The 230,686-nt window shown below is 53.4% G+C and carries 195 protein-coding genes, 1 other RNA gene, 2 pseudogenes and 1 riboswitch (1 of these 199 only partly in view); of the genes and pseudogenes, 122 read left to right on the top strand and 76 right to left on the bottom strand.

The features are described from left to right. Both SOJ49_RS12210 and SOJ49_RS12205 read left to right on the top strand, forming a co-directional pair. Positions 1-523: the 3' portion of an ATP-binding cassette domain-containing protein gene (locus SOJ49_RS12210; RefSeq protein WP_369854786.1), read on the top strand. 1,400 nt of this gene lie to the left of the window's left edge; 523 of the gene's 1,923 nt are visible here — the last part of the coding sequence; its start codon lies beyond the left edge, outside the window; the stop codon is at positions 521-523. After that, on the top strand, positions 520-1,053 hold the full coding sequence (locus SOJ49_RS12205) for a hypothetical protein (protein WP_369854785.1): 534 nt from the start codon (positions 520-522) through the stop codon (positions 1,051-1,053). The genes SOJ49_RS12210 and SOJ49_RS12205 overlap by 4 nt, the downstream gene beginning before the upstream one ends. 81 nt (positions 1,054-1,134) lie before the next feature. Here SOJ49_RS12205 and SOJ49_RS12200 read toward each other — a convergent pair whose 3' ends face one another. Then, complete coding sequence (locus SOJ49_RS12200; RefSeq protein ID WP_369854784.1) at positions 1,135-1,923, bottom strand: hypothetical protein; 789 nt, start codon at positions 1,921-1,923, stop codon at positions 1,135-1,137. 577 nt (positions 1,924-2,500) lie between these two features. Between SOJ49_RS12200 and fadB the strand changes: the two genes are divergently transcribed. Together fadB and fadA are read left to right on the top strand one after the other, a co-directional pair. Beyond that, positions 2,501-4,687, top strand: a complete 2,187-nt coding sequence (fadB, locus tag SOJ49_RS12195) for a fatty acid oxidation complex subunit alpha FadB (RefSeq protein WP_369854783.1) — start codon at positions 2,501-2,503, stop codon at positions 4,685-4,687. A 20-nt stretch (positions 4,688-4,707) separates the two neighbouring features. Beyond that, on the top strand, positions 4,708-5,886 hold the full coding sequence (gene fadA / locus SOJ49_RS12190; protein ID WP_369854782.1) for an acetyl-CoA C-acyltransferase FadA: 1,179 nt from the start codon (positions 4,708-4,710) through the stop codon (positions 5,884-5,886). A 131-nt stretch (positions 5,887-6,017) separates the two neighbouring features. On the opposite strand, the gene SOJ49_RS12185 is transcribed toward fadA, so the two are convergent. Continuing rightward, positions 6,018-6,755 (bottom strand): carbonic anhydrase, encoded by a 738-nt coding sequence (locus tag SOJ49_RS12185; RefSeq protein WP_369854781.1) that lies wholly within the window; start codon positions 6,753-6,755, stop codon positions 6,018-6,020. A 285-nt stretch (positions 6,756-7,040) separates the two neighbouring features. After that, positions 7,041-7,943 (bottom strand): GAF domain-containing protein, encoded by a 903-nt coding sequence (locus SOJ49_RS12180; RefSeq protein WP_369854780.1) that lies wholly within the window; start codon positions 7,941-7,943, stop codon positions 7,041-7,043. Positions 7,944-8,211: 268 nt separating this feature from the next. Between SOJ49_RS12180 and SOJ49_RS12175 the strand changes: the two genes are divergently transcribed. Both SOJ49_RS12175 and SOJ49_RS12170 read left to right on the top strand, forming a co-directional pair. Further along, a complete protein-coding gene (locus SOJ49_RS12175; RefSeq protein ID WP_369854779.1) occupies positions 8,212-9,309 on the top strand; it encodes an IS5 family transposase in 1,098 nt (365 codons plus the stop codon). 417 nt (positions 9,310-9,726) lie between these two features. Next, positions 9,727-10,587, top strand: a complete 861-nt coding sequence (locus SOJ49_RS12170) for a DMT family transporter (RefSeq protein WP_369854778.1) — start codon at positions 9,727-9,729, stop codon at positions 10,585-10,587. 8 nt (positions 10,588-10,595) lie between these two features. Here the strand turns inward: SOJ49_RS12170 and SOJ49_RS12165 are convergent, their stop codons facing one another. Then, on the bottom strand, positions 10,596-11,285 hold the full coding sequence (locus tag SOJ49_RS12165) for a helix-turn-helix transcriptional regulator (RefSeq protein WP_369854777.1): 690 nt from the start codon (positions 11,283-11,285) through the stop codon (positions 10,596-10,598). A gap of 376 nt (positions 11,286-11,661) precedes the next feature. On the opposite strand from SOJ49_RS12165, the gene SOJ49_RS12160 reads away from it, so the two are divergent. The 6 genes from SOJ49_RS12160 to SOJ49_RS12135 all read left to right on the top strand — a co-directional run bounded on the left by SOJ49_RS12160 (position 11,662) and on the right by SOJ49_RS12135 (position 21,012). Then, complete coding sequence (locus tag SOJ49_RS12160; RefSeq protein ID WP_369854776.1) at positions 11,662-11,916, top strand: hypothetical protein; 255 nt, start codon at positions 11,662-11,664, stop codon at positions 11,914-11,916. Positions 11,917-12,193: 277 nt separating this feature from the next. Next, positions 12,194-12,868 (top strand): GntR family transcriptional regulator, encoded by a 675-nt coding sequence (locus SOJ49_RS12155; protein ID WP_369854775.1) that lies wholly within the window; start codon positions 12,194-12,196, stop codon positions 12,866-12,868. 92 nt (positions 12,869-12,960) lie between these two features. Continuing rightward, complete coding sequence (gene smc, locus SOJ49_RS12150) at positions 12,961-16,473, top strand: chromosome segregation protein SMC (RefSeq protein WP_369854774.1); 3,513 nt, start codon at positions 12,961-12,963, stop codon at positions 16,471-16,473. Between the two features lie 103 nt (positions 16,474-16,576). After that, positions 16,577-17,929: a cell division protein ZipA C-terminal FtsZ-binding domain-containing protein gene (locus SOJ49_RS12145; protein ID WP_369854773.1), complete on the top strand. Its 1,353-nt coding sequence runs from the start codon at positions 16,577-16,579 to the stop codon at positions 17,927-17,929. Positions 17,930-18,010: 81 nt separating this feature from the next. Further along, positions 18,011-20,086: an NAD-dependent DNA ligase LigA gene (ligA, locus tag SOJ49_RS12140; protein WP_369854772.1), complete on the top strand. Its 2,076-nt coding sequence runs from the start codon at positions 18,011-18,013 to the stop codon at positions 20,084-20,086. Positions 20,087-20,217: 131 nt separating this feature from the next. Further along, complete coding sequence (locus tag SOJ49_RS12135) at positions 20,218-21,012, top strand: hypothetical protein (protein WP_369854771.1); 795 nt, start codon at positions 20,218-20,220, stop codon at positions 21,010-21,012. Here SOJ49_RS12135 and SOJ49_RS12130 read toward each other — a convergent pair. Genes SOJ49_RS12130 through SOJ49_RS12105 form a run of 6 tightly spaced genes read right to left on the bottom strand, consistent with a single transcriptional unit; the run spans position 21,000 to position 28,621 of the window. Beyond that, positions 21,000-22,850: a BatD family protein gene (locus tag SOJ49_RS12130; RefSeq protein ID WP_369854770.1), complete on the bottom strand. Its 1,851-nt coding sequence runs from the start codon at positions 22,848-22,850 to the stop codon at positions 21,000-21,002. The genes SOJ49_RS12135 and SOJ49_RS12130 overlap by 13 nt on opposite strands. Next, positions 22,844-24,934: a VWA domain-containing protein gene (locus SOJ49_RS12125; protein ID WP_369854769.1), complete on the bottom strand. Its 2,091-nt coding sequence runs from the start codon at positions 24,932-24,934 to the stop codon at positions 22,844-22,846. The genes SOJ49_RS12130 and SOJ49_RS12125 overlap by 7 nt, the downstream gene beginning before the upstream one ends. Beyond that, positions 24,934-25,998: a VWA domain-containing protein gene (locus SOJ49_RS12120; RefSeq protein ID WP_369854768.1), complete on the bottom strand. Its 1,065-nt coding sequence runs from the start codon at positions 25,996-25,998 to the stop codon at positions 24,934-24,936. Before SOJ49_RS12120 ends, SOJ49_RS12125 begins: the two co-directional genes overlap by 1 nt. Further along, on the bottom strand, positions 25,995-26,627 hold the full coding sequence (locus SOJ49_RS12115; protein ID WP_369854767.1) for a DUF4381 domain-containing protein: 633 nt from the start codon (positions 26,625-26,627) through the stop codon (positions 25,995-25,997). The genes SOJ49_RS12120 and SOJ49_RS12115 overlap by 4 nt, the downstream gene beginning before the upstream one ends. 1 nt (position 26,628) lies before the next feature. Further along, complete coding sequence (locus tag SOJ49_RS12110; protein WP_369854766.1) at positions 26,629-27,648, bottom strand: DUF58 domain-containing protein; 1,020 nt, start codon at positions 27,646-27,648, stop codon at positions 26,629-26,631. A gap of 13 nt (positions 27,649-27,661) precedes the next feature. Further along, positions 27,662-28,621 (bottom strand): AAA family ATPase, encoded by a 960-nt coding sequence (locus tag SOJ49_RS12105; protein ID WP_369854765.1) that lies wholly within the window; start codon positions 28,619-28,621, stop codon positions 27,662-27,664. A 222-nt stretch (positions 28,622-28,843) separates the two neighbouring features. Between SOJ49_RS12105 and SOJ49_RS12100 the strand changes: the two genes are divergently transcribed. The 5 genes from SOJ49_RS12100 (at position 28,844) to SOJ49_RS12080 (ending at position 36,927) form a co-directional block, all read left to right on the top strand. After that, positions 28,844-33,679 (top strand): NAD-glutamate dehydrogenase, encoded by a 4,836-nt coding sequence (locus SOJ49_RS12100; protein WP_369854764.1) that lies wholly within the window; start codon positions 28,844-28,846, stop codon positions 33,677-33,679. A 227-nt stretch (positions 33,680-33,906) separates the two neighbouring features. After that, complete coding sequence (locus SOJ49_RS12095; RefSeq protein WP_369854763.1) at positions 33,907-34,539, top strand: hypothetical protein; 633 nt, start codon at positions 33,907-33,909, stop codon at positions 34,537-34,539. A 12-nt stretch (positions 34,540-34,551) separates the two neighbouring features. Beyond that, positions 34,552-35,136 carry a D-Ala-D-Ala carboxypeptidase family metallohydrolase gene (locus SOJ49_RS12090; RefSeq protein ID WP_369854762.1) on the top strand — a complete coding sequence of 195 codons (585 nt, stop codon included), beginning with the start codon at positions 34,552-34,554 and terminating at the stop codon, positions 35,134-35,136. Between the two features lie 173 nt (positions 35,137-35,309). Beyond that, positions 35,310-36,047 carry an oxygen-insensitive NADPH nitroreductase gene (nfsA, locus tag SOJ49_RS12085; RefSeq protein WP_369854761.1) on the top strand — a complete coding sequence of 246 codons (738 nt, stop codon included), beginning with the start codon at positions 35,310-35,312 and terminating at the stop codon, positions 36,045-36,047. Between the two features lie 115 nt (positions 36,048-36,162). Continuing rightward, a complete protein-coding gene (locus tag SOJ49_RS12080; RefSeq protein WP_369854760.1) occupies positions 36,163-36,927 on the top strand; it encodes a DeoR/GlpR family DNA-binding transcription regulator in 765 nt (254 codons plus the stop codon). Positions 36,928-36,953: 26 nt separating this feature from the next. Here the strand turns inward: SOJ49_RS12080 and SOJ49_RS12075 are convergent, their stop codons facing one another. After that, a complete protein-coding gene (locus SOJ49_RS12075) occupies positions 36,954-38,282 on the bottom strand; it encodes an aspartate aminotransferase family protein (protein ID WP_369854759.1) in 1,329 nt (442 codons plus the stop codon). Further along, positions 38,279-39,286, bottom strand: coding sequence for a phosphotransferase enzyme family protein (locus tag SOJ49_RS12070; RefSeq protein WP_369854758.1), 1,008 nt, complete (start codon positions 39,284-39,286; stop codon positions 38,279-38,281). The genes SOJ49_RS12075 and SOJ49_RS12070 overlap by 4 nt, the downstream gene beginning before the upstream one ends. Before the next feature lie 144 nt (positions 39,287-39,430). Here SOJ49_RS12070 and fabG point away from each other — a divergent pair, with 144 nt between their 5' ends. Beyond that, positions 39,431-40,210 carry a 3-oxoacyl-ACP reductase FabG gene (gene fabG / locus SOJ49_RS12065; protein WP_369854757.1) on the top strand — a complete coding sequence of 260 codons (780 nt, stop codon included), beginning with the start codon at positions 39,431-39,433 and terminating at the stop codon, positions 40,208-40,210. A gap of 167 nt (positions 40,211-40,377) precedes the next feature. Here fabG and SOJ49_RS12060 read toward each other — a convergent pair whose 3' ends face one another. The 5 genes from SOJ49_RS12060 to SOJ49_RS12040 all read right to left on the bottom strand — a co-directional run bounded on the left by SOJ49_RS12060 (position 40,378) and on the right by SOJ49_RS12040 (position 45,505). Beyond that, positions 40,378-40,818 carry a hypothetical protein gene (locus SOJ49_RS12060; protein WP_369854756.1) on the bottom strand — a complete coding sequence of 147 codons (441 nt, stop codon included), beginning with the start codon at positions 40,816-40,818 and terminating at the stop codon, positions 40,378-40,380. Positions 40,819-41,359: 541 nt separating this feature from the next. Then, entirely contained in the window at positions 41,360-42,406 is a 1,047-nt protein-coding gene (locus SOJ49_RS12055; RefSeq protein WP_369854755.1) for a TRAP transporter substrate-binding protein, read from the bottom strand. Between the two features lie 265 nt (positions 42,407-42,671). Further along, complete coding sequence (locus SOJ49_RS12050; protein WP_369854754.1) at positions 42,672-43,766, bottom strand: Rieske 2Fe-2S domain-containing protein; 1,095 nt, start codon at positions 43,764-43,766, stop codon at positions 42,672-42,674. Between the two features lie 42 nt (positions 43,767-43,808). Continuing rightward, positions 43,809-44,771, bottom strand: coding sequence for a 2Fe-2S iron-sulfur cluster-binding protein (locus SOJ49_RS12045; RefSeq protein ID WP_369854753.1), 963 nt, complete (start codon positions 44,769-44,771; stop codon positions 43,809-43,811). 203 nt (positions 44,772-44,974) lie between these two features. Beyond that, positions 44,975-45,505 carry a MarR family winged helix-turn-helix transcriptional regulator gene (locus SOJ49_RS12040; RefSeq protein ID WP_369854752.1) on the bottom strand — a complete coding sequence of 177 codons (531 nt, stop codon included), beginning with the start codon at positions 45,503-45,505 and terminating at the stop codon, positions 44,975-44,977. 312 nt (positions 45,506-45,817) lie between these two features. Here SOJ49_RS12040 and SOJ49_RS12035 point away from each other — a divergent pair, with 312 nt between their 5' ends. After that, positions 45,818-46,171, top strand: coding sequence for a hypothetical protein (locus tag SOJ49_RS12035; protein WP_369854751.1), 354 nt, complete (start codon positions 45,818-45,820; stop codon positions 46,169-46,171). Between the two features lie 174 nt (positions 46,172-46,345). Here the strand turns inward: SOJ49_RS12035 and SOJ49_RS12030 are convergent, their stop codons facing one another. From SOJ49_RS12030 to SOJ49_RS12015, 4 genes are read right to left on the bottom strand one after another with little or no spacing between them, the layout of a single operon-like run. Next, complete coding sequence (locus SOJ49_RS12030; RefSeq protein ID WP_369854750.1) at positions 46,346-47,149, bottom strand: ABC transporter permease; 804 nt, start codon at positions 47,147-47,149, stop codon at positions 46,346-46,348. Beyond that, positions 47,146-47,910: an ATP-binding cassette domain-containing protein gene (locus SOJ49_RS12025; protein ID WP_369854749.1), complete on the bottom strand. Its 765-nt coding sequence runs from the start codon at positions 47,908-47,910 to the stop codon at positions 47,146-47,148. The genes SOJ49_RS12030 and SOJ49_RS12025 overlap by 4 nt, the downstream gene beginning before the upstream one ends. A 3-nt stretch (positions 47,911-47,913) precedes the next feature. Beyond that, positions 47,914-48,894: a YVTN family beta-propeller repeat protein gene (locus SOJ49_RS12020; RefSeq protein ID WP_369854748.1), complete on the bottom strand. Its 981-nt coding sequence runs from the start codon at positions 48,892-48,894 to the stop codon at positions 47,914-47,916. Positions 48,895-48,935: 41 nt separating this feature from the next. Further along, positions 48,936-50,210: an ABC transporter substrate-binding protein gene (locus SOJ49_RS12015; RefSeq protein WP_369854747.1), complete on the bottom strand. Its 1,275-nt coding sequence runs from the start codon at positions 50,208-50,210 to the stop codon at positions 48,936-48,938. A gap of 423 nt (positions 50,211-50,633) precedes the next feature. On the opposite strand from SOJ49_RS12015, the gene pedF reads away from it, so the two are divergent. Together pedF and SOJ49_RS12005 are read left to right on the top strand one after the other, a co-directional pair. Then, positions 50,634-51,062, top strand: coding sequence for a cytochrome c-550 PedF (gene pedF / locus SOJ49_RS12010; RefSeq protein WP_369854746.1), 429 nt, complete (start codon positions 50,634-50,636; stop codon positions 51,060-51,062). A 10-nt stretch (positions 51,063-51,072) separates the two neighbouring features. After that, positions 51,073-52,041, top strand: coding sequence for a transporter substrate-binding domain-containing protein (locus SOJ49_RS12005; RefSeq protein ID WP_369858062.1), 969 nt, complete (start codon positions 51,073-51,075; stop codon positions 52,039-52,041). Positions 52,042-52,107: 66 nt separating this feature from the next. On the opposite strand, the gene SOJ49_RS12000 is transcribed toward SOJ49_RS12005, so the two are convergent. Further along, positions 52,108-52,233 carry a hypothetical protein gene (locus tag SOJ49_RS12000; protein ID WP_369854745.1) on the bottom strand — a complete coding sequence of 42 codons (126 nt, stop codon included), beginning with the start codon at positions 52,231-52,233 and terminating at the stop codon, positions 52,108-52,110. A gap of 427 nt (positions 52,234-52,660) precedes the next feature. Here SOJ49_RS12000 and SOJ49_RS11995 point away from each other — a divergent pair, with 427 nt between their 5' ends. Both SOJ49_RS11995 and SOJ49_RS11990 read left to right on the top strand, forming a co-directional pair. Further along, complete coding sequence (locus SOJ49_RS11995) at positions 52,661-54,439, top strand: PQQ-dependent methanol/ethanol family dehydrogenase (RefSeq protein ID WP_369854744.1); 1,779 nt, start codon at positions 52,661-52,663, stop codon at positions 54,437-54,439. A 599-nt stretch (positions 54,440-55,038) separates the two neighbouring features. Then, entirely contained in the window at positions 55,039-57,030 is a 1,992-nt protein-coding gene (locus SOJ49_RS11990; RefSeq protein WP_369854743.1) for an ATP-dependent DNA helicase RecQ, read from the top strand. A 112-nt stretch (positions 57,031-57,142) separates the two neighbouring features. Here the strand turns inward: SOJ49_RS11990 and dbpA are convergent, their stop codons facing one another. Continuing rightward, positions 57,143-58,699 (bottom strand): ATP-dependent RNA helicase DbpA, encoded by a 1,557-nt coding sequence (gene dbpA / locus SOJ49_RS11985; protein ID WP_369854742.1) that lies wholly within the window; start codon positions 58,697-58,699, stop codon positions 57,143-57,145. Continuing rightward, complete coding sequence (gene trmA / locus SOJ49_RS11980) at positions 58,699-59,802, bottom strand: tRNA (uridine(54)-C5)-methyltransferase TrmA (RefSeq protein WP_369854741.1); 1,104 nt, start codon at positions 59,800-59,802, stop codon at positions 58,699-58,701. The genes dbpA and trmA overlap by 1 nt, the downstream gene beginning before the upstream one ends. A gap of 217 nt (positions 59,803-60,019) precedes the next feature. Between trmA and SOJ49_RS11975 the strand changes: the two genes are divergently transcribed. Further along, complete coding sequence (locus SOJ49_RS11975; RefSeq protein ID WP_369854740.1) at positions 60,020-60,901, top strand: acyl-CoA thioesterase; 882 nt, start codon at positions 60,020-60,022, stop codon at positions 60,899-60,901. 3 nt (positions 60,902-60,904) lie between these two features. Here the strand turns inward: SOJ49_RS11975 and SOJ49_RS11970 are convergent, their stop codons facing one another. Together SOJ49_RS11970 and xseA are read right to left on the bottom strand one after the other, a co-directional pair. After that, positions 60,905-61,774, bottom strand: a complete 870-nt coding sequence (locus tag SOJ49_RS11970) for a peptidoglycan DD-metalloendopeptidase family protein (RefSeq protein ID WP_369854739.1) — start codon at positions 61,772-61,774, stop codon at positions 60,905-60,907. Positions 61,775-61,910: 136 nt separating this feature from the next. Beyond that, a complete protein-coding gene (gene xseA, locus SOJ49_RS11965) occupies positions 61,911-63,260 on the bottom strand; it encodes an exodeoxyribonuclease VII large subunit (protein WP_369854738.1) in 1,350 nt (449 codons plus the stop codon). A gap of 261 nt (positions 63,261-63,521) precedes the next feature. Here xseA and SOJ49_RS11960 point away from each other — a divergent pair, with 261 nt between their 5' ends. From SOJ49_RS11960 to SOJ49_RS11900, 13 genes are all read left to right on the top strand, one after another. Next, the gene (locus tag SOJ49_RS11960; RefSeq protein ID WP_369854737.1) at positions 63,522-64,001 is read left to right on the top strand and encodes a DUF3015 family protein; all 480 of its coding nucleotides are present in this window, start codon (positions 63,522-63,524) and stop codon (positions 63,999-64,001) included. A gap of 216 nt (positions 64,002-64,217) precedes the next feature. Then, on the top strand, positions 64,218-66,278 hold the full coding sequence (locus SOJ49_RS11955) for a DUF4105 domain-containing protein (RefSeq protein ID WP_369854736.1): 2,061 nt from the start codon (positions 64,218-64,220) through the stop codon (positions 66,276-66,278). Between the two features lie 41 nt (positions 66,279-66,319). After that, positions 66,320-67,231 (top strand): alpha/beta hydrolase, encoded by a 912-nt coding sequence (locus SOJ49_RS11950; protein WP_369854735.1) that lies wholly within the window; start codon positions 66,320-66,322, stop codon positions 67,229-67,231. A gap of 150 nt (positions 67,232-67,381) precedes the next feature. Beyond that, a complete protein-coding gene (guaB, locus tag SOJ49_RS11945) occupies positions 67,382-68,869 on the top strand; it encodes an IMP dehydrogenase (RefSeq protein ID WP_369854734.1) in 1,488 nt (495 codons plus the stop codon). Positions 68,870-69,102: 233 nt separating this feature from the next. Further along, positions 69,103-70,680 carry a glutamine-hydrolyzing GMP synthase gene (gene guaA / locus SOJ49_RS11940; protein ID WP_369854733.1) on the top strand — a complete coding sequence of 526 codons (1,578 nt, stop codon included), beginning with the start codon at positions 69,103-69,105 and terminating at the stop codon, positions 70,678-70,680. Positions 70,681-70,777: 97 nt separating this feature from the next. After that, a complete protein-coding gene (locus SOJ49_RS11935) occupies positions 70,778-71,104 on the top strand; it encodes a glutathione S-transferase domain-containing protein (RefSeq protein WP_339664941.1) in 327 nt (108 codons plus the stop codon). A gap of 68 nt (positions 71,105-71,172) precedes the next feature. Continuing rightward, complete coding sequence (locus SOJ49_RS11930; RefSeq protein WP_369854732.1) at positions 71,173-72,762, top strand: AAA family ATPase; 1,590 nt, start codon at positions 71,173-71,175, stop codon at positions 72,760-72,762. 15 nt (positions 72,763-72,777) lie between these two features. Continuing rightward, positions 72,778-76,230, top strand: coding sequence for an AAA domain-containing protein (locus tag SOJ49_RS11925; protein ID WP_369854731.1), 3,453 nt, complete (start codon positions 72,778-72,780; stop codon positions 76,228-76,230). Continuing rightward, positions 76,227-77,942 (top strand): hypothetical protein, encoded by a 1,716-nt coding sequence (locus SOJ49_RS11920; protein ID WP_369854730.1) that lies wholly within the window; start codon positions 76,227-76,229, stop codon positions 77,940-77,942. The genes SOJ49_RS11925 and SOJ49_RS11920 overlap by 4 nt, the downstream gene beginning before the upstream one ends. Continuing rightward, positions 77,942-80,290, top strand: coding sequence for a hypothetical protein (locus SOJ49_RS11915; protein ID WP_369854729.1), 2,349 nt, complete (start codon positions 77,942-77,944; stop codon positions 80,288-80,290). Before SOJ49_RS11920 ends, SOJ49_RS11915 begins: the two co-directional genes overlap by 1 nt. Beyond that, complete coding sequence (locus SOJ49_RS11910) at positions 80,283-80,492, top strand: DUF2997 domain-containing protein (RefSeq protein ID WP_339664933.1); 210 nt, start codon at positions 80,283-80,285, stop codon at positions 80,490-80,492. The genes SOJ49_RS11915 and SOJ49_RS11910 overlap by 8 nt, the downstream gene beginning before the upstream one ends. Beyond that, a complete protein-coding gene (locus SOJ49_RS11905) occupies positions 80,492-81,001 on the top strand; it encodes a hypothetical protein (RefSeq protein ID WP_339664931.1) in 510 nt (169 codons plus the stop codon). The genes SOJ49_RS11910 and SOJ49_RS11905 overlap by 1 nt, the downstream gene beginning before the upstream one ends. 2 nt (positions 81,002-81,003) lie before the next feature. Next, positions 81,004-81,606 carry a 4Fe-4S single cluster domain-containing protein gene (locus SOJ49_RS11900; RefSeq protein WP_369854728.1) on the top strand — a complete coding sequence of 201 codons (603 nt, stop codon included), beginning with the start codon at positions 81,004-81,006 and terminating at the stop codon, positions 81,604-81,606. Here the strand turns inward: SOJ49_RS11900 and SOJ49_RS11895 are convergent. Both SOJ49_RS11895 and SOJ49_RS11890 read right to left on the bottom strand, forming a co-directional pair. Next, positions 81,598-81,873, bottom strand: a complete 276-nt coding sequence (locus SOJ49_RS11895) for a hypothetical protein (protein WP_369854727.1) — start codon at positions 81,871-81,873, stop codon at positions 81,598-81,600. The genes SOJ49_RS11900 and SOJ49_RS11895 overlap by 9 nt on opposite strands. Positions 81,874-81,978: 105 nt before the next feature. Continuing rightward, a pseudogene (locus SOJ49_RS11890) lies at positions 81,979-83,056 on the bottom strand (IS3 family transposase). Positions 83,057-83,766: 710 nt separating this feature from the next. On the opposite strand from SOJ49_RS11890, the gene SOJ49_RS11885 reads away from it, so the two are divergent. Then, positions 83,767-84,012, top strand: a complete 246-nt coding sequence (locus SOJ49_RS11885) for a hypothetical protein (protein WP_369854726.1) — start codon at positions 83,767-83,769, stop codon at positions 84,010-84,012. An 858-nt stretch (positions 84,013-84,870) separates the two neighbouring features. Continuing rightward, a complete protein-coding gene (locus SOJ49_RS11880; RefSeq protein ID WP_369854725.1) occupies positions 84,871-86,907 on the top strand; it encodes a transglycosylase SLT domain-containing protein in 2,037 nt (678 codons plus the stop codon). Between the two features lie 187 nt (positions 86,908-87,094). Here the strand turns inward: SOJ49_RS11880 and SOJ49_RS11875 are convergent, their stop codons facing one another. The 4 genes from SOJ49_RS11875 to SOJ49_RS11860 form a co-directional block, all read right to left on the bottom strand. Beyond that, a complete protein-coding gene (locus tag SOJ49_RS11875; RefSeq protein ID WP_369854724.1) occupies positions 87,095-87,472 on the bottom strand; it encodes a Rieske (2Fe-2S) protein in 378 nt (125 codons plus the stop codon). A gap of 170 nt (positions 87,473-87,642) precedes the next feature. Then, positions 87,643-88,536, bottom strand: coding sequence for an alpha/beta fold hydrolase (locus SOJ49_RS11870; RefSeq protein ID WP_369854723.1), 894 nt, complete (start codon positions 88,534-88,536; stop codon positions 87,643-87,645). Then, a complete protein-coding gene (locus tag SOJ49_RS11865; RefSeq protein WP_369854722.1) occupies positions 88,481-89,194 on the bottom strand; it encodes a TorF family putative porin in 714 nt (237 codons plus the stop codon). The genes SOJ49_RS11870 and SOJ49_RS11865 overlap by 56 nt, the downstream gene beginning before the upstream one ends. A gap of 118 nt (positions 89,195-89,312) precedes the next feature. Then, positions 89,313-90,386 carry a M14 family metallopeptidase gene (locus SOJ49_RS11860; protein WP_369854721.1) on the bottom strand — a complete coding sequence of 358 codons (1,074 nt, stop codon included), beginning with the start codon at positions 90,384-90,386 and terminating at the stop codon, positions 89,313-89,315. Positions 90,387-90,451: 65 nt separating this feature from the next. Between SOJ49_RS11860 and SOJ49_RS11855 the strand changes: the two genes are divergently transcribed. The 4 genes from SOJ49_RS11855 to SOJ49_RS11840 all read left to right on the top strand — a co-directional run bounded on the left by SOJ49_RS11855 (position 90,452) and on the right by SOJ49_RS11840 (position 94,426). Further along, on the top strand, positions 90,452-92,278 hold the full coding sequence (locus SOJ49_RS11855; RefSeq protein ID WP_369854720.1) for an ABC transporter ATP-binding protein/permease: 1,827 nt from the start codon (positions 90,452-90,454) through the stop codon (positions 92,276-92,278). Between the two features lie 154 nt (positions 92,279-92,432). After that, entirely contained in the window at positions 92,433-93,230 is a 798-nt protein-coding gene (gene xni, locus SOJ49_RS11850) for a flap endonuclease Xni (RefSeq protein ID WP_369854719.1), read from the top strand. A 165-nt stretch (positions 93,231-93,395) separates the two neighbouring features. Beyond that, positions 93,396-93,812: an acyl-CoA thioesterase gene (locus SOJ49_RS11845; RefSeq protein WP_369854718.1), complete on the top strand. Its 417-nt coding sequence runs from the start codon at positions 93,396-93,398 to the stop codon at positions 93,810-93,812. After that, positions 93,809-94,426, top strand: coding sequence for a tRNA-(ms[2]io[6]A)-hydroxylase (locus SOJ49_RS11840; protein WP_369854717.1), 618 nt, complete (start codon positions 93,809-93,811; stop codon positions 94,424-94,426). Before SOJ49_RS11845 ends, SOJ49_RS11840 begins: the two co-directional genes overlap by 4 nt. 20 nt (positions 94,427-94,446) lie before the next feature. Here SOJ49_RS11840 and SOJ49_RS11835 read toward each other — a convergent pair whose 3' ends face one another. Continuing rightward, positions 94,447-94,626 (bottom strand): hypothetical protein, encoded by a 180-nt coding sequence (locus tag SOJ49_RS11835; protein ID WP_369854716.1) that lies wholly within the window; start codon positions 94,624-94,626, stop codon positions 94,447-94,449. 252 nt (positions 94,627-94,878) lie between these two features. On the opposite strand from SOJ49_RS11835, the gene SOJ49_RS11830 reads away from it, so the two are divergent. Continuing rightward, a complete protein-coding gene (locus SOJ49_RS11830; protein WP_369854715.1) occupies positions 94,879-95,817 on the top strand; it encodes an alpha/beta fold hydrolase in 939 nt (312 codons plus the stop codon). A 240-nt stretch (positions 95,818-96,057) separates the two neighbouring features. Next, complete coding sequence (locus SOJ49_RS11825; protein ID WP_369854714.1) at positions 96,058-96,522, top strand: DMP19 family protein; 465 nt, start codon at positions 96,058-96,060, stop codon at positions 96,520-96,522. A 332-nt stretch (positions 96,523-96,854) separates the two neighbouring features. Here SOJ49_RS11825 and SOJ49_RS11820 read toward each other — a convergent pair whose 3' ends face one another. After that, a complete protein-coding gene (locus SOJ49_RS11820) occupies positions 96,855-99,248 on the bottom strand; it encodes a Lon protease family protein (RefSeq protein WP_369854713.1) in 2,394 nt (797 codons plus the stop codon). A 165-nt stretch (positions 99,249-99,413) separates the two neighbouring features. Here SOJ49_RS11820 and ybfE point away from each other — a divergent pair, with 165 nt between their 5' ends. The 10 genes from ybfE to SOJ49_RS11770 all read left to right on the top strand — a co-directional run bounded on the left by ybfE (position 99,414) and on the right by SOJ49_RS11770 (position 107,961). Beyond that, positions 99,414-99,683, top strand: a complete 270-nt coding sequence (gene ybfE, locus SOJ49_RS11815; protein ID WP_369854712.1) for a LexA regulated protein — start codon at positions 99,414-99,416, stop codon at positions 99,681-99,683. A 107-nt stretch (positions 99,684-99,790) separates the two neighbouring features. Then, positions 99,791-99,887: signal recognition particle sRNA small type (ffs, locus tag SOJ49_RS11810), an RNA gene on the top strand. Between the two features lie 78 nt (positions 99,888-99,965). Beyond that, positions 99,966-102,140 carry a DNA polymerase III subunit gamma/tau gene (dnaX, locus tag SOJ49_RS11805; RefSeq protein WP_369854711.1) on the top strand — a complete coding sequence of 725 codons (2,175 nt, stop codon included), beginning with the start codon at positions 99,966-99,968 and terminating at the stop codon, positions 102,138-102,140. A 45-nt stretch (positions 102,141-102,185) separates the two neighbouring features. Continuing rightward, on the top strand, positions 102,186-102,512 hold the full coding sequence (locus tag SOJ49_RS11800) for a YbaB/EbfC family nucleoid-associated protein (protein WP_369854710.1): 327 nt from the start codon (positions 102,186-102,188) through the stop codon (positions 102,510-102,512). Further along, complete coding sequence (locus tag SOJ49_RS11795; protein WP_369854709.1) at positions 102,512-103,060, top strand: toprim domain-containing protein; 549 nt, start codon at positions 102,512-102,514, stop codon at positions 103,058-103,060. The genes SOJ49_RS11800 and SOJ49_RS11795 overlap by 1 nt, the downstream gene beginning before the upstream one ends. A gap of 51 nt (positions 103,061-103,111) precedes the next feature. Then, positions 103,112-104,257: a ribonuclease D gene (gene rnd / locus SOJ49_RS11790; protein ID WP_369854708.1), complete on the top strand. Its 1,146-nt coding sequence runs from the start codon at positions 103,112-103,114 to the stop codon at positions 104,255-104,257. A 33-nt stretch (positions 104,258-104,290) separates the two neighbouring features. Next, positions 104,291-104,575, top strand: coding sequence for a YcgL domain-containing protein (locus SOJ49_RS11785; protein ID WP_369854707.1), 285 nt, complete (start codon positions 104,291-104,293; stop codon positions 104,573-104,575). Further along, a complete protein-coding gene (locus SOJ49_RS11780; RefSeq protein WP_369854706.1) occupies positions 104,572-105,012 on the top strand; it encodes a YcgN family cysteine cluster protein in 441 nt (146 codons plus the stop codon). Before SOJ49_RS11785 ends, SOJ49_RS11780 begins: the two co-directional genes overlap by 4 nt. A 3-nt stretch (positions 105,013-105,015) precedes the next feature. Then, a complete protein-coding gene (locus SOJ49_RS11775) occupies positions 105,016-105,390 on the top strand; it encodes a hypothetical protein (RefSeq protein WP_369854705.1) in 375 nt (124 codons plus the stop codon). A 366-nt stretch (positions 105,391-105,756) separates the two neighbouring features. Further along, positions 105,757-107,961 carry a VWA domain-containing protein gene (locus tag SOJ49_RS11770; RefSeq protein ID WP_369854704.1) on the top strand — a complete coding sequence of 735 codons (2,205 nt, stop codon included), beginning with the start codon at positions 105,757-105,759 and terminating at the stop codon, positions 107,959-107,961. 134 nt (positions 107,962-108,095) lie between these two features. Here the strand turns inward: SOJ49_RS11770 and yeiP are convergent, their stop codons facing one another. The 3 genes from yeiP to SOJ49_RS11755 form a co-directional block, all read right to left on the bottom strand. After that, positions 108,096-108,668 carry an elongation factor P-like protein YeiP gene (gene yeiP / locus SOJ49_RS11765; protein ID WP_369854703.1) on the bottom strand — a complete coding sequence of 191 codons (573 nt, stop codon included), beginning with the start codon at positions 108,666-108,668 and terminating at the stop codon, positions 108,096-108,098. 145 nt (positions 108,669-108,813) lie between these two features. After that, the gene (locus SOJ49_RS11760) at positions 108,814-109,995 is read right to left on the bottom strand and encodes a MalY/PatB family protein (protein WP_369854702.1); all 1,182 of its coding nucleotides are present in this window, start codon (positions 109,993-109,995) and stop codon (positions 108,814-108,816) included. Between the two features lie 1,233 nt (positions 109,996-111,228). Further along, a complete protein-coding gene (locus SOJ49_RS11755) occupies positions 111,229-112,824 on the bottom strand; it encodes an ABC-F family ATPase (RefSeq protein ID WP_369854701.1) in 1,596 nt (531 codons plus the stop codon). Positions 112,825-113,112: 288 nt separating this feature from the next. On the opposite strand from SOJ49_RS11755, the gene SOJ49_RS11750 reads away from it, so the two are divergent. Then, a complete protein-coding gene (locus tag SOJ49_RS11750; protein ID WP_369854700.1) occupies positions 113,113-114,504 on the top strand; it encodes a DEAD/DEAH box helicase in 1,392 nt (463 codons plus the stop codon). A gap of 251 nt (positions 114,505-114,755) precedes the next feature. Further along, positions 114,756-115,586: a transglutaminase family protein gene (locus tag SOJ49_RS11745; protein ID WP_369854699.1), complete on the top strand. Its 831-nt coding sequence runs from the start codon at positions 114,756-114,758 to the stop codon at positions 115,584-115,586. A gap of 18 nt (positions 115,587-115,604) precedes the next feature. Here the strand turns inward: SOJ49_RS11745 and SOJ49_RS11740 are convergent, their stop codons facing one another. Next, positions 115,605-116,804, bottom strand: coding sequence for an NnrS family protein (locus tag SOJ49_RS11740; protein WP_369854698.1), 1,200 nt, complete (start codon positions 116,802-116,804; stop codon positions 115,605-115,607). Between the two features lie 32 nt (positions 116,805-116,836). Then, positions 116,837-118,027: an NO-inducible flavohemoprotein gene (hmpA, locus tag SOJ49_RS11735; RefSeq protein WP_369854697.1), complete on the bottom strand. Its 1,191-nt coding sequence runs from the start codon at positions 118,025-118,027 to the stop codon at positions 116,837-116,839. Positions 118,028-118,210: 183 nt separating this feature from the next. On the opposite strand from hmpA, the gene norR reads away from it, so the two are divergent. Continuing rightward, the gene (gene norR / locus SOJ49_RS11730; RefSeq protein ID WP_369854696.1) at positions 118,211-119,764 is read left to right on the top strand and encodes a nitric oxide reductase transcriptional regulator NorR; all 1,554 of its coding nucleotides are present in this window, start codon (positions 118,211-118,213) and stop codon (positions 119,762-119,764) included. A 40-nt stretch (positions 119,765-119,804) separates the two neighbouring features. Here norR and SOJ49_RS11725 read toward each other — a convergent pair whose 3' ends face one another. Further along, positions 119,805-120,932, bottom strand: a complete 1,128-nt coding sequence (locus SOJ49_RS11725; protein ID WP_369854695.1) for a S1 RNA-binding domain-containing protein — start codon at positions 120,930-120,932, stop codon at positions 119,805-119,807. A gap of 110 nt (positions 120,933-121,042) precedes the next feature. Next, on the bottom strand, positions 121,043-121,321 hold the full coding sequence (locus tag SOJ49_RS11720) for a peptidylprolyl isomerase (RefSeq protein WP_369854694.1): 279 nt from the start codon (positions 121,319-121,321) through the stop codon (positions 121,043-121,045). A 199-nt stretch (positions 121,322-121,520) separates the two neighbouring features. Here SOJ49_RS11720 and SOJ49_RS11715 point away from each other — a divergent pair, with 199 nt between their 5' ends. Beyond that, positions 121,521-121,835, top strand: coding sequence for a DUF3301 domain-containing protein (locus SOJ49_RS11715; protein WP_369854693.1), 315 nt, complete (start codon positions 121,521-121,523; stop codon positions 121,833-121,835). 20 nt (positions 121,836-121,855) lie between these two features. Here SOJ49_RS11715 and SOJ49_RS11710 read toward each other — a convergent pair whose 3' ends face one another. Both SOJ49_RS11710 and SOJ49_RS11705 read right to left on the bottom strand, forming a co-directional pair. Beyond that, positions 121,856-122,575 carry a gamma-glutamyl-gamma-aminobutyrate hydrolase family protein gene (locus SOJ49_RS11710; protein WP_369854692.1) on the bottom strand — a complete coding sequence of 240 codons (720 nt, stop codon included), beginning with the start codon at positions 122,573-122,575 and terminating at the stop codon, positions 121,856-121,858. Then, on the bottom strand, positions 122,572-122,826 hold the full coding sequence (locus tag SOJ49_RS11705) for a DUF3820 family protein (RefSeq protein WP_369854691.1): 255 nt from the start codon (positions 122,824-122,826) through the stop codon (positions 122,572-122,574). Before SOJ49_RS11705 ends, SOJ49_RS11710 begins: the two co-directional genes overlap by 4 nt. 89 nt (positions 122,827-122,915) lie before the next feature. Here SOJ49_RS11705 and SOJ49_RS11700 point away from each other — a divergent pair, with 89 nt between their 5' ends. Then, entirely contained in the window at positions 122,916-123,062 is a 147-nt protein-coding gene (locus SOJ49_RS11700) for a hypothetical protein (RefSeq protein WP_369854690.1), read from the top strand. 423 nt (positions 123,063-123,485) lie between these two features. Next, positions 123,486-126,128, top strand: a complete 2,643-nt coding sequence (locus tag SOJ49_RS11695; protein ID WP_369854689.1) for a putative bifunctional diguanylate cyclase/phosphodiesterase — start codon at positions 123,486-123,488, stop codon at positions 126,126-126,128. 51 nt (positions 126,129-126,179) lie between these two features. On the opposite strand, the gene SOJ49_RS11690 is transcribed toward SOJ49_RS11695, so the two are convergent. Continuing rightward, positions 126,180-126,461 carry a pyrimidine/purine nucleoside phosphorylase gene (locus tag SOJ49_RS11690; protein WP_369854688.1) on the bottom strand — a complete coding sequence of 94 codons (282 nt, stop codon included), beginning with the start codon at positions 126,459-126,461 and terminating at the stop codon, positions 126,180-126,182. Between the two features lie 289 nt (positions 126,462-126,750). Here SOJ49_RS11690 and SOJ49_RS11685 point away from each other — a divergent pair, with 289 nt between their 5' ends. After that, a complete protein-coding gene (locus SOJ49_RS11685; RefSeq protein ID WP_369854687.1) occupies positions 126,751-128,625 on the top strand; it encodes a DEAD/DEAH box helicase in 1,875 nt (624 codons plus the stop codon). Between the two features lie 88 nt (positions 128,626-128,713). Here SOJ49_RS11685 and SOJ49_RS11680 read toward each other — a convergent pair whose 3' ends face one another. Further along, the gene (locus SOJ49_RS11680; RefSeq protein ID WP_369854686.1) at positions 128,714-130,114 is read right to left on the bottom strand and encodes an SLC13 family permease; all 1,401 of its coding nucleotides are present in this window, start codon (positions 130,112-130,114) and stop codon (positions 128,714-128,716) included. Positions 130,115-130,199: 85 nt separating this feature from the next. On the opposite strand from SOJ49_RS11680, the gene SOJ49_RS11675 reads away from it, so the two are divergent. From SOJ49_RS11675 to SOJ49_RS11620, 12 genes are all read left to right on the top strand, one after another. Next, entirely contained in the window at positions 130,200-131,051 is an 852-nt protein-coding gene (locus tag SOJ49_RS11675; protein WP_369854685.1) for a helix-turn-helix domain-containing protein, read from the top strand. 170 nt (positions 131,052-131,221) lie between these two features. Continuing rightward, the gene (locus tag SOJ49_RS11670; protein WP_369854684.1) at positions 131,222-131,815 is read left to right on the top strand and encodes an NADPH-dependent FMN reductase; all 594 of its coding nucleotides are present in this window, start codon (positions 131,222-131,224) and stop codon (positions 131,813-131,815) included. A 257-nt stretch (positions 131,816-132,072) separates the two neighbouring features. Beyond that, the gene (locus tag SOJ49_RS11665; protein ID WP_369854683.1) at positions 132,073-132,828 is read left to right on the top strand and encodes an SDR family NAD(P)-dependent oxidoreductase; all 756 of its coding nucleotides are present in this window, start codon (positions 132,073-132,075) and stop codon (positions 132,826-132,828) included. 181 nt (positions 132,829-133,009) lie between these two features. Beyond that, the gene (locus SOJ49_RS11660) at positions 133,010-134,131 is read left to right on the top strand and encodes a WD40/YVTN/BNR-like repeat-containing protein (protein ID WP_369854682.1); all 1,122 of its coding nucleotides are present in this window, start codon (positions 133,010-133,012) and stop codon (positions 134,129-134,131) included. A 1-nt stretch (position 134,132) separates the two neighbouring features. After that, on the top strand, positions 134,133-136,571 hold the full coding sequence (locus SOJ49_RS11655; protein ID WP_369854681.1) for an RND family transporter: 2,439 nt from the start codon (positions 134,133-134,135) through the stop codon (positions 136,569-136,571). A gap of 3 nt (positions 136,572-136,574) precedes the next feature. Then, positions 136,575-137,117 carry a carboxymuconolactone decarboxylase family protein gene (locus tag SOJ49_RS11650; RefSeq protein ID WP_369854680.1) on the top strand — a complete coding sequence of 181 codons (543 nt, stop codon included), beginning with the start codon at positions 136,575-136,577 and terminating at the stop codon, positions 137,115-137,117. Positions 137,118-137,255: 138 nt separating this feature from the next. Then, a complete protein-coding gene (hisD, locus tag SOJ49_RS11645; protein ID WP_369854679.1) occupies positions 137,256-138,536 on the top strand; it encodes a histidinol dehydrogenase in 1,281 nt (426 codons plus the stop codon). After that, positions 138,536-139,339: an SDR family NAD(P)-dependent oxidoreductase gene (locus SOJ49_RS11640; protein WP_369854678.1), complete on the top strand. Its 804-nt coding sequence runs from the start codon at positions 138,536-138,538 to the stop codon at positions 139,337-139,339. The genes hisD and SOJ49_RS11640 overlap by 1 nt, the downstream gene beginning before the upstream one ends. Positions 139,340-139,501: 162 nt before the next feature. After that, complete coding sequence (locus SOJ49_RS11635) at positions 139,502-139,957, top strand: VOC family protein (RefSeq protein WP_369854677.1); 456 nt, start codon at positions 139,502-139,504, stop codon at positions 139,955-139,957. Between the two features lie 44 nt (positions 139,958-140,001). Then, positions 140,002-141,027: a fumarylacetoacetate hydrolase family protein gene (locus SOJ49_RS11630; RefSeq protein ID WP_369854676.1), complete on the top strand. Its 1,026-nt coding sequence runs from the start codon at positions 140,002-140,004 to the stop codon at positions 141,025-141,027. Further along, a complete protein-coding gene (locus tag SOJ49_RS11625) occupies positions 141,024-141,974 on the top strand; it encodes an NAD-dependent epimerase/dehydratase family protein (RefSeq protein ID WP_369854675.1) in 951 nt (316 codons plus the stop codon). The genes SOJ49_RS11630 and SOJ49_RS11625 overlap by 4 nt, the downstream gene beginning before the upstream one ends. 439 nt (positions 141,975-142,413) lie before the next feature. Beyond that, the gene (locus SOJ49_RS11620) at positions 142,414-143,469 is read left to right on the top strand and encodes a fumarylacetoacetate hydrolase family protein (RefSeq protein WP_369854674.1); all 1,056 of its coding nucleotides are present in this window, start codon (positions 142,414-142,416) and stop codon (positions 143,467-143,469) included. 93 nt (positions 143,470-143,562) lie between these two features. Here SOJ49_RS11620 and SOJ49_RS11615 read toward each other — a convergent pair whose 3' ends face one another. The 8 genes from SOJ49_RS11615 to SOJ49_RS11580 all read right to left on the bottom strand — a co-directional run bounded on the left by SOJ49_RS11615 (position 143,563) and on the right by SOJ49_RS11580 (position 151,204). Then, a complete protein-coding gene (locus SOJ49_RS11615) occupies positions 143,563-144,099 on the bottom strand; it encodes a DnaJ domain-containing protein (protein ID WP_369854673.1) in 537 nt (178 codons plus the stop codon). A gap of 187 nt (positions 144,100-144,286) precedes the next feature. Next, a complete protein-coding gene (locus SOJ49_RS11610; protein WP_369854672.1) occupies positions 144,287-145,591 on the bottom strand; it encodes a TIGR03862 family flavoprotein in 1,305 nt (434 codons plus the stop codon). 65 nt (positions 145,592-145,656) lie between these two features. Then, positions 145,657-147,183 carry a PhnE/PtxC family ABC transporter permease gene (locus SOJ49_RS11605; RefSeq protein ID WP_369854671.1) on the bottom strand — a complete coding sequence of 509 codons (1,527 nt, stop codon included), beginning with the start codon at positions 147,181-147,183 and terminating at the stop codon, positions 145,657-145,659. Between the two features lie 3 nt (positions 147,184-147,186). After that, a complete protein-coding gene (locus SOJ49_RS11600; protein WP_369854670.1) occupies positions 147,187-147,951 on the bottom strand; it encodes an ATP-binding cassette domain-containing protein in 765 nt (254 codons plus the stop codon). A gap of 8 nt (positions 147,952-147,959) precedes the next feature. Beyond that, positions 147,960-148,820, bottom strand: a complete 861-nt coding sequence (locus tag SOJ49_RS11595) for a putative selenate ABC transporter substrate-binding protein (RefSeq protein ID WP_369854669.1) — start codon at positions 148,818-148,820, stop codon at positions 147,960-147,962. A gap of 146 nt (positions 148,821-148,966) precedes the next feature. Beyond that, entirely contained in the window at positions 148,967-149,785 is an 819-nt protein-coding gene (gene xthA / locus SOJ49_RS11590) for an exodeoxyribonuclease III (protein ID WP_369854668.1), read from the bottom strand. A 112-nt stretch (positions 149,786-149,897) separates the two neighbouring features. Continuing rightward, entirely contained in the window at positions 149,898-150,749 is an 852-nt protein-coding gene (locus SOJ49_RS11585) for a DNA replication terminus site-binding protein (RefSeq protein WP_369854667.1), read from the bottom strand. Then, positions 150,746-151,204, bottom strand: coding sequence for a TerB family tellurite resistance protein (locus SOJ49_RS11580; RefSeq protein ID WP_369854666.1), 459 nt, complete (start codon positions 151,202-151,204; stop codon positions 150,746-150,748). The genes SOJ49_RS11585 and SOJ49_RS11580 overlap by 4 nt, the downstream gene beginning before the upstream one ends. 186 nt (positions 151,205-151,390) lie before the next feature. Here SOJ49_RS11580 and SOJ49_RS11575 point away from each other — a divergent pair, with 186 nt between their 5' ends. Together SOJ49_RS11575 and SOJ49_RS11570 are read left to right on the top strand one after the other, a co-directional pair. Beyond that, complete coding sequence (locus tag SOJ49_RS11575; protein ID WP_369854665.1) at positions 151,391-152,014, top strand: LysE family translocator; 624 nt, start codon at positions 151,391-151,393, stop codon at positions 152,012-152,014. A 114-nt stretch (positions 152,015-152,128) separates the two neighbouring features. Further along, positions 152,129-153,055, top strand: coding sequence for a DUF4124 domain-containing protein (locus tag SOJ49_RS11570; RefSeq protein WP_369854664.1), 927 nt, complete (start codon positions 152,129-152,131; stop codon positions 153,053-153,055). A 177-nt stretch (positions 153,056-153,232) separates the two neighbouring features. Here SOJ49_RS11570 and SOJ49_RS11565 read toward each other — a convergent pair whose 3' ends face one another. The 3 genes from SOJ49_RS11565 to SOJ49_RS11555 are packed head-to-tail and all read right to left on the bottom strand — an operon-like array spanning position 153,233 to position 155,692. Continuing rightward, positions 153,233-154,363 carry an FAD-dependent oxidoreductase gene (locus SOJ49_RS11565; RefSeq protein WP_369854663.1) on the bottom strand — a complete coding sequence of 377 codons (1,131 nt, stop codon included), beginning with the start codon at positions 154,361-154,363 and terminating at the stop codon, positions 153,233-153,235. 10 nt (positions 154,364-154,373) lie between these two features. Then, on the bottom strand, positions 154,374-154,748 hold the full coding sequence (locus tag SOJ49_RS11560) for a Rieske (2Fe-2S) protein (RefSeq protein ID WP_369854662.1): 375 nt from the start codon (positions 154,746-154,748) through the stop codon (positions 154,374-154,376). Positions 154,749-154,759: 11 nt separating this feature from the next. Continuing rightward, positions 154,760-155,692 (bottom strand): VOC family protein, encoded by a 933-nt coding sequence (locus SOJ49_RS11555; protein ID WP_369854661.1) that lies wholly within the window; start codon positions 155,690-155,692, stop codon positions 154,760-154,762. 349 nt (positions 155,693-156,041) lie between these two features. On the opposite strand from SOJ49_RS11555, the gene SOJ49_RS11550 reads away from it, so the two are divergent. From SOJ49_RS11550 to SOJ49_RS11540, 3 genes are all read left to right on the top strand, one after another. Next, entirely contained in the window at positions 156,042-156,188 is a 147-nt protein-coding gene (locus SOJ49_RS11550) for a hypothetical protein (protein WP_369854660.1), read from the top strand. A 304-nt stretch (positions 156,189-156,492) separates the two neighbouring features. Then, positions 156,493-158,277, top strand: a complete 1,785-nt coding sequence (locus tag SOJ49_RS11545; RefSeq protein WP_369854659.1) for a hypothetical protein — start codon at positions 156,493-156,495, stop codon at positions 158,275-158,277. Positions 158,278-158,353: 76 nt separating this feature from the next. Then, entirely contained in the window at positions 158,354-159,313 is a 960-nt protein-coding gene (locus tag SOJ49_RS11540; protein ID WP_369854658.1) for a hypothetical protein, read from the top strand. Positions 159,314-159,320: 7 nt separating this feature from the next. Here SOJ49_RS11540 and SOJ49_RS11535 read toward each other — a convergent pair whose 3' ends face one another. After that, a complete protein-coding gene (locus SOJ49_RS11535) occupies positions 159,321-160,244 on the bottom strand; it encodes a LysR family transcriptional regulator (protein WP_369854657.1) in 924 nt (307 codons plus the stop codon). Between the two features lie 640 nt (positions 160,245-160,884). On the opposite strand from SOJ49_RS11535, the gene SOJ49_RS11530 reads away from it, so the two are divergent. The 8 genes from SOJ49_RS11530 (at position 160,885) to SOJ49_RS11495 (ending at position 170,968) form a co-directional block, all read left to right on the top strand. Then, positions 160,885-162,030, top strand: coding sequence for an amidohydrolase family protein (locus SOJ49_RS11530; RefSeq protein ID WP_369854656.1), 1,146 nt, complete (start codon positions 160,885-160,887; stop codon positions 162,028-162,030). Next, positions 162,027-163,037 carry an SMP-30/gluconolactonase/LRE family protein gene (locus tag SOJ49_RS11525; protein WP_369854655.1) on the top strand — a complete coding sequence of 337 codons (1,011 nt, stop codon included), beginning with the start codon at positions 162,027-162,029 and terminating at the stop codon, positions 163,035-163,037. The genes SOJ49_RS11530 and SOJ49_RS11525 overlap by 4 nt, the downstream gene beginning before the upstream one ends. A 49-nt stretch (positions 163,038-163,086) precedes the next feature. After that, complete coding sequence (locus SOJ49_RS11520) at positions 163,087-164,781, top strand: DUF1302 domain-containing protein (protein ID WP_369854654.1); 1,695 nt, start codon at positions 163,087-163,089, stop codon at positions 164,779-164,781. A gap of 15 nt (positions 164,782-164,796) precedes the next feature. Beyond that, positions 164,797-166,167, top strand: a complete 1,371-nt coding sequence (locus tag SOJ49_RS11515) for a DUF1329 domain-containing protein (RefSeq protein WP_369854653.1) — start codon at positions 164,797-164,799, stop codon at positions 166,165-166,167. Positions 166,168-166,288: 121 nt separating this feature from the next. After that, positions 166,289-167,506: an MFS transporter gene (locus tag SOJ49_RS11510; RefSeq protein WP_369854652.1), complete on the top strand. Its 1,218-nt coding sequence runs from the start codon at positions 166,289-166,291 to the stop codon at positions 167,504-167,506. A 127-nt stretch (positions 167,507-167,633) separates the two neighbouring features. Beyond that, a complete protein-coding gene (locus tag SOJ49_RS11505; protein ID WP_369854651.1) occupies positions 167,634-169,493 on the top strand; it encodes a phytoene desaturase family protein in 1,860 nt (619 codons plus the stop codon). A gap of 104 nt (positions 169,494-169,597) precedes the next feature. Beyond that, positions 169,598-170,380 (top strand): SDR family NAD(P)-dependent oxidoreductase, encoded by a 783-nt coding sequence (locus tag SOJ49_RS11500; protein WP_369854650.1) that lies wholly within the window; start codon positions 169,598-169,600, stop codon positions 170,378-170,380. Between the two features lie 45 nt (positions 170,381-170,425). Then, a complete protein-coding gene (locus SOJ49_RS11495; protein ID WP_369854649.1) occupies positions 170,426-170,968 on the top strand; it encodes a nuclear transport factor 2 family protein in 543 nt (180 codons plus the stop codon). A gap of 116 nt (positions 170,969-171,084) precedes the next feature. On the opposite strand, the gene SOJ49_RS11490 is transcribed toward SOJ49_RS11495, so the two are convergent. Continuing rightward, entirely contained in the window at positions 171,085-171,864 is a 780-nt protein-coding gene (locus SOJ49_RS11490) for a TOBE domain-containing protein (RefSeq protein ID WP_369854648.1), read from the bottom strand. A gap of 397 nt (positions 171,865-172,261) precedes the next feature. Here SOJ49_RS11490 and SOJ49_RS11485 point away from each other — a divergent pair, with 397 nt between their 5' ends. The 4 genes from SOJ49_RS11485 (at position 172,262) to SOJ49_RS11470 (ending at position 176,951) form a co-directional block, all read left to right on the top strand. Then, positions 172,262-172,525, top strand: coding sequence for a hypothetical protein (locus SOJ49_RS11485; protein ID WP_369854647.1), 264 nt, complete (start codon positions 172,262-172,264; stop codon positions 172,523-172,525). A 224-nt stretch (positions 172,526-172,749) separates the two neighbouring features. Continuing rightward, positions 172,750-175,047 (top strand): ATP-dependent helicase, encoded by a 2,298-nt coding sequence (locus SOJ49_RS11480; RefSeq protein WP_369854646.1) that lies wholly within the window; start codon positions 172,750-172,752, stop codon positions 175,045-175,047. A gap of 29 nt (positions 175,048-175,076) precedes the next feature. Beyond that, on the top strand, positions 175,077-176,279 hold the full coding sequence (locus SOJ49_RS11475) for a DUF4124 domain-containing protein (RefSeq protein WP_369854645.1): 1,203 nt from the start codon (positions 175,077-175,079) through the stop codon (positions 176,277-176,279). 186 nt (positions 176,280-176,465) lie between these two features. Further along, positions 176,466-176,951, top strand: a complete 486-nt coding sequence (locus SOJ49_RS11470; RefSeq protein WP_369854644.1) for a peptidylprolyl isomerase — start codon at positions 176,466-176,468, stop codon at positions 176,949-176,951. Positions 176,952-177,044: 93 nt separating this feature from the next. Here the strand turns inward: SOJ49_RS11470 and SOJ49_RS11465 are convergent, their stop codons facing one another. Together SOJ49_RS11465 and SOJ49_RS11460 are read right to left on the bottom strand one after the other, a co-directional pair. Next, complete coding sequence (locus tag SOJ49_RS11465; RefSeq protein ID WP_369854643.1) at positions 177,045-177,842, bottom strand: type IV pili methyl-accepting chemotaxis transducer N-terminal domain-containing protein; 798 nt, start codon at positions 177,840-177,842, stop codon at positions 177,045-177,047. A gap of 391 nt (positions 177,843-178,233) precedes the next feature. Continuing rightward, positions 178,234-179,082, bottom strand: a complete 849-nt coding sequence (locus SOJ49_RS11460; protein WP_369854642.1) for an LEA type 2 family protein — start codon at positions 179,080-179,082, stop codon at positions 178,234-178,236. 225 nt (positions 179,083-179,307) lie between these two features. Between SOJ49_RS11460 and SOJ49_RS11455 the strand changes: the two genes are divergently transcribed. Further along, on the top strand, positions 179,308-180,243 hold the full coding sequence (locus SOJ49_RS11455) for a LysR substrate-binding domain-containing protein (RefSeq protein WP_369854641.1): 936 nt from the start codon (positions 179,308-179,310) through the stop codon (positions 180,241-180,243). Positions 180,244-180,248: 5 nt separating this feature from the next. Here SOJ49_RS11455 and SOJ49_RS11450 read toward each other — a convergent pair whose 3' ends face one another. After that, on the bottom strand, positions 180,249-181,178 hold the full coding sequence (locus SOJ49_RS11450; protein ID WP_369854640.1) for a D-hexose-6-phosphate mutarotase: 930 nt from the start codon (positions 181,176-181,178) through the stop codon (positions 180,249-180,251). A gap of 81 nt (positions 181,179-181,259) precedes the next feature. On the opposite strand from SOJ49_RS11450, the gene SOJ49_RS11445 reads away from it, so the two are divergent. Both SOJ49_RS11445 and SOJ49_RS11440 read left to right on the top strand, forming a co-directional pair. Beyond that, positions 181,260-181,739: a hypothetical protein gene (locus tag SOJ49_RS11445; protein WP_369854639.1), complete on the top strand. Its 480-nt coding sequence runs from the start codon at positions 181,260-181,262 to the stop codon at positions 181,737-181,739. A 142-nt stretch (positions 181,740-181,881) separates the two neighbouring features. Continuing rightward, a complete protein-coding gene (locus SOJ49_RS11440; RefSeq protein WP_369854638.1) occupies positions 181,882-182,718 on the top strand; it encodes a siderophore-interacting protein in 837 nt (278 codons plus the stop codon). Positions 182,719-182,736: 18 nt separating this feature from the next. Here the strand turns inward: SOJ49_RS11440 and SOJ49_RS11435 are convergent, their stop codons facing one another. Continuing rightward, positions 182,737-183,324, bottom strand: a complete 588-nt coding sequence (locus SOJ49_RS11435; RefSeq protein WP_369854637.1) for a YbhB/YbcL family Raf kinase inhibitor-like protein — start codon at positions 183,322-183,324, stop codon at positions 182,737-182,739. Between the two features lie 312 nt (positions 183,325-183,636). Between SOJ49_RS11435 and SOJ49_RS11430 the strand changes: the two genes are divergently transcribed. From SOJ49_RS11430 to SOJ49_RS11415, 4 genes are all read left to right on the top strand, one after another. Next, positions 183,637-184,734: an OmpA family protein gene (locus SOJ49_RS11430; protein WP_369854636.1), complete on the top strand. Its 1,098-nt coding sequence runs from the start codon at positions 183,637-183,639 to the stop codon at positions 184,732-184,734. A gap of 271 nt (positions 184,735-185,005) precedes the next feature. Then, entirely contained in the window at positions 185,006-185,542 is a 537-nt protein-coding gene (locus SOJ49_RS11425) for a hypothetical protein (protein WP_369854635.1), read from the top strand. A gap of 326 nt (positions 185,543-185,868) precedes the next feature. Further along, the gene (locus tag SOJ49_RS11420) at positions 185,869-186,303 is read left to right on the top strand and encodes an energy transducer TonB (RefSeq protein ID WP_369854634.1); all 435 of its coding nucleotides are present in this window, start codon (positions 185,869-185,871) and stop codon (positions 186,301-186,303) included. A 4-nt stretch (positions 186,304-186,307) separates the two neighbouring features. Next, positions 186,308-187,729, top strand: coding sequence for a hypothetical protein (locus tag SOJ49_RS11415; RefSeq protein WP_369854633.1), 1,422 nt, complete (start codon positions 186,308-186,310; stop codon positions 187,727-187,729). On the opposite strand, the gene SOJ49_RS11410 is transcribed toward SOJ49_RS11415, so the two are convergent. Then, on the bottom strand, positions 187,726-188,199 hold the full coding sequence (locus SOJ49_RS11410) for a MaoC/PaaZ C-terminal domain-containing protein (RefSeq protein WP_369854632.1): 474 nt from the start codon (positions 188,197-188,199) through the stop codon (positions 187,726-187,728). The two genes, SOJ49_RS11415 and SOJ49_RS11410, sit on opposite strands and share 4 nt — an antisense overlap. A 100-nt stretch (positions 188,200-188,299) precedes the next feature. Beyond that, positions 188,300-189,307, bottom strand: a complete 1,008-nt coding sequence (locus tag SOJ49_RS11405; protein ID WP_369854631.1) for an alpha/beta fold hydrolase — start codon at positions 189,305-189,307, stop codon at positions 188,300-188,302. A gap of 302 nt (positions 189,308-189,609) precedes the next feature. Here SOJ49_RS11405 and SOJ49_RS11400 point away from each other — a divergent pair, with 302 nt between their 5' ends. Next, positions 189,610-191,310 carry an AMP-binding protein gene (locus tag SOJ49_RS11400; RefSeq protein WP_369854630.1) on the top strand — a complete coding sequence of 567 codons (1,701 nt, stop codon included), beginning with the start codon at positions 189,610-189,612 and terminating at the stop codon, positions 191,308-191,310. A 109-nt stretch (positions 191,311-191,419) separates the two neighbouring features. On the opposite strand, the gene SOJ49_RS11395 is transcribed toward SOJ49_RS11400, so the two are convergent. Continuing rightward, on the bottom strand, positions 191,420-192,232 hold the full coding sequence (locus tag SOJ49_RS11395; protein WP_369854629.1) for a type IV pili methyl-accepting chemotaxis transducer N-terminal domain-containing protein: 813 nt from the start codon (positions 192,230-192,232) through the stop codon (positions 191,420-191,422). Positions 192,233-192,974: 742 nt separating this feature from the next. Beyond that, a riboswitch (cobalamin riboswitch) is annotated at positions 192,975-193,118 on the top strand. A gap of 170 nt (positions 193,119-193,288) precedes the next feature. On the opposite strand from SOJ49_RS11395, the gene SOJ49_RS11390 reads away from it, so the two are divergent. From SOJ49_RS11390 to SOJ49_RS11345, 10 genes are all read left to right on the top strand, one after another. Continuing rightward, positions 193,289-194,113: an ABC transporter ATP-binding protein gene (locus SOJ49_RS11390; RefSeq protein WP_369854628.1), complete on the top strand. Its 825-nt coding sequence runs from the start codon at positions 193,289-193,291 to the stop codon at positions 194,111-194,113. Then, positions 194,110-195,132 (top strand): FecCD family ABC transporter permease, encoded by a 1,023-nt coding sequence (locus SOJ49_RS11385; protein WP_369854627.1) that lies wholly within the window; start codon positions 194,110-194,112, stop codon positions 195,130-195,132. Before SOJ49_RS11390 ends, SOJ49_RS11385 begins: the two co-directional genes overlap by 4 nt. A 14-nt stretch (positions 195,133-195,146) precedes the next feature. Continuing rightward, entirely contained in the window at positions 195,147-196,217 is a 1,071-nt protein-coding gene (gene cobT, locus SOJ49_RS11380) for a nicotinate-nucleotide--dimethylbenzimidazole phosphoribosyltransferase (RefSeq protein WP_369854626.1), read from the top strand. Further along, positions 196,217-197,011, top strand: coding sequence for an adenosylcobinamide-GDP ribazoletransferase (gene cobS, locus SOJ49_RS11375; protein ID WP_369854625.1), 795 nt, complete (start codon positions 196,217-196,219; stop codon positions 197,009-197,011). The genes cobT and cobS overlap by 1 nt, the downstream gene beginning before the upstream one ends. After that, the gene (gene cobU / locus SOJ49_RS11370) at positions 197,008-197,532 is read left to right on the top strand and encodes a bifunctional adenosylcobinamide kinase/adenosylcobinamide-phosphate guanylyltransferase (RefSeq protein ID WP_369854624.1); all 525 of its coding nucleotides are present in this window, start codon (positions 197,008-197,010) and stop codon (positions 197,530-197,532) included. Before cobS ends, cobU begins: the two co-directional genes overlap by 4 nt. A 3-nt stretch (positions 197,533-197,535) precedes the next feature. Next, entirely contained in the window at positions 197,536-198,207 is a 672-nt protein-coding gene (locus tag SOJ49_RS11365; protein ID WP_369854623.1) for a histidine phosphatase family protein, read from the top strand. Then, a complete protein-coding gene (locus SOJ49_RS11360; RefSeq protein ID WP_369854622.1) occupies positions 198,173-199,765 on the top strand; it encodes a cobyric acid synthase in 1,593 nt (530 codons plus the stop codon). Before SOJ49_RS11365 ends, SOJ49_RS11360 begins: the two co-directional genes overlap by 35 nt. Next, positions 199,749-200,354: a cob(I)yrinic acid a,c-diamide adenosyltransferase gene (gene cobO / locus SOJ49_RS11355; protein ID WP_369854621.1), complete on the top strand. Its 606-nt coding sequence runs from the start codon at positions 199,749-199,751 to the stop codon at positions 200,352-200,354. Before SOJ49_RS11360 ends, cobO begins: the two co-directional genes overlap by 17 nt. Beyond that, a complete protein-coding gene (locus SOJ49_RS11350) occupies positions 200,351-201,277 on the top strand; it encodes a cobalamin-binding protein (RefSeq protein WP_369854620.1) in 927 nt (308 codons plus the stop codon). Before cobO ends, SOJ49_RS11350 begins: the two co-directional genes overlap by 4 nt. 105 nt (positions 201,278-201,382) lie before the next feature. Beyond that, the gene (locus SOJ49_RS11345; protein WP_369854619.1) at positions 201,383-201,817 is read left to right on the top strand and encodes a ketosteroid isomerase-related protein; all 435 of its coding nucleotides are present in this window, start codon (positions 201,383-201,385) and stop codon (positions 201,815-201,817) included. On the opposite strand, the gene SOJ49_RS11340 is transcribed toward SOJ49_RS11345, so the two are convergent. The 4 genes from SOJ49_RS11340 to SOJ49_RS11325 all read right to left on the bottom strand — a co-directional run bounded on the left by SOJ49_RS11340 (position 201,814) and on the right by SOJ49_RS11325 (position 207,003). Then, positions 201,814-203,040, bottom strand: coding sequence for a PepSY-associated TM helix domain-containing protein (locus tag SOJ49_RS11340; RefSeq protein WP_369854618.1), 1,227 nt, complete (start codon positions 203,038-203,040; stop codon positions 201,814-201,816). The genes SOJ49_RS11345 and SOJ49_RS11340 overlap by 4 nt on opposite strands. A 6-nt stretch (positions 203,041-203,046) precedes the next feature. Beyond that, positions 203,047-205,419, bottom strand: coding sequence for a TonB-dependent siderophore receptor (locus tag SOJ49_RS11335; RefSeq protein WP_369854617.1), 2,373 nt, complete (start codon positions 205,417-205,419; stop codon positions 203,047-203,049). Positions 205,420-205,496: 77 nt separating this feature from the next. Continuing rightward, positions 205,497-206,498 (bottom strand): FecR domain-containing protein, encoded by a 1,002-nt coding sequence (locus SOJ49_RS11330; RefSeq protein WP_369854616.1) that lies wholly within the window; start codon positions 206,496-206,498, stop codon positions 205,497-205,499. Between the two features lies 1 nt (position 206,499). After that, on the bottom strand, positions 206,500-207,003 hold the full coding sequence (locus SOJ49_RS11325; RefSeq protein ID WP_369854615.1) for a sigma-70 family RNA polymerase sigma factor: 504 nt from the start codon (positions 207,001-207,003) through the stop codon (positions 206,500-206,502). Between the two features lie 273 nt (positions 207,004-207,276). On the opposite strand from SOJ49_RS11325, the gene hrpA reads away from it, so the two are divergent. From hrpA to SOJ49_RS11310, 3 genes are all read left to right on the top strand, one after another. Then, positions 207,277-211,227 (top strand): ATP-dependent RNA helicase HrpA, encoded by a 3,951-nt coding sequence (gene hrpA / locus SOJ49_RS11320; protein ID WP_369854614.1) that lies wholly within the window; start codon positions 207,277-207,279, stop codon positions 211,225-211,227. Positions 211,228-211,859: 632 nt separating this feature from the next. Continuing rightward, positions 211,860-216,581 (top strand): AVAST type 4 anti-phage nuclease Avs4, encoded by a 4,722-nt coding sequence (gene avs4 / locus SOJ49_RS11315; RefSeq protein ID WP_369854613.1) that lies wholly within the window; start codon positions 211,860-211,862, stop codon positions 216,579-216,581. A gap of 534 nt (positions 216,582-217,115) precedes the next feature. Further along, positions 217,116-217,481: a transposase gene (locus SOJ49_RS11310; RefSeq protein WP_369854612.1), complete on the top strand. Its 366-nt coding sequence runs from the start codon at positions 217,116-217,118 to the stop codon at positions 217,479-217,481. A gap of 123 nt (positions 217,482-217,604) precedes the next feature. On the opposite strand, the gene SOJ49_RS11305 is transcribed toward SOJ49_RS11310, so the two are convergent. Continuing rightward, positions 217,605-218,747 (bottom strand): IS3 family transposase, encoded by a 1,143-nt coding sequence (locus SOJ49_RS11305; RefSeq protein WP_369858052.1) that lies wholly within the window; start codon positions 218,745-218,747, stop codon positions 217,605-217,607. After that, the gene (locus tag SOJ49_RS11300) at positions 218,684-219,082 is read right to left on the bottom strand and encodes a transposase (RefSeq protein ID WP_369854611.1); all 399 of its coding nucleotides are present in this window, start codon (positions 219,080-219,082) and stop codon (positions 218,684-218,686) included. The genes SOJ49_RS11305 and SOJ49_RS11300 overlap by 64 nt, the downstream gene beginning before the upstream one ends. 137 nt (positions 219,083-219,219) lie before the next feature. Between SOJ49_RS11300 and tnpB the strand changes: the two genes are divergently transcribed. From tnpB to SOJ49_RS11280, 4 genes are all read left to right on the top strand, one after another. Next, complete coding sequence (gene tnpB / locus SOJ49_RS11295) at positions 219,220-219,408, top strand: IS66 family insertion sequence element accessory protein TnpB (protein WP_369854610.1); 189 nt, start codon at positions 219,220-219,222, stop codon at positions 219,406-219,408. 74 nt (positions 219,409-219,482) lie between these two features. Further along, positions 219,483-219,635 carry a hypothetical protein gene (locus tag SOJ49_RS11290; RefSeq protein WP_369854609.1) on the top strand — a complete coding sequence of 51 codons (153 nt, stop codon included), beginning with the start codon at positions 219,483-219,485 and terminating at the stop codon, positions 219,633-219,635. A gap of 380 nt (positions 219,636-220,015) precedes the next feature. Further along, positions 220,016-220,372, top strand: a complete 357-nt coding sequence (locus SOJ49_RS11285) for a type II toxin-antitoxin system RelE/ParE family toxin (protein WP_369854608.1) — start codon at positions 220,016-220,018, stop codon at positions 220,370-220,372. Beyond that, positions 220,365-220,652 carry a Fis family transcriptional regulator gene (locus SOJ49_RS11280; protein WP_369854607.1) on the top strand — a complete coding sequence of 96 codons (288 nt, stop codon included), beginning with the start codon at positions 220,365-220,367 and terminating at the stop codon, positions 220,650-220,652. The genes SOJ49_RS11285 and SOJ49_RS11280 overlap by 8 nt, the downstream gene beginning before the upstream one ends. A gap of 111 nt (positions 220,653-220,763) precedes the next feature. On the opposite strand, the pseudogene SOJ49_RS11275 reads toward SOJ49_RS11280, so the two are convergent. After that, positions 220,764-221,000 (bottom strand): annotated as a pseudogene (locus SOJ49_RS11275) (JAB domain-containing protein); the annotation flags it as partial. 157 nt (positions 221,001-221,157) lie between these two features. Continuing rightward, complete coding sequence (locus SOJ49_RS11270; RefSeq protein WP_369854606.1) at positions 221,158-222,204, bottom strand: IS5 family transposase; 1,047 nt, start codon at positions 222,202-222,204, stop codon at positions 221,158-221,160. 353 nt (positions 222,205-222,557) lie between these two features. Here SOJ49_RS11270 and SOJ49_RS11265 point away from each other — a divergent pair, with 353 nt between their 5' ends. The 4 genes from SOJ49_RS11265 to SOJ49_RS11250 all read left to right on the top strand — a co-directional run bounded on the left by SOJ49_RS11265 (position 222,558) and on the right by SOJ49_RS11250 (position 225,624). Beyond that, positions 222,558-223,007, top strand: coding sequence for a hypothetical protein (locus SOJ49_RS11265; RefSeq protein WP_369854605.1), 450 nt, complete (start codon positions 222,558-222,560; stop codon positions 223,005-223,007). Positions 223,008-223,047: 40 nt separating this feature from the next. Continuing rightward, positions 223,048-223,914, top strand: a complete 867-nt coding sequence (locus SOJ49_RS11260; protein WP_369854604.1) for a DUF692 domain-containing protein — start codon at positions 223,048-223,050, stop codon at positions 223,912-223,914. Positions 223,915-223,916: 2 nt separating this feature from the next. After that, entirely contained in the window at positions 223,917-224,723 is an 807-nt protein-coding gene (locus tag SOJ49_RS11255; protein ID WP_369854603.1) for a DUF2063 domain-containing protein, read from the top strand. 103 nt (positions 224,724-224,826) lie between these two features. After that, entirely contained in the window at positions 224,827-225,624 is a 798-nt protein-coding gene (locus SOJ49_RS11250; RefSeq protein ID WP_369854602.1) for a VacJ family lipoprotein, read from the top strand. A 128-nt stretch (positions 225,625-225,752) separates the two neighbouring features. Here the strand turns inward: SOJ49_RS11250 and SOJ49_RS11245 are convergent, their stop codons facing one another. Next, entirely contained in the window at positions 225,753-226,832 is a 1,080-nt protein-coding gene (locus SOJ49_RS11245) for a 3-deoxy-7-phosphoheptulonate synthase (protein WP_369854601.1), read from the bottom strand. A 188-nt stretch (positions 226,833-227,020) separates the two neighbouring features. Here SOJ49_RS11245 and SOJ49_RS11240 point away from each other — a divergent pair, with 188 nt between their 5' ends. Continuing rightward, complete coding sequence (locus tag SOJ49_RS11240; protein WP_369854600.1) at positions 227,021-227,884, top strand: DUF72 domain-containing protein; 864 nt, start codon at positions 227,021-227,023, stop codon at positions 227,882-227,884. A gap of 31 nt (positions 227,885-227,915) precedes the next feature. Here SOJ49_RS11240 and SOJ49_RS11235 read toward each other — a convergent pair whose 3' ends face one another. After that, complete coding sequence (locus SOJ49_RS11235; RefSeq protein WP_369854599.1) at positions 227,916-228,686, bottom strand: sulfite exporter TauE/SafE family protein; 771 nt, start codon at positions 228,684-228,686, stop codon at positions 227,916-227,918. A gap of 122 nt (positions 228,687-228,808) precedes the next feature. Between SOJ49_RS11235 and cysB the strand changes: the two genes are divergently transcribed. After that, the gene (gene cysB / locus SOJ49_RS11230; RefSeq protein WP_369854598.1) at positions 228,809-229,783 is read left to right on the top strand and encodes an HTH-type transcriptional regulator CysB; all 975 of its coding nucleotides are present in this window, start codon (positions 228,809-228,811) and stop codon (positions 229,781-229,783) included. 59 nt (positions 229,784-229,842) lie between these two features. Here cysB and SOJ49_RS11225 read toward each other — a convergent pair whose 3' ends face one another. Continuing rightward, positions 229,843-230,562 carry a phosphoadenylyl-sulfate reductase gene (locus SOJ49_RS11225; RefSeq protein WP_369854597.1) on the bottom strand — a complete coding sequence of 240 codons (720 nt, stop codon included), beginning with the start codon at positions 230,560-230,562 and terminating at the stop codon, positions 229,843-229,845. Positions 230,563-230,686 lie beyond the last annotated feature (124 nt).

The following is a 230,686-nucleotide window of genomic DNA, read 5'->3' as shown; positions in this document are numbered from 1 at the left end:
GGATGTAGAAACCCTGGAACTGTTGGAAGAACGGCTGATGGAATATCAGGGCACCCTGTTACTGGTCAGTCACGACCGGGCTTTCCTCGATAACGTGGTTACCCAGTTGCTGGTGTTTGAAGGTGATGGCCATATTGACGAACAGACCGGTGGGTACTCCGACTGGGAAGCCCGCCATCTGGCCAAACAGGCCGCCACCAAGGCAAGCCAAAAAGCCGGTAAACAGCAAAAACAATCACAAAAGTCGACACCAAAGGCGGCAGCAGTGGCGCCTGCGCCAGCTAAGCCACCGGCAGCCAAAAAACTCTCCTACAAACTGCAGCGCGAACTGGATCAGCTACCGGAGCAGATTGCTGCTGCCGAAGCTCGGCGAGATGCACTGGCGGCGACGACTCATGCTGCGGATTTTTATGCTGGCGATGCCGACTCTGTGCAGGCTGTGCTGGCGGAGCTGGCAGCCGCTGAAACAGCAATCGAGCAACTGGAAGAGCGTTGGCTGGAACTTGAGGAAATGGCATCGTGAGCTGGCTTATCCCGCTTGCGGTGGTGCTGGTGGTGTTCGGGTCTGTCTACTGGATGAAACCCAGCCCGCGAGATTCCCGCCTGGCGGCGTTGCGGCTTGATGCCATCAAGGCAGGGCTGCAGGTTCGTCATCATACGTTTCAGGCAGACGCCGCCAAAACCGGGGTGCGGGAAAATATTACCGGTACTTGTTACACGCTGGTGTTCCGGCAGCCAGCGCATGACGAGGGCAAGCCCCGTCAGCAGCTGTTGTTTCGTATCGTCGGCCAACCGGCGTGGGAAACTGCCGGATTGCCGCAAGGACTGTCGTGGCATGATTTACCGGGTGACCCGGCGCAGGGTCAAGAGCAGCGGTTGGCGTTGGCCGAGTCGCTTGGGGCTGGCATTCGAGCAGCGCTGACGGGTCTGAATGATGACGTCCTGTTACTGGAACTGTATGAAAACCGGGTCAGTCTGATTCCGGCAGAGCGAAAAGCCGCCAGTGCCGAAGGATATCTACAGGTGTTGACCGCACTGGCTGTTTTGGCCTGATGAGCGACCAATAAATGCTGGCCATAAAAAAGTAGCCTGATGAGGGCTACTTTTTATGGGTGTCGGATCGGTTGGATCAGATCAACTGCCAATCTTGCCTTCCAGTTCTTCCAAGTGGCGAATAATACGATCGTTGTAACTGATCACCAGGAAAGGAACATCCATTTCGTGTTGACGGGTAATGGAATTGCGCAGAAAACGCCACTTGCTGTTGATGTTGTCCATCAGAATATGAGTGGAGCGCTGGTACGCCACGGCTTTGAGATCTGCCAGTCGGAATTCAAAATCCGAAGTCATCTTCTGCATGGTGCGCTTGTATTCACCCAGATAAACCTCGGAGTCATCCATGGCGGCCGATGCCGCATACTGGGTGGTCATTTCCTGCAACAGCATGGCCATATCACGGACTTTTTCTATCGCCGGGTTGGTATCACTGACTCCGGCAACCTGGTGGTAGGCCGCTGAAATACGAGTAACCAGCGCGTTGTTGAGGCGACCCAGCTCGTCAACCATCTGAACGCTTGGAAAACCCTGGTTTTCAACCAGGTTGCGGTTGCTGTTCAGTGACTGGGTAAAGCTCAGCCATTCTTGCTCAATATCGTTCAGGTGACTGATCAGTTCTTGGCTGGCAACGTTTTCCCGTGCTTGGGCTAGTGACGCATTAAACGATTCCATATCGGCATTCATACGGCGACCGTACTTGCTGTCACCATCCAGGCCGGTATACATAAAAAAGTCAGTCATCACACCAATCGAGGCGAGGCGCATATGCTGTAGCTGGATCATCAGCTCATTGGCGGCCGCATGGGAGGAGACGGATGTCAGCAGGAGTGCCAGGGCAAGGCCCAGCGATTGGAGATATCTAGTCATCATGACCTCAGTCTTTTTATGATTATTTTTATGGTCTTCAGCAGCACCGTCTGTCTGATGATGAGAAAAATGCTCTCAAAAGGCAGGATGGACGCATCGCTGCAAGTAAAGCTGGTTCGAACAATACTACGGTATCTGCTAGCAAATGTCGCGATCTCGTACGTTGGTAGTAGAACGCTTTGATACGAAAAGTAACTATATTAAAGCAGATATTCAACTTGGCTCGTCTGGATGTATTGCCAGTCGCATCATTGCCGATTTTGGCCGTGCTTTTGTTAATCCCTGCTTTGTGGCGTAGCCATTGATGCTTAGCCGCAGCCGTCATTGGCGCGAACAGTCACTGACCTGTTTAGTAGCGAGTCATTATTGTGGTGCTGTCATGAGGGTCTAATCTTGCTATTGACTTTATTCCTCGATTCAACGAAGGTTGCTACAGAATTCAAACGGTCGTATTAATCGAATGTTTGAAACGGCTGTGCTGCATTATGACCAATCAGAACATGATGCAAACGCACTAATAATGGATCGGATTGTCAACAGGCAGTCCTTACGCTAACCACCACTTGGAGATCAGTTGATGATTTACGAAGGTAAAGCCATCACGGTCAGCATGATCGAAGGTGACATCGCCGAACTCAGGTTCGACCTGCAAGGCGAGTCCGTCAACAAATTCAACCGTGCCACGCTGGAAGAATTACAGGCTGCCACTGTTGCGATTGCCGCCAATGATGCAGTCAAGGGCGTGCTGCTAACGTCTGGCAAAGACTCGTTTATCGTGGGTGCCGATATCACCGAATTCGGCAGTTATTTTGCCGGCCCTGAAGAGACGATCGTTGAGTGGTTGGGCTATGCCAACAGTGTATTTTCGGCACTTGAAGACTTGCCAGTACCGACCTTGTCAGTGATCAACGGTGTTGCGTTGGGGGGGGGTATGGAGCTGGTGCTGTCCACCGATATTCGGGTGATGGCAGACAGTGCAAAAATTGGTCTGCCGGAAGTCAAACTGGGCATTATGCCTGGCTTCGGCGGCACCGTGCGCTTGCCGCGTGTGATTGGTGCCGACAATGCGATCGAATGGATTTGCATGGGCAACGAGCAGAAAGCCGACAAGGCGCTGGCCGACGGTGCCGTGGATGCAGTATTCAGTGCTGACACACTGCGCCCACAGGCGCTTGAAATGCTCAAATCTGCAATTGCTGGTGCCATCAACTGGCAGCAACGCCGGGCTGAAAAAACCGCCAAGCTGACGCTGAACACCATGGAATCGATGATGGTGTTCGAAACGGCCAAGGGCTTTGTGATGGGGCAGACCAAGGGTCATTACCCGGCGCCGATCACCGCCATCAAAACGATGCAAAAGCATTGCTCCATGAGCCGCGACAAAGCGCTGGTAGTGGAATCCAAAGGCTTTGCAACGCTGGCTAAAACCACTGAAAGCCAGGCATTGATCGGTTTGTTCCTGAACGATCAGCTGTTGAAAAAGAAAGCCAAGGAATACGACAAGATCGCCAAGCCAACCAACATGGCTGCGGTGTTGGGTGCCGGTATCATGGGCGGTGGAATTGCCTACCAGAGCGCCTATAAAGGCACGCCGATCCTGATGAAAGACATCAACGAAGCCGGTATTGAACTGGGCCTGAACGAGGCTAACAAGCTGCTTTCCCGGCGCGTCGAAAAAGGCAAAATGACGGCTCTGAAAATGGGCGAATCACTGAACCGTATTCGCCCAACCCTGAGCTACGGCGACTTCGGCGCTGTGAATACCGTGGTAGAAGCGGTGGTTGAAAACCCGAACGTCAAAAAAGCCGTTCTGGCGGAACTGGAAGACAAGGTCAGCGACGATACCATCGTCACTTCCAACACCTCGACCATTTCTATTGACCTGCTTGCGGCAGACCTCAAGCGGCCGCAAAACTTCCTTGGCATGCACTTCTTTAACCCGGTACATATGATGCCGCTGGTGGAAGTGATTCGTGGATCAAAAACCTCTGCTGAAGCGGTTGCGACCGTCGTTGCCTACGCCAAAAAAATGGGCAAGACCCCGATTGTCGTCAACGACTGCCCCGGCTTTCTGGTGAACCGGGTACTGTTCCCGTATTTCGCCGGTTTTGCGGCTCTGGTACGGGATGGTGCTGATTTCCAGAAAATCGACAAGGTGATGGAAAAGTTCGGTTTCCCAATGGGCCCTGCTTACCTGCTGGACGTCGTTGGTATTGATACCGGTGTTCACGCCAACGAAGTGATGGCAGCAGGCTTCCCGGATCGCATGAAAGCCGATTACAAAACTTCCATGGAAGTGATGTTTGAAAACAATCGTTATGGCCAGAAGAACGGTGTTGGTTTCTACAAATACGAAACCGACAAGAAGGGCAAGCCCAAAAAAGTCGTTGATGAGCAAACCTATGAGCTGATCAAACCGGTTGTGGCTGCTGCGACTGAGTTTGACGCCGACGAGATAATTGCCCGCTGTATGATTCCGATGTGTATCGAGGTTGCCCGCTGTTTGGAAGAAGGCATTGTGGATACGGCAGCAGAAGCGGATATGGGCCTGATCTTCGGTATTGGTTTTCCGCCATTCCGTGGTGGTGCCTGTCGTTACATGGATACTGTTGGCCTGGCCAGCTTCGTCGCCCTGTGCGACACATTTGCTCATCTGGGCAAACTGTATGAGCCGACTGACCGGATGCGTGTTATGGCCGCCAATGGTGAATCCTACTTCCCGGCAGCAGCCAACGCCCCCGTCACGACAGACAGTGCGGAATAAGAGCGAACCTGGAGAAATTTATGACAACCCTGAATCCCAAAGACGTTGTAGTGATCGACGCGGTTCGTACGCCCATGGGCCGTTCCCGTGGTGGTGCCTTTCGCCATGTGCGGGCCGAAACCCTGTCAGCCACGATTATCGACGCGCTGTTTGAACGTAACCCGGATGTCCCGCCCAAGCTGGTGGAAGACATCATCTGGGGCTGTGTGAATCAGACCAAAGAGCAAGGCTTTAACGTTGCTCGTCAAATTGGTCTGCTGACCAAAGTTCCCAAAGAAGCCGGTGCGCAAACTGTTAACCGCCTGTGTGGTTCTGCCATGAGCGCCATTCACACCGCTGCCCAGGCGATCATGACCGGCAACGGTGATGTGTTTGTGGTGGGTGGTGTAGAGCATATGGGCCACGTAGAAATGACCCATGGCTTTGATCATAATCCGGCATCGTCCAAGCACTTTGCCAAGGCCTCCAACATGATGGGCCTGACCGCAGAAATGCTCGGCAAGATGCATGGCATCAGTCGTGATCAGCAGGATGCCTTTGCGGTGCGGTCGCATCAACGTGCCCACCAGGCAACGCTGGATGGCAAGTTCAAGAATGAAATCGTACCGATTTATGGCCACGATGCGGATGGCAAACAGGTGCTGATCAGTGAAGATGAAACCATTCGCCCGGAAACCACGTTACAGACCCTGGGTGCCTTGCGTCCGGCATTTGATCCCAAGAGTGGTACGGTGACGGCGGGTACGTCTTCCCAGATCACTGACGGCGCTGCTGCGATGTTGTTGATGAGTGCTGAAAAAGCCGAAGAGCTGGGCCTCAAGCCGCGCGCTCGTATCGTTTCCATGGCGGTTGCCGGTGTGGATGCGGCGATTATGGGTTACGGCCCGGTGCCAGCGACCAAAAAAGCCTTGAAGCGTGCTGGTCTGGAGACCACGGATATTGATTACTGGGAATTGAACGAAGCCTTTGCGGCCCAGTCACTCCCTTGTATCAAGGATCTGAAGCTAACCGAAATTGCTGAAAATCGTATCAATATCCATGGCGGTGCGATTGCTCTGGGTCACCCGCTGGGGTGTTCCGGTGCCCGTATTTCCACCACTCTGATCAACGTGCTTGAGCAGGAAGGTGGACGCTATGGCGTCTCGACCATGTGTATTGGTTTGGGTCAGGGTATCGCCACCGTGTGGGAACGCCTCTGATTATCGTCAAGTATTCAATGCATCAACAGCCTGTCTGGGCTCGACAGTCTGTTGTTGCAAAGAATGGAAAAAGCCCGCAGCGATAACCGCTGCGGGCTTTTTTTGTTTAGCGGCCAGGGTGATATGGCGGGCTACTGGATAACTACTCGGGCATTCAGGGGCTGAATCGGACGGCTGTTTTCACCGATCAAACGTGTGAAGGCGGCAATTTGATCAGCAGAGGCTTCAATCGGGGTTTTCAGTACAAACCAGCTGACGCCTTCAGTACAGGGTGGGGTCGTCAGGGAGCCGTTGTATTGTATGTAATCCAGGGATTCGGGCAGCAGTTTTGATATGTCCAGCCCGTTGTCCAATTCCTTTTTCTCACCAGGCAGGGGAAGGTCGCCCCAGACTTTGGCCAATTCCTTATTTTCTTCACCAGCCTGGAACATGATGGCCAGCACCGCCAGCCGACCTTCCGGAGTGGCATGGACAAGATGCATGGCCATGGGATACGACTTGCCTTCGATACGGTTTTCAGCCGGCGTGTGGAAATGGAACTGAATCAGGTTAAAGCTGCGAAAACCCACATTCAAGGTATTGCCCGCGGCGTAATTCACCTGCACCGTGTGACCGTTGTTGAGGATTTCCTTGCCGCCGGGATGGTAATTCAAGACCAGAGGTATCTGATCGGCTGCGATCATCTCGGTCAGATTCAATGGCGATTGGTTCAGGCCACTGCCGCAGCTTGTATAGTCTGCAGATAGGGTGGCCCAATGCTCGGGGCCATCGTCACCCTCGTAACTCCAGTGTGGTGATGGATTGGCGCTGGCAATCAGGCTATTCAGGGTGAGTGCACTGATCAGGATCAGGGCAGACTTTTTAATCATGGGTTATCTCTGCTGGCTAGGTGATGAATCAAACCTGGGGTTCCTTACGGACTGCACTCGTCGCTGTTGTTCGTATAGGGGACATAGCTGGCTTGCTCTGTCTGTGGTTACAGAACCACAGATCAAACCGGCTGAAAAAATGCAGTGACTGGGTGTCGATCTACGCATGAGATACCAGGTTGACAGGAAGGTTGCATAACGTCGGCCTGATTGGAACGGCCCCTTCGGGTTAGGTGACTCCTGCACACCAGGCGCAGGAGCAGGTGGGCGTGTGCTTCCGCGTTGTTATAGAACCAGGCGAACAATGCCGCTCAAGCGACCGGCATTGATTACGGGTAAACACAGTATGGGAGCGGTCAGATTCCGACTGGCCAGATGGGGGACACCACTGAGCCAGACTTTGCCAAGCTGACCTTCTCCACGCTCAATCTGATCCCCATCATAGCGCTGGTGGAGATCTGAGCCATCAATGGCAAAGCCATCGTGGAATTTCAGCTGGTTGCCATCTGGCAGCCAGACTTCATATTGGCTGGCGATAGGCGTACCCAGTGTGGATAACAGGCACACCACATGGCCATTCCTGTGATTATCGATATACGGCAAAGCGAGGCCGGTTGCGAGCCCGCATTCTTCGGCGGGATGAGCACGGATAAAGCAGTGACGATTCGCCAGATTCTGTAGTAACAGTGGCTGATCCAGCTGCCATGCCTTGCCTGGCAGACTTTCTCCCTGTTGGATGGTCATATTGCGAGATATGGCGGCAAATTGCTCCAGTACACCGTAATAACCATCCATCAGGTTTAACTGCTGTGGGCTTTGGGTATCATTTTGCCAGATTTCGACAGCGCCACTGGCGGTTCCGGGGTTACCACAAAAGAGCACCACAACCGCTTGAAGAAAATCACCGGCAAAGATCGGAATTGCAAGACCTGAGTCTATTCCAGTATCAGAAATAAAATTGCTGCGTTTGAAGCGGTCACTTCTGAGATCAGACCAGAGAACCGGGTGGCCACATTGCCAGGCACTACCAGGTAAACCCTCGCCATAACCAAAGGTCATGGTCGCACTGATTTCGGCAAAATGGCCCAGTTCTCCGTAGTAACTGGCTGCAGCGTGTAAATGACTGGAGCGGTCAGACTCCGTATGGTTTGGTACCCAAATTTCTGCTGCTTTTATAAACGCATTCATCGATATCTCCCTGATAAGCGACAGAATCATCTCTGTGGTCGTGTTCAGGGGCCACCTGAACTTGTTGCGCTTTTAACCGGCTATTGACAATCTATCGGCGTGACGATGACTGCGTTAAAAATGATCTGAAAATATTCATAAGTGACTTATCAACTCCGACGTTCGGTCATGATTACCCTGTACTTGCGGCCTAGCAGGCCGTTGATTTTATCCCTGATGCCTACTGGCTTCGATACAATACTCTTTTTCAATGGATTCCCGGACTCCCATGCGTGGCGCTGACATTACCCAAGAAGCCTTGTTCACCACCATCAAACTGGATGAACTGGTTCCACAGGATCACCCTTTGAGATCCATCAAAATCCTGTTTGATCAGGCGCTCACCAATATCGATTGGAAACTCAGCCTGATCTATTCCGAGCGTGGCCGGGAATCTATTCCTCCGGAGCGTCTATTGAGAGCCTTGCTGCTGCAAATCCTCTTCAGTATTCGCAGCGAACGGCAACTGGTCGAGCAGATTCAGTACAACATGCTTTATCGCTGGTTTATTGGTTTGAGTATTGATGATCCGGTCTGGGATCATTCGACTTTCAGCGTCAATCGGGATCGTTTGATCCGCCATGACGTCAGCACCGAATTATTCGCCGAGGTGATTGCCACAGCCCGAAAACAACAACTCCTGTCGAACGATCATTTTAGTGTCGATGGCACATTGATGCAGGCCTGGGCTTCCCAAAAGAGTTTTCGGCCAAAGCAATCTGATGACGATCAGGATAAGGGCGAAGGGCCATCCGGACGCAATCAGGAAGAGAACTTTCGTGGCACCAAACGCCGTAATGACACGCATGAATCAACCACGGATCCGGATGCGAGGCTGTTCAAAAAATCCAAAGGACAAGAGGCCCGATTATCCTTCATGGGACACACTGTCATGGAAAATCGGAATGGTTTGATCGTTGCGACACAAGCCAGTCTGGCGACCGGAACAGCGGAAAGAGACGTCGCCCAAGGGCTTTTAAAAGCACTGCCGGGAGCTCATCGTAAAACCGTGGGTGCGGATAAAAACTACGACACCAAAGGGTTTGTGAAGGAATGCAGGAAGCACCGCATCACGCCCCATGTTGCTCGCAATGACAAACGGTCAGGTGGCTCAGCCATCGATGGTCGAACCAGTAACAAAGCGGGTTATGCCGCCAGTCAGATTGTGCGTAAACGTGTCGAGGAACCTTTCGGCTGGGGTAAGACCGTCGGCCACTTACGGCAGTTAAAAGTGAGAGGACTTGCGAAGGTCAACAGTGTTCTTGAGATGACCATGATGGCTTATAACCTGGTGCGAATGTCCAAGTTACAGGGTCAATCCGTCTGATGACCGGAAACGGGATGGATCATCCTGTTTCCGGTGGAAAAACCACTCAAAAAACAACCAAATAAGCGTGATTTAGCGAGTTGAAAAGCTTCTGTCAGCAAAGCGAATAAGAATTTCAACAGCCTGCTAGAAACGTTTTCACCAGCTGTTGAGTCGTGGTATTGCTGTTGAGATATTCAATTGCGACGTTAATACTCGTCTCGGGTATTCCGTTATTGTCTATCAACGGGATCTGTTGTCGAGGGCTCCTCTGTTTTCGTTTGTAGCTTGTTCAGTGCAGGATGTACACCGCAAGCGTAGGGTACTTGTACCTGCTGATTCAGCATGAATCTAGCGAAGCAAGATGATTTTCAGAGATAGTCCAGCAATGAAGTCAATATTGCCGTTTTGCTAATAAAGTTAATAATAAGTGAGCATATGATGGTGGTTCAGACCGCGCTGGTATTACTGGCTTTTGCAGCCAATTCTCTTTTATGCCGCTGGGCTTTGAGGGAATACAGTTTTGATTCCGAAAGCTTTACGATCATCCGTCTGGTGGCGGGTGCGGTGATATTGAGTGTGTTGCTGTGGTATCAGAATATCCGCTTGGGGAGCCGCAATTGTGTCTGCCCGAACAGCCGGCGCTTCTGGTTACTGGGGCTGGGGTTATTTGTTTATGCGTCGGCATTTTCCATGGCGTATGTCAGTCTGGATACCGGTGTCGGGGCTTTCGTATTGTTCGCCACAGTACAGCTTGGGCTGCAATGGGTAAATATCTGGCGCGGCGCACGGCCTGGAGCCTGGCAGCTGGTGGGGATGTTGGTCTCGATTACCGGGCTGGCCTTGCTGCTGCTGCCTGGCAGTGCACTGTCTTCCTGGTGGGCAGTGCTGTTAATGGTCACGGCTGCACTCGGTTGGACTGGTTTTGTGGTGCTGGGCCAGGGTTCGTCAACACCTTTGGCAGATGTGCAAGCTGCCTTTGTCGCTGCTAGTCTGCTGTCGATACTATTAATACCTTTTACGGTTGAGCCCGAGTTGTCGAATTGGCGGCCTTTGCTGCTTGCAGTGATATCGGGTGCCATCGCCTCAGGGCTGGGTTACTTTGGCTGGTATCGGGTTTTGCCCTGGCTGGGGATCCATCGTGCTGCTCAGGTACAGCTATTGGTGCCGGGGCTGGCAGTATTGATGGGGGCGCTGGTGTTATCCGAGCGTTTAACAACCTTGATGTTGCTGGCCATGGGGCTGATTGTGGCCGGTGTTTTGATTGCGATTCGGGCGCGCCGATCCGTTGATACCTGAACCAGGCCTCACACATCGGTGCCGATCCAGACAACCCGACCGATAATTTCCAGCTGGTTCATGTCGTTTTGTTCCAGTAATACGTCGTTGTAGTGCTTGTTGTCCGACAGTAGCCAGACCCCTTGTCCCGGTACTCTCTGGATGCGTTTGATCATTTCGAAATTTTCTTCCCGCAAGGCATAGAGGCGACCATCCAGAAGCGACCTGTTCTGGGTGTCGATCAGCACCAGGCTGCCGTCGGGAATGGTCGGATTCATACTGTCGCCCCTGGCCGTCAGTATCACCAGAGACTGGTCGTTCAGACCTCGCTGTTTGACCCAGTGGCTCGGCAGTGCAAATTCCGGACTCGCTGTCCGGGTTTGGCAATGCTGGTGAGAGGCGGTATAGCAAGGGATCGATTTCAGCTTGCTGTCGTTGGCAGACAAGGTGTCATATTGATCCGCATGCATCAGCCCTTCACCGGATACCGCCCATTCAATAGAAACATTCGCTGCCTTGGCCATGGCGACCAGAGGCTCAACGGTTGTCGCACTGGCACCCTTGATGCAACGATAGAGTTGTGACTCCGAGATACCTGCGGCATCGGCGAGTTTTTTCTTGCTGCCGACCAGATCGGCCATCGCAGCAATTCGTTGTCCCAGACTGGTCAAAAAATCCATCGATTTTTTACTTTCACTGTCGGTCGGTGCGCTATTCATGTCGTCGCTGCTGGTTAGGTATGCAAAACCGCTTGTGTGTCTCACTCGGAGTGTTGGTGTCACACATATATGCTTGTATCTGTTGACTTGGTTGCATATGTGTCAATATGCTCCGCACATCTCTGAGAGACCAACGAGAGGTTGCTGGGTATTTGCGGGCAAACAGTTACGTGTCCATGCAAAAGGCGACCGTTTTTATACTGTCAGTGTATTTCCAGCAGGCAGTATAAAAACACAAAGTTGATTTTGCATTAGTAAAAATTGGTACTTTTGCCTGAGAAAATGGGTTTGGACTATAGATTTTGCCCATTAAAGGGTCATATCGGCTGTGAGTGTCTCTTGACGCGCAGCAAGATGTTCCCAAATCAGTACCGCAGTGGAACTGGTTGGAGAAAATGAAAAATGGCGTTCAGATAGTATGCTTGATGCTTTCCGCGTTGCCATATGGTCTGGCAAGCTTGCTGGCGATGAACTCAGCGCAAGCGAGCTGAGCGGCGGTTCTATTCAAATGACTGCCAGAGTTTTACTCTTGTTGCAGCTACGGGCACGGTTTGTTTTCGCTGCCTCCGCGTTTTCCGGTTTTGTTAATGTTCATCTGTTCCACCCTGTTGTATTGAAGATATTGCGTTAATCGCGGATGTCTGGCCTCTATTGAGAGGATCGTTGTAAGAAGGTGAGGTCGATCCAACAGGCTTTCAGACGCCAGGATTGCTATCTCACGGATGTAAGGACGTCATGGCAGACAACTGCGAGGCATCTTCCGTTTTTAGAGCTAGCGGTTTGTGATATTTGTCAGTGGAACCATGATTACCGATAATTTGTTGACTGAAACGTGATTGAAATCAACGCTGTTGAGCTTTGGCAGATTGATCGTTTCAAGTCATATGTACGCTTTAGAGGAACTGATTATGGCGTTTGTCGTCGCCGAAAGTCTTGCAGAACAAATAGCCAACCACCTTGCAGATCGCATTATTCAGGGTGATCTGGTGAATAATGAACGTATTCAGGAAGCCCGTATCGTCAGTGAATTGCAAGTCAGTCGTGGCTCTGTACGTGAAGCACTGTTGATTCTGGAGCGTCGCCACCTGGTGACTATTCAGCCGCGCCGTGGTGCCTATGTGACTGAATTGAATGCTGACCGGGTACGTAGCCTTTATCGCCTGTACGGTAATCTGCTCGAAATGCTGGCCGAAAAGCTGGCCTGGAGCTGGAAAGAAGAAGACAAGAAAAAGCTGGAGTTGCTGGTCAACAAGCTCCGTAATACGGCTGCTGTACATGATCACCATCTTTTTATCGAAGCCAATTTTGAACTGATTTCCAGTGCTGCCGTCGCCGCTGGTAATGAGTATTTGAAAACCGCACTCGACAATCTGCAACCTCCCTTGCATCGTGCGCTGGCATTGGCATTACGCAAAAACCTTGGCGAAATGGACGAAACCAGCCTGTTTGTTACTCGCCTGATCGAATGCACACTCAGCGACCAAAATGATGAGATACCAGCGTTGGTCAATGAGTATTGCAAACGTCATTGCTCGCTGGTGGTTCAGGCAATCGAAGCCAACACACTGAAAGAGTCTGTGTAACATACCCGGAGTGGCCGTAGCCCGCCGGGTTAGCCACTTCAAATCAACACCGCTATCATAGCGGGCTGTCGTCTCCAGCCCACCGGATTCCTATGCGCCTGAAGGCCATCAAACTCTCTGGCTTCAAATCTTTTGTCGATACGACCACCGTCAGCTTTGATACCAACATGACCGGTATCGTTGGCCCCAATGGTTGTGGCAAGTCCAACACCATTGATGCCGTCCGCTGGGTGATGGGGGAAAGCTCGGCCAAATACCTGCGCGGCGACTCCATGACGGACGTCATTTTTAATGGATCTTCCGAGCGCAAACCGGTTGGCAAGGCCAGCGTCGATCTGGTGTTTGACAACAGTGATCAGACCTTAAGGGGCGAGTACGCCGCCTACACCGAAATCAGCGTACGCCGTCAGGTTACCCGAGATGGCCAGTCCACCTACTTTCTGAATGGCAGCCGCTGCCGTCGCAAGGATATTACCGACCTGTTTCTTGGCACCGGCCTGGGGCCGCGTTCCTATGCCATTATCGAACAGGGCATGATTTCTCGCCTGATTGAGGCCAAACCAGAAGAGCTGCGGGTGTACGTCGAAGAGGCCGCAGGTATCTCTCGCTACAAGGATCGTCGCCGCGAGACCGAGAACCGCATGCGACGTACGCTGGAAAATCTTGAGCGTCTGCAAGACATCCGCGATGAACTCACGCGCCAGCTCGGTCATTTACAACGTCAGGCCGAAGCGGCTGAAAAGTACAAGGCGCTGAAAGCCGAAGAGCGGCAAAAGAAGGCTCAACTGCAAGCCCTGAAGTGGCAGCAGTTGGATCAGGACTATCGGAAACGGGAGTTGTTCATTACAGAACTGGACACCCGTTTTGAAAAACACCGCTCTGAACAAGTCAGGATTGACGCGGATTCCGAAGCGCTGCGGCTGTTACAGAGTGAAGACAATGAGCGGTTCCAGGCTGTTCAGGGTCGCTTTTACGAAGTTGGTGCTCGAATTGCCCGACAAGAACAAAAGATAGAACACCAGTCGCAAATGTCGCTGGAGCTGGATCGTAATCTGGCGGAAGCCGAACGGCAGCTGGAAGCCTGTCAGATTGCCCTGGAAGCCGACCAGCAGCAGCTGGATAACCTCGAAGCCGAGCGACTGCAACAGGAGCCAGAACAGGAACTGCTGGCAGAATTATTACTCCAGGCCAAAGACCAGCTTGATGATGCCGAACGCGAACAATCCCGCTGGCAGGATGACTGGCAGCAGTTTACCCAGCGTGCCGGTGAGCCCGCCCGGCAAGCGGACGTCGCACACACACGCATTCAATCCCTCGACCAGCAGTTGCTGCGATTGCAACAACAGATACACAAGTTGCAAGGTGAGCAACAGCAGTTGCAAAACAACCCCGAACTCGACGAAATCCAGTTACTGCAAGAGGAAGCCGCCGAATATGAACTGCAAGCGGAAGAACAGCAGCAACGTGTCGACAGCAGTCGGGAGCAGGCCGAACGAGTCCGTGCCGATATCGAGCAACAGCGGCAACAGGTGGAAACCGGTCGGCAGCAGCTGAATCTGCTCAGTAACCGCAAGGCCACACTGGAAGCCCTGCAAAAAGCGGCGCTGGGGCAAAGCAGTGATGCCATGGCACGTTGGCTCGAAAGCCGACAATTGTCACGCAAACCCCGTTTGGCAGAACGACTGCAGGTTGAAAGTGGCTGGGAAACCGCCGTGGAAGCGGTATTAGGCGACTACCTGCAGGCGCTGGTGATCGATAATCTGGACATGGCGAGCCAATGGCTGGACAGCTTGCAGGAAGGCAACCTGGTGCTCTGGTCGGGTCTCGAACTACCGCCGTCAGATTCTCCGCTGGCGTCTGACTCATTGTTACAACGGCTGCAATCTCCCTACCAACTGGGCGATTTACTGGCTCCGGTTCGAACCATTGGTTCACTCGATCAGGCGCTGGCCCGGCGGCAGGAGTTGGCTCCGGGTGAAAGCTGGATGACGCCCGATGCGGTACGGGTGGGTCGTGACTGGTTACGAGTGCAACGCCAGGCGGAAAGTCAAGGCAGTGTACTGGGCCGCCAGCAAGAACTGGAATTACTGCTGGAGCAATGGGACCAGCTCGATATGGATGTTGAAGAATGGGAAGCAGAATACGAAGCGGCACGTATGCGTCTGCACGGACTGGAGCAGCAACGCGACGCCGCCCAGCGTGAATGGCAACAAGTGAACAGCCAACTGATGACCTTACAGGCCCAGCTTTCAGCCCATCAGGCACGAGCAGAACAGTTTGCGCAACGCAGCCAGCGTATCGACGATGATCTGGCTGAAGCTCGTGAACAGCAGGCGTTATTACAGCAAGAACTGGAAGAAACCCGTATGCAATGGCAGCAAGCCAGTGATGCCATAGAACTGTACGGCGATGAACGAGATCAGCTGCTGTTGCAGCGGGACAGTAAGCAACAGCAACTGGACGATGCCCGTTCAGTGTTACAGCAGCGGCAGCAGGGAGCCCATCAGGCAGAACTGGGCCAGCGTGAGCTGGATAGCCGCATTCAGGGGCTGAACACCGCCATCCAGCGATTAAGCGTCCAGCTGGAACAGTGGCGCAGTCGAAAACAGACTATACTGTCAAGCCAGAAACAGGATCACAGTATTGATCTGACGCACTTGAAAGAAGAATTGCAGCAACTATTGGAACAGCGTCAGCAAGCTGAACAGCAGGTACAGGAAGCTCGTTCCCGCTTGGAACGTTCAGAGACCGGCTTGCGTCAGCTGGAACAACAACGTAGCCAGGCGGAACAGCAAGCACTGGATGTACGTAACCAGCTCGAAGCGGTACGAATGGAATGCCAGGCACTGGATATACGTCGTCAGGCACTGATTGAACAACTGCAAGAAGAGAAACTCACCCTGAAAGAAGTACTGGATAACATGCCAGATGAAGCGGATCCCGAGCAGTGGCAGCAGGATCTGGCGGATCTTGGTGAACGTATTCGCCGGCTCGGCAATATCAACCTGGCAGCGATTGATGAATACCGCCTGCAATCCGAGCGCAAGACATATCTGGATGCCCAGAACAACGACCTGGAAACCGCGCTGGCGACACTTGAAAGCGCAATCCATAAAATTGACCGGGAGACCCGTACCCGCTTTAAAGAGACCTTTGATAAAATCAATAACGGACTGGCAGAGCTGTTTCCCAAAGTCTTTGGTGGTGGCCATGCCTGGCTGGATCTGACCGATGACGATTTGCTGAATACCGGTGTCGCTATTATGGCGCGCCCTCCGGGCAAGAAAAACAGCACCATTCACCTGTTGTCTGGTGGGGAGAAAGCATTAACGGCCATTGCCCTGGTGTTTTCCATCTTCCAGTTGAATCCGGCACCGTTTTGTATGCTCGATGAAGTGGATGCACCACTGGATGATGCCAATGTCGGACGTTATGCCAAACTGGTAAAAGCGATGTCAGACAAGGTGCAGTTTATTTTTATTACCCACAACAAAATTGCGATGGAAATGGCATCCCGGCTGCTGGGAGTCACCATGCAGGAACCGGGCGTATCAAGACTGGTCTCCGTTGATGTAGAGGCAGCCACAGAAATGATCGAACAGTAGCGATAATCTGGAAATAGAACCGGAAGAATAACGGGCAGCCTACAACGGGTTGTATGAGACATCAGATCCAGTTGCCCGACAAAACACAAACGATGAGGACGTTATGGAATTGACCTGGAAAACGGTCATGATATTGCTGGGTTTACTGGCAGTCGTGATTATTGTAGTGGATGGCATACGACGTATGAAACGTGCTCGCGCCATGGCACTGAAGCTGGATATCAGCAAAGATTTTAAATTTCCGGAAGGTAACCACAACCCGGAATTACCCGGTGGCCGTTTTCGGGTTGTCGGTAATCCGGCAGCAGCGGAGGCAGACGCAGACGCCCGCGTCAGTGCGCCAGATACGGATACCCGGCTTGATGGATTTGCAAATACAGCAGATGGCGTGCCTGACTTGATATCAGAGGACGATCGTAGCGCCTTGAATGAACAACGTCATGCTGCAGAGAACCCACTGATGGAGAGCGGAGCTGGCGACGAGTCGATCAGCGAGTCGATCAGCGATGGCGATGAACTGGCAGCTCCCCGCAGGGAAGCATTTCATGCGCTCGAACCCGATGGCCTCGAATCCGATGAGCAGGCCCTGCAGCAAAATCTCCATAGTTGGCTGAACTCTCGCAGCCGTGAGCTGGAGGAAACACCCGCAGATCAGGCTCCCGCCGCCATTATTCCAAAAGCCCGGCCAGTCAATCTGGATGAAGCCGTGCCGCTGTTGATGACGGTAGAAGCGTTGGGCGAACGCAATGTCATTATCGAACCGGAGTTGCACGTTGAAGTGCAGGATACCGCTGACGAGCAACCGCTGACGGCAGAGGACGACGAAGCAGACCCACTGCTGGCCGATGCTGACTATCAAGAGAGCGGTCAAGCGGGTGAGCAAGAGACGGTTCATCTGGAAGATGAAATTGCCCAGCAGGAAGAGCAGGGCGCTGACCAGGGCAGTGAGTTGATTATCTATGCCGGGGACGATGCCGAGCAACTGTCCACCCGTGCGGCGGCAGAGGTGGTACTGGTGATTCATGCCCGCGCCCGCGAAGACGCCGGATTTTCAGGCCGTTCTCTCTTACACCTGTTTGATGGTTGCGATTTACGTTACGGCCAGGAACAAATCTTTCATCGATTTGAAGATGCAGATGGCAAGGGGCCAATCCAGTTTTCGGTCGCTCAAACCTATGAACCCGGTGTTTTTAGCCCGGCTAGCATGGAAGATGAGCACTTTTCCGGGTTGACGTTCTTTTTAAGCTTGCCGGGAGCAAAGCGTCCGTTAGAGGCTTATCAGGCGATGTCTGAAATGGCGCGCCTGTTGGCAGACCATCTCAACGCCGAACTCAAGGATGCGACTCACAGTACCTTCACCAAACAAACGGTCGAGCATGATCGTCAGCAAATTCTCGAATATGAACGTCGGCAAGCCTTGCTGGCGAAAAAACAGGCTGCGGGCAAGCGACGTTAACTTCGTTGCCAGCTTATTGCCGAACAACCGAACCCTTCAGGCGCGGCACTGACCGCGCTTGCCAGTGCGAGCCAGATAGTCATGTCTTCCCCAGATACATCGTCAACCCAGTCCAATGTGTTACCGACGCAAGCCCGCACACGTATTGAACAGCTGCGTCAGCAAATCAACGACCACAATCATCGTTATTACGTATTGGATGAAGCGGCGATTCCGGATGCGGAATACGACCGCCTGATGCGTGAACTACAGACGCTGGAAGCGCAATATCCTCTATGGATAACTGCCGACTCTCCAACCCAGCGAGTAGGGGCAGAGCCACTGGCGGCGTTTGATCAGGTTCAACATGAACTACCCATGTTGTCGTTGGATAACGCCATGAACGCGGAAGAGTTTGCTGCGTTTTATCAGCGTATCCGCGATCGCCTGAAAACGACGGACGAGATTGAACTGGTTTGCGAACCGAAACTGGATGGCCTGGCCGTCAGTTTGCTTTATGAGCAGGGCAAGCTGGTACGGGCAGCAACCCGAGGTGATGGCCAGACCGGCGAAGACATCACCCGTAACGTACGTACCATCAACAACGTACCCTTACGCCTCCAGGGTGACGCCTGGCCACGACGTATTGAAGTGCGTGGTGAAGTGTACATGCCCAAAGCCGGGTTCGAGGCCTACAACGCCAAAGCCAGGGCTGCGGACGAAAAAGTGTTTGCCAACCCGCGTAATGCGGCGGCTGGCTCACTACGTCAGCTTGACGCTCGTATTACCGCCAAACGGCCGCTGGAATTCTGTGCTTACAGCATCGGCATCGTGTCGGATGAATTTGGGCTGGCAACGACACATCGCGGGATTCTGGATCAGATTCAGGGTTGGGGTATCCGCATTAACCCGGAAACCCGCACTGCGAATGGTCTGGAGCAGGCGCTCGATTGCTATCGGCTGTTAGGAGAAAAGCGCCACCAGCTGGGCTACGAAATTGATGGTTCAGTGTTCAAGGTGAATGCGCTGGCATTGCAGCAACAGCTGGGATTTGTCGCCCGCGCGCCACGTTGGGCGATTGCCTATAAATTTCCGGCGGTGGAGCAGATGACACGCTTGCTCGGGGTCGACTTCCAGGTTGGTCGTACCGGCGCAGTAACCCCGGTGGCACGACTGGAACCCGTGCATGTGGCCGGAGTGACCGTCAGCAATGCCACGCTGCATAATATGGATGAAGTGGCGCGCCTGGGTGTGCGTATTGGCGATACTGTGATTGTGCGCCGGGCGGGTGACGTGATTCCCCAGGTGGTCTCCGTGGTACTGGAGCAACGGCCGGAACACACCGATGCCATTCTGATACCGGACAGCTGCCCGGTGTGTGACTCGCTGATTGAAAAGGTGGAAGGTGAAGCCGTGGCCCGTTGTACCGGTGGCCTGGTGTGTGCCGCGCAACGCAAGGAAGCGATCAAGCACTTTGCCTCGCGCAAGGCGCTGGATGTTGAAGGCCTGGGCGATAAACTGATTGAACAGCTGGTGGCGGCCGATCTGATTGATTCCGTCGATGACCTGTTTCACCTGACGCTGGAGCAGTTGTCCGGTTTGGAGCGTATGGGGGAAAAATCGGCAACCAACGTACTGGCGGCACTCGACAAGGCCAAACAGACCACACTGGGCCGTTTTTTGTATGCGCTGGGTATTCGCGAAGTCGGCGTAGTGACTGCCCAGAGTCTGGCGGATCATTTCGGTTTTTTGCAGCGGATTATGGATGCCAGTATTGAGCAATTACTGGACGTTGCCGATGTGGGCAGCGTTGTTGCCAGTCATGTCGTCAACTTTTTTGCTGAAGCCCACAACCGTACCGTGATCGAGCAACTCAAAAACGCCGGAGTGGTCTGGCCCGAAGGGGAGCCGGTCAGAGCGGCTGCCGAAGACTTGCCACTGGCCGGGCAAACGGCCGTGATTACCGGTACGTTGACGGCGTTGTCCCGTGATGAAGCCAAAGCCCATTTACAAACCCTGGGTGCCAAGGTGACCGGCAGTGTTTCGGCCAAAACCGACTTTCTGGTAGCGGGTGAAAAAGCAGGCTCAAAACTGGCCAAGGCGACTCAGCTTGGGGTCAGCGTCTGGGATGAGACCCGGTTACTGGCCGTACTGGAAGAACATGGTATTCATGTCTGATATACATGCTGATATACATGCTGATATACATGGTAGGAGGCCCCTTGGGGCCGAATGATGTGAATGATGTCTGCTTGAGTCAATGATGGGTAAGATGGGTACGCTGATATTGGTTAACAGGGGGCAGGGATGTGAAGCGACCAGGATACGCACTCATACAGGCACGAATACAAGCACCACAGACATCGCAAGCAGTACTCGTACACAAGTTGGCCATGGCGGGTCGTGTTGGTAAACGCATCAACGCGTTTTTACTGCCGGTGTTACTCGCGGCGTTGCTTTCCGCCTGCTCCACACCACAGCCAAAAAATATCAACGACGTCTGCGCCATCTTTGATGAACAGTACGACTGGTATTCCGCATCAAAAGCAGTGGAAGATCATTATGGCATTCCCATTCCGGTCACCATGGCGTTTATTCATCAGGAATCCCGCTTCATCGGCGATAACCGGCCACCGCGCAAATGGTACTTCTGGATTATTCCCGGTGGTCGGCCATCCACGGCCTATGGTTATGCCCAGGCTCTGGATACCACCTGGCGTGAATACCAGCAAAAAACCGGCCGCTGGAGTGCCGATCGGGATGATTTTGAAGACGCCGTCGATTTTGTTGGCTGGTACAACCTCAACAGTGTCAAGCGTGCGCATATTCGCCCCAACGATGCCTATCGCCTGTATCTGGCTTATCACGAAGGCGCTGGTGGTTACTTGAAAGGCAGCTATCAGCATAAAAAATGGTTATTGGATATCGCCCGCAAGGTTGACCAGCGGGCCCGTCGTTACACCAGTCAGTTGCAACAATGCCGCGACTCGCTGGACGACGGCTGGTTCTGGCGTGGCCTGTTTGGGCAAGCCCCTTTTTCAGTACCCTTGTCTCCCGCTCAGCAAGCCATCGCAGCGCGGGTGTTATGGTCTCAGGCTGGATAAAGGCTGTCGTTCAGGCCGTGATCAGGCGCTTTTCCCTGCATACCCTGTTGCTTGCGCCAATTATCCAGTCGGGTATGCAACTGTTTGCCATCGAACCTCGCGTTATCCGCTACGGGGGCGTAAAGGCTGGCATCCAGCTGTTGCAGTAGTGTCGCCAGCTGCGGATCATGGGCGTGTTCCGCCAGCTGATCGAGCCGCTGTATCCGGGTATCTGCCATCTCGTGGTGGAGCCAGGCCAACAGGGCGGTACGGATTGCACGGGTGTTACCCTGGTTGCATGCGGTTGTCAGACTGGACCAGCTGCCCAGACCGCCAGCTGTATGACCGTTGGTCGGTGCTGACGGTCGACGATTACGGCGCCTCCACCAGTACAGTGTCAGCAGGTTGGTACACAGCAGAATCAGCGCGAGAATCCAGCCAATCAGCCCTGTTGTATTGATACCATGAATACTTTCCCGATGGCTGGCCGCCATGCCATCTGTGCTGTTCGCTACTGGTTGGCCTGACTGGGCTTGAGCGGATGCCGTCTGCGGGTAGTTGGCCCCGGCGGCTGCAAGCGTGTTGCCACCGGTTGGCGGGTTAGTGCTGGTATGAGCCGGATTCGGTAATACTGTCAGCGTGCGTGCTGGCAGGGTAGCGTATTGCAGTTGATTACTTTGGGTGTTCCACCATGGAATGCGCACTTCGGGCAGGATTACCTTGCCAGCCACGGTTGGCACCATGGCTACGGCTTGTTGAAACTGGCCGCTGATGCCGTTATCACTGACGTCATCATGGTACTCCGACTGATCTGGATACTGCTTCAGGCCGGTGGGTTGCGGCAAATCCGGCAAGACGATCTGACTGGCCGACATCCTTTCTGTATTGATAGTTAGCGTTCGCGTAATCGGTTCTCCAGCCTGCCATTGCTCCGGGTCGGCACTGAACTGTTCTGTCAGGCTGAGCTGATGCGCGGGTAGCCAGGGAGCAGTAGGGTAGGTGGCAGGAATCGGCAGAATCTCCAGTTCGAGCGGCCGCGTGACGGCGGAAATCATGGTGCGTTTACCACCCCAGGGATCGCCGCTGTTTTGCACAATGCCGACGGCCTGGAAGCGTTGACCGGGTATCACCAGCTTGCCGGCTTTTTCCGGGTAAATAACGTAACGCCGCTCATAAACGCCGACCCGTTCGCCGTTGAGCATACTGGTGTATTGTTTGGGTTCGCCGAGCATTTCGACGCGGGCGTCTTCAACATCAAGGTCGCTGAGATTGGCATCGCGATGGTTCACCCGGTAGTAGAGTTTCTCGGTGTAGAGAATTTGTCCCTGTACATAGCGCTCTGATTGTTGATCCAGCTGGATATCAAAAAAGGCGTATTTGTCGTCTTGTTCCTTGATGCTGCTGGATAACGGATCAACCCGGATAGTGAGTGGCTGGCTGCGTTCGCCCTTGAATTCAATTGCCGGAATGGTCAGTGTCCCCGTGCGTTTGGGCACCAGTGTCATGGTCCATTCGGTGCGTGAGCTACTGTCGCCATTAACCGAGCGCATGCTGTTCATGCGGTTTGGCCCTTGCACAATGTCGAAATCCTGTTTGATGGTCGTCAGATCCGGTGAACCAAAAATGATTTGCGGGTCATGGCTCAAGGTCAATTGCAGGGTTTCCTGTTCCGCTAAACGACTGCGGTCGACGCTGGCGGTAAAGCTGTCAGCCAGCAAGCGCGGGCTGATCAGCATCAGTGCCAGTAATAGCAGTACTGCGCGTAGCGGCTGTGCAGTGGTTTTGAATAACGGCGGGGTCTGGTATTGGAACGCTGAACCGAACCGGATCCGCAGCCGGAATCCTCGCTGAATTACCATAAAACGTCCTCTGGCGGCTGATCTTTCGATTGCTGGGAATACTGGTATAAAAACTTGCGCTGCAGCAGCTTGCCCGGCTGGTCGGGAACCCGGTTGAGCCATTGGCGCAGGCTGGCTTGTTCTTCCGGACTCAGGTGCTGGAGGCTATCAGTGGGAATATCACCAAGTGCGCGTTGCGGGGCTTGAGTGCCGTCGGCGGCATCGTCGGACACGGATGCCGAGTCTTTGGCCTCATTAACGGTATCCTTTGCTGAATTTTTGCCACTTTGTGGGTCGGATTGATCGCCATCTTTGGCCTGCGGGTTGTTGCTGGCATCTTGCTGTGGTTGATCCGGTTGATCTGACGCGGATTGCTCTGACTCTTGTCCCTGTTGTGGGTTTTGTTGTTGGCCCTGTTGTTGGCCCTGTTGTTGCTGACCCTGTTGTTGATTATCAGGTGGCTGATCCTGACTCGGGTTCTGACCTTGCTTGCCATCAGCGGAGGATGGCTGCTGTTGCTTGTCGCCAGACTGATTTTGCCCACCGGACGGTGCTGACGCATCGTCTTTTGATGGATCCGATTGATCCGATTGATCCGATGGATTCTGTTGCTGATTCTGCTGTTGGTTTTGCTGTTGCTGCTTCAGTGCTTGCTCGACCAGATCGCGGTTTTTACGTGCATCCTCCATCTCCGGTTGTTGCTGCAGTGCTTTATCGTAGGCGGCCAATGCATCTTCATAGCGGCCTTGCTGTGCCAAGGCATTACCCTGGTTGTAGTGGCCAGTGGCACTGCTGTCACTGGCGAAGGCGTCGGCTGCTGCCTGATAGTCTCCGGCACGATAAGCCGCCGTGCCACGCCAGCTCGGGTCTTCAAATTTGCTGGCGGCAGCGGCAGGGTCGGTTTGCAGTAATTCGGCACCCTGTTGATCCGGCGTTGACCATAAATCTTGCCATTGCAGGCCCATACTGGTGGCTGCGGCGGTAGCGCTGGTGGTCGGGATATCAGCGGTACTATCGGCATAGCCGGGAGGTGCCGATAACAAACCGAACGGCAGTAACAACAGTAACCACCAACTGGCCAGCACACCACGGCGAAATCCTGCCAACGCCAGTGGTAGCAACAACAACAGTAGCCAGAAACCTTCGTCTTGCCAGAGATCAAACTGCGGCTGCTGGTCGCTGCGGCTGGCGTCAGCGCTGTCGGCTGACTCAGGGGATGTGGCTGAGTTGGGTGTCATCGGTACAACCGCTTGCCAGTCGTCATCCAGCAAGGTCATGGCATGCCAGGGTACCCCGAGTTGTTGTTGCAGTTGGGCCAGTGGGCGGGTATCGAGGCCGGGCAATACAATCGTGCCATCACCGTCCTGAAGGAAACCGCCGGTGGGTAACGGGATCGGTGCGCCTTGCTGGCTGCCAACTGCAATCACTCCGAGGTGGAAGCGGTTCTGATCCAGTACCTGGTTGATGCGGTTGACATCTTTCGACTGGATACCATCGGTAATCAGTAACAGGTCGGCGTGGTTATAACCGCTGTCCTGCACCAGCTGCTGGGCCAGTTCGATGGCGCGGTCGGGGCGGCTGCCGGGGCTGGGCATAATAAACGGCGACAAGGCGGGCAGCAGATTGGCGATGGTGCCAGTGTCGTTGGTCACCGGGGTAACGGTATGGGCATCACCGGCATAAGTGATCAGTGCGGTCTGGCCATCCCGGCGGGTGTTGAGAATATCGGTGATCTTTTGTAGCGCCCGTTCCGCGCGGGAGGGTTTGATATCCTGGGCGGCCATGGAATACGACATATCCAGCAGTATCACCAGCACCTGCTGATTCTTGTACACCGGCTGAGGCAGTTTCTCCCACGTTGGCCCGGCCACAGCCAGCGTCGCCAGCAGCCAGCCCAACGCCAGCCAGATCAGTCCCGGACGTCGTCCCTGGGCCGGTTGCTGCTCGACCATATAGTCCAACAATTGTGGATCCATCAGGGTTTGCCACTGCTGCGATGACAGTCGGCGGCGGCTGGCTTGCCACAATAACAGCGCGGCTGGCAATAGCAGCCAGAGCCACTCGGGGCGAATAAAATGAAAGGCGGTCACTACGTCAGAATCCATCACAACTGCTGTTTACCTCGTGAGCCTGAACGACGAATGGCATTGTGTAGCCAGGTGAAATCCACTATCCGGGCAAGTGCCAGTAACAGTGATAACGCCAGCGCCAGCCCCAGTGGCTGATCATACAGACTGTGCTGTGGCCGAAAAATTTCCGGATCTTTCTCGGTGGGTTCGAGCTGGTCGATCAGGCCATAAATCTGGTTCAGCTCATCGATATTACGAGCACGAAAGAAGGAACCGCCAGTTTTTTGCGCAATAGTGGTGAGTGTCGGCTCGTCAAGGTCTTGTGAGGGGTTGACCCGACGATTGCCAAACAGGCCCGGTACTATCATGGAGTCGGCCCCCAATGCGATGGTGTAAATACGTACCTGGTTCTCGGCGGCCAGTTCTGCCGCCTTGAGTGGCTCGATTTCTCCAGCGGTATTGGCACCATCGGTTAACAGCACCATCACTCGGCTATTCGCGGGATGGCTGAGCAAGCGTTTGATGCCCAGACCAATGGCATCACCGATCGCCGTTTGGTCACCTGCCAGCCCAATCTGGGCTTCAAGCAGGTATTTGCGCACGGTTTCCCGATCAAAGGTTAAGGGGGTCTGGATATAGGCATTGGAGCCAAACAGAATCAGCCCCAGACGGTCGCCCTGACGCTGGTCGATAAAACGATTGACGACATTTTTAACGGCCGTTAGACGATCGACCTGGTGGCCATCAATTACCATATCCGGCCGTTGCATGCTGCCGGAAATATCCACTGCCAGCAGCAGATCCCGGCCACTGGTCGGTAAGGAGACTGCTTCTCCCAGCTGGTAGGGTCGTGCCAGTGCAATGATCAGTAAACACCAGATCAGACTGATGGTCAGCATCTTCCACCAGCCCGTACGGGTACGGGAATCAGTGGCCGTTTGGCCAGTCCAGTCATCCAGCTGGCTGACTCGTAGCGCTGATTGTTCCGGTTTGATGGCGGGTAATAACCGCCGCACCAGTAATGGTAATGGCAGCAATAGCAAGGCCCAGGGCCAGTACCACTGCAGTGACGTCAGGGCGGTCAGTGAGAACCAGCTCATGATTGTGGTTCCTGTTGCTGAATGACGTGTGCCGTTGTGACGGAGTTGGATGATGGCATTACTGGTGTAGTGGGTGTAGTGGGTGTAGTGGGTGTAGTGGGTATGACAGTGGCTTCGACCAGCCAATTGAGCATGCTTTGATGCAAGGTTTCCAGCTGTTGATCGTCGATATTCGCCAGCAGTGCGTAGTGCCCGTGTTGCAGCAACCGACGGCTATTGTCATCAAAATCGTGGTTGGGATAGCAGCGCTGCAAAAATGCCAGCCAGTCGTCGCCGTGCAGGGTTGTTGCTTGCGGGGCGTAGCGTTGACACCAGAGTTTCAACGTCGCTTGCAGAGTCAGTAGATAACGGTCGGTCTGGCGCTGCTGCAGCCATTCTGTTCTGGCTTGTTGCAAACGGGTTTGTAAGGACTGGCAATAGGCGCGGGTTTGTCGCCGTTGTTGCCAGGGCAGCCAGAGGCGCAAATAACCAACATAACATGCCGCAGCCAGCGCCATCAGCACGGCAACACCCAGCAGCCACCAACCGAGAGCGGGCCAGCCAGACACCGGGTCGGGTAAATGTATATCCGCCAGTGGCAGTTGTGCCGGTGCGGCAGTGGCAGGGTGTGGGACGGGATGGGTGGCCATTTTATCCTCCTGTTGCCGTGGTCAGGCCAAGCCCGGAGAGCAAGGCCCGTAACGGATCATCGGCGGTTGAAATGGTCAGCAGTGGCATACGCAACCGCATCATGTGCTGTTGCAAGCGTTGTTGTTGCTGCTCAAACCGGTGCTGATGGTCGTGTTGCTGCTGCTGCGATGAACTGTTGATCAGATCGCGCCGCTGGCCATCGCTGAGCGTCAGCCAGCCGTTGGCAGGCAAGCGGGCTTCGAGCGGATCGTATATCTGCATCGCGGTCAGATCGCAGTGGCGACTGAGGTCAAACAGCTGGGCTTCGGCGTCAGCATTCATGCCGTGCCAGTCGCTGATAAAGTAGATGCTGGTTCCCGGTTTGGCGATGCGGCGCAGATGCAGACAAATGTCGGTCATGCGCTGTTGTGACGAGGGCCTGTTGGCCGGACGGTCTTGCCTGGCCGTTAGCGAAGATGCGGCTGACAACGCTGGTTCCCGGCTCCCCGGAGGTCGCTTGTCGTAAAGGGTGGCCAGGCCATTAATGACCTGCAGCTGTTGCTTGTTGCCAGGCTTCGGACGTAGATCCAGCTCCTGGTCGTCATTAAATATCAATGCCCCAAGGCGATTGCCTTCGGCAATGGTGGCCCAGCCCAACAGGGCGGTGAGATCGGCGGCCAATAGCTGCTTGAGTGTCCGGCGGCTGCCAAAATTCATGCTGGCGCGTAAATCGGTCACCAACAGTACGGGGCGTTCTTTTTCTTCCTGGTAGACCTTGATATGAGGGCTGCCGGTACGGGCAGTCACGCGCCAATCCATCGACCGAATATCATCACCGGGCAAATACTGGCGATTTTCAGCATAGTCCAGACCGCGCCCTCTGACGCTGGACAAGTGGTTGCCTGCCCGGGTGCTGAGTACCCGTTTCTGTTTGCGTAATGGCACGCGCCGGGCTAGCTGACTGAGACGGGTCAGCCGTGCAGGATCAAACTGACTGCCATGATGGAACAGGTTCAGGGTCTGGTCGGTTGGGTAGCTCATGAGTGGTCGCCTGTCAGAGCACGGGAACCAGCGACAGCAGAGTGTCTATCACCTGATCGGTTGTTTTACCGCTGGCTTCTGCTTCAAAACTCAGCAGCAGGCGATGACGCAGTACATCGTGTACGACTGCTTGTACATCGTCCGGGCTGACGTAATCACGACCGGATAGCCAGGCGTGGCTACGGGCACAGCGCTCCAGTGCAATGGTGCCACGGGGGCTGGCGCCGTATTCGATCCAGTTGGCCAGTTCGGTGTTATAACGGCCCGGATCCCGGCTTGCCATAATCAGCTGCACAATGTACTGCTCTACTGCTTCGCTCATATGCAACGCCAGGGCCTGCTGGCGGGCAGCAAAAATATCTTCTTGGGTCAGCATTTTCAGCGGTTCTGCTGTGCTGTCGATGGCTTCGCCACGGGCCAGTCGCAGAATTTTTAATTCGGCATCGGCATCAGGGTAATCAATACGGACATGCATGGTAAAGCGGTCGAGCTGGGCTTCGGGCAGTGGATAGGTGCCTTCTTGCTCAATCGGGTTTTGGGTCGCCATTACCAGAAACAGGGGCGGTAAGGGTCGGGTGACACCGGCAACCGTCACCTGACGTTCGGCCATGGCTTCCAGCAAGGCGCTCTGCACCTTGGCCGGTGCCCGGTTAATCTCATCCGCCAGAATCAGGTTGTGGAAAACCGGCCCGGGCTGGAATTCAAAATTGTGGTGTTCGGGGCGATAGATTTCAGTGCCGGTGATGTCCCCTGGCAGCAAGTCGGGGGTAAACTGGATACGTTTGAAATCGCCTTCCATGTTCTGGGACAACGCATTGATGGCCTTGGTTTTGGCCAGCCCGGGAGCGCCTTCAACTAACAGGTGTCCGTCGCTGAGCAGTGCGATCAGTAAACGATCAACCAGATGAGGCTGGCCAATAATCCGGCTTTGCAAGGCGGTACGAAGACGTTGAAATCCTTCTTGCTGGGTCATGGAATGTTCCTGTCATGTTACATTTTTAAGCCATCGGAGCAGCCATCTGCCACCGGCGATAGTGGGCTGGACTGACGCTCAGATGGGGGCGGATGAACTAAGTTCAAGCTTTCGTTGGAGAATTGATTCCGGCATGGTGTGGTAACTTGTCAGCGTGTCACGAAAATAACCGCCAGCACTGCTACTCTTGAATAAACATGTCGATTTGATCGGACGCCTATCATGCTTACTGCTCTGCACAACATCATTACTGACCGCAATACCCCCGCTCAAGCCAACATCTTGCGCCGTTTTGCGGACACCTATTACGCTAATGCTCCCGTTGATGAATTGCTCGCCCGCCCGGTAGCGGATGTGTATGGAGCCACCCTGTCGAGCTGGCATTTTATCCAGCAGCGCCACCCCCACGAGGTGAAGGTACGGGTATTTAATCCGGATCATGAAAACCATGGCTGGCAGTCGTTACACACCGTCGTTGAAGTGGTGTGCGAGGACGTTCCATTTCTGGTGGATTCGGTGCGAATGCAGCTGAACGCCCGTCAGATGTCTTTACATGCCATCCAGTACTGTGTTCTGCACGCGACCCGCGACCGTGATGGTCATCTGCAAGCCGAAACAGACTGGCGTAAACCGGGCAAGGGCAAGTTGCCGGAAGCGATTATTTATATTGAGTTCGATCATCACTCCGACAAGGACGTGTTGCAGCAATTGACCGAGTCGCTGCATTCGGTGCTGGAAGAGGTGCGTTGTTGTGTGGAAGATTTTACTGCCATTACCCGTCGTGCCGACGAGGTCAGCCAGCATCTGGCGACTGTTCAGGTGGAAGGAATAGCAGAAGCTCTGGCCTTTATGCGCTGGCTGGGGGGGAATCATTTTACCTTCCTGGCTTCGGATGAGTTTCACTTTGAGCGGGAAGGTGATAACGAATTTGTCGTGCGTGACGGCGAACAGGATCTGGGTACATTCCGGTTCCATAAAAAGGCCGACCGTACACGCTTGAAATTACAGGATCTGCCTGCCGATATTCACGATTTTATCACCGGCACCAGCCCGGTGAGTTTTATGAAATCCGGTGTCCGCAGCCGGGTGCACCGTCCGGCCTATCCGGACTATGTTGTGGTCAAGCGCTACAACGATGCTGGCGAGGTAATCGGTGGTGTGCGTTTTATGGGTCTGTATACCTCAATGGTGTATATCGAAACCCCCAATAACATCCCGATTGTACGTAACAAACTGGCACAGGTACGGGATCAGGCCAATTTTAATCCGGTCAGTCATAACGGTAAGGAACTGAACCGGATTCTGGAAGTGTACCCGCGTGATGAGCTGTTTCAGTCGTCGGTCGAGCAGCTCTATAAAACCGCCATCAGTATTTTGAATATCCAGGAGCGGCGTCAGACTCGGGTTTATCTGCGTCGCGATACCTACAGCAAGTTTGTCTCCTGTCTGGTGTATGTACCGCGTGATATTTACAACACCGAGTTACGCCAGCGTATTGAAGGGGTATTGCGGCTTGAGTTCGAACCGCTGGATATCGAATCCACCACCTATTTTTCCGAATCGGTGCTGGCGCGGGCGCAGTATACCTTGCGCCTTGACCCGGATCGCGACAACAGCTTCGACGAAGTCATGGTGGCGCAGAAAATCCGCCAGGTGGTGCGTTCCTGGCCGGATGATTTGCACGATGCCCTGATTGAACAGGTCGGTGAAGAACTGGGCAACCGCCAATTCCACGATTATCGCAGCGCCTTTCCGGCCGGGTATCGGGAAAGCTTTGGCGCTCGAACTGCCGTCGCCGACATTCAACATATGGAATCCTTGCTGAAGCAGGAGCAAGGCCAGCTGGCGATGAGTTTTTATCGCGAGCTGGAAGAAGACAATGATCACCTGCGCTTCAAACTGTTCCATCGCGGTTCTATTCTGCCGCTGTCTGACGTGATTCCAGTGCTGGAAAACCTCGGTTTGCGGGTGCTGGGAGAACACCCGTATGAGATTGTCTGCCAGAGTGGTGAAGTGGTATGGATTCATAACTTCTTGCTGCAATACACGCTGTCTGACAGCATCAGTATTACCGATGTCAAAGCCCTGTTTCAGGACTCTTTTCGGGCCACCTGGGAAGGCCGTTCCGAGAACGATGCCTTTAATCGTCTGGTTCTGGGTGGCCAGCTGGGCTGGAAAGATATTGCCCTGCTGCGCGCTTATGCCCGCTATATGAAACAGATTCGTTTTGGTATCTCCGAGTCCTATATTGCCGAGACCCTGTGCAGTTATATTCCTGTCAGTACGTTACTGGTGAAACTCTTTCATACCCGCTTTGGCCTGGACAACAGCAGTGAGGAGCAACGTCAAGCGGATACTGCCAGCCTTGAACAGCAGATACTCGATAGCCTGGACGATGTGCGTCAGCTCAACGAAGACCGCACCATCCGGCGTTATTGCGAACTGATCAAGGCGACCCTGCGCACCAACTTTTTTCAACAGGGTGATGACGGGCTGGTAAAACCCTATATTGCACTGAAGATGAATCCCGCGCTGATCAGCGAAATGCCGTTGCCAAGGCCGATGTTCGAAATCTTTGTCTACTCACCCAGGATTGAAGGTGTCCACCTGCGTGGTGGCAAGGTTGCCCGAGGCGGCTTGCGTTGGTCTGACCGTATTGATGACTTCCGTACCGAAGTGCTGGGGCTGGTCAAGGCGCAGCAGGTCAAAAACGCCGTTATCGTTCCAGTGGGGGCCAAAGGTGGTTTTGTGGCCAAGCAGTTACCCAAGGACGGTGGTCGGGATGCTTTTATTGCTGAAGGCATCAACTGCTACAAAACCTTTATCAGCGCGTTGCTGGATGTCACCGACAACCTGGTCGAAGGCAAGGCTTACCCGCCAGAACACGTCGTGCGCCACGACGGCGATGATCCGTATCTGGTGGTGGCAGCTGACAAGGGCACCGCCACTTTCTCCGACATTGCCAACGAAATTGCAGTCAGCCGAGGCTTCTGGATGGGGGATGCGTTTGCATCCGGCGGTTCCATTGGTTACGACCACAAGAAGATGGGCATCACCGCCCGTGGTGCCTGGGTTTCGGTACAACGGCACTTTCGCGAACGTGGCCACAACGTGCAAGAGAAGGACTTTACCGTCGTGGGTATTGGCGATATGGCCGGTGATGTGTTTGGCAACGGCATGTTGCAGTCGGAACATATCGGTCTGATTGCCGCGTTTAACCACCTGCATATTTTTATCGATCCGACACCGGATACTGTCAGCAGCTTTGCGGAACGCAAACGTCTGTTTGAGCTGCCACGTTCATCCTGGTCGGATTACAACAGCAAGCTGATTTCAAAGGGTGGTGGTGTCTTTTTGCGCTCAGCCAAAAACATTGCCATTTCATTGCCAATGAAACAGTGCTTCGGCATTACCCAGGATCGTATGGCTCCTAATGATCTGATCAGTGTCATCCTCAAGGCACCGGTTGACCTGATCTGGAACGGCGGCATCGGCACCTATATCAAGGCCAGTAGCGAACGACACTCCGAAGTCGGCGACAAGGCCAACGACAGCCTGAGAATCAATGGTAATGAAGTCCGGGCCAAGGTGATCGGCGAAGGTGGCAACCTTGGTGTGACCCAGTTGGGCCGGATCGAGTTTGCCGAACATGGCGGTGCCGGTTACACCGACTTTATCGACAATGCCGGTGGCGTGGATTGCTCCGACCACGAAGTGAATATCAAGATCATGCTCAACGAGGTACTCGACAACGGCGACCTCACCCGCAAGCAGCGTAACGCCATCTTTATGGGGTTGACCGACGAGGTCGCTCAGCTGGTGCTGGGTAACAATTATCGTCAGACCCAGGCCATTTCATTGGCTTACAAGGACTGCATGACGCGCCTTGACGAGTACAGCCGCCTGATGAAAGCCTATGAAAGCCAGGGCAAACTCAACCGCTCGCTGGAGTTTCTCCCCGACGACGAGTTACTCAACGAACGCAAAAACTCAGGCTCCGGGCTGACCCTGCCGGAACTGTCAGTGCTGATCTCCTACACCAAGGCTGATCTGAAAGAACAGCTCAATTGCCCGGAAATTCATGCGGATCCGTATGTCGCCGACATCCTTAAAACGGCGTTTCCGCAGGCACTGGATGAACGTTTTGGTGAGCAACTGGGGCAGCATCGTTTGCGTCAGGAGATTATCGCCACCCAGCTGGCCAATGACATGGTCAACTACATGGGCATCACCTTTATGCATCGGCTGCATAAATCCACCGGTGCCAGTATTGCTGATATTGCCCGCGCCTACGTCGCCGCCAGAGGCATTTTTGCGCTGGAAAAACATTGGTTACAAATTAACGAACTCGATTATCAGATTGGCACCGATATCCAGGAAGACATGATGTCGGAACTGATGCGGCTGGTACGGCGAGCCACCCGCTGGTTCCTGCGTAACCGCCGCTCGGCAATCGAGATCAGCAATGAAGTAGCGCGTTTTGGCCCGGCGGTTGAAGACATCGCCGCCAATCTCGGCGATATCCTGCGTGGCTCGTCACTGGAGCGCTGGCAGCGTAGCTACCAGGCCCGGATTGATCAGGGGGTGCCGCAAGACCTTGCCAGCTATACCGTCGGTGCCGTCAACCTGTACTCCGCACTCGGCATCATTGAAGCTGCTACCGAAACTGGCCGACCCTTTGCTGAAGTGGCAGCGGCCTACTTCGATGTTGGCGAACAACTGTCGCTCAACTGGGTAGGGCAGCAAATCAACACCTTGCCCACCAACAGCCACTGGGAAGCCCTCGCCAGAGAAAGCCTGCGTGACGACCTCGACTGGCAGCAGCGATCACTCACCGTTGGCATACTGGCCAGCAAAACCGCAGACGAGACCATGGAGACGGCACTGCAACGCTGGCAAGAAGAGCAGACCATCATGGTGGGTCGCTGGCAAAGTATGCTGACGGAGCTAAAAAGCGCCGATGCACTGGAATTCTCCATGATTGCCGTCGCCCTGCGCGAACTGCTCGACCTGGCCCAGGTCAGCCGCTACCAGCCCAACTGTTCGTCTGCTGAATAACCCGCAGCAGGACGGATCCCTTTACAACGGCGCCAGACACTTGGGCGTCGTTTTTTATGGCGGCTATGCTGTCGCATGCTCGGGTAGCCAGCGCAGACTTGTTCCGCAGCGCGCAAGCTTTTAATCTTGTTGTCGCGACGAGTTTCGAATGCCCGGCAGCGTCATACCCTTAACGGGTCATGGATTATCGCTGGCGGGATTGACGTTAATAAAACAAGGAGAGTGTTATGTCGTTCCCTATCCCGATATTGTCCGACCTGGTCAGCAAAGGCATCGACAGCATTGTTCGATGGAAAGAATCAGCGGATAAAAAAGAAATCACCAAAGCCGAGTTTGAAGCCCAGAAAGAGCAGTGGAAACTGGAGATGAACAAGTATCTGCTGGATCAGGCAGGTCGACCGGATCGCGAGTTTCGTGAATTTGTGCTGGCGTATGAAGGCAGCGGCGATAACGTTCACCCGCTGGTGCAGTTTATGCGCGGGGCGATTCGGCCCTTTATCACCGTATGGGCAGTGGTCATTATTACCTTGCTGATGTTTTCAGCGGGAGCTGCGGATCGTGTTGGGGTGAATCTGGACAAAATACCAGATCAGCTGTGGACGATTTTTGAATACGTGTTTGGCTTCTGGTTTGGTGGTCGGGCGGTGCAGCATGCAATTACCGAATACTCCAACGGCAAGGTCTCTGAACGCAAACAACAGGCCAGCGCAGAAATGGAAGTGGCACGGCAGCAGACTCATCAGATGGCTATTCAGGCCGGTGTTGAGCTTGAACTGGCAGAAAACACCGAACAGGATTTCACTGCCGCCGAACTTGACCGGGCATTGCCATCTCGTGTCCGCAAGTACATCAAGCGCTAGGAGGGCGGCAGCATGCAATTAAGCAAGCATTTTTCTTTGCACGAGTTTCTGGTGTCCCAAACCGCTGAGCGGGAAGGCGGCGAGATGCTGGCAAGACAAAACGCTCCCAGCGATCAAGTAGTGAGTAATCTCGGTTACCTGGTCACCTCCAGTCTGGAACCATTACGTACCTTGCTGGATACCCCGATGAGCATCAACAGCGGTTATCGCTGTGAGCTGTTGAACAGCCATATTGGCAGCAAATCAACCAGCCAGCATGTCGTCGGTCAGGCAGCCGACGTTGCATTGTCCTCACAGATTCTGGAGTCCAGCCGTCATACCCGTTATCGGCGAATCATCGAACACAAGGTGCGGGATCGCATTGGCCGCTCGATCCGGGCTGATGCTTCCGCCAACTTCTACCTGTTTGCGACAGCGGTGATGTATTTGCACGAACTGGATATAGACCAACTGATTCATGAATACGGCAACGATGGGCAACCGGCCTGGGTGCACATCAGTGCCAGCCAGTCGCACAATCGGCGGCAAATTCTCAGAATTAACCGCGACAGTACTGAACTGATCACCCTGGAACAGGCATTGGCGTTAGGGTGCTAGGTAGCGCTCCAACGCTCCGGGAGGGCAATTACCAATGTGTATGAGTTGGAAAGGCATGGTAGGCCCGGTTCAGTAGTCATGAGGGTGGTATCTATGGGGTCAGCTAATGGCATTGGCAAATGGTGATTTTATTTGTTCAACTACGTTCAAATTCATGAACTGCACGAGGTTGTATGAACACGGTTATCGATTTGCTCAAGTCTCACCGTTCCATTCGCAAGTTTACCCATCAACCGATTACCGACGAGTTACTGCATACGCTGGTGGCGGCTGGACAGTGTGCAGCAACCTCCAACCATGTGCAGGCTTACTCGATTATTCGGGTGGTAGATCAGGGCAACCGTGAGCAGTTGGTGGCCTTGTCTGGCGGTCAGCCTTATGTTGCCGGTTGTGCCGAGTTTCTGGTGTTTTGTGCCGATATGAAACGCTCGTTCGAAGCGGCAGAACGCGCTGGAGCAGAGATTGTGACGGGGATGACGGAGCAGTTGCTGGTGGCAACCATAGATGCCGCTCTGATTGCCCAGAATCTGGTGGTGGCTGCAGAGTCGGTCGGCTTGGGGATCTGTTATATCGGTGGTTTGCGTAATAACCCGGCAGACGTCAGCGCGTTATTGAGGTTGCCTGATCATGTCTACCCGGTATTTGGTTTGTGTTTGGGGTATCCCGATCAGCAGCCGGAGGTGAAACCGCGTTTGCCACTGGAGACCATCCTGAAGCAGGATTATTACAATGGCAGTGAGGATGAGGCCCAGGTTGCGGCTTTTGATCAGACTATGCAGTCCTACTATCAGCAACGCACTGGCAATAACAAGGAAACCAACTGGTCGCAGCAATTGCGGCCGATGTTCAGTCACAAATTGCGCCCTCATATGAAAGATTTCCTGTTTTCCAAAGGCTTTGAAATGAAGTAAACGCGGGTTGTGACGGACTGGGTTACGGGTTGCAAGCGGTGTGGGGTATGGCATGCTGGCGGCCTGATTGTCTGGAATCACCCTTCCTGCCCCGTCTGAATTACGGAACGCCGCCATGTCTCGCAAGAAAACCACACGCCATAAAGCCATTATTGATCAGCTGTCGGTGAATCCATCGATGCGGGTCAGTGAGTTGTCGGATGCCTTGGGGGTCACTACCGAGACCATCCGCCGTGATCTGGAGGAGCTGGCGGCACAACAGCTGATCAACCGGACTTACGGCGGTGCGCTGTTACGTCAGCCTGCCGAGCCAGTGTTGTCGGAGCGCCACAAGGCTAATGTCGAAGAGCGGGCGATGATCGGCAAGGCGGCAGCGCCATTGCTGAAAGGCGCGCGCATACTGATGATGGGATCGGGGGCAACGACGGTTCAGGTGGCCAAGCGTATAGCCTTTGAAATGAACAATATCACCGTGGTTACCCATTCTTTTGGGGTGGCCACGGCGTTGTCGCTGAATCCGACGATCGAGGTGGTCTTGGCACCTGGTGTGTATCATGCCGGGGAAGGGGCGGTTCACGGTGCCCAGACCCTGAGGTTTTTATCGGACTACAGTGTGGATTGGGCGATTCTGGGGGCCAGCGGTATTTCTCCGGCGGGGCCAACGGATGCGTTAATGGATGCAGCCGAAGTGTATGCCTGCATGCTGCGACAGAGCAGCCGTCATATGATTGTGGCGGATCACTCCAAGTTTGATCGGATGGCGACAGCGCGTTTTTCGCAGTGGCAGGATATCGATGTGCTGGTGACCGACATCGCTCCCCAGGGCCCGTTAGGTCAGGCGCTGGCAAGCGGTGGTGTTGATATTCAGCTGGCAGGGTAAATACAAGCCACCAGCCGATGATAATGTCAGTCGGTGGTCAAGGCGGCTGACAGGGCATCGACGAACTGTTGTGCTTCGTTGCGTGTCAGGCATAGCGGAGGACGAACTTTCAGCGTTGCCGCGTGTTTGCCTGCGGCACCGATCAGTACCCCGGCATCCCTCATGCGGTTAATGATCTGCACCGTATATACCGGGTCGGGTCGGGTCGGGTCATCTTCAGCACCCAGATCCACACCAATAAACAGTCCACTACCTCTAACATCCGTTATGCGGTGATGCTCAGCAGCAAGTTGGTTCAGCTGTTGCTGTAGCCAGTATCCGGTATCGCGCGCGTTGTGTTGCAAGCCTTGCTGTTCCAGTACTTTCAGCACTGCAAGACCGGCGGCGGCGGCCACCGGGTTGCCACCAAAGGTGTTGAAGTAGCCAGTGTCTTCACAAAACGCCGCCAGGTACTCCGGTCGGGAAGCCATGGCAGCCATGGGAAAGCCGTTGCCCATCGGCTTGCCCATGGTGACCAGATCCGGCTGGACGCCATGATAATCAAAGCCCCAGAAAGCGTCACCCAGACGGCCGAATCCCGGTTGGACTTCATCCGCAATATAAAGACCACCCGCTTGATGGATGGCATCGACAGCGGCTTGCAGAAATCCGGCAGGTTGGGCAAAGACGCCATCGGAGGAGAAAATGGAATCGACCAGCAAAGCGGCGGGTCGATGCCCGCGTTGGGCCAGCGTTTTTACCGCTGCACGTACGGCGTTGGCAAAGCCTGTGGCAATGTCGTTGCCGTAAACCAGAGCCGACGGTGCTGGAATGGCGACCACATGATCCGGCAGGGAAGCATGTCTGAAGGCGGAGGGAGATACCTCGGTGACCAGTGCGGTATTACCGTGGTAAGCGGCCTCGGTAACGATAAAGCCAGTGCCGCCGCTGACCTTGCGGGCAATGCGCATGGCGAGGTCGTTGGCTTCGCTGCCGGAGCAGGTCATTACGACGTTGGCTAGAGCGTCAGGCAGCTTGGCCTTGAGGGCGTCGAGGTAATCGTCGACGACGGCCACCAGGTAACGAGTGTTAGTGTTCAGCCGGGACATTTGCTCTGTCACCGCTTCGATCACCTTTGGATGACAGTGGCCGACACTGGGCACGTTGTTGTAAAAGTCGAGATAACGGCTGCCATCGGCGGCAGTCATCCAGCAGCCTTGTGCTGTGACCATCTCGATTGGCTGGCGGTAAAACAGCACGGAGGCTGCGCCGAGATTGTTCAGTCGACGGCTTACCTGGTGATTGGAGGAGGCCTGTGTGGCATCAAAGGCGTTCATGTCCAGAATGGGGCGCACTGCGGTATCGGTCTGGTTCATTGTGTATCTTCCTGTTGCTGCCGTAACCATTGTCTGGCCAGCTCGACCGTCCCGGCGGTGTAGGTCTCGTGTCCGGCGGCGGCTGCCGTTGCGGTCTCCGGGTGACTGGCGACCCAGGCAGTCAGTAGCAGACGACGGAACAGAATAAAATCCGGGATCATCTGGATATGCTCGTCCGCTAATGGCCGTACGGAGCGGTAACCGCGCAGCCAGGCTTGTTGCAAGTCGGGCACCAGTGGCGACGTTTCATAAAAGGAGATAGCGGCGGCAAAGTCGTACATAAACCAGCTGAAGCCGCAGTCATCAAAATCAATCACCGCCAGTTGGTCGTTGTTGACCAGCAGGTTGGCCAGACGCAAGTCGGCATGTACCAGGCCGAAGCGGTCGGCGCTGGCACCATAGTGTGCCAGTCGTTGTTGCAGTTGATCACACAGTCGTTGCAGAAGGCTCTGGTCTGGTGCGCTCAGGCCCGGTGCTGCACGCCAGTCGCCCCAGAGCGGCTGAGAACCGAAGGCACTGTCGAAATTCCAGGTTTTGCGGCTAAACCCGGTTGGTAATGGCCATGTGCTGGCTTGCTGGTGCAGGCGGGCTGACGTGGCTCCGAGCAGTTCAAAACCGGGAATCAGGTTGGCGTCGGCATCCGGCTCCTTGCCCGGCATAAAGGCAAAGGCAACAACGTAACGGGTTTGGCCCTGATCGTCGAAACTGGCGATCAGTGAGCCGTCGTCCAGTGGTATCAATGCCGGTGTGGTTACAACATGACTGGCACGCAGCGCCTGAATCCAGCTGAGCTCGGATTCAATCTCGGCTCGCGAATGGTAGTCCGGACGATGTACCCGAATAACCAGCGGGTCTTTACCGGGTTGTTCCAGCAGGAAAGTCGCATTTTCAGACAAGGTGAGCAGACGCACGCTGACATCCGTTCCTGCACCCCAGCGAGGAGCCAGTTGTGACACGCCCTGTTGTAGCCGGTAGACAAAATCGTCGTCGTAAATACCTGTCATGGTGTGATCTCTGCTGCGGATGATTGTCAACGAATGCGGTTATTAGAACGATAAAATCTTTGTCTTGCAAATTAAAATGTTGCAAGAGCAAAAATATATCGTAATGATGTGATCAACCAACTAACTGCAGACAGAGGGAAAATCATGTTCAGTTCCATCAAAGACAAGGTCGTGATTGTGACCGGTGGCTCGAAAGGTATTGGCAAAGGCATTGCCCAGGTGTTTGCCCGTCAGGGTGCCAAAATCATGATTGCCGCACGGGGCAAAGAGGACGCGCAGCGCACGGTTGCTGATATTGAAGCCGAAGGAGGCACTGCCGCCTGGTGTACCTGCGATGTGGCAGATTGGACATCGGTCAAGGAAATGGTGGCAGTCACCGAAGAGCTGTTCGGCCCGGTTGATATTCTGTGCGCCAACGCTGGAATCTTTCCGCAAAAAAAGCTGATCGATCTGGAGCCAGATGAATGGGATCAGGTGATGGATACCAATCTTAAAAGCACATTCTTGTGCGTCAAGGCTTGTATCCCCTCGTTTGAAGCGGCAGGTAAGGGACGGATTATTGTGACCTCATCGATTACCGGGCCGGTGACGGGCTACCCTGGCTGGGCTCATTATGGCGCTTCCAAGGCGGGTCAACTGGGGTTTCTCAAAACGGCCGCGATGGAACTGGCTCGTTACAACACCACGATTAATGCGGTTATGCCCGGTAATATTATGACGGAAGGACTGGCAGGTTTGGGCGAGGAATATCTTGGCAGTATGGCGGCGTCTATCCCGCTTAAACGCTTGGGAGCGGTGGAAGACATTGGTAATGCGGCGTTGTTTTTTGCTTCGGACGAAGCGTCTTATATTACTGGTCAGCAAATTATTGTTGATGGTGGGCAGATCTTACCGGAAAGCCTGGATGCTATTGCCGAAATCTAGGCAACGTGCAGGTTCAAATTAGATTAATGGCAATTTTCAGGGTAGTGGCGGATACGTTATATGTAATTATTTGTAAGTAATAGGAAAAAACGACACCAGGAGACGATAAGTCGTCTCCTGGTGCAAGTATAAGAAGCACTTGAAGCGGGTTGTTATACCCGGTGTGCTTATTCTTTCCAGGTTCTTACTACGGCAAAACCATATTCGGCAATCCACTGATCCAGCAGCTTTGGCGAACGTTTGATTTTTTCGACAACCACCTGAGTTGCCGGATTGCGGTATTTGCCCACTTTCAGCTTGGGCTGAGGCAGGCTGGATGTTTTCTGTACTTTAAGCGCTGCTTTGTTGAAGTGTTTCAGCAGTGATTCGTACATAGGACTATCTTGGTTGTCTTTAATCCAGTTTTCCAGATCTGCTGCAATGTATTGGTAATACTCTTTCTCGGTAACACCGTACTGCGTTAATGCCGACTGAAAGGCTTCTGCGATGTCATTCAAGGCAGCGTATTTTTTCTGCTGATCTGCTTTAGCCTGAATTAACTCAGCAAGTTTCTTTTGTTCAGCTTCAATCAGCTCGTCGATGTTAGTGTCGAGAATGGATACGGTCATTCAAACCTCTAATGATTTAATGTGGATATCTGCAGGGTCTAAAAAGTGTCGGACGCAGAAAAGACAAGGAAAAATCGACGATAACGCGCAGTGTATGCAGGATAAACGCACATCCAGAGTTGATTTTTTATGCTGTAATTTCAGGTGCAATGTCTTTCAGATGTTCCTGACATTTACTATATAGCACAGAGTTCGCCCGTCTACCAAGATAGCAACATTAAAAAATGCGCCATCATGGGTGTTTTTTAACCTGTTTTTTTGTTCAGAGTGTACGAAATGACAGCGCTGTTTGATGATTGTAGCTGGGTATTTCTTTTTCAGATGGTTTTTTAATCAGATAAACGAAACAGTAATATGCGCTCAAGTGTACAAATGCCGGGAATCCGGATGCATTAAGCGGATGCATTAAGCGGATGTTTGAGTGAGGTGGAGTTTGGTAAAAGGGACATAGTGTTGGCAGACTGTTGCCGATCTTGCTTTCTTTTACGCTCGTTTGCGGAGTTTTCTCTCCGCAAACGAGCGAAGCAAGTGGTTGTCTGAATTACGGCTTGCGGCCGTATTGGTCGATCAACTGATTGGCTCGCTGGTAGAGTTTTTTGCCATCTTCGCCATCGCTGTTCATATCGTCCATCCAGGCATCGATCACAGGCTGTGCGGTTTCACGCCAGTGGCGGGTTTCGTCTGCTGACAGGACGATGATTTCATTGCCGGAATCTTTTACCAGCGTTCTGCCTTTGGCCCCCATCTCATCCAGAATACGACCCATCCAGGCGGCCAGTTTGATGCCCGAGTTATTATCGATCACCTGCTGTAACTCTTTGGGCAGTTTGAGATAGGATTTTTTATTCATACTGAACAAAAACACTTGGCCGTACAAACCGCGATCGCCACTGATTTCTGTGGTTGATTGGGTGAGTTCGTGTATTTTTAATGGCCCAACAATATCGTATGAAAGTGACGCAACGTCCAGTACACCTTTGGACAACGCAGAGGACATTTGTGGTGCAGGCATAAATATCGGTGATGCGCCCATCAGGGCGTAAACTTCTGCCATGGCCTTATTGGGTGCACGAATTTTCAGACCGGCCAGGTCTTCCATTTTATGGATGCCTTTACCTCGGGAATGAAGAACACCGGTGGCATTAGTGTGAATGGCCAACAGCTTTACTTCGCGGAAATCGTCGGTCATTTCTTCGGTAGCAAATTGTTGCAATGCCTGGCTGGTGACTTCGGCACTGGATGCCATAAACGGCAGTTCAAATACTTCTGATTTACGGAAACGGCCCGGTGTGTAGCCCGCGACTGTCCAGGTGATATCGGCGCTTCCCTTGCGCGCCTGGTCAAATAGCTGTGCCGGCTTACCACCCAGTTGCATGGCCGGGTATACATCAATATGAATACGACCGTTGGATTCCTGCTCTATTTTTTCTGCCCATGGCAGCATGATTTTGGTATGTACTTCAGACATGGGCGGCAGCAGGTGGTGTAATTTGAAATTGAACTCAGCTGCTTGCAGCTGGCCTGTAGTGATCAATCCGCTGACACTGAGGCACAGTGCACTGCGCAGTATGTTGCTGATAATTTTCATGGTGTACCCTTGTTATTTTTATAAAACGTTTATTGTTATTAATGCGTCTGGCTGGGGGTTGTTTTTTAAATTGTGGGGCGACTGAGCGCTTCAGTGCGCAGCCAAAAACGGCTACGCCCGAAATAACAGCGATAACAATTGGCCTCTCAATGCTCATTTATTACTCAATAAACGGCACTTTCTGGCCGATTTTTACGGCGCTTTTTATCGTTCTCATCATCGTTTGTAGCGTTTTCAGTCGCGTTTGGTCGAGCATGGCAAGCTGTTATCCGGCACTGGCTTCAGTTTTCAACTGTTCAATAATGCGGCGCGCCCGATTGGGGCCAACGTCTACATGGATATCGATCATGGCTTCGCCGACAAAGCGTTTCATGTTTTCGTATTGCGCTTCAATGACGACCTTGTCTTCATCAAAAGTCAGAGCCGTTTGTTCAATGACCTTGGCCTTGGTGGCTTCGATGTTCTGGCTCGGATTGGTTGCCATTGACCAGAAGTAATGACAACTGGTGGAGGTTTCCGGGGTAATGCCGTGGAAACCGCGCATATGGAAGCCGCCACGCTCCGGGTTGTTGACGTCTTCGCTATTCTGATCCACGGCACCGGTCCAGATTTCCAGGTGCGACGGGTGGAAGACAATTTCTTGCCAGCGGTCGATCAGCCCCTTGAACGGATAGGCTGCAGTGTAGGTTGGAGGTGGCTCTGAGGCGGGCATATGACGCACGACGCGTACGCTGGTGCCTTCGCTTTCGACGTCCATCCTGGCGTTCATATGCAGTTTGGCGTTGCCGCCGATGGTACGCAGATGCACATAGCCGAGATGGCTGAGATCCAGCAGGTTGTCGTGAATCAGCTGATAAGGCGCATTGTAATGATAGACGTCACCATCGGAGACGTAGCGCGGATCATCGTGAATGGGGTAAGCCGGTGGCTCGCAGGTTGGCTCGCTGTCTTGCTGCTGGCCAAACCATATCCAGACCAACTTGTTTTGTTCCCGTATGTGGTAAGCATGAATTTTGGCCCGGCGTGGGATCTTGTCCTGGCCAGGAATGTCGATGCAGCGGCCGCTGTCGTCGTACAGCATGCCGTGGTAGCCGCAACGGATGCCGTTCTCTTCGACTGTGCCTGCCGACAACGGCAGGTGACGGTGACAACAGCGATCTTCAACGGCGGCAACCTGACCATTGCCCTTGCGGAACAGTACAATGGCTTCGTTGAGCAGGGTGCGGCCCACGGGGGTGTCGGTCAGTTCCTTGCTGTGTGCTGCAACGTACCACTGGTTCAATGGGTAAGCGCCCTGCTGGCGGCCTGGCCCGTTGTTGACCTCGGCACTGACGCCAGGGATGTAAATGGATACGGTCATCTGGATCTCCTCATTCTTGTTGTTGGGCAATCAACTGCGTACTTAAAGCCCCAGCACCAGGCGCTTGCCTTTGGCTCGGGAACAGCAGGGGGTGAATTGATTGTTGGCAGATTTTTCGTCATCGGTAAGAAAGTTGTCGCGGTGATCCGGGATGCCATGAACAACCGCCGTCAGGCAAGAGCCGCAAATACCTTGTTCACAGGACACGGGGATATCAATACCGGCGTCATCGAGTGCTTCAAAGGCGCTTTGATTGGCGGCAACGGTGATGATCTGGCCACTGCTTTTGATCACCAGTTCAAACGGACTGTCAGCCGCGCTGTCGAGGTGATGGACTGGAGCGGCAAAAAACTCCCGGTGCAGGCGGGATTCGTCCCAGCCTTGCTGCCTGGCACCATCAAGAACGTAGTCGATAAAGCCCCCAGGGCCACAAACGTACAGGTGCGCACTGGCTGGGGCGGAGGTGATGATTCGGGCGATATCGAGACGCTGATTGTCATCATCGAAATAACAGTGGCTGTGAGCTGCCAACGGCGCTTGCTGAAATTGGTCACCGAAGGCTGCTGTCGCCCTGGAGCGTGCGGCGTAGTGGACTTCAAAGTCACTGCCTGACGCATTTAGTTCACGCGCCATGGACAAAATCGGGGTAACGCCAATACCGCCCGCAATCAGCACAGAATGCCGGACGCCGGATTGCAGTGGAAACAGATTACGCGGTGCGCTGATCTGTACACGCTGACCGGCTTGCAACATCTCGTGAACTTCGACGGAACCGCCACGAGAATGCGGGTCACGCAAAACTGCGATCTGGTACTGGTGACAATCGCTGCCCGCGTTCAGTAACGAATATTGCCGTACCAGGCCGGAAGGCAGATGAAGATCAATGTGAGCTCCGGCTGAGAACGCGGGTAGGGCAGCACCGTTTTCCAGTGCCAGGTCGAGCCCGCAGATAGCGTTTGCCGCCGGGTATTTGTTGAGGATCACGACCTCGATCGTCTCGATCATGTGGTTTCCTGGCTTGATTATTATTGTTGATGTATCAACTATATGGTTTTTATAGTTGTTATGTCAACTATATGGTCATTGGATTTTGTTGATTGTTATTCAAAATAGAGAGGGCGGGACAGCAGGTGACGGCGATGTGAGCCGTCACCTGCACGAAGGCGGGTTGATTAAAAGCGTAGGGGAGATGGGGCCAAGCGCTGGAGTTAACAATCTGTCGATGGACTGTTTGCCTGGGAGTTCTCTTGAGTGTTCGCTGGGCTATTCGGATCGTAAGCATTTACCAACCCGACTCGGGCGTTCATACGGGACAGCAGGTCGATCAGCGTATCGCGTTCTGCTGCAGAAAAATCGCCCAGCAGCAGTGCTTCCCGTTTGATGGCAACCTGAAATATCTCGTCGTGTAACACGTTGCCGGATTCGGTCAGCGAGACAATGGTTTTTCGGGCGTCTTCGGGATCCGAGCGGAAATGCACATAAGCGGATGCTTGCAGATATTTGAGCGAGCGGCTGACGGCAGCCTTGTCGAGACCGATCACCTGACACATACGGTTGGGGGTGATGGCATCTTCCACTTTCAACAGCGCCAGCAAACGCCATTCGACGATGCCAACACCAAAATTATCCCGATAGAGCCTGGACGCTCCGGCAGACATCTTGTTAGCCAGAAAGGTGATCAGTGCCGGAACGTAGCGATCCAGATCAAGCGATGCTGCAGGTGACGTTTTTGAAGGCATGTTTTTCGGAATACATTGGTGAACAGGGTAAGGAGTGGATTACAGCATAGCTGGGCGGAGGATTAACTATTTTCTCGTTAATAAGGACGATTACCCGGTCTTTATCCACCTGCCAGCCTGTTCACCTCGTGCCAATGGCTCCGTTCAGGCGCTCGGTTTGTTGATCAAGTCACACTTCAAGCAGCTTGGAGCCACACTTTGGGGATAATTGTAACGCTGGTCGCCGGGATGAACCGTCTTACCTTATACTGGCGCTTTAACGACACTTTACTGACATAAAACGACAAATAGTGGCATTTCCAGGGAGGCGAGATGAAGATTCAGCGGCTGTTGGGGTACGTATCCGGGGTTTGGTTGGTGGCGTTGGCAGGATGTGGCAGTGGCGATCCGGTGGTACCGGAAGGCACGCAGTCTGCTTCAACGGCGACGTCGGGTAGCAGCAGTTCGACAACGTCAAACATCATGACGCTGAATTTCTCTGGAGAGCAACGTTATCTCTATTACATCCAGGGCTACACCGTGTATGTGAACGGCAATTTTAACGAACTCTGGTTTTTCCATACCCCGGATAAAGTGATTATTAACGGCAACAATAACTTTTTGTACATTGATAAAGACGTTGACATTGACGATGAAGGTACGGGCAATAGCTGGGTTGATTATTAACAGGCACAGCTATAGATAACTGCTGTAGATGACTGCGTGTCGAAATGACGGTGTTAAAATCGATCGCTGCCTTTTTAGCTGCACTTTAAAACTGCCTGCTTTAACCCCTGCTTTAACCGCCAGACCCAGACCCTGGCACGTTTCAATCAGCCCCAAGCTCGTTTTACCAGGGAGTCAGGAACGCCCTGGCTTGCCAATTTGTCCCCGTTCCGGATTAAAGGTCAGTACCGCCAGCAGAGTAAATACCAGCAGGCAACCACTCACTACGGCCAGTGCTTCGCCGTTCAGCTTGCCATACAAAGCATGACGAATCAGTTCCACACAAAATGTAAACGGGTTGACGCTGCACAACCAATAAAGCCATTCGCTGGATTCCTGCATTTTCCACAGCGGATACAGGGCGGACGACATAAAAAACATCGGGAAGATAACGAAGTTCATCACTCCGGCGAAGTTCTCCAGCTGTTTGATAAAGCTGGATATAAACAGCCCGATAGCACCGAGTAAAACCCCCGTTAGTATCACTGCAGGAGCGACCCAGAGCAGGCCGATCAATGGCGATTCGACGTCAAACAGCCAGGCAATAGCGAGAAAGGCATACACCTGTGGAATGGCAACCAGGGTACTGGCGGCAAGCTTGCTGAGTAATAGATACCAACGTGGCAGCGGACTCATTAACAGTACGCGCATGCTGCCCATCTCCCGGTCATACACCATCGACAGCGAACTTTGCATGGCATTAAACAGCAGAATCATGGCCACCAGGCCGGGAACGATATACACCTCGTAGGTAATATAGGTGTCGTATGGCGCGATGATGGAGATCCCCAAGGCGGCCCGAAAACCGGCAGCGAACACCGCCAGCCATAATAATGGCCGAATCAGCGAGCTGAAAAACCGGCTGCGTTGATGCACAAAACGCAGGCTTTCACGTTTGAGAATGCCGCTAAAGGCATACCAGTAGCTGGCCGGGTTCATACGCTGGCTCCATCACCACGACGCCGGTCGGCGGTCAGCAGTTCAAAAGCTTCCACCAGTGACGCCTTGCCGGTTTGTAAACACAAATTGTGGGCCGACTCGTTGGCCAGCACCTTGCCCTGATGCAGCAGAGTGACAGGGTCAGCGGGCAGAATTTCTTCAATCAAATGAGTAGCCCAAAGTACAGTGACCTGTTGCTGCTCGCACAACGAACGAACATGGCGGTTAAGGCTGGCCCGTGTGTGAGGGTCGAGACCGACGGTGGCTTCATCCAGCAGCAGCAGACTGGGGTGATGCAATAAAGCTCTGGCGATTTCTACCCGGCGGCGATGGCCACCATTCAGCGCCCGGACTTTTTTGCCACGGGCATCCAGCAGCTCCACTCGGGCTAATTCTTCCTGTATGCGTTGTTTGCGTATCCCGGCAGACAGCCCGTGGAGGCAGCCGTGGTAGTCGAGGTTCTGCTCGACACTGAGGTCGAGATCCAGGGTGCTTTGCTGGAACACCATACCGATACTGCCCAGCAGGGCGGCGGGGGCGTGGCGGAGACTGTGGCCATTCACCCGAATATCGCCCTGTTGCACCTGAAATAGCCGACTGATCAGCGCGAACAAGGTACTTTTGCCCGCGCCATTGGGGCCGAGCAGGGCATGGAATTGACCAGACTGAATGGTGAAAGATACCTGATCCAGCGCTTGTTTACCGGGGTAGCAATGGCCAAGCTGATCCACTTCAACTAACGGTTGTACTGGCTGATTCATGATTCAGTCCGGCTTGATCGCCAGCCCCCAGGGGTAGCGTCCGACCTTGATGGATTTGGTCACTTTCAGATGTTCGATATCGATCACCGAGACATCACCGCTGATACCATTGGTGGTGAGCAGAAACTTTTCATCGGGCGTCAGCGCCATATGCCAGACCCGCCGACCCACCAGTAAATAATCGAGTACTTCCCAGGTTTTGGCGTCAATCACCGCAACATGGTTGGCAGGGCCAAGCGCAACAAAGGCATAACGACCGTCAGACGTCAGCTTGATGCCGACCGGCTGTACCTTGTCACGATGAATACCCCGGATATTAAAGCGGATTTTGTGGATCTCTTCCTTGCTGGCGACGTCGATCACCGACACCGTACCGCCGATTTCAGCACTGGCCCAGAGCTGGCTGCCATCCTGACTGAACTGTACGTAGCGCGGTCGCTGATCCACCTTGGTATTGTGCACCAGCTGCTGGGTGCTGGTATCTATCCAATGCAACATGCTGGTGGTTTCCGAGGTGTTGACCACCAGTTTGCCATCCGGGCTGACGGCCATGCCTTCCGGTTCGACGCCAACATCAATCTGACCGGTGACCTGATGGGTGAGGGGATTAACCACCGTCACCAGAGCGCTGTCTTCGTTGGAAATATAGAGGCGATCGCCATCAGGATGGAGGGCAAACTGTTCCGGATCCTCACCAGAAGGCAGGTTGGCGACAATGCGTTTGCTGGCGACATCCAGCACTTGTACGGTGTCGTCATCGCTGGCACAGATATACAGCAGTGAATAGTCCTGGTTAAAGGTAATGCCACGCGGGCGTTGGCCTACTTCAATGGTGTCGACCACTTCAAAACGGCTCAGATCAATGACCGAGAGCGAGTTGTCCTTTTCGTTAGAAACGTAGGCCAGTGCCGCCTGAGCCGGGGTTGCCAACAGCAGGGGGGCGATCAGTGCAACGGACACTAACAGGTGTTTAAAGGGATTCATCCAGTGGCTCCTCGGGTTTCGGCAGATGGTTGCACGGTGGCTTAATCGATTTGATCGGCCAGTCGGCACTGACTTTCGGGTTGGTCAAAGCCCAGGGTGTCGAGTTCGGTATGGGGGTGCAGATAGCCCTCCTGCGGCGACTGGGAAACCAGCGCCCGAGGATGCACCAAGGCAATGGGCTGTCGCAGTTGGCCATTCCAGTTGCGATAAGTCAGCTTGCGGCCCTTGAAACCGGCCAGCTCAAACTGGCTTCCTAGCAGGTGTGACCGGATGCTAGTGGCAGAGTAGGGCACCTGGTGCGATAAAGTCTCACCAATTGAGCGCATGGCTGCCCAAGCGGCGTAATCCTTGTCGGTCATCCAGCGTTTGGCTTGGCGGTCAAAGCGACTTTGTAATTGTGCAGCCCCCCATTGCTCAATCACCCGGTGCCAGCCGACCGGCTTGAGTCCTTGAGTGCCGACCACCGGGCGTGGATACCAGGTGTTGTAGAGCAGGAACTCGCCGAAGTCGCCGAGTTCATCGGCCACGACCACGGCGTCGTATTCTTTGGTCTGGGTAAACAACGGGACTTCGGTCTGGGCCGATCGGCGCAAGTCAGAATCAAAGGTCCAGTCTTTGTCGGCAACAATTTTGCCACCAAAGCGCTTGGCCGAACGTCGAACTGCGTTGGCGTAGTCTTTGTCCTGTGAGCGGGTGCCGGTAATCAGCAGCCATTTTTTCAATTTCTTTTTGATCAGCCATTGGGCCAGAGCATCGGTGAGCATGGCGCGGCTGGGCAGAGTATGCAGGACGTTGGGCAGACAGTGGCGGATACGTAATTCATCGTCATAACTGCCGACATTAAAAAACAGCAGCTCGGGATGCTGGCTGGCAAAAGCGTTCAGAGTGGCTGCCGGAGCATTCACCAGCACTAGCTGGATACCTTGCTGCTGCCAGCGATTGAGCGCGGCCCCCAGTTCGGCTTCGTCCGCGCTGCGGGCTTGCTCCAGCGTGTAGGCCAGCCCGAGAAAACGCCCACCGGCGTTATTATCGCTGATTCCCAGTATTGCTCCTTGCAGGCCGTTGTCTTCCGGCTCGGGCAGCACGTTGGACAGGAGCGGCGGGGATGGCAACTGCAGTTCGAGATAGCCAACGACAATCGATTGCTGGGGCTGGGAGAGAGGGCTGGCGACTGCGGTTCCGGTCGGCATTAGCAAGATCATTAATAGCCAGGCCATTGACAGTACGGTTATCAACAGCGCTGGTAGCATTGCCGGAATGCGGCGCAAGGTGGCAAGGCAAACAGGGTAAATGCTGCAAGTTTGGGTGCTTGTCATAGTGTTCAGTCGCTGGGTCATTTTTATTGTTGTTCTGTTTTTTCAAGCCTGATCACAGTCTGCCGGCTTCATGATTGATTGAGATTACGCAACCCGTCAACAGACAGGTATAGGCATTAAGTACCCAACATTTACGCCTCTCGTACTATCTCTTGATGCTGCAATCTGGAGATCCTCTGGATAGCCTTAACTGGCGTGAGCGCTGATCGGAACTATATTGATGTATCAGAATGGAGGTTGCTGCCAGCGGTTAGGCGGGTTAGTGCCGTGGGATTACTCTGTCGGACAAACAGGCAACTGATGAAAAAAACGCCGCTTAACCTAGTACCAAGGTACTGAAAATCGGCTACCAAAGTGTTCTGTGGCCCGTTTTTACTCGTACCTAGAATAAGCGCAATGAAAATAACAATCGGGTACTCAATAATGAAAAAATTCAGTTCGGCCTTTCATGGCATCGCATTGGCTGGTTTGATGGCTGCGTCATGTGCCGTTTGGGCGCATGGTGATGTGACTCCCCAGACGATTGATACCTCCGACCTTGAGCCTCTGGGCGACGAGTGGCGCGAAGAAAATCCATACCGTGGTAACGCCCGTGCGATCGAAATAGGTGAATCAGCCTATGCACAGAACTGTGCCCGTTGTCATGGTCTTGATGCCATTTCTGGTGGTATCGCGCCGGATTTGCGCCTGCTTGAGCACGGTGTCGATGGTGATGAATGGTTTGTCTACCGCGTGCGTAACGGCGCAGTACGTAATGGCGTGCCCTATATGCCAAAAATGGCCGACTTCCTCAGTCAGGAAGGTCTCTGGGCTATCCGTTCATGGCTTGAAACCCGACCTGCAGACGAATAATCACTTGTCTGTGCTGATCATGCCTGTGATGTCGAATACATCCTGGATGCTGCTACTGAAACCCGCACTGGTGCGGGTTTTACTGGCGGCTTTTATGGTTTTGGCCAGTGGCCATGCCAGCTCACGCTCACTGGAAGATGTTCAGGAGAGTGGTGAGCTCAGTGTGGCGGTGTATCGTGATTTTCCGCCCTATTCTTGGGAAGCGGATGGCAAGGCCATGGGATTTGACGTGGATATTGCTCGTACGCTGGCCAAGGGGCTGGGAGTCCGTTTGCATCTGCACTGGATGATCCCGGATGAAAATCTGGATGACGACCTGCGTAACCATGTCTGGAAAGGCCACTATCTGGCGCGGATTGAAGACGAACCCATGTTACGGCGGGATGTTGCCGACGTGATGCTGCGGGTGCCGTATGACCGTGAATTTGCCTTCAAGGTCGATCAGGATGGCAGGGTGATCAACGATCTGGTGCATTTTTTTGCGCCCTATCAACGCGAGCGCTGGGAATTGCTGATCGATCGGCAACAGATCGAATCGATCGAGAACCTGGCTATCTTCATGTACGACAAGGTCGGTGTGGAGATTGACTCGCTGCCCGATTTTTATCTCACCAGTGCCTTTCGGGGCAAAGTTCGCAATAACGTCGTGCATTTCACCACCACTGCCGATGCTGTCACGACACTGGGTACGGGTGAGGTAGCCGGAGTGATGGGCATGAAATCCCAACTTGAGTGGGGCATGCAGCAGTTGGGTAATCCTGAGCGTTATCAGCTGGCTGATATCCCCATGCCTAACCTGGTCAGCCGTTACTGGGAAGTGGGAATGGCCGTCAAGGACGATCACCGCAGCCTGGCGTATGCACTGGAAGACGTTGTTACTGCAATGATAAACAGCGGCGACATGAAGAAGCTGGTGGCGCAATATGGGGTGGAATTCCTCAAAACCGAGCAGTTTTTAGTACAAGAACAGGCTGAATAATCCCTCTCATTCCTCTCTGGGTGTGGATGGTGGATGGCCGAGCTATTTGGCGTTTGATGGCTGACATCAGGCGTCAAACCGCTGCCATCCAAGCTCGACATCTCCAAGCTCAACATCTCCAAGCTCAACATCTCCAAGCTCAACATCTCCAAGCTCAACATCTCCAGCCTTAACTAACATCTCCAGTTTCAACCTCTGCGATACCTGACCTCCAGTACCTGGAAGTGTCTCTGACAGCTGTTCAAAGCGTAAACCAGGAGCTTGTCAGACTTAGGCGTTCGTCGCATGGGAAAGATGGGTTTGAGCGATTTTTACGTAAAATTGAGGCGAATAGTGGTTCTGTTTACCAAGAATGTGCGCAAAAAAAGTCAGCTTCAGCTTTTCCGCAATAAAGCAGTCCTAAGCCCGACAGACTCCAAGTACCTACTACTCCCGTATCAGGAGTGCTACCAAGGCACTAGCAAATCACGCCTCTGGTCGGATTGGATGATGACCTGTCAAAACCAACAATGGTGATGTATCTGGACTCTAGGGCCAGTGCATCCTGTGACTGCTGCTCCATCCTGAGCGGACACAGAGGCTCCTACACGAATAAGAAAATCCTTTTAAGGAGAACACAATGAAAACAACTTCTATCGGCTTGAAGGGACTCGCGCTGTCCACTTTGGTAGCGGCCGTCTCTCTGGCCAGTTCTGTTCAGGCTGGTGTTACCGACAAAGATATTATCAACGACCAGGCAACCACCAACGACGTAGTGAGCTACGGCATGGGTCTTCGTGGTCAGCGTTACAGCCCATTGGCCAAGGTCAATGCCCAATCTGTTCAGGATCTGACGCCTGTTTGGGGTTTCTCTTTTGGTGGTGAAAAGCAGCGCGGTCAAGAATCCCAGCCAATGATCAAAGACGGCGTTATGTACGTAACCGCCTCCTATTCACGGGTGTTCGCGATTGATATCGCTACAGGAGATGAGTTGTGGCAGTACGATGCCCGGCTGCCAGAAAACATCATGCCTTGCTGCGACGTGATCAACCGGGGTGTGGCGCTGTACGACAACCTGGTGATCTTCGGCACGCTGGACGCCAAACTGGTGGCACTGGACAAAGACACCGGCAAAACCGTCTGGAAGAAAAAAGTAGCTGACTACAAGGGTGGTTATTCCATCTCAGCGGCACCGATCGTAGTGAAAGGCAAAGTCATTACCGGTGTTTCCGGTGGTGAATTCGGTATCGTCGGTAAAGTCGAAGCCTACGACGCCAAAACCGGTGAAGTGGTCTGGACGCGTCCTACCGTTGAAGGCCATATGGGCTACCTGAACGGCAAGGAAAATGGCATTACTGGTGGCAAGGCAGGTAAAACCTGGCCTGGCGATCTGTGGAAGTCAGGCGGCGCAGCCACTTGGCTGGGCGGCACCTATGATCCGGACGTCGACCTGCTGTTCTTCGGTACCGGTAACCCGGCACCATGGAACTCTCACCTGCGCCCTGGCGACAACCTGTACTCCTCTTCCCGTCTGGGTATCGACCCGGATACTGGCGAGATCAAATGGCACTTCCAGACCACGCCACACGATGGCTGGGATTATGACGGTGTTAACGAACTGGTGTCTTTCGACTACAAAGACGGCAAGAAAACCATCAAAGCCGCCGCAACAGCTGACCGTAACGGCTTCTTCTATGTCTTGAACCGCGAAAACGGCGACTTCATCCGTGGCTTCCCGTTTGTCGACAAGATTACCTGGGCCAAGGGACTGGATAAAAAAGGTCGTCCGATCTTTAACGACGACTTCCGCCCTGGTAACCCGGCCGACAGTGCAGACGGCCACAAAGGCAAATCCGTTGTCGCTGCCCCTGCTTTCCTGGGTGGCAAAAACTGGATGCCAATGGCCTATTCTCAAGATACCGGGCTGTTCTATGTACCCTCCAACGAGTGGGAAATGGACATCTGGAACGAACCAACAGCCTATAAAAAAGGCGCTGCCTACCTGGGTGCTGGCTTCACTATCAAGCCAATCAACGAAGCATACATCGGTGTTCTGCGTGCGATCGATCCCAAAAGCGGCAAGGAAGTCTGGCGCTATGAAAACAACGCACCTCTGTGGGGCGGTGTGATGACAACCGCTGGTGGCTTGGTATTTACCGGTAACCCGGAAGGCTACCTGATGGCATTTGATGCCAAGACCGGTGAAATGGTTTACAAGTTCAACACCGGCTCCGGCATCGTTGGTACACCCGTAACCTGGGAACAGGACGGCGAACAGTACATCGCAGTGGTATCCGGCTGGGGTGGTGCAGTACCGCTGTGGGGTGGCGAAGTGGCCAAGCGGGTGAAAAACCTGAACCAGGGCGGGACAGTCTGGACCTTCAAGTTGCCTAAGCGTCACGAAGTCGCTGTACGATAAGATAGACCGACAGGCTGCTAGCTGTTTATCAGCTGGCTGAGGCCCTCTGATCTGAGGCTAACAACCTGAAGCTATGAAGCTACAAACAAGCCGCTGCCGCAAGGTAGCGGCTTTTTTGTAGCTACTGTACTGGTACGAGAGAGCGGAATAACTGGCCAGCGGTGCCCAGGGTTAGGGTTATTGTCAATTATGGTGATCATGCAGCGTCTGGATTCCATTGGCTCACCGCTTCTCCGGCTTTTGAAGCAACTCGCGTGCTGGATCGGTGGCTTCGTATCGGCGAGTGCACTCGACAACGGTACTCTTGTCCATGGTGGCGTATCTCGTTTTTGATTGTTTTGTTTGGCGACAACCAGAGTCGTGGTTTGTAGTGGTTCAATGATTCTGGACGCTTATTTAAGGCGTTTACACTAACGCCAGCAACGAAGTGTCTATGAGCAAAAAAGTCCATCTTTTACAACAGAATTCAGACTGGAGTGTTCGAAAGAGGAGCAATGCCGGTCGAAGTCGATGATAGCTGTGGCGTATTTCTTTCCGGTACACTGGCCAATCATTCTGGTTTTTATCCGGTATTTGCAACGTACACAGGGAAAGCGACTATGCCATTGTCTTGGCAGCAGCCATTGCAGCAATATTTCGGGTTTGACTCTCTGCGTCCTGGCCAGCAGACGGTGATTGAGACGATTCTGGCAGGGCGTTCCGGTGCGGCGATTTTTCCGACAGGCTCGGGCAAATCGCTCTGTTATCAATTACCTGCGCTGATGTTGCCGCATCTGACGTTGGTGATTTCACCGTTGCTGGCGCTGATGCAAGACCAGGTGCAATATCTGCAATCCCGTGGCATTGCGGCTGCAACGATCGATTCTACCCAGAGCCGGGACGAAGCCCAGGCTGTTATGAGCGGTGTGCGCAGCGGTACGATCAAAATCCTGATGGTGTCGGTCGAGCGGCTGAAAAACGAGCGCTTCCGGCAATTTATTGGTCAGGTGCCTATCTCTTTGCTGGTGGTCGATGAGGCCCACTGTATCTCGGAGTGGGGTCATAATTTCCGCCCGGATTATTTGAAACTGCCGGATTATTGCCGCGAGTTTGCGGTGCCACAGGTGTTGTTATTAACCGCCACTGCGACTCAGGCGGTGATTGATGATATGCAAACGCATTTCGCTATCGCCGTAAACGATGTGGTGACGACGGGCTTTCACCGGCCCAATTTGCGCTTGCTAGTACAGCCGACGGCGGCATCTGAACGGGTTGATCAATGTGCGACCTGGTTGCAACATCTGGCCCGCAAATCGGCACAAAAACAGCAGGATTTTGCCGCCATTATCTATGTAACCCTGCAACATACTGCTGAAGAAGTAGCCCGGCAGCTGGCCCCGCAATTGCCGTTTCCGGTGGTGGCTTATCATGCCGGTTTGGGCCACGAACAGCGGGAAGCCATTCAGCAGCAGTTTATGTCTGGTGCGATGCCGGTGATTGTCGCCACCATTGCGTTTGGCATGGGGGTGGATAAAAGCAATATCCGTCAGGTGATGCATTATGACTTGCCGAAATCGATTGAAAATTACAGTCAGGAAATTGGCCGTGCCGGGCGCGATGGCCATGCTTCGGACTGCATTATGCTGGCGGATGAGTCCGGTCTGACGGTGCTGGAAAATTTCGTTTACGGCGATGGGCCAGAGTTACACAGCATTCAGCAGGTGATTCAGAGCATTTCGGAACAGCAACAGGGCAGTCAGTGGGAAGTGCTGATGACGCCACTGTCCAATACCACAAATATTCGTTTGCTGCCGCTGAAGACCCTGTTGGTTAATCTCGAAATGCGCGGTGTACTGACGTCGCAGTACAGCTATTTTGCTGAATACAGGTACAAGCTTGAGCAGTCCGAAACGGAGTTGTTGAATCACTTTAACGGTGAGCGTCAGCAGTTTTTGCAAACGCTACTCAACACCAGCAGCAAAGGCCGCAGCTGGTACACCTTCAATAGTGACGCGCTGGAGCAGGCGTTAGGTAAGCAAGCAAGCGCTGGAGACAGGCCAACCCGAGTGCGGGCATTAAACGCGCTGGAGTTCTGTCAGGAGAGAGGCTGGATACAACTCGAAAGCAAGCAGATGACGGATGTTTATCGGGTCGATGGGCAGAAGCTGGCCGAACCGGGTCTGGCGGAGTCCTTGTATGCGCATTTTTTGCAGAAACAGACCAATGAGATTCATCGTATTCACACGATGCTGGATCTGTTTCGTCAGCCTGACTGTGTATCGCGGCGGCTGGCCGCCTACTTTGGTGAGCAAATGCCGCAGGATTGCGGTATCTGCTCGGTGTGTCGTGGCCAGTTTAAAGCTTGGGCTTACACTCAACATAGCCATTCATTGGCAACGCTGAATGCGGCCAGGCTGGTGGCTCCGTTACAACAAAACATTCAGCAGCAGTTTGGTCAGCCAGCGTCGCTGGAGTTGCTCACCCGTTTTTTATGCGGAATCCAGGTGCCCTGGTTATCCAAAGTACGTGCCCGGCAGTTGCCCGGTTTTGGTCAGCTGGAAAACATCCCCTATGCTGACGTCCGACACTGGCTGGCATCCGGTTTGACTTGAGTCGGTGGGATCAACAGGGATGGATCAACAGAGATGGGATCACTGCGGGATGATCCGCCACGATCGATCGTGGCGGAGCGGGTAGCGACGAGTACGAGGTGGTTAACAATGGTTAAAGTTTTCTGGCTTTGATCGTCTTGCCTTTGACCCGGCCTTTATTTAACACATCAACCGCCTGACGGGCTGCTGTCCGTGCCACCGCGACGTAAGACACCATATCCAGCACGTGTATCTTGCCAACCTGACTGCCCTGAATACCGCCGGGCGCTGTGAGAGCGCCAAGTACGTCACCTGGGCGCATTTTGTGTTTGCGGCCTGCGGCAATACAGAGGGTGGCGAATTCCGGCAGCACTGGTACCGGTTCGCTGCGGCTGAGTTCGTCGATGGCGATACAGGGAATCTCAATATCTTGCTGGTGGTTGAGTGCCTTGCGCTTATGGTCTTCGCTGTCGGCCAGCAAGGTGATGGCGATACCTTCCTTGCCTGCGCGGCCAGTACGGCCAATGCGGTGGGTGTAGACCTCAATTTCCCGAGGTACTTCGACGTTAATCACTGCGGGCAGATCGTCAACATCCAGACCGCGAGCGGCAACGTCAGTGGCGACGAGGAAGTTGGCCGAGCCTTGTTTGAACTGGGTGAGAATGGCATCGCGGTCGCGTTGTTCCAGGTCGCCATTAATGGCGCGGGCAATAAAGCCGAGAGAGGTTAACTGCTGGGCGATTTCTTCGGTACTTTGTTTGGTATTGCAGAATACCACGGCCTGTTGGATGTTGAAGTGAGCTAACACTCGTTCAAGAGCAGCAGGGCGCTGATGACGGTCGCACAAGATAAAGCGTTGATCGATGCTGTTGCTGGTATGAGTCGATTCGACCTTGATGATTTCTGGCGTCTGTTGGTACTGGGCGCTCAGTTTCTGGATGTTGTTCGGGTAGGTGGCCGAGAACAGCAAGGTCTGGCGGTCTTCCGGGGTGTGGCCAATGATGTGCTGAATGTCGTCACTGAATCCCATGTCTAACATGCGATCGGCTTCGTCGAGCACCAGAGTGTGTACCTGGCTGATGTCGAGGGTGTTTTTGCGCAGGTGATCCTTGAGGCGGCCAGGTGTGCCGACGACGATATGAGCACCGTGTTCGAGGGAGCCAATCTGGGGGCCAATGGAGACGCCACCACTGAGTACCACGACTTTGATATTGGCCAGGTAACGGGCCAGTTTGCGGATCTCGGTGGCGACCTGGGTTGCCAGTTCGCGAGTAGGGCACAGTACCAGGCCTTGGACACCAAAAAAGCGCGGGTTGATTTTGGTCAGCAGTGGAATGGCGAAGCTGGCGGTTTTGCCGGATCCGGTTTTGGCCTGGGCAATCAGATCCCTGCCGTCCAGCGCCAGCGGCAAGGCCAGTTTTTGAATGGCGGTCATGGTGGTGTAACCCATGGCGCGCAGGTTGTCGATTTGTTCCGCTGGCAGCGGCAGGGTTTCAAATTCGCTGGTGGGGGTTGATTCGGTCATGGTGGCTGCCTGTGGTGTATCCGGGATGGACTGATGCGACCGGGCGGCGTTGCCGACGGGGCTGATATCAGCTGTGGTGTCAGGAGATGTCCCGTTACGCTGGGCGTTGACGGGTGGGATGGAGCCGAGTTTGCCGTTCCGGGCATTTTTCCAGGGATCGACCATCAGACAGGTTTCCGGGTCAGTAAAACACCAGTCTCAATATGATGGGTATAGGGAAACTGGTCAAACAGGGCGAAGCGTTGAATGGTGTGCGTTTGTGACAGAAGACGCAAATTCGCTTGCAGGGTTTCGGGGTTGCAAGAAATGTAGATGATGTTGTCGTACCCCTGCACCTGTTTGACGGACTCGTCGTCGAGTCCTGCCCGTGGCGGGTCGACCAGTACGGTGCGGAAGTCATAGCTGCCGAGGTCGATGTCTTTCAGTCGTTCGAACTGTTTTTCGCCACGCAGGGCCTGAACAAAATCCTCGCTGGCGAGACGGGCGATAATCAGGTTGTCGATCTGGTTGTCGGCGATATTGATCTGTGCCGCCGCGACGGAGGTTTTGGAAATTTCAGTCGCCATAACACGGTCGAAGCAGTTGGCCAGCGCGATCGAAAAATTGCCGTTGCCACAGTAGAGTTCGAGCAGGTCACCACCAATACCCGCCGAACAGCTGCGCGCCCAGCTGAGCATGTGCTGATTCATTGCGCCATTTGGCTGGGTGAAGCCACCTTCGATCTGGCGGTAGCCATAGCGCTGGCCATCGACCTCTAGTTGCTCGGTAACGTAGTCTCGTTCCAATACCACTTTTTGTTTGCGGGAACGGCCAATAAGGGCGACGTTCAAGCGAGCCATCAGGGCGCGTGCTTCTATTTCCCAGTCGTCATCCAGTTTTTTGTGATAAATCAGTGTGATCAAGGCATCGCCACTGAGCGTGGTGAGAAACTCGACCTGAAACAGTTTGCGCCGCAGTGGTTGATTGTGTTGCAGCTCTGCTAACAGTCGTTGCATCAGGTCGTTGACCAGCGCTGAGGCAATCGGAAAGTCGAGCACTTCCAGCGGTTTTTTGCGATCTTCGGGATCAAACATGGCGTAGAAACAGCGATCACCACTGTGCCACAGGCGAAATTCTGCCCGTAAGCGGAAATGGCTGGTACGGCTGGCAAATACTTCCAGTTCCGGTGGGCTAAATTCGGACAGGCGTTGTGTCAGGATTTGGCACTTTTGTTCCAGTAATTCCGGGTACTGTTCTGGCGTTACGCCGGGTTGGTACAGATCTGACATAAAAGCGGGTAAGCTCCGCATTGGGATAGATATGGGTGAAAAAAGCCGGGCATTATACGGCGCTGGTGCTGTACAACAAGCGTACTGCACGGAAGCCTGAGAATAAAAACAACTTTCGGTGTTTGACTGGCTGTTAGCGGCTCCTTTGGATAGGGCTTCTTTGCCGCAAATACCACCTGATTATATTGATTGCCTGACTATAGAGAGAGGCCTTGGCATGAGTGATGTTCTGGATGAACTGATGGGTTTGCTCGATCTGGAGCCGATTGGCATGAACCGCTTTCGTGGTCGCTGCCAGGATTTGGGTTTTAAAAATCTGTTTGGTGGCCAAGTGTTGGGTCAGGCGCTGTCAGCGGCGATGCAGACCTTGCCTGGTGATTTTCATCGCGACTGGTTGCCGCATTCATTACACGCCTATTTCTTGCGTCCCGGCAATGTCCGCGACAGCCTGGAGTTTGAAGTATCCGCCCCTCGTGATGGTCGCAGTTTTGCCAATCGGCAGGTGATTGTCAGTCAGTTGGGTAAAGCGGTGATGTCGATGATTTGTTCGTTTCAGCGTCCCGAGCAAGGCTTTGAGCATCAGCTGAATATGCCTCCGGCAGAAGGGCCGGAGGGGGTTGCCTCTCAGGTCGAGCTGGCCCGGCAGTGGCGCGATTGTTTTCCGGAGCGCTTGCGGCCGATATACACCGCCGACAAGCCGGTTGAGATGCGGGTGGTTGATCCGATCAATATTTTTTCACCCGAAGTTCGCCCGCCGCACAAGGCGGTGTGGATGCGCAGCGACGATACCCTGGGTGACAATATTCGCCATCACACGACCTTGCTGGCCTACGCCAGTGACTTCAATCTGATCACGACCGCCTTGCTACCGCATGGGGTTTCGGTGTTCCAGAAAGAAATGCAGGTTGCCAGCCTGGATCACAGTATCTGGTTTCATCGCCCGTTCCGTATGGATGACTGGCTGCTGTACAGCATCGACAGCCCCAGTGCCTCGGGTGGGCGCGGTTTTTGTCGGGGTCAGGTTTTTTCTTCCAGTGGCGAGCTGGTGGCCTCGATTGCCCAGGAAGGTCTGATCCGTCATTGCAAACCGGAAGACTGAGTTTCAGGGCTGGCTGGTTTCTTCGTGGTTGGCCTCAGGCAGCAGTTGCGGGTCAAGGAACAACATCGGGTTTACCCGCGCGTTGTTGAGGCTGATGGTCCAGTGCAGATGTGGGCCGGTTGCCCGGCCAGTTGCGCCCACCAGGCCGATATGGTCACCGGCGTGCAGTTGGTCACCAGGCTGCACATCGATCTGGCTTAAATGGCAAAACATCGAAATCAACCCCTGACCATGATCCAGCAGCACGGTATTGCCGTTGAAGTAGTAGTCGCCGGTTTGCACCACGGTGCCGTTGGCGGGGGCGACGATGGCGGTGCCTGTGGCGGCGGCGATATCCAGCCCGCTGTGAGGATTACGGCGTTGGCCATTAAAAAAGCGTTGTAGCCCAAATGGGCTGGAAATTGGCCCGGTGATCGGCCAGATCATGGGTTGCCATTGCGTCGATGCGGTACTGCTGAATGAGGTGAATACGGCTTTCATGGCGCGGCTTTCGGCACCAATGCGATCCAGTGCTGGCTGACTCGGATTAACGTGTTTGTTTTGCACCGTCAGGTGTTGTTCGGCGTAATTGTGCTTGGTTACGCTGAAGGTTCGGGCTTGGCCATCAATGGTCAGGGTACGTTTGCCAGGTGCTGACTTCAGGTCAATACCTACGATCGCGGTCCAGTGCTGACCAGTACCGTTGCCTGTGGCGACGGTCATGACTGGTTGACCCTTGATGTCGACCTTGGGACGAGTGGCTGCGGTGCCGAGGTCGAACAGGGCGAGACCGCCGGGAATCAACTGTTGTTGTGGCAAGACCTCGGCGCTCACGGTGAATGACAGTGACAGAAACAGGCTCGTCAGCGCTGCGATTACCAATCGATTAGCCATCAATTGATTAGCCACCAACCGCTTCGCTCTGAATCGCTGGGTGAATGTTCCAGCCCCTGTGTTTTGTGGTGTTTTCACTGTTGTCTTGTGCATTGTTGTCTATCTCCTTTGCTTATCTGTCTGGTCTCGACTGACATCAGCGGGATGTGTTGTCTGAGTGGGAAGCAAGCACTTCGCATTCAAGCCAGCCTTCCGCCAGGCGCGTATGCACCCGTGTCCCTGGTTGCTGCATCCGGGCAGTACGAATCACTTCGCCGGTTGGCGTCTGACAGAGCGCATAACCCCGGCCCAGTACATTGAGCGGGCTAAGGTTATTAAGCAGCTGTGCCTGATAGCCAAGTTGTTGCTGGCGCTGCTGGAGCAGCCGTTCCATCGCCTGTTGCAGACGGCTGCCGAGCTGGCTGTTCTGGCTGTTCAGAGCTGTCAGGGTGGTTTGCGGATGCTGGTGTTGCAGCCGCTGATGCCACTGCTGGATGTGCCAGTGACGTTGCTGTTGTTGCTGTTGCCAGACGGAAATCAGGCGCTGTTCCAGTCGGTCCAGTTGTTGGGCTTTTTGCTCCAGTTGCTGCGCCGGGTGGCGCACACGCTGTTGCAAATGCTGCAGGCGCTGGCTGGCGGTCAGTAAGGACTGGCGCTGGCTGCGTAACAGTCGTTGCGACAGTTGGGCGAGTTGTTGCAGGCGGCTGGACTGGTCGTCACTGACCAGTTCTGCGGCTGCGGACGGGGTTGGCGCACGCAGGTCGGCAACAAAGTCGCACAGGGTGAAATCCACTTCATGGCCGACGGCGCTGACGACCGGTAAACGTGAGGCGAAGACGGCGCGCACCAGAGCCTCATCGTTAAAGCACCAGAGGTCTTCCAGCGAGCCACCGCCGCGTCCGAGAATAATCACGTCGACGCTGTTATCGCGATTGGCCCGTGCCAGGGCGGCAATCAGCTGGGCTGCGGCATCCTGGCCTTGTACCCGTGCCGGATAGACATCGACCTCGACGGCTGGATTGCGCCGTTGCAATACCGTCAGAATATCGTGTAGCGCCGCTCCGGTCGCAGAGGTAATAACGGCAATACGCCGGGCTTTCGGGATCGGCTGCTTGTACTCCGCATTAAACAGACCTTCGGCTGCCAACCGTTGTTTTTGCTGCTGGAAGGCCAGTAATAATGCCCCTTCACCCGCCGGTTTCATGCTTTCGACAATCAGCTGATAGTCGCCGCGAGCTTCGTACAGGCTGACCTTGGCGCGAATTTCGACCTTGTCGCCTTCCTTCGGAGCGAATTTTAACTGTGCGGTACGTGAACGGAACATGGCGCAACGTACCTGAGCACCACTGTCTTTCAGGCTGAAATACCAGTGGCCGGATGACGGCCGGGACAGGTTCGACAGTTCACCTTCTACTCGCACACTGGCAAAGGATATTTCCAGCAGTTGCTTGGCGCGCTCGTTTAACTGGCTGACCGTAAAAACGGCGGACGGGGTCGGTGCAGGCATGATGGTCTCGAACAGGGTTTGTCCAGAGGCTGCCACAGCGCTGTGGCGTTGGCCAGCGGGTGATTCTAAAAAGTCTGTCTTTGATGAGATGCTTCCGGTGTGCAGTGAGCGTTTTGGGAGATGGCGCAGTATGTCGAATATCGGTAGTTGGTAATATAGACGTCATCGATCAGGCATATTAGTGTATTTATTGAACGCCGCAGGGCAATAATGTCTGCAGCGCTTCATTGACCCCATTTTCAAGTTAAAGGATTAAGGACTATGAAAAAAATTGCAGCAATTGCCATTTTGGCAGCGTCTTCTTCGTTTGCACTGGCGTCTAACGGCCCGGCTGGATGTGGCTTGGGCACTGCCGTTATCTTCCCTGATGCCGACGAGTGGCATGAACATGTGCTGGCAGCAACCACCAACGCCACCTCTGGTAACCAGACTTTCGGTATGACCTCTGGCACGCTTGGTTGTGAGTCTGCTCATGGCCCGTTGTCGAAAGGATTGACGCAGGCATTTATCGACGAAAATATGGATCAGCTGGCTGCCGATGTGGCGGTTGGTGAAGGTGAAACCCTGAATGCCCTGGCTGAAGTGGTGGGGGTTGAACTGTCCGATCGCGCAACCTTCGCGGCAGTGCTGCAGTCCGGTTTCGATACCATGTTTAACGAAAATGCGACCTCTGCAACGACGCTGGCTGCAATGACGGCTGCGATGGCTGCCGATGCCAGCCTGCAGAAATACCTGGGTTGATCGTTCCTGTTGTTGGCAAGCAGGGTGCCGGGTAACGATTATTTCTAGCGGTATTGCTACTTGATTAAAGTGCGCTGAGGCGCACTTTTTTATGTGCTTTATTTTATGTGTCTGGTTCTGTGGGCTGCTGTGTTGTCGTGGGTTACAGAGGAGCGGTTGGTTATGGCTGGTACAGGTGCGAATTGCTGGCGCTGATCATATGGACGGATCTGACGAGTGAATGGATTGTTAATGAGTTTTTATCCCGGCTACAAAACCGGTATCTGCCTGTCCGGATGGATGCGGCGTCTGACAGGAACGATGACGTTGATTACGGTGGCGTTGATTACGGTGGCGGCTTCTTCTGTCACGGTATCTGCTGCCGCAACAGCAACAGCAACAGCAACAGCAGCGACTCCAATCGCTAACGATAATCCGGCCTTCTGGTCTGAAAGCAGAGTGACGCAGCTGGAAGCGCTGGCAAGCAAGCCGCAGTGGCATCATCTGCTGCATTATCGTTATCACCCGTTCAGCTTTCGCTGGATGGCGCAGAACGATTCGCCCGAATTTTATCTGGCTCATCCAGAGGGTCATCTGCAAGGTGACGCAGGTTTGCGGGCTGAATTACAAGCGGCTGTGGCGGCATTTTTACAGCGGGATATGGCTCCGGATACGTCGGCGCAATGCCGTTTTCCGGCCCGTTATCACTGGCTCCGACTGCAGTTGCCGGAATACGACTGGCAAGATCAGGCATGCCCGGAATTTGAGCGCTGGCGCGAGACGCTGGGGGCTTATTCGCTGACGTTGGTATTCCCGGCCTCACACATTAATTCGCCCTCATCCATGTATGGCCACACCCTGGTGCGTATGGATCGCCAGGATCCGGACTCCAGCAAACTGCTGGCTTACAGTGTGAATTTTGCCGCCAATGCGAACCCGGACGATAACGAGCTGGTATTCAGTTACAAGGGGCTGACGGGAGGCTACCCGGGCGTGGTGTCGGTGATGCCGTATCACGTTAAAACCCGTGAGTATCAGCACATGGAATATCGCAATGTATGGGAGTATCCACTGGCGTTGACACCGGCCGAAGTCGACCAGTTTGTGCGCCATATCTGGGAGTTGAAGGATACCGAGTTTGATTATTTCTTTTTTGATGAAAATTGCTCCTACCGGGTGTTAGCTATGATTGATGCCGCGACCGAGCGTTCTGATCTGGCCGATGGGTTTTTATTCACCGCCATTCCGGTAGAAACCATCCGGGCGCTGGATTCGGCGCAGCTGATCGCAGGTCACGTGTTCCGGCCTTCGGCAGCGGCAGAACTGGACAACATGGAATATCAAAGTTCGCCGGATATGATTGCTCTGGCCCGTCAGCTGGTGGAAGGCCAGCGGTCGCCGGAGCAATTGCCAGAGCAACTGGACGATCAGCACAAAGCGCAGGTGCTGGAGCTCGCTTTCCAATACGCCCGTTACCTGTCGGTCAGAAAGAAACAGGCGACGCCGACCTTGCGCCGTCAGACACTGGCGCTGCTGCAGGCGCGCAGTCAGCTGACGCTGGCGAGTGGCAGTGCGTTTCCGCAACCGGTGCAAGCGCCTGTGCGTGATGATCTGGGGCACGGCTCTGGCCGCATCGGTGTATCGATCGGGGCGGTTGGCGGAGAGCGGTTTGCCGATCTGTCGCTGCGTCCGGCATACCATGATGTGATGGATCGTCCGACGGGTTTTGTTGCCGGTTCTGAAATCCAGATGATGCATCTGACCTTGCGTGATCAGGCGCAAGACGGCCTGCGGGTACAGCAGCTGTCGGCGGTCAAGGTGCTGTCGCTGGCCAGCCGTGGTGAATTGTTGCGGCCATTATCTTGGGGCGTGGATGCCGGATACGACCGCTTGCCCGGTCTGGCTGGCAGACCCGGTGCAGGCCATGGTTATCTGGAGACGGTGTTTGGTTACACTTGGGGGCTTGGGCAAAGCCCCCTGTCACCCAATGGCATGGGGCGTGTTTACACCTTGCTGGAAACCCGTTTGCTGGCAGGGCAGCAGTTGGGTGACGCTGGCTGGAGCCTGTCGGCAGGCCCGCAGGCCGGTTGGCTGTATCAGGGGGAGCACTGGCAGTGGCAACTATCCGGGCGCTGGCATCCGGCCATTGCCGGTGAGTCGCTGGATCTGCTGGAATGGCAAGGACAACTGGGATGGTCGGTCATGGAATCCGGCCAGATCCGACTGCTTGCCCAAACAACGCGTTTTGAACAAACATGGGTTGAGCAATGGTCGCTTGGGTTGAACTGGTATTTCTGATGATGCGTTGGCGCGGATGGCGAGGGCGGCGATGTTGTCGTGTGGGCAGCAGAGGATCTGGCTGGGGGCGCAGCGCTATGGTGATCGGCCTGCTATTGATGCTGTCTGGCTGTACGTCGCTGACCCGGCTTTATTTTCATCCTCAGCAAGTCTGGATTCGTACCCCTGCGGAACTGGGCCTGGCCTATGAAGACGTCGCCCTGACTGCTGCCGACGGCACCTCGCTGCATGCCTGGTGGATTCCCGCACAAGAAGACAACAACGAAGACAACACAGCCGCCAAAGCGGAATCTGTGTCATCGTCGGTAACGCCATTGCCGGTGGTGCTTTACCTGCATGGCAATGCAGAAAACATCAGTTCTCACTTACTCAGCGTGTCCTGGTTGCCACCGCAGGGAATTGGCTTGCTGGCGCTGGATTATCGCGGTTTTGGTGCCTCACAAGGACAACCACTACTGCCGGACGTGTTGATGGATATTCAGGCCGCCGCCGAATGGTTACAGCAACGTTTTCCCGACCGTCCGCTGGTGGTGCTGGGGCAGAGTATTGGTGCCGGGCTGGCGGTGCCGTTTGTCGCCCTCCAGGCCGAGCGCTATGGCATTGATGCCCTGGTGCTGGAAGCACCACCGGCACATTATGCCGAGGTCGCCCGAGACATGTTCTCCCGCAGCTGGATCGGCTGGGTATTGATACCGGCAACCTGGTTGTTGCCGTCTGACTGGGATCCCGACAACTATGCAGCGGCGGTTTCTGTGCCGGTACTGGTGATCCATAGCCCGGATGATCAGGTTATCCGGGTCGAACAGGGTAAAACACTGTATTCCGATGTGTCTGGCCCGGCTTGCTGGATCAATGCAACAGGCCCTCATATTGCCGGTTTTTCAAGCGCGGCAGTGCGTCAGCAGACGCTGGCGTTCATCTCCGGACTTTCGTGCGCGGCGTTGTCGAGGTAGTTATTTCCGGGTACAATGCCGCGCCTAAGTTTCTCCGGGGTCGCTTGAAAACGTGATATTCCCGGCGGATCAGGCCAGCGAACAGGGCTTTCCGCCACCGCGTTTGACTTCGGGTAACCTCCCAAATTTCCCCATTCTGGAAGGCTCTCTATGTTGCGAATCGCTCAGGAAGCACTCACTTTTGATGATGTGCTGTTGGTTCCCGGTTTTTCTGAAGTTCTGCCCAATCAGGTTTCCCTGAAAACCCGTCTGACTCGTGGTATTGAGCTGAAGATTCCGCTGATTTCTTCTGCAATGGATACCGTCACCGAAGGCCGCCTCGCGATCGCGATCGCACAGGAAGGAGGTCTGGGTATTATCCACAAGAACTTGACGCCGGAAGAACAGGCTGCCGAGGTTCGCAAGGTCAAAAAATACGAAAGTGGGGTGGTGAAAGATCCCATTACGGTCACCAGTTCAACCACGATCAGCGGTGTGCTGGAATTGTCTGCCCAATTCAATATTTCCGGAATGCCGGTTGTCGATCATGGCGAGCTGGTGGGTATTGTTACCCGCCGTGATGTGCGTTTTGAAAAAAATCTGGAGGCAACCGTCGCCTCGGTAATGACTCCCAAAGAAAAACTGATCACCGTGCTGGAAGGCACCAGCCCAGCTATTGTTCAGGATCTGCTGCACAAGCACCGTATTGAAAAAGTGCTGGTGCTGAATGAGGCTGGCAAACTGGTGGGACTGATGACCGTCAAGGACATCGACAAGGCCAAAGCTTCTCCCAACGCGGCCAAAGATGATCAGGGACGCTTGCTGGTGGGTGCTGCTGTTGGTACTGGCGCAGGCACGGATGAACGTGTGGATGCACTGGCCGCTGCCGGTGTAGACGTGATCGTGGTGGATACTGCCCATGGCCACACATCCAATGCCAATGGCACTGGTGTGATCGATCGTGTACGCATGATCAAACAGAAATACCCTAATCTTCAGGTGATCGGCGGCAATATCGCCACCGCAGAAGCCGCCGTTGCTCTGGTAGAAGCCGGAGCTGATGGCGTGAAAGTAGGTATCGGTCCGGGTTCTATTTGTACCACCCGAATTGTGGCCGGTGTCGGCGTTCCGCAAATCAGCGCAGTCGCCAATGTCGCAACAGCCATGGAAAAGTACGACGTCCCGGTTATTGCAGACGGCGGCGTACGTTTCTCTGGTGACATCGCCAAGGCACTGGTCGCCGGAGCCTCAGTGATTATGGTTGGTTCTATGCTGGCCGGAACCGACGAAGCACCCGGTGAAGTGGAGTTGTTCCAGGGCCGTGCCTACAAGTCTTACCGTGGCATGGGCTCTTTGGGCGCAATGGGCCAGACCCAGGGTTCTTCCGACCGCTACTTCCAGGACAAGAAGGAAGGCGTTGACAAGCTGGTACCAGAAGGCATCGAAGGTCGTATCGCCGTTAAAGGGCCGCTGTCGAATGTGGTTCATCAGTTGATGGGCGGTGTTCGTGCGGCCATGGGTTATACCGGTTGTGCGACCATTGACGAGATGCGCACCAAGCCGCAATTCGTACAGATCACCGGTGCTGGCATGAAAGAATCCCACGTCCACGATGTGCAGATTACCAAAGAAGCGCCCAACTACCGCCTTGGTGACTGATGCTGACTGCTCTATGGCACTGCTGTCTACTGCATCGCTGTGCTAGTGACGGTGTTTACTGTTAATGACGGTGTTAGTGGTGTGTTAGTGGCTATAAGCAGCCAGCAGCAGGGTAGAGCAGCAAGGACTGGAATTCGACAACGCGGATTTTAAAGAGGGGGATTAGCGTCCCCTTTTTGCATTTTTACTGATTATTCAACCGTGGGCTGTGGCCCCGTTACCATGGATACCCTATGTCTCAAGATATCCACGCCCAGAAAATTCTGATTCTGGATTTTGGCTCCCAATACACCCAACTGATTGCCCGTCGTGTGCGCGAAATCGGTGTGTTTTCGGAAATACGTGCCTTTGATATGGACGCCGCCGAAATTCTTGAATACAACCCGAGCGGTATTATTCTGGCCGGTGGCCCGGAATCAGTGACCGAAGCCGGATCACCACGGGCTCCGGAATGTGTATTTACCCTGGGCGTGCCCGTGCTGGGTATCTGCTATGGTATGCAAACCATGGCAGAGCAGCTGGGTGGCAAGGTTCAGGGTTCCAGCATTCGTGAATTCGGCTACGCCCAGATTCAGGTGGAAGGCAATAGCCAGCTGTTCCATGACATTCGGGATCACATCACCGACGACGGCCAGTCACTGCTGGACGTCTGGATGAGTCACGGCGACAAAGTATCTGCCATGCCCGAAGGCTTTGAGCTGATGGCCTCAACGCCTTCATGCCCGATTGCCGGTATGTACCTGGCCGACAAACATTTCTACGGCGTTCAGTTCCACCCGGAAGTGACCCATAGCCTGCAAGGCCAACGCATTCTGGAACGCTTTATTCTGGACATCTGTGGCTGCGAAGTGCTCTGGACACCGGCAAAAATCATCGAAGACCAGATCGAAAAAGTCCGCGTCCAAGTCGGCGATCAAAAAGTATTGCTCGGCCTGTCGGGTGGTGTGGACTCCTCCGTGGTGGCGGCCTTATTGCACAAGGCCATCGGCGACCAGCTGACCTGTGTTTTTGTCGATAACGGCCTGTTGCGCAAGAACGAAGGCGACATGGTGATGGACATGTTTGCCAAAAATATGGGCGTTAAAGTCATCCGTGCCGACGCCGAAGCGCTGTTCCTGGGTGCCCTGGCTGGCGTGACCGATCCGGAAGCCAAGCGTAAGGCCATTGGCGGCAACTTTATCGACGTATTCGACGCCGAAGCCACCAAACTCAAAGACGTACACTTCCTGGCACAAGGCACCATCTACCCGGATGTGATTGAATCCGCTGCCTCCAAAACCGGTAAGGCCCACGTCATCAAATCTCACCATAACGTCGGCGGCCTGCCAGACGATATGAAAATGGCATTGGTAGAACCATTACGCGAACTGTTCAAGGACGAAGTGCGTAAAATCGGCCTGGAACTGGGCCTGCCCTACGACATGGTCTACCGCCATCCATTCCCAGGGCCGGGCTTGGGCGTCCGTATACTTGGCGAAGTGAAAAAAGAATACGCCGATATCCTGCGCGAAGCCGATGCCATCTTTATTGAAGAACTGCATAACTTCGACTGGTACCACAAAACCAGCCAGGCCTTCGCGGTATTTATTCCGCAAAAATCCGTTGGCGTCGTCGGCGACCAGCGCCGCTACGAATGGGTAATTGCTCTGCGCGCAGTCGAAACCATCGACTTTATGACCGCCCGCTGGGCGCACTTGCCGTACGAGCTGCTGGAGAAAGTATCCAACCGCATTATCAACGAAATAGAACACGTCTCCCGCGTGACCTATGACGTATCCAGCAAACCACCGGCGACGATTGAGTGGGAGTGACCGGTACTGGCTGGCAACGTTAGGCTCTATGCCGTCTGGTAGATGGAATTACAAACGTGCTAACCTGAGCCTGTAATAACTTCGCAAGGATGCAAGCATGTTGCCGTTGCCGGTTGGTAGGGAAGCCAGCCCGAGTGTCGGCGCACCGCTGCATTTACGCCATCGGCCGGAGCGCACCCTTCTTTATCAACTTTCGGCTCGTGGCTTTATTGCGATTGTTGAACAGCTGCTGAGTCAGAGCCAGTGGCTGGCCGGTGAGCACTACAGCATGGCTGACAGTATGCTGACGCCATTTCTCGATCATCTCCCTCGAATGCCGGTACTGGATGAGCATAGGCAGCTTATTCCGGTGGAATCAGCTTGTGCGGATTATTTACAGCGGGTCAGGACAAGAAGCTCCGCCTGGGTGCTTGCGGAGACTTGATATCTTTAATACTTATATGCATTTGGCATGAGTTTTAGTTACTAGCAATTCAACATTGAGGTTAGTCAATGACGTTTAGGGATTTGTTCACGCTAAATACGGAAGCAGCGGCACCGGTTATTCAAATCATCAGTCACGAAACCTTGCGTATTCGCGCTTGCTGCATTCAGGCAGCCACAGACCTAAACAGAGACCTCTACGCATGGAACATGCCGCAGGGCTTGAGAAAATACGATTTCGAAGACGATTCCTGGGAATCGGAGGATGAGGGTGAACAGCCTCAGGAAGCTCTGGAATGGCTGGTTGAATCTTCGCAAGACCAATCTGAATTCATCCTGCTTCTGGAAGACTTCCATCATTTTCTGAATGAGCACACCCTGACCAGCCGCTTGCGAGCGTTTGCAATTGCCGTTGCCAGCCGTGAAATCAATAACGTCACTGTTGTGCTCTCCCAGCCTGCTCCGCTGCTGCCTGCAGAGTTGGAGAAAGAGGTGCAGGTGATGGAAATGCCATTGCCGGATGTCGATGATCTGAAAACTCTTATGCTTCAGGCCAAGCAGCGGTATGAACTGGATGACAGGGATTATCAGGAGTCACCTGCTCTGATCGAGTCGGCGCTCGGTCTGTCCACCAGTGAGGCACAACTGGCTTTCTCAAAGGCTGCTTGTCAGTTCAAGCGTCTGACCGAATCTGAAATCCCCTTTATCGTCAAAGAAAAGGAACAGGTGATTCGCAAAAGCGGACATCTTGAATACTTTCATCCGAAAGCCACGCTCGACGATATTGGTGGTTTGGATAACCTCAAATCCTGGCTGAATCGCCGTCGTCAGTCGTTTACCAAAGACGCGCGTGATTTTGGTCTGGAAACTCCCCGAGGCGTGCTGCTGCTCGGTTTGCCGGGCACAGGTAAAAGCCTGGCCGCCAAAGCAGTGGCCAATGCCTGGCAGCTGCCTTTGTTGCGTCTGGATATGGGTAAAATCTATGGCGGTATTGTGGGGCAGTCGGAAGCTAATATCCGTTCAGCACTGCAAACAGCCGAGGCGCTGGCACCCAGTATTCTCTGGGTCGATGAGATCGAAAAAGGCCTGTCGGGTATGCAAAGCTCTGGCGCTACCGACGGTGGTACGACATCCCGGGTGTTGGGCACCTTTCTGACCTGGATGCAGGAAAAAGAGAAACCGGTGTTTGTGGTGGCGACTGCCAACCATATCGCCCAATTACCACCAGAGTTGCTACGGAAAGGTCGTGTCGATGAAATATTCTTTGTCGATCTGCCGGTGCAGCAGGATCGCAAAGAGATTATCTCTATTCATCTGAAAGGCCGAAATCGGCTGGATGATTTCTCTTCTAAGGAACTGGATGAGCTCGCGATTGCCAGCAAGGGCTTTACTGGTGCTGAACTGGAAGAAGCCGTTAAGGAAGCCATGTTTCTGGCTTTTGACGAAGGCCACCAGTTAAACAAGGACGATATCCTCAAGGCGATTCAGGCCACCTCGCCACTGTCTTTAACCATGGCGGAAATGATTCAGGATACCCGTGCCTGGGCCAAGGGGCGCGCTGTGGCTGCCAGCTCTGCCGAGCCAGAAGCTCTGGATCTTTCCAGCAGTAAAAAGCCCCGTCTCAAACAGGAAGGCGAAAACCCGTTCGTCAAAAAATAACCAGGACCGTTTGTTATGGAAAACCCGTTTTTTACTGCCCTTGAACAGCAAGGCTTCAAGGCAGGCACACTGGACAGCCAGACCAATAGTGTCCTGATGCCGTTTATGCATTACCTGAGTAACAGCATCAAGGCACTGGAGAACAAGGAAGTCAGCTGCGAATGGAAGCCTGTCGCCAACAAGCGCTATCAGCTCAAGCCTGACAAACGGATCTGGCAACTGTTGCCGGTGAGCGAAATAGAAGTTGTGGCTGGTAAGGAAGGCTGGTTTGAGATTCTCACGGTCGATGACGAGTTACCTGATGCCGGTTTTGACCCGGATGAGGACGACCCCATTCGACAAGGCAAAGGCAAAGGACGACGAGAGACGGGTATACCCGACGGTGGTTATAGCGCCTCGGATTATCAGCTGTACTTACCTGAGCTTGAATTAGATGACGACCCAATCTCATGGAGCGGTTATCAGCTGGAACTGCGTCCATTGGCCCGTCAGCTTGACCAGTTAAAGTTGGTTTATATCGACGGCCAGCCATGTACGGTGACGAAGCAGATTGACGCTCGTCTGGTGCTGCAAGGCCATGTGAGACCCAACAGCACTCTGTCCGTTGACGGGCAAGACACGCCTTTCACCCTGATTAAAGGGTTGGACGAATCCCGTCTTAAACAATGGCAAGCCAAATCAGAAGGTAATGGTTGGCTGCTGTTTTCAGAGTCGCGGCCTCAACTGGATGGACACAGGCTGGAAGATGTCACCAATAAAGAACTGGCGAAACTGGGTTGCGGTCATTTTCAATGCCGAGGCCAGCCCCTGCAAAGTGATCACTGGGAGTTGCGTGTAGAAGGCAAAAAACAAGCGCAAAGCCTGATGCTAGAAAGTCGTACTAGGCAGGAATTAAATGATTCCTATTCTCTCACTTGCTCCGCATTTCCAGCTATCGCTTGGCAACTGGAAGTAGCGGATGTCGAAGAACAATGGATTCAACTGATCGAAAAAGAAAGTCGCGACGAGACTGGTAAATCCGATCTGGATTACTTCTTTGGTGATAACCAGAACATCAAGATTCTGGATTCGACGCAACGCAAGTTTGATGACGGCTTCCGTGTGCTGAAAGCACGTCAAGAAGAGCGCCAAATTTTGCTGGCCAGAAATATCAAAGGCAAGAAAAACTGGCACAGTGAGTATCCATCTCAACAGGGAAAGAGAAGTGAGATTCGTGTGAGCGTGGATACCAGCCAGCTCAAACGTCAAAAGGACGCGATCAATCAACTGATGAATCGCCCTTCAGCAGGTCATTGGCCCCTGATTCAGATGTTGCAAAAACGTGGGCAAACCCGTTGGCCGGATGTGCAACCAGCAAAAATCCTGGAGTCTGACTGGACAGTACTGACAGACCCCAACTTTGATGGTTGTGATTGTCAGCGCGCGTTTGTCGCCAAGGCCCTGGCGAATGAGGACTTCACCATTCTGGATGGTCCACCTGGCACAGGTAAAACCACCACCATTCTTGAACTGATTATGCAGCTGGTGTTGCAAGGAAAACGTGTTCTGTTGTCGGCATCCACTCATGCCGCGATCAACAATGTGTTGGAACGCATTAAGGAAAATTCAGAGCTGTCAGCGCAAATATTTCCTTTGCGCATCGGTGATGAAAACAATGCCATCGGTGTTGAAGAATTCCAGTTCGATAATGTGCTCAGCGGTCTTAAGAAAATCCACGGGTGCGAGCAGCTCAGCAAGCAGCTGATGGTGGATTCTTCCAATCTGGTTTGCGGTACCACCATCGGCATCCTGAGGCTGTTCAATGATCGCGAGCTGGTGCTGGATACCGGCGAGCCGCCGTTTGATGTAATGATCATCGACGAGTGCAGTAAAACCACCTTTCAGGAATTCCTGGTGCCTGCGCGTTTTGCCAAACGCTGGGTGCTGGTGGGCGACGTGCGTCAGCTATCGCCGTTCACTGATCGTGAGCAGATCGTCGCCAACCTCGATAATCTGATGCTGGTTCCGCCAAAAGGAAAAACACCGGCCCAGAATCTTTCTGCAGCCGTCCAGCAAGCCTGCTTCCTGCTGGAAGAGCTGCGAGGTAATCACCAAAGTCCCTTTTCCCAGCCGCTGTTGGTGCCTGTTACCCGTGACGTAGCAATAGCATTAGCGGCGGAAATTCGTGTCCGGACCTCGATGCCCAAACTTGCCAAGGGCTTCGACAAGCTGTTGGTCGTGATGGCAAACGAGGGACGTAATGCAGAGAACCATTTGGCTGGGTTGCGACAGATCATACAGAGTCCTGAACAGCTGTATCGTCACAACGTACTTTTTGTCGAAGAAGGCTGCCTGGGCGAACGGACTGACTGGATTCCTGACGATATGCTGATCCTGCATCCCGATTGGTGCCGCACTTCCCAAGCGGCGCAACATAGAGCCACAGGTATAAGTTGCAAGCCGTTCAAGGTTAAAACCTCTGATTGCACGGATACTGTGCAGGTTCATGAGGAACTGCTCGACCGTATCGATAGCACCAAATGGTCGGAAGAGGTGTGTTGGCGTCTGGAGCGCGAGTACTGGCTGCGATTATCGGCCAACCAGAAGCGAAAAACTGGCTATCTGGAAGATACTTTGGAGCGGCTGTTTCCCAAGTCAGTACCAGCTGATGGCCGAATTCATGTACTCAAAAATATTGCCTTTCCGTCGATTCTTGAGGCGCTATCGGGCGATGGCCTGGTCAAACGCAAGAGTGACGATCCAACGACCTTGAATCAGGGTTTCGATGCTTCTGAAAAATCCCAACGCTATACAACCTTGACCTATCAACACCGGATGCATCCGGATATATCGGCATTCCCTCGGCAGCAGTTTTACCTCAAAGGTTTACTGGCGGATGGCGACAAAACGACTGACGACAGGGCCTGGAACTATCACAGATATGACACGCGCAATATCTGGCTGGATGTTCGAGGAACGACGTTGAGAGGGAATAGCAACCGGCAGGAAACCGATGCTCTGATTATCGAGCTGAAAGCGTTTTGTGATTGGGCAGAGAAAAACAAAAACCAAAAAGGCGAACCCTTCGACGTTGCGATTTTGACCTTCTACAAGGGACAGGAGAAAGCCCTGCGAGACGCTCTTCAAAAGCTACCGGGTAATACCAATCGTTACGCTCGGTTTAACTACAAAGGTATATCGATTAAGTTGGCCACTGTGGATTACTTCCAGGGCCAGGAGGCTGATGTGGTTTTCCTGTCAATGGTGAATACCCATCGCGATGGTTTTATGGACTCGCCCAACCGCCTAAACGTCTCCATTACCCGTGCCCGCTACCAGTTGGTGATTGTTGGGCATCATGAATATTTCTCCCAGCGGTCCCGTACGCTGGAGTTAAAAGAACTCGCAAAATCCTGCTGTGTTTTGACTGCAAGTAGCCAAAAACAACCGCATCACAATGCAGGTAAGAAAGGGAAGTCCCGATCATGAGTAATCGTCAAAAACGCCAGATGAAGTCCTTTTCAGACTTGAAAGGAATCACTGACCCCAAAGAACTGGCAGGTGAGGCTAAAAACCACTCCTCGCCTGTCAAAGAGAATGTAAACAAAGCAGGCTCTCTAGCCTTAACGCTCAGTCGAAATGTTCAGCTAAAGCGTTTTCCCATTATCGCCAAGGTTACGTTTTTGCGTGATCGGCCTGATTTAGTGTCCTTGTTAAAGGGTGTGCAAAATAATTCTGCTGATATGCCACCTCGACTGAGGGCGTATCTCAAGCGGGAAGCGCTGTGGGATGATTCGGGCATTACGGATAAAGGCCAGCAGGTTATTGATAGTGGCTTATTCGAAGCTAAAGAGCGCGGTCTTTACCATATCTGGTACACAGATCATGATCCTTTGCTGGGGACTCGCCCGGTCATGATGCAGCGGGATACAGCGTTCTTTGAGCCCGATATGAAAAGCTGGAAAAAAAGGGATGATGCAGCCCGGTCAGAATTTCGGGTAGAGCGGCCTTTAAAGCTGAATGTCCTTGAGGAGTCCTTCGTCGATCGCAACAAGACCGAATTGAAGAATATCAGCTTGCAGCTGGCATCACTTGATCCTGAAGTGATTTGCTCGCCTGAGAAGTCAGAAAAGATTCAGCTCGAATGGACACTGGACTTTTCAGCATCGCAGCTCAGCCTGAAAGGTCAGCTGGATATGTTGCAATTCAATCAGAATAAAACCAGCTCACGCCTAGAAGCTCTGGAAATCTCCATTGATGATTTTGGTGATTGTCTGAACGATGTCATGGTGGCTATCGCCGGAGAACTTGACGGCCACTGGCTGCCTGAAGAGCGTCGTATGAAGACTTCGCTGGAGTCGATGAAATCGCTTGAGGATTATCACTTAGCTGTTCAGAAATTTCAGATCGGCAGTTTTAATTGTTCAGATCTGGAAACCGGTATGGGTGAGTTCCAGTCGGTTCAGGTCAAACACATTCCTATTCAGCCAGCTGACCAATCCGATGCTAAATATTGGCATCATTTCTGGTTGGAAGATTTCTACAGCAGGCAGTACCACTCATCGGCGGAAGCCCGTAAACAACAGTCACAATGGCTGGATCACATCGCCTTGAATGACTTTGCGCTACCGCTAAAAGAACAGCAGTCCTTGTTGTCAAAGATTCGACGCGAAAGTCAGCCGCAGGCCTATTGGCATATTGCGACGATGGCGGATCTGACACCCTCCAGAAGCCGCAAACTGCGCATGCCGATCAGTCTGGTAAAAGATGATGCATTGGATCTCGGTGAACTGCTTAAACAGTTGTCAGCCGGAGAATACATCGAACACTTCATCTATTCAGATCGTTACGTTCATACCCCACGTCAGAGCCGCAACCTGAATTCAGTGGCTGCTTATTTTACTGATGCCAAAGGCTTGCTCTTGACGTTGGATAAGCAGAAAGGAAATGAGGCGAAACTTCCAGACAACTGGTCGCGCGAAATCCTGCAAAAGCAAAATGATAACCACGGTCGCTACTGGATTTTGGTCAGTACGGAGCATACCTGGTGCTGGGAGTGCAGCGGCGGGCTAGATTTTATTCGCGATAATATCGGGGGGGGCAGTGTCGATGGTTCACCAACCTTTACGCCTAAAGAGGTGGTAGAACTACCTCGATATTTGCAAGACCAGATCAATAATATCGAAGCGGAGGCTCTCTGATGACACTGATCGTACCTCGACAGGAACAATTTCGAATCGATTACCAGAATGAGCATTTGCCAACTTTGTTTAGCAAGCAAGCGTCCGATGCGGATTTCAGCAGGGACTTGTCCCAGCCTGATACTGACTTTCTAATGAATGTTGTGTCCATATCGCGTCTGACCTTGCTGATTGCCTGCGAGCAACTGAAAGAAGACTCACTGATTCAGACCATCAAAGAACAGGCCGAAAAAGGCGTTCGTATTTATCTGCTGCTGGGCGACAAAAATGCCAACCAGGTGGCGATTGATACCCTGTCTGGTCGTTGCTTGATTCGCACAGGCGTGAGTCAGCAAGGCGCCCTGATACTGGTGGATCACACCACCACTCAGGCACAGGGACTGTTGTTGATGTCGGGTCAACCTCTGGTATCTGCCGATCAATCCTCGTGGGGAATCCAGCTGGAGCCGCGGCAGATCGATGACAGTTTCCGCAACTTCTGCAAACTGTTTTGGGAGCAGAGCCACGAGGAATACCTGCAACAGAACCAGCAACAATCCATCGTACCGCATCCGGATGGAGAGGTTGTTACCAACCATTCTCATCAGCTATGTGGCAACTTACGCGATTGCCTAGGCGATACGCTGGAACACCTGCAAGCAGCCTCTCATTCTGGTTTCGGTGCTTCCGGCAATGGCTGGCGTTTATTGTTAGGAACTCAGTCCAGTGACATAAAAGAGCAGGCTCGCACAGGCGTTGCACTCAGTGATAACCCGATTCCGTCTTTATTGTTATCAAAGGACGGAAACTGGTTGTTGCCAGACCAAACGGATTTTACTGCGGCCAATTGGTGCCTGAAATTATCAGCACAGCAAAGCCAGAAACTTGAGCAGGCCTACGGCCGGGCCTTTGAAGATGCTGCATGGCAGTATAAAGATGCAACTTTGATTCGCGAATGTGCTGATCAACAGCTACTTCGTTTCGCCGACCAACCGGGTCTGGAGTGTGTAGTTGAAGAGGTTCGTGAAATCGAACTTGAGGATATCAACACTCAGGACATTGACAGCTTCCTGAATGATAAAGCCGAACAGCTTGCATCCGGAGTGGCTGGTTTGCAACGCAGCCAACTGGCCCACTTTATTGATTATAGCGTGGTGGTGCACCCGCCCTACTGCCCTGAGTCTGCGAAGCCGGATGCCTTATATCAGGTCTGGAAAAATTCAGAACAGGATTGGCAGCAACGCCATGAAGTACTGACCATTGCTCAATCCAGGATTGATCAGCAGCAAGCCGGTATCGCTGACAAATTAAAAGGCTCTATCAAGGGGTTCTTGCTCGGGCAGGGACAATCGGTGAAATCCCTGAATCAAGAAATCGATATTCTCAAAAATTGGTCTGTCACTTCAGCAACACCGGCGGAACGAGAGCAACATCGTCAGCGTTTGGAGTCCTTGCAGGATAAAATTCGCAAGCGCGGTGCCGACACCGAGCAGGAGATGGACAAGGCCGAGAAAAATCTGCGTTGGGAGCGCCGACGAGACGAATTTAAAGATGATCTGTTGAAGGCGAGCGAGTTATTGAAGCAGAAGTCATCGGCCCTTGATGAGCTGCAAAACAACAAGACCGAGGCCACTTCTCAGGTTGAGCAAAAATTCAGAGCTAGCTGGATCTCTGCTGCCGAAAGGCTGGAAGATCATCAACTGCATGACGCCGAAATCAATGACCTCAAGCCTGAACAGTTTCTTGCAGAAGCTTTGCCTGAGATTCCTCAGGCGGCACCAAAAGATGCTGATGAGCCAGAAAAGCAGGCTCGACAGGAGGCTATTCAACAAGCCAAATCCAGACGTGAAGAATTAACACAAAAGGCCCGTCATGCCTGTCTAAAAGCCAAACGAGAAGCTCTGGAATCTATGGATGTGAGCCAGGCAAATAACTGGAAAACATCCATCAAGGAAAAGGTCTGGAAAAAGCATTACAGCGTTTTTGAACGCTGCTTCGAAGACCGTGAACAAGGCCTGAAGAAAATCGAGCGTGATATTCAGGAGGCTCAAAAAGCACTGGATAACAGCAGATCTGAAAAGGAACGAGCAGAAAAGGCACTAAATGAACACGGTTCATCGTTTGTGTATCAGCCGAAACAAGCATCCGATGCCTTTGCCAAACAGCTCGGTCTGAAAGGTAATACAGCCGTTGAAAAGCAATTCCAGTGGCCACCAGAAGAACTGCCTGTCAATGGTACAGAGCTACGTAAGTATCAGCAGAATCGTTATCTGGTGGTATTTAATACCGATCAGGTCGAGCAAGCCAGTCGAGATGCAGAACGCCTGAAAGCTCAACTTGTGTGTGACAAGGAGTCCGCCAATGCCTGAACAGAAAATCACCCTGACGATTGATGAAGATGGAGCCATTACCGCCAAGACCAGTGGCTTCAAGGGCGAAAGCTGTCTGGAAGCGTTGGATGAGTTGCTGAATCTGGAAGGCGTCGTCAGCAGCGTCAAAAAGACCGATGAATATCATCAGCAACAGACTCAACAAACGCATCGGGCTCAGTCTCTCAAGGGGAAGTCCTGATGAGTGCCGTGATTAAAACGGCTACGCCGTTTGTAGTTGAAGAAGTGCTGATGGAAGCATTGCAGGCTGTTGGAGCTGAGCCGGTGAAAATCACCTCATCGAAACTGCAAACTGTCAGTCATCGTGGAGGCCTGATTGTTGGCGATATTCTCACCAATCGGTCGGACTACTACGGGCCACAACATTTTCGACTGGAGGGGGGGCGCTGGATTTTGCGTCACGATTCCAGCGAAATGAATGGCCGCATAAGTAATAGGCTTGCAGAAAAGCATTACTCAAATGTTGGCCGCTTTCTTGGCGAGGTCGGGTCTGCTTACGAAGTGGCCTATCAAGGTTATCTTGCACGGATTGCCGAGCAGGAACGAATTCGCCTTGAGGAAGAACGTAAAGCCCGTGTTGAAGCAACGCGCCAGCAGGCGATTGACAAGGCTAAAGCCCAAGGGTACGCCATTAAGGAAACTACCAACAGTAAAGGCCAGATCCAACTGGTTCTGACCCGGATGGTGTAGCCGTGGCCAAAGATTACGGCGAATACTTCAACGTTGCCCATATTGAACCAGAAAGCCATATATATGGCCCTGGTAAACGTTACGTTATTTGGCTCCAGGGTTGTTCGTTAGCTTGTGAAGGATGCTGGAATCAGCAGATGTGGTCATTTGAGTCAAACCAATTGATACATCGGGAGCAATTGTTGGATGAAATTCTTCAATACAGGGATATTGATGGCATAACCCTACTTGGAGGTGAGCCTCTACAACAGGCACCAAGCACACTTTGGTTATTAAGTTCTATCAGGCGTTCCTCGGGCTGCTCAACGGTTTTATATACCGGTTTTACGTATAGTGAGCTAGTAAAACGCAAGGATTGGGCGTTACTCAGAGAACATTGTGACTTGATGATAACCGGTCGCTACTCTTTTTCTTTAAGAAATACGAATCTTCGTTGGAGGGGCTCGTCAAATCAGGAATTAATTTACCTGGCGGGGGGCAGAATTCCTCTGGAGCCGCCAGAAGACGCTAACGAAGTCGAAGTCATTATTGATGAAAATGCTGCTATCAGAGTTCTTGGTTACCCGGACAGCAGCTTTTTCAGGGCTTTAATAGATTCAGAGTGACTTGGATTTGTCCAGCCAGACTTCCACCCCCTGGATGTTGAGGTCGGCATCTGTTGCCGCGCGGGCCTGTTGCAGGTCTGCCGCCGGGTTGATGGTCGCCAGTTGTGCTGTCAGCCAGTCGAGCATGGCTTCGGCAATGCGCTGGTGACGACCTTCAAGCGGGCTGGCGTATTGTTCGGCGATGGCGACAAAGGCATCCAGTGATGCCAGTAACTGCCGGACATTCGCGGCCGTCGGCTGCACCGGCCTGTAGTGGGTCAGGTACATAAACCTGGGTTCAAGTTCGATGCTGGCACAAATGGCGAGCGGGGTCGAAGTACACCGTGACCTTTCCCCTGAATTAGCACCACTGGTTCGATGAGATTCCTTACGTTACGCCGCCCTTCGAGCGTACTCAACTGGCGACAAGTAGTTCAGTGAGCTGTGCGGTCTAACATGGTTGTAATGTTCCCTCCAGGAGTCGATTTCCACTCGGGCCTCGTCCATCGTTCTGAACCAGGACCGATTCAGACATTCATTCCGGAGTTTACCATTCAAGCTCTTCACGAACGCGTTCTGGGTAGGTTTGCCGGGCTGAATGAAGCCCAAACTTACACTCGTTTCCTTGCTCCAGAAAAACATCGCCTTGCTGGTGAATTCAGTGCCGTTATCACAGATGATTTTCCGCGGCTGGCCTCTGTGTTCGCAAAGCTGCGACAGGAAACGCGTCACTTGGCGCCCACTGATTGATACTGCTACCAGCTGCCCGACCATTTCGCGGGAGAAATCATCCACCACGTTTAGCACTCGGAAGCGGCGGCCATTAGCCAGCTGATCAGCGACAAAATCTATAGACCAACGTCGTTGAAGGCTCTAGGGACTTCAAGTGGTTGCCGGGGACGCTGCAGCTTCTTACGTCGCTTGGTGCGTACCTGCAGTTTTTCCTCGGTATATATCCGGTACGTTCGCTTGCGGTTGATCACCAAGCCCTCGGTCTTAAGCATGCTGTGCAGAAACAGATAGCCATAGGCTGACTGCTGCGCAGCAAGCTCTCGGAGCCTCGCTCTCAATGCATGATCGTTCCTGGCTCTGGCTTGGTACCGAAACGCGCTACGGGAAATGCCTACAAGCTGGCAGGCGCTCCACTCACTGATTCGGTGCTGCTCAATCAGGTGCCGGACGGCTACCTTGCGGCCTGCAGGCGTTACCACTTTTTTGATAGCACGTCCTTCATCGTCTCAACTTCAAGCAGCTTGTCTGCCAAAAGCTTTTTGAGCTTGTTGTTCTCTGATTCCAGCTCACGCAGCCGTTTCGCTTCGTTCACTTCTAAATCGGCGTATTTACTACGCCAGTTGTAGAACGTTCCACTGGATATGCTCAGCTTGCGGCAGAGGTCGTCTACCTTGGCACCGGCCTCGTGCTCCTTGATAGCGCCAATGATTTGCTCTTCGGTGTATCGCGTCTTCTTCATATTGAGATCTCCATCTTGCTAGGTTAGCTGGAAATCTCATCGAGTGCATGGTGCGGAATTTGGGGAAAAGGTCAACCGGTGTGGTGGTGACAGGCTTTCGCCCGCAGGCGAGTCAAACACCTTGTAGGAAATGCTAAAAGTATCACCGGTGAAAATGCTGTGACTGCTGCTGTCGTGAACACAGAAATGGTGTTTGGCGTGCCTGGGGTGTCGCCTCAACATGCAGCTCTTGGCGGAAGATGCTTTGTAAAAGCCGCCCGAGGTTTCCTGCTAGAGCTGGATGTTTGTGATGGTCATGCGGGTGAGTTGGCCATCTGAAGAGGCTAATCCGACATCTTGAGCGTTTTTACCATGCATGGAATTTTTCATGGTTTTTTGATTGGGTTGTTCTTCAAGGTATTGTTTTATAATTTATTTATTGTTCTATTGATAATAGAGTGGGAGTAGGGCTCGCTATAAATAGCTAATCAGGCCTTTTAAAGACAAAATGCCAGTCAGTTTTCTGACTGGCATTTTTATTGGGATTCTTATTGTGATGCTTGCCTTCTTCTGTGGCGGCAATTTTACCACCTACGTTGGTGTCCGGGTTAGTAGACCACTACAGAATTACCATACACTGGACGAGGCAAGATCGTATATTTTTGACTATATCGAACGGTTCCATAACCCAAGAATGAGACGTAGCCCGCTCTGTCACCCTAGTTGTCCAGTTGGGTAGTAGTGACATCGAAGATATTCTCAATCTGGTTGATGGTCGTGAAGAATTGCTGGGTGAAATAAAAGCTGCCTCAGTGGAGGTTCAGCGCTATATCGCAAAAGAAATCTCCCGATTGCTGTGCGTCAGTGATTTTGAATATGCCGTGCAGAGTCAGGCGAGAGGCGATGCCCAGCGAACAGATGTGATCTATAAACGGCTTGACGCCCTCGCGGCGTTGACTCCAGGTCAGTCGCTATAAGCAGGATGCTGATGAAGATTACATGGAGCAGCCGAAAAGGAATGGCACGCAAGCTGAATAGTGACGCCGCTGCACTGGCGTATGTCGGAGATTATCTAATAGCTGTCGTGGTCGATGTTGCCGAAAAGCCGTGCGGTAACCGTTGGCTGTTCGGCATGAGCCCAGAAGGGAAGTGCATGGTGGGCCGATCATTGCACCCAGGCTCTGCGCACCCGCTTTTCCAGTGCGGGACTGGGTTCAACTTTGGGATTAGCAGTGGTAGCAGGTTTTGGCATGGTCATTCTCCTGAGCGCCCTGATTTAGATGTTATCTCAAAATCCACTGGCTCAGGCTTAGGTTGACATACAGGGGAGGCAACCGACCGGTTCATAGGGGGCAACAGCTTCTTCAATACAGCGGCCTTACGTTCGTCTGAGTAGCGTGGCATAGCAATCCTTTTGACCCACTCTGAGAAGAATTTAGGCGAAAACGCCTACTGGACAACTAGGGTGACAGAGCGGGGTAGATTCCATCCTCAAGATGCATTGGGAATACGGATCATGAGTGGGGTTTGCTGATTCATACCCAAATGGGAGGGCGGAAGCAGGAAGTCGGTGTTCCGATTATCTCACTTCGTTTCTGTTTGGTTAAGTCCGACAGGCTGCTAGGCCACGCTCAGTAGGTCGATCCAGATCCAGATCTCCACTTTTCCAGACTTCACACTGACCAAGTGCCGTAGCTGAGGTTATTTGAATACTTTTGTCACACTCGTCGACAAAGTGTTGACCATCGTTGATCAATGCTTGAGGATTTCGCAACCTTACGTAAACGTCAGTCACTAAAATGAAAGCAGCACAACTAGTTTTAAGCTTGCTGATCATGTTGTACAGCGTTAGCTCAGTTGCCGATGAAGGCACTGAACATTTTCTGGAACCTGAAGCGGATGCCGCTTATGTGCAATTCGTCGAGATCGAGCAGCAGCTAAAAACAGCGTCTTACGAGGCCGTTGCTGGCCTTCTGACGCCGCTGCAACAGTATCCGCTTTACCCGTATCTGCAATATCAGGCTTATCTGCGGTTTCCGGCTCGCCTCACTCAAGCAGAGGTGAACCAGTTTCTGGATGCGTATCCACTGTTCCCCAGTCGTACCTATTTGCAGCAAGCCTGGTTAAGCCAGTTGGCCAAAGACGGTCGCTGGCAAGAATGGATAACCGCCTATCAGCGTCTGCCGAACAAGAGTGCGGCGTACCAATGTGATTTGGCCCAGGCGTATCTGCACACCGATCAGCAAGAACAAGGCCTGGCGCTGACGGCTTCGTTATGGTTGGTGGGCAAATCCCAGCCCAAAGCATGCGATGCTTTATTTGAACAATGGGCACAACTCGGTAATCCAACGGCGAGCATGGCGCAAAAACGCTATTGGCTGGCGGCTCAGGCCGGTGAAATGCGATTAGCCCGCTACTTGCACCGTTACCTGGATGAAGACGGCAACCGATTGGTATCCGCCTATGAAGTCTTGTTGAAGCAACCTGAGCGGGTTGCCACCGCCGATGTCTCCGTCTTCCCGGCAATGGCCCAACATCAGGTGATTAAAAAAGCCTTCCAGAGCCTTGCCCGTCAATCAGTCGAACCTGCAGCGCAACAGTGGCTTGCATACCGATCGCACTTGCCTGCAGCATCTTCTCTTATGCGCACACTGGATGTGTATATCGGCAAGCGGCTGGCTTACGCTCAAACCAATACGGCAGCAGAGTTACTGAGTCGCCTTGACCCTGACCATCAATATTCTGAATTAACCGAAGCCAGATTGCGGCAGGCATTGGGTGCCGATGTGATCGACTGGACCGACGTACTTACTTTGATAACCACCTTACCGGCCGATCTGCAAGCCTCCGACCGTTGGCAATACTGGTATGCCAATGCGGTGCAGAATCAAACATCCGTTAGTCCGGTGGTTGGCGATGAGATCGGTGATGAATCGGTGGTCGAAATCAAAACGATTGAAGGCCAAATCGGTGAGAGTCAGCCGCTTGATGACATCTGGAATCAACTGGCGCAATCCCGCTCTTTTTACGGCTTTCTGGCGGCCGCCCATCAACAGCTGCCGTATCATCTGAATAACCAGCCCTTCAACGTGAATGCCGACGTGCTCACCGAGCTGCAAAAAAATCCAGCCATTCAACGGGCCAAAGAATGGCTGAAACTGGATCGACCGACTGAGGCCCAGCGGGAATGGCTTTCTGCACGGGCAAGTCTGGCGCCCGACGAACGGCAGCACATGGCAGCACTTTCTTTCGAGTGGGGCTGGTATCATCGCTCCATTATGGATGCCATTCGTCAGCAGCAATGGAATTATCTGGATGCCCGTTTTCCGCCATTATTCACCGACCTGTTTGATCGCCAGGCCAGTAAAAATGAAATTGACGTAACCTGGGCAACGGCGATTGCTCGTCAGGAAAGCGCCTTCAAACCGGAAGCCATGTCGCCAGTGGGGGCAAGGGGACTGATGCAATTGATGCCATCAACCGCGAAATTGACCGCTAAAAAATACGGCATCTCCCTGGCGGGAACTGAGCCGTTGTTTAACCCGGAAACCAATATTGCCCTGGGCAGCGCTTATCTGGCCGAAATGTACCAACGCTTTGATGGCAACCGCACTTATGCCAGTGCTGCCTACAACGCCGGGCCAAATCGGGTAGAACGCTGGCTGAAAGAACGCGGGCACTTACCTCTGGATGCCTGGATAGAAACCATTCCCTACGCCGAAACCCGCCAGTACGTACAGAACGTGCTGGCCTTTCGGGTGATTTATGCCCAACGGGCAGGACAGGAAGTGGCGATGTTGTCGCCAAGTGAACGATTGCTGTTGGCGTATCAGCAACAGTCAGAGCCGAGTGAGCCAGATACGGTAAATTAACCGAGGGTTCTCCGTGAAAACCTGAAAACGTTGTTCGGCTCTGTGTTTTTGTAGGATGCCAATAGCCGAAGGCATATTGTATCAGGCGTATTCCTGTATTGGTTGTGCTGTATTGGTTGTGCTGTATTGGTTGTGCTGTAGTGGTTGTGCTGTAGTGGTTGTGCTGTAGTGGTTGTGCTGTTTTGATTCAGCTGTCGGTTTCCGCTATAGGCTTGACTCGTTTGTCAGTAATCCATACGCCGTCGTCATTTTCCAGCACTTTAACGGGTGTTAGTTTTTCGCCGTTACAAATGGCGCTTATCGATTCGCCGCTGACTGGATCATAGATGATGCCATGCATCGAGCAGCGTAGATTTTTTCCGCTACGGTCAAAAATCATGTCTTTTTCGCAGTCAAGTCTGCGCGGCATATGGACACATAAATTCCGATAGGCCAAACACGTACCCTGATGACGAAAGATCACCACAGAGGAAGGTTCGTTTGCATAGATAACGTCAACGAGCTGGTAGCCACCTTCGGTGAGTTGATTGTTATGACATACCCAGAGGTGGGGTTTGGTATTCATCGGTATTTACCTGCCCTGTTTAAAACAGACTTCAAAGCCTTCGCCACTTCGATTTAGCGTATTCATTTATAACAAATCGTATTTTTTTTGCATCATCGAATTAATACAACCTGTCGAGTTCGGAGAGTCAGACATCTCCGGTGCAGTGCTATCCATGCTGGCAACATTTTTCAGGGCTGTTGGTTGGCTTTGCAAATGAGCTTCCGCTGCTGCTTATTACGTTCTGCCCAGGCTGCGGGCCTGGCGGTGTGGTCGAAACATTCTGCTAACCATGTACCGTCATCCAGCGGCAGGTCGTGTCCGGCGCTTGGGTGTTCCCATAGGGGTTTGTTCCAGTGTTTGGCAATCGCCTGGCTGCATTGTGCTGACACCAGTTGGTCGTTCAGGCTGGTGTAGATAAATGCACGCTGGCAGGGTGACTGGGCAGTGCCTTGATAGCGGCTGGCGGCACGAATCTGGATGGCGATGTTGGTCAGGGTCATGGGGTGAGCGCGGGAGAAATCTTGCCAGTCTTGCAGTTGTTGATGCTGTATGGCTGGATGGTTGAGGGTGAGCTCCATGATGGGTGCTTCGAGAGCGGCAGGGTCGCGAATCAGTCCCGGAGTGGCTCGAAGGAGTCGGGTCAGGGCGCGAGGACGCATGCGTTGCCAGGGGGCTGAGAAGCGGCCAAAGCTGGTGTTGATAAGGTGCAGTTCGGCAATTTCTTGCGGGTAGCAACTGGCCCATTCGGTCGCGATCATGCCGCCCATGGAGATGGCGATCAAGGTGAGTTTTGGTGGTGGTTCAGGCAGCAGTTGCCGGGTCTGCTGACGCAGGTCTTCCATCATGTCATGGAGAGTAGCGGGGGTGGCTTCGAGTGATCGTTCACCATTGCCAGCCAGTTCCGGCAGGATGACCTGATGAACTGAAGGCCGCTGGTTGAGGAGCTGGGGGAAGTGGCTCCAGTGGTGGCGGCTGCGAATCAGCCCGCGCAGCAGGACGCAGGTGCGCCCTGGCTGCAGGTGTTGTTTACCAGAGGTCGAAGTAGCGGTGAATGCCGAACTGGAACGTGGTGCCTGCATCATAGTCGCTCGTCAGGTTGGTGCGCTCCAGCGTCAGGCGGTAGTCGTACTGGTGGTAGGTACGTTCTACGCCAGCGCGGAAGTGCCAGTAACTGTCGCGGTTGTCGTTACCGAAATTGTAGTCGTCATCAATCTCCAGGTAGCGATGCTGGGCGGTATAAAATTCAAAATCGAAACTGGCGGTGTGCAGGGTGTAGGAGGCTTCCAATACCCGGCGTGGAAACTCGCTGCCCATAAAGTTACTGGTCTGGCGGATGCCCAGAACCAGTGACTGGTTGTAAGTTGCACGCAGAAAGCCTTCGCCATAACTTTGCTGGTTGCTTTCCCAGTCGCCGTGGAAGGTGTTGCGGGTCACTCCCAGGTCAATGCCCCAGTTGTGGCTGATGGGGTGTGAAAAACCGCCAAACAGATCCCATTCCGAGTGGGTGTGATCGTCGTTGCGTTTCAGCTCGCTGGCCCAAAGACCGCCGTACAGGCCGGAAGTGTGTATATAGGTTGTTCCTAGCTGGGCTGCGTATTCACCACGGGTTTCACTGATGCCGTCGCGCATGTATTCCGATACCAGACCAAGGTTGGCACTGAGTTCGGCATGGCTGGTTGAGGTGACGGCAACGGCAGCGGTGCAAGCAAGCAGGGTGGCGATACGGCGTACAAACAGCATGGTGGCGTACTTTCTCTGGGTTGGGTCGAATCAAAGGCGGCTATCATACGCGAATCGGTCGCAGTCTGTCGCCTCGGTGTTGTGCTCTGACTGTGGATTGGCTGTGGCGTTCGTTTGATCAGGGAATCAGTACATTGGTTTCTTTGGCACGTTCAGGATACCAGCGTTCCAGTGCCTGCTGCAGGGAATGTTGGTGTTCGCTGGTGGTGGCGGGAACCCAGGCCGGGCCATTGGCGATGGCGGCCATCAAAAATTCGAACAGGGTGATGTGGCGACGCAGGATACGTTGCTGCCGATGCGGCAGTATCGGGTTAAACAGGCCGCGATAGTTAAACAGGTGGCGCGGGTTTTTCTTTACCCATAACCAGGAGCCCATTTCCAGGGTCAATGGCAGGTAGACGCCGTTGGGGTTGGCAGCCCGGTAGCCGTCGTAGAGGTAATCCCAGATGTCGCCACTGGTGGTATAGCTGTTGGCTTGTGGTTCAAACAGGTACAGGTTGTGGTTGGGATAGGAATGCTCAAACAGGCGCGTCATGGCGTAGGCGTCGGGCAATCCGGGCCAGGGTGCCAGACTGCGGGCATAGGGAAACCAGATCCGGTCGCGATAACCAAAACCGCTGTGACAATCCAGTGAAATACAGAGCGACTGGCTGAACAGGGTTTGTGCAATCACCTCGGTCAAGGCGAGGTTTTCGGTTTCCATGGTGTGACCTTTTTTACCCCGATACCAGGGTAAGCGAGCCGATAGCCGTTGGCCACCAACCAGAAACGGCGTGCGGTGTTCGGCCTCGACCGGGGCGTTGCGCATCAGGTCAACACCATTGGTATTGGAGCGGCTGTTTTGCCACATGCCAGCAGGATTGACGATGGGAATAAACAGCAGGCGTATGCTTGCCAGCTGTTGTTGCAGTTGTTCATCCCACTGACTGCGGTGTAACAAGCTGCGCATAAACGCCAAAATGATCTGGCTGCCTATACGTTCAATGCCGTGGACGCCCCCAATAAAGGCCAGTGTCGGGGCGGTTGCAGCGCGAGAGCCCATCTCGATTGCATAGATCGGCAGCTGCTCATTCTGATGGGAAATATGGGCCGGTACGGATATCCGCATGCTGTCACGACCCTCGTCAATCAGGGCTTCCAGTTCAACCAATTCCGGCAAGGCGTTGCGAATGTGGTAAATTCGCCCATTCATAGATGTTTTTCCCCTGTTGGTGCGGCGCTGATCCGTTCTGACTCTAATCATAGAGCACCCTCTGGATGAAATCCTTTTCATCGGCGCATGGTTATGACCCGGTTCCGCCTGCCCGCAAGGGTTGGGACTGGCTGCCCACTCTGTTGCCGTACCTGTTTGAGTTCCGCTGGCGCGTTATTGTTGCCTTGTTGTGTCTGGTTGGCGCCAAGCTGGCCAGTGTCGGTATGCCGTTTTTGCTCAAGCATCAGGTTGATACTCTGAATCAATTACCGGCTGGCGGTGTGCCAGCAGGCGAGTGGTGGTTGTGGTTTCCGCTGGGTTTGTTGCTGGCCTACGGTCTGGCCCGTCTGATGAGTGTGTTGTTCGGCGAATTGCGAGACCTGGTTTTTGGCCGGGTCAGTGAGCGGGCCATGCGCCGTATGGCGTTGCGGGTTTTTCGTCATTTACACAGTTTGAGCCTGGCGTTTCATCTCGATCGCCAGACTGGTGCCTTGCAGCGCGATATTGAACGGGGTGTTCAGGGCATCAGCTTTTTGTTGCGCTTTATTATCTTCAGTATTTTACCCACTGTGCTGGAATTGCTGTTGGTGATCGGTTTACTACTGTTTAATTACCCGCCGGTATTTGCCTTGATTACGGCGCTTGCGGTGGTGGTTTATGTGGCCTATTCGTTTCGTATGACCGAGTGGCGGACGCAGTATGTGCGTGAGGCGAACCGGATGGATTCCACTACCCATGCGCGGGCACTCGACAGTTTGTTGAATTATGAAACGGTTAAATATTTTAATGCCGAGCCACGGGAAGCGCAGCTCTATGATGACTCGCTGGCGGAATGGGAGCAGGCGCGCCAAAAAAACCGTTATACGCTGTTTGGTCTGAACGCCGGGCAGGCGCTGATCATCAGCGTTGCGATGCTGTCGATGTTGATGTTTGCTGCCTGGTATGTGGTGCAGGGGACAATGACCATCGGCGATTTCACCCTGGTCAACGCATTTATGTTCCAGTTATTTTTACCGCTGAATTTTCTTGGTTTTGTCTATCGCGAACTGAAGGCATCCATGGCCAATATCGAACGCATGTTCGAACTGCTGGATGAACAATCCGCCGTGAAAGATGAAGGTACGGCTGCCTTTAACCTCAAAGGCGGAGAAGTCACTTTTCGGCAGGTAAGTTTCAGTTATCGTGATGATTATCAGGTGCTGGATCAGCTCGACCTGACCATCCCGGCAGGCAAAACCCTCGCCGTTGTGGGTGGTAGTGGTGCTGGCAAGTCGACCCTGACCCGTTTGCTGTTTCGTTTTTATGATCCGGCGGCGGGTGAAATTTTGATTGATGGTCAGCCGATCGATCAACTGCCTCAAGCGGTGTTGCGTGCCAGCCTCGGAATGGTGCCGCAAGATACCGTGCTGTTTAACGATACCTTGAAAAACAATTTGCTCTACGCCCGCCCGGATGCCTCGGATGAGGAGTTGCAGCAGGTCATTACCATGGCGCACCTCGACAGTCTGATTCAGCGTCATACCGATGGCTGGCATATCGTGGTGGGAGAGCGTGGCCTGAAACTGTCCGGTGGTGAAAAGCAGCGTATTGCCATTGCCCGAATGCTACTCAAACGCCCGGCCATTATGTTGTTTGACGAAGCGACGTCATCACTCGACTCACACACCGAACGCGGCATCATGGATGCCATCCGGCAGGTTTCGAAAGGACATACCACCCTGATTATTGCCCACAGACTGTCGACCGTGGTGGATGCGGATGAGATTGCGGTGATGGACGGTGGCCGGATCGTTGAGCGTGGCAGCCATGTGCGGTTGCTGTCGCAGCAGGGGCGTTATGCTGCGCTCTGGCAGGCCCAGCAGCATCAACACCAGCAACAACACCAGCAATAACCGGACTCCGGTGATGTTATGGCAGACGACATGCTGGCAGGCGATGGAAACGTGGAATGACAGCGGCCAGCAGGCGTCCGTCGTGGTGCCCTGAGTGTTGGCTGGAAACGGTGTACCGAGTAGAAAGGTATGCGGAGGACAAGGAGAACAGCTCATGCAATTACTGATCGTTGATGCGATGAATCTGATTCGCCGTGTCTACGCGGCGGTTGAAAATAGCCCGACGGCACTGGAAGCGACTGCCAGTCGCGCCATTGCCATTATTAACAGCAATGTCGGGCGGCTGGAATGCAGCCATGTCGCGATGATCTTTGAAGATCACGTTGAAACCTGGCGTCACCGGTTCTGGCCTGATTACAAAAAAGGCCGCCCACCGATGCCTGAGAAGCTCCAGAACGGGCTGGATGAATTACGTCATCAGCTGGAACTGGCAGGGGTGTATTGCTTCCGCCAGGAGGGATGGGAAGCGGATGATGTCTGCGCTGCATTGGCCAACAAGGCGGCGCTCGCCGGAGTGCCCAGCGTGATTCTGTCGACCGACAAAGGCTTTTGTCAGCTGGTTAACAGCCGTATTCGGGTCGCCAATCATTTTGACCGGCAATTGCTGGATGAGGCGGCGGTTTATGCCCGCTTTGGTCTGCAACCAGGCCAGTTGGTGGACTTCTGGGCGTTAACCGGTGACACCACCAATCACCTGCCCGGTGTGCCCGGTATTGGCCCCAAAACAGCGGCGCAGTTGCTGGATCATTGTCATCGCCTTGATCGGGTGCTGATTGCCCTGGAGCAGCTACCGGAATTGGCAGGGGTTACTAGCCGGATTGTGGACAGCTTGAAAAACCACTGGCAGCAGGCATTGCTGACCCGAGAACTGGCTCGCTTGAGCGATGATTTACCGCTGGGAATCAATCTTCATGATTTGCGGTTTTGTGTCCGGGATACCGAGACATTTTAGCCATATCGGCTTGCAGTCAAACGATCGTTTGAATAAACGCGCCTGTTTCAATAGAATCGGTTGCTCTATGGCGCTGAAAACAGGCACATGGCTAATGACTATTCTGTCAATCCCTGTTTTGATGCCGCCTTAACCAGATGTCCCCAGATGATCAGGAGTAGATGTATGTCAGTTGATATCAAGGTTCGTGGTTACCATCTGGATATCTATCACCACGTAAACAATGGCCGTTACCTGGAATTTCTGGAAGAAGGGCGCTGGGATTATTTTGATCGCCACCACTTTCTCGATTTGTTTGAAGATGATCAGCTGGCTTTTGTGGTCGCCAACATCAATATTTCTTACCGTCGGCCTGCTTACGATGGCGAGGTGTTACGTATTGTCTCGAAGATGGCCAGCATCGGTAACAAGAGCGCACAGATGCAGCAGCAGGTTATGTTGCTGGAAGCGGGCGAGCCAACAGCCGTCGTTGCTGATGCCACTATTACCTTTTGTTTGATGGACGGGAAAACCCAGCGCGCGGTACCCATTTCCGGTAAGGTGCGCGCCGTTCTGGAAAAGATGATTGAGGATGGTCTATGACGCTCGACGAAATATTGTCCGAGATTGGCGGATTTCTGGCCTGTGCGACGCCAGATGCCTGGGTTGAAGAAGCTTTAAAGCAGCAGGAAATCCTGTTGATTGATCATGCCAATTGCGAAAAAAAAGCCGCGACGACGGCAATGAACCTGCTTTACAAGCACGTTGATCGCGAAGATTTGCTGAAAAAAATGAGCCAGCTGGCACGTGAAGAATTACTGCACTTCGAACAGGTGATAGCCATCATGCGCGAGCGCGGTATTGCCTATCGTCATGTATCGTCGTCACGTTACGCCGCAGGCTTGCGCGAAGCGGTACGCAAGGGTGGTGAAAACGAGTTGATTGATGTGCTGATTATCGGGGCCTTTATTGAAGCGCGTTCCTGCGAGCGGTTCGCCAAACTTGCACCCTTGCTGGACAGTCAGCTGGAAAAATTCTACCGCTCACTGTTGCGCTCTGAAGGGCGACATTATCAGGACTATCTGGGCCTCGCACAGCAATATGCGAAGGAGTCTATTCAGCCGCGTGTAGCATTTTTCCGCGTCCTGGAAGGCGAACTGATTGAGCAGCCGGATACCGAATTCCGGTTTCACAGCGGTGTGCCGACTGCTGCCTGAAGCGTCATGTCCGGGTTGGGTCAGTCGGCACAGGCGCGGATAATTTTCAGGCACACATCAGTGACGGTGTGATATTCATCTTCGTCGATAACCCTGGCTTCGAGATCCCGGCGGGCCTGAGATAAGCGGGCTTGGGCGTCTTTCAAATCGGTGAATCGGCGGTTGGCTTCGAGTGCGCGTGTTACAGCTGGTGCGGTCATTGTGGTTCCCTTTTATGTGGTCGTATCAAAAATGCTTCCGTGAAGTCTGGCGTGCTCCGGCCGCGCTGCGTTGTCATGATTGTTATATGCAGTCTGTTGCCTCACCAGTGCTTCTATCACCCATTAGTCTTTTCGCCGTACAGTCTACTGTGTTTTTTTCAGTGCTGTTTTGATCAATGCCCAGTTTGTAGCAGTGAATCCTGACGGTTGTGTCAGCGCGAAATTTTTGGCCAAAACAGGATGGCGGTGAGTATGCCGAAAATTATGAACATTTGTGGTGTCGAGGGTTGGAAAAAGGTTTCGGTCGGCTCAATTTGTGGCTATTGGCGGCAGGGATTAGCGGACAAACCTGTCTTACACCTGTTACATGGCAATGGATTCAGCGGATTGTCGTTATTGGCATTGGTCAATGAGTTGCCAAAGGACTGGTCTTTGCTTGTAACCGATATGCCAGGACATGGTGAATCGGCGGCGGTAACCAACCCCGGTTTTCCTGTTTGGGAAAAGCTTGCCGCTGAGTTGGCTCAATATGTTCAATCGGTTTTAGCCGCTGAACGGGTTGCTGGAGTGCCTGGGTCGTTTTTGCCTGTGATTGGCGTAGGTCATTCCATGGGTGGGATATTAACGCTAATGATGGCTCACCAGTGTCCCGGCCTTTTTCAGCAGCTTATCTTGCTTGATCCGGTACTTTTTTCTCCGGTTCTGATTCGTGCCCAGAAGGTCTTGCAGATGACTCGGCTTTGGCGTCGAAACCCATTGGTACGCCGGGCCAGTGCTCGCCGTTGTTGTTGGCCTTCGGCAGCAGCGGCGGGGCAGTATCTTGGAGGCAAGGCGCTTTATAAGGACTGGCATGCACTCGCGTTTGACGGTTTTTTGACCACTGGTTTGCGGCCGCAGGAGAATGGTTCGGTAGCGTTGGCGTGCTCACCTTTATGGGAGGCACGGATTTTTGCTTCTGCACCCCAGGGGCTGTGGCAGACCGTGCGACAAACAACGATACCGGTGCATATATTGGTGGCAGCGTCAGGTTTTGGCTTTATTGCTCCGGGGGCGCGTCGTGCCAGCAGGCTTAATCCGTTACTGCATCATGAGCGGGTGGCCGGAAATCATTGTTTTCCAATGGAGCATCCTGAGCCAACCGCCCGGCGTATTATTGAGCTGACCAGGGCTGCTTCGGTTTGCCCGGACTGAGAATGATCCTCCCTGTAGATGAAAAAGCACCGCTCCCATGGGTGTTGAAGGGGGGTTGGAGAGTATGGAAACAGACGTTTTTATTGATGGCTGGCATGTGAGCTGCTGTTGCAGGATGTCTATATCTGTCTTGCAAATGGACACAGCGGAGAAATAGGCAGTAAAACCTTTGTCAAACAATTTTGCTTGGGCTATCTTGACCGGACTGTTCTTTAACTGTGAGAGTGCTGAGTTAGACGTATGAACATGGAGATTCAGGCGGCGCTGGACGTTGCTGATGAGACTGATTCATTTCTTCAGATCACTGATGTGATCTATGACAAGGAAGCAGATTTGGGGTACGACTCCCTGACCGATGCCGAAAAAACAGTTTTCTGCATCGATAGTCTGCTGAGAGAAATGGAAAACGGTGGGTTTGTGCAGTTTTTTCACCATGAGGTTGGCGCTCTGGCGGAAGACACTCTGGAGGCCCTGGAGCGAATCAAGTCCCGCGACACCCACGCGTTACTTGACGAGTTGATTGATCTGTTTCCGGGGCGTGTTGTGCCCAGGGATGAAGACGAACGCATTGCGTTGTTTGATCAGCTTGAAGGTGACCATACGGATGAAATCGCCCAGCTGGATGAGCGCTTTTATGAAGTCAGTGACAGCCTGGTGGGCTTGACTCTGCATTTCGTGGCGCGAAATCTGAAAGGGTTCCACTAGCTGGCTGTTGATTTTTGTTTTCGAGGCAGTCAACGCCAGGCAAAAACAGGAGAAAAGAGGGCGTTTATGATTGATAAATGACCGATTTGAGCCTGTTTTTAACACCGCAGTGGCAACGCAGATAGAAAATCAACAGGCTGCTCGGTTTTATCCGTTGTGGAACTGTTGGTACTGTTGACACGATGGCAGTATGGGCCGCTGGCTCACACTGCCATCGTGCTGTGCAGACACTGAAAATTCTGATGCACACCCCGCTCGCGGTATTCCATAGCATATTCTTTTGCCAAATACCGACCCTCCTGGGAGGGCCGTACCGTTATTCGTTATTCCCGTTATTTTTTGTTGTCTTGGTCAGTCATGCTCGAAATGGCTTTTAGCCGTTCGATGATGTCGCCATTGACGCTGCCTGCTGGAAACTCACCCTCTTCGTTGACTTGGCCCGCTTCCCTGCGCAGCAGGATTGCAAGCGCCTGATCGACATGGGTAACACAGTGAATGTGGAACTGGCCATCGGTAGCAGCCTGTACAACATCATCATGCAAAATCAGGTTGCGGCGATTGGATGCCGGAATAATGACGCCTTGCTCTCCGGTCAGTCCGCGTGCTGCACACAGCCGGAAAAAGCCTTCAATTTTTTCATTCACACCACCAATGGCCTGCACTTCGCCATGCTGGTTAATAGAACCGGTCATGGCAAAGCTGTGTTCAATCGGGCTATTGATCAGAGCGGAAATCAGACACACCAGCTCTGCCAGTGAGGCGCTATCGCCGTCGATATAGCCATAGGATTGTTCCATCGCCAGGTGGGCGGAAATGGCCAGCGGAAATTTCTGCGCGTAGCGATTGCCTAAAAAGCCACTGAGAATCATCACACCCTTGGAGTGAATCGCCTGGCCAAGGCTGACTTCCCGTTCGATATCGACCACGCCCTTGGAGCCGGGATAAACCGTGGCGGTAATGCGGGCAGGGGAGCCAAAGCTGGTATCGCCAAGTGACATAACGGTCAGACCGTTGATTTTACCGACCGCTCGGCCACTGGTTTCCAGCAGCACGGTGCCATCCAGCATCTGTTCAAACAGTTTGTCGTAGACTCGTCCGGTGCGTTGCTGTTTGGCGTGCAGGGCGCGGTCGATATGAATCGGGGTGATTTCCGGGTCCTGGGCCAGCTTGCGAATAAAGTCGGCTTCGGCCAGCAGGTCAAACTGTTCACCAATGTGGGCGCTGAGAGAGTCTTGTTGTTCGGCAAGACGAGCACTGAAGCGTACCATGCGAGCAACGGCATCCCGGCTCAGATGAGCGTATCCCTGCTCTTCAACCCGGCTTTTTAATAGCCGGGAGTAAGCGTACAGGGTGTCGTCGTTGAGGGGCAGGTCGTTGTCAAAATCCACCACTGCTCGGAACAGACGGTTAAAATCTTCATCGTATTGTTGCAGCAGGTAGTACACCTGACGTGAGCCGATCAGCACCAGTTTGATCGACAGAGGAATGGTATCCGGCAACAAGCTGGTGGTGTTAAACAGCCCCATGTCGGAGTAGGGCGATTCCATCTTCAACTGTTTTGACTGTATCGCCCGTTTCAGGGCATCCCATACCAGCGGTTCGGTCAGTACCTTGTCGGCATCCAGAATCAGGTAGCCGCCATTAGCCTTGTGCAAGGCACCCTGACAAATACGCTGATAGTTGGTTACCAGGGCACCCTGGTCGCTGGTGTATTCAATACGACCAAACAGATTGCCATAGCTGGGGTGGGGTTCGTAAACCACCGGAGCGCCGCTATCGGCGGAATGGTGTGTCACCACATTGGGCAGCAACGACTCTTCCAGGCGGTTGCGTTTGACGTATTCTTCCCGCAGTTCCAGCAGACGTTCGTCCACCAGTTCTTCCAGTACCAGCCGTGGCAGGTGTTCTTCCAGTTCGTTCAGATGAGCGGAGACCCGTTCATGGTGACCAAAGCGTTCACGAATCGGGGTCAGCAAGGGTTTGATGGCGTCGCTGATGGTCTGCTGGTTCAGTTCACGCAGCAGATCGCTGGTTTCACGTTTCCATTGCGGTAATTCGGCTAACTGGTCGCCCAGCATTTGTTCGAGGGTGGCAATGGTTTCATGGAACAGCTCGCGTTCCTCTTCATTCAGCTGGGCAAATTCGGATTCATCCAGGGCTTTACCATCGCGTATCGGGGTGAAGCTGATGGCATTGGCATCGCGGTATACCGCAACCCCTTGTTTGTGAGCGTCTTTTTCGACCAGTTCAATCGCCTTGTCGTATTTGCGGTTGAACTGATAATCGATAGCGGCTTTTTTCTGCTGGTAAGACGGGTGTTCCAGTACGGCCGGAAACGTGGCCAGCAACTGGTCAATCAGCTGACGAACATCATCGCGTAGCTGATTGGCTTCCGCCGGTTGTAACTCAACCACCCCCGGTTCTCTGGGGTTGCTGAAATTGTTGACGTAGCACCATACCGAAGGCGTAGCCTGGCGTTTGGCTTCGCTTTTGAGGTAGTCCCGGACATAGGATGAGCGGCCGGTACCGGTATCACCCATTACAAAAATGTTGTAGCCGGGACGCTGCATGGCCACACCAAACTGAATGGCGTTGACGGCGCGTTCCTGGCCGAGGACGCCATGGAAGGGTTCCAGCTCTTCAGTGGAGATAAAATCCAGCAGTTCGGTATTCACTGCTTGTGTCAGCTGGTCGGAGGATAAACGGGTAGCTAAGGTATCGGACATCGGTAACGTGTTCAGCAAAGAAAGCAGTCAACAGTATTGAGATGCGAGGCCCTTGGCAAGTTCTGTTGCTGTCATGGCGAGCAGAGAAAGGGGGAATCGTTCGCTATGGCGTTGCAATTCATCGTCAAGGCGGCATAATGCCGCCGTTTTTCAGCTGGATCTGCTATGTCCATTCAACCCGAAGATCGCACCACCATCGATATGTTCTCGTCTCCCCGTCGTGGGCGGCCGAAGAGCAACCCTTATGATCGTCGAGTGCAGAGCCGGTTTAACAAGCGCTTTCAGCGTCAGCGTGACAAGGAGCGCGGTTTGCAGCGGCTGGAAGTGAAGGTCGAAGCGGATGTCATTGATTATCTGGATCTGGCTTGTGATGATCTGGGGTTGAGCCGGGCAGACATCATTAACCTGGCCCTGAAACATTGGCTGCACCTCTGATTGATTGCCGGTTCGAAGCATTTTCTTTAAGTTAAGTCCTTGATATCCCAAAAAGTTATCTGTAGGATTTGCCCTCCTGTCGAAAGTCAGGCTGTTATGGTGGCTCCTGCTGGTCCCCTCGCAACGATAAGCTACGAACCCCGCCAGGCCCGGAAGGGAGCAACGGTAGTAGTCGACTCGTGTGCCGGGGTGTGGCTGGCAGGAGTCATCTCCAATAACACTGACATCCTGCCCGCCAGTCGTTATCATGCGCCTTCCTTGTTTTAGCCGAGTCAGCGTTTCATGAGTTATCAGGTACTTGCACGTAAGTGGCGGCCCAGGTTCTTTGACGAAATGGTCGGCCAGGAGCACGTACTCAAAGCGCTGATCAATGCGCTGAATGAGCAGCGGCTGCATCACGCATACCTGTTTACCGGCACCCGGGGTGTGGGTAAAACCACCATTGCCCGTATTCTTGCCAAATGCCTGAATTGCGAACAGGGCATCAGTGCCCGGCCATGTGGCGAATGTTCTTCTTGTCGGGAAATCGCCGAAGGCCGCTTTGTTGATCTGATCGAAGTCGATGCCGCATCTCGTACCAAAGTCGAAGATACCCGCGAGCTGCTCGATAACGTCCAGTACGCTCCGACTCGTGGACGCTTCAAGGTTTATCTGATTGACGAAGTACACATGCTTTCCACGCACAGTTTTAATGCGCTGTTAAAAACGCTGGAAGAGCCACCGGCGCACGTCAAATTCCTGCTTGCCACCACCGATCCACAAAAATTACCCGTCACGGTCTTGTCCCGTTGTCTGCAGTTCAGTCTGAAAAACATGACTCCGGAAAGCATTGTTGGCTATCTGGAAACCGTGTTGCAAGCAGAAGACATCCGCTATGAAACCCCGGCGCTGTGGCAATTGGGGCGCGCTGCCCAGGGCAGCATGCGTGACGCCCTCAGTCTGACTGACCAGGCCATTGCGTTTGGTGAAGGGACGGTGCTGGAAACCCAGGTGACCAGCATGCTGGGCACCATGGATCGGGGTCGCCTGTTTAAAATGGCAGAGGTGATGGCCAGGGCCAATGCTCGTGAAGTGTTAACCGAAGTAGCGGAAATGGCCGAGCACGGCCCCGATTTTGATGAAGTTGTCCAGGGCCTGCTAACGATCTGGCACCGGGCGGCACTGGCCCAGATTGTGCCGGATGCGATTGAAAATTCTCAGGGTGATCGCGATGCCGTGCTGGCGTTGGCGGTTGCCATGAATGGCGAAGACTTGCAGTTGTATTATCAAATCGCCCTCAGTGGCCGCAAGGATCTGGCGCTGGCGCCTGATCCGCGTCAGGGATTTGAAATGCTGCTGCTGCGGATGTTGGCGTTTCGGCCGATGCCGGAACAGTTACCAGCAGCGCTGGCGAATCTGGATCTGGATTCCGCGCTCACCAGCCCGGCGGCCCAGGCTGACCCGGATGGAGGGCAAAAAAAAAAGTCACTGACGGGTCTTCCTTCTCCTGAGCGGGATAGCGTTGTCGCCACTCAGCAACCCGACGCTGTCGGCGGTGAGGTTGTTGTACCGACTGACGTTTTGCCTGCTGAACCTGCTGAAGTAGTCCCCGTCGAGTCTGAGTGGCAGGATCTGCCAGCAACAGCTCAAACAACCCCAACAACCCCAACAACCCCAACAACCCAAACGGCTCCAACAGGTTTCCCGGATGCAGGTGTTTTGCCGGTATCCACTCTGAGTGCAGATGATGTTGTTTATGAGACAGGCCCAGGCAACGCCGTGCCCACCGTCGTGACAACTTCAGATCCGGCCCACGAGCCGCCTCCCTGGATGGATGAAGAAACACCCAGCACGTTACCGCCACCACTACCGCCAAGGGTGTCGCTTCCTGATGCTCCCGAACAGCAGGTTGTTGCTCAACCCTCAGCGCCTGTTGCTGATCGCGCTGCCATCGCCGGTGGCAATCTCAGCCGCCTGATGGATGCACCTGCCGATAACACCATGACGTTTGAGCCAGCACCGCAGGTCTCTACGGCACCCAAAGCGGTCAAAACGGTTCAGCGCGCAGTTGCCAACCCGGAACATTTACCGCCACTGGCACCTCATACCTGGTGGATGTGGCTGGAGCACCTGCCGCTGGCCGGGCTACCCTTATCCATCGCCCGCAACAGTGCGCTGGTGGAAGTGCGCGATTCGCTGTATTGCTTTGATGTTGATCCACAACGGAGTGCGCTGTTTAATCCAGGCCAACAGCAGCGGGTCGAGCAGGCGTTACAAACGCTGGTTCCGACGGCCAGAATTGAAATGGTATTACGTAGCCCGGCCGGAGAAACTCCAGAACAGCGGCGTCAGCGTATGGCGGCAGAAGCAGGCTATATTGCCTTGCAGTCAATCGAGACGGATGATCACGTCCGCAATATACTGACAACTTTTAATGCGACAGTGGTCGAAGACACGATTCGACCACTGGGCGAATAATATAACCCGTGCGGGCATAAAGGCCCGCCATCCGAGGAGATCGACATGATCAAAGGCGGCATGGGCAACTTGATGAAACAAGCCCAGAAAATGCAGGAAGATATGCAAAAAATGCAGGCCCAGCTGGCAGAGGCCGAAGTGACCGGCGAATCGGGCGCTGGGCTGGTAAAAGTCATTATGAATGGTCGTCACGACGTCAAGCGGGTCGCGATTGACGATTCCTTGATGACAGAAGACAAAGACATGCTGGAAGACTTGCTGGCCGCTGCGGTGAACGACGCGGTGCGCAAGATCGAGAGCGCCAGTCAGGAACACATGTCGAAAATGACGGCAGGCATGGGCTTGCCACCGGGTATGAAACTGCCATTCTGATGGCAGTACGCGGTGTTATTCCTGCGCCCTTGGTGGCGTTGGCCCAGCGTCTGGATCAGTTGCCAGGAATTGGGCCAAAGGCCGCCGGACGTATGGCGCGCAAACTGGTGCTGCAACCGACCCTGGCCGCTGATATTGAAGCGGCGCTGGTGGCAGTGCGCTGTCAGGTGTCGCTGTGCCCGGTGTGTCGCTGTTATAGCGTGAGTGGTGAGTGTGGCCAATGTTCAGGGCAGGCGGAAGCGGATACCGAGTTATGGGTACTGGCACAGCCTGAACAACTGACGGATATTGATCCCGCCGCACAATGTTTTGTGCTGCATGGCTTGCTCTCCCCGGTGGATGGTATCGGCCCTGAGCAACTGGGACTGGGCGCTCTGTATCAACGTTTATGCGACCCGCAGCGACAGCCGTCGCGGCTGGTGATTTGTCTGGATGCGTCTGTTGAAGGGCGTACGACCGGATTCTATGTGCAAACCCTGGCCCAGAGGGCCGGTGTGCCTTTTTTGCAGCAACCGGAAAGCGATTCCGATGTGGCTGCGACCGACTAGTGTTCAGATTTGCCGGGCCTGTGTGCCGCAGCTGAACCAGGGAGAGATGTGTTGACCAGCCCTCAAGTGCCCGAGCCAATCTGGCTTACGACCAACCAGCAGCTGGCGGAAGCCTGTCAGGGCTGGATGAATGAGGGCTTTCTGGCACTCGACACCGAATTTGTCCGCACCTCGACATTTTACCCGCAAGCCGGGCTATTGCAGGTGGCGGACAGTCAGCATTGCTACCTGATTGATCCGCTCAGTGTGACGGAATGGCAGCCACTGGCGCAGGTGTTTCAGGCTGTTGCTGTGACCAAGGTCTTTCATGCCTGTGCTGAAGACCTGGAAGTTTGCCGGCAGCTGACCGGAGTGTTACCCAGTCCACTGGCAGACAGCCAGCTTGCGGCCTCAATGGCCGGGTTGGGCGGATCGATGGGCTTCCAGCGACTGATTGCTGCCTTGCTGGATATTGATATCGACAAGGAAGAAACCCGCTCGAACTGGCTGGCGCGACCGTTGAGCCAAGACCAGATTCGCTATGCGGTTGCCGATGTGTATTTTCTGCGCCAGATTTACCCCATGCTGGTGGCAAAGCTGGTCAGCATGGATCGCATGAGCTGGCTGGAAGAAGACTGCCAGCGCACGATTGAAGAGCAGAGTCAGCAAGAAGTGCCCAAAGATTATTATCGACGGGTCAAACTGGCCTGGAAGCTGCGCCCGCAGGAGCAGCACCTGCTGCAGGAACTGGTGGGCTGGCGCGAGTTGCAAGCGCGTGAGCGTGATGTGCCTCGTAGCAAGGTGGTGGATGACAACAGCCTCTGGAATATCGCACGCTACAAACCCAAAAATCGGGATCAGCTAGTGAAAGCCGGTTTGCGACCCGAGATGGTTCGTAAGGATGCTCAGGTGCTAATGGAAATCGTGAGCCAGGCGATGGCGGACGATGATGCTCTCTGGCCAGTGGCGCTCGACCGACCGTTGACACCCGAAGCCGGACAGTGGCTGAAACTCACTCGGGATGCCGTTGCCAGTCGTGCAGCAGTGCTGGAGATACCGCCAGAAATCCTGACCCGGAAAAAAGCCCTGGACGCGCTGATTCGTTCCGGCTGGAACAGCGGCACCTATGTCTTACCGGATGTACTTCAGGGTTGGCGTAAATCCCAGATTGGCGACACCTTGCTGGATATGATGACCAAGGCGGACGACCGTCACTGAGCCACATGGCTCGACCTACCGCAGGAACTGAACATGAGCAAAGTACTTTGCGACGTATTTAAAAGCCGCAAAAAAGACGAAACCTACCTGTATGTCTCTCGCAAGGACGGCCTGAAAAAAGTGCCGGAAGTCTTGCTGGAACAATTCGGCAAACCTGAACTGGCGATGACCATGATCATCACACCGGAAAAACAACTCGCCCGTTTCTCTGGTGAACGCATCCTTGAACAAATAGCAACCCAGGGGTTTTTCTTGCAGATGCCACCACCGAAAGAGACAGACAAGCTTGATCTGTTCTGCAAACTGGATACCGAATGAGCCAGGGCGCTTTCTGGCAATACAAACGCCTGGATGACATGAGCAAGGCCGAGTGGGAATCACTTTGCGATGGCTGCGCTCGTTGCTGCCTGCAAAAACTGGAAGATGAAGACACGGGTGAGGTTTACTATACCGATATTCACTGTCGCTATATGGATACCACCGATTGCCGCTGTACCGTCTATCAGCAGCGTCAGGAAAAAGTGCCAGCCTGTGTCTGGTTAACACCGGAGCAGGCGAGCCAGTTTTTCTGGCTACCGGATACCTGTGCCTATCGTTTGCTGGCCGAGGGCAAGCCACTGTTCGACTGGCATCCGCTGATCAGCGGTGACCCGAACTCGGTGCACAAGGCCGGGATTTCGATTGCGGGGAAGGGGGTGCCTGATGATCAGGTACCGGAAGACGATTGGGAAGATCACATAATCTGGAAAGCATGACGCATGGATAACCTCTATAACCCGGTGCAGGCTTGGGCAATATACCTTGGATTTGCACTGCTGGGCTGCTGGTGCTGGCGCGCCATGTTCTGCTTGATGACATCGTCGAGTGTCCTGCGCGATATGCTGGTGATGCTTGGCCCGGTATTGCTGCTGTCGCCAGCCCCGATCAGCCCAGGTTCTGACTATTATGCGCCAGCCTTTATGGTGGCCGCTTTTTCAGCGCTAAGTGATGAACCTGTCATCACTCAAAATGCCCTGACCTGGTGGCTGGTGGGGCTGTTGCTTGGCATCCTTTACGCTCTGGTGCGTTGGATCGTCCGTTTGCAGCGTCCGCTGTCGACCCAACCTCCCGATGTAAACTACGCCCACGAGTAATAAGCCCTGCTGCTTTGGCTTCCCGGCAAATCTCCTCCAGCTGCCGTTGTGTGATGGTGACGCAACGGCGGTTATTCACTTTGTTTTTCTTTCTGTTGCTGGCCTAAATAAAGATCTTTGCTAGGTTTACATAGAGTGCTGATGAATAAAGCAATCTTTGTGTAAGCCGTTGCTACCGCATCCGGCTTGCTTTCCTCTTGTAGACAGGCAAGGAAACCGGGCAAGACTCTATGCTGGATGATATGCACCAATACGATGATCAACAGGATCCGGGTGTGACATGCCCTCATCGCCTGGCTGGTACAGCACGGAGCAAGGGCGTCGAATGTCGGCAGCTAATCTCTGATTTTGCTCGGGAGCCTCGATATGTGTCGTTTACCACCGTGGTTTGATATTCGATGGCTGTTCCGTTCGGCAATCTGTGCCCTTGTTGTGCTGCTGGCATGGTTGCCGACACTGGCGTTGGCCGCCGCAGCGGATGCTGATCGGGTTGATGTCCGGGTCATTATCGATATCTCCGGCAGTATGAAGCAAACCGACCCGAATAATTTGCGTATTCCGGCGCTGAATCTTGTCGTGGAGTTACTGCCGAACGGTGCCCAGGCCGGAGTCTGGACTTTTGGACGTTACGTCAACATGCTGGTGCCGCTGGCAGCGGTCAATGATGATTGGCGTCTTCGGGCCAGAGCCGCCAGCCAGCAGATTAACTCGGCAGGGCAGCGCACCAATCTCACTGAAGCACTCGACAAGGCGAGCTGGAAAATAGCCACCGACAACGGCTACCAACAAAGCGTTATTCTGCTCACCGATGGCATGATTGATGTTACCCGTGGCGGCCCGGATGCGGCGGCTAATGTGGCTTCCCGGCAGCGCTTGCTGCAACAGGTACTGCCAAAGTTCAAACAGGCCGGTGTGCGTATTCATACCCTGGCTTTGTCGGATGCCGCCGACAAGGCGCTGCTGCAGCAAATAGCGCTGGAAACTGACGGGCTGTTTTTACAACCACAGAATGCCGATGATCTGACGCGCCACTTCTTGCGGGCATTTGAACGTTCGGCTCCGGCAGAACAAGTGCCTCTGAACGACAATCGTTTTTCCATTGATGCCAGCGTGAAAGAATTTACCGCCCTGATCTTCCGTAAGCCGGGTGGTCAAACGACCCGGCTGATATCACCGTCTGGCAAGGTATACGATGCCAACACCCGCACCGCTGAATTGCGCTGGCACCGGGATGTCAATTTTGACCTGATGACACTCACTGCGCCTGAATCTGGCGAATGGCAGGTTGAAGCGGATCTTGATCCCGAAAACCGGGTGCAAATTCTCTCTGACCTGAAGTTGCAAGTGGAGGGTATCGACGCCACTATTTTTAGTGGTGACCCGCTGGATATCGCCATTGCGCTGAATAACGAAGGCAATATGGTGACAGCTGGTGCCTTGTTAGGGCTAACCGATTTTACCCTGACCGTTACCACGCCGGATGGCCGCTCCGGCAGCAAACTGATTTCTGATCCGGAATCCCTCCCTGACGACGGCATTTTTCGGGAAACTCTGGAACGCTTCCGAGCGCCTGGTGAATACCGCTTTGAAATTCAGGCACAGGGCCGAACGTTCTCTCGCAAACGGGTGATGAGCGCCAGTCTGGCCGAGCCATTTGTGGTCAGTCGTAACGAAGATACTGCCGGGCAAGTGTTGACCATCAAGGTAGCAGCCACGTCCGAACTGGTTGATACCGGACTCAGCCGGGTATTAGTGCGTAGCGTTAACCCGGATGGCAGTTCCAGAATCACATCGATGCAATTTAACTCCGAACGTCAGAGCTGGGAATTACCCGCGATGGCAACCGAAGGTTCAGGTATCTATCAGTACGAATTAAATATTCGTGGTGTCACAACGGGGGGCAAAACCTTCCGCAGCCAGCCGGAAATCTTTCAGGTGCGTTATCCCCTGGGTCAAGCATCAGCCCCGGTAAACGCTCCTCTGGTGGATCAGCCAATAACGCAAGTACCGGTTGCTCCAGCCGCACCGGCTCCAGTGCCAGAAGAAAAGCCGAATGCCGAGCCAGAACCGCTGCAAGCCAGAGCTGAAGTAGCAACACCTGTCGCCAAACCGCCGGTTGAGATGCCTGCAACAGCCAAGGCCGAATCGAAAGAAACTTCCACTACGGATGACAATAATAAGCCTTCGTCCAGCGGGCTCTGGCTAGCGATTGTTGCGGGTGTTGTTGGATGCTTGCTGATGGGTGGCCTGACGTGGTGGTTCTTGCGTCGGAAAAAATCTGCTGTGGTGGCGGCAAAGCCAGAGGGAGCATCAAGCTCTTTGGATGACGACGATGCGGCAGAGGCGGAAAACATCAAGAATATGGATGATTTCGAAGCCTTTATGTCGGAAGGCGAGGAACAGATTGTGGGTGAGGACGATATTTTGTCAGATAAGGACAATCCGGTATCGCTGGCTGGCGATACCGATATTGACCCACTAACCGCTGCCCAAGCCGATGAAAACATTGGCGAGCTGGACGACAACGATGACTGGGGTGAATTTGATACGGATGATGACAACAAAAACTGACGTTACGGTAAAATCGATACTGGCACCAAAGCCAAAATCAATACCGGAACCCATACATACGGGCTACGCTGTAGCCCGTATTACATTCCAGCCAGCTGCCAGATAGCCAGCCAACTGGATAGATTGACACGTCGTTACTTGCCGGCACGGCCAAGGAAACGACGCTCTTCCACATTAATACGAATCACATCGCCCGTGGAAATATGCTCAGGTACCTGCACCGTCAGACCGGTAGTCAACCGTGCTGGCTTGGTACGCGCCGTTGCCGAGTTCCCTTTGATCGATGGCTCGGTATCCTCGATTTCCAGTTCAACAATGGAGGGCAGAATCAGCCCGACAGGCTGACCATCAACGACCAGTACCTGCAAAACCTGGGTTTGATCATTGACGAAGAGAATTTCTTCTTCAATCGCTTCCTGATCCAGATGGTAGGGCGTGTAGTCTTCGTTATCCATAAAGACCCAGGCGTTACCATCGACGTAGGAAAACATCGCCGGACGGCGCGTCAGATCGGCAAACGGTAGCATGTCTGAATCTTTGAAGGTTTCATCCATTTTTTGGCCACTGACCACATCGTACATCCGCATGCGGTAAAGGCTGCCACCGGCACGCCCCTGAGGCACAGAGCGCTCAATGTCTTTAATAAAATACACTCGACCGTTGTACTCAACGGCGGCGTTCTTCTTGATCTCACTCGCTTTTGGCATGACTGCTGGATCCTCTTGATGATGTCTGCATGCTGGGGCGCAGGGGCCCAATCTGAGAGGCGCGACTATACGCTGTTAGTCGCGGAAAAACGACTGTCTGCCGCCGGCGGCAGAAGGTGCCGTCGAAAGAACGTATTGACACTGGCTATCCGTTAATTACCCGATACAAACGCTCAAGGCCGTCCTGCAGCAAAACCCTGGGGCAGGCAAAGTTCAGGCGAATAAACGCAGCGGCGGTTTCAGAACCCGGCAAAAACCCGTTGCCGCTGCTGATACGCAGCTTGCCGTCCGTCAACAGGCGATGCGCCAACTCATCGGATGACAGCCCGGTGGCGGTGGTATTGATCCAGGCAAGATAAGTGGATTGTTGCGGATACACTGTCAACTGAGGCAAGCGGCTGTGCAGAAACGACTGTATCAGCTGGTAGTTGCCGTACAGATAATCCAGTAACGCATCCAGCCAGGGGCCGCCTTCGTTATAGGCTGCAATCAGACCCTCTACCCCAAACGGATTCACCTGAGCAACATCGTGAATATGCAGCGCTTGCTGGATGAGCGCCTTGATACCCTGATCCGCGACAATGATATTGGCGATCTGTAATCCGGCCAGATTAAAACTCTTGCTGGGAGAGTTCAGCGTGATGGCATTGGCCTGATACTCCGGCCCGAGGGCGGCGAACGGCTGATGAGACTCGCCAGGAAATAACAAGTCACAATGAATCTCATCGCTCACCACCACCACCTGATGGCGCGCACAGATGTCTCCCAAACGACGTAACTCCTCTGCTGTCCACACCCGCCCGGAAGGATTGTGCGGATGGCATAACAGCAACAGCTTGTTACGTGAATCCGCTGCTTGCTGTTCCAGATGGGTAAAATCCATTTCATAACGGCCATTGATCAGCCGCAACGGATTTTCCACCACGTTGCAACCCTGATTCCGAATCGATGAGAAAAAACAGTGATACACCGGCGTTTGCACAATTACGCCATCTCCCGGCGTGGTAAGCGCCCGCAAGATGGCTGAAATCGCCGGTACGACCCCGGTTGTTGTCAGCACCTGGTCACGTTGAATAACAAAGCCATAACGACGCTCAAACCAGCCAGACAAAGCCAGATAATAGTCATCGCGAATCAGCGTGTAGCCAAACACCCCGTGCTCCACCCGGCGTGCCAGCGCATCCAATACAGCAGGTGCCGCGCTGAAATCCATATCCGCGACCCACATCGGCAGCACATCGGCACCCGGATTAGAATCCCACTTGAACGACCCCGATTGGTGACGAGGAATGATGGCGTCGAAATCAAATGAAGCGGGGGCAGCCATACGGGTATCCTGAAAATAACAGCAGAAGCCATGAACAGTACTGATTTTTTACCGGGTCAGAAAGAGGGAGTCGAGGTTCTGAATCAAATTCAGAATGATGAATGACGTAGGGCCCGGCTCCGTCCGTGGCCGTTGTGCAATATGCGCCGTTGTGCAATATGCGCCGTTATGCAATATGCTCCGTCGTATCGGACAGCCACGGAGGGCGTCCCTTCGGTGGTGTTGCATTTCCGTATTGTACCAACCCGTTGGGATTTTGAATGACGTAGGGCCCGGCTCCGTCCGTGGCCGTTATGCAATATGCGCCGTTGTGCAATATGCGCCGTTATGCAATATGCTCCGTCGTATCGGACAGCCACGGAGGGCGTCCCTTCGGTGGTGTTGCATTTCCGTATTGTACCAACCCGTTGGAATTTTGAATGACGTAGGGCCCGGCTCCGTCCGTGGCCGTTGTGCAATATGCGCCGTTGTGAAATATGCGCCGTCGTGCAATATGCGCCGTCGTATCGGACAGCCACGGAGGGCGTCCCTTCGGTGGTGTTGCATTTCCGTATTGTACCAACCCGTTGGAATTTTGAATGACGTAGGGCCCGGCTCCGTCCGTGGCCGTCGTGCAATATGCGCCGTCGTATCGGACAGCCACGGAGGGCGTCCCTTCGGTGGTGTTGCATTTCCGTATTGTACCAACCCGTTGGAATTTTGAATGACGTAGGGCCCGGCTCCGTCCGTGGCCGTTGTGCAATATGCGCCGTTATGCAATATGCGCCGTTATGCAATATGCTCCGTCGTATCGGACAGCCACGGAGGGCGTCCCTTCGGTGGTGTTGCATTTCCGTATTGTACCAACCCGTTGGAATTTTGAATGACGTAGGGCCCGGCTCCGTCCGTGGCCGTTATGCAATATGCGCCGTTGTGAAATATGCGCCGTCGTATCGGACAGCCACGGAGGGCGTCCCTTCGGTGGTGTTGCATTTCCGTATTGTACCAACCCGTTGGAATTTTGAATGACGTAGGGCCCGGCTCCGTCCGTGGCCGTTGTGCAATATGCGCCATTATGCAATATGCGCCGTCGTATCGGACAGCCACGGAGGGCGTCCCTCCTAAAAACAGGGTGGTTTGGTGGAGTCAGAAAGGAGGATGCATCGATTCCGGATCAAGCCGGAATGACGACAGTGTGCAGATAAAGATAACAGGCGTCAGGTATTTGCCTGACGCCTGTTCAGGGTTCGCGGTTTATTGCAGACCCTGAGACTTGAGGTATTCGTCGTAGTTGCCGTGGAAGTCGACAATCTTGTTGTCGCGTACTTCGAGAATCCGGGTCGCCAGCGACGATACAAACTCACGGTCGTGGGATACGAAGATCAGCGTGCCTTCAAACATGTCCAGTGCCATGTTCAGCGCTTCGATGGATTCCATGTCCATGTGGTTGGTGGGTTCGTCCATCACCAGCACGTTGTGGTTGTGCAGCATCAGTTTGCCGAGCAGCAGACGGCCCTTTTCTCCACCGGAGCAGACTTTGACGGATTTTTTGATGTCGTCTTGGTTGAACAGCAATCGACCCAGGGTGCCCCGTACTGCCTGGTCGTCGTGTTCGGTGGATTTCCAGTGTTCCATCCAGTCAAACAGGTTTTCGTTGCTTTCGAATTCGTATTCGTGATCCTGGGCGTAGTAACCAACGCTGGCATTTTCTGACCAGCGTACTTCACCGTTGGTGGGGGTGATGTCGTTGACCAGGCACTTGAGGAAGGTGGTTTTACCGACCCCGTTGGCACCAATAACGGCAATTTTTTCGCCCGCTTCAATCATGAAGTCGGTTTTGCTGAACAGGGGTTGTTCGCCAGCATAAGTGTGGCCCAGGTTTTCGATGATCAGCGCCTGACGGTGCAGTTTCTTTTCCTGGGTAAAGCGGATAAACGGACTCTGACGGCTGGATGGTTTGATGTCGTCGAGCTTGATCTTGTCGATCTGCTTGGCGCGAGAGGTGGCCTGCTTGGCTTTGGAGGCGTTGGCAGAAAAGCGCGATACAAATTGCTGCAGTTCGGCGATCTGGGCTTTTTTCTTGGCGTTTTCCGATTGCATACGTTCACGGACTGCAGTGGATGCAATCATGAAATCGTCGTAGGTGCCCGGATAAATCTGGATGCGACCGTAGTCGATGTCCGCCATGTGGGTACAAACAGAGTTCAGGAAGTGACGATCGTGCGAGATGATGATCATCGTACACTTCATGTCGTTCAGAATGCCTTCGAGCCAGCGAATGGTGTGGATGTCGAGGTTGTTGGTCGGTTCGTCGAGCAGCAGGATGTCTGGGTTGGAAAACAGTGCTTGGGCCAGCAATACCCGCAGTTTGAGGCCGGGTGCTACTTCGCTCATCGGGCCTGTGTGCAGGGCGGTGTCTATGCCGGCCCCCAACAGCAGTTCGCCAGCTCGGGCTTCGGCCATGTAGCCGTCCAGTTCGGCGAATTCGCCTTCCAGTTCGGCGGCGCGCATGTAGTCGTCTTCGGTGGCTTCAAGGTTGGCGTAAATACCGTCACGCTCGTCCTTGATGGCCCACATTTCCTTATTGCCCATCATCACGGTGTCGAGCACGGTGAAGGCTTCGTAAGCGAACTGATCCTGGTTCAGTTTGCCCAGGCGTTCGTTGGGTGTGACGGAGACGTTACCAGCGCTGGGTTCCAGCGAGCCGTCGAGGATTTTCATAAAGGTCGACTTGCCGCAACCGTTGGCGCCGATCAGGCCGTAGCGGTTGCCGTCACCAAATTTGACGGAAATATTTTCAAACAGCGGTTTTGCACCGAACTGCATGGTGATATTGGCGGTGGAGATCACGTTGATGTCCTGCAAGAAAGGAGGGTTTTGAATAAAGGGCGATACTATACCGGTTTTTTGGGCGTTTTTGATCCTGTCTGATGCGAGGAAACGGTTAAAAGCCTGTTGTTGGTGCGATTTATACGGAGGTAAATTTTACAGAGCTGTCATAATTCAGCGTCTTGGGCTGTTGGCATGGGGGGAGTGGGGTAACAATCACTTGCTACATTTTTAGATGCGGCCCTTATACTGGCAGCCATTGCGCGTTTTTCTGCTGTTAACGGCACCGGGTGCCGGGAGTTGTGTTTGATGATGGATTCTTCCCGACCGGGCAATACTGCCGGGTCGTCAGTGGCGAGTTTTGCGGCTCTGGGGCTGGATGATGCTCTGTGTTTAATGTTGCAACAGCGTGGCTATCAGCAGCCAACGACGGTGCAGCAGCAGGCCATTCCTGCGGCGCTGGCCGGTCGCGATTTGACCGTGGCGGCATCGACCGGCAGCGGCAAGACCGCTGCCTTTGTTTTGCCCTTGCTGCAACAGTTGATGGTAGCGTTTCGTCAGGGAGTAACGGTGGGCAGTAATCGGGTGCGTGTGCTGATTGTGGTGCCTACCCGTGAATTGGCCGAGCAAGTGGCGACCAGTGTTTTGCATTATCGCGAGGGTTTGCCATTGCGGTCGTATGCGGTGTATGGCGGTGTCAGTATCAACCCGCAGATGATGGCGTTACGCAAGGGGATGGATATTCTGATTGCCACGCCGGGACGGTTGCTGGATTTGTATCGTCAGAATGCAGTGGCCTTCGATCAGCTGTCGGCACTGGTGCTGGATGAAGCGGATCGGATGCTGGATTTGGGTTTTGCCGATGAGTTGGACGACTTGTTGTGTGCCTTGCCGCGCAAACGTCAGACGCTGTTGTTTTCAGCGACCTTTTCTGACCGTATCCGCACCATGATTTCCCATGTTGCCCGTGATCCCTTGTCTATCGATGCGGGGGCAAGTAATCAGGCGGCGGCGACAGTTCAGCATTGGCTGATCCCGGTCGACAAAAAACGCAAATCCGAGCTGTTACTGCGGCTGTTACAAGGAGAGGGGTTGCCGGATTGTCAGGTGTCCTGGGCGTCGGTATTGATCTTCGGCAAAACCCGCCAGGGAGTGGATGATCTGGCGCGCGAGTTGAACAGCCGTTCGATATCAGCCGATGCCATTCATGGCGATAAAACCCAGGCGGGCAGACAATCGGCCCTGCAACGCTTCCGCGATGGCGAGGTTCGGGTGTTGGTGGCAACGGATGTGGCAGCGCGGGGGCTGGATATTCCACTGTTGCCAGGAGTCATCAATATGGATCTGCCGATCAATGCGGAAGACTACGTGCACCGGGTCGGTCGCACGGGGCGGGCGGGCAGTCTGGGGCAGGCGATTTCGCTGGTCAGCGCGGATGAGGTACAGGCGCTGGCAGAGATCGAGAATTTGACCGGGCAGTTGATTGAGCGTCGTGGTTGGCCTGAATTTGAGCCATCACACAAGGTGCCGGAAACTCGACTGGGCGGATTGGTGGTGAAAAAACCGAAAAAACCCAAACAGAAAAAAATTCCTGGTTCTGGTCAGACGCCGTTGGGCAGGGTGTTTGATGCTTCGGAAGCCGCTGATGGCCGCAGCAAGAGCGTCGGCCAGGATCGTCGGCGTGGGAGAGGACGACGCTAGCAGTCTGTCGGATTTAAGGCTGTGCTACTGCGGCAAAGCTGGATGTACGATTTTTAACGCCGCGATGTCGAGCGCAGCCATTTATAGTATAGATGTGCTCATTACGTACTTTCTGAGTAGCGGCGCCAGTACGGTGTTAGAGTGTGTCAAGTCCAGCGCCTTTCTTTTGGCTGGTCAGATAACCGGGCAGTCGTGGTTCAGGGTATGTGATCGGTAACTATCGGCCACCATAACTTACAGGATACTTAATTATGCATTTTGTAAAAATAGCGTCTGAACTTGTTTACACGGTTAATTCGCCGTCGAGCTTTGTTTTTAATATAGCGGCAGCGATTACCGACCATCAAAAAACAGTGGAGGAAAATCTTTTTATCTCTCCCTCCATGAATAGTGAGTGGTTTCAGCTGAACAACTTTGGTTCTCGCGGTGTACGTATCGATGCTGAGCCGTGTGAATTAACCATTAATTACAATGCCACCGTCGCGTTGTCTCCCGATATTGAGCAGAATCGATATTTGAATGAAGTGGAGCATAATAAATTGCCTACTTCTGTGCTGTCTTTTTTGAATCCGAGTCGATACTGCGAGTCTGATCGGCTTGGACGTTTGGCCTGGAAAGAATTTGGCCAATTACAGCCTGGGTATTTACGGGTTGATGCGATTTGTAATTGGGTGAACGATCATCTTGATTACGTTGCAGACAGTACTGACACCTCCTCCAGCGCTTGTGATGTGCTGATACAACGTGCCGGAGTTTGCCGGGATTTTGCCCATGTCAGCATTGCTTTATGTCGTGCTTTGGGTATTCCCGCCCGTTATGTGTCGGGTTATGCGGTTGGACTGGAGCCACCTGATTTTCATGGTTTTTTTGAGGCTTATTTAGAAGATCGCTGGTTTCTGTTTGATGCTACCCGGATGGCACCGGTCAGTGGCCTGGTGAGAATTGGCATTGGCCGGGATGCGGCGGATGCGTCATTTGCCAATATTGTTGGTCTGGCGATGATGAAGTCGATCAAGGTGGAAGCCACGGCGGTGGATTGGGAACTCACTTATAAAAATGGTGGCCCAGTCTCAACGGCTTGAAGGGCAGCCCCATTCTTATCAACCGGGTGTGCCATCGGGTCGTGCCCGGGACAATATGGGGAAAAAGACAACAACAAACAGGCTGAACGCTGTCATCCAGAGCAGCCCCGCAAGGATGAGCAGCCAGAGTGCCTGGTCGGGTAAGAGCGCGGGCAGAATACGGACGATGGTGGCAGCAATCATCAACAGAAACGCGCTGGTTATGGCCGGTGTGGCCTGAATTTTCCGGCCAGTGTGACCAAGCGATACCCGTGACATCATGGCCAGTATCATCAGGCTGATGCCTCCCAGAGTAATCACATGATAGCTGGTGGACGCGCTAATAAGCCCGGTTGTTTGGTGCAGGCCAACCAGACACAGACCAATGGACATTAACCAATAACTGATGTGCAGTGACCACAGCATTGGTGTTTGTAATGCGACGATAAAACGCCAACGGAAGGCACGCCAGGCGTTTAATGCTCCGGCACCAATAAGAATAATGCCCGTCACTGCTTCAGTTGTTGGTAGTAATCCCATGCCGGCCGGAATACAGAGTGTGGTTGTCAGGATCGTTGCTTTTTCCAGCCATGGCAGTGTTGCCACCCGTGCCGTCTGCGTACCATTGGCCGTGAACATGGGGAATACTCTCCCACCGATCATGCACATTAGCAGGACAATCAGCAGAATCATGCCATGAGCGGTCGCTTGCTGGTTGATGATGCCACTACCGGATTGGTCTGAGTGCATCATGGCATTCAGACCGCTCATCAGTAACAGAATGGGGGCAAACATCAGGTTACGCCACATTTTCACCCGTATAACCGGCCGGGCCAGAACCACAGCAGCGAGGGGCAGAAAAAGAAAGTCAACCAGACCAATGAGGTTGGCTGGCAAGAGTGCTGGCAAGAGCATAACCACTCTGCCAGCTAACCAGACACCAACCAATAAACCCAAGGGTAAACCGCTTAGCCCTGGTTGATTGGTCCAGCTTTTGACTGCGGTCAACAAAAAGCCGACCACAATGGCGGCAACAAACCCAAACAGCATTTCATGCATGTGCCAGAAATACAGACCGCCAGCAGGAGCAATTAATTGTGCCCCGCTGAGGCTGGCCACCCAGAGGCCAACACAGATAACGCCAAAAATGGCCCCCAGTCCAAAAAAAGGACGAAATGCCAGAGCAAACCATGCCCATTCCGGCTGCTGTGATGATGAGGTTAGCGCTGGTCTGGTCATGGTACTGGTTGCTCCTGCATCCGTGTCAGGCGTCAGACTGCCGCTATGGCAAGTTCCTCTGCCGGGCCAAAGAATTCATGATGACGTTGGTCTTCAGGTATCGCCAACGCATCACAGAGTTGGTTAATGCATACCATAAAAGGTTTGGGGCCAAGGAAGTAGATCTGGGCGTCTCGGCTTTCAGGCAGCACAGGTGCCAGCATATCCTGATTCAGGAAGCCGGTGGCATCTGGTGTATCTCCTGGCAGTGGTTTTTCGTAAATAATGAAGCTTTTCAGGTTGGCATACTGGCTGGCCAATGCCTCGACGTGCTCTTTAAAAGCGTGGTGTTGGCTGTCGATTGCCGCGTGAACAAACACGATCGGGCGACCGTCCGACACGCAGCTGTTGAGCATACTGATTGCGGGTGTTATCCCGACTCCTCCTGTGATCAATACCAGTGGCTGTTCGGATTTTGGCGGTAAGACAAAATTACCGGCTGGTGCTGTCAGCATGACTTCGTCACCCGGTCTGGCTCTGTTATGCAGGTATCCGGATACCGTGCCATTGGCTTCTTTCTTGACTGAAATCCGCAGGCCACGTTTACCAGGAGCATCGGAGAGGCTGTAGTTGCGGCGCAGCGATTGGCCATCAATATCGAGTATCAGTGCTATGTACTGGCCAGGAGTGAAATCGATATTCTCTTCACCCTCTGTCGGGATCAGGTAAAACGATGAAATAACCGCGCTTTCTTTTTCGATACGCTCAATCACAAAACGGCGCTCTCCGCGCCAGCCACCCCGACGCTGGGCATGGTCGGAATAAAGCCCTTCTTCTACCTGAATCAGCAAGTCGGCCAGTTGCTGATAGGCCGCTCCCCAGGCATCGGCAATATCCGGTGTTACCGCGTCGCCCAGTACTTCACCAATAGCCTCCATCAGGCACTCCCCAACGATCGGGTAATGTTCCGGAAGAATATTCAAGGCGCAGTGTTTATGGGCGATCAGTCCAACAGCGCTGCCAAGGGCATCCAGATTGTCGATATGGGTGGCATAAGCTACCAGGGCGTTGGCGAGTGCCTGGCGCTGGGTGCCTTTTTGCTGGTGTGTCTGGTTAAACAGATCTGCCACCGCAGGGTAACGGCGGAACATCAGAGGATAAAAGCATTCAGTAATCTCTCGGGAATGAGCACCGACAACCGGGGCGGTTGCTTTGATGATGTCGATTTGGCTGGGGGATAGCATCGGATGTTGTCCTCTTGGCGCACCGGCAGGTGGGCGCTGTCTGTAAAAGTTAATGTTCCCCCGGTTCTTTCCAATATCCGTGCCATTTATAACTTATTGATATGTAAGGAGTAATTTTCATTGGGTCTTTTTTACATCAAGCGGGTGTGGTTGAAATGACCTCATCGAGGTAATATTGACAACATGCCATTTAAACATTACATCTCAGTCATCGAAGACCTTAGCCGTGAGTTGCCAGTTGATGTTCGGTACCGTCGTTTATTGGAAGCTATCCGGCACACCATTCCCTGTGATGCCATCGCACTCTTGCGGCTCTCGGGCGAAGTGTTGCGGCCCATTGCCTTTCTGGGGCTGCGCGAAGAAACCCGGGGAAGACATTTTCATCCGGATCATCACCCCAGACTGAAACAAATCCTTGAGCACCAACGGCTGATCCGGTTTCCTGCGGATTCGCTGCTACCAGACCCATATGACGGCCTGATGCGCTTGCCCGGCATTGATTCTCGCGTGCACGACTGTATGGGGATATCGATTCAGGTGGATGGGCGCAATTGGGGAGTCATTACTTTGGATGCTTCTCGCCCGGGGCAATTTGATGAAACAATTCCTCATGCAGAAGAGCTGGCAATTACCCTGACTCGTGCGGTTATTACCGCAGCAGAACGTATCGAGACACTGCGCCAGCAGGTCAATCGTGGGCAACAAGTCACCGAGGCACTCAATCAGGAGCGCCTTTCAACCGGCGTTGTGGGTAGCAGTACCGAGATCATGCGGCTGATCAGTGATGTGGATGTTGTTGCACCCACCTCGATGACGGTATTGATTGAAGGTGAAACCGGGGTTGGCAAAGAGTTGGTTGCCCGGCGTTTGCATATGCAATCGGCCCGAGCGGATAAACCTCTGATTTACCTGAACTGCGCTGCATTACCGGAGACCCTGGCTGAGGCAGAGCTGTTTGGCCACACCCGTGGCGCTTTCACCGGGGCCAGTCAGGCGCGAGCGGGCCGATTCGAGTTGGCCGATGGTGGAACGCTGTTTCTTGATGAAATTGGTGAGTTACCAATCACCTTGCAAGCGACGCTGCTGCGGGTGTTGCAAGAAGGTGACATCCAGAGGGTCGGCAGTGATGAGACACACAAGGTTGATGTGCGGGTGGTTGCTGCGACTAACCGTAACCTGAAACATGAGGTGGCTGCCGGTCGTTTTCGGGAAGACCTGTATCACCGTTTAAGTGTTTTTCCTCTGCGAGTGCCTGCTTTGCGGGAACGCCAGCGGGATGTACTGGAGCTGGCGGAGTTTTTCCTGGAGCGTCTGCAGCACCGGCTGAATGTTCAAAAATTGCTGTTAACGGCAGATGCCCGCGAGACTCTGTTGCGCTACCAGTGGCCGGGTAATGTGCGGGAGTTGGAACACGTGCTGGGCCGTGCGGCACTCAGGGCGCAGCGGCCGTCTGATCATGCACTGGTCTATATCGACAGGCAGACTCTGGCACTGGGTGATATCGAACTTCAACCATCAGACTCTGGTGTTGATGAGCTGGATGGTGGCGACCAGAGCGGCAGTGGTCAGGGCGGCTTCGGGTCGCTGGCTGAGCTGACCCGGTGCTATCAGACGCGCCTGATTAGTCGGGTGCTACAGGAGCAAGTGGGCAATGTGTCGGCGGCTGCGCGCGTGCTGCAAGTTGACCGAAGCAATCTTCTGAGGCTGGTGAAACGCCTTGGCATCCATGTCGGGTGATCATGTCGGGTGATCATGTCGGGGGGTTGGGCGCTGCCAATCAGTCCTTCTTTAACTTCATGGTCGAAGCCCGTGGCTTGCGATTGCTGTGAAATACTTTTTTCACCGGTGGGGCTTTGGGCGCGTGGGCTTCGGTAACGGGTTCTTTTGACGCGTTATCGTGGTCGACCTGCGGTTGCGGTGCGAGTGGCACGTGTTGTCGCGGCTTGTCGGTGTCGGGTTGCGATTGGACTGCAGCTTTTTGCTGTATCGGCCGAGGCTTGTGATGTTTACGTTGACTGGCCGGTACAGCGATCGCGGTGCCATCACCGTTGATGCGGATGCTGTCTGGTTCGATCAGGATGCGGCGTTCCTTGTAGAGTTTGCCAATCGCCATCTTGAAGGCACGCTTGCTGGTGCCGAAGTGCATTTCGATCAAATCCGCAGGACTGCTGTCACTGAGGGGCAGCACGCCGCCTTTGTCTTGCAGTTTTTTCATGATCCGTTCAGCCAGGCCATCGGCGCGGTGGTGACCAATCCGTTCCAGGCTGAGGTCGACCTTGCCATCTTCGCGCACTTTTCTGACGAAACCATCGAGTTTCATGCCAATACGAACGGCCGTTCGGATGTCATCATTGTGCAGCAGCCCCCACCATTGATGATTGATGATGGCTTTGTAGCCGAGGTCAGTGCGCTGGGCAATCAACAGTTTGACGGCATCTCCCGTCTTGAGTGGTGGCTCGGCATCCTTGTTGTAGATGGTATTGGCAACGGCCTGATCCTTGATAAAACGGTTCAGTTTCGCACTGCCGATCAGACGGCCGGTATTATCTTCGGTAAGGTACACCACGTACGACTTGCCCTGTTCCATGCGCTGCTGCTGTTCGGCGAAGGGGACAAACAGATCTTTTGGCAAACCCCAGTCGAGGAAGGCCCCGGTGTTGTTGATATCCACTGCCTCCAGACAAGCCGCTTGCTTCAGCTGGATACGGGGGCGCTGCAGGGTGGCGATAATACGGTCTTCTGAATCCAGATAGACAAATACCGTGAGAGAGTCGCCAATCACAGTACCTTCGGGAACCTGGCGGTTGGGCAACAAAACCTTGCCAGCAAAGCCGTCATCCAGGTACATCCCCTGGGGTTGTTGGTCGATAACGGTCAGGGTATGGAACAGTCCGGCTTGCAGCATAAGGATGTCTCAACAGTGCGGGTAATAGTGGTAGGGGCTTTGTAATCGTAGCCCTGAATTGGATGGTCTTGCTGGCCGGAATGCTGAAACCGGTGATTCTGGTTTACTGGTCAGTTACGGTAAATGGTTTCAATCAGATGAAAACCGAATTGCGTTTTTACCGGCCCCTGAACTTTGAGTACTGGCCCCTTGAACACGACATCGTCAAAGGCCTTGACCATATCGCCCTTGTTGAATTCGCCGAGGCTGCCGCCATTTTTCTTTGACGGGCACTGGGAAAATTTTTGTGCCAGGCGAGAAAAGTCCGCGCCGTTATCCAGCTGGGTTTTGAGTTTGTCTGCTTCTTCACGGGTTTTTACCAGAATATGGCGGGCGCAGGCACGAGGCATGGTGGTGGCTCCACAGAATAACGGGATGGGTTGCAGGGCTGACGATTGCAGCCGGACAGAATAGCAGAAACTGCGGTGCAGCTGAATCGCTGAGGATACGGTTGAGGGATTGCTATCCGGTTTGAGTTGTCAGCACATGCCGGGCACACTTGCGGCTTAAAACAAGGGCAGCCGGAAACAAGCGAGGTAGGTGGCAGTGATGGTGACTCTGGATAGTCTGGTGATTTTGCTGCTGCTGGCGGTGATCTGGTGGGGCTGGTCGGTACAGCAGAAGGTGCGGCTGGTGGCGCTCAAGCATGCGCGACGACGTTGCCAGGACGAAGGGGTGCAGCTGCTGGATGACACCCTGGTATTAGAGCGTATGAAACCGGCCATGGGACGGGGCAGTTTATTGATATGGCAACGTTGTTATGGCTTTGAGTTCAGTTCCACCGGAGAGCACCGCTATAGCGGTACGGTGCAGATGCGTGGCCTGACATTACAAGCCGTCGAGATGGCGGCTTATCGTACCTGATCTGCAGTCCGGAAACGGGTCTACTTCTGGCTGTAGGTAATGAAATCCAGCATCCATTGACCGATTAATGAGGCATCCGTTGGCTCTACCAACGTGGCCATGCCAGACTGATAGCGCGATTCACCAATACATTGCTGGCGACGAGGCAGCAAACGACGTGTGTATTCTGCGGTAAATTCCGGGTGACCCTGAAAAGCCAGCACCTGGTTGTTGATATAAAACGCCGCGTTCGGGCAGAAGTCGCAGCACGCCAGCCGGGTGGCTGAGGCGGGCAGTTGTTCTACCTGATCGCGGTGGCTGTAGATCAGTCGAAATTGTTCAGCCGACAAACTGCACCATTCGGGCTGCTGTATCACCTTGCTGAGACGCACCCCGATCCCCCAGCCCCGTTCGCTGCGGGCGGCTGTGCCGCCAAGAGTGTGGGCCAGCAGCTGGTGGCCAAAACAGATACCGATTAATGGTTTGTGTGCGGCATATGCCTGTTGCACCCAGGCCGAGAGCGGCGATAACCAGCCAACGTCATCGTATACGCCGGTTTTGGAGCCGGTAATCAAAAACACATCGCACTCATCCAGAGAGACTGGCAACTCCCCCTGGGTTACCCGGTAATAACGAAACTCCCAGTCCTGTTCCGTGTCAAGTGAACGGAAAAACTGCTCGAACATGTGTCCGTAGGAGTGATAGTCGGCGATGAGGTCAGGGTATAGCTCGTCGGTTTCGAGCAGGCCAAGCCGTATCAATGTCGTGTTTCCTGTTGGGTGTTGGAGGTGGGCTGCACGGACTGCCGCAGCGGTGTCAGCAAATCTTCCAATCCATTAATACGTATTTCAAGTGCCAGCGCCATCAGTCTTCCCAGCTCGCCCTCGGGAAAACCTTTGTTGACGAACCACAACAGGTATTCTTCCGGTAAATCCATCAGGATTCTGCCCTGATATTTGCCAAATGGCATGGTGTTGGAAATTAGCCGGATCAGATCAGTTTTATCGAACATGGCGCATTTTTCCGTAGGCTGTAGGGGACATCTATTTAATCCTGCACGGCTCTGCGCGAGTGTTGCCGTTGTTCAGGGCAAGGCGACGAATGCAGCGAAATGACGAGTCCTTTTCAAATTCGTCAACACCGCACTGGACGGCGGCAACCCGCGCCCTTCGGGGGCTGCCGGATGATCTCGACTCGGTGTCGCCGACGTTTGACTTGACCCGTCAGGCCTGCAAGTCGGCTTCGTGATTCGACACCATCCGGTGGCCCAGAGTGAGCACCGGATTAAATAGATGTCCCCTGTAGTGACACTTTTATTTCATAAAGCACAAGTTTCTGTCGTTGTTATTACATAAATTAGCAAAAATTCAACTATCTTGGTAACGGCTATCAGTCCGTGGCGGCTATTTTTTAATAGAACTCTTTGTATGGTTCCTATAGGCGTAAACGTTCATTTTTGATATATAAGTCATTGGTGATCGGTCGTACAGTAGATCTTTTTAGCTATCCGGACGACGGTTCTACAAGAGTAACCTGTCGGCGTGTGGTTGTTGCGGGCGATTACGTCAAATTGATGAGAGGTCTGGTTCTTCGTCTGTAGATTGACGCTGCCCAGGTTGTACTTTTATTGGATTGCAGGTCGTTTTGTGAACTGCCTGCGGGAGAATTTCTGTGATCGGATCGTTTCCCGAATCAGCCAAACCCGCTTCGAATTTGGTGGCAGCGAACCAAACCCTTCACCGCAGCCGAAATCGCCGTTTATGTCAGGTGGTTGAGCGTTGTGCTCGGGCGTTTGTATCGAGTGAAGGGGATACGGTTCAGGGGGATCTGGAAGGGATGCTGTTCCTGGTGGCCGAAGCGATGGGTGCTGTCGATGCCATGTTGTTGATTTCGTCGCCGGTAATCAGTTGGCAAAGCCGGGTGGATGTGGTGGTTAGCCAGCAGCCGGTGGATGTGCTGAATCGGCTGGCGGATTTTTCACTGGACTCGCTGATACAGTCTGGTGAGGCGTTATCGGATATTTACCAGTGCCGGGCACCGCAATCGGGCCAGGACATTTCGGTGTGGCAATATTTGCTCGGTGGTATGCCGGGGTTAGTGTTACCCCTGGTCAGTCATGGCAGCCCGCGGGCGGTGATGGCGTTTGCTTTTGAAAAAGACGAACTGGTGCTGTCGAGCGAAGGACGTTCAGCATTGCTGACGCTGGCGCATATGGCGGTGGTGTTCGCGGATGTCGGAGTACTGGACACTCTGCTGCAGTGCCAGGTGAGGGTTGCTGAGGACATTGAGCGTTTGTCCGGGGTGGGAAGTTGGGAGTTTCACCCGGCTACGAATTTGCTGCGGGTCTCGCCACAGCTGAAGCAGTTGTTTGGCTTGCTGGATGGCGAGGCGGTGCGTTTACCCTATCTGGCGCGACGTATTCACCAGGACGATCGTCAGCGGGTATTGGCGACGGTTACCGAGAGTCTGAGGCAGGGGGAAGGTTATCAGCTGGAGTGTCGGATTGTGCTGCCCACTGGTCGACAGCGGCGCGTGTACGTGCGAGCCGAGGTTGAACGACAGCAAAACGGCGAGATCTGGCGTTATGGACTGGTGCAGGATATCGGTTCGACCAACCGGCTGGAGAGCACGTTGCCCCTGTATCACCGGATTGTTGAGCAGATGGAGGAAGGGGTGTTGGTGTTGTCGTGCAGCGGCACCGTTGAATCCGTCAATCCGGCGTTTTGCCGGATGACCGGTTATAGCGCCGCAACACTGGCAGGCAAACAATTACAGAGTCTTCACCGGGCGCAGCACCCGCCCGCGTTTTATCGCAATATTCTGGTCAGTAGCTGTCGTACCGGTAGCTGGGTCGGTGAAATAGATCACCGTCTGGCATCCGGAGATGTGGTTGCTCATCTGGTCAGGGTGACGACCATTCGGCGGGAGGATGAGTCAGTACGTTATCTGGTGATCATGTTGCAGGGTGCGACCAGCGGTCGCCAGCTATCGCTGTCCACCGAATGGCTGGCGAATCGGGATGTGCTCACCGGCCTGCCTAACCGTAACCTGGCCATCCAGCGTATTGAAACCGCCATTACGACGGCTGATGCACCGAAGCAAGTCGGCGTTGTGGTCATTAATATTGATGATTTCAAACCCATTAACGACAGCCTGGGGCATGTCTACGGCGATGAATTGCTCAAGGCGTTTGGTCTTCGTTTGATTCGTTGTGGGCTGGGTAGCGAAAATGTGGCCCGTCTCGGCGGTGATGAGTTTTGTGTGCTGATTCCGCACCTGACCAGTCAGGATGATGCTTTGCAGGTGGTTACCCGGATTCGCCAGTTGGAGCAGCAATCTTACGACCTGGATGCCGGGTTCGAAGTGTATGTCAGCGTGTGTATGGGAGTGGCAATATACCCACAACATGGAGACTCAGCGCTGCAATTGCTTAACAACGCCGATACCGCGTTGCATGAAGCCAAGCGCGCTGGGCGCGATTCAGTTTGTTATTACCACAATGACATGACCCTGGCGGCCGCGTCGCGGTTGGAGCTGATTAGTCAGTTACGTGTGGCCTTGCAAAATGGCAGTGGCCTGCGGCTGTTTTATCAGCCCCAGGTTGATGCCATCACCGGCCAGTTGGTCGGGCTTGAAGCCTTGATTCGCTGGCAGCACCCGGCCGACGGCTTGTTGCTGCCGGATCGTTTTCTGGGTAGTGCCCATGATGCAGGTCTGATGCCGGACATTGACCGTTTTGCCTTGCAGCAAACGGCCCGCCAGATATTCCATTGGCGCAGCAAGGGCCTGCTTGTGGTACCGGTTGCGGTGAACATATCGCAGCAAAGTTTTGTTGCCGGCAATTTGCTGGAGCAACTGCAATCGCTGGTTGGATTGTTCGGCTTGCAGCCCGGTGATATTGAACTGGAACTGACCGAAGGGGCATTGCTGGAGCCAACACCGCAGGTACTGACACTGATTTCAGCCATCAATGATCTGGGCATTGGTCTGGTGATTGATGATTTTGGTACCGGCTATTCATCGCTGGGTTATTTGCATCGGTTCCCGTTACAGAAGCTGAAAATCGACCGCAGCTTTGTCTCTGGAGTGGAAGACGCGGGGGACAGCCAGGTTATCACCCGTACCATTGTTAAAATGGCACAGGAGCTGGGTTTTGGGCTGGTTGCCGAAGGGGTTGAAAATGCCCGTCAGGCGGATTTTTTAAGCCGTTCCGGTTGCGTGGTGCACCAGGGCTTCTGGTATGACCAGGCATTGGAGCCGGAGTCTGTCGAAGGGATGCTGCAGGCGTTACCCTCTGAGTCGCTGCCCGAGTAAATCGAACAGGCGACCCGAGTCGTCGGCTTATTTACTGGCTTGTTCGAAAACTTATTCGTAAGTGCAGAAATACGCGGTGTCAGTGGTGATACGCACCTGGAATTTCTGCTCAGCAGCAATGGCGAAGGATTGACCCTGGGCAAAGGACTGCCATTCGGTTGCACCGGGAAGCAGCGTATCGATGGCACCGGAAACGACCGTCATGACTTCGTTCTGGCTGGTGCCGAATTCGTATTCACCGGGCAGCATGACGCCAACGGTGGCTGGCAACGTGCTTGTTTGCAAGCCAATCGAAGCGACTTTGCCGTCGAAATACTGGTTCACTTTCAGCATCAGGGTTACTCCTCAAATAAATGAGCCGGGAGTATAGCGAGTTGAGGGTCAAAGCAGAATAGCGTGTAGTTTTTGTTACAACGCCAAGAAAGAACAGGAAATTATTTTTTCTATCCTGTATAGTCCGCCCCCCTTTCGACAAACAAACATGTCGGGCCAGGCCGAATGCAGATAGTTGGTACCAGAGACCACCGTCACTACAGACAGGTGCAGGTATCAGCTCACAGTTCAGACATTGTTCTGAAAGACACGGCCAACGCCCTGCCTCTGTGACTGCTATAGGTAATATATGACCGATACTACACCCGCTGGTTTCGCCAGCCTGGGCCTCCCATTCTCTATTCTGCGTACACTTGAAGAGCTGGGCTACGAAGCACCCTCTCCGATTCAAGCCGCAGGTATTCCGCCATTGTTGGCTGGTCAGGACGTTTTGGGTATGGCCCAGACCGGTACTGGTAAAACCGCTGCCTTCGCCTTGCCATTGCTGGCACGCACCCAGGCAGATTTCAAAACACCTCAGGTTCTGGTGCTGGCACCTACCCGTGAGCTGGCCCAGCAGGTTGCTGAAGCCATCAAAACGTACAGCCGTTACATGAACGACATCAACGTTACGGCTATTTATGGTGGTACCGATTACGGTACTCAGTTACGCGAGCTGAAGCGTGGTCCACAATGGGTTGTGGGCACACCCGGCCGTGTGATGGATCACCTGCGTCGTGGCAGCCTGAACCTGGCTGACATCAAGGCTGTGGTACTGGACGAAGCCGATGAAATGCTGCGTATGGGCTTTATCGACGACGTTAACTGGATTCTGGAGCACACGCCACGCACCCGTCAGGTTGCCTTGTTCTCCGCGACCATGCCAAAAGAAATCCAGCGTGTTGCCGAGACTCACCTGAAAGACCCGGTACAGGTCAAGATCCAGAACAAGACCACCACCAATTCCAATATTTCCCAGCGCTACTGGTTTGTAACCAGCGCCCACAAAAACGATGCGCTGTTGCGTATTGCTGAAGTGGAAGACTTTGATGCCATGATGGTGTTTGTACGCACCAAGCAGGCTACCGAAGAAGTGGCTGATTTCATGCAACAGCATGGTTTCCGTTGTGCGCCGCTGAATGGTGACATTCCGCAGCAGCTGCGTGAAAAAGCGGTTGAGAAGCTCAAGGCCGGTCGACTGGATATTATTGTTGCGACCGACGTCGCGGCTCGTGGTCTGGACGTTGAGCGTATTTCCCACGTTATCAACTACGACATTCCGCAAGACACCGAATCCTACGTACACCGTATTGGCCGTACTGGCCGTGCCGGTCGTGAAGGTGCGGCGATTGCTTTTGTTCGTGGTCGTGAAAAACGCATGTTGCGCGACATTGAACGTGCTACCCGTCAGCAGATTGAAGAAATGCAGCTGCCAACGGCAAAAGACGTCAATGCCAAGCGCAAGTCGCGCTTCCAGCAGCGCATTCTGGAAGCCATCAGCCCGGAAAAAAATTCCGTCTATCGCGAGATGGTTGAATCGTTACAGCAGGAACACGAAGTGGATCCGCTGGAATTGGCCGCAGCACTGGCAAGCCTGATTCAGGGTGACAAGCCGTTGTTCCTGGACGAAAACGAAGACTTGCGTGCTCGTCGTGAACCTCGCGAAACGCGTGAGCCACGCGATCCCCGTGATCGTAATGAACGTGCGCCACGTCAATCGCGTGATGCACGTGAGCCGCGTAAAGCTGCACCGGATGCCCGTGCCAAGCCGCTAAAAGGCAAGCCGGATGTGGAAATGCAGCGTTTCTGGGTCGGTGTTGGTTACGACCATGGCCTCAAGCCGGGTAACCTGGTTGGCGCGATTGCCAACGAAGCTGATCTGGAAAGTGCCTTCATTGGTCACATCGAGATTTTTGAACAGTACTCTGTTGTCGATCTTCCGGATGGCATGCCAGAACCCGCCATGGCGGTACTGCGCAAGGCCCGTGTTTGTGGTCAGGCACTGGGGATTCGTCCTTACCGTTCAGAGCTGGCGCTGGAATCGTCCTCTGCAGCGCCACGTCGTACCGACAGCCGTCGCACTGATAATCGTCGTGGTGATGCACCGCGTCGTGATAGTCGCCGTCAGGATGGGCCGCCTCGCAGCAGCCGTCCGCCGCGCAAGGGCAACGCCAGTCAGGGTTGATCCCGTGCTGACCGGATAGCGGATCAAGCGCCGCGATCCATCAGATACTAAAAAACCGGATGCCGTCACAGGCATCCGGTTTTTTTGTTTATGACGGGTCAAACATACCGAGAAAATCCCACCAGAAGTAATCCACGGGCACCAATACCAGCAGGGTAATCAGTGACAGCGGAAACTGCACCTTGAGAATCCGTCGCACGGGTTCCCCGGTCATATAAACCGCCATCAGCAAGGGGCCAGACTGATAAGGAAACATAATGCTGGAATAGCCCAGAACCTGGGTCATCAGTACGGTTTGGAGCGGAAACCCGGATGACTCAGCCAGATGTTGGGCCATCGGTGCGAGTATGGCCGGTGCTCCGGCCTGGGTCGTGGGCAGGGTAGCAAGAAAGGCGCTGGCGGCTAACGACAGAAAGTTGCGAAAGTGTTGGCCTGGCTCCAGTGGCAGTGCGTATTCCAGCTGTTGTCCCAGCCATTGGCCAAGGCCCGTGCTATTGATCAGGGCACCAATGCCGAGAATGCCAGCAATAAACACCAGCATGGTGACATTCATATTGAATTTTTCTGCATCGACCAACCCAACACCAGGCAGCATCAGAAAAATGGCGGCTCCCAGGCCGACCCAGGCAGGGTTAATCCCATGCCATTCATCCGTCAACCAAAGCCCGAGAGCGATGGCCAGAATGGCCAGCATACGGATTTGTTTGCCATCAAACGGCTGCCTGATGGCATTGGTCGTGGTATTGCCTTGCGCCAGAATCTCGTTCGACTCGCGTGCCGGATAGGCCCAGAGGATGATCGCGATCAGCAATCCGGCCTTGGCCAGTCCGAGCACCGGAAAGTGTAATAACAAGAAATCGGTAAAGCCGAACTGGATCCCGTAAAGCGAATCAGCCGCGCCACTCAGTACCATATTGGGGATATTGGCGGGGAGAATGGCCACGGTAGGGATGTGGGAGCCAATGGCAACGGCGATCAGAATGCCAGAGCGTCCCGGGCTGCCGGACTGAAAGCCAAGCCGGTCTGCCAGCGCCATCACAATCGGCAGCATCATCACCAGACGCCCCATGGATGACGGCATCAAAAAGCCAAGCAGCAGACTAATCAGTACCAGACCGATGATCAGGCGATGATAGCTGCCCGCCAGCAGCGTTTGCAGGCCGCTGGCCAGGCGATCTCCCAGGCCGGTATTTTGAATACCCATACCAATGACCGTGCCAGCAAAAATCAACCACAGCGCGGTGGATGAAAACCCTGCGAACACCTCTATGGGAGGTGCCAGGCCACAGAGGATAACGATCAGGAAAAAAATCAGGGCAGTCAGAAATTCAGGAATCGCACCGGTTGACCAGAGCGGCACGATAAGCAGCACCAGCGCCAGCGTCTGGTTCTGAGTGCTGGTGAGCGACGACAGCGGCGACAGCAAGACAAATGCTGCCAACCCCATCATCGCCAACAAAAACAGGTATTTGGGTTGCTTGAGTAACACCAGAAAATGCTCCGTCTGTAGGGTGTTGCGGGTATGGCCGTTATTGTGGCACGCTGCTGGTATGTCAACAGTCGATAGAACGCCAATGAATATCGAATTTACGCCAGGATTGATGTATCACCAATGTGCGGCGGCAACACAGCAGCGTCCAGAGGGTGGTGCTGGTCGTATTATGAGCAGTTGCATCGATCCGCAACGACCGGTGCTTTATCTGGGAGAGGACTTGTCTGCCGGTTCGCTGCGTACGGCCCATGAGCATGTGCGCGGTCAGCTGGCCTGGGCGGCCTCGGGGGTGTTGCGGGTTAACACGGAAAGCGGTAGCTGGCTGGTACCACCTAGTCATGCGGTATGGATAACCGGTGGCCTGCAACATGAAATTCTGGTCGTCAGCCCGGCGTCGATACGTTACCTCTTTATTGATCCTTCCGTCTTTGACCGGTTACCAACTGAGTGTCAGGTGATGTCGGTGACGCCACTGTTGCGCGAACTGATTTTACGTTTGCTGCTGCTGGATCTGTCGGTACCGGCGCAGGGCAAGTCGGCTCGACTGATTCAGGTGCTGCTGGATGAGTTGTCTGATCTGGAAACTTCGCCGTTGCACCTGCCCGTCGGCCAAGACCGGCGCTTGCTGGCGGTGATGAATATGTTAACTCTGGATCCGTCCGATGGGCGCTCATTACCGCAACTGGCCGCAGCAGCAGGAGCCAGTCCGCGCACCATTGAGCGGCTGTTTCGCAGTGAGTCGGGGCTGAGTTTTCGCCAATGGCGTGCACGGCTGAGGCTGATGGAAGCCATGCAGCGGCTGGGGGAGGGCGAAAGCAGTGCTGCCATCGCGTTGTCACTTGGCTATTCCAGCAGCAGTGCTTTTGTAGCGGCATTTCGGCGTTACTTTGGTCAGCCTCCACAACGTTTTGCCCAGCAAGGGCTATTGAATTAAACGGGTGTTTGGCGGTGTTTGACGGTGTTTGACGGTGTTTGACGGTGATGGGTGAACGGATTGTTTCAGATTGCTGGGCTGTCCGATAACAGGAAACCGTTACTATTGCTGAATCCTGATGCTTGAATCCTGATGCTTGAATCCTGATGTTTAAATCTAAGGGGAATGCCATGACTGACACGCTTCGTACTGCCATTGTTTCTGCGTCACATCGCCCGGGGTCACAAAGTGCCCGTATCGCGCACCTGCTTAAAGACCGTTTTTTGGCAGGTAATGCCGATATTATTGACCTTTATGACGATGCACTGCCGATGTGGGATGGTGCAACCGCCGCAACCGAGAATGTTCTCAAAGCACAAGCGACGGCTGCCAATGCCGATGCATTGGTGTTCGTGATGCCGGAATGGCACGGGATGGCTCCGGCTGGCATAAAAAACTTTTTGCTCTGGTGTGGCGCAGCCCAGCTGGCACACAAACCGGTATTGCTGGTGGGTGTGTCGGCTTCGGTCGGCGGTGCGTTTGTGATTGCCGAAATGCGCAGCAGCGGTTACAAAAATGCCCGTCTGGTGTATACGCCGGAGCACCTGATCCTGCGTGGTGTGGCCGATCTGTGGGAAGACGGCAAAGACGCTGATGCCAGTGAATACCTCAGTCAGCGTACCCGCTATGCGCTGGAGCAGTTATTGACCTACGCAGAAGTGTTGAAACCGGTACGTGGCAAATTGACTGAACCGCTGGGCGATTTCCCCAACGGTATGTCCTGAATATTGTGTCCCTGGCATGATGCCGCTTGCTGTTTTTGCTGTTCTGATCGCCACTATCTGGCCGTACTTCTGAGCGGCGGCCACTCCTTTCCCAAGCAATAGGTCTGCGAATGACAAGGCATCGGCAATATGGATGCCTTTTATTAGTACAAACGATTTTTTGGATGCTTCGGGGCGGTATATCGTGATTTTCAAGATATACAGCCCGTTCTTCGGTGAAACCACCGTAACGATAAGAACAATAAACGGAGCGTCTAATGAACAAACCCTATCCAAATACCCATGTTGGTCGTGTGGCGCTGATTACCGGTGCTGCTGGAGCCTTGGGGTCTCACTTTGCCCGTCGGCTGGCTGAATCCGGTTGTGATCTGGCCTTGACCGATCTGACCATGCCGCAAGCGACAATCGAGTCACTGGCTGATACCGGTGTGCGCGTATACGCCGATGCTGTCGATCTGGCCGATGCCGATGCCGTGGCCCGTTTTGCTGATAACGTGCTGGGTCATTTTGGCCAGTGCGACATTCTGGTTAACAACGCCGCCTATATGCCCCTGATTCCGTTTGATGCGCTGACGCTGGATGAATTCCGCCGCTTTGAAGCCATCAACGTTGAGTCGGCGCTGGTGTTTGCCCAGAAGCTGTCTCCTAAGATGAAAGAGCGCCAGTACGGTCGTATCGTCCAGATCGGCTCGTCCACCACGGGTGATCCACGTCCGGGTTTTGCCGGATATATCACTACCAAAATGGCCGGTATCGGCTTGGTGCGTGCTCTGGCTGCTGAGTTTGGTAACAGTGGCATCACCGTGAATGCTATCCATCCTGGCCTGACAGCGACCGAAAGCTCCCGCAAACACCTGCCTCCGGCGCTGTTCGATGCCGTGAAAGAGCTGCAGCTGATCAAGCGCACCGAAGTGCCAGAAGATCTGGTCGGTGTGCTGGCCTTTCTGACCTCCGAGGAGGCCGGTTTTATTACTGGGCAAGCTCTGAATGTGGACGGTGGCACCCAGTTCTAGGAACGCCTAATAACGAATTCCGTTCTGACACTCGACCGGGGTCTGTGTTGCTGTCAATTGATCGTTGACAGTGCTGCCGGCTCCCCATCTTTTTCGCCTTTTGATGGGGGCCGGATTTTTTCCGGATCAGTGACAGCGAATAGATCTGACAACAATAACAACAGCAACAACAGGACTGTCTATGTCGATTGCAACCTTGTTCAAGTCACCTCTGCTGTCTGGCGTTGGCCTGATGCTGGGGGCCGGGCTGGTGATTGCCAGCGTGGCCAGCCAGTCTCCGGTTGATGCTTTGCGTGAAGCGGATACCCGTCCGGCATTGGAAGCCGCACATGCTTCCCATGCCGCCATGTTGGCGGTGGCCCAGGCAGGTCAGCGTCTGGTGTCGGTGGGGGAGCATGGACTGATTCTGTTCTCCGAAGATCAAGGCCAGACTTGGCAGCAGGCCAAGGTGCCAGTGAGTGTGACCCTGACAGCGGTCTCTTTTGCCAATGCCCTGCAGGGTTGGGCGGCGGGTCACTATGGGTTGATTCTGCATACCGAGGATGGCGGGCAGAGCTGGACGGTACAAATGGACGGCCAGCGTGCCGCCAATCTGGTGCTGAAAGAAGCCGAAGTCCGAGCCGAAGGCACGGATGATCGTCAACTCAAACGGGCATTGTTCAGTGCCAAGCGTCTGGTCGCCGATGGACCGGACAAACCTTTCCTTGATATTCATTTTCGTAATGCCCGCGAAGGCCTGGCGGTGGGTGCTTATGGCCTGATTCTGGCGACCGTCGACGGTGGCAACCGCTGGATGCCATTAAATTACAACATGGCCAACTCTGGTGAACGTCACCTGTACAGCATTGCCGAGGCCAATGGCTACCTTTACATCGCGGGTGAAGAAGGTCTGCTGTTTCGTAGTCAGCCAGGTAATGACTGGCACTTTGATCGTCTGAAGACACCGTACGACGGCAGTTTTTTCACCCTGAGTGCCGCTGGCGAACAGTTGGTCGCTGCCGGGTTGAAGGGCAATGCGTTCCGTTCACTGGATGGCGGGGACAGCTGGCAAACTCTGGATCTGCCTTCTGATGCCTCTGTGGTTGACAGCATTCTGGGTGCCAACGGCGATCTTCTACTGGTGAATCAGGCCGGACAGTTACTGCAGGGCAATGTAGCTACTGCGGCTGTCCGGGTGTTGCCATCCCAGCCGGTGGCTGCGCCAACCGCTGTACTCCGCACTGGCCAAAACTCCCTGTTACTGAGCGGCCTTCGTGGTCTGGCTCAGGTCTTGGTTCCATCTGTTCAGGTATTGAGTAACTGACATGCATACTCCGGATAATAATCTCAACCTGGCCCCTGTTGGTCTGGATCAATTTGACAAGCAGTCGGGCAATGCGCTGGAGCGCCTGCTGTTTAATAACCGTTTGGCCATTATCGTTCTGTGTGTTGTGGTCACGGCTTTGCTGGGTTGGCAGGCGAGCCATTTGAGCCTGAACGCCAGCTATGAAAAAACCATTCCGACCTCGCATCCCTACATTGCCAATTTTCTGGAAAAACAGGACGACCTGAAAGGTCTGGGTAATTCGGTGCGTATTGCGGTGGCTAATACCAGCGGTTCCATTTACGACGCTGATTATATGGCAACGCTGCAGCAAATCAGTGACGAAGTGTTTCTGCTGCCGGGGGTTGACCGTACTGGCATGAAGTCGCTGTGGACACCTAACACCCGCTGGATTGGAGTTACCGAAGAAGGCCTGGAAGGCGGCCCGGTGATTCCTGATGGTTATAACGGCTCTGCTGCCAGTCTGGCGCAACTGGAAGCCAATATTGCCCGCTCAGGTGAAGTCGGGCAGCTGGTGGCACTGGACGCTACGGCGTCTGCGATTTATGTACCGTTGCTGGCGCAGTTGCCAGATGGCTCTACTCTGGATTACGAAGTCTTTTCCAAACAGTTGGAAGACATTCGCAGCCGTTACGAACACGGCAATATCCAGCTGCATATCACCGGCTTTGCCAAGATCATGGGTGACCTGATCGATGGTCTGTACGAAGTACTGACCTTTTTTCTGATCTCGATCGCGATCGTGACCAGTATTGTGTATCTGTACACCCGCTGTTTTGTATCGACCAAACTGGTGGTGACCAGCTCGCTGATCGCCGTGGTATGGCAGCTGGGGCTGATTTCTGCCCTGGGCTACAGCCTTGATCCGTACTCGATGCTGGTGCCATTTCTGGTGTTTGCTATTGGCATGAGCCATGGCGCCCAAAAAATGAACGGCATCATGCAGGACATTGGTCGTGGCGCTCACAAATACGTGGCGGCCCGCTACACTTTCCGGCGTCTGTTTATGGCAGGTCTGACCGCCTTGCTGGCAGATGCAGTGGGTTTTGCGGTATTGCTGGTGATCGACATCAAGGTGATTCAGGAACTGGCGATTGCCGCTTCTCTGGGGGTTGGTGTATTGATTTTCACCAACCTGATTCTGTTGCCGATCTTGCTGTCTTATACCGGCGTCAGTGCCAAGGCGGCCAAGCGCAGTCTGCGGGCAGAAGAGTCGGAAGAGAAATCCCGCTTGTGGGCGTTCCTGGATCTGTTTACCCGGCGTGGCCCTGCCATTGCCGGAATTGCCGTCATGACCGTGATCGGCGGATTGGGTTACTGGGGTTCTACCCATCTGAAAATTGGTGACCTGGATCCGGGCGCACCGGAGTTACGTCAGGATTCCCGTTACAACCAGGACGTTGCTTTTATGTCCGATCACTTTGGTGCCTCCAGCGATGTGTTTGCCATCATGGTGGAAACCGACGGACAAGCCGGTTGCGCCAACTATGAAGCCCTGCGTCGGGTGGATGCCCTGGAGTGGCAACTGCGCCAGTTACCGGGTGTGGTGACTACCAATTCCATGGCCTTGTTGAACCGTCAGGTACTGACCGGACTGAATGAGGGTAATCCGAAGTGGTTTGAGCTGATCAAGAACCAGTCGATGCTTAATTTTGTCACCGCTTCGGCACCCCGCGGCCTCTATAACGATGCCTGCAGTCTGCTGACCCTGTACGTCTATCTGGCCGATCACAAGGCCGACACCCTGACCCGTATCGTTGAGCACGTCGAAGGGTTTGCCGCTGTGAATAACACCGATCAGGTGCGTTTCAAGCTGGCGGCTGGCAGTGCCGGTATCGAAGCGGCCACCAATATCGTCGTCAAGGACGCCTGGCGAGACATGCTGTTTATGGTTTACGGCGCGGTGATTCTGTTGTGCTTTATCACTTTCCGCTCCTGGCGTGCCGTGGTGGTGGCGATCTTGCCGCTGGTATTGACCTCGCTGCTGGCGGAAGCCCTGATGGTGGCACTGGGGATGGGCGTGAAAGTGGCAACCCTGCCGGTGATTGCACTGGGTGTTGGCATCGGTGTCGACTACGCACTTTATATTCTCTCGGTCACGCTGACCCGCATGGAGCAGGGTGAAAGCCTCTCGGATGCTTACCAGCATGCATTGGCTTTCACTGGCAAGGTGGTACTGATGACGGGTATGACTTTGGCTGCCGGTGTTTCCACCTGGGTATTCTCGGTGATCAAGTTCCAGGCTGATATGGGCATCCTGCTGGCCTTTATGTTCCTCTGGAACATGGTCGGCGCCATGGTGCTGTTACCCGCGCTGGGACATTTTCTGTTGCGCAGCAAAACCAAAACCCAGAACCCGGGCAGTCAACCGCTGTCTGGCGACAAATCGCGTCCTGCCAACGTTACTGAGGGAGGCTAAGCCATGCCACGTATTCCTTATCACGCCGATGTGGATCTGGAGGGCACTGACCTGATCCAGACCATCCGCCAGAAACGCGGCGGCAAGCTGCTGCACATCGACCGTATGTTGATGCACAGCCAACCGCTGATTCAGGGTTGGGCGGCTTTTCTGGGCGCGGTGCGTAACGATCTTCAGCTCAATGCCAAGTACCGTGAGCTGGCCATCCTGGTGGTTTCGGCCCGGAACCAGACCGGCTACGAATTGCATCATCACCTTAAACCGTTTCTGGCTGCCGGTGGCACCCAGAGCCAGTACGACGCCATGACCAATCTGGAACAGGCGCGTGATAGCCGTGTGCTGTTTGACCCGACGGAACGGGCCGTGATCAACCTGGCAATGGAGCTCACCGACAGTCCCAATGCCACTGACGATTGCCTGCAAGCGGCACGTGTGGCGCTGGGCAGCGACCAGCAAGCCGTCGAGCTGGTGGCCTTGATCGGTGCCTACAACATGGTCAGCCGGGTGATCAATACGCTCGATATTCAGGTTGAGGACAACCGCTGAACAACACCGGGTTCGGTGCATAAACGCACCACGAATAGCAACATCGCGACGGACGTCCGGCGCGATAAAAAACCACTCGTCTGGCGTCTGGCATTCGGCGTCTGACGAAAAAACAACCATCGTTAGTGAGGAATACTCATGATTCAGTACATCAAAAAAGGCCAGTCAGCCGCCGACAAGGCTGATATGAACACCCAGGTGCGTGGCATCGTTGAAGGCATTCTGGCGGCAATCGAAACCCGTGGTGACGAGGCCGTTCGTGAGTACTCCGAAAAATTCGACAAATGGTCGCCAGAATCTTTCCGTCTGTCCGACGAACAGATCCAGGCGGCTGTGGCTGCCGTACCGGCCAACGTGATTGAAGACATCAAGTTTGCCCAGGCGCAGATCCGTCGTTTTGCCCAGATCCAGAAGAGCACCATGCACGACGTAGAAATCGAAACCTTGCCAGGCGTGGTGCTGGGTCACAAGAACATCCCGGTGAACTCCGTGGGTTGTTACATTCCCGGTGGTAAATACCCACTGATCGCCTCGGCACACATGTCGGTACTGACCGCCAAAGTTGCCGGTGTGAAACGTGTTATCGCCTGTGCGCCGCCGTTTAACGGTGCTCCTTGCCCAGAGATTGTTGCTGCCATGCATATGGCCGGTGCTGATGAAATCTACTGCTTCGGTGGTGTTCAGGCCGTTGCCGCAATGGCGATTGGTACCGAAACCATTCCTGCCGTCGATATGATTGTTGGCCCAGGTAACGCCTTTGTTGCTGAAGCCAAGCGTCAGCTGTTCGGTCGTGTCGGTATCGATCTGTTTGCTGGCCCGACCGAAACCATGGTGATCTGTGACGATACCGTCGATGCCGAACTGGTGGCGGTTGACCTGCTGGGCCAGGCTGAACACGGCCCGACATCCCCTGCATTCTGTGTCACGACCAGCAAGAAAATTGCTGAAGAACTGCCTGCCGCCATCGAGAAAGTGCTGGAGCGTCTGGAAACTCGCGACGTCGCTCGTGCTTCCTGGGAAAACTTCGGCGAAATCATCCTGTGTGATACCGAAGAGGAAATGCTGCAAGAATCCGAGCGTTTGTGTTCCGAGCACGTACAGGTAATGACCAAGGATCCAGACTGGTTCCTTGAACGCATGACCAACTACGGTGGTTTGTTCCTGGGCGACCGCACCAACGTCGCTTACGGCGACAAGGTGATTGGTACCAACCACACCCTGCCAACTCAGGGCGCTGGCCGTTACACCGGTGGTCTGTGGGTCGGCAAGTTCATCAAAACGCACACCTATCAGCGGGTATTGACGGATGAAGCCTCCGTGATGGTGGGTGAATATTGCTCACGTCTTTGTAATGCCGAGCACATGATGGGTCACAAGGAACAGGCAGACATTCGTGTTCGTCGCCTGGGCAAGCAGTAATGGCCACCGCCGAGCCTGTGATCAAGGCGCTTTATGGCACCGAAATGCAAGGTAAGGTCGCGGTTGTAACCGGTGGTAGTGGCGGCCTGGGTGCCGCCATTTGCCAGCGCCTGGCAGAAGCGGGCGCTTGTGTTGTGGTGGGCTATAACAGCTCACAACAACCGGCGGAAGAACTGGCGGAACAATTACCTGTGCTGCCAGCCCACACCCTGGATATTCCTCACTGTGCGCTGGCTGCACCGGTGACGGACTCCAGCGCCATGAAGGTGTTGGCTGAGCTGGTACGTGAGCGGTATGGCCGTTGTGATCTGCTGGTGAACTGTGCCGGTACCACCCGTTATTGCCCGCATGATGATCTCGATGGTCTGGATGATGAACTTATTGACCGGATTCTGGCGACCAATGTACGTGGCCCGTTTGCGGCGACTCGTGCTTTCAAAACCTTGCTGCAGGAAAGCGGTGCCGGCCTGGTGGTGAATATTTCTTCCATCGCGGCGGTAACAGCGATGGGCAGCAACGTCATCTACTGCGCTTCCAAGGCAGCGGTCGACAACATGACCAAATCGCTGGCGCGGGCATTAGCCCCCGGCATTCGCGTGGTGTCGGTGTCACCGGGGCTGGCGGATACGGATTTTGTCAAGCAAATGGATCAGAGCTGGCGCGATGAGCAGTGCGAACGCACTCCGCTCAAACGCCTGGCCGCGCCAGAAGAAGTGGCAGATGCCGTGATTGCAGCAGCCAGCTTTATGACCTTTACCACCGGTGTTGTATTGCCGGTGGATGGCGGACGACCGCTGAGTTGATGACTGATTGGCTGGACGTCTGAGGTCTGAGGTCTGAGGTCTGAGGTCTGAGGTCTGAGGTCTGAGGTCTGACGCGTTGCGGGATGGCTGAATCTTTTGCTTCAGACGTCCGACGTCCAGCGTCCGACTGGTAACGCGCAGACCCAAATTAACGAGGACACCATGACGACTACGAATACCAACATCCCCGAAATCAAACCCGACCATCTGGGTATCAGCGTGCCGGATATGGATGCCTCGCTGGCGTGGTATCAGCGGGTGCTGGGGTTTGAGCTGGAATTTCGGGTTTATCTCGACATTATTCCGGCGCATGTGGCGTTTATTCAGCGCGGTAACTTCCGTATCGAGCTGTTTCAGTTGGAGAACGCCCAACCGTTGCCAGATGAACGGCGGATGCCGAATACCGATTTGCAAACGCACGGCAACAAGCACATCTGTTTTGGTGTGCAGGATATGGACGAGATGCTGCAGCACCTGCAAGCGCAGGAAGCCGACATAGTGTTCACCAAGGTGATTCAGGGAACCCCCACCACCTTCCTGCGCGATAACAGCGGTAATCTGATCGAGATGATCCAGTTGCCGCATTTATGGAACCCGACTCCCAGCGTCGCAGGCTAATACCCGGCTGTGCCGCGCAATAAAGATAACATCTGGAGACACCTATGAAACTTGCCACCTTGAAAGATGGTAGCCGCGATGGCCGCCTGTTGCTGGTGAATCGGGAACTGACCCGAATGATTGAAGCGTCTGCTGCGCGCACCATGCAACAACTGATCGAAAACTGGGACGAACTGGCGCCTGAGCTGGAAGCCCAGAATCAGGAACTGAACAACCACGGCTGGGGTGGGGCAGAGGCCTTTCAACCTGTCCGTCTGATGGCACCGCTGCCGCGTTCTTACCAGTTTGTTGATGCGTCTTCCTTCCTGAATCACGGCAAAATCATGGAACAGGCTTACAACCTGGACGTTAAAAAAACACCGGGTATCCCGATTCTGGTGCAGCGTCAGGGTGACGACTTTATCAATGCCGTCGATGACTATGCTTTTACCACCGAAGACGACCAGTGTGACTTTGAAGGTGAAATCGCGGTTATTCTCAACGATGTCCCTGCGGGCGTGGGCAAGGACAATGCCGAATCCCACATCAAGCTGTTCACGTTGATCAACGACGTTTCCATGCGTGGCCACCTGTTTCGCGAATTACAAATGGGCTTCGGATTTATCAATGCCAAGCCTGCCACCACCTTTGCACCGGTAGCCTGTACTCTGGACGAACTGGGCGACAGCTACGCTAATGGCCGGGTCAATCTCGACTTGCACGTACAGCGTAATAACGAATGGTTTGGTAATCCTAACGGCCGTGAGATGGACTTCAGCTTTGCTGATCTGATCAGCCACTGGGCCTACAACCGTAACCTGCGGGCGGGCACTGTGCTGGGTACTGGTACTTTCTCCAACAAGGGTTTTCGTGAGGTTGGCTCCGCCTGTCTGGCAGAACGCCGGGCGATAGAAATGATCGATAATGGTCAATCGACCACGCCCTTTATCCAGTTTGATGAAAGCCTGCAATTCGAGATGTTTGCTAGCGATGGCAGCTCACTGTTTGGCAAGATCGACCAGACGTTTGTCAAAGGACACGATCATGCCAGCCGCAGCGACGTTGTAGCAGCGACGGAGCACAAGGTATGAAGGTAATGGTCACCGGCGGCAACGGTTTTGTTGGTCGCGTACTGGTCGAGCGATTGTTAGCGGACGGAACCGAAATCAACGGCGAGAAAATTACCGCCCTGACGGTTGCCGACATGAGCTGTGACGGCTTGCCGGACGATGCCCGCCTTACCTGTGTCGAGGGCAGTATTGCTGACCTGGGTGTACTGGAGCAAGCGGTGGCAGGGGAGCCAGAACTGGTCTTCCATCTGGCCAGCATTCCTGGTGGTGCTGCCGAGCGTCATTTTGAGCTGGGCCTGGATGTGAACCTGACCGCCACCGTGAATCTCTACGAAGCACTGCGCAAGTTCGAACAACCGGCTCGTATGGTGTTCACCAGCACGATTGCGGTGTATGGCTCACCCATGCCGGAGGTGATCAATGACGATACGCCATTGAAACCGCACATCAGCTACGGCTACCAGAAACTGGCGACCGAGATTTTGCTGCAAGACTACAGTCGTCGCGGATTTATTGACGGCCGGATTGTACGTCTCCCCGGAATAGTGGCGCGGCCACCGCAGCCATCCGGGCTGATGTCGGCGTATATGAGTGATATTTTCTGGAAATTGAAAGCCGGAGAACCCTTCACCTGCCCGGTCTCCGAGCAGGGCGTCTCCTGGTTTATGTCAGTACCTTGCTGTGTTGATAATCTGCTTCATGCTGCCAGTATTGCTGAAGCCGATATCAGGCCGCGTCGCGATTTTACTTTGCCGGTACTGCGACTGACGATGAAAGAACTGATTGCCGGTCTGGCCAAACGCTACGGTCAGGATCGCCTCGATCTGGTGACCTTTGCCCCCAACGCTGAGCTGGAAGCCGGATTTGCTACCCAGCCACCGCTGCAAGCCGAGGCTGCCCTGGCGATTGGTTATCAGCATGATGGGGATCTGGATACGCTGATTGATCGGGCTACACTGGCCGGATAAACACCACTGCTTGTCGTATCGCTGTGGCCAGTCTGACCCATTGCTGCAAGGCAATGTCAGGCTGGCCAGGTTGAAATACGGGTGCCAGCGCGTTAGAAATGGAATGGATCATCATTTCAGCACGCATACCGTCATGAACGCGCCTGTTGTTCCACTGCACAGCCGTTGCCACAGAGATATTTCAATCGCGGACAACGCAGTAATAACGCTGATTTTGGAAAAAAGAGTTGGCTGGAACGGCTACCACACCAGCATAAAAACGGCGTAAGCTTCGGCTCACACCAAAGTACCTGACTGATACACAAGGTTTTGCAGATAACTGGTGATAATAATTATTTCAGTGCCGGTTGGATAATACCCCGAAAACACCTGGCTCTGGCGAGACGTTTCTCCCGCTTGGAATACGGACGTTGATGACGGGACTGCACAGGTGATCGGTATGACAGCTTCAACCCCGCAAACCACCGCACGGCCAGAGCTGGCGTTTTACGGACTGGGTACGTTTTCCATTGCGGGCGCTCGCCCCTTTGCCGGGCTGGTAATGGCTGATCAGGTCATCGCCCTGGATGCACTGGCCGGTATGGCAGAATCACAGGGACTGCCATTGATCGGTAGTAGCGACCTGCTCGCACTGTTGCAACACTGGGCGGTTAACCTGGCGACCATAACGGTCATCGCCGAGCAGTTACGCGCATCCCATTGGCAACACCCTTTACTGAAAGTGCGTCCGGTACCTTTGGCGCTCTTGCAGATACACGCCCCGATAGAACAACCCCGACAATTCTTCTGCTCTGGTGCCAACTACCGCAAACACGTCATTGATCTGATCGTGGATCAGCATCGTGAAGACGCTGTGCAAAACATGAATGAAGCTGAACGGTTGGCATTTGCCACCGCTTTTATGGATCGGCGAGTGCTCGGCGAACCCTACCTGTTCAGCAAGGTCAATTCCTCCATTAGCGGCCCCTATGATCCGATTGTGATCACCGCAGATGTGGAACAACCGGACTGGGAGCTGGAACTGGCGGTGGTGATCGGCAAGCAGGCTTATCAACTTACCGAAGACAATGCGATGGACGCCGTGGCGGGGTATACCCTGGTGAACGACATCACCAACCGCGAACTGATACACCGGTCTGATCTCAAAGCCATTGGCACCGACTGGCTCATGGGGAAATCACTGCCAACCTACTCGCCGATGGGGCCATTTCTGGTACCGGCCAACCATATTGATAATCCCCATGATCTGCGTATGACACTGAGGCTTAACGGTGACGTTATGCAAAACGAAACCAGCGCTGACATGATCTTCAATATTCCCCGCTTGCTGGTATACCTCAGCAGGCGCATCCGTTTATATCCTGGTGATATTCTGATTACCGGCTCGCCGGCAGGGAATGGCTCTCACTATCATCGCTTCCTCAAACCCGGCGATGTGGTGGAAAGCACCATTGAGGGGTTGGGGTTTCAGCGTAATAGCTGCATTGCAGGCTGATTGCCCAGGCAAGGGGTAAACAAAAGGGGTAAACAAGGGCTCCGTATTCCAAGCATCATTTGCCAACGGAATTCAGACCCGTTGTCCCAGTTGTCAGGACGCCCGCAGTAGCAGCTCGTCACGGGCAGCGGTAATACGTACGAATTGCTCGGAACTGCCGCCAGCATCCGGGTGCATCTTTTGTGCAAGTTTGCGGTAGGCAGCCTTGATGTCTGCAGGCTTGAGTTTGCCATCACCGGGTAATTCAAGCGCCTGGCGGTGCAGGCTGTCGTCGACCGGTTGCTGCTGTGATACCTGGCCACCCCGACGTTGGTTGAATCGTGCCCGCTCTGAACTCAGACGTTCTTCTGCTTGGCGGCGTTTTTTCAGCCCTTCGCGGCGCAAAACCACCTGATCCTGTTGCCAGCGCTGACGGGATAACACCAGGCATTCTTCAAAAGCAATGCGTCCGGTCGTTTCCAGTTCATCAAGGTTGAAGGGGCCAACCATCTCAAAGGGTTCTTCCAGCCAGGCCAGGCGGCCGTCTGAACCGCTCTCGATGTCGCCGAGGGTGACCAGAGTCACCAGACCGTAAAAGCCATTCCAGATAACCCATTGTTGTTCTTCGTCAGACCACACGTTGTCCTGCATGCTTTATCTCCCGGACGATGACTGGGTGCCCTTGTTGTTCTGAAACGCACAGAGCTGCGTGTCTCAATTGCAGCGAATGCCACAGAAAGTGTGCCAGTGCACGGCGTTTGGGCGTTGTTCTGTAGTCTGAAGCAATTTGAATACCAACGGGGTCAACATGCCAACGAGTGGGTTCTGGTGACAGACTTCAGCTTATTGCTTGCGCTTCCAGCCACTCCACCAAGCCATTCCCGGCCCGCTTGCCGGTGGCAAAACACGCGGTGAGTAAATAGCCGCCGGTGGGGGCTTCCCAGTCGAGCATTTCTCCAGCAACAAACACGCCGGGCAGGGCGTTGAGCATCAGCTGGTCGTTGACGGCACTGGATTGCACGCCACCGGCGCTGCTGATGGCTTCGTTGATCGGGCGGGGTTGTAGCGGGTTAAGCGGCATGGCTTTGAGGGCGTTGGCAACTGCATGGGGGTCGCGGTTGTCCAGCTGTGGGCAGCATTCGCGCAGCAGGGTGCTGGTGATGGCAGGTAAGTTGAGTTTTTTACGCAGCAGGTTGGCAAATGACAGGCCTTTTTTACCTTGGCACAGTTTTTTTTCTGTGTCTTGCAAGGCAACGTGCGGCAGCCAATCGAGTGTGAGCAGCGGCTGGTGGTTGCTGGAGTTGCGCATCTGTGGGTTTTGTTGTTCGCGCAGTCGTTCTCTGAGAGGGGCGCTGAGAGCGTAGATCAGGCTGCCTTCGATGCCGTATTCACTGACGACAAATTCGCCGGTACGTTGCCACTGTTTACCGTCGATATCGGTCAGCGACAGCTGGATGTGTTTGATCGGCGTACCGGCAAATTTTTCCTTGAGGAAGTCACTCCAGGGGACGTCAAAACCGCAATTGCTGGGCTGCAATGGCGCAATATCAACCTGTTGCTGTTGCAGCCAGGTGGCCCAGCGGCCATCGGATCCGAGTCTGGCCCAGCTGGCGCCACCGAGTGCCAGTACCACGCCATCGAATGAGCGCTGCACTGTGCCATCCGGGGTGTCGAAACACCAGGTGTGCGGGTCGCTGCCACTTGGCCAGCCCTGCCATCGATGACGTGGGTGAAACACCACTCCTTGTGCCTTGAGACGGTGTAGCCAGGCTCGCAGTAACGGCGCGGCTTTCATATCGGTGGGGAAAACCCGGCCTGAGGTGCCGACAAAGGTGTCGATGCCGAGGCCATGTATCCAGTCGCGCAGCTGTTCTGGTGTGAGATCGTCCAGTATGGGTTTGAGCCAAGCGCAGGCATGGCCATAGCGTTCAACAAAGGTGCTGTAATCTTCCGAATGGGTAATGTTCATGCCGCCGATACCGGCCAGCAAAAATTTGCGGGCGACACTGGGCATGGCATCAAACACATCGACCCGGTAGCCCCGGCTGGCAAGCTGTTCTGCCGCCATCAGTCCTGCGGGGCCTGCGCCAATAATAGCGGCAGTCCGTTGGGGAGGAACAGCAGCAGCGGTCGGGGTGATCACAAGTAAGGCTCCGGTGGTTGGTATGGACAGAGTTGGGGTCTGGTGGCGGTTCAGACGCAGGTGTTTCAGTGACGCCCTTGATTTGCCTGGCCGGGTTGCACCAGTGCCAACTGGCGTAATCTGCGCGAACAGGCATCAACGATAATATTCAGCCCGGCGGTGATCAGAATCAGGAAAAAAGCCCGATCGTAACGGATTTCTTCAAATGCCGAGTCGATAAAAAAGCCCAGTGTGGTGATGCCCAGTATCCCCATGATGGCGCTCTCGCGCAGCATGACTTCCCAGCGGTAAAACAACCAGGCCAACATCGATGGCAATTGCCGTGGGGTTTCGACATAGGTATAGCGCAGCAGCCCAGCCGGATCATCCGGGCGTCGGCCATGGATCGCCTGCTCACTGTTGCTGTTATTAGCCACCAGGAAGGCAATCAGGCCGCCATTGTGAATGGCCAGGGCGATCACGGCAGGTAACCCCGAGGGGCCAAACAACAACAATAAAACAAACGCCAGAATCATTTCCGGGGTGGAGCGCATCACCAGCAGGGCAAAACGCCCGAGGCCGTATAGCGGTTGGTTGACGAGGGCGCGGCTGGCAAACGGATAGATCAGTAAAATCACCAGCAGTGTCAGAACCAGCGCCAGTTGTGTCAGCAGCAAGGTTTGCACCAGGCCAGGCCAGGCCTGGTGGCTGAACATGCGCCAGTACCAGTCCAGAGTGGCGGCCCAGTCTCCCTGGCGCAGCGCCGTCGGCCAGATATCCTGACTGACAAACTGCCAAAAATAGTTGCTGTTGGTGAAGCCGATGGTTTCTGGTAGCAGCCAGACGGCAGCGATCAAGTACAGTGGCAGCAGTGCCGGGCGTAACCACAGCCGAATGCTGGCCAGCAGCATCAGGAAGGCCCAGAGCAAGGCTCCGGCTTCTGCATACTGGCCTTGTTTGAAGGCGGTTTCGAGATGGAACCCCAGAGTGGGCAAGCCAATAAAACCGAGGATGGCACTGGAGCGCAGCGCGCATTCAAAACGATAGCGGGTGTAGCTCAGCAGCGCGGGTAAGGTTTGTGGAATGCGGGTATAGGCCCAGCCAATCAGTCGGTTGACGCGGGGCAGGCTGCGATAGGCATCGCGATCCTGCAAGTCGATGGTTTCAGCGAATACCTTGGCAAATACGCCGGTATAGGGCACCAGAATGGCCAGCAAGCCGGTAGTGGCGCTGAGCCCATACACCTGCATAAACAGCAGTCCCCAAAACAGCTCGTGTACTGAGCGTACGGCGGCGCAGAGTAATCTTACTGCTGTCCAGTGAAATACCATGGCCAGCAACATACCCAGCGGTGCTGCCAGTGCCACCGCCAACAAGGCGAAGGCCACCGTCTGGGCCAGTGATTCCAGCAACACCCAAGGGCTGTTCCAGTACGGCAGGATAATGCCCTGACCAATACGCGCCAGTTCGGCCCAGGGGTCAACCGGATAAATTGCCAGGTCAGCCCACGGTAACGCCAACAACGCCAGCAAAACCAGCAGCGCCATTATGCCGGTGATACGGCGAGCGCTGGACGGGCTGGAGGCGGGCAGTTTCAGTACGGCGGGTAGCATGGCTTAACGTATGATCCTGCCGGTGACGCAGGCTGCTGGGCCGGAATTCAGTGGTTGTGAAGCAGCAGCTGCGGATGGCCCACTGTGCCCGGTTGCCGATGTTTTGCCGTAAAGCGCATCGAGATCCTGCGGCGACAAGTCACGGCTGGCACAGTCGTGAATGATCTTGCCATGGGCGAGGGCGATTACCCGGTCAAAGTGATTCAGCGCCAATTGGCGGTTATGCAGGCTGACCACCGCCGTTGGGTGGCGTTGCAGCAGGATGGTTAGCAATTGCTCGGCTTGCACTGGATCGAGTGAGGATACTGGCTCGTCGCCAAAAAAGATCGGCTGTTGGCGATAAAGCGCACGGCCAATGGCGACCCGCTGGCGCTGGCCACCCGACAGTCGGTCCACTGACTGCCACAGTTGCTCGCTCAAACCCAGATCTTCAGCCAGCTGCTGGATCTCGGTTCTGGCACTGGCCAGTGGTCGTAGCAGGTTCCAGAGCGAGGCCAGGGTGCTGAAGCGATCGAGGCCACCCATAAAGATATTCTGGTAACAGGACAGCAGGTCGACCAGACCATGGCTTTGAGGGCACAGCGCGATCTGCTCGGTTTGCTGCCGGTACAGTTCATTCAACAGGGTCGACTTGCCAGCCCCGGATGGCCCTACCAGTGCGACTTTTTCACCGGCACGGAGGGTCAGCGAAACCTCGTCCAGTACCCGCCGCTGACCATAGGTCACGCAGGCGTTGGACAGTTCAAACAGTACCGGCTGCACTCTCATTGGCGCAATCAGTCCAGCAAGCCAATGGCTTTGGCGGTGGCTTCGATCGGTGCGTAATCGCTGTTGTTGGCCGGTACAAATTTTTGCCGTGGGAAGCTGGCCAACAGATCGGGTGAGCTCATTTCCAGCAAGACGTGTTTAACCTTGTCTTTGAAACCGTTACCAAAGCGGCTGTCGACGTCGCCACGAATAGTCCATTGATAGTCCGGGTAGGTCGGAGTAGTCCAGATCACCTTGACCTTGCTGGTGTCGATCTTGCCAGCCGCCAGTTCGGCATCCCAGACGCTGTAGTTTACCGCGCCGATCTGATATGCGCCGGACTGCACCTGGGCGATGGTGCGGCTGTGATCGCCGGAAAATCCGACACGGGAGAAGATCGTCTCTGGTGCTGCCTGGAAGTGTTCACGCAGGTAAAACTCCGGCATCAGGCGGCCAGAGGTCGAGCCCTTGGAACCAAAGGTGAAGGTTTTGCCTTTCAGTGCATCGGTTAACGAGTCAGAGGCGTCGATCCCTGCGCTTTGGTGGGCAATCAGATAGGTTTTGAAAAACTGGTCTTCATATCCCTGGGCCAACGCTTCTGAATCCGGTACCAGGCGTCGCGCCTGAACGCCGGACAGGCCACCAAACCAGGCCAGCTGCACCTGGTTGTTGCGGAACGCGGTAATGGCCGCAGCGTAGGATTTGACCGGAATATACTTCACCTCAACGCCAAGCTGTGCTGACAAATAATCGGCTACTTTCCCGAATCGCTGTTGCAGTCGGGATTCATCCTCGTCGGGGATGGCGGTAAACACAAAAGTGTCAGCTTGAACCAGGGCGGCAGCCATCAACAGGGCAGCGGCTGCCGCCCAGCGTTTGAGTGGAGTCATCAGAGCAATTCCTTTGTTGTATATGGGGGCCTGGCAGCATCAAGCAGCCAGGCATGGCAAACAGGCGGGGATTCTACAACAGCATGGCAAGGAATGCCGTGGCTTAACGCAGCTCGGCTGTTATTGAAACGCCAAACCCTTCCGGTTCAGCCGTTTTTCAACGTGAGCCAGATGGGTGCGTGGTCAGACGGTTTTTCCATTGCGCGGATCTCGTAGCTGATACCGACCTCTTTACAGCTGTCCAACAGGGCGTCTGTGACCAGAATATGGTCAATCCGCAGACCGCGTTTGGGGTTGTCATCAAAGCCCTTGGAACGGTAATCAAACCAGCTGAACTGTTCGTTACTGGCAGGGTGGAAATGACGGTAGCTGTCGCTCAAGCCCCAGTTCAACAAGGTGTGATACCACTCGCGTTCTTCCGGCAGAAACGAGCACTTGCCTGTTTTTAACCAGCGTTTGCGATTCGGTTCACCGATACCGATGTCGGTATCTTCCGGCGAGATATTCATATCGCCCATGACAACGACCCGGTCAGCCGGGGTGAAGCGGTCGTTCAGGTAACGCATCAAATCCGCGTAGAATTTTTCCTTGGCCGGAAATTTGGTTTCATGATCGCGGCTTTCACCTTGGGGAAAGTAGCCGTTGAGGACGTCGATGGTGCTGCCATTGATGTCGTAGCGGGCGTGAATCAGACGTTTTTGTGCATCTTCGTCGTCCGTTGGCCAACCTTTTTGGACAAAGACCGGCGGCTGCTTGCTGAGCAGCGCCACGCCGTAGTGGCTTTTCTGACCGAAATGTTCAACGTGGTAGCCGAGGTTTTCAATATCGGCCAGAGGAAACATATCGTCGTGTACCTTGATTTCCTGTAATCCGAGAATGTCTGGATCCAGTTGATCCCGAATAGCCTCAAGCTGGTGCTGACGAGCGCGAATGCCGTTGATGTTAAAGCTGACGATGGTGGTCATTGGAGTATCCATAAGCTGTGCCGGTGCTGAAGCCGGCAGTCTAGCATTTTGGCTGAAACCCGTCAGGGATTGGTCGGTGAGAGCGTCAGCTGGTTCGTGATAGAACCAGCCGTCAGTGGTAGAGATAGGCGCGAATACTGGGCAAAAACGGTTCGTCACTGATGCGTTGATCGCCACGGGCCTGGCGGGTTCGTCCTGGGGGTGGATCGGAGCTGATGCGGTTGTGTTCGGGTAACGCTGATTGGGTGTCGGGAATAAACAGCGGCAAGGAAACACTCATGGCCTTGCGTTTGGTGGCATCGCCACTGCCATACACCAGATTGGCACGTACCACCGGGGCCAGAGCCTGGGTCTGGGCCAGCAGGGTGGCGGGTGACAATTTACCCAGTTGTTGCAGCTGGATCTGGATATGAGGCTTGTGTTCACCCAGTTCGAGCAGCAGTGATTCTGCCTGACTCAGGGTGAGTTTTTTGATACTGCGACCGTTGACGTACCAGCTGAAGCCGACTTTGCGGGGGGCCTGCTCCAGTAAGGGAATATGGCGGAAACACTGTTTCAGGTGCACCCGTGTCAGGCCGGCAATTGCCAGCTTGTTGCGCAGGGATGACGGTTGTTCACCCAAGCGGCGATAGCTTTCTTTCCAGCGGGGCAGATCCTGTTTTTCCAGCTGGACGGCGGCCCGAAAATCATCCTTGGCCTGATTGATCGTGGCAATCAGGCTGCGGCTCTGTTCATCGGCGAGAATCAGGCCATGACGGGAGCGGGTTTCACGTCCATCCTGCTGATCGCGATACCAGAGGTCGGTCAGCAGGTCGTTGGCCAGGGTTAACGGCTGCAGACCCAAGGCAATTTCGCTGTCTTGCAATGGTAGCCAATGCGCTGGTTGTGTCTCGGACAGGTGTTGTGCCAGCAGCCCTAACGCCTGTTGCAGTTGTTCAAAGCGGGAGACCAGTTCGGTTATCACAATTCGGGTCTGGCGGTCAGTTTGGCGCGAATAAATTCACTGTGCGGCATGTACAGCAATTCGGCAATACGACGGATGATGTGTTCTTCATACTTGTCGATCCCGGCACTGGCGTAGGCAATCCGCCAGAGGCCGGTCAACAGATCAAATTTCTGTTCCGTCGAAAAATGTTTGTGCACGACATCGGTAAACTGGAACAGGTCGGAGGCCTGTTCACTGGCGTGTTCAGCCTGCTGCAGCAGTTCACTGATTTCATTGGCTGTGAGCTGAAACAGTTCATTCAGTACCTGGCTGAGTTCATGTTGTTCGTCAGCGTCGATGGTATGGTCGGCGCGCATGACTTCTACCAGCAGGGCAGCGGCAGACAGGTCGAGAGTGTGTTTGTCGGCGGCGGGCTGATTGTCTTCGGTGAATAGTTTGAGCAGTTTTTTTAGCATCTGGGCCTTCTTGGACATATTCGTTCGTTACGCTTCAAGTGAGCGCGTATCGGATAGTGTTCTACCGCTTGGAGCGTGACTGTCAAGCTCAGGTTCCATCGGTGCTGTTGCGTTGCATCAGTCTGTTATTGCAGCTTTTAGCAAGCTCGCAGCCGAGTGTCAAAACTGACACACTGTTGCCGCCCAGGCTTACAGGAATTTTGGATGATCGCGGTTGATACACTGATTACGTTTACCTTGACGTCGGTATTGCTGGCTCTGGCACCGGGACCAGACAATCTGTACGTCGTGGCACGTTCGGCTGCCCATGGTTGGCGCAGCGGGGTGATGATTACCCTGGGGTTGTGTACCGGGTTGTTTGGTCATACCGCCTTGGTGGTGCTGGGTGTGGCATCGGTATTACAGGCGTTACCGTTGGCAATGACGGCATTAAAGCTGCTTGGTGCCAGCTATTTGTTATGGCTGGGCTGGGCTTCTCTGATGGCGGCAAGGCGGGGCGGGGCGGCGCAGGCGGTGAACGGACAGGAAGGTTCTCTGTACTGGCGCGGCTTGGCGATGAATATCAGCAACCCGAAAGTATTTATCTTTTTTCTGGCTTTCTTGCCGCAGTTTGCCAACCCGGCAGCGGGTTCTGTCAGTGTGCAACTGGTGCTATTGGCAGGCATTTTTTTGCTGGTGTCGCTGGTGGTTTTTGCTGCTATGGCGCTGTTGGCAGATGTGCTTGGTGGGCGATGGCTGCAATCCGCCGTGGGGCAACGCTGGCTGAACGGAATTTCCGGGGCGGTCTTTATCGGCTTGGCGATCAAGTTGGTAATGGCGCAGTTGTAGGATTTATAAACGACGAATACTGGTCGTCAGGAGCGGGGGAGCAGGATGCGGATAGAAAACTCGGGTGATTGCTGCCTGTCGTGTTTACGCGGGCTATTGCTTGGATTGGTGGTTGTGCTGGTGGGTTTACTGGCAACGAATAACGCCGCTGCTGGTAATGTGTATCGCTGGGTTGATGCTCAGGGCAAGGTGCATTTTGGTGATCGACCGGCAACGACGGATCACGCCGAACAGCTGGATATTGAGGTGGGCCAAGGCTGGCAGCCGTTTGCTATTCAGGTGTTCTACGAAGCCGGGCTGGCATCTTTACCACAGCAACCGCTTGATCAGGCGCGTATTCAACGTGAGGTGAACTGGGTTTACCGCTTTTATGACCAGGTGCTGTATTTTGATTTTTTCCGGCAGGTGCCGGTGTCTATTCACGTCTTTCCCGACGTTGGCAGTTATCAGCGTTATGTCTCGGCGCATGTTGCCGGGCCGTTTCCTCCCTCGCTAGGCATTTACCTGCCGGTCAGTAACGAGATTGCCGTGTATCTGCAGCCGTCAGAACTGGGTGGTATAGAAAACACCTATAACACCATCCGCCACGAAGCCAGTCACGCGATTATGGATTCCCTCGCCAGTCGTTTGCCATTGTGGTTGAACGAGGGCGTTGCGGAGCAAATGGAGACGCTCTCTTGGGCTGATAATCGTTTTGTGATCAACGCCCACCAAATGAATCGGGCAGTGCTCGACCACTACCGGGATCAGGCCATGGATGTGCTGGCGTTTGTCGAAATTCCCGGTGACGAGTGGCAGGCGCGGCTGGAATCTGGCCCCAATCAGGCAATGGCCGGACAGCTGGTGTACCGGTTATTGAGTACGTCTTATGGCCGGGCTTGTGTCACCCGACTGTTGCAGGATTACAAACGCGGTGAGCGGCTGCGTTCTTATTACTTGCTCGACAAGCACTATATTGGCAGCGTAGCCGCTTTCAAATTGCACTGGAGCCAGTGGCTGGCAAGCGGTATGAAACAACCGGAGCGGGTGGTGTTGCAGTAATTCGCTTGTTTCCTGTGCCGGATCTTGCGGCGCTAGCGGCACTAACTGTATTTGTCGTGTACCGTGCAGGTGATGCCAGCTTACGAGATCTGCAAATAAAAAAAGGCACGCGAGGGGCGTGCCATAAAAGTAGCCGTTACCGACGACTAAGGGTGTAAAACTCTGAATCTGCTGGGGTCAAATTGGCGCCAGCAAGCCTGCCATGGAAATGCCCATGATCTGCATGTGTTCTTCTTTCGGGCCACCTGTTTTTTCTATCTCGCCGAGGCGGCCAGAGTTGGTGACGATCATGCGGCAGCGTTCCCAGCGCCGGTTCTGGAAGCGTTCAATGACTTCGTGAACGGTGCCGCCGTTCTTGAATTCGTCGGCCAGTACGACGGCATCTTCATGACCCATACCAGCGCCGGAAGCCAGGTGTGGGGTGGTGGCGTGAACACAGTCACCCATCAGTAATACGCGGCCCTTGTACCATGGGCGTGGCATCAGCATGCCTTCCAACGGGCGATAGATGATCTGGGACGACGCTCCCAGTCCTTCACGAATCTTCACAACCTCAGGGGCGCTGAACTGTTCCAGCAAGCTGCTCAGGTGTGGCACCAGTTCGTGTGCTTCAAAAAACTTGTCCATGGTTGGACGCGCTTCGGTGTAGTACAGGTACATTTCGGTATCGGATACCGGGGTAAAGCCGACCTTGCCTTTAGGGCCGAGATACTGCATCGCACAGGAGACGTCGCCGCGAGGAATCACTGCACGCCATACGCCCTGGCCGGTGTACTGTGGCGTGGGGGCATCAGCAAAGAGGGTCTGGCGTACTTGTGAAAAGACGCCGTCGGTGCCCAGTACCAGGTCGTATTGACCGGAGCGACCGTCGCTGAAGGTGACGTGCACCTGATCACCGATCTCTTCAATGCGGCTGAAGGTGACGCCGAGATGGACATCGACACCCTTCGCTTTGGTGGCTTCACCAAGAATGCGCGCCAGAACCGGCCGCATGATGCCACCACCGCCAACGATAGAGGAATTGGGAACGGCAGGTGTCTGGATTTCCTTGATCTGCATCCCTTCGGCGTTGAATATTTTAACGCCTTCGGTAATAGCACCTTGTGCCTTGAATTGTGGCAGCACGCCAATGGCTTCAATGGCGCGCAGCGACGGGCCACTGACGGTAATGCCAGCGCCATCGGTGCGCCAGTTGGGGTCGATTTCGACCAGTTCAACGTCAGCGCCGAGCTGCTTCAGCAGGATGGCGGCAGACATGCCGGTAAAGCCGCCACCGATAATCAGAATCTTCTGTGCGGGCAGGGTCATGGTGAATCCCTCAGTATTGTTCTTGTTCGTTGTCCGGAGTTTGCTGCAAATACAGCTCACCTGTTTCAGTCAGTCGCAGGATAACTTTTTCCAGCGACTGCCCAGGGCAAGGTCCAATCAGACACTCGCCGGTTTCAGTATCAAACTGTGCACCGTGGGCACCGCAAATAATGCGAGTGCCTGCCTTGTTGAGAAACCGATCCTTGCGCCAGGCCATCGAGGTGCCTTCATAGCCCCGGTGAGGGCAGGCATTTCGATAGCCCAGCAATCGGTCGCCTTTGCGTAATACAAACAGGCTGTCTCGTCCAAGCTGGTGCGGGTCAAATCCCCGAGCACAGCCATCGTCAATGTCGTTGAGATGGCCTAGCTTTATCCAGTTACTCATCGCCCTGGAGATCAGTGTGGGTCGCCGCCGGGCATCCACTTATCGACCAGAGTGAAGTTGAATATCTGCGAGGCATCGGCACTGGCGTCGATTTCCCGAGCTGTCCAGCTGTCGTCATGGAGATCCATATCGGCGTCGTATTCAACATGAACGCCCATTGGACTATTGAAGTACCAAAACCAGTTGGAGCCGTAGATGTGGCGGCCTGGGCCCCAGAAGGACTCATAGCCTTTGTCCTGGAAGCGTTTGCCTGCCAGCAGTAATTCGTTCGGGCCGCCCAGGTGGAAGGTGAAGTGTTCTACACCTTGCATCTCCGGTGGGGTATTCACCAAAAACAGGGTGTGGTGATCGAGGGTGCCTTGTGGGCGCAGGAATGGCCCCAGGTTGGTAAAGCGGTCGGCAACGCGAAAACCCAGTCGTTCGATGTAAAACTTCTCGGCTTTTTTGCTATCCGGGACGAAGTACACCACGTGCGACAATGAACGCAGCTTGATTTCTACCGACTCGTCAGCCCCGATCGCATTGACCGGACGGCCCGGTTCGTCACCAGGGGCGTTGATTTTTTCGGCCGGAATACTGATCGGCTGGCGTATTGATAGCTGGAAGCCGAGGGTAAAACCCATATCGTCTTCGGCTTCAATGGAGCCATCGTCGAGATGACGGACGTCGCGATCCTTGCCCAATTCTTCGGCAATGGCACTCAGAGTGGCCTGGTCGGCCACGCCGTGGATCGTTTTGCGCAGCATTGAGCCGGTCGGCAGAGCCGGTGGCAATGACGGATCGTCCTTGTGGCGAATTACCACAGAGGTGCCGTCGAGCGCTTCGAAGGTGCCGCCAGCGGCAGACACGTCTTTGGGGCTAAGACCGTAGTCGGTCAGGTACTGGTTGCAGGCTTCGACATCGTCGACGCCAAACACCAGGCTATCTAGGCCAGTGATGTTCATGGGCATTACCTTGTTGTCATTATTCTTGACGTCAGCAGCCGGGCGGTATGTCACTCGCAGGGGCCGAGACGATAAATGTCAGTCTAAGGAGGCTAGAGGTATCCATATAAATGGTTTATAGCTATGGCAATCATGGGTTTGCTGGATGGTTATCCGGTCGGGAGGATGAGCCAGTCCGAGTGCCTCGCAACAATGACGCGGGTCATGATGCAATATAGAGGCGAGCAGAGGCTGCTGCCAGACCCATGGTTTGTAGCAATTGCAGTCATTGGTGTAAGCGATAGGGGGCATCTATTTAATCCTGCACGGCTCTGCGCGAGTGTTGCCGTTGTTCAGGGCAAGGCGGCGAATGCAGCGAAATGACGCGTCCTTTTCACATTCGTCAACACCGCACTGGACGGCGGCAACCCGCGCCCTGCGGGGGCTGCCGGATGGTCTCGACTCGGTGTCGCCGACGTTTGACGTGACCCGTCAGGCCTGCAAGTCGGCTTCGTGATTCGACACCATCCGCTAGCCCAGAGTGAGCACCGGATTAAATAGATGTCCCCATACGGTAAGGGTTGCTGGTGAATTTCAGGTTTGATAGCGCGAGTGGGTTGTCAGGAAGGTCAGTTTTTCTACTGTCTTGGCTGACGCTTTTTTACACCTCTGACCTGTAATGCTCCCTATTGCCAAACGGGATACAAACCATTGCGACTAGCCATTGTACTGATCCCTCGGGCGCTCCGTATGTTCTGTCGGTGCGTTCACCCAATTCGTGGGCGTCACGACAATAAACATAATAAATAAAGGGATCAAATATGATGGCTAACCTCAAACCACTGTGGTGTTTTGTTCGCTCCGTTTCTTGTCTGTTACCGGTTGCAGCTGCCCCGTTTTTAACCGCCTGTGGCGGTGACGATGACACCAATACGGCCAGTGCCGCAGAGCTTTCAGTCGAAGCGGATAGTAGTTATCAAATTGCTGAAACCACCAGTTTGTCGTCACTGACGCTAGCCACTGGTGCCAGTCTTGCTACGGCTGATGGCTATAGTTTGACGCTGACCGTTGATGGCGTGGAAACACCGATTGAGGCCGACAGTCGTTACAGTGGCGATGTTGTGCTGACACCGACCAGCAAGATTGCCATTACTTACGGTGAACTTGAACCACACGAATTCCGTACTGCCGTTTATGTGGAAGATGGTGCTTATATTGCCAGCAAATCGGTGAATGCTGCACTGGTGGATAGTGACGTAACCGATACCACTCTGACGGGTGGCAGTATCACCTCGGTTGGAGAGAATTTTAACGGTGTCATGGTGACCAGTAGTGCAGATAATACGGATACATTTGACTACAGCATCGATGGACTAACCGTCGACTTTAGCGGCAACGGCGGTAATGATTTTGCTGGTTTTGGTTCAGCGCTCTATGCCGGTGGCTATGCCAATGTGACCGTTGACAATACCACTATTAATACGCATGGGGCGATACGTACCGCTGTCTTTGCTGGCGGTAATAGCACCATGAGGGTGAATAACAGCTCGATTGAAGTAGAGAACGGCACACTGCCAGACGATTACGAATTTACCGTGGCGCTGGGCGAAATGATGGAGGTGCCTTGGATGCTGGGTCTGACCGGTAACGTCCGGGCTACCAATCTGGTGGGCAATGCCACAGCCTACTACATCAACTCCACAGTGAAAGCTCAGGGGTGGGGAGCGTTGTCCACTGATGATACAGAATCTGTGCGTCTGTATTGTATCGACTCGACACTGGAAACCGTCGAAAGTGGTTATGGGGCTTATTCTATTGGTGATGCCATTGATACTTTTAGTGGTTGTACCATCAATGTGAACGACTATGGCCTGATTATGGCTGCTGAAGGTTCTGGTATTTTTACTGATGGTACGGTGGTGAACTCAGATCGTTTTGGTGTGATGGCTCACTCCAACGGTAACGGTACTCTGCGTATTGAGCGTGGCAGTGTTTTTAATACCGGAGAGGCGATTATTCAAGCTAAGGGTAGTTTCCCGACGATTGAAGTGGATAACGCGACCTTGAACTCCGAAGACGGCATTATTTTGCAACTGATGGCCAATGATGACCCTTATTTTGCGGTATTCCTGGAATCCTTCCCGGAGCTGGCGGGGGAGCCTGGCTCAGCGGCGTCTGCCTCTTTCAGTAATATGGCGCTGACCGGCGATATCATCAACGGCAATACCGCCTGGGGTGATCTGGCAGTTTCGCTGGCCAATGTTTCTCTGACCGGGGCGATTACCACCGCCAATACTTCTTTCCAGTTTGCTGCTGATGGTCTGGCTGCTTCGGATGTCACCGCCGAGCAGTACTACTACATTGGTCAGGTGGTCAATGAATACGCTGCAACTGGCGAGGATTATGGCCTGACGGTCTCCATTGATGGCAGTTCCAGCTGGATCGTGAGTGCAACCTCCTACCTTACTGGCCTGACAATTGCCGACGGCGCGTCCATTGCCGCAGCGGATGGAGCAACGTTGACGATGCTGGTGGGCGGTGTCGCTACGCCGATTGCCGCAGGTACCTTCAGCGATGTGACGCTTCAAGTAGCCAGTACTGATTGATCATATGTGCAGGGTAGGGAATGCATTGAGTGCATCCCTGCTCTGCCGGTTTTCTATGTATCACAGGAGGGTGTCAATGAGAAGGTCATGGATAGCGGGCTTGTTGTTGCTTGGTCTGACGTTGGGTGTTATTTGCGACTCAAATGCTGAGCCAAATCCTGTCTTTCCATTGTGGGGCTGGGTCAATGATCAGCCAGTTTATCTCGACGAAGCTCGGTTCTGGCAGCGATTTGTTAATCGCCAGCAGGGTCAACTTGAAAAGCTGCGACCCGACGATCACGAATCCTTGCCCAAGTTGAATGAGCAAATGGCCAGTTACATGTGTCAGCAGCGTTATTTGCGCCAGCTGGCCAGCCAATCTGGCATTCGGGTGAATGAGCATGATGAGCAGGCATATCAGCAGCAACGGTTGCAAAATATCAGACGCTACGGAGGGGGCAGAGAATATTTGATGCAATTGACGCGCATGTACCAGAGCGAGGCAATGCATCATTGGCTATTTAATACCGAGTTGCTGGCAAATCGACTGTTTGAGCAACAGTACGGTATGGCCGGAGAGCGCGCACCGGCAGATACGGTGACAAAATTTATCAAACGCCATCATCTGGTATATGCAATCTGGCTGTTTCGGCCACTGAATATGGAAGTGTCGGAAGTGGATGAAACGCTGACGGATGTGCGCCGTCAGCTACAGGGCAAGACGACGGCACAGCAGTTAGCGACCATCAAGGCATGGCAGCAGCCGTTTGCAGATATACGCCTGAATGGTTATCCGAATGGTCGTTTATTGTCGCGTCACCTGCTACCCAGCGAGGTGGCACAGCAGTTGGATCAGTTGGCCGATTATGGTGTGAGCCCGGTCATTACCGCCAGCGATGGTCGGTATCTGCTGATGAAGTTACCGGTGCAGCCGCAGCAGGCGGTGAATAATAGCAATCAGCCGCTCAGCTATTGGGCTGCCAGACAGCTGTTATTCCGACCGTCCATTGAGCAGGGTTGTGTAACACCCGTACTACGGCTGGCAGCAGGTTCCTGAAGCAGATTTAGCGGTCAGATTGAGCGGTAATGGTCTGGGAGCAGGTAACAATCAGGTCACGAATCCATTGATTCACCGGATCTACATTATGCATTTCATGCCATTGCAGGCCCCATTTGAACGACGGAATTTCCATTGGGGTTTCGAGGATACGAATTGGCAGGAACTGGGCTCTCTGTTCAGCCAGGCGACGGTGAATGGTGGCAATACGCTGGGTTCCGACCACGCACTGTGGAATGGCGCTGAAGGTGTTGACGGTGACTTCAACTCGACGTTCGATACCGCCACGTTCCATCATCCAGGTATCAACGCTGGGTCGCCGCTTGGAGCCAAAACGTGCCAATACATGGCCGAGGGCACAGTACTGGTCGATGGTAATATTGTTGTCGATGGTGCGGTTGCCGTCCCAGCAAACGACGACAAAATCTTCTTCAAATAGGTCAACAGAAGGGTGGTCTGGTGACAGAAAGTTGGAGGGCAGCATCAGAAAGTCAGCGTTACCTTGTTCCATTTCTTCTATCGGAGCGTTGGTGGGAGCGGTGGTATCGAAGCGGATACCCGGTGCTTGCTCGGCTGCAAGACGAAACACTTCTGGCATCAGGATGGTGACCGGGTAGTCCGACATCACCATGTTGACCTGGCGTTGCACAAGACTGATATCAAGATCCGGACGACTGTCGAGCGTGGTCTGGATTTTCATTAACAACTCCCGCACCGGCACAATCAGGCTTTCACCCAGCGGTGTCAGCACCATCTTACGGCCGACCTGTACCAACAGGGGGTCATCAAAGTATTCACGCAAGCGGGCCAGAGCACCACTGGTGGCCGATTGGCTCAGAAAAACTTTTTCACCTGCTCGGGTGATATTGCGTTCAGTCAAGAGCGCGTCCAGAACAACCAGGAGGTTGAGGTCAAAGCGGTTGAAGCGCATGGCTACCTCTATGATGTTGTTATTGTTTTATGACTATCGTATTGCTGGATGAAAAAAATAACAACAATCCATTTGGTCGATGGTTTGATGCGGTCTAGCCAATGGCTTCAGTGTCATGGTGAGCAGTGTGGGTGATTGACGACCTTGATTTGAAACAGATGTTAGATTTTGACTGACCTTGTATTTCATGCTGAGGAGATATTTCTGAGGTTGTCGGCCTGCTTTACTATTTTTTAAAAATATCTTTTAAATCAAATGACTGAAACGTGATTCGAAATGTATCCAGACACTTCCTGGGCGGTTGTTCATGTATTCCGGCGTCATTTGAATTGGTGAGGGAGTAAATTTTGGTATTTGCGTTGCAGATGCCAAGCATGGCAATAAACGATTTAGTGGATGGTATAGCCAGTCTTAGTATGACCCCATCAGCGTCAAACAGCGCTATCAACGTCAACAGATTCAGACTCTTACTTGAACGACGTTAGAACAATAACAATAACGCATGTCCTGATCGGATATCTGGCACCGCCAGATTGTACCGGGACAGTATCGGAGTGGTTTTCAGTATGTCTATCAACAAAACTTGCCCGTTCTGTACCTGTCTTTCTGCCGCCACCCTGAAAACGGCTGGAGGTGTTTGTTGAATTCCATCCGTCTGTATTCGTGCGGTTGTCGTCTGGGGTCAGATTCCAGCCAGGCAGCTTCTCTTGATGTCTGCGGCGCTATTGATATGCACTGCCATGTATTTGTCCCAGCGGCAAACGAACGGGTGTTCGGCATGGCGGAAATGCAGCGCGAACAGCAGGCATTTCTGCGTGCGATGGGTCATGCCTCGGTTGAACACAATCGCCAGGTGATGATGCCCACTGCGTTTGAACAATTGACCTGCGTTGACACCCGTTTGGCTGATATGAATGCCAACGGTATTGCCATTCAGTGTCTCAGTCCATCTCCCTCCCAATATTTTTACTGGGCTGATGCATCGCTGTCAGCCGAGCTGGTGTTGATGCAAAACAACGCCATTGCCGAGTTATGCCAACGTTGGCCCGAACGTTTTGTCGGTCTGGGTACGGTTTCCCTGCAGCACCCGCAACTGGCGGTCGAGCAGCTGGTGGAACTGATGCTCCAGCCTGGTATGAAAGGCGTGGAAATATCGACCCGTGTGAATGACATGGATCTGGATGATGCGGCCTTGTTGCCATTCTGGCAGGCGGCGGAACAACTGGGTGCGTTGGTGTTTATTCATCCGTTTTCCAGTCGTGTGGATGACCGTTTGCAGGACTGGTATCTGTCCAATCTGGTAGGGCAACCACTGGAAAGTACGATTGCGCTTTCCCGCTTGATCTTTGCCGGTCTGTTCGACCGTTTCCCCAATATTCGCATCTTGTCTGCTCACGGTGGTGGCTATTTGCCACAGTACTGTGGTCGGCACAATCGGGGAGCAGAAGTGCGCCCGGAAGCCGCTGGGTTGTCTCAGCCACCGGCGGACTACCTGAACAACATCTGGTTCGACAGTCTGGTGTTTTCACCTCATTCATTACGTCACCTGATCGACCAGGTGGGTATCGGTCAGGTGGTGCTGGGTACGGATTACCCCTTCGATATGGGCAGTGAAATGGCCCAGCCATGGCTCAATGTTTTGACACCAGAAGAGCGTCAGGCAGTACTGCGCGATAACGCTATTCGGCTGCTGGACTTGACTGTGCCGCAGGTGACGAATGACGACGAATGTTCATCCAGCCTGCCCGCAGCAGCGGCAACAGGCTCAGGTAAGGAGTTTTTATGACGAACCCATTGATTGGCTGGCAGGTCGATCGGTCTGCCATTGAAATGGTCGGCCACGACTTGCAACGGCCGGAATGCATTCTGGCGGAACCCGACGGAAGTCTCTGGACGGCGGATGCCCGTGGCGGTGTGATGCACATCGCCGCAGATGGTGAGCAAACCTTGATTGCCCAGCAGCCAACGGCCGGTCTGAGCGAATCGTCTTCTGCCGCCGATCGGATGATGGGTGGCACTTTGCCCAATGGCATCGCCTTTGATGCCAACGGTGACATTGTGATTGCCAACTTCGGCACCGATGCAATTGAACGTATGACCCGTGATGGCACATCGGAGCTGCTGTTTGACAGTATGGATGGCAAGCCGCTGGGCAAAATGAATTTCTGCTTGTTGGATAGCAAGGGCCGTATCTGGTTCACCGTCACGACACGCCAGAATCCGTGGACTATATCGATCAATGAAAAAACGGCCGACGGTTATGTCGGGGTGATTGATGAGCAGGGCATTCGCGTTGTTGCCGACGGGTTTGTCGGTACCAATGAAATCCGCTTCGACGCCAATGAAGAATGGCTGTACGTGGTGGAAACCAATGCCAAACGCATTTCCCGTGTGCGCATCAATGATGCTGCGGAGGAAGTGGAGCGGGAAATTTACGGCCCGGCGGATTTGGGTGGTTACCCGGACGGTTTTGCCTTCGATGCTTTCGGCAATCTCTGGATTACCCTGATTCTGACCGAGCGTCTGATCGCCCTGACACCAGAAGGTGAAGTCTTGACCTTGCTGGATGACGGCAACCCCGAAGCGCTGGCAATTTATGACAAGCACTACGCAGAAGGCACAACCACACCTGAACTGATGGGTGCATGCAAGGGCACGCTGGCACCGATGATGGCCAGCGTCACCTTTGGTGGGCCAGATCTTCAAACCGTTTATATCGGCAGCCTGGCAGGCACAAGCCTGCCAAGTTTTCGATCCCCTGTTCCCGGACTGCCAATGGCGCACTGGCGCTAACGGCCGTTCGATACACTGACCTATAAATATAACAAGGAGCCTATCAGTGATGACTACCAGGCAAACTACTATTGCAAAACGGGTAAAATCATTGGGACGTCCTGCTCTGCTGGCGACTGCAATTGCAGCCGCTGTAACCGCAGGTCAGGCCAATGCCTTTATGGTGACCAATAACTCCGACTGGCGGGTGCTGTGGGATACTACGGCAAAGTATTCCACCATGTATCGCCTGCAAGATCAGCACGATCGTCTGATTGAGGATACTCAGGGCGATTGGCCGAATACCGACGATGGTAATCGTAACTTCGACAAGGGGCTGGTTTCCAACCGTCTGGATCTGTTGACCGAGATGGACGTGATTTACAAGCGTAACTATGGCCTGCGTTTGAGTGCAGCGGCCTGGTACGACAGCGTCTATATGCAGAAAAAGAATGACAACCAGTCACCTTCGACTGCCAACCCGATGTCGGTTGAACATAACGAATTCACCCAAGGTACCAAAGATCTGCACGGACAGGATGTCGAAATGCTCGACTACTTTCTGTTCGGCCGGACGCGTCTGGGCAAAAGCATGCTGACCGGACGAATTGGTTCACACACCATGGTATGGGGTGAATCACTGTTCTTTGGTGGTAATGGTATCGCCAATGGCCAGGCACCCATCGACGTTGCCAAGGCCCTGGCGGTTCCCAGTGTACAGTTCAAGGAACTGATGCGTCCGGTTGAACAAGTGTCCGGTCAGTTGCAGCTGACCCGTGATCTCAGTGTTGGTGCGTATTACCAGCTGCAATGGAAAGAAACCCGCTTGCCTGGTTCTGGCAGCTATTTCTCCGGTGTCGATTTCCTCAGTGAAGGGGCCGAGCAAATGCTGCTGGCGCCAGACGGTTCGGTTTATTTCAAGCGCACAGCGGATAAAAAAGGGTCTGACTCTGGCCAGTTCGGTCTGCAGTTACGTTACCGTGGTGACGATTCTGACTATGGATTCTACGCTATCCAATACAACGAAAAAGCACCCAATATCAACGTGATGCCTTATGCAAATGCGGTGGTTGCCAGTGATGGTCGTGTGCAGGCGGGTGAATACCGCTGGCTGTATCACGAAGGGGTGAAGGCATTTGGTGTATCGGCTACCCGGACTTTTGGCAATTTCAACTTTGCGGCAGAAGCGTCGATGCGGCGTAATACGCCACTGAACAGTGACGCAGCGACGGATTTGCGTTACATCACTGGCAGCGGGGGTGGCAACACCGAAAGCACAGCGCTGTATGCGTTGGGTAACACTTCCCATGCCCAGGTCAACTGGCTGGCCAGCCTTGGGCCCAGCTTTCTTTCTCGGGAAGCCGACTTCCTCGGTGAGGTCGCCTATAACCATGTGATGGAAGTAACTCATGATCGTGGTGGTGTGCTGAATCCGAACGGTGATCGGGATGCCTGGAATATGCGTCTGATTTTCTCACCCAAGTACCGTCAGGTACTGGCTGGTCTGGATCTGAGTGTACCCATGGTGCTGGGTTATGGCCTGCACGGTAACTCATTGGCGGTGGGCTCTTTTATGGGGGAAGACACCGGTGACTTGAGTGTTGGAGTAGAAGGTACTTATCTGGATATCTGGCGTTTCGGCTTTAACTACACCAACTTCTTCGGCCCGGTAGATAACACCATCGACGAGAACGGTCACGGCTCCTACAAGCAGTCCAACGCTGACCGTGACAATATTTCTTTCAACATTCGTCGTACTTTTTAAGCTCTGGAGAACAACATGAATCCTGTTAGCTCTACGTTAAAAGTTGCTCTGCTGAGCGCTTTTCTGACTGCCAGCTGTGTCGCCACTGCGGCGGTCTCTGAAAAAGAAGCGTCCCGTCTGGGCGCCGATTTGACACCATTTGGTGCCGAAAAAGCCGCCAATGCCGATGGCTCGATTCCGGCCTGGACAGGTGGTAATACCACCGTACCAGCTGGTTTCAAAAACGGTGGCAAGCGTTCGGATCCTTATGCCAGCGAGAAGCCGCTGTTTGTCATTACCGCAGCCAATATGGACCAGTACGCCGACAACCTGAGTGAAGGTCTGAAGGGGATGCTGAAAAAATACCCGGAGACCTTCAAGGTTCCGGTGTACAAAACTCACCGTACCGCAGCGGCACCGCAGTGGGTGTATGACAACACTAAAGTCAACGCTTCCCGGGCAACGCTGAGCGACTCGGAAGTCAAAGGTGCCTTTGGTGGTATCCCGTTCCCGATCCCACAAAATGGTGAGCAAGTGATGTGGAACCATTTGCTGGCATGGCGTACGCCATCGCATCACGTTGATGTACGTGGCATGCAAACGACTTCCAATGGCCAGCATGTGCCAACCATTTATGCTTCTGGTGACTTCCAGATGCCGTATTACTTCAAGGAAAGCAATCTTGAGACGTTTACGGATGATGACGAAGGCGTGTTCTGGAAAATTCGTCTGCTGAACTACGGCCCGCCTATTCGTGCTGGTGAAGCCATTGTTGGTCACGAAAGTATCAAACCGGGTGGTGGTCAGACATGGGTTTACTTCACCGGCCAACGCCGTGTACGTAAGTTGCCTAACGCCTGTTGTGATACCCCGACACCAGCCAGTGCCGGTATATCCATGTTTGACCAAACCGGTGTGTTTAATGGTACCACTGAGCGTTTTAACTGGAAGATTATTGGCAAGAAAGAGATGTACATCCCTTATAACGCCAATCGTCTGTTCCAGCGTCCTTCCGAAGATATCCTGATGGATCACCACGTGAATCCCGAAGATATGCGTTACGAGAAGCACCGCGTTTGGGTGGTAGAAGCGACGGTTAAAGACGGTCAGCGTCATTTGTCTCCCAAGCGTCGTTACTACGTCGACGAAGACACCTGGTTTGCGGTACTGGCTGACCATTGGGATGCCAACGGCGACCTCTGGCAGATGGGCTTCTCTAATCCGATTACCATGCCAGACATTCCAGCCACGGCACCACCAATGAACTTCGGTTTTTACGACCTGATCTCTGGCGCCTGGTACCTGGATGGTTTGCTGAACGATTCGAAGGAGCAGTACAAGGTGATGGAGCGCTACGACGACTTTACCTTTACGCCAGAAGCAATGGCAGGTGAGGGCATCCGTTAAGGATGAGAACACTCGACTATCGTTATCGTCCACTGCTTTAGTTTAGATAAAAAACCATGGCACCGGGTCTTTGACTGGACCCGGTACTCTTTAGCGTAACCAAATTTCGGGAGTCAACTATATGAACAAAAACATGGCCCCAGTCGCCCGGCCATACCATGCCTGGCTGCTGCTACTTTGCGGCTGTATGTCAGTGTTGGCTTCCGTTGTGATTGCCCCTGTATTACCCCAAATGCAGGAATATTTTTCCGACCAGCCGAATGTGGGATTTATGGTGCCGATGGCACTGACGGCTCCGGGGTTGGTGATCGCCTTGTTGTCGATGGCGATTGGTGTACTGGCTGACAAGGCTGGTCGCAAGCGTTTGCTGGTGATTGGCCTGGTGCTGTACGCCATTTTTGGCGTTGCTCCGGTAATGATCGATTCCTTACCGATCATTATTGCCACTCGTATTGGTGTTGGTTTTGCCGAAGCCATTCTGATGACCTGTTCTGTGGCATTGATTGGCGATTATTTTGATGGCGTTCGTCGTGAACGCTATCTGGCGTTGAATACTACTTTTTCATCAGTATCCGCCGTTATTTTTATTGCCATTGGCGGTGCCTTGGGTGAGTTTGGCTGGCGGGTACCTTTCTTTGTTTACGGTATCAGTATTTTTCTGGCGGTTGCGGCGCTGTTTATGTTGTGGGAACCCAAACATCACGAAGATGAAATGGCTGCTGTTGACGTCAGTGACGAAGAAAAAGCCAAGTGGAACCCTTGGAAAATCGCCGGTATCTGCTCGGTCACTTTTGTGGGTGCCATCCTGTTTATGTCTATTCAAGTACACATTGGTTATCTGTTGGGTGGGGTAGGTCTGAGTTCTCCCAGCCAGATTGGCCTGGTGGCATCTTCTGGTCAGATTGCGGTTGTATTGGGATCTTTGTTTTTTGGTTTTCTGCTGGGGAAAGCCGGGTTTGTCACGTCGATTCGGCTGGCAATGGCATTTACCCTGATCGCGGTGGGCTATCTGCTGGTCGGTTTCTCAGGTGCTAACGTTAACCTGATGGTTAGCGGTGTATTGTGCGCTGGTTTTGGTGGTGGTTTGCTGCTACCCACCTTGATGGTCTGGAACATGAGTAACTTGCCTAAGCACCGCCGTGCTCTGGGCACCGGTGCCTGGATGGCCGGATTTTTCCTCGGCCAATTTTTTACCCCGATTGTGGTGGTGGGTTTGCAAAGTGTATTGGGCACGCATGCCGATGCCATTGGCATGATGGGGCAGGTGCTGTTACCGATAGGCATTGTGTTGATGATTGGCAGCAAGTTGCACAAATCTGCCCGTTTATCCGTCGCTTGAGCAACAACTCCTGTTTATTAAAAAATTGAAAATACGTTTTATGCAAGAGTCCGGGATGAAGCCCGGTAACCGATGGTCGGGCAGCCATTCCAAATCGTGCGCCTGATCACCAAAAGAGGAATACCAAATGAGCAGTAACAGCTACGATATCGTTGCTATGGGTGCCGGTCATAATGGTCTGGTCGCCGCTGCCTATCTGGCCAAGGCCGGTAAAAAAGTACTGGTTCTGGAGCGTAAATCTTATCCGGGCGGTGGTGTGACCACCCGGCAGTTAAATACACCGGGATACTGGCATGATGAGCACTCCAGTGTGCACATCATGATTCAGGGTAACCCGATGATTCGTCAGGACGAGCTGGACCTGATGAGTCAGCACGGTTTGGAATACCATTATTCGCCGGTGCCACATGCGACGATCTTTCCGGATCAGTCGGTGTTATATACCTATAAAGATCTCGATAAAACCTGCGAGTGCTTCGCCAAAATTTCCAGAAAAGACGCTGAAACCTATCGTGCCTTTGTGAAAATGAGCCAAGACTTCCTCAAAGTCTTTATGCCTGGTTTGTATTCGCCACCGCCGCCACTGGGCGAAATGATGGCGATGCTGGATCGCACCGACGAAGGCCGCACCATGCTCGACTACATGAGCCGTGACTGCCTCGATCTGGTTAACCAGCTGTATGAAAACGACAAGATCAAGATCCACTTGCTGCGTTTGGTGAGTGAAAACCTGCAAGCGCCAAACGAATTGGGCACCGGCATGGGCGTACTGCTGATGCCGGGCATTATTCATACCTACGGTGTGTCACAGCCAATTGGTGGCTCCGGCAAGCTGACCGAATCGCTGGTGCGTTGCATCGAGTTCCACGGTGGTGAAGTACGTTGTGATTCCGAAGTGCGCAAAGTCATCATGGCCGGTGACGAAGCCAAAGGCGTTGAGTTAACCGATGGTGAGCAGATCATGGCCAAAGACGCGGTGATCGGTGCCCTGCATCCTCATGTGATCCGCAAGTTTGTTGAAGGTGTGGACGAACCGGTACTCAAGCGTGCCGAACGCGCCACTCTGGCACCGTTCTCGATCATGGTGTCGCACTACGACCTGAAAGAAAACGCCCAGTACCATGCCGGTGAAGACGTCGGTTACGCCACCATGCTGGAATTCATGGCGACCGATAACCTCGACGAAATGTGCGCCGACTTTGACGACCTCAAACGTGGTCAAATTACCCAGCGCCGTTTGTGTGCCGGTGGTGACGAATCCATTGGCGACAAGACCCGCGTACCGCAAGGTGCCGGTATGTTCCATGGCATCACCTTTGCCCCGTACGAAGTGAAAGACAAGCGCTGGGCCGGTCAGCACTGGGATGAATTCAAGGAAGAGATTGGCGACCTGTCGCTGGAACACTACCGCAAGTTCGTCAAGAACCTCACCTCTGACAACATCATCATGCGCACCATTTGCTCACCGGTCGACTTGGAACGCAGTTCGCCCAACTCCATGGTGCGTGGTGATTTGCACGGCGTTGCACCGTACATGTATCAGAGTGCAGGACACCGTCCGACACCGGACTTGGGTCAGTTCACCATACCGGGCATCAAGAACCTGTTCTTGGCGGGGCCATTCCAGCATCCGGGTGGTGGTGTGTACGGCGCAGGCCGTGCCACCGCACAAAAAATGTTTGAAGAGCTCGGCATGGACTTCGGGTCGGTTTCCAAAAGCGTACGCAACGATGCCGGTGATCCGAATGCCGCCGCTGCGGTACGTTCATCCGGCATGGTGCTGCGTGGGCCGGCTGACGAAGAATTGATGAACGTTGATTCCATCGGCCGTGAAGGCAGCGAGCTGATCATCAAGGGCAAGAGCTTTGGCACCATGCCGATGGAAGCTCGCCTGGATGCGGATGCTGCTCGTGCTGGCCTGAAAATGATGACGTTCAGCGATATGGCCTTCCTGGCGACTTTGCCGTTCCGGAAAGGTAGCAAGTAACAGCAATGGCCGCTGATGCGCACTGAGTAACTCACCTGGCTCCCATGCTCCGGCATGGGAGTCTTGATTTTCTGTGCGTTCCATCAATAGCAGGGAATATCGTTATGAATACAAATACTTCCGGCCGCTTGGCCGGAAAAGTCGCTATCGTCACTGGTAGTGGCAGCGGAATTGGTCGGAGCTGTGCGTTGATGTTTGCCGCCGCTGGGGCTCAGGTGGTTGGAGCAGACATCAACGCCAGCACGGCCTCTCAAACCGATGAGCTGGCAGCACAACAGGGCACACCAATGTTCTCGGTCGCCCCCTGTGACCTGACTCAGCCCGACGACGTGCAACAGCTGATAGATCAGTGCATCAAGCGCCATGGTCGGCTGGATATTCTGGTGAACGCCGGCGCTTTCGGAGCATTTGCGTGGCTGGAAGAGATGGACTTCTTTGAGGGCTGGAGACGGACTCTCGACGGTGAACTCAGCGTGGTATTTCTGGCTTGTCAGAAAGCCTGGCCACACCTCAAGGCAAGCGGCTCAGCGGCCATTATCAACTTTGCTTCGGCTAACGCCCATCAGGCATTCAAGCCGCTGCCTGCTATCGCGCACTGCGCTGGCAAGGGTGGGGTGCTGGCGATGACCCGGCAACTGGCGATGGAAGGGCGGGATTTTAACATTCGCGCCAATACCATCTCTCCCGCTCTGATTGAAACCACGGCTACCCGTGAGCCACTGGAAAATATTCCCGGTTTTCGGCAAGACGTCTTGGCCAAAACCATGATCAAGCGGCTAGGCAAGCCGGAAGATATTGGTTATGCCGCGCTCTATCTGGCTTCCGATGAAGCCTCCTGGGTGACCGGCGCCGATCTTCCCGTCGATGGCGGCTCTACCGCCTGGTAACGATTTGCAGATTGACAACCATCTTTCCTTTCAAGGGGAATTATCGTGCTTAAAACAATAAAAATATCACTTTGCATGCTGGGTTTGGCTGCTGCTGCACTTGGGCCAGTCAGTCACGTTTATGCTGACAAGAATGATCAGGAAGCGAGCAAAAGCTATCAGATGCTGAATCGAGCCAGCTTTGATAATTACATCGCCATGTTTAATGCCAAGAACCCACAAGCCTTTGAAGCCTACTTTGCCGATGATATGCGGATGCAGAACGGGCATTTGGTATTAAATGGCATTCCAGCGGTCAAGGAGCATTATCACAAGATCTGGTCGTTGATGAAGGAGGAGCTGAACGTGGTGAACTATGTGTCTGACGGTAGCTCTCTGGCAGTGGAAATGAAAACCCATTTTACGGTCATGCACGACTCGGATAACTCTCCGTTTGGCAAGGTTAAAAAGGGTGAGAACTTCGACTACCACGGCGTCATCATCTACAAGATTAACCACATGGGTAAATTCAACGATATCAAAGTCGCGTATCTGGACTTTACCCGCACTACCGACGGTGTGACCCAATCGCTCGGCATTGTGCACTGATACTGCTATCGATATCGCCAGCAACACACATGCCGCAACCTCCGGGATGTGGCATGTGTGTTGCTGGCGGGTCGTGTGGTTATAGGTAGTTTGGTTATGGGTAAACAACCCACTGCTTAACTGACCAGAGCAAGAATCACGCTGTTTGGGCTAAAGGCAGCGTATACCGGCAGATCCAGCGCCAGCGCCATGGTGTCGCAGTCCTGGTTGCTGACAGCGCTGATGACACTTTTGCCACTGGGCAGATCTACCCGGACTTCCGTACTTTGCTCGCCACGTACCAGATCGGCGACCACGCCAGCAAAACAATTGCGGTGTGGCAGCGGTTGGGTATGCACGCTGGCATACGAGGTTTTGATCAGGGCAAACAGTTCGAGGCCAAGACGCAAGTCGAGATTTTCGGCACTTTCGTTGGTAATCATGGCGACAATCTCGGTCTGGTCATCGAGCTTCATACGAACTTCACAATTCACCATGCCTTGTATTAACGCGGTAACCACACCATGGAATTGGTTGCGGGCGCTGGTGCGCATGGCGAAGCGGTTCATCATGCGATGAAACTGATGCATATCGCCAAGGCTGTTGTTCATGCGGTCAAGCAGTTGCTGGTATTCCGCCTCAACCGTGCGATAGAGCGTGATCAGAGCGCGGCCCTGTTCGGTCAGATGGCTGCCGCCACCACGTCGGCCTCCTACCTCTCGAATCACCAGGGGTTCGTCACACAGATTGTTCATGGCGTTGACAGCATCCCACGCTCCCTTATAAGACAGGCCCATTTCCTGGGCAGCCTTCTGGATGGTGCCATGTTGGGCAATGGCTTCCAGCAGCTTCACCCGTTTTTCTGCCAATAACGAACCTTCGTCGGTATCAAGCAGGATACGTCCAACCAGTTGCATACCGGATCTCCTTGTTGTTTGTGCGGTTATTTTCTGAGTATACATCTGACGGAAAAGAAAAAGGGGGTTGCTGGCATGCCAATGTGATTGTCGCAATGGTCTTTTGTTACCTTTACTCGTTAGGTGGTTTGTATACATAACGACATGGCGTCGGGTTTACGACAGATTGGCCAGGGATGGTCTCACTATCATCTAATAAATCCTCTATAAATCAATCTATTGTATTTTTTCGTTTTGGCACTTGTTTTGCTATTTATCTATATATGAAGTTAATATTCATATAAATATGATGAAGATAGCGATGAATAGTCGTTAGCCAAACAGAAAGAACTCATTATTACTCAGGTGTCACCCCCTGTGTGTCAGCCTAAGCCTGAGCCAGTCAAGGAGATAAGTCATGAATAAACAGCATTCCCACCGTGACCTGACACCCGACGAGGTCAAACGCAGTGCCTGTTACTGTCGTGGTGAAGCCTTGTCGGCCAGTAATGATGTGCACTGGAGGGAGGATGTTCCGGGTGTGATTCATCGCCGTATCGGTATGGAGGCAGTCTCAGCATCTTTGCCAGTCAGCGTACAGGGTGATCTGGTAAAACGATGGGGTCAGTGGTTTTTCTCTGAACTGGATGCTTGTTCTAGTGGTGATGGTGAGTCTGGATGATCAGGCTGCTGGGCAACTGGAGCCACCGGTGCCAATGATCACCTCTACTAACAGGCTGCTGAAAATCGATCGGCGTGGCGGTGACGGGGTTATCAATCAGCGCCAGGTACTTATTTGTTAATCGTAAACTCCATTTTTTCATCGATTTTTGCCTTGTCTTTGCATCGCTCGTGACATTTGCTAATGCAGCCCATAGCATGCCTTCGCATCAATCCGGGGGCTGAATGTCACAACTTACCGATCATCAACAACAGGTCGTTCACCACGTCGATGGCCACGCCAGAGTGGTGGCGGTGGCGGGTGCGGGTAAAACCACCACGCTGACGCATTTTATTGCCGCACGCTTGCAAGCGGGTGTGGCACCACGGCGTATGCTGGTGCTGATGTATAACAAAGCAGCCCAGCAGGAATTTCAGCAACGTTTGTCTGGCTGTTTGCCAGGTCAGGTGGTGCCGGAAGTACGCACCTTTCATTCGCTGGGATTACGTATTTATCACAAGTTGATTGCGTTGGGGCAGCTGCCAGCGTTTGAGCGCCGCTTGCTGGGTGATGGTGAAGTAGAAGGTCAGGTATGGCGGTTATTGCAGCAACTGGCCGATGATGACACCCGCCAGGATATTCTGTCGCAGCGGAAAAAATGGGTCGAACCCGCCGTGGGTTTTATCGAGCTGGTGAAATCTGGCTTGGAGTCACCACAAGAAGTGTATGAGCAGCTCGATCTGCCGGTTCAGTGCCGGATGTTTGTCGAATTGTTTGCGTTGTTTGAAGACTGGCGCAAGCAACAGCGTCGTATCGGATTTTCCGACATGCTCTACGATCCGGTGATGCACCTGCGTCACGATGCCGAGGCGGCGCGTTATTTTGGTGGCCATATGCAGTGGATCCTGGTGGACGAGTACCAAGACATCAATGGTATTCAACAGCATTTGCTGGAGTTGCTCCATGGTGGTCGCGGGTCGGTGATGGTGATTGGTGACCCGGATCAGACCATTTATGAATTCCGTGGCTCACGCCCGGAGTTTATTGTCAGTGGTTTTGCCAATCAGCTGGGTGGTGTCACAACGTATCAGTTACCAGAGACCTTTCGTTACGGCCATCGGTTGTCGCTGCTGGCGAATCACCTGATTCATCATAATCGCCAGCGCGATCCGGTGATGGGATTGTCCCATCCCTCAACTCCGGCGACACAGGTTCAGGTGCATACCTGCTCGGCCAACGCTGAAGCACAACAGGTATTGGCACTGGTGAAACAGTGTATGGTGACTGTTCCTGCTCATCAGATTGCGGTGATTCATCGGCTCTGGGCGTTGTGCGCACCGGTTGAGCTGGCGCTGTTGCAGGCGGGAATTCCCTATCAGCTGGATCATTCGCTGTCAGTACTGGAGCGTTGGGAGCTGGAAATTTTCTGGTTGCTGCTGGAAATCGCTGCGGGTCGTTTTGGTGAGCGTAGCCGTGATCAGCGACGTCATGCCTGGTTGCAAATTCTGACCACACCGTTTCCCAAGGTACGCCGGGCGGTACTGGAGGAGATGGCCGATACCCTGGCTGATCACAGTGAGAACCTGGGTGTTGCCTTGCAGCAGGCTATACCAGCGAATCTCAGCCGGTGGCAAAAGGCGCAATTGCAGGCCCGGGCGGAAGTGCTCGACAGTGCCGAGCGGGTGGTGGTGCCGGTAGAGCGGCTGTTAAATGCCTATATCGATACCACCGAGCTGGAAAAGGGCGTTGAAGACAGCGCCTTTTCAGCTCAGCAGGTGGAAGACCGGTTACAAACCATTCGTGCTTTCGTGCGTTTTATGGCAGATACCAATGTTAGCTCGGATCAGGCGCTGGATCTGTTGTTACAACTGCGGGACAGGGCGCGGGCGCAGTCTCGTGAGCGCCATGGGGGAGTACGGCTGACCTCCATTCACAAAAGCAAAGGGCTGGAGTGGCCGGTGGTGATTATTCCGGGGCTGAATGGTCATTACTTCCCTTATTCGCCAGAAGGTGAATTCAGTACCCCGGCCAGTGACGAGAGTGAGCGCCGCTTGCTTTATGTTGCCATGACTCGTGCGATTCAGCAGTTACACCTGCTGGTGCCGACGCCACAAGTGCGGCGCAAGCCAGATGACAATAGTCATGCACGTGAACGGCCCAGTCCGTTTTTTCGTGAGCTGAATATTGCTTGTAGCGATCGGGTGGCCACTGCGTTGGAACAAAGCCAACCTCGGCTAACACTTGAAGGTGAGATTGCCGAGTGGTTGCCAGCGTATCTGCAAGCCCAGCCACAGCCGCCGGAACTGGTGATCCAGCCGGTTCGGGTAGCGGTTGTGAAACACCGGGCAGATGCGCAGCAACCATCGCGGCCAAAGCAATTATCAGCGTCGCCGTCACCACAACGCTTGGTGCATGCTCGCTTGGGAGCGGGCGTGGTGGTGGAGATGGATGAGCAGTATCTGATCGTACATTTTGAGAACGAACGTACGACCCGCAGGCTGGATCGAGCGCTGGCAGAACCACATATTCAGTGGCTACACTGATTATTAAAAACAGGGTACAAGGACGTGATATGACATTATTCAAGGCACTCCGACAGCTGGTCAGCCTGTTATTGGTTCTGGTGTTGGCACCAGAACTGGCCTGGCGGCTGACAACAGCAGCACAGCATGAGTATGTCGCGGTGCAGTATCCGGGAATCCCCTTGCCGAATTCATACCGTTCCAGTTTGTGGATGCCATTGCTGGGCATACAGACCCAACAGCAGCGCCTGGAGCAGCTGGAGCGGCAGTCTCAACAGCAACTGGAGCGGCAATCGTCGCCGCTATTGGTGGTGGTGGGTCAATCCGCTGACAAAAACAGCGTGGAACGCCATATGGTGGCCGGGCGTTGTGTGACGCCGGAATCCTTACCGGTTGCCCAGCCAAAGCAGCAGCAGGTTTTTCGCTGGGTGGATGAACAGGGCAAGATACATTTTGGCGATCGTCCCGATGCATCCGATAGGCAACAGCCGGTGGATGACTTGAGCGCACGGTACCGCAGTCAGCGCAAACTGGAGTTGCATGTGACGTTGCCGGATGGCCCGGATGCTGGTCTGGAAGCTGACATTCAGCGCGAGGGGGAGCTGGTTTATCGGGTCGTAGCAACCTTGTTACCGGCGCGTTATGTACGCCCGGTGCTGATCAATATGACTGTGTTTACCGACGCCGTCGGGTATCAAGCCCAGCGCCGCAGCGATAACGTTGGTGAACAGGCTGCTGGGTATTACCACTTCGAGAAAAACCGTATTTATCTGCAGCGTCAATACCAGCGCGAAGCGACGTTGGCGTTGGTACGCCATGAAATGACCCATGCGCTTTCGATGGCGATGGTGGGGACGTTGCCGGTCTGGCTGGGCGAGGGCTTGGCGGAATATACCGAGCAGCTGGACTATCAGATGAGTGCGGCCAAAGTGGTGTTGAGTGAGCGACTGCTGGTTAGCCTGAGACAGCAGACACCGCTACCGTTGTCGCAGTATCTGCTACTGCAGCCGGAGTCTTTTTATCAACAGGGTTCCCGCCATTATCGGCAGGCACTGGCGTTGGTGTTTTTTCTCAATAGTAGCCAGGAAGGGAAGGTCGTGCTGGAGCGTGCCTACGAGGCAGTGATTGACAGCCCGTGTCAGACAGCAGCAGTCAATGCCACGCTGGCTTTCTATCCGGGCGGTCTGGCGGGGCTGGAGACCGCATTTGGACATTGGCTGGCTGATGGGCCACACCTGCCGCAGAGCTACTGATACTATGAATAACCGGGTTTTACTGGCTCCAAAAGCAGCTGACTGGTACTGAGCGGGGCAATTGTTATACTGGTGCTCCATTTCGTAGAGAACGCCACTTGTCGCCGATGGTTCCCAACGTCGTATCCTGTCGCCTTTACGTAGAATTCACTGCCCTTACCAGGGACAAAAAAACGGACAATCATCATGACAATTGCCCATCACAAAGTCGTTTCCATTCATTATAAAGTGGTTGACGTTGCTACCGGAGAAACGATCGACTCCTCTGAAGGTGCAGCGCCAATGACTTACCTTCACGGTGCCCAGAATATTATTCCGGGTCTGGAAGCGGCGCTGGAAGGCAAGCAGGTCGGTGACGAGCTGGAAGTCACTGTAGAAGCGGCCAATGCCTACGGTGACTATAGTGAAGATCGTGTTCAGAAAGTACCACGCGAAGCCTTTACCGGCGTTGACCAGATTGAACCGGGTATGGCCTTTACCGCACAAACGGCGCAAGGCCCGGTTAACCTGATCGTGACTGAAGTTGAAGAAGCCGAAGTGACCGTGGATGCCAACCACCCACTGGCTGGCAAGAATCTGGCGTTCAGTGTAACGGTCGAATCCGTACGCGATGCCAGCGAAGAAGAGCTGGAGCACGGTCATGTACACGGTGAAGGTGGCCATCACCACTAATAGCCAGTGCAGTATCGGAACAATAAAAAACGGGCTACCTTTTTTGGGTAGCCCGTTTTTTATTTGTCAGTTGCTCTGCATCCGTCAGGATGATCAGCTATTCGACTGTGTTGCCATGATGCGTTCGTACATCTTGGTAATGTCGTTCATTTTCCAGAGAATGGATTCTGTGGTGACGGCAATGACGGTAGGGACGTAGCGGCCTTCTGCGTCAAGTTCAAACCCGGACTGGGAAAAATGCCACTGTGATGCCACTTTCTCCAGCGCATCATGTACTTCTGCGGTATTCATCTCAGATCCACGCAGCTGCTCCAATGAATCACCAAACAGACGGATAGCATCGCTGAACTCCTGGCGCACGGCAGGTGATTGCCCGTTCCAGTACAGCGCGACATAAGCCTTGGCGATACGTTGTGACAACATGCGCTGGCGACCGGCAATATTGATCAGTTCGGTGCCGGGCATACGGAGATGGCTGGATATGGTATCCACCACATCGTTACAGGCCTTGAGCATATTCAGGTTTTCCCGCATCAGGTTATCGATGACACTTTTGTCCGGGGTTGCAAGAATGCGAACCCGGTGCTGTTGCCACAGGTCTTCTACCTGCGCCAGTTTGTTATTGATCGCTGCCGATGGTGCATAGTCTTTCAGCATCAGCAGACGCTCTTCAAACTGGGCGACACTCTCATCCAACTGCTGTTGGGCGACTTCGGGTTTGATGCCTGCTCCCAGCATCAAATAACTCTTCATCATGCGTTGCGACAGCATTCGTTGGCTGCCGGAAATGTTCACCGCTTCGGCATCGTTCAGGGCATAGACCGCAGGTGACAGGCTCAATAGCGCGGTTAGCAGCAGTATGGATGAGAACAGTGATTGGAATACTTTCATGGTTTACCCTTGCTACGTATTGGTTTAACTCAGGCTGGTACCTGTTGCTGGCGGACGTTATAGGGTTTTTCGGAACGGTTATCAATTAGATTGTTAGACAATTGTCTTTATATGGACGTTGCCTTGTTCGCCATTCTGAGGCTGACGATAAGGTTGAGGGCCGCTTAAAGCCTTGCTCTGTTTGAGTTTTGTGGTTTTTTGGATACAACTTTTAGAGACACTGTTGCTCTGTCAGGTCTGTCCTCTTTGTCTGTTAAATTGAATTTTACTGGATTAGGGAGAGTGATGTTGGCATTGATTGGGGAGAGGTGCCTGGGCTTCCAGAACGGCCTGCCCCTGAGGGAAAAATGCTTCTCAGGGGCAGGCATCTTTTTATCGACTTCTCGACGGTTCAGCGACTCAGCTGCGTTGACATGGAAAAGTCGAGTGGCTGTGGTTTCCAAATGGCAAGATCCGGGGCGTAGTCGAGTGTGCCTGCCACACCGATGGCCACGGGTTCCTTGCTGGTCAGTAGCGACATCAGGCTTTTGCCCATATCCGCAAAGCTCAACGACAGTGGGATAATCAGTTGCTGCTGACTGTTTTTGGCCAGTTTTGCCGGTTGCACCGAACCTGAGGCGAGAGCGCTGTTGGCTGCAGTGACCTGATAGTTCAGCCCGGTAAGATCAACACCAAAACCATTGGGGTTTTCCACATCGACCGTGAGTTGCAGTTCCACACCGCGCCAGCTCAAACTTGAAATACTGGCACTGGTCAGGCTGATTTTTGGACGTTTTGGAACAGGAATACGGGTGCTGTAGCTGGCAGGAAGACGCATGTCTCCCAGTACGGGTAGTGTAAACAGCAGTGCGGCATCCACTTGACAGGTCACTTCATCCTGATCGGCAACGGCTTTGATTGCGTTATACAGGTCGCTGTAGTTGAGACTGATCGGTAACTGGGTAGTGGTGACGCCATTGGCTTTCAGGGTCAGACCGTTGTTGGCGGGACTGACCGTGGTCAGGGCGTGATCTTCGACCGAGAGGGTCAGTTCCAGGCCACTGGCCGGGATTGAAAAACCGTTCGGGTTGGTAATATCCAGTGCAACCAGCAAATTGGCCTGTTCCAGTCCCAGTGACTGGATTGACAGACCACTGATCGCGGCGCTGGGTTTTTCTATGTTGAGGCTGTCCTGCAGGGTGGCGCAACCAGCCAGAAGAGTCAGGCTGAGGGCGGTAAGCAGGGTCACAATCCGGTTCATGGGCGCTCCAGGTGTCAGGGTTTGAAGGCGCGCAGTGTAAGGCAATGGCCTCCAGAAAACAGTGACGCTTCACCTTATAAAGCGGCTCTGGGCCTGATACCGGGATCTGGGTGTCAATATTGGCCTGAAATCACGAATAAAAATGCAAGTTGTTTTATTGATAGGCTTGGTGAATGCCTGGGGAGCTGCGACAATACCAGCGTTATTTCCAAGCCGGATGCTGCTGTGAACCTTGCTCGAATAGATTTGAACCTGCTGGTGTATCTGGATGTTCTGCTGCGTGAAGGTAATGTGACGCGGGCAGCACAACAGCTGGGTATTACCCAGCCTGCGATGTCTAACGGACTGCGCCGGTTACGTGATTTGTTTAACGATCCACTGCTGGTGCGTACCTCGGATGGCATGACCGCGACAGAGCGGGCGCGGGAGCTGCAACCGATGATTCGCAAGGCGCTGGGCGAACTGGAAGCCGCCTTGCAGCCATTGGGAGAATTTGATGCCCAGAGCAGCAACCGGGTTTTCCGTATTATGGTCAGCGACTATGCCGAGTCGACGCTGATACCGGAGCTGGTCAAACGTTTGCGTGAGGTGGCTCCCAACGTCATCCTCGATGTGCTGACGCCGTCAGACGTGACCTTCAAGGATGTTGAGGCGGGCAAGGTCGATATGGCGATCAATCGCTTTGATGATATGCCGCAATCGTTTCATCAGATGACCCTGTGGCAGGATGATTTTGTCTGTCTGGTTAATCATGGTCATCCATTGGCAGAAAAATTTGATCTCGAAGCCTATGTTGCCAGTAACCATATCTGGGTGTCCAAAACCGGAATGGGCGCGGGTGTTGGTATTGACCCGGAAAAAGTGATTCGGTTGGGGTGGGTCGACAACGCCTTGGCCAAACTGGGTTATAAACGGCGTATATCGGTGTTTACCCGCCATTATCAGATGCCAGCCTTGCTGGCTCACAACAATGACCTGGTGGCCACCTTGCCTCGCAAGGTAGCCGATATGCAGGCGGCATCAGCATCGTTACTGGTGATACAGCCGCCCTTTCCAATCCCACCTTTCGAGCTGAAAATGGCCTGGTCGCCGTTAGTACAGCATCATCAGGCTCATCGCTGGTTGCGTCGTATTATTGTGGATGTTGCTCAGTACTGTTGATAACGTTATTCCACCGTCAGGCGCAAGCTCAGGCAATGGCTGGCGCCAGCCGCCAGGTTGACCCAGTCGTCGGCAGCGTTGGCGGTCTCGATACAGAGCATGGTTTGCCAGGCATTATCTTCAAACTGACTCAGGCGTTGGGCCTTTGTTATCCAAGGATTCCAGACAACGGTACTGCGACTGCCACGGCTATGGATCAGCAGGGTGCGTTGCGGTGTGACCAGCCGCAATGGCGACGCTTGTTGCAGATAGATACGGTCAGTTTCACCCTGAAAGACTACATCGCCCTGTTGCTGTTTGCGTTGCCAGCCGGTCATGGTGTCAATATAGGGATAGCCGGAGAGTCCGCCAATACGGGTTGCATTGATGTCTGTCGTTGGTAAATAGGTATGTAGTGCCTGACTAAAGGCGAGGGTGGATTGTCCGGTATTGGTGGTGATCATCTGCATTTCCATACTGGTGGGTGTCAGAATCCAGCGCGCAGTAAGCTCGGCATCACCCTGCCAGACCGATTGGATATGGTGGCTTTGTGGTAAGGACATGTCGATTTCAACACGATCGGCAGCTTCGTAAAGTCGGGTCAGCGTCCAGCGATTGGTGCGGGCAAACCCGTGGGCGGGAAGGGGTTGTCCTTCGGCCATGGCTGCCTGTACTTCTGGAGAGTTTTTGTCGGCGTTACCAAACCAGGGCCAGCAAACCGGAATGCCGCCACGGAGCGAGGTTCCCTGTTGATATTCGGCGGTCGGACTGAGCCAGATCCAACTGGTATCACCGCTGGGACAAAAAGACAGCAGTTGTGCTCCTTGCGGCAGCAGACTGGCAGTGAACCCCGGATGCTGAACAACGATGCAAGGCAGTTCTCCGCGTTGTTCAAAGTGACAAAAGGCACTGTTTGAAAGGCGTTCCTTTAAAGACCGGTTTTGATGTTGACGCATGGCTTACCTTGCATAAATCGCTAGAATGACGGGTTTTACCCAGTGTGGGTGTGACTTGCTTCTACTGTACCGGATTATTGTGTGAACAAAAGCCAACTGAAGTCCTGTTTGCTCGCGTTATTGGATCAGGAAATAGACGTTGCCCTGGCGGCGGCCCGAACTGCGCAGGAAAGCGCCTCGCATGAAGGCAACAAGCCGGAAAATCAATACGATACCTTGAGTCTGGAAGCAGCGTATCTGGCCCATGGCCAATCAGAACGTATTTGGGCATTACAGCAGGAGCGTATACACGTGGCTCGCTGGGCTGTGCCACTATTTGATGAGGATGCGGTGCTGGCATTGGGTGCTCTGGTTGGTCTTGAGCCGGTTGCAGCGACTGGCGCTTCGATACGTCGTTGGTTCTGGCTGACGCCTGTCGGTGGCAGAACCTTGCTTCAATCTGAGCAGTCGGTGCAGCTAGTATCGATATCGGCACCGCTGGCAAAACGTTTGTTGAAGCTGGGGTTGGACGACGAATTGCAACTGGGGCCAGATGTCTGGCGGATCGTTGCTGTCAGTTAGGTCACAACTGGTAATCAGCGCTGCGCCTATGACTGTGTGATATAAATTTTGAGAATCATTCTCGTCTTATATGTCCAAGGCGTTACACTGGCATCTGTTATCAGGTGTATTCAACCTGTCTGTTTTTTTATCTGGAGCTGTTATGTCTCGTCCTTCTCCTCGTGAACTGGTGGTTCATTCTACATCGCGCCTGACGGCCAATATGCAGCGGCTGATCTTGACCGGGGAGGCACTGGCCGACTTCCCCGTTGACAGTGCGAGCGGGTACATCAAACTGATGTTTGCTACCGATGGTGAACCGCTCACCCAAGCGACTGCGGGAGGGCAACGTCCGCTGATGCGAACCTATACTGTCCGGGCATTTGATCCGGAAAAACGCTGGTTAAGCGTTGATTTTATGCTGCATAACCATGGCCCACAGCCAGCTGGACCCGCCGCCAGCTGGGCAGAGAGAGCTCAACCCGGTGACCGTATTCTGGTTGGTGGGCCGGGGCCAACCAAATTTATTTATGCGGATGCCGACTGGTACTTTCTGGTCGGTGATATGACGGCATTACCTGCGATCAGTTGTAATCTGGAGCAAATGCCTGCCGCTGCTCGTGGTTATGCAGTGATTGAAATTGCCGGGGAAGATGATCGCCAGGCTCTGGTATGTCCGCCAGGGATCGAAGTGATCTGGGTGGTGGATGCCAGCCCTGTGCCATCTCTGGAACAGGCGGCTGCAACCGCAGAAACCAGTGCTTTACTGCAACAGGTACGAGCGTCCGAGTGGCTGCATGGTGATGTGGCGGTGTGGGCTGCCTGCGAATTTCACAAGATGCGTGCGTTACGGCAGTATTTCCGTCAGGAGCAAAACACCGGCCGCAAGGAAACCTACATCAGCAGTTATTGGAAACTGGGTCGTAGCGAAGATGAGCACAAGCTCGATAAACGCGCCGACCAGGAAACCATTGACCAGAAAGCCATTGACGCGCCGTAGTCAGGCCAGATTCATCGGCTAACGGCTGTAATAAAGCGTAAATGCTGCTTTGTCTATGGCGTGGGCATTCAGCATGAATCCGACCAGGGCAGCGCTGGCATCTTCCGGGATATCAAGGCTGGGCTGGTCGAGAGCAAACAGCGTGAATTGGTAGCGGTGCGGCTGATCTCCGGCCGGAGGGCAGGCACCACCAAAGGCATGGCTGCCGTAATCATTCCGCCCTTGCTGGGCAGAGGCTGGCAGCAGGATTGAATGTTCAGCACCAGCATCTTCTGCCAGAGCATGGCTGTCAGCGGGCAGATTAAACACCTGCCAGTGCCACCATCCCGAGCCGGTCGGGGCATCCGGGTCATAGACGGTGATCGCAAAGCTTTGTGTCGCTTCTGGCGGGTTAAACCATTCCAGTGCTGGCGACACGTTGTCTCCGGTGCAACCGAAACCTGAATACAGGTTGCGGGTGCTGAGGCGTGATTCTGGCTCGATCGTCGGGCTGCGAAAACCAAAACTGCTGCCATCGGCATGAGCTGAGAGCGCGGCTGTCGCGATACCCAGAACACTGATCGTGACCAGTGCCATTTTCTTGTAGCTGCTGGCGCAAATCGACATGGCTATTCTCTCTCTTCGTATGCAGAATCCATCGACCGGGTGATTATTTTAGTGTGCCCGTTTTTGTCTGATCCTATGGGATCACGCTTTTGCATCTTATTACGTTGAGTCAGGTGGGTATAGGCGACTTTTTGAGTGGTAGGCGGATTTTTATACGCTGCTGCTGGATGTATATTGTGCAAATGGTTTGGGTGACCACGACAAATACACATTTTGCAGGGTTTATTATCGATTCTGCTTGAACTGTCACTCAGGCTTACTAATATGCGCAGCAGATAGAAAAGAGTACACATTGTTCACTTGGAGAAAACTATGTTGACCAAACCATTATTGGTAGCCATGGCAGTTGCGACCGCAGCAATGGCACACGCCGACAAGGATATGTATGTAACCGCTGGTACCGGATTCGTCGAAAACGAGATTTATGACGATTTCAAGCTCACCAGCGGCGACTCCATTAACGATTCCTGGACCATGGAATTGTCACTGGGTTATATGGTATTGCCTGCATTGGCAGTCGAGGCGTCTGTTACCTTACCATCTTTCCTGCAGGGCGATATGAAGCCGGAAGTGACTCAGTACCAGCTGAAAGGTTTGTACTTTTTTGGGGAGCGCGCTCTGAAGCCTTACCTGACGGCAGGTTACGGTATCGAAACCTTTGATGTGCCTCAAGATTCTGCCTTTGACGAAAAAACGCACGTTTTGACTTGGGGTGCGGGCTTGCAGTACGACTTGAGAGAAGATCTGTTCGGTCGCGCGGAACTGCATGTTGATGAAATGAGCGACGAAAGTAACGAACACGGTGTGTTTATGCTGGAAGTTGGCTATCGCTTTGGCAATGACAGTGGTACTACCGTTACTCGTGTCAAGGAAACAACCAAGGAAGCCTACGAACCGGTTAAACAGAAGGTTGCTGAAGTCAAGGCACCGGTTAAGGAAAAAGTTGCGCCAGTAATTGCCCCTGTTGTTGTGCAGAAACCTGCTGACAGCGATGGCGATGGCGTTCCAGACGTCAAAGATCAGTGCCAGGCAACGATTACTGGTGCCAAGGTGAATGCGAAAGGTTGTGCTGTGTTTGAAGGCAAGCTGAGTGGCGTTAACTTTGAAAGCGGCAGCGCCCGTCTGACCGCTAACGCCAGTACTATTCTGGATAATGCTGCAGCTGAATTACGCAAGTACCCGGATGCAATGATCGAAATTGCCGCTTTCACAGATAGCCAGGGTGCAGAAGCTTTCAATCTGCGTCTGAGCCAACAGCGTGCTGATTCTGTACGTAATTACCTGATTGGCAAAGGCTTGGCCGCAGGTCAGTTGACTGCGCGTGGTTATGGTGAAGCCAGCCCTGTCGCATCGAACGAAACCGCTACAGGTCGCGCAGAAAACCGTCGTGTTGAGCTGAGCGTCAAATAAGCCCTGCCGCGCCAGTGGTCTTTTACCACTGGTGCTTGTCTGTTTTTTTGGTGGTCAGGCCCCCTGGCTGCCAATTTATCCAGAAATCCCTTTATTTCTGCCCGACCGACAGGTAGCGGTTTCTTACTTCCGTTGTACTGATTATCATCTGCTACTTCGGTAGTGGGCATTGTGAGCCAGTGTTGATAAAAACATTGACCATGCTGGATCCTATACGCATTCTTTGCGGCGCCCGAAAACCGGATAAAACAATAACAAGACGGGGGTGACCATGTCCGAAATTGCCGTTCAGCTGGCAGGCTCAGAGCTCTGGCTGCTGGAACAGGTTCAGTTTTGCTTGCAACATGAACTCAATGCTTCACTGCAAACGTCCCATTATCTCGAAATCATCGTCGCAGGTGGTGCCCGACGGTTTGTTGAGTGTGAAATTCCCGAGTGTATTACCCGCCATTACCGTCAGGCCAGTAGTTTCAGACATTGCAGTTTGTCTGCCGATGACCCATTGGTGGTGCGTGCGCTGGCCGGTCAACCGGTCAGTGAGTTACTTTGGCGCTGTGCCTGGCAAGCCTGGAATGGCGATGTGCTTCCGGGCGGCAGTTTTAATCGTCGTGGCCGTTTGCGGGCTTTGCCAGCTGAACATCTACTGGTCGAAGGGCTGACTGCGGAAAGAGAGTTGATACAGCAACTGGCGAAGTTGTTGTATCGGCAGGCGCTGACGTCCCGGCAGCTGGCCGACTTGTCTGGCGCGCCTGAAGCATTGGCGGAACGATTTTTTGCAACGGCAGAGTGTGCAGGCTTACTCGAATAAACCACGTTTATAGGGTTGACGTGCTATCACCAGGCTTCAACCCGTTTGCTGCTGCTCGGAATTCTCTCAACGTCAGGCTGTCTGGTTCACCTTGGTGGCCAGACGCTTCCCTTTGGTTGTATCTCTTGTTACTCCGTTAAATTTGGTTTTACTGAGTGCCTGTTGTGGCAGTTGGTGGGCTGTGCCTGCATCCATGCTTATTTTGACAACGGCTGCCGACAATACCGGTAGGGTGGAGGCGATGGATTTGTTAGCATCCGCTGCAGGGTATCGGGTTAATGTTCAGATGGTTGGACGCAGCTCAACGGGAGTAGCAAGTGCAGGTGATGGTTAACTATTCAGAGCGTATAGCATCGATTCTGGCTCTGATCTTCGTACTGGCAGGCATTGCGCCCTTGACCGGTTGTATGACAACAACGGTCACCAGCCGATCCGGGTTTGAAGTGCCGACGGAGGCACCGAAAACACGAGGTGTCACCCGCCTGATCTTTGCGGGTGACATTCAGCCTGTGGTTCGTATATCGCCTCATTATCCTGACAAGGAGTTCAAGCGGGAGCGGGAAGGAACGGTGGTGATTGAGTTCACGATTCTGGCGACAGGACAGATTGGCCAGTTACGACTGATTGAGTCCAGCGGCGAGGATTTTGCGCAAGCGGCGGGAATGGCCATGCGTGGTGTGCTGTTTCAGCCGGGATATGCTGGTCAAACGCTGAGGGTCGAGGCCCAGTTTCTGATCCTTCGTGCTGGCGCTTCGGGCTAGCGTTATGGGGATGCTTTTTTGCCGCGATGTTGAAACCAAAGGGTACTGCCAGGCACGGTCTGCTCTCGTTGGCTTGTTATTGTCGTTCTGTTTATTGCCGTCTTATGCGGCTGAGCCGGTCAGACCGCTGGGTGCTGATCAATTGCGGGTGTTGACGGATGAGTTGCTGGTGTTGCTGTATCAAAGGCAAACCGGGCTTTTGGAGCAGCCGGCTGCCCGTTTGTTGGCGCAAGATCCACGACTAACACCTGCTCAACAGCGTTTGGCACGATACGCGCGAGTCCGTTTTTTGCTGGCGCAAGGACAACCTGAGAGTCTCAGTGAAGCCATGGATTTGTCGGCCCGGATCGATATCGTGCGCAGTGATCGCTCTGCGGGTGTCACGCTGCCTGAGGTCGGTTTACTGGCCCGACTGGAGGTTATTCTGGCGGCCAGAAGGTTGGGGGTAAAGTCGGAATTGCTGGTGTTTTTACTGCAAACACTACAGCAGGAGGTGGCTGATTCGAGAGTGCTGCTGGATCCAGAGTCGGCACGTCTGATGGCGTCAGTGCAACTGATGGTATGGATGACACAGTGGCAGACGGGCGCAGGTGTCGATATGCCACAACTGTCGAGATGGATAGCGCTGGATTCGCCCTGGTATGCCACCGCCCTGGTGCTGCAAGGGGTCAAGGTCTTGTTACCCGTCACTAACGGACCGACGCTCTGGTTGCATTCGGTGCCTGTGGCAGCTGCCGGGGGAGCCGTATACCCCGGCAGGCTTGATCTGTTCCGGTTGGAGCAGGCGATGCTGCAATTGCAGGTACTGGATGCCATGGGAGCAGTCTCAATACGATCCTTGTTTTTACAGAATCTGTATCAGGGTTTGCAACAACATATCGGTGCAATACGCCAGTGGCAGCATCCCGAGCGATTGGATCAGCTGTTGGCACATTGGCTGAGGCCGGTAATGATGCCCGATGCCGCAGAACCGGATGACCGCTTCAGGGCGTTTGTGGGGTGTCCTCTTGCTGGAGCGTTGACGGATGACATGGACGTTGCAGCGCGTTGCCAGCCGCTGTCTCTCAGTTATTTGCATCCGGCCATTCGCTCGCGTTTGTTACGTGTTGCCTGGGTTGACCGTCAGGAATCACTGGCGTTACTGGCGCGCCTCAACAGCTTGCAGGCCGATTTGCTGCTGCTGGAGCAGTCGAGTATGCCCGATGCACGTTTGTTAACGGCGGACGTGTCCGAGTCAGCAGAAGCACCAGCGTCGGAAGATTTACTGCGCGGCAGGCAGGCGGCTTATGATACCCAGGCGAATTATTATTATCAGTTGGCGCAGCGCCATGTATACCTGAGTTTGCTGGTGTATCTGGCGCAAGAGCGTCAACGGCTGACCAGCTACTTGAGTATTGTGCACGAGCAGCTGGTCGAGCTGGATTAGCCCAGGCTGATTTCTGTCAGCTCGGGCATGTCTATGGTCAGTTTTTCAGCGGGAGCAATCACGATGGCTTCACCAGTGACGACAGCTTTGCCATTCTGGTTGGTGATTGTGGTATCGAGAATCACTTCCTGCTTGCGATCACGCTTTTCTGTGACCGTCAGGGTAACGGTGACGGTGTCACCAATCATGATCGGCCGTTTGAACTGGACGTTTTGTCCCATATAAATTGTGCCTGGTCCAGGCAATTCCATCGCCAGTGCTGCAGAAATCAATGCGCCAGAGTACATGCCATGGGCAATCTGACCCTTGAATTGGGTGGTGGCAGCGTAAGCCGGGTCAAGGTGCAAAGGGTTGTGATCACCGGATACCATGGCAAACAGCTTCAGGTCGCGTTCGTTAATGGTGTGTGTGCGTTGACAGCTATCGCCGATATTCAGTTCGTCATAGGTGCGATTGGTAATGGTTTCCATAGAATCAATCCGATGTCAGAGTGAGGATTATATAGCCAGGCTGGCCGTGGGATGGCGCGAGTGTAGCGCGAATTTGAACCGTTCATGTGTCATTCATAAGTCATGTGTGTCGTTGTTGACCAGAATCACCTTTCAAGGCAGATCTTGTCCTTGTGGCGTGGGTGAGCGTTGTGTTTAACCATTTCAGCAGGTCAGACCGTACTTGATCTGCATTGGTTTCGTTAAACATCTCATGACGCCCGCCAGGGTACAGCAGCGTTGTGACCTGGTCGTGACCGGTACGGCGCAAGGCGTTATCGAGCGCCCGCACCCCGCGACCGTATTGGCCGACGGGATCCTGGTCTCCGGATAACAATAAAATGGGCAGGTTGTGGGAGATGGTGGTAAAGGCATCTTCTTTGGCGATGTTTCCCAGGGCCGCAAAAAAGTTCTGCCAGAATTCGGCGCTGCAATCAAATCCGCACAGAGGGTCTGCTCGGTATTGCTGGCGTATGGTTGCATCACGGGTAAGCCAGTCCCAGGTACCGGAGGCTTGTTTGATACGCTGGTTGTACCCGGCAAATGCCAACCTGCTGAGCAGGGCAGAGGGCGCTTGACTCGTTCCACAGCGCGCCACCATACGGGCGACGAGTTGGCCTAACTGGCATAACCAGCGTGGTTGGTAGCCGCTGCCGGAAAGTATCACACCTGCCAACTCCTCAGGGGGTTGCATGATTTCGGTCAAGGCAACAAAGGATCCCATTGAATGGCCGAGTACAATGATCGGTATGCCGGTTTCAAGATGCCGCTGGGCTGCTTGACGAGCGCTTCTTGCGTCATTTGTCAGCTGCTGCCAGCCGTTTTCTGGGTGGGTGCTTTGGTAGGGAATATGGCCGATTGGCTGGCGTTCCCCGTGACCTTGGTGATTGTGTACCAGTACGGCGTAGCCAGCTGCTGATAAGTTATCGATCAGTGGCTGATAGCGGCGCCAGTGTTCAGCCATACCGTGGTATATCTGAATCAGTGCCACAGGTTCTGCAGTTGGCATAAACAGTGAAGCATTAAATACCTGGCCACCATCACTGGCTATACTCAGGGAGTGGATGGATGGGCCACTGGCATGATTCATGGGACGTTCCTTTTCTGTCTGCATTGGGCAGTGGCTGTGTAGAGGAAATACAGGTTGGTGTGCTGAGTGTCTGTTTTTTGCTGGCTTTTCGCTATCTTGCTGTCTGCTGAATAATGAAATTTGTCAGAGTGATGGCGTTTCAGGAAACAGTTTTTTGCCTGAATTTCAAAAGATGGTTACACTTCCTGGCTCTGGCTCAACAGTCACTCGTGACCCGCTACGGAAAAGGGGTCACTGCAGCGGACTGTATGAGCAGACGCGACGTATAAGAATAACCAATGTTGGGGTGTAAAGGGGGCGGTATGAACGAGCAGTTCTTCCAGGAACGCTATCCGGAAAATTATCCAGGCACTATTGATGCCGACAAGTACCATTCAGTCATCGAGCTATTCGATCGCTTTGTGAAAAAATTTGCTACGCGTCCCGCCTTTGTTTGTCTTGGGCATACGCTGAGCTACAACGATCTGGATGTGCTGAGTGCCCGATTTGCCAGCTATCTGCAACATGATCTGGGTTTGCAGCCTGGCGATCGGATTGCCATCCAGTTACCCAATATTTTGCAGTATCCGATCGTGGTGTTTGGAGCCATGCGTGCCGGGCTGATCGTGGTTAATACCAATCCCCTCTACACCGAGCGGGAAATGGAACACCAGTTTAATGACTCGGGTGCCAAAGCGCTGGTGGTGCTGGCCAATATGGCCGAAAAAGCGGAGAAAGTGCTCGGCCGTACCGGTATCAAGCACGTGGTGGTGACGGAAGTGGCAGATCTGCATCCGGGACTGAAACGGTTGCTGATCAACGGCGTGGTGAAATACGTCAAAAAACAGGTACCTGATTATCATATTCCCACTGCGGTATCGCTACGACAAGCGTTGGCCAAGGGCTCCAGGCGTCCCTTTCGGCCATGCCCTGCCTCTGGTAACGATGTTGCCGTACTGCAGTACACCGGTGGCACTACCGGGATTGCCAAGGGAGCGATGCTGACCCACCGTAATCTGATCGCCAATATGTTGCAGTGTCACGGCCTGTTTGTCATGGCGCTGGATGAAGGCGTGGAAACCGTGGTAGCACCTTTGCCGCTGTATCATATTTATGCCTTTACAGTGCATTGTATGGTGCTGCTGGAAACCGGGAATTGTTCCTTGTTGATTCCCAATCCGAGGGACATTCCCGGATTTATCAAAACCTTGCAGCAAAACCCTTTTTCGGCGTTTGTTGGCCTGAATACCTTGTTTGTTGCCCTGTGTCACCAGGACAGTTTCCGGGCGCTGGATTTTTCCGGTCTCAAATTGACGATTTCCGGTGGTATGGCATTGACATCGGCGGCGGCTGAACTCTGGAAAGAGGTCACGGGTGGCGATATTGCAGAGGGGTATGGCATGACGGAGACCTCTCCGGTGGTATCGTTTAATCCGCCCGGACATATTCAGCTGGGCAGTATTGGTATGCCGGTATCGAGCACACTCTGTATTACCGTGGATGATGAGGGCAACGAATTGCCGTTGGGCGAACCGGGGGAGTTGTGCGTCAAGGGGCCGCAGGTGATGAAAGGCTACTGGAAGCGTGAAGCAGCTACCGATGAATCATTCCTGCCGGGTGCGGATGGCTTGCCTGCTCGTGAATGGCTGCGAACCGGGGATATCGCAGTTATTCAGGACGATGGCTACATGCGTATCGTCGACCGCAAGAAAGACATGATTATCGTCTCCGGTTTTAACGTTTATCCAAACGAGGTTGAGGATGTGATTGCGGCTCATCCTGAAGTGATGGAAGTCGCCGCCATTGGCATTCCCGATCTGAAAAGCTCTGAAGCAGTGAAGGTGTTTATTGTGGCGAAGTCCGAGCTTACGGATGCCGATATTCGACACTGGTGCAAAGAGCGGCTGACCAATTACAAGGTCCCGAAGCATGTCGAGTTTCGCACCGAGTTACCGAAAACCAATGTTGGCAAAATTCTCCGGCGCGAACTGAGAGCGGAAGAGCTTGCCAAGGACAGTGAATAATAATCTGAATCTGGGGGTTGTTAAACCGTAGTACCAAATACGCAGGACTGAGTTTGGCCTCTGTCCTGCGCCGCTTACGGCTCCGGCAGAGATCCTTGTTAACGGATTATCAGGATTGATCTGGAGGTAATTCTCCGACGAGCACGGCCTCGTACTGGCTGGTGATCTTATCCAGCTTGGCCAGCAGGGTTTCAGTCATCTCGTGGATATGCGGGACTTCCTTGCGTTTATTGGCACTTTCCTGAAACAGGCGAAAGGTGGCTTTTGAGGTCATCCAAAATGACGCGGCCGATTCCAGTGATACCGCCAGTTGTGGCGTGGTAAAGCGCGAATGCATCAGCTCTCGAAGCGTGTGGTCGAACAAGGCAATGGAGGCATCCAGATCGGAATGTATCCATTGGTTGTCATAGCCCCAGTAAATGGCGATACAATTTCTGGCAATGCGTTGCGACAGCATGCGTTGTCTGCCTGCAAGGTAGACCATTTTGGCGCCATGATGGCCTTGCTGGTCTGCTTTGCTACGAGCTACATCATCACACAACGCCAGTAGGCGGTCATTTTCCTGGATCAGCGTACCAATAAGATTGTGATCCGGCCGTGCCAGAATATGTTTACGGTGAGTTTCCCACACAGACTGCGTATTGATCAGCAGTTCCTGAATAACGTCACTGGATTCATCTTCCATCAGTCGTGCCAGGCGTTGTTCAAACAGCATGACGCTGACGTCGCGCTGGCTGCTGGCGGAGCGAGGGCTGATTCCGGCACCAATCATCAGATGATCTTTCATCATTCGCTGGCTGAGCATTATCAGACTGCCTGTCATTGTTGCGACAGTATTGTCCCTGCCAGCGGTGTAAGCGTTCTTTTTCGGTCGCTTGATCCAGAAAAACCAGATTAATGCGAGAAAGAAGATCAGAAGCATGTGAATTCCTCCGTGAATTCCCTCCAGCGTGACGATTAACCTTCACCGTCAAACGCGCTGGTGCTTATAAGCTTGGAGAGAACGACAGTCGGGTTATTTGATTGCTCTACAATGCAGCAAAAAAATAGCGTGTACTAAGGTCAAAATCAACTAATGTCCTTATCAATAGATATTTCTCGCAGTAACTGTCTTGATGGTCTGCCTTTCACCTCAACATGGCGGTATATGTCTGATTGTTTGACGCAGGATCTGCACTTGCCGCTATGGTTGCTCGTATCCAGGAGTCTGTCGGGCTTGGGAATGTCCTATTGTGGAAATACTGAATGTGGCTCTTTTTTGCGCAAATTCTTGTTGAATAGAACCACTATTCGCCTCAAATTTACGCAAAAATCGCTCAGCCCCGTCTTTCCTGCGAGGCTCCTAGTCTCTCAATCTGAATGTGTTTAGGGGCAGTCCAAACCGCTACGGACTTACCCGGAGACGTCCAGCTACCCGGTTTGTCGACCAGCCCATAAATAGAGTTACTGATAATAAGCATAGCGCTGTTTGCTGTTGGTTTACTCGTTTGCTGGTTGCTTTCTAGACAGATTGGGCGCTGGGTCTGATTTTTTAAATATCCTTGGAGGTCAGTGAATTTTCTGCTGTGAAAGGCATCGGCTATGCAAGGAGTGTCCTGTAGCGCAAGGAGTGTCCTGTAGCGATTAGCCATCGTATGGATTTTGCTTTGCTGATATAGTCCGCCGCTATCAAACAGGTGTCAGGCTGCCGTGGCGGCCTGATTTAATTGGGAATCCGGTGCAACTCCGGGACTGTACCCGCAACTGTAATTCTCTGGCCGTAACGGGCAGGGGAAAGTCAGATACCAGCCTGGGAATTGTTTGGCCGACATTCGGCGTGGGCGCGCTGTGATGTCTGGTCAATAAATGATTCTGTCTCTTGAATTTTGTTCGTGCGGGAATACACGAGCCATCTCCTTTCCCTGTTGATGCAGTTTGTCGACAGTCGACGGTGTTGGATGGCAATCCTGGGCATGAACTCTTGTTATCTGGTGCTTCCATGGTTGGCTGTTCCGGTCTGGTGGTTGACGAGCTGAGGCTCACGATTGATCAGCAACCGATTCTGAAATGTCTCTCTTTTTCACTGCCTGCCGGTTCCGTGCTGGGTGTGCTTGGCCCGAACGGTGCTGGCAAGACCAGTTTGCTGCTGGCGTTGTCGGGTCAGTTAACTGGACAGATAACGGCGACTACGCTGGCCTGGCAAGATCGGCCATTGTCCGATTACAGCCTGAATCAGCGTGCCCGGCGTATCGCGGTTGTGAACCAGCTGAACGATGCGGTCTTTGCCCTCAGTCTGCGGCAAATGGTACGCATGGGGTTGTTGCCGCACCAATCCTTGTTGGGACGGCAGTCAGCAGCCGATGACGAGCGGATCGATCAGGCGCTGGAGCGTGTTGGTCTGGCAGAAAAGTCAACCCGTGTATTTTCGACCCTGTCTGGCGGCGAGCAACAACGCGGCCTGATTGCCCGTGCCCTGGTGCAGCGGGCGGAACTGATTGTACTGGATGAACCTGTTAACCATCTCGATGTGTATTTCCAGCACGACGTGCTGGCCTTGCTGGGCCAGCTGGCACGTGATACCGGGCTGACGGTGGTCATGAGTTTGCATGACCTCAATTTGTCCGCGCACTACTGTGATCAGCTGTTGCTGTTGGAAAATGGCGAGCAGGTGGCTTTCGGGACGCCGGACAGTGTGTTGGTGCCGGAGCGTCTAGAGCGTGTTTTTCGCTTGCCTTGTGCGGTTCGTCGCCACGACGACCGGGCGTTACGGGTGGATTTTTCACCCTTGCCCTTAACCGTTCAAACGCGGGATAAACGGCGATGAGGCAGCGTTGGTGGTGGTTGCTGGCCGTAGCGGTGTTATCACCGCTGGCTGCGCTGTTTTTTGGCTCTGCCAATTTGTCACTGGATACGGTTTGGCATTGCCTCGTCGGTTTGCCTGTTGATCCACTGGATCAGTTGATTTTTACCGACTTGCGTTTGCCAAGAGTTGCTGCGGGGGTTTTGGTCGGCGCCGGGCTGGCTATTGCCGGAGCATCTTTGCAGAACGTCACACGTAATGGCCTGGCGGATCCTTACTTGTTTGGGGTGGTCGCGGGCGCCGGATTGGGTGCCAGTGTGGTCACGGTGCTGATGGGCTCGGCACTGGCCCAGCATCCGCTGCTGGCGGGGTTGCTGGGTTGGTTACCGACGGCAACCGCTTTGCCGATTGCTGCGTTTGGCGGTGCACTGTTTGCGGTGATGCTGGTACAGATACTGGCAGTCACTTCGTTTGCCCGCAGCTCCGAGCAGTTGTTATTGGGAGGCGTTGCCATTTCACTGATGCTGGGTTCGCTGACGCATTTTATTCTGTTTGTGGGCGAGCCGTTTGCGGCCAATAAAGTATTGTTCTGGCTGATGGGCAGTCTTGCCAGAGTGGAAAGCAGTCATCTGTTGCTGCTCTTTCCCGTAGTGCTGATTTGTAGTGCTGTTTTATTGCTGTTGGGACGACATTTCGACGCCATGCTGCTCGGCGATGACAATGCCCGGACGCTGGGGGTTGATGCGGTTCGACTGCGGGCCTTGGCTCTGGTGATGTGCGCCGCTCTGACGGCAGCGGTGGTGGCCTACTGCGGTGGTATCGGTTTTGTTGGTCTGATGATTCCCCATATTGTGCGGCGTTGGCTGGGGGTGACGACCCGAACACTGATTCTGGGGTGTTTGTTACTCGGCAGTACCTTTCTGGTATGGGTTGATGTGATTGCCCGATCGGCGGTTGCCAGTCAGGAAATTCCCATCGGTATTATCACCTCGGCGATTGGCAGTGTGTTTTTTCTGATTGTTATGCGTCAGCGTTTGGACTGAGCGGAGCCCGGTTTATGCAAGCTGTTCATTTTGATATTCAAGCCGTCGGGAATACCTGGCTGACACACATACAACAGCGGATTGATGAAAAAACCAAACCGTTGGGGTCGTTGGGAGAACTGGAAGGGTTGGCGGCCAGGCTGGCACAGATCCAGACCCAGACCCTTGATGGCGTTGCTGCTGGCCGTATTAACATTGTCCGGCCGACCATGCTGGTGTTTGCAGCTGACCATGGCATTGCTGGTCATCCGATCAGTATTGCTCCGCAAACGGTGACCGAACAGATGGTTCGTAATTTTCTTGCCGGTGGCGCGGCGATCAATTGTTTTTGCCAGGCCAATGAGATGGCGCTGATGGTGATTGATGCGGGCATGATCAGCCCGGTCTGTTCGGATCATCCGTTGTTGTTGACGCGCAGGGTCAGTGCTGGAACCGATGATTTCTCCCAGCATGCGGCGATGACAGCGGCGCAGTGTCAGCAAGCGCTGCGATATGGCGCTGACGTTGCCCGAGACCAGATCAGCGCCGGATCAAATGTACTGGGCTTTGGCGAAATGGGCATCGGTAATACCAGTTCCGCCTCGGCTGTGCTGGCGTTACTGGAAAATATAGCGGTAGACCGTGTGGTTGGGCGCGGAACCGGAATCAACGATGACCAGCTGCAGCTCAAACGTGAACTGATTCATCAGGCCGTTCAGCGGATTCGATCCATGCACCCGGAGGTGACTGCTGACATTGCCATGCAGGAAGCTGGCGGGTTTGAAATTGTCCAGATGGTGGGGGCGATGCTGGCGGCGGCAGAGCAGCGGGCGACGATTCTGGTTGATGGTTTTATTGTGTCGGTGGCGGCACTGCTGGCTTGTCGTATGGCACCCAACTGCCGGGACTATCTGGTGTTTTGCCATCAATCGGCTGAGTCGGCACATGGCTTGACGTTACAGGCGCTGAATGCACGTCCTTTACTGAGTCTCGGTTTGCGCCTGGGAGAAGGCACCGGTGCCGCATTGGCGCTGCCATTACTGCGGGCTGCGGCTGCGTTTTATAACGATATGGCGACCTTCGCCAGCGCCGGGGTGGAGGTGTAATGGCTGCGATGACCTTGCTGCTGCGACAACACGGGCAGCGCTTGCAGTTGGCGCTGGGTTTTTTGACCCGTTTGCCGATGAGCCGTCAGTTGCCATACAGCACGGACAATATGCACAAGGCGCTGGGCTATTTTCCCTTGGTGGGTTGGCTGCTGGCCGGGTTGCTGACGGTTGTGTTCCTGCTGGCTGAGGCCGGTCTGGGGACGCTGCCTGCGGTTTGTGTACTGCTGATCACCAGTTTGCTGTTGACCGGGGCGTTGCATGAAGACGGTCTGGCCGACTGTTTTGATGGTTTTTACGGCGGACTGGAGCAGCAGCACAAGCTCACCATTCTCAAGGACAGTCGGCTTGGCACCTACGGCAGCAGCGCCTTGATACTGGCCTTGCTGTTCAAGTTTGTCCTGCTGGTGAGTCTCGCAGGTCAGGGAGAATTGCTGCTGGCGCTGGTTATTGGTTATCCCTTCTCCCGTGCGCTGGCAATTACTCATGCACAAGATCTGCCTTATGTCTCGGCACCCGGCAGCAGTAAAAGTGATCCGCTGGCACAGCCGATGAATGCGGTCTTGTTGGCGCAGGTGCTGATAACCGGGACAATAGGCCTGTTGTGGTTGCCGTTCTGGTCGGCCCTGACGGTGATCGCTGCTGTTGTGGTAATGCGCCAGCTGCTCAAACAATGGATGCAAAAGCACCTGCACGGCTTCACCGGTGATTGTCTCGGTGCCGCCCAGCAGCTGCAGGAACTGTTGATCTATACGGTATTACTCGCCCTGGCCCAACATGGATACCTGACATGATTCATTTAATCCTCGGTGGTGCCCGCTCTGGCAAATCCCGTTACGGGTTAGCGGTGGCCAGTGCTCTGGCGATACAGCAAGGCGTGGATCAATATTTTGTGGCGACGGCGACGCCCTTCGATGACGAAATGACCAGCAGAATAGAACGACATCAGCAGGAAAGGGGGGAAGACTGGCAGCTAGCTGAAGTCCCTCTGGCACTGGCAGAGTATTTGAATCAGCAATCAGGTACTGGCGTTATTCTGGTGGATTGCCTGACGTTGTGGCTCAACAACCAGTTTTATCACTTACCTGAACAGGATTTTCCGGCGCTGTTCGCTCAAATGACCCAGGCGCTACAGCAATGCCGTATGGATGTTGTGCTGATCGCTAATGAAATCGGATTTGGGGTGGTGCCTGCGGGCGGAGTCAGCCGGGCGTTTGTCGATCAGGCCGGGTGGTTGAATCAGGCCTTGGCAGCCATTGCCGACCGGGTAACCCTGGTGGTTGCCGGGCTACCACTGACCGTGAAAGAGGTATAAAGCATGACTACAGGGGATACGATCATTGATCTCGTTCGTCATGGAGCGGTAGCGGGTGAGCCAGCGCTGTATGGCAGCACCGATGTTGCCCTTAGTAACGCTGGCTGGCAGCAGCTGGAACGTGCGTTTGCTGCTATTTCGGCCCCGGTCAGTGTCGTCAGCTCGCCGCTGCAGCGCTGCCAGGCCTTCGCCACGCACTGGTCGCAACAGCAAGGGCTGACGCTGGCGATTATTGCTGAATTACGCGAATACGATTTTGGCGACTGGGATGGCATTCCGTTTGACGTGTTGTTCGGTACGCCAGAGGACAACCCCGACGGCTGGAGCGAACTGGAAGCCTTTAGCCAGTTTCCGGCAGGCAATCCACCACCTGGGGGAGAGCGAATTGAACAGGTCTATGAACGGGTGGTTCGTGGCTGGAACCAGGTGCTCAAGCAGGGCGCTGGCGGCCATACCGTGGTGGTTTGTCATAGCGCCGTTATTCGTTTGATTCTCGGTTATTTACTCCCGGTCGACTGGCGTGATGGCAGTTGGTATTCCTCGCTGTCGATCCATTACGGCAGCCGTACCCGCATCCGTATTCCGGCCCACCCGGAGGCCGCTGCGGTGGTGGAATGTATTGGCTGGTTACCGGCTGACAATGATCAGCCAGAAAGGCAACACGGTGGTGAATAACTGGCAATCTCCCAGCACCCTGATGGTACAGGGCACTACCTCGGATGCCGGTAAAAGTTTGCTGGTGGCGGGATTGTGCCGGTGCTTTCGTGATCTTGGTATCGCGGTGGTGCCGTTCAAGCCGCAAAATATGGCGTTAAACAGCGCGGTGACTCTGGATGGTGGCGAAATTGGTCGCGCTCAGGCGCTACAGGCCAGAGCTGCTGGTCTGCAGCCGCATGTGGATATGAATCCGGTGCTGCTCAAACCCAACTCGGATACCGGTGCCCAGGTTATTATTCATGGCCAGGCCGTCACCGATATGGAAGCAGCGGCTTACCATGATTACAAAACCACCGCGATGACTGCCGTGCTGGCTTCCCACCAACGCTTGCAACAGCAATATGAGCTGATTGTGGTTGAAGGTGCGGGCAGCCCGGCGGAAATCAATTTGCGCGACCGCGATATTGCCAATATGGGGTTTGCCGAGGCGGTGGATTGCCCGGTGATTATTGTGGCGGATATCGATCGGGGTGGCGTATTCGCCCAGCTGGTGGGGACACTCGAACTTTTGTCGGCCTCCGAGCAACAGCGGGTGGTGGGCTTTGTGATCAATAAATTTCGCGGTGATCTTGGCTTGTTGCAGTCTGGTCTTGACTGGTTGCAGCAGCGTACCGGCAAACCGGTGTTGGGTGTGTTGCCCTATTTAACCAATCTGGCTGCGGCAGCAGAGGATGCCATCGAGATTGAGCAGCAACTCGACACCAGGGATGTCCGGCTTCGGGTCAAGGTGCCGGTGCTGTCCCGTATCAGTAACCACACCGACTTCGACATGCTGCGCCAACACCCCCAAGTGGATTTCAGCTATGTTGGCCCAGGTCAGCCACTGACCGATGCCGACTTGATTATCCTGCCGGGCAGCAAGAATGTACGTGCCGAACTGGATATGTTGTGTAACAGCCGCTGGGCCAGCGATATTGCCCGCCACCTGCGTTACGGTGGCAAGGTGATGGGGATTTGCGCTGGCTATCAACTGCTGGGGCAGGGTATTCATGACCCGGACGGCGTCGAAGGCGTTGCGGGTAGCCGTGTTGGTCTGGGGTATTTACCCATCGAAACCCGGCTGTATCGGGATAAATCTCTGACCAATGACAGCGGTGAATTGGCTTTGCCTGGTCGTGGGCAGAATACTGGCGGCGTGCCGGTGACCGGTTATCAGATCCACGCCGGGCGGAGCCGTTACCTCCATGAACAGGGAATCCAGCCTTTTGCCTACCTGCAGGATAGTCAACCGGACGGCTGTTATAGTGACGACAATCAGGTGGTCGGCACCTACTTGCACGGCGTGTTTGATACCCCGCAAGCCTTGCAGCAAATACTGCAGTGGGCCGGTGCCACCACCGACCGGATAGACAGCTATCAGCAACAGCAAGAACAGGCGCTGGATCGCATCGCCAGTGCCTGTGCCGAACATCTCGATATAGCGACATTACTGGCCTTTACCTCGGCCACTGTCACCGCCCCTGAAACCATTCCTGAAACCGATCGCCGTGGAGAGTCGCGTGAATCCAGTACCTGATAAAAATGCAGCACACAAAGCCAAAATGCAGCAACAACAAGCCGCTGTTGCTGAACGGGTCAAGGCCGCCCAGGAAAAGCGCGGCACCCTGATCGTGATTACCGGCAATGGCAAAGGCAAGTCCACCTCGGGTTTTGGCACGGTTGTCCGGGCGCTCGGATACGACCTGAAAACTGCCGTAGTGCAATACGTCAAGGGCACCTGGCCTTGTGGCGAACGGGATTTGTTACAAAAGCTGGGGGTGCCGTTTCATGTGATGGGCACCGGATTTACCTGGGATACCCAAGATCGGGACAAGGACATCGCTGCCGCTCAGGAAGCCTGGGCGGCCAGTAAGGTGTTTCTGGCCGACCCGGAGATTCACGTACTGTTGCTGGACGAACTGACCTATATGCTCAGCTACGAATACCTCGATATTGAGGAGGTGCTGACGGCGCTGGCCAATCGCCCGGTCGAACAAACCGTGGTGATTACCGGGCGTGATGCTCACCCGCGCTTGATCGAGCTGGCCGATACCGTCAGTGAGGTGCAACCGGTCAAACACGCGTTTGATGCTGGTATCAAGGCACGTAAAGGCGTGGACTGGTGAGTCGACCGTATCGGGCGGGTTGGCTGCTGTTGCTGGTTCTGTCTGCTGCTCATGGCGCGGAGCCAGAACAGCAGACAGAACCAGCATCCGAACTATCATCAGCAAAACAGGCACCAGCAACAGGGCAGAAAACGTCAAACCCGGCAGACGCCCGAGCATCGCTGCGTATTATCGCCTTGGCACCGCATATTGTGGAATTACTCTATACCATTGGAGCGGGAGCACAAATCATCGGCACTACCGAATACGCCGATTATCCAGCCGCTGCCAATGACATTCCCCGCGTCGGCTCCTACGCCGGTTTGCAGATTGAAAAAATCCTGCAAATGAAACCCGACCTCATTATTGCCTGGCGTAGCGGTAATCCGGTAGCGGATCTGGAGCGGCTGCAGCAATATCATCTGAACGTGGTGTATTCCGACGTCACCCGGCTTGACGATGTCGCCAGTGAATTACGCAACTTTGGACGTCTGACCGGCCACGAAGCCAGTGCCGAACAGCATGCTTTGGCTTATGAGCAGGAGTTGCAGCGACTGCGCGCCACCTTTGCCAAGCGGACGCCGGTGCGGGTGTTTTACGAACTCTGGTCGCGGCCGCTGACCACCGTGGCGGCTAATGCCTGGCCACAACAACAGTTGACACTTTGTGGGGCTGACAATCCATTTGCCCAACTGAATCAGGATTACCCTGGGGTCGGACTGGAGCAGGTGATTGTTTCGATGCCCGAAGTGATTATCCAGCCAAGCCACCAAGGAAATAACAGCATTGATGCCGATGCGGTTAACTGGCAGCGCTGGCGTACCATTCCGGCGGTCAAAAATGGTTATATCATTCACCCGGATGCTGACAAGTTGCATCGCATGACTCCCAGAGCGCTGGATGAAATCGGCCTGCTGTGTGAACAGATCGACCATGCCCGATAAACTGGCTGATATAAAAACACTTTTTAGTCACCTCTAGCCTGATCACGACGGCGGTCTGGCGTAGTACTCTGCGTTGAATCGGTTACTTATGAGAATGACTGCCAAATGACCCGTTCCCACACAGAAGCATTGATTTTTAACTACTATCAGGCATTTAACCAAGGCGATATGAACGCCTTCCTGGCGTTACTCTCTGACGATGTCATTCACGATATCAATCAGGGAGAGCGAGAAACCGGCCGTGAGGCCTTTGCCCGCTTTATGGCGCGTATGAATCACCATTACCGCGAAACCCTGAAGGATATCGTGATTCTCAGTAGCCCGGATGGAGAACGAGCCGCTGCCGAGTTTGTCGTACATGGCGAATATCTGGCAACGGATGACGGCTTGCCCGCGGCCAAGGGTCAGCGTTATGTCTTGCCTGCCGGGGCGTTTTTTGAGATCCGGAATGGCAAAATTGCCCGCGTCAGCAACTACTACAACCTGGACGACTGGATTCGTCAGGTAACAGCGGCCGCCCTTGCGGACGGAGTGGTTTAAGGCCTGTCTGGTTGAGCACGTCGGGGGCTTGTCAGCCGGGTACGCTTGAGCCAGATCAGGATGCCCGTCAGGGATAAGATAGCGACTATTACTCCTAACAAAGACAGTAATATTCTGCCAGTGAGACCCAAAATACGACCGGAATGCAGTGGGTATTGGGCCTGTACAAAAATATCCGCTGCAGTGCCCTTGCCGGTTTCAATTCGAGCGAGGATATCACCGTTGTCACTGTCGATTTGTAACCAGTTTGGCCCCAGTCCACCATCTCCATGAGCGCCTTCCAGCGTATAAAAACCGACGCCATAGACTTTGTGCAGAGCACCATAATATAGGCCGCCAGGTGGCTTCTCCCAGCCCAGACGCCGGGCTTCGTCGGTGGCGATGGCGAGTATTTGCTCCCGTGTCAGTTGCGGGCTGGCGGGTTCGTTCATGGGGCGAGCAGAGCGGGTGTCGAATGCATCGGGGGTCAGGCTGGATATTTGCCCCAATAGTGGCCTGACCAGCTGATATTCCAGATTCATGGAAATGGAACTGAACGCCACAATCAACAGCAATGGCCAGATCCAGACACCGCCGGAACGATGCAGGTCAAACGTGAGTTTGTGGCCCGGCTGACGCCAGCGGAAACGGAAGGACTTGCGCCATACCCGCCGCGACGGGAAGCTGATTCCCAATGCGATCAGGCAGTCGAGTGCCCAGAATACCGCGACCACTCCCATAAACAAAATGCCCAGTTCGAGACCCAAGCCGTCGGGCAAATGCAGGCTGTAGTGCAGCTTGTATAAAAACGGCAACAGGTTTTCTCGGCTCAGCGAGATATCGCCCCAGTGACGCCAGGATTGTGCCGTGCCAGTGTAAGGGTTCATGGCAATCTGGTTATGCGACAGACGCTGTTGCTGACCGCTGACAGGATCCGCTGCTCCTTCGACATAAAGCAGGGTGTTGTGACCCGGCTCCTGATGCAAATCGAGCCAGGTGACTTGGGCGGCAGGCTGCTGCTGTTCGTAGCGGTTGGCCAACTCAAGGGCGGTAAACAGCCGTTGACCTGGCTCCGAGTTGTCCGGGATGGCGGTTTCAAATAATTGGGGATTGAGCCATTCATCCAGCTCATGATCCCAGGAGATGATCGCGCCGGTTGCGCCGGCGACGAACAGAAACAGGGCCGTTGCCAGTCCGATGACCCGGTGACAACGAACCATAAACGGTCGCAGTACATTGACCATGCAGGATTACCAGCGATATTTGATGGAAGCGACTGCCTTGCGGCCTCGAGCTCGATAGCAGTAGCCGTCATGACACAAAGTGTATGTGTTGTCGGCCAGGTTGCTGATGTTGAGCGCAGCGGTGGCACCACTTAACCATTGATCCAGCTTCCAGGATGCGCGGGCATCAACAACCGAGTAGGCGTCATTTTTCCAGCTGTTGGCGGCATCGGCATAACTCATACCCACCCAGCGCGCTCCCAGTCCTGCCTCAAACTGGCCAAACTGATAATTACCCCAGGCATTGGCCATGTTGTTGGGGGTGCCAGTGGGTTGATTGCCTTGGTAGCCGTCATTACTGCGGCTGACTTCCGGGTCGAGATAGGTATAGGAAGCGGTCAGGTCGAGGTTGCGGAGGTTGAGTTTACCTTCCAGTTCCAGGCCCTGGGTGCGTAATTCGCCGGTTTGCACATTGAAGTCAGAATTGTTGAGGTCCGTGGTCAGGACGTTGGTTTCGGTCAGATCAAAGAGACTGGCAACAGCAAACAGACGCTGGTTGGCCGATTGGTATTTGACCCCGGCCTCCAGTTGCCTGCCTTCGCCAGGTTCAAACGGGTTGCCATTGGCATCGCTGCCAATATTGGCGGTGAACGAGGTGGCGTAACTGATGTAGGGAGCCAGGCCGTTGTCCAATTCACGAATCAGACCGAGGCTGCCGCTGGTCGCCTGGTCATTCTGGCGCGTGTCATCTCCATAGAGAATGTCTTCTGTCTGGGTGTTGAGGTTATCTCGGCGGAGGCCAGCGGCCAGATGCCAGTGGTTTGCCCAGGTCATCTGATTCTGCAGGTAGATACCGGTCTGGCGGCTGCGCTGTTGCTCTTGATAAATGCTGCTGCGTTGCGGGAAGTCCTGATGGTAATCCGGTGCCGCAGAATCAATGGCTGGGGCCTCACCCATCAGATAGTCGACATCGGTATTGATGCGATAGTGGTCGATCCCCAGTGCCAGACGGTTACTGGTTGCTCCGGCGCTGTATTGCCATTCGAGGTGAGTGTCGAGTGCCAGCGTGTTCATGGTCTCTTCGATTTCGGCGGCGTCACGTTCAATCACTGTGCCGCTGGTTTCGCCGGAGGCATCGGCGTAGCGGTTGAGGGCATCGACGCTGCCGAGTGTCAGCGTCTGGTGCAGGCTGAGTACATCGTTGATGGTGTGGGTCAACTCGGTGGTCAGTGCACTCTGGGTTTGATGCAGTTTGTCGTAATCGATATCCCCGGCCCAGAAATCGGTCAGTTGGTCACCGTCCTGATACAACTGTGGTGAACCGGCGGTTTCATAGCGCTGGTGATGAGCCAGGATGGTCAGCTCTGTATCGTCTGAAATACGCCATAACAGGGACGGGGCGATATAGAGGCTGTCATCATTGATGCCAGTGACATCGGAGTCGGCATCACGGGCGAGTGCCACCAGCCGGTAGCTGAGTTGCTCGCTGAGATCGGCACTGATGTCCAGCTGTCCTTGGCGATGTTGTTCGCTACCGATTTGCAGCTCTGCAGTATTGTCGGTGTCATAACCTGGACGTTTGCTGACCCGGTTGATCAGTCCGCCGGGCGTCACTTGTCCATAGCTGACGGAGTCGGGGCCTTTGACCACCTCAAGACGTTCAAGGCCAAAGGGTTCGGTGCGGTAGTAAGCCAGCCAGCCGGTATTCAGCTGACGCAAACCGTCACGATAATCGGCTCCGGTGGTGACGGAGTAACCCCGGATAGAGACCTGATCAAAACGCAAGTCCTGCCCGAAAGCCGCTACCTGTACCCCGGAGGTGTAGCCGACCGCCTGTTCAACCGATGTCGCTGCCAGGTCTGCAATCAGATCTGCGGTGACGACGGAAACCGAGCGGGCGGTTTCCATCTGACGTGTCGCCATGCGGCCCAGTGAACCGGTGTTGTTGGCGATATAACCCTCAACTGGCGCAGTGGCGGATTCCCGAGCGAAGCTGTCCTGAACCTTGAGCTTGGGTAGGTTAAAAACCCCGTCGGGTGACTGCTGTGGTATCAGTACCAGCGCGCCATTGTTGTTGCGGGAAAGCATCAGATCAGTGCCTTGGATCAGCAGGTCGATCAGATCTGGTACAGAATATTGCCCGGACACGGCGGCGTGACGGATACCGTCCAGTTGTGCTGGATCAAATATCAGAATGGTACCCGTGCTGACTGAAATTTGTGTCAATGTTGTCGCCAGTGGCGCTGCTGGCAGGTCGAACTGTTGTTGCGCTGCCGGGTTGTTTGTTGCAGTGGTCTCTAATGACTGTGCTGCGGCTGATAAGCCGGTCGTCAGCACCAAGGCCAAGGAAAGGGCTTTGAGAGGGAATACCGGTCGGGAATGCGGGCGATGGGTCAACATGAAATACCTTATATCGAGGCTGCTTTCCTTGTATGCCGCATGAGTTGATAAAAAGTATCCGTTGTTTGACTGTTTTTTTATAAGCGTGGCTGAATGGTCAGCCAGACTCCAAACAGATTACTGACTTCCAGCGGGTGCGATTGCGCCAGTAAAGACAAGGTGTCGGGGATGTTGTTGATCGGGAATAAACCGGAGACGCGCTGATTGGCAAGGGTTGGGTGCAGGCGAATATGGCCGCTGAAATAGCGCTGCAATTCAGTCACTAGCTCGGCCAAGGGCAGGTTGTCGGCCGCGAATAACTGCTGGGTCCAGAGCGTGCTACTGATCGACGCAGCTTGCTGGTGCCGGATGCCCAGTTGGTTGAATTGCACCTGCTGCCCAGCCGTCACAATTTGCCACTCTTGTCCTTGATGGCCGCTGACGCGCACACGGCCTTCAAAGACTTGCAGTCGGGTTTGATGCTGTTGCTGTTGCACCGAAAAGCGCGTGCCCAAGGCTTGCAGTTGGGCATCGCGGGTACTGACATGAAAGGGCGCTTCGAGGTAAAGGCCATTTTTGCCAGTGTTGATGAGTATTTCACCTTGTTGCAGTTGGATCTGACGCCGGGTTGAAGACAGGCTGACGTCAACCTGGGTGTTGGTATTCAGTTGCAGGCGAGTGCCATCGGCCAGAGTGACATCCAGCTGTTCGCTGGTACGAGTGGTAAAATCGTATGAATTGAGTACACCGGATTGCCAGGCAAGCAAGCCGCCGGTTGTCATCATCATCACGAGGGTTGACATTGCCCGGCGACGCGACAGTGTGGGGTTTGCCTGCAAAATCTGCGCGGACTGCTCGGGCAAGTTACCCAACATGCTTTTCAGGTGTAATGCCCGTTGCCAGGCCCGTTGATGATCCTGGTGCTGGCCCAGCCAGCGTTGAAAGGCCTGTTTGGCCGGTTGATCCCAGTCATCGGAGCTGAGCAGCAACCATTCGGCTGCCTGTTCCAAAACGGCAGGGTTCAAGGCCGGATAGGCTGTTGATGTGGTCGGAGTGGATGCTGGCAGGTTGTGGCCATCACGATCGGGTTGGTGTGTCATGTCAGTCATCCATAACGCTCAGGCAGGCAACCAGGGCGCGTTTGATATGACGCTTAATGGTAATTTCGGCTACCCCCAGGCGAGTCGCAATGTCGCGGTATTTCATGCCTTCGAATTGTGCCAGTAAAAACGCTGCTTTGACGTCAGGCGTCAAGCTGTCGAGTGCTTGACTGACCAGGCAGAGCGTTTCCAGAATCAGCTCGCGTTGCTCCGGTGATGGTGCGTATACGGCAGGCTGTTCAGCCAGAGTGGCCAGCCAGGCTTGTTCAATATCCCGGCGCCGAAACCAGCTGATCAGTATGCCTTTGGCTATGGTGGTGAGGTAGGATCTGGGTTCGTTCAGTGACAGTGAACAGGGCTTGCGCAGCAGGCGCAAGAAAGTATCGTGAGCCAGGTCGGCGGACTGCTCATTGCAATTGAGACGGCGGTAAAACCATTGCCGCAGCCAGTCATTGTGATGCTTGTAGAGCTGCTGGATGTCGCTTGATGAGGTGGCAATGGGCACGAGGGTCAATCTCTGTTTTGAGCTTGTTATGTATTATATGCAAATGCAAATCTTTATCAATTGTATGGGGATGATGGTTGCTGCTTTTGGGCGTCATTACTTTGGCAACCTTTAATCAGCGGGTATTCGCTTCTGACAGACTCCTAGGCGGATATTGTGACTCTATGGGGTCACTTGCTGGTCATTGCCACTCGTGCCATCTGCCCAGTGGCGCTGACACGTCGTATAATAGCCACTCGATTTCCCCCATCTTCGTTGTTTTCAGGATCGCTTTTGTCTTCCGACCACTCTTCAGACCACACCTCCGATCACACTGTGATCGCCGAATCAACGCCTGTCACCATCGATCAGCGGGCCTTGCACCAGGCGATTGATCATTGTCTGATCCGGGATCGCTCCCGTTTGCGGCGTCAGTTGAAAGAGCTGCTGGCCAGTCAGCGGCGGCAGCAACCGCAACCGCTCGACGCGGCGCTGACCAAACTGCTGGCGGGCATTGAAACCAGCCAACAGCTGGTGGCACAGCGCAGTGACAGTGTGCGCTTGAGCTACCCGGATTTGCCGGTATCGGAACGGAAAGACGAGATTCTGGCGGCCATCAAAAACCATCAGGTGGTGGTGATTGCCGGTGAAACCGGATCGGGCAAAACCACTCAGTTACCCAAAATCTGCCTGGAGGCCGGTCTCGGTCGTTATGGCCGTATTGGCCATACCCAGCCACGACGGCTGGCGGCCCGCTCGGTGGCCCAGCGTATTGCCGACGAGCTGCACACCGAACTGGGTTCACTGGTGGGCTTTCAGATTCGCTTTACCGATCAGAGCAGTGACCGAACCCGTATCAAGTTGATGACCGATGGTATCTTGCTGGCGCAAACCCAGCATGACCGTTTTCTCAATGAATACGATGTCATCATCATTGACGAAGCCCACGAGCGCAGTCTGAACATCGACTTTTTGATGGGCTATCTGAAAAACATGTTGCCCAAACGACCGGATCTGAAACTGGTCATTACCTCGGCGACCATTGACGTCGAGCGGTTTTCTGCCCACTTCGACAACGCTCCGGTGATACAGGTGTCTGGTCGAACCTATCCGGTTGAAACCCGCTACCGAGCACTCGTTAGAGAAACGGAAGATGAAGAAGATCGCACCCTGTTTGAAGGGGTAAACGATGCGTTGGCCGAACTACGTAATGAAGACAAAAAAGGCGGTATTCCCGGCGACGTGCTGGTATTTTTGCCCGGTGAACGGGAGATCCGCGAATGTGCGGAATACCTGCGCCGTGCCAGCTTGCCTGCAACCGATATTCTGCCGTTGTATGCCCGTTTAAGTGGTTCGGATCAGCAACGGATTTTTAAGCCTCATGGTGGTCGGCGGGTGGTGTTGGCGACCAATGTTGCCGAAACGTCGTTGACGGTGCCGGGTATTCGCTACGTGGTCGATTCCGGGGTGGCGCGGATCAGTCGCTACAGTTACAAAAGCAAGGTACAGCGCTTGCCGGTTGAGGCTATTTCTCAGGCCAGCGCCAATCAGCGTGCCGGGCGTTGTGGCCGCACCTCTCCGGGCATTTGTATTCGCTTGTACGAAGAGAGTGATTTCCTCGGTCGCGATGAATTTACCGATCCGGAAATCCGCCGTACCAACCTGGCGGCGGTGATTCTGCAAATGCTGCACCTGGGTCTGGGTCGGTTGCAAGATTTTCCATTTGTTGATCCGCCGGACGAGCGGTTTATTAACGATGGTTTCACGCTGCTGCAAGAGCTGGAAGCGGTTGATAAACAACAAAAACTGACCCCGTTGGGGCGTCAGATGGGGCGTTTGCCGACCGATCCCCGATTGTCCAGAATGATGCTGGAGGCGGAGAGGCAGGGTGCTCTCAGTGAGGTGTTGATTATTGCAGCGGCGTTAACCGTGCAAGACCCTCGCGAACGCCCGCAGGACAAACAACAGCAGGCCGATGAAAAGCATCGTCTCTGGCAAGATGAAGACTCGGATTTTGTCGCATTGGTGAACCTCTGGAATGCTTATGAAGAGCAACGTCAGGAGTTGACCCAAAACCAGATTCGCAAGTGGTGCAGCAAACATTTTCTCAATTACATGCGTATGCGCGAGTGGCGTGATACCCATCGTCAGCTGCACCTGTTGTGCAAGGATCTGGGCCTGACGGCAAACACCCAGGTGGCCAGTTACGAGTCGCTGCACAAGTCGTTGCTGGCGGGCATGCTGAGCCAGATTGGCTTCAAGGGTGAAGGACAGGAATATCTGGGTGCCCGTAATCGCAAGCTGTTTGTTTTTCCGGCGTCAAGCCAGCACAAGAAAAAACCGAAATGGATGATGGCGGCAGAGCTGGTGGAAACCAGCAAGTTGTTTGCCCGCACCGTCGCCAAGATTGAACCGCCCTGGATTGAGGAAATTGGCCAGCCACTGCTCAAATACCAGTACTTTGAGCCGCACTGGCACGAAAAACGCGGTCAAGTGGTGGCGTATGAGCAAAGTATGTTATACGGCCTGATCGTCAATCCGCGCAAGCGTGTGAACTACGCGCTCAGCCATCCGCGCGAAGCCTGGGAAATATTGATTCTGGAAGGTCTGGTTGGACAAAAAATAAAGACCCGCGCCGACTTTTTACCGCACAACATCGACCTGATTGCGGAGGTCACAGAGTACGAAGAAAAATCCCGTCGGCGTGATCTGGTGATTGATGACAACTTCCTGATTGATTTTTACCAGGCGCGTTTGCCCGTAGAGATTGTCACGACCCGACATTTGGAGCGCTGGTACAGCACGGCCACTGCCGAGCAGCAAAATGCCCTCAAACTGACCCGCGAATTGCTGCTGAGTGATGCCGCCGCAGGGATCACTGACACGGATTTCCCCGCCGAGCTGGAATGGCAAGGGCTGCAATTTCCACTGAGTTACAAGTTTGCTCCCGGCACAGTGGATGACGGCGTGTCGTTAAGTGTGCCCGTGGCGATGTTGCAGCAAGTTCCATCTGCTCAAGTGGAATGGCTGGTGCCCGGTTTTGTTGCTGAAAAAATTGCACTGATCATCAAGGGGTTGCCGAAAGCCGTTCGCAAGCTGTTTGTGCCGGTGCCCAATACCGTAGAGGAATTCCTGCAAACAGCGCATGTGACCAAAGGCAGTTTGTATTCCTTGCTGGCAGCGTATCTGAATCGGATTGCGCGTCCTCGCATCGAAGTCGAGGATTTGCGCGGTATCGAGTTACCACCTCATATGCTGATCAATATCCAGGTGCTGGATGATGGCAAGCTGATGGCTCAGAGTCGCGATCTGGAGGCATTAAAGTCTGATCTGAGTGAACTCAGTAAAAGTCAGATGCAGACCATGGTGAAACACGAGCTGCAACGGGATAACGTTCAGCGTTGGGACTTTGGTGACTTGCCCGAGGCGACCCAGACTGAGGTGAATGGTCTGCAGGTGCGGGCGTTTCCTTGTCTGAAAATCGAAAACGAGCAGTTGCAGCTGACCGTCGAAGCGGATGCTGAAACCGCCAGACGCAGCCATCGCCGTGGGCTGGTGGCGCTGTTCCGTAAATCGTTGAGCGAACAGGAGCGGCTGTTAAAAAACAGTATTCAGAAAAAAATGAGTAGCCGCTGGTTGCAAGCCAAGGGGATGGGGACGCAACAATCGCTCACTCATGAGCTGGTGGAGGCCGCTTTCCAGCAGGTGTTTGTACCACTGGATGAGCCGCTGCCCTATAAAGAAGACGAATTTCAGCAACGTGTCTTGCGACGGGCAATGCTGGTTGAGCATGGCGAGCAATTACTGCTGCAATTCATCGAGTGGATGGCCTTGCGTCACAAGGTACTTAAAAGCATGAGCGGGGCCGTCAGCCTCGATCGAGCCATGGCCTACAGCGACATCAAGGTTAATCTGGAACGCTTGCTGAAACCCGGATTCATGCTTGATGCCAGCTGGGACCGGCTGAAGTGCTTCCATCGTTATCTCAAGGCCATGGAATATCGTATCGACAAGCTGCAAGGTAACTTGCCCCGTGATCGTCTCGGCATGACGGAGTACGCCTCGGTGTACGAACCCTTTGTGAAATTTACCGATGGCATGGCGCTGGATGAGCCGTCGGAGTGGACGGATTTTCGCTGGTTGCTGGAAGAGTTCCGGGTGTCGCTGTTTGCCCAGCCGCTAGGAACCCAGGAAGCAGTCTCGCTAAAACGGCTCGATAAACGCTGGCAGGAGTTGACCCGCTAATCAGGGATTGCGGGAGCTGGAAATATTGACCAGGGGGCGTTCTCAATTATTTGCCACGGCCTGTCAGGAGATTGAACGGAATAAATGTGCTGCTTAAACGCAGTATTTTGGACAACTGGGTTGAAAACTACCGGTTCGCAGGCTGTAGCCGCGGGTGCGCATAAAGCGGCGAATGTCATTGAGAAAGGGGCTGGAAGTCATTGATCACTCCTTGATCTGATGTGTATGCATATCCAGTATAATTGAAAGTTTGCCCAAATCAATGCGCGCTTTTTCAGAAGCCTTGCGCGCTTTCCCGGACGTTGTTATCGTTAAGGCATTGATACACGGAAATTTGTTGCGCAGGTTTACAGATTAATGCGCAAGGCACAAAGGAGTTAATGCGCATGCTCGCTTTCACAGAATGGACTGATCTGGAAATGGATTTTACTTCCTATTATTCAAGTAGTTACGGTGATTTCCCAGGAACCGACTTGCCCAGAAACCGCGCATGCGCACTAATAAACTGTTATACGGCACAGCACGAGCATCTGATTTTGAACCAAAGCGAGATTATATTGCCTTCCGAAAGCCCCTAATAATCTTGCAGATGATATCGATTCAATATCAGTTAAAACTCATTAAAAGAGAAAATGAAATTGATTAAAACTGATTGGAATATATTTAAAGCAAAGTTTTCAGCAAATCCACAAAATGCTTTTGAGTGGATGTGTTATCTCCTTTTTTGCAATGAATTTAGCGTGAAAACTGGCATTTTTCGCTATAAAAACCAATCGGCAATAGAAACTAATCCGATATCCTCAAATGGAGTTAATGTTGGTTGGCAAGCTAAATTTTATGACGCCGCATTATCTGGCCACAAAAATGACATACTAGATACGATTACAAAAGCGAAACGTGACTACCCCGATTTAAATAAAATAATTTTTTACACAAATTCAGAGTGGGGGCAAAACAAAGGAAAAGAACCACAAGGAAAAATAGAAGCAGAACAAAAGGCAAAGGCAAACAACTTAGAAATTGAATGGAGATGCTGTAGCTTTTTCGAATCGCTGTTTGTTGTCGATGATTGTAGCCGGATCACTTCGTACTTCTTCACTCAATCTGATAATTTATTTGGGCTTTTGGAGTCGTTTGAGTCTCATACAGGTGCAATTCTGGATGATATTGAAACTGCTATAACCTTTGGCGACGAAGATGTTTCAATCAATCGCTCTAATATTATATCTGAAATTGAAAAGTCAGATACTAGCGCTTTAATTATAAGTGGCGAAGGCGGCACAGGAAAAACAGCTTTAATAAAAGAGCTTTATGGCAATAAAGGGGGAAATGATACCTTTTATGCCCATAAGGCGACGGAATTTTCTGTTAGCAACTTGAATGAGTTCTTGTCGGGTGTTTTTTTAAAGGATTTTATTGAAGCACATGAAGGAGCTAACAATAAAACAGTTGTCATTGATTCTGCGGAACACTTAATTGCTCTAGAAAATACTGATCCTATTAAAGAGTACCTAACCAGCTTAATCAAAGCCGGATGGAGGGTGTGGTTCACCACGAGAAATACCTACCTAGATGATTTGATTTTTCAGCTATATGAAGTGTACAAAATTAGCTTTAAGCAGGTACATCTTGAGAACCTAAATGAAGATACATTATTCGAACTTGCTCAAAAGCATAATTTTGTCATTCCTGATGATAAAAAGCTCAAAGCGCTCATATTGACTCCATTTTATCTCAGGGAGTATTTAAGGCGTTATCAGGACAACAAGGGTGCAAGCTACTTTGAGTTCAAAGAGTCTCTATGGCCAAGAGTCATTGCAAAAAGATCCCCTCAACGAGAACGTTTTTTCATACATCTTGCTGAAGAAAGAGCTAATTCAGGAAAATTTTTCGTTATTCCAGATGATAGCTACTCAAATGAAACAGCAGAAAAGGCATTGGTTTCCGATGGAATAATTAGTTATGAGTCTACTCGCGGATATTTTATTACTCATGATATATATGAAGAATGGGCGCTCGATAAATTCGTTGAGAGTAATTTTTTATCCTCAGAAAATGCAGAAATATTTTTTAACAGAATACAACAGTCTTTGCCCATAAGACGCGTTTTCAGGCGATGGCTATCGGAGAAACTTAGTTCGAACAATGAAGACGTTAGTCATCTTATCGTAGAAACCTTATCGTCTCGCAATATATCCAATTTGTGGAAGGATGAAGTGTTAGTTTCTATGCTTCTATCCGACTATTCTGATTACTTTTTTAAGATTAATAAAGATTTGCTACTAGAAGACGACTTTAGGCTTCTTAAACGGATATGCTTGTTGATACGAATAGGATGCAAAGAGATAGATAATAGCTTTTTTGATAGACTTGGAGTGAGAACGCCAGATATTTTATCAATGGAATATGTAATAACCAAGCCGAAAGGAAACGGGTGGAAGTCGCTTATCAAGTTCATCAATGACAATCTCGAAAAGATAAGTGTTAATAATCTCAATTTTGTATTGCCCGCCCTCTACGACTGGAACAGCCACAACAAGTCTGGCGACGCAACTAAATATTCCAGCCTAATTGCATTATCGTTTTACAAATCGGTAATCGAAAACAACGTCTATATTAGAGATGATGGTTTTTCCAAGGAGTTAATCCTCACCATTTTGTATGGGGTAGGTGAAATTAAAAGTGAACTTGAAGTTATCATTGATGAAATTATTCTAAAAAATTGGAAGCGACATAACGATCCATATCATCTAATGAGTGAATTCATTTTAACAAAAATGGAATGCTTTAATGTCGCTATGGAAATTCCGGAAAAAGTGATCGCTCTAGCCAAATGCCTTTGGGTGTATGAACCACCAGAAAACGACGATTATTTTTATGGCTCAAGACTAGAGATAGATCATGAATTTGGTGTTGAGAATGGACATCAAGACTATTATCCCGCCAGTGCTTATCAAACACCCATATACGCCCTGCTGCAAACCAATTTAGAATTAACATTAAATTTCATTGCCGACCTAATTAATTATGCTTCAAAAAAATATGCAGAATCCAGCCTTGATAAGAGCCAGGTTGAAACAGCAACGCTATTACTAGATGATGGGAAGAAAATTGATCTACCTATTTCAAATCGTCTTTGGTGCATGTACCGAGGAACACAGGTAAACCCTGATTTACTTGAATCAATATTAATGTCTCTAGAACGCTTCTTTCTTGAGAGAGGAAAAAACACCAAATCTGAAACACTTGAATTTTATCTAAATTATATCCTAACAAGATCTGAATCTTCTGCGCTCGTGGCTGTTGTTGCAAGCATAGTATGTGCTTTTCACGAGAAAACATTTAATGTAGCCAAAACTCTATTCAGGACAAAAGAATTTTTCTTCTATGACACATCTAGAATGATGTTGGATCAAACACATAAAACTCAACTTACTTCGCTCAAAAATTTTAGCATCAACCGGATGAATGAGCTTCATGAGAATGAAAGGATAAGTGCGTGCGATCAAAAACATCGAAAAAATTCACTAGAAAATATAGCGCTTCAGTATCAGTTTTTTAGGACAGAAGAAGTGAGCGAAGAAGAATCTGAGAAAAGGCTTCGAGAAATTTGGGAAATTTGGGATATTCACTACAAAAACTTACCAGAGAAAGAACTAGAAAATCATCGCGATAAAACTTGGCGTCTATATTTAGCCCGTATGGACAAAAGGAAAATGTCGCTTGAAACCAAAGAAGTTGAAGATGGCATAACAATTGAGTTCAATCCGGAAATTGATCCAGAGCTTAGAGAATATAGTGAAAGGTCTCAGCGAGAAGCGAGCAAGCATTTTACACATTCCGGTTTAAAGATTTGGGCCGATAGTAGACTCTATAATAGAGATGACTACAAAAAATATGAGTCTTATGAAAATGATCCATTGACTGCTTTGAGTGAGGCAAAAGAAATATGGAATCAACTTTCAGAAGGCAACGTGACGGAGGAATTACAGTTTGATCGAGCTACGCCATCGTATGTATGCGCCGTGCTATTGCGGGACTTTAAAGGAAAGTTAGGTAAAACCGAGCTGGAATTTTGCAAGGAAGTCATATTTGAATACGCAAATATTGTTAACAATGATGATTACATGCACCAGATCGGCGATGGCCTTGTTCCTGGGTTATTTGTACTCCCAAGATTGATAGAAGATTTTCCGGAAGAAAAACTAACTATCAAGTTGCTATTAATCAAAGCACTAATGAGGCATGATCCAATAACGATGATGGGAGTGGACAGGATAAATTCAGTAGTCATTCAAGCTGTACAGCACTTATGGAAGAATGAACCAGAGTTCATGAAGTCGCTGTACATTGGGTATTTGGTAATTGCTCAAAAACATAGAGACGTTCGGGATCGTTTAAGACAAGAGGCATCTAATCAGCACAAATATCAAATTGATAACACTGACTTTGAACGGGAGTTATTGAAAGAATTAGAGAGTGTAGTAAAGAGTATCGAAGATGAAACCATCACGGAATCCACAGTTGACAATATTGAAAGCATAGATAACGACATATTGATAACTGCTTTTCAGCTGGCACCATTAGATGGCGAACACAAGAAATCAGCGCCCTTTGTTGAGGAGATTATTAAGATAATTTCACAGCAATTGCTTTCATGTGATAGAGAAGAACGTCTTGATTATGCTTTCAGACATGAATTTTCAAAGCACTATGCCCGCTTTATCCTTCATCTAAGTAATGGCGAGAAAGATAAATATCTTAAAAATTTTACAGATAATTTCACCTTGAGTGAAGGTGTGGCAGATATGTTAAATGAATTTGTTAGCGCTGAAGACTCATTGAATATGCCGGATTCATTTTGGTATGTTTGGAACCGATTTAAAGACCATATCGTTGATTCAATAAATAGCCAAGGTTGGCGACATGATAAAGAGCGTATAATCGAAACCTTTTTATTTGGAAGAATCCCTTGGAAGGATGAAGCAATGACATGGCATACATTTTCACCGCAGAATAGAGCGTTTTTTAGTGATTTAAGCTGTAAGATAGGTGGTGAATCATCTTTTATATATAGCATCTGTAAACTCCTATGTGGCATAGGAAGTGAGTTTTTAGATGATGGTATTTATTGGATCAGTCATGCAATAAAGACCTTTGATATCGACTTATCACAAGATAAATCAGGAAATACGCTATTTTTCTTGGAAAGATATATGAGAAGATATCTATTCAAAAATCATGACAAAGTTAGACGAACACCAAATTTACGGGCTCAGTCAATGGTGGTTCTGGATTTCCTGGTTAAGCAATATTCAATTACTGGTTATCTCCTAAGAGAAGATGTAGCTTAGCTAAAAATATTGTGGCCGATGTTTACCGAAAAACCAAAGGCCTAAATCAAATACGAAGAATATATTATTTGTAGTTTGTGTCGCTCCTATCCAGTTGCTGACAAATGGCGACATATTCACGTGCCGTATAACAAGTTGCTGCACACGGATAAATTACTCGCTGTGCTCCTAATTTACCGGTGAGCAAAGCGTTATAAGGCTCTTTAAGGTTTTTGTATTAACAAAATAGCTGTTTGTGTAATTCAATAATTCCACATAATTCAGCTATCACGATATGTGGGTTTTCCTAATCCGTATGTTGGCAGTTTCGTTTTCGGTGCCATTAATAATAAAAGTAACAGGGAAATGTTCATTCCGTTCGTTGTAGTTTCCTTGTAAGTAATATCGGTATAGACGTTAATCTTAGCGTTCTTTATTGGGTGCCAATAAGTGAGTGCATCAAAAAGTAAAGTGTAAGCGACCGGTAATCTCATCTTGAGCCCGGCGCAGCTGACGTCAGGATAGTGTCCACCTATTTTCTAGTGGACACTTAATATGAGCACTGTAAGCGTAACCAAGCCTTACCAAAAACGCCGTCGCTATTCCCCAGACTTCAAGGCCAGCATCGTCGCCACCTGCCATGAACCGGGTGCGTCCGTAGCACGCATTGCCCTGGATAATGGTCTCAACGCCAATCTGGTGCGACGCTGGATCAGTGAGTCGCGACGAACCGATAACCCGCTTACTTCAGTGCCGGCGTTCGTTCCGGTTAACCTGCCAGCCCCGCCAACTACTGCACACGGTAACCCGCGCAACAGTATCCGTATCGAGATACCCCATGTCGGTGGCGCTGTTGTCGTGGAGTGGCCTGCCGACGAGGCGCATCAGTGCGCGGCCTTGTTACGCGATCTGTTGCGGTGATCCGCATCGATGAGATCTGGCTCGCCACCGAACCGCTGGATATGCGCGCCGGTCCGGATACGGCCTTGGCACGTGTTATCCAGGCGGAACGTGTCAACGTCATTTGAGCCAGTTTTTTAAACATTACATTGCTTTTGTAATCGCCCGTGGCAACGTTGGGAAGTTCACGCCTTTTTCGATTGTCTCCTGATCAGCATCCTCTGGCACCGGATTGATGCAGACTTCGGCCGGTGGTAGCGGTACGTTTGGACGACCTTTACTGAAGCGCTCCGGGTGCTGAGCGTACATCTCGTCCAGTGCCGCTTGCCGGAGGTGAGCGATTTCAAGGTATTCCCCGCTAAACACCTGATGGGGCGTAAAACCGGCCAGGCTGCTATGGTGGTGATCATGGTTGTACCAGCGGACATAGTCCTCATTCCAATGTACCGCATGGTCGTAGCTGTCGAAGCGGCCCGGGTAGTCCGGCTGATATTTCAGGGTCTTGAACTGTGCTTCACTCATCGCGTTGTCGTTGCTCACTCGGGGGCGGCTATGACTGGCCGTCATCGTCAACTCACCCAGCAAATCCAGATAGCAGTGGGCGGTCATGGGGGTGCCACGATCCTGATGCAGCGTGAGCGTACCGGGTTGTATGTCATAACGTTCATGCGCTTCCATGATCAGCTGGCTGGACAGCGCACTGTTTTCCTTGCGTGACAGCATCCAGGCCACAATGTAACGGCTGAACAGATCCATGACCACGTACAAGGACAGGTATTCACCGCGCTTCCTGGTCGGCAGCTTGGCAATGTCCCAGGTCCAGACTTGATTGGGCGCGGTCGCCTTCAGCCGTGGAATGGCATGCGACTGGCGCGGACGCTGAAGACGGCGTTCGCCGTTGAGTCCATCGACTCGCAGCAGTCGGTGCATCGTGCTGATGGAGCACAGGTAGGTGCCTTGTTGCAGCAGGCTGTAATACACCTGCGCCGGTGGTTGATCCTGATACTCAGTGCTGCTCAATACCGCTTTTGCCTGAGTACGCTCTTCGACACTCAGGGCCCGTGGCTGTTGGGTATCCTTGCGCTTTCGTCGGTGTGGGTTCACCGGCCCGCAAAAATGATAACGGGCGCGTATGGCACGAAAGGTATTACGACAAATATCCAGCACGTGACAAGCAAGGCGTTCAGAAATACCGGAGGGTAATGGTGCCTGCAGCAACTGATTCATGACGCGTCCTCGTCGAGCATGTCCAGCAGATCCAAGGCTTTTTTTTGGAGCGTCAGGCAGCCATTCTGAATCTCGATCTGCTTGCGTAGCCGCTCGTTCTCTTTTTCGAGCTGTTCGATACGTTTTTGCTCAGCGGTCTTCTTCGGCGCGGGACCTGGGGCGGATTTTTTCAGACCCTCCAGCCCTTGTTCAGCCCGTTCCCGACGCCATTGAGACAGTTGATTGGAATACAATTTTTCACGGCGCAGCAGTTCCCCTAACTCACCATGCTGGCAGGCCTCGGCTTGCTGGATGATGGATAACTTGTATTCGGTACTGAAGGCTCTGCGCACCCGCTTTTCCAGTGCGGGACTGGGTTCAACTTTGGGATTAGCAGTGGTAGCAGGTTTTGGCATGGTGATTCTCCTGAGCGCCCTGATTTAGATGTTATCTTAAAATCCACTGGCTCAGGCTTAGGTTGACATACAGGGAGGTCTTCAGTGCTGCCAGACCACACTGTGCGTATCTGTTTGCCAACAAGCGCGGCAACCGGATGAAGGTATTGATCCACGATGGCCTGGGGATCTGGTTGTGTGCCAGGCGCCTAAATCGGGGCAAGTTCCACTGGGCCGAAGCCTGGCGCGGTGACCGAGTGAACCTGACAGACGAGCAGTTGGTTGCCCTGGCCCAGGGCCTACCATGGCAACGTATTGGTGAGGCTGGGATCATCTCAGTGTTGTAATCATATTCTGCTGCTGGTGACCATAACCCGAAGGGTGAATTCCGAGCCGGACACAGGGTTGGCATACTATTGCCATGACCCAGCAGCCTGATCTCAACCAGCTCTCCGCCAACCAGCTCCGCGTCTTGACCGCAGAGCTGATGGCCACGCTGGCGGCTAAAGATCGAGCGCTGGTGAACAGCAATACACTGAACGACAAGCTGACGCTCGAACTGGGACGCCATTGAGACAGTTGATTGGAATACAATTTTTCACGGCGCAGTAGTTCCCCTAACTCACCATGCTGGCAGGCCTCGGCTTGCTGGATGATGGATAACTTGTATTCGGTACTGAAGGCTCTGCGCACCCGCTTTTCCAGTGCGGGACTGGGTTCAACTTTGGGATTAGCAGTGGTAGCAGGTTTTGGCATGGTCATTCTCCTGAGCGCCCTGATTTAGATGTTATCTTAAAATCCACTGGCTCAGGCTTAGGTTGACATACAGGGAGGGGGAAATTGGGGTATCCACAACTATAAAGCGTCTAACTGTGTACCAAGGTAAGGACTGGGTGGAATGACCCGACACAAGAATGATCTTGGCAGAATGTACCATTTTTGGTACGTTTATGTATGACTGGCGGCAGCAGAAAGAAAGTACCTGCTGTCTTCTACCGGTCTGAGAGTGGCAATGAGCCAGTGCGGGACTGGTTATTGGGGCTATCTAAGGATGACCGGAAGGCAATCGGTGCTGATATTCAGACAGTCGAATTTGGCTGGCCGATTGGGATGCCCGTATGCCGTCCAATGAAAGACGGGCTATATGAGGTCAGGACGAATCTTGATGACGGACGTATTTCACGGGTATTGTTCTGCTTTCATGGTGGAAAGATGGTGTTGCTGCATGGATTCATTAAGAAATCGCAAAAGACACCTAAGCCAGATCTTGAACTGGCAAAGAAACGTAAAAGAGAGGTAGATCATGGCTAAACAAAATCAATTTATCGGGTCATCCCTTGATGATCTGCTTGAAGAAACGGGCGAACTCGCAGGGGTAAGCACCGTGGCGATCAAGCGGGTGATTGCATGGGAGATCACCCAGAAAATGGAAGTTGAGCATATCTCTAAAACCAAAATGGCAGAGTTGATGGATACCAGCCGTTCTGCTTTAGATCGTCTGCTTGATCCTGCCAACACCTCCGTTACGCTGCATACACTTGATAATGCAGCTCGTGCTGTAGGCAAGACGTTACGCATCGAATTATCTTAATTTTTTGGTCTTCTCGGCCAACTCAAGTAAGAGTTGGCCAAAAATTGAAGAAGCTGCTTAGCTGACATCCTTGCGCCCGAAAAAGGCATGAAAATCCTGCCTTCATCAAGCCTATAGCATTCCTCTCTCTGCAAAGCTCACACAGTCTTCTACGGATACAATCAGATGATCCAGTACCCGCACATCAAACAAGGTGAGGGCTTCCTTTAGTCGTTCTGTAATGCGAATATCTGCTTGGCTCGGTTCACTGATACCGGACGGATGATTATAGGTAAAGATTACCGCTGCGGGATTCAGGCTTAACGCTTCCTTGGCTACTTCACGCAAATACACGCTGCACCCGTCTATAGGGGAGATCTATTTAGTCGCGTAAAGCCACCGTTGCCGCAAATCATTCACATCAATGACTTCGGAATATCCTAGTGCTGCTCTATCCGGCCCATTTCCGGTCAACTCAGTAGAGATTTGGACTATTTCCAGCCCAAATTGCGTCATTCAGACGCACCTATCCCACACGGGATAAAAAGCTCCAGCGACGAGCGTTGTACACCATGTTCATCAAGCCGATTCTCAGTTCCGCTCTGGCCTGGCCGATGCAGCGCAGCATGAACTTTTTGCCGTCGCGTTTCATGTCCGCATAAACATGTTCGACACGTGCCCGAACCTGAGAGCGTTTTTGATTCGCCAGCTTGCTACGTTCAGGCATGTCTTTACCTCGGGGTTTCTTGCGGTGGATGTGGGAGCGGTAGCCCCGGTCTTTCAACATGCTTTCATTTTCTGCGCTTCGATAAGCGCTATCTGCCCAGACATCCGCGCTGCTGTTGTCGCCATCGATCAGGGCTTCGAGCTGGTGCCCATCGTGTTTATTGGCCGCAGTCGCTTCGTAGCTGCGAATGAGTTTGTGCTGTTTATCGACGCTGGTGTGATTTTTATAGCCGAAGTAGCTCTTGCCATGTTTCTTCGTCCAGGCTGCATCACGACTGGCCTGGCGCTGCTGGGCCGGAGTGCGTTCTGAAGAGGCAGGCGGTGTCGGGTCATCGTCATCTCCGTCTGACTTTTCTTGTGCTTTGCGGGCTTTTTCCTGCTGCTCTTCGGTTTTTCGCTTGGGTGCTTCAACCAGGGTGGCATCGACAATTTGACCGCCTTGAGGCCGATAACCGTGGGCTTCGATTTGCGAAAGCAAGCTGTAAAACAGTTCATCGGTGAGGTTTTTCTGGACGAGTAACTCTTCATATTTCCAGACGGTATTGGCATCGGGTACCGGATCTTCCAGCGACAAGCCCAGAAAACGCCGAAACGACAGGCGATCCAGCACCTGATACTCGACCTGCTTGAGCGACAGGTTGTAGTAGTGGCGCAGGAAAATCATTTTGAACATGAGCAGGGTGTCTGAACGAGGACGGCCCTTGTTGGATGAGCGTGGCATGCGAATCTTGCTGAGCGCAGGCCGGAAGGTAGCCCAGTCGACGAGTTTATTGATTTTGGTGAGTGGGTCGTTGTGCTGATCCAGTTTGTCGTTCAGGTCATCAAAGTCGAAGAATCCTGGCTGCATACCGTGTGACCGTTGTTATCCGAAGTCGTGTGTGGAAGTGTATCAAGAACTGATTAAATAGATGGATCCTAAAGCAGAATCAAGATACGCAGGTGGCGGAGCGGGTTTTAGATGGGATTAATGGAGCGGTTACGAAAAATCCGTCAGGCAAGGCGTTTGACCAGAGAATGACGAGTCCTTTTCAAGTCCGACAACACCGCATGTCGCGTGTTTTTTAAAAAATATTATCCCACGCTGTAAGAAACCTTGCAGACCGACGACAGAGTCATCAGTAGGCCAATCATTGGCCACTGAATGAATCCTGACCGGGTTCAGACGATTCACGTCAACCATACATAAAAAGGTACTTACGCATGAAAACGTCTATCAAATCCATGTCTGCTGTTTTAGGTGCGACTTTTCTGGCAACGATGGCGCAAGCGCCCATTGCGGCGGCCGTTGACAACCCGTTTGTTTCAACCGAGCTGGCAGCAGGTTACCAGTTGGCCGGCAAAGATGCAGAAGGTAAGTGTGGCGAAGGCAAATGTGGCGATAACAAAAAAGCCGCCATGGCCGACGACATGCATTCGGATATGAAATCAGCGACCGAAGGCAAGTGCGGTGAAGGCAAATGTGGCGACAACAAAAAAGCCGCCATGGCCGACGATATGCACTCGGATATGAAATCAGCCACCGAAGGTAAGTGCGGTGAAGGCAAATGTGGTGACAACAAAAAAGCCGCCATGGCCGACGACATGCATTCAGATATGAAATCAGCCACCGAAGGTAAGTGTGGTGAAGCCAAGTGTGGCGCGAATAAATAGTCATTACGACACCGGCCATTGTTGCTGGGGCGCTGATGCTATGCCTGATCATACTCTTCCATTTCCCGTATCCGGTGCCGGTCTTGGTTTGCGACGGGGCCTGCTGCCAGAACTGCTGGCCAGCCCGGATGCGGCGATTGATTTTATGGAAGTTGCCCCGGAAAACTGGATCGGGATTGGTGGCCGTTACGGCCGCCAGTTCCGTGAGCTGACGGAACGTTACGATTTTTTATGTCATGGACTGTCGCTGTCAATCGGCAGCCCGGCACCGCTGGACGAAGCGTTGGTGCGGCAGGTGGGTCAGTTTCTGCGTCAATACAATATCAAGGCCTACAGTGAGCACCTGAGCTATTGCAGCGATGACGGCCATTTGTACGACCTGATGCCCATCCCGTTTACGCCTGCGGCGGCCGATTATGTCGCGGAGCGGATTATGCGGGTGCAAGATATTCTCGGTCAGCGACTGATTATCGAAAATGTCTCCAGTTATCTGGAACCGGGCAAGGTAATGTCTGAGCCGGAATTTGTTAATCAGGTGCTGGAAAAGGCCGATTGTGACCTGTTGCTGGACGTAAACAATATCTACGTCAACTGTGTTAATCATGGCGGTGATGCACTGGCTTATATTCGTGCAATGCCAACGGAGCGTATTCGTTATCTGCATATCGCCGGTCATTTTGCCGAGGCGGACGATTTGCTGGTTGACACCCATGGTATGGCCGTCAAGAAAGAGGTCTGGGGCTTACTCGATGCCACTTATCAGACCCATGGGGTGATTCCGACGCTGCTGGAACGCGATTTTAATTTCCCGCCATTACACGAACTGCTGGATGAAGTCGCGATGGTGCGTTCACGGCAGGCGTTTTGGCGTGATCAGCCAGTCATCACTGCCGATGGCTGGAAATGATCATGGATACCGATGTGGATACCGATGTGGATACCGATGTGGATACCGATGTGGATACCGATGTGGCAGATTTTGAATCGATACAGCGCCAATTTGCCAATCATTTGCGCAGTCAGGGGCAGCAGCCTGCTCCAGAGCATTTATCCGAGGTTCGGCTGGCGGTTTACCGGGAGTTGTTTTTCAACAATATCAAAGGGTTTCTGGATGCTACGTTTCCGGTGTGTGCTGCTTGGCTGGGAGCTCAGCGTTGGGAACAAATCAGCCGCGATTTTTTTCGCGACCATCGTTGTACAACGCCTTATTTCGCCAAAATTAGTGAAGAGTTTTTGCACTTTCTGGAACAGGATTTCCAACCGCAGACAAGTGATCCGGTGTGGTTTTATGAGTTGGCTCATTACGAATGGCTGGAGCTGGCGGTGGATATTGCCACGGTGGCAGCACCTCCCTGTGACTTGGATGGGGATGTGGTTGAGCATATACCGGTTGCGGCAGCCGCTTGTCAGGGGTTTGTCTATCAATACCCGGTACACCGGATCGCCGCAGGTTCTCCGAGTCCATCACCGCAAACAACGGCCTTGATTGTGTATCGGGATGCGCAAGAACAGGTACGCTTTGTTGAAACCAATCCGTTGACACTGGGTTTGCTGGCGCTGCTGGTACATAATCCTGATCAACTGACGGGCAGGCAGATGGTGAAGGCCCTGCTGGATACTCAGGGACTGGCAGACTCGCCAGTGGCTCTGGAAGGCGGTTTGCACATGCTTCGCCAGTGGCACCAACAGGGGGTTTTGGTGGGCTCCCAAGCCTGATCGTTATGGCCATCGCCATTGGTGGAACAGGCCGGTACTGAAGTGCTGCTTTTTTCCCTGCCACCAAGCTGCTTTAATACCGCCCAAATGGACTGAGGGGATCATGATGCGACTTCTTCTTGCGACGCTGTTGCTGACAGCGACCAGTATGGGTCAAGCTGCAAGTGCCGATAATAATAATCCGGATCCGTGGGAAGGCTTTAACCGTCGGGTTTTTGCGTTTAACGAAGTGATGGACAAATATGTGCTGAAACCGACGGCACAAGCGTATCAGTACGTGACACCGCAAGATGTTGACGACTCGGTGAGCCAGTTTTTCTCCAACATTGGTGATGTATTGGTGGTTGTAAACGATATTGGCCAGCTCAAGTTTGGTCAGGCGGCATCGGATTCTGGCCGTTTTCTGATTAACACTACCGTCGGCTTTTTTGGCTTTTTTGATGTGGCGACGCATATTGGCCTCAAAAAGCACAATGAAGACTTTGGCCAGACGTTAGGCTATTGGGGCGTGGGGACCGGTCCGTATCTGGTGTTGCCTTTTCTGGGGCCAAGCAACTTGCGCGACACGGGTGGTCTGGCGCTGACCTGGAGCACTAGCCTGGGCAGTTCTGAAGTCGGTGCGACGACGACCGATGACTATTCATTGATTGCCCTGCAACTGGTTGACCTGCGTGCCGATCTGATTTCGTCTGAAAGCCTGATTACTGGTGACAAGTACATTTTTTTACGCAGTTTCTATTTGCAACGACGTGAATATCTGGTGAACGATGGTGTTACCGCCGACAGTTTTGGTGATGATTTCGACGACTTTGATGACGAAGAGTGGGATGACGACTGGGATGAGGATTGGGACAAGCAAGAGCAACCTGCAGCTCCGACCGGTGATACTTATTCGATGTGATCCACGCTGATCTGGTGATCGGATTGTGGTGATCGGATTGTGGTGGCCCAGATGATATAAAAAAGCCCCGGAGTGGTACTCCGGGGCTTTTTTGGTTTTACGTCAAACAGGGGGTGATTACAGGGCGCTTATTTAGCCTGTCTGCGTTTGGGTAACACGTTTTTCAGCTTCTCATGCATGGTCAGTATGGCAGTCTCGGTTTCGTCCCAGCTGATACAGCCGTCAGTGACTGATTGGCCATATTCCAGCTCATCCAGATTGGCAGGAATATTCTGGCGACCGTGCTTGATGTTGGACTCTACCATCAGGCCAATAATGGACTGGTTGCCTTCCAGTATCTGGTTGGTGACGTTTTCCATCACCAGTGGCTGTAATGCCGGATCCTTGCTGGAGTTCTCGTGGGAGCAGTCAATCATGATGTTCTGGGCCAGTCCGGCTTTGGCCAGTGCCTGTTCTGCCAGAGATACGTTGACCGAGTCGTAGTTTGGCTTGCCACCGCCACCGCGTAAGACGATATGGCCATAGGGATTGCCCTGGGTGGTGACAATCGCGACCGAACCTTGCTGGTTGATACCGAGGAAGCGGTGCGGGTTGGCGACCGACATCAGTGCATTGGTGGCGACCGAGAGGCTGCCATCGGTACCGTTTTTGAAACCGACGGACGAGGATAACCCTGACGCCATTTCACGGTGAGTCTGGGATTCGGTGGTACGCGCACCAATGGCAGACCAGGTAATCAGGTCTTGCAAATATTGCGGTGAAATCGGGTCAAGCGCTTCGGTCGACAACGGCAGGCCCATTTCGGACAAGTCCTGCAGCAGGCGGCGGGCAATATGCAGACCTTCTTCAATCTTGAAGCTGTCGTTCATATAGGGGTCATTGATAAGACCCTTCCAGCCGACGGTGGTGCGTGGCTTTTCAAAGTAGACACGCATCACCAGATACAGGCTGTCGCTGACTTTTTCAGCCAGCGCTTTCAATCGGGCGGCATAGTCTTTGGCGGCGTCAATATCGTGGATAGAGCAAGGGCCGATAACAACAAAAATACGGTTGTCCTTGCGATCCAGAATGTCACGGATTACCTGGCGGCCTTCCTGTACGCAGCTGACGGCAGCTTCGGAAATGGGCATTTCCTGTTTTAACTGATCTGGTGTGATCAGGGTGGTAATCGACTCTATGTTCAAGTCTTCGACGCGAGTATCTGTCATAAAAATCCTGGTGATGGTTGAATCTTGTTTATTTGGAGCAGATCGCTTTACTGAAAAAGATGGCTAGCTGCGATGGGGCCGGAGGCATTTTTGGCGGTGGCCCTGTTATAATCCAGGTGATTATGACAAATGCAGCCCAAAAAGCACATTCAGTAGATGAACCTGGCGTATTGCGGATGGGATTGCCCATGTGGTTTTTACCACAATGGAAAGGGCAATTGCTCTCGACCGATCAATCCAGTACCACGGCATTGGCGGAATACAGCCAGGTCTTCCAGTCAGTGGAGGGTAATACGACATTTTACGGTTTGCCGGAGTCGGTACGTCTCAGGCAGTGGCTGGATTTAACCACGGATACATTTCGTTTTTGCTTCAAACTCCCCCGTACAATCAGCCATACACCAGACCTGGTGGCGGCATTGCAAGGGCTGCCAGGTCGCGATCTGGCGGCTTTTATTGATGTAATACTGGCACATGCGCCAGATAAACTGGGTGTGCTGATGTTGCAGCTTCCGGGGCAGTTTGATGCCTCCCGAACCGGGCAGTTGCTGGAGGCTCTGGATCTCTTGCTGGGCGGCAGCTTCAGCGCTGGATTACCACTCCGTGTTGCCGTTGAATGTCGCCACCGGTCGTTTTTCGATAAAACGGATCATGAACCACGTTTGTTGCGAGCACTGTCGGATCGGCGGGTTGACCGGGTGGTGTTTGATACCCGTGGGCTGATGGCTGATCAGGGCACTGCCGCTGCGTTACTGGACGCCCAGTCTAAAAAGCCTGCCATGCCAGTACATCCGATTGCTACCGGTGATTGTCCGGTCGTGCGATTTATAGGTCATCCTCGTTATGAAGACAATCTGCGCTATTTTCAGCAGTGGCAGCAGAAGTTGACCCAATGGCAGCAGCAGGGAAAGTCTCCCTATATTTTCTGGCACACAGTCGGCAACCACGATGTGCCGCAGGTACACCGACGCCTGATGGCAGACTACTGGCATCAAGCGGTAACCTGGCCGGGGGAGCAAGGCATCAACCAGACCGCCGATTTGTGGGGTTGAGGAAAAAAGTCACCGTCCTGTGTATTGGCTGTCAGAACAACGCATATTTAATGCCTAGCCCGAACAGCAGGCTGGCAAGCAGGCTGCGCAGAATATTTTCCGGAATGTGTCGCGCCAGACGACTGGATACCTGTATTGCGGGAATAGAGCCAATCAACAGGGCACCTAATAACATAAAATCAATGTTACCCAGATAAAGATGTATCAGGCCTGCCGCAAGGGTAAGTGGAACGGCGTGGGCGATATCGGTGCCAACGACATTGGTTGAGCGCAGTGCCGGGTAAAGAATCATCAGGATTGCTGTGCCAATAGCTCCTGCTCCTACTGACGACAGCGTCACCAATACACCCAGAATAACCCCCATGGCGATGGTCAGGTGGCCGATGCGAGTCGGGTTGTCGCCAATCAGGCGGCTGGACCAGTGCTGGAGAGTAGTACGGAATACGATAGTGCAAGCGGTAAACAGCAACATGGCACCCAGAACATTGGTCAGAATGTGGCTGTATTGCTCGGGATCGTCAAAGAATTGGTCCAGTACCACACCTGTGATCAGGGCTGCGGTTATACTGCCGACAGCCAGCTTGCGCAGAATGCTCCAGTTCACATGGCCTTGCCGGTGGTGGGATATTGCGCCAGAGGCCTTGGTGATTGAGGCATACATCAGGTCAGTGCCAACCGCGATGTGGGCTGGAAAGCCAAACAGCAGTAGCAACGGCGTCATCAGTGCGCCACCGCCGATGCCAGTCAGACCAACAATAAAACCGACGCCAGCGCCGGCGAGGATATATAACAGAATGTCCATGTTGTGCGGTCTACACTGCCGGTAACGGAAAGAAGGTGAGTTGGTACTCTAACCGGCTACCTTCTATACTTAAAAAGAATATTTAATTATATTTTTATAACTCAATACCTGGGGGAGGTAGCATGAAGCTGCAACAGCTCAAATACATATGGGAAGTAGCCCACCACGATCTGAATGTTTCTGCCACGGCCCAGGTGTTGTATACCTCGCAACCGGGTATCAGCAAGCAGATTCGACTGCTGGAAGATGAGCTGGGCGTTGAGATATTTGCTCGCAGCGGCAAGCACCTGACCCGTATTACCCCGGCAGGGGAAGCAATCCTTGCCGTTGCGGGAGAAATTCTGCGCAAGGTCGAAGGCATTAAACAGGTCGCCCAGGAATTCAGCGATGAAACCAAGGGATCACTGACGCTGGCAACAACGCACACCCAGGCACGTTATGCGTTACCGGAAGTGATTCGGGTCTTTATGCAGCAGTATCCTGAGGTTACCCTGCATATGCATCAGGGAACACCGATGCAGATCGCTGAAATGGCGGCCAATGGCACCGTGGATTTCGCCATTGCCACAGAAGGTATGGAGCTGTTCAGTGATTTGATCATGATGCCTTGTTATCGCTGGAATCGCAGTATTCTGGTGCCCGCCAATCACCCGCTGGCGCAGTTCAAACGACCATCGCTGGAACAGGTGGCCAATTATCCGCTGGTGACCTATGTGTTTGGTTTTACCGGGCGTTCCAAGCTTGATGATGCGTTCAAGAGTCGTGGCCTGACACCACGAGTGGCGTTTACTGCGGCTGATGCCGATGTCATCAAGACTTATGTGCGTTTGGGTGTGGGAGTCGGCATCGTTGCCAGCATGGCTCTCGATCCAACGCTGGACAAGGATCTGGTGGCTATCGATGCCAGCCATCTGTTTGCTCCCAGCGTCACCAAGATCGGCTTTCGCAAGGGTACTTTTTTGCGTGGTTTTATGTACGACTTCATTTCCGGTTTTGCTCCGCATCTGACCCGTCAGTTGGTCGATGAAGCGGCGCAATGCAGTAACAAGAATGAAGTGGGAGACGTATTCAAGGCGATCAAACTGCCGGAAGCCTGAATCCAGTTGTCATACCTTCGCCGCGTCGGCCTTGCTCCGCTGAGGCGGCGATGGCTCGGTCAGCCTTTGCTGATGATATTGCCGCCGTGCAGTCCACATTCTTTGTGGGTTTCTTCTTCCCACCACCAACGGCCTTCACGTTCATGCTGGTTTGGCAGCACAGGACGAGTGCAAGGCTGGCAACCAATACTGACAAAACCACTGGCGTGTAACGGGTTGTAGGGCACATCAAACATCCTGATGTATTCCCACACCTGCGCTGATGTCCAGTGGGTCAGCGGGTTGTATTTGATTAATTCGCCGTGTTGGCCAGGTGAGGCGTCGACCTCAATCATTTCGATATTGCTGCGGGTGCCGGGGCTTTGATCGCGACGCTGGCCGGTAATCCAGGCATCCAGAGTGGCCAGCTTGTTTTTCAGAGGCTGGATTTTACGGACGCCACAGCATTCCTGGTGGCCATCCTCAAAGAAGCTGAACATGCCTTTTGCGGTCGTTAATGCCTGCAGTGACTGCTGCTCGGGTGTCTGCACCTGAATTGTGATGCCGTAGTGCTTGCGTACGGTCTCGATAAATTCATAGGTCTCGGGATGCAGACGGCCGGTGTCGAGTGTGAAAATCTGAACATCGCGACGAAGTTTGACTGCCATGTCGATCAGCACAACGTCTTCGGCACCGCTGAACGACACGGCGATCGCATCGTGCTGCTCAAGGGCGTAGCGAATCAGGTCTTTGGGACGTTGACTGGCGTACTCTGCATTAAGTTGTGTGAAATCTGTCATCTTGCTGGGCCGCTGATTATAGAAAGTATAGGGAAATGCTAGCACGCTATGTTTAGGTCAAAAAATACTAATAAAGAATATTGTTATTTCATTCTGGTTCTAAACGAGCCTGAAACCTTGTTTC

The organism is Candidatus Thalassolituus haligoni (assembly GCF_041222825.1).
Classification (GTDB): domain Bacteria; phylum Pseudomonadota; class Gammaproteobacteria; order Pseudomonadales; family Oceanobacteraceae; genus Oceanobacter; species Oceanobacter antarcticus.
Note: the sequence above shows the minus strand (reverse complement) of the source record. Positions and strands in the feature narration are given on the sequence as shown.

Coding starts and splice junctions, on each gene's coding strand:
- SOJ49_RS11465 (WP_369854643.1), bottom strand. CDS start 177,842: ATGAAAGTATTCCAATCACTGTTCTCATCCATACTGCTGCTAACCGCG.
- SOJ49_RS11700 (WP_369854690.1), top strand. CDS start 122,916: ATGCAGCGAAATGACGAGTCCTTTTCAAATTCGTCAACACCGCACTGG.
- SOJ49_RS12105 (WP_369854765.1), bottom strand. CDS start 28,621: ATGACCCAGCAAGAAGGATTTCAACGTCTTCGTACCGCCTTGCAAAGC.
- SOJ49_RS11830 (WP_369854715.1), top strand. CDS start 94,879: ATGCCGAAAATTATGAACATTTGTGGTGTCGAGGGTTGGAAAAAGGTT.
- smc (WP_369854774.1), top strand. CDS start 12,961: ATGCGCCTGAAGGCCATCAAACTCTCTGGCTTCAAATCTTTTGTCGAT.
- SOJ49_RS11970 (WP_369854739.1), bottom strand. CDS start 61,774: ATGGCTAATCGATTGGTAATCGCAGCGCTGACGAGCCTGTTTCTGTCA.
- SOJ49_RS11390 (WP_369854628.1), top strand. CDS start 193,289: ATGGTTGGCTGTTCCGGTCTGGTGGTTGACGAGCTGAGGCTCACGATT.
- SOJ49_RS11845 (WP_369854718.1), top strand. CDS start 93,396: ATGTCAGTTGATATCAAGGTTCGTGGTTACCATCTGGATATCTATCAC.
- SOJ49_RS11740 (WP_369854698.1), bottom strand. CDS start 116,804: ATGACCAGACCAGCGCTAACCTCATCATCACAGCAGCCGGAATGGGCA.
- SOJ49_RS11235 (WP_369854599.1), bottom strand. CDS start 228,686: ATGGACATTCTGTTATATATCCTCGCCGGCGCTGGCGTCGGTTTTATT.
- SOJ49_RS12185 (WP_369854781.1), bottom strand. CDS start 6,755: ATGATTAAAAAGTCTGCCCTGATCCTGATCAGTGCACTCACCCTGAAT.
- SOJ49_RS12060 (WP_369854756.1), bottom strand. CDS start 40,818: ATGACCGTATCCATTCTCGACACTAACATCGACGAGCTGATTGAAGCT.
- SOJ49_RS11395 (WP_369854629.1), bottom strand. CDS start 192,232: ATGCTTCTGATCTTCTTTCTCGCATTAATCTGGTTTTTCTGGATCAAG.
- avs4 (WP_369854613.1), top strand. CDS start 211,860: ATGAAATTGATTAAAACTGATTGGAATATATTTAAAGCAAAGTTTTCA.
- SOJ49_RS11910 (WP_339664933.1), top strand. CDS start 80,283: ATGCCTGAACAGAAAATCACCCTGACGATTGATGAAGATGGAGCCATT.
- SOJ49_RS11760 (WP_369854702.1), bottom strand. CDS start 109,995: ATGGCTGCCCCCGCTTCATTTGATTTCGACGCCATCATTCCTCGTCAC.
- SOJ49_RS11665 (WP_369854683.1), top strand. CDS start 132,073: ATGAACAAACCCTATCCAAATACCCATGTTGGTCGTGTGGCGCTGATT.
- SOJ49_RS11855 (WP_369854720.1), top strand. CDS start 90,452: ATGAAATCCTTTTCATCGGCGCATGGTTATGACCCGGTTCCGCCTGCC.
- SOJ49_RS11505 (WP_369854651.1), top strand. CDS start 167,634: ATGAGCAGTAACAGCTACGATATCGTTGCTATGGGTGCCGGTCATAAT.
- guaA (WP_369854733.1), top strand. CDS start 69,103: ATGTCTCAAGATATCCACGCCCAGAAAATTCTGATTCTGGATTTTGGC.
- cobT (WP_369854626.1), top strand. CDS start 195,147: ATGCAAGCTGTTCATTTTGATATTCAAGCCGTCGGGAATACCTGGCTG.
- SOJ49_RS12145 (WP_369854773.1), top strand. CDS start 16,577: ATGGAATTGACCTGGAAAACGGTCATGATATTGCTGGGTTTACTGGCA.
- SOJ49_RS12035 (WP_369854751.1), top strand. CDS start 45,818: ATGAAGATTCAGCGGCTGTTGGGGTACGTATCCGGGGTTTGGTTGGTG.
- SOJ49_RS11450 (WP_369854640.1), bottom strand. CDS start 181,178: ATGCGTCAACATCAAAACCGGTCTTTAAAGGAACGCCTTTCAAACAGT.
- SOJ49_RS11595 (WP_369854669.1), bottom strand. CDS start 148,820: ATGACTCCACTCAAACGCTGGGCGGCAGCCGCTGCCCTGTTGATGGCT.
- SOJ49_RS11340 (WP_369854618.1), bottom strand. CDS start 203,040: ATGGTCAATGTACTGCGACCGTTTATGGTTCGTTGTCACCGGGTCATC.
- SOJ49_RS11880 (WP_369854725.1), top strand. CDS start 84,871: ATGTTGTACAGCGTTAGCTCAGTTGCCGATGAAGGCACTGAACATTTT.
- SOJ49_RS11335 (WP_369854617.1), bottom strand. CDS start 205,419: ATGTTGACCCATCGCCCGCATTCCCGACCGGTATTCCCTCTCAAAGCC.
- SOJ49_RS11675 (WP_369854685.1), top strand. CDS start 130,200: ATGAATATCGAATTTACGCCAGGATTGATGTATCACCAATGTGCGGCG.
- SOJ49_RS12080 (WP_369854760.1), top strand. CDS start 36,163: ATGTCTCGCAAGAAAACCACACGCCATAAAGCCATTATTGATCAGCTG.
- SOJ49_RS11385 (WP_369854627.1), top strand. CDS start 194,110: ATGAGGCAGCGTTGGTGGTGGTTGCTGGCCGTAGCGGTGTTATCACCG.
- SOJ49_RS11620 (WP_369854674.1), top strand. CDS start 142,414: ATGACAGCTTCAACCCCGCAAACCACCGCACGGCCAGAGCTGGCGTTT.
- SOJ49_RS11330 (WP_369854616.1), bottom strand. CDS start 206,498: ATGACACACCAACCCGATCGTGATGGCCACAACCTGCCAGCATCCACT.
- SOJ49_RS11500 (WP_369854650.1), top strand. CDS start 169,598: ATGAATACAAATACTTCCGGCCGCTTGGCCGGAAAAGTCGCTATCGTC.
- SOJ49_RS11520 (WP_369854654.1), top strand. CDS start 163,087: ATGACTACCAGGCAAACTACTATTGCAAAACGGGTAAAATCATTGGGA.
- SOJ49_RS11480 (WP_369854646.1), top strand. CDS start 172,750: ATGTCACAACTTACCGATCATCAACAACAGGTCGTTCACCACGTCGAT.
- SOJ49_RS11255 (WP_369854603.1), top strand. CDS start 223,917: ATGGATACCGATGTGGATACCGATGTGGATACCGATGTGGATACCGAT.
- SOJ49_RS11545 (WP_369854659.1), top strand. CDS start 156,493: ATGATGGCTAACCTCAAACCACTGTGGTGTTTTGTTCGCTCCGTTTCT.
- SOJ49_RS11475 (WP_369854645.1), top strand. CDS start 175,077: ATGACATTATTCAAGGCACTCCGACAGCTGGTCAGCCTGTTATTGGTT.
- SOJ49_RS11705 (WP_369854691.1), bottom strand. CDS start 122,826: ATGTTCGATAAAACTGATCTGATCCGGCTAATTTCCAACACCATGCCA.
- SOJ49_RS11290 (WP_369854609.1), top strand. CDS start 219,483: ATGACCCAGCAGCCTGATCTCAACCAGCTCTCCGCCAACCAGCTCCGC.
- SOJ49_RS12055 (WP_369854755.1), bottom strand. CDS start 42,406: ATGAAAATTATCAGCAACATACTGCGCAGTGCACTGTGCCTCAGTGTC.
- SOJ49_RS12110 (WP_369854766.1), bottom strand. CDS start 27,648: ATGAGCTACCCAACCGACCAGACCCTGAACCTGTTCCATCATGGCAGT.
- SOJ49_RS11820 (WP_369854713.1), bottom strand. CDS start 99,248: ATGTCCGATACCTTAGCTACCCGTTTATCCTCCGACCAGCTGACACAA.
- SOJ49_RS11425 (WP_369854635.1), top strand. CDS start 185,006: ATGTCCGAAATTGCCGTTCAGCTGGCAGGCTCAGAGCTCTGGCTGCTG.
- SOJ49_RS11575 (WP_369854665.1), top strand. CDS start 151,391: ATGATCGCGGTTGATACACTGATTACGTTTACCTTGACGTCGGTATTG.
- SOJ49_RS11615 (WP_369854673.1), bottom strand. CDS start 144,099: ATGCAGGACAACGTGTGGTCTGACGAAGAACAACAATGGGTTATCTGG.
- SOJ49_RS11270 (WP_369854606.1), bottom strand. CDS start 222,204: ATGCAGCCAGGATTCTTCGACTTTGATGACCTGAACGACAAACTGGAT.
- SOJ49_RS11580 (WP_369854666.1), bottom strand. CDS start 151,204: ATGTCCAAGAAGGCCCAGATGCTAAAAAAACTGCTCAAACTATTCACC.
- SOJ49_RS11775 (WP_369854705.1), top strand. CDS start 105,016: ATGGATAACCTCTATAACCCGGTGCAGGCTTGGGCAATATACCTTGGA.
- SOJ49_RS11630 (WP_369854676.1), top strand. CDS start 140,002: ATGAAACTTGCCACCTTGAAAGATGGTAGCCGCGATGGCCGCCTGTTG.
- SOJ49_RS11635 (WP_369854677.1), top strand. CDS start 139,502: ATGACGACTACGAATACCAACATCCCCGAAATCAAACCCGACCATCTG.
- SOJ49_RS11510 (WP_369854652.1), top strand. CDS start 166,289: ATGAACAAAAACATGGCCCCAGTCGCCCGGCCATACCATGCCTGGCTG.
- hmpA (WP_369854697.1), bottom strand. CDS start 118,027: ATGCTATCCCCCAGCCAAATCGACATCATCAAAGCAACCGCCCCGGTT.
- SOJ49_RS11600 (WP_369854670.1), bottom strand. CDS start 147,951: ATGAGAGTGCAGCCGGTACTGTTTGAACTGTCCAACGCCTGCGTGACC.
- SOJ49_RS12175 (WP_369854779.1), top strand. CDS start 8,212: ATGCGTGGCGCTGACATTACCCAAGAAGCCTTGTTCACCACCATCAAA.
- SOJ49_RS12130 (WP_369854770.1), bottom strand. CDS start 22,850: ATGGTAATTCAGCGAGGATTCCGGCTGCGGATCCGGTTCGGTTCAGCG.
- nfsA (WP_369854761.1), top strand. CDS start 35,310: ATGAACACGGTTATCGATTTGCTCAAGTCTCACCGTTCCATTCGCAAG.
- dnaX (WP_369854711.1), top strand. CDS start 99,966: ATGAGTTATCAGGTACTTGCACGTAAGTGGCGGCCCAGGTTCTTTGAC.
- SOJ49_RS11490 (WP_369854648.1), bottom strand. CDS start 171,864: ATGCAACTGGTTGGACGTATCCTGCTTGATACCGACGAAGGTTCGTTA.
- SOJ49_RS11240 (WP_369854600.1), top strand. CDS start 227,021: ATGTGGTTTTTACCACAATGGAAAGGGCAATTGCTCTCGACCGATCAA.
- SOJ49_RS11865 (WP_369854722.1), bottom strand. CDS start 89,194: ATGCTGTTTGTACGCCGTATCGCCACCCTGCTTGCTTGCACCGCTGCC.
- SOJ49_RS11285 (WP_369854608.1), top strand. CDS start 220,016: ATGACTGGCGGCAGCAGAAAGAAAGTACCTGCTGTCTTCTACCGGTCT.
- xni (WP_369854719.1), top strand. CDS start 92,433: ATGCAATTACTGATCGTTGATGCGATGAATCTGATTCGCCGTGTCTAC.
- SOJ49_RS12015 (WP_369854747.1), bottom strand. CDS start 50,210: ATGACAAGCACCCAAACTTGCAGCATTTACCCTGTTTGCCTTGCCACC.
- SOJ49_RS11535 (WP_369854657.1), bottom strand. CDS start 160,244: ATGCGCTTCAACCGCTTTGACCTCAACCTCCTGGTTGTTCTGGACGCG.
- SOJ49_RS11625 (WP_369854675.1), top strand. CDS start 141,024: ATGAAGGTAATGGTCACCGGCGGCAACGGTTTTGTTGGTCGCGTACTG.
- SOJ49_RS11225 (WP_369854597.1), bottom strand. CDS start 230,562: ATGACAGATTTCACACAACTTAATGCAGAGTACGCCAGTCAACGTCCC.
- SOJ49_RS11515 (WP_369854653.1), top strand. CDS start 164,797: ATGAATCCTGTTAGCTCTACGTTAAAAGTTGCTCTGCTGAGCGCTTTT.
- SOJ49_RS12120 (WP_369854768.1), bottom strand. CDS start 25,998: ATGAGCTGGTTCTCACTGACCGCCCTGACGTCACTGCAGTGGTACTGG.
- SOJ49_RS11485 (WP_369854647.1), top strand. CDS start 172,262: ATGAATAAACAGCATTCCCACCGTGACCTGACACCCGACGAGGTCAAA.
- SOJ49_RS11410 (WP_369854632.1), bottom strand. CDS start 188,199: ATGGAAACCATTACCAATCGCACCTATGACGAACTGAATATCGGCGAT.
- SOJ49_RS11435 (WP_369854637.1), bottom strand. CDS start 183,324: ATGTCGATTTGCGCCAGCAGCTACAAGAAAATGGCACTGGTCACGATC.
- SOJ49_RS12075 (WP_369854759.1), bottom strand. CDS start 38,282: ATGAACCAGACCGATACCGCAGTGCGCCCCATTCTGGACATGAACGCC.
- SOJ49_RS11260 (WP_369854604.1), top strand. CDS start 223,048: ATGCCTGATCATACTCTTCCATTTCCCGTATCCGGTGCCGGTCTTGGT.
- SOJ49_RS11280 (WP_369854607.1), top strand. CDS start 220,365: ATGGCTAAACAAAATCAATTTATCGGGTCATCCCTTGATGATCTGCTT.
- SOJ49_RS12020 (WP_369854748.1), bottom strand. CDS start 48,894: ATGAATCCCTTTAAACACCTGTTAGTGTCCGTTGCACTGATCGCCCCC.
- SOJ49_RS11835 (WP_369854716.1), bottom strand. CDS start 94,626: ATGACCGCACCAGCTGTAACACGCGCACTCGAAGCCAACCGCCGATTC.
- trmA (WP_369854741.1), bottom strand. CDS start 59,802: ATGTCAGATCTGTACCAACCCGGCGTAACGCCAGAACAGTACCCGGAA.
- SOJ49_RS12030 (WP_369854750.1), bottom strand. CDS start 47,149: ATGAACCCGGCCAGCTACTGGTATGCCTTTAGCGGCATTCTCAAACGT.
- ybfE (WP_369854712.1), top strand. CDS start 99,414: ATGTCCATTCAACCCGAAGATCGCACCACCATCGATATGTTCTCGTCT.
- SOJ49_RS11345 (WP_369854619.1), top strand. CDS start 201,383: ATGACCCGTTCCCACACAGAAGCATTGATTTTTAACTACTATCAGGCA.
- SOJ49_RS11920 (WP_369854730.1), top strand. CDS start 76,227: ATGAGTAATCGTCAAAAACGCCAGATGAAGTCCTTTTCAGACTTGAAA.
- SOJ49_RS12095 (WP_369854763.1), top strand. CDS start 33,907: ATGTCGTTCCCTATCCCGATATTGTCCGACCTGGTCAGCAAAGGCATC.
- SOJ49_RS11685 (WP_369854687.1), top strand. CDS start 126,751: ATGACCGATACTACACCCGCTGGTTTCGCCAGCCTGGGCCTCCCATTC.
- SOJ49_RS11725 (WP_369854695.1), bottom strand. CDS start 120,932: ATGCTGCAAGCCGGACTGTTCCATACCCTGACCGTTATCGACCAACAA.
- SOJ49_RS11405 (WP_369854631.1), bottom strand. CDS start 189,307: ATGAATCATGCCAGTGGCCCATCCATCCACTCCCTGAGTATAGCCAGT.
- ligA (WP_369854772.1), top strand. CDS start 18,011: ATGTCTTCCCCAGATACATCGTCAACCCAGTCCAATGTGTTACCGACG.
- SOJ49_RS11540 (WP_369854658.1), top strand. CDS start 158,354: ATGAGAAGGTCATGGATAGCGGGCTTGTTGTTGCTTGGTCTGACGTTG.
- SOJ49_RS11460 (WP_369854642.1), bottom strand. CDS start 179,082: ATGAACCGGATTGTGACCCTGCTTACCGCCCTCAGCCTGACTCTTCTG.
- SOJ49_RS11430 (WP_369854636.1), top strand. CDS start 183,637: ATGTTGACCAAACCATTATTGGTAGCCATGGCAGTTGCGACCGCAGCA.
- SOJ49_RS12100 (WP_369854764.1), top strand. CDS start 28,844: ATGCTTACTGCTCTGCACAACATCATTACTGACCGCAATACCCCCGCT.
- SOJ49_RS12050 (WP_369854754.1), bottom strand. CDS start 43,766: ATGACCGTATCCATTTACATCCCTGGCGTCAGTGCCGAGGTCAACAAC.
- SOJ49_RS12115 (WP_369854767.1), bottom strand. CDS start 26,627: ATGGCCACCCATCCCGTCCCACACCCTGCCACTGCCGCACCGGCACAA.
- SOJ49_RS11690 (WP_369854688.1), bottom strand. CDS start 126,461: ATGCTGAAAGTGAACCAGTATTTCGACGGCAAAGTCGCTTCGATTGGC.
- SOJ49_RS11420 (WP_369854634.1), top strand. CDS start 185,869: ATGGTTAACTATTCAGAGCGTATAGCATCGATTCTGGCTCTGATCTTC.
- SOJ49_RS11840 (WP_369854717.1), top strand. CDS start 93,809: ATGACGCTCGACGAAATATTGTCCGAGATTGGCGGATTTCTGGCCTGT.
- SOJ49_RS11795 (WP_369854709.1), top strand. CDS start 102,512: ATGGCAGTACGCGGTGTTATTCCTGCGCCCTTGGTGGCGTTGGCCCAG.
- SOJ49_RS12170 (WP_369854778.1), top strand. CDS start 9,727: ATGATGGTGGTTCAGACCGCGCTGGTATTACTGGCTTTTGCAGCCAAT.
- cobU (WP_369854624.1), top strand. CDS start 197,008: ATGATTCATTTAATCCTCGGTGGTGCCCGCTCTGGCAAATCCCGTTAC.
- SOJ49_RS11565 (WP_369854663.1), bottom strand. CDS start 154,363: ATGACCCTGCCCGCACAGAAGATTCTGATTATCGGTGGCGGCTTTACC.
- SOJ49_RS11780 (WP_369854706.1), top strand. CDS start 104,572: ATGAGCCAGGGCGCTTTCTGGCAATACAAACGCCTGGATGACATGAGC.
- SOJ49_RS11860 (WP_369854721.1), bottom strand. CDS start 90,386: ATGAATGGGCGAATTTACCACATTCGCAACGCCTTGCCGGAATTGGTT.
- SOJ49_RS11905 (WP_339664931.1), top strand. CDS start 80,492: ATGAGTGCCGTGATTAAAACGGCTACGCCGTTTGTAGTTGAAGAAGTG.
- SOJ49_RS11975 (WP_369854740.1), top strand. CDS start 60,020: ATGAGTGATGTTCTGGATGAACTGATGGGTTTGCTCGATCTGGAGCCG.
- SOJ49_RS11555 (WP_369854661.1), bottom strand. CDS start 155,692: ATGAACATCACTGGCCTAGATAGCCTGGTGTTTGGCGTCGACGATGTC.
- SOJ49_RS11670 (WP_369854684.1), top strand. CDS start 131,222: ATGACTGACACGCTTCGTACTGCCATTGTTTCTGCGTCACATCGCCCG.
- SOJ49_RS12165 (WP_369854777.1), bottom strand. CDS start 11,285: ATGAATAGCGCACCGACCGACAGTGAAAGTAAAAAATCGATGGATTTT.
- SOJ49_RS12070 (WP_369854758.1), bottom strand. CDS start 39,286: ATGACAGGTATTTACGACGACGATTTTGTCTACCGGCTACAACAGGGC.
- SOJ49_RS11895 (WP_369854727.1), bottom strand. CDS start 81,873: ATGTACCTGACCCACTACAGGCCGGTGCAGCCGACGGCCGCGAATGTC.
- SOJ49_RS11650 (WP_369854680.1), top strand. CDS start 136,575: ATGCCACGTATTCCTTATCACGCCGATGTGGATCTGGAGGGCACTGAC.
- SOJ49_RS11250 (WP_369854602.1), top strand. CDS start 224,827: ATGATGCGACTTCTTCTTGCGACGCTGTTGCTGACAGCGACCAGTATG.
- SOJ49_RS11300 (WP_369854611.1), bottom strand. CDS start 219,082: ATGCCAAAACCTGCTACCACTGCTAATCCCAAAGTTGAACCCAGTCCC.
- SOJ49_RS11655 (WP_369854681.1), top strand. CDS start 134,133: ATGCATACTCCGGATAATAATCTCAACCTGGCCCCTGTTGGTCTGGAT.
- yeiP (WP_369854703.1), bottom strand. CDS start 108,668: ATGCCAAAAGCGAGTGAGATCAAGAAGAACGCCGCCGTTGAGTACAAC.
- SOJ49_RS12025 (WP_369854749.1), bottom strand. CDS start 47,910: ATGAATCAGCCAGTACAACCGTTAGTTGAAGTGGATCAGCTTGGCCAT.
- norR (WP_369854696.1), top strand. CDS start 118,211: ATGCCATTTAAACATTACATCTCAGTCATCGAAGACCTTAGCCGTGAG.
- SOJ49_RS11990 (WP_369854743.1), top strand. CDS start 55,039: ATGCCATTGTCTTGGCAGCAGCCATTGCAGCAATATTTCGGGTTTGAC.
- SOJ49_RS11560 (WP_369854662.1), bottom strand. CDS start 154,748: ATGAGTAACTGGATAAAGCTAGGCCATCTCAACGACATTGACGATGGC.
- SOJ49_RS12125 (WP_369854769.1), bottom strand. CDS start 24,934: ATGGATTCTGACGTAGTGACCGCCTTTCATTTTATTCGCCCCGAGTGG.
- SOJ49_RS11825 (WP_369854714.1), top strand. CDS start 96,058: ATGAACATGGAGATTCAGGCGGCGCTGGACGTTGCTGATGAGACTGAT.
- SOJ49_RS11935 (WP_339664941.1), top strand. CDS start 70,778: ATGTTGCCGTTGCCGGTTGGTAGGGAAGCCAGCCCGAGTGTCGGCGCA.
- SOJ49_RS11875 (WP_369854724.1), bottom strand. CDS start 87,472: ATGAATACCAAACCCCACCTCTGGGTATGTCATAACAATCAACTCACC.
- dbpA (WP_369854742.1), bottom strand. CDS start 58,699: ATGGTCGATCCCTGGAAAAATGCCCGGAACGGCAAACTCGGCTCCATC.
- SOJ49_RS11800 (WP_369854710.1), top strand. CDS start 102,186: ATGATCAAAGGCGGCATGGGCAACTTGATGAAACAAGCCCAGAAAATG.
- SOJ49_RS12180 (WP_369854780.1), bottom strand. CDS start 7,943: ATGAATGCGTTTATAAAAGCAGCAGAAATTTGGGTACCAAACCATACG.
- SOJ49_RS11870 (WP_369854723.1), bottom strand. CDS start 88,536: ATGATGCAGGCACCACGTTCCAGTTCGGCATTCACCGCTACTTCGACC.
- SOJ49_RS11360 (WP_369854622.1), top strand. CDS start 198,173: ATGATCAGCCAGAAAGGCAACACGGTGGTGAATAACTGGCAATCTCCC.
- SOJ49_RS12200 (WP_369854784.1), bottom strand. CDS start 1,923: ATGACTAGATATCTCCAATCGCTGGGCCTTGCCCTGGCACTCCTGCTG.
- fadA (WP_369854782.1), top strand. CDS start 4,708: ATGACAACCCTGAATCCCAAAGACGTTGTAGTGATCGACGCGGTTCGT.
- SOJ49_RS11400 (WP_369854630.1), top strand. CDS start 189,610: ATGAACGAGCAGTTCTTCCAGGAACGCTATCCGGAAAATTATCCAGGC.
- SOJ49_RS11660 (WP_369854682.1), top strand. CDS start 133,010: ATGTCGATTGCAACCTTGTTCAAGTCACCTCTGCTGTCTGGCGTTGGC.
- SOJ49_RS11415 (WP_369854633.1), top strand. CDS start 186,308: ATGGGGATGCTTTTTTGCCGCGATGTTGAAACCAAAGGGTACTGCCAG.
- SOJ49_RS11470 (WP_369854644.1), top strand. CDS start 176,466: ATGACAATTGCCCATCACAAAGTCGTTTCCATTCATTATAAAGTGGTT.
- SOJ49_RS11265 (WP_369854605.1), top strand. CDS start 222,558: ATGAAAACGTCTATCAAATCCATGTCTGCTGTTTTAGGTGCGACTTTT.
- guaB (WP_369854734.1), top strand. CDS start 67,382: ATGTTGCGAATCGCTCAGGAAGCACTCACTTTTGATGATGTGCTGTTG.
- SOJ49_RS11915 (WP_369854729.1), top strand. CDS start 77,942: ATGACACTGATCGTACCTCGACAGGAACAATTTCGAATCGATTACCAG.
- xthA (WP_369854668.1), bottom strand. CDS start 149,785: ATGACCACCATCGTCAGCTTTAACATCAACGGCATTCGCGCTCGTCAG.
- pedF (WP_369854746.1), top strand. CDS start 50,634: ATGAAAAAATTCAGTTCGGCCTTTCATGGCATCGCATTGGCTGGTTTG.
- SOJ49_RS11245 (WP_369854601.1), bottom strand. CDS start 226,832: ATGACAGATACTCGCGTCGAAGACTTGAACATAGAGTCGATTACCACC.
- SOJ49_RS12045 (WP_369854753.1), bottom strand. CDS start 44,771: ATGATCGAGACGATCGAGGTCGTGATCCTCAACAAATACCCGGCGGCA.
- SOJ49_RS11995 (WP_369854744.1), top strand. CDS start 52,661: ATGAAAACAACTTCTATCGGCTTGAAGGGACTCGCGCTGTCCACTTTG.
- xseA (WP_369854738.1), bottom strand. CDS start 63,260: ATGCCTGCACCGACCCCGTCCGCCGTTTTTACGGTCAGCCAGTTAAAC.
- SOJ49_RS11960 (WP_369854737.1), top strand. CDS start 63,522: ATGAAAAAAATTGCAGCAATTGCCATTTTGGCAGCGTCTTCTTCGTTT.
- SOJ49_RS11785 (WP_369854707.1), top strand. CDS start 104,291: ATGAGCAAAGTACTTTGCGACGTATTTAAAAGCCGCAAAAAAGACGAA.
- SOJ49_RS11770 (WP_369854704.1), top strand. CDS start 105,757: ATGTGTCGTTTACCACCGTGGTTTGATATTCGATGGCTGTTCCGTTCG.
- SOJ49_RS11605 (WP_369854671.1), bottom strand. CDS start 147,183: ATGCTACCCGCCGTACTGAAACTGCCCGCCTCCAGCCCGTCCAGCGCT.
- cobS (WP_369854625.1), top strand. CDS start 196,217: ATGGCTGCGATGACCTTGCTGCTGCGACAACACGGGCAGCGCTTGCAG.
- SOJ49_RS11930 (WP_369854732.1), top strand. CDS start 71,173: ATGACGTTTAGGGATTTGTTCACGCTAAATACGGAAGCAGCGGCACCG.
- SOJ49_RS11925 (WP_369854731.1), top strand. CDS start 72,778: ATGGAAAACCCGTTTTTTACTGCCCTTGAACAGCAAGGCTTCAAGGCA.
- SOJ49_RS11440 (WP_369854638.1), top strand. CDS start 181,882: ATGTCTCGTCCTTCTCCTCGTGAACTGGTGGTTCATTCTACATCGCGC.
- SOJ49_RS11720 (WP_369854694.1), bottom strand. CDS start 121,321: ATGCCTCGTGCCTGCGCCCGCCATATTCTGGTAAAAACCCGTGAAGAA.
- SOJ49_RS12040 (WP_369854752.1), bottom strand. CDS start 45,505: ATGCCTTCAAAAACGTCACCTGCAGCATCGCTTGATCTGGATCGCTAC.
- cysB (WP_369854598.1), top strand. CDS start 228,809: ATGAAGCTGCAACAGCTCAAATACATATGGGAAGTAGCCCACCACGAT.
- SOJ49_RS12090 (WP_369854762.1), top strand. CDS start 34,552: ATGCAATTAAGCAAGCATTTTTCTTTGCACGAGTTTCTGGTGTCCCAA.
- hisD (WP_369854679.1), top strand. CDS start 137,256: ATGATTCAGTACATCAAAAAAGGCCAGTCAGCCGCCGACAAGGCTGAT.
- SOJ49_RS11715 (WP_369854693.1), top strand. CDS start 121,521: ATGGTGACTCTGGATAGTCTGGTGATTTTGCTGCTGCTGGCGGTGATC.
- SOJ49_RS11745 (WP_369854699.1), top strand. CDS start 114,756: ATGCATTTTGTAAAAATAGCGTCTGAACTTGTTTACACGGTTAATTCG.
- SOJ49_RS11750 (WP_369854700.1), top strand. CDS start 113,113: ATGATGGATTCTTCCCGACCGGGCAATACTGCCGGGTCGTCAGTGGCG.
- SOJ49_RS12155 (WP_369854775.1), top strand. CDS start 12,194: ATGGCGTTTGTCGTCGCCGAAAGTCTTGCAGAACAAATAGCCAACCAC.
- SOJ49_RS11365 (WP_369854623.1), top strand. CDS start 197,536: ATGACTACAGGGGATACGATCATTGATCTCGTTCGTCATGGAGCGGTA.
- fabG (WP_369854757.1), top strand. CDS start 39,431: ATGTTCAGTTCCATCAAAGACAAGGTCGTGATTGTGACCGGTGGCTCG.
- SOJ49_RS11310 (WP_369854612.1), top strand. CDS start 217,116: ATGAGCACTGTAAGCGTAACCAAGCCTTACCAAAAACGCCGTCGCTAT.
- tnpB (WP_369854610.1), top strand. CDS start 219,220: ATGAAGGTATTGATCCACGATGGCCTGGGGATCTGGTTGTGTGCCAGG.
- SOJ49_RS11525 (WP_369854655.1), top strand. CDS start 162,027: ATGACGAACCCATTGATTGGCTGGCAGGTCGATCGGTCTGCCATTGAA.
- fadB (WP_369854783.1), top strand. CDS start 2,501: ATGATTTACGAAGGTAAAGCCATCACGGTCAGCATGATCGAAGGTGAC.
- SOJ49_RS11550 (WP_369854660.1), top strand. CDS start 156,042: ATGCAGCGAAATGACGCGTCCTTTTCACATTCGTCAACACCGCACTGG.
- SOJ49_RS11640 (WP_369854678.1), top strand. CDS start 138,536: ATGGCCACCGCCGAGCCTGTGATCAAGGCGCTTTATGGCACCGAAATG.